Source organism: Mesorhizobium sp. B2-4-13 (genome assembly GCF_006658535.1).
GTDB lineage: Bacteria > Pseudomonadota > Alphaproteobacteria > Rhizobiales > Rhizobiaceae > Mesorhizobium > Mesorhizobium australicum.
On sequence record NZ_VFVB01000003.1, the window covers coordinates 57,672 to 288,357 of the forward strand.

General features: G+C 60.8%; 202 protein-coding genes and 6 pseudogenes (2 of these 208 only partly in view). 125 read left to right on the top strand and 83 right to left on the bottom strand.

The window, feature by feature from the left end; all coding sequences use genetic code 11:
• On the top strand, positions 1-1,065 hold the 3' portion of the coding sequence (locus FJ936_RS08330; RefSeq protein ID WP_140790209.1) for a PAS domain S-box protein. 675 nt of this gene lie to the left of the window's left edge; only the last 1,065 of its 1,740 coding nucleotides appear in the window; its start codon lies beyond the left edge, outside the window; it ends in the stop codon at positions 1,063-1,065.
• A gap of 1 nt (position 1,066) precedes the next feature.
• Here the strand turns inward: FJ936_RS08330 and FJ936_RS08335 are convergent, their stop codons facing one another.
• Entirely contained in the window at positions 1,067-1,738 is a 672-nt protein-coding gene (locus FJ936_RS08335) for a response regulator transcription factor (protein WP_015316391.1), read from the bottom strand.
• A gap of 421 nt (positions 1,739-2,159) precedes the next feature.
• Between FJ936_RS08335 and FJ936_RS08340 the strand changes: the two genes are divergently transcribed.
• The 7 genes from FJ936_RS08340 (at position 2,160) to FJ936_RS08370 (ending at position 9,050) form a co-directional block, all read left to right on the top strand.
• Positions 2,160-2,882, top strand: coding sequence for an NDP-sugar synthase (locus tag FJ936_RS08340; RefSeq protein WP_015316392.1), 723 nt, complete (start codon positions 2,160-2,162; stop codon positions 2,880-2,882).
• A 33-nt stretch (positions 2,883-2,915) separates the two neighbouring features.
• The gene (locus FJ936_RS08345) at positions 2,916-4,052 is read left to right on the top strand and encodes a DegT/DnrJ/EryC1/StrS aminotransferase family protein (RefSeq protein WP_140790211.1); all 1,137 of its coding nucleotides are present in this window, start codon (positions 2,916-2,918) and stop codon (positions 4,050-4,052) included.
• Positions 4,049-4,723, top strand: coding sequence for a sugar transferase (locus FJ936_RS08350; RefSeq protein ID WP_015316394.1), 675 nt, complete (start codon positions 4,049-4,051; stop codon positions 4,721-4,723). The genes FJ936_RS08345 and FJ936_RS08350 overlap by 4 nt, the downstream gene beginning before the upstream one ends.
• A gap of 64 nt (positions 4,724-4,787) precedes the next feature.
• Complete coding sequence (locus FJ936_RS08355) at positions 4,788-5,792, top strand: SDR family NAD(P)-dependent oxidoreductase (RefSeq protein WP_140614634.1); 1,005 nt, start codon at positions 4,788-4,790, stop codon at positions 5,790-5,792.
• The gene (locus FJ936_RS08360; RefSeq protein ID WP_140790213.1) at positions 5,789-7,051 is read left to right on the top strand and encodes a hypothetical protein; all 1,263 of its coding nucleotides are present in this window, start codon (positions 5,789-5,791) and stop codon (positions 7,049-7,051) included. The genes FJ936_RS08355 and FJ936_RS08360 overlap by 4 nt, the downstream gene beginning before the upstream one ends.
• A complete protein-coding gene (locus tag FJ936_RS08365; protein WP_140790215.1) occupies positions 7,038-8,297 on the top strand; it encodes a polysaccharide biosynthesis/export family protein in 1,260 nt (419 codons plus the stop codon). Before FJ936_RS08360 ends, FJ936_RS08365 begins: the two co-directional genes overlap by 14 nt.
• Before the next feature lie 60 nt (positions 8,298-8,357).
• Entirely contained in the window at positions 8,358-9,050 is a 693-nt protein-coding gene (locus tag FJ936_RS08370) for a class I SAM-dependent methyltransferase (RefSeq protein WP_140790217.1), read from the top strand.
• Positions 9,051-9,104: 54 nt separating this feature from the next.
• Here the strand turns inward: FJ936_RS08370 and FJ936_RS08375 are convergent, their stop codons facing one another.
• The 6 genes from FJ936_RS08375 to FJ936_RS08400 form a co-directional block, all read right to left on the bottom strand.
• A complete protein-coding gene (locus FJ936_RS08375) occupies positions 9,105-9,371 on the bottom strand; it encodes an acyl carrier protein (protein WP_023771446.1) in 267 nt (88 codons plus the stop codon).
• A gap of 61 nt (positions 9,372-9,432) precedes the next feature.
• On the bottom strand, positions 9,433-10,986 hold the full coding sequence (locus tag FJ936_RS08380) for an AMP-binding protein (protein ID WP_181171265.1): 1,554 nt from the start codon (positions 10,984-10,986) through the stop codon (positions 9,433-9,435).
• Positions 10,983-13,004, bottom strand: a complete 2,022-nt coding sequence (asnB, locus tag FJ936_RS08385; RefSeq protein ID WP_140790219.1) for an asparagine synthase (glutamine-hydrolyzing) — start codon at positions 13,002-13,004, stop codon at positions 10,983-10,985. Before asnB ends, FJ936_RS08380 begins: the two co-directional genes overlap by 4 nt.
• Positions 13,005-13,008: 4 nt before the next feature.
• A complete protein-coding gene (gene nadE / locus FJ936_RS08390) occupies positions 13,009-13,992 on the bottom strand; it encodes an NAD(+) synthase (RefSeq protein ID WP_140614629.1) in 984 nt (327 codons plus the stop codon).
• Positions 13,989-16,718: an AMP-binding protein gene (locus FJ936_RS08395; RefSeq protein ID WP_141906363.1), complete on the bottom strand. Its 2,730-nt coding sequence runs from the start codon at positions 16,716-16,718 to the stop codon at positions 13,989-13,991. The genes nadE and FJ936_RS08395 overlap by 4 nt, the downstream gene beginning before the upstream one ends.
• A gap of 725 nt (positions 16,719-17,443) precedes the next feature.
• A complete protein-coding gene (locus tag FJ936_RS08400) occupies positions 17,444-20,596 on the bottom strand; it encodes a GAF domain-containing protein (protein ID WP_141906593.1) in 3,153 nt (1,050 codons plus the stop codon).
• A gap of 398 nt (positions 20,597-20,994) precedes the next feature.
• Here FJ936_RS08400 and FJ936_RS08405 point away from each other — a divergent pair, with 398 nt between their 5' ends.
• Positions 20,995-21,237: a hypothetical protein gene (locus FJ936_RS08405; protein WP_015316406.1), complete on the top strand. Its 243-nt coding sequence runs from the start codon at positions 20,995-20,997 to the stop codon at positions 21,235-21,237.
• Between the two features lie 108 nt (positions 21,238-21,345).
• Positions 21,346-21,606, top strand: coding sequence for a hypothetical protein (locus FJ936_RS08410; protein WP_015316407.1), 261 nt, complete (start codon positions 21,346-21,348; stop codon positions 21,604-21,606).
• 16 nt (positions 21,607-21,622) lie between these two features.
• On the opposite strand, the gene xth is transcribed toward FJ936_RS08410, so the two are convergent.
• Positions 21,623-22,408 carry an exodeoxyribonuclease III gene (gene xth, locus FJ936_RS08415; RefSeq protein ID WP_015316408.1) on the bottom strand — a complete coding sequence of 262 codons (786 nt, stop codon included), beginning with the start codon at positions 22,406-22,408 and terminating at the stop codon, positions 21,623-21,625.
• Between the two features lie 334 nt (positions 22,409-22,742).
• On the opposite strand from xth, the gene FJ936_RS08420 reads away from it, so the two are divergent.
• From FJ936_RS08420 to FJ936_RS30700, 5 genes are all read left to right on the top strand, one after another.
• On the top strand, positions 22,743-23,669 hold the full coding sequence (locus tag FJ936_RS08420) for an NAD(P)/FAD-dependent oxidoreductase (RefSeq protein WP_140790223.1): 927 nt from the start codon (positions 22,743-22,745) through the stop codon (positions 23,667-23,669).
• A 104-nt stretch (positions 23,670-23,773) separates the two neighbouring features.
• Positions 23,774-24,805 (top strand): alpha/beta hydrolase, encoded by a 1,032-nt coding sequence (locus FJ936_RS08425; RefSeq protein WP_246680431.1) that lies wholly within the window; start codon positions 23,774-23,776, stop codon positions 24,803-24,805.
• 44 nt (positions 24,806-24,849) lie between these two features.
• On the top strand, positions 24,850-25,380 hold the full coding sequence (locus FJ936_RS08430) for a DUF1003 domain-containing protein (protein ID WP_041163348.1): 531 nt from the start codon (positions 24,850-24,852) through the stop codon (positions 25,378-25,380).
• A 290-nt stretch (positions 25,381-25,670) separates the two neighbouring features.
• Complete coding sequence (locus FJ936_RS08435; protein ID WP_140790227.1) at positions 25,671-26,063, top strand: response regulator; 393 nt, start codon at positions 25,671-25,673, stop codon at positions 26,061-26,063.
• A 117-nt stretch (positions 26,064-26,180) separates the two neighbouring features.
• Positions 26,181-26,369: a hypothetical protein gene (locus FJ936_RS30700; protein WP_015316413.1), complete on the top strand. Its 189-nt coding sequence runs from the start codon at positions 26,181-26,183 to the stop codon at positions 26,367-26,369.
• Positions 26,370-26,402: 33 nt separating this feature from the next.
• Here the strand turns inward: FJ936_RS30700 and FJ936_RS30470 are convergent, their stop codons facing one another.
• From FJ936_RS30470 to FJ936_RS08455, 4 genes are all read right to left on the bottom strand, one after another.
• Positions 26,403-26,579: a hypothetical protein gene (locus FJ936_RS30470; protein WP_157163632.1), complete on the bottom strand. Its 177-nt coding sequence runs from the start codon at positions 26,577-26,579 to the stop codon at positions 26,403-26,405.
• A 171-nt stretch (positions 26,580-26,750) separates the two neighbouring features.
• The gene (locus tag FJ936_RS08445) at positions 26,751-27,344 is read right to left on the bottom strand and encodes a sigma factor-like helix-turn-helix DNA-binding protein (protein WP_140790229.1); all 594 of its coding nucleotides are present in this window, start codon (positions 27,342-27,344) and stop codon (positions 26,751-26,753) included.
• Positions 27,345-27,721: 377 nt separating this feature from the next.
• Positions 27,722-27,958, bottom strand: a complete 237-nt coding sequence (locus FJ936_RS08450; RefSeq protein ID WP_015316415.1) for a hypothetical protein — start codon at positions 27,956-27,958, stop codon at positions 27,722-27,724.
• A 19-nt stretch (positions 27,959-27,977) separates the two neighbouring features.
• Positions 27,978-28,712, bottom strand: a complete 735-nt coding sequence (locus FJ936_RS08455; protein ID WP_015316416.1) for a Crp/Fnr family transcriptional regulator — start codon at positions 28,710-28,712, stop codon at positions 27,978-27,980.
• Between the two features lie 73 nt (positions 28,713-28,785).
• Here FJ936_RS08455 and FJ936_RS30475 point away from each other — a divergent pair, with 73 nt between their 5' ends.
• Both FJ936_RS30475 and FJ936_RS08465 read left to right on the top strand, forming a co-directional pair.
• Positions 28,786-29,202, top strand: coding sequence for a hypothetical protein (locus tag FJ936_RS30475; RefSeq protein WP_041163349.1), 417 nt, complete (start codon positions 28,786-28,788; stop codon positions 29,200-29,202).
• A gap of 247 nt (positions 29,203-29,449) precedes the next feature.
• The gene (locus FJ936_RS08465; protein ID WP_141906364.1) at positions 29,450-32,791 is read left to right on the top strand and encodes a DEAD/DEAH box helicase; all 3,342 of its coding nucleotides are present in this window, start codon (positions 29,450-29,452) and stop codon (positions 32,789-32,791) included.
• A gap of 280 nt (positions 32,792-33,071) precedes the next feature.
• Here the strand turns inward: FJ936_RS08465 and cyoD (FJ936_RS08470) are convergent, their stop codons facing one another.
• The 5 genes from cyoD (FJ936_RS08470) to FJ936_RS08490 form a co-directional block, all read right to left on the bottom strand.
• Positions 33,072-33,488, bottom strand: a complete 417-nt coding sequence (gene cyoD, locus FJ936_RS08470) for a cytochrome o ubiquinol oxidase subunit IV (RefSeq protein WP_140614624.1) — start codon at positions 33,486-33,488, stop codon at positions 33,072-33,074.
• On the bottom strand, positions 33,485-34,171 hold the full coding sequence (gene cyoC / locus FJ936_RS08475; RefSeq protein WP_140614623.1) for a cytochrome o ubiquinol oxidase subunit III: 687 nt from the start codon (positions 34,169-34,171) through the stop codon (positions 33,485-33,487). The genes cyoD (FJ936_RS08470) and cyoC (FJ936_RS08475) overlap by 4 nt, the downstream gene beginning before the upstream one ends.
• Entirely contained in the window at positions 34,168-36,171 is a 2,004-nt protein-coding gene (gene cyoB, locus FJ936_RS08480; RefSeq protein ID WP_181763125.1) for a cytochrome o ubiquinol oxidase subunit I, read from the bottom strand. Before cyoB (FJ936_RS08480) ends, cyoC (FJ936_RS08475) begins: the two co-directional genes overlap by 4 nt.
• A gap of 2 nt (positions 36,172-36,173) precedes the next feature.
• On the bottom strand, positions 36,174-37,121 hold the full coding sequence (gene cyoA, locus FJ936_RS08485; RefSeq protein ID WP_246680432.1) for a ubiquinol oxidase subunit II: 948 nt from the start codon (positions 37,119-37,121) through the stop codon (positions 36,174-36,176).
• A gap of 250 nt (positions 37,122-37,371) precedes the next feature.
• Positions 37,372-38,241: an MBL fold metallo-hydrolase gene (locus FJ936_RS08490; protein ID WP_140821167.1), complete on the bottom strand. Its 870-nt coding sequence runs from the start codon at positions 38,239-38,241 to the stop codon at positions 37,372-37,374.
• A 313-nt stretch (positions 38,242-38,554) separates the two neighbouring features.
• Here FJ936_RS08490 and FJ936_RS08495 point away from each other — a divergent pair, with 313 nt between their 5' ends.
• Positions 38,555-39,724: a beta-glucosidase gene (locus tag FJ936_RS08495; protein WP_181763112.1), complete on the top strand. Its 1,170-nt coding sequence runs from the start codon at positions 38,555-38,557 to the stop codon at positions 39,722-39,724.
• Between the two features lie 58 nt (positions 39,725-39,782).
• Here the strand turns inward: FJ936_RS08495 and FJ936_RS08500 are convergent, their stop codons facing one another.
• From FJ936_RS08500 to FJ936_RS08510, 3 genes are read right to left on the bottom strand one after another with little or no spacing between them, the layout of a single operon-like run.
• Positions 39,783-40,304: a ferritin-like domain-containing protein gene (locus FJ936_RS08500; RefSeq protein ID WP_015316426.1), complete on the bottom strand. Its 522-nt coding sequence runs from the start codon at positions 40,302-40,304 to the stop codon at positions 39,783-39,785.
• Positions 40,305-40,338: 34 nt separating this feature from the next.
• Positions 40,339-41,502 carry a UDP-galactopyranose mutase gene (glf, locus tag FJ936_RS08505; RefSeq protein WP_141906367.1) on the bottom strand — a complete coding sequence of 388 codons (1,164 nt, stop codon included), beginning with the start codon at positions 41,500-41,502 and terminating at the stop codon, positions 40,339-40,341.
• A gap of 2 nt (positions 41,503-41,504) precedes the next feature.
• On the bottom strand, positions 41,505-42,677 hold the full coding sequence (locus FJ936_RS08510; protein WP_141906368.1) for a glycosyltransferase: 1,173 nt from the start codon (positions 42,675-42,677) through the stop codon (positions 41,505-41,507).
• 360 nt (positions 42,678-43,037) lie between these two features.
• On the opposite strand from FJ936_RS08510, the gene FJ936_RS08515 reads away from it, so the two are divergent.
• Together FJ936_RS08515 and FJ936_RS08520 are read left to right on the top strand one after the other, a co-directional pair.
• Positions 43,038-43,955, top strand: a complete 918-nt coding sequence (locus tag FJ936_RS08515; protein ID WP_181166253.1) for a hypothetical protein — start codon at positions 43,038-43,040, stop codon at positions 43,953-43,955.
• Between the two features lie 179 nt (positions 43,956-44,134).
• Positions 44,135-44,980 (top strand): manganese catalase family protein, encoded by an 846-nt coding sequence (locus FJ936_RS08520; RefSeq protein WP_015316430.1) that lies wholly within the window; start codon positions 44,135-44,137, stop codon positions 44,978-44,980.
• 66 nt (positions 44,981-45,046) lie between these two features.
• Here FJ936_RS08520 and FJ936_RS08525 read toward each other — a convergent pair whose 3' ends face one another.
• Positions 45,047-46,627 (bottom strand): M20/M25/M40 family metallo-hydrolase, encoded by a 1,581-nt coding sequence (locus FJ936_RS08525; protein WP_210245818.1) that lies wholly within the window; start codon positions 46,625-46,627, stop codon positions 45,047-45,049.
• A 405-nt stretch (positions 46,628-47,032) separates the two neighbouring features.
• Here FJ936_RS08525 and FJ936_RS08530 point away from each other — a divergent pair, with 405 nt between their 5' ends.
• The 3 genes from FJ936_RS08530 to FJ936_RS08540 are packed head-to-tail and all read left to right on the top strand — an operon-like array spanning position 47,033 to position 48,869.
• Positions 47,033-47,644 (top strand): hypothetical protein, encoded by a 612-nt coding sequence (locus FJ936_RS08530; RefSeq protein ID WP_141906370.1) that lies wholly within the window; start codon positions 47,033-47,035, stop codon positions 47,642-47,644.
• The gene (locus FJ936_RS08535) at positions 47,641-48,033 is read left to right on the top strand and encodes a phage holin family protein (protein WP_015316434.1); all 393 of its coding nucleotides are present in this window, start codon (positions 47,641-47,643) and stop codon (positions 48,031-48,033) included. The genes FJ936_RS08530 and FJ936_RS08535 overlap by 4 nt, the downstream gene beginning before the upstream one ends.
• Positions 48,030-48,869 carry a DUF3618 domain-containing protein gene (locus FJ936_RS08540; RefSeq protein WP_141906371.1) on the top strand — a complete coding sequence of 280 codons (840 nt, stop codon included), beginning with the start codon at positions 48,030-48,032 and terminating at the stop codon, positions 48,867-48,869. Before FJ936_RS08535 ends, FJ936_RS08540 begins: the two co-directional genes overlap by 4 nt.
• Positions 48,870-49,042: 173 nt before the next feature.
• Here the strand turns inward: FJ936_RS08540 and FJ936_RS08545 are convergent, their stop codons facing one another.
• The 4 genes from FJ936_RS08545 to FJ936_RS08560 form a co-directional block, all read right to left on the bottom strand.
• A complete protein-coding gene (locus tag FJ936_RS08545) occupies positions 49,043-49,519 on the bottom strand; it encodes a GNAT family N-acetyltransferase (protein ID WP_141906372.1) in 477 nt (158 codons plus the stop codon).
• Between the two features lie 28 nt (positions 49,520-49,547).
• On the bottom strand, positions 49,548-50,222 hold the full coding sequence (locus tag FJ936_RS08550) for a LysE family translocator (protein ID WP_141906373.1): 675 nt from the start codon (positions 50,220-50,222) through the stop codon (positions 49,548-49,550).
• A gap of 229 nt (positions 50,223-50,451) precedes the next feature.
• The gene (locus tag FJ936_RS08555; RefSeq protein WP_181763126.1) at positions 50,452-51,306 is read right to left on the bottom strand and encodes an alpha/beta hydrolase; all 855 of its coding nucleotides are present in this window, start codon (positions 51,304-51,306) and stop codon (positions 50,452-50,454) included.
• On the bottom strand, positions 51,306-52,397 hold the full coding sequence (locus FJ936_RS08560) for a flavodoxin family protein (RefSeq protein ID WP_141906375.1): 1,092 nt from the start codon (positions 52,395-52,397) through the stop codon (positions 51,306-51,308). The genes FJ936_RS08555 and FJ936_RS08560 overlap by 1 nt, the downstream gene beginning before the upstream one ends.
• 602 nt (positions 52,398-52,999) lie before the next feature.
• On the opposite strand from FJ936_RS08560, the gene FJ936_RS08565 reads away from it, so the two are divergent.
• The 4 genes from FJ936_RS08565 (at position 53,000) to FJ936_RS30480 (ending at position 56,562) form a co-directional block, all read left to right on the top strand.
• Positions 53,000-53,749, top strand: a complete 750-nt coding sequence (locus FJ936_RS08565) for a Crp/Fnr family transcriptional regulator (protein WP_141906376.1) — start codon at positions 53,000-53,002, stop codon at positions 53,747-53,749.
• A 465-nt stretch (positions 53,750-54,214) separates the two neighbouring features.
• Positions 54,215-54,646: a DUF2231 domain-containing protein gene (locus FJ936_RS08570; protein WP_140715599.1), complete on the top strand. Its 432-nt coding sequence runs from the start codon at positions 54,215-54,217 to the stop codon at positions 54,644-54,646.
• Positions 54,643-55,989 (top strand): sorbosone dehydrogenase family protein, encoded by a 1,347-nt coding sequence (locus tag FJ936_RS08575; protein WP_140790253.1) that lies wholly within the window; start codon positions 54,643-54,645, stop codon positions 55,987-55,989. The genes FJ936_RS08570 and FJ936_RS08575 overlap by 4 nt, the downstream gene beginning before the upstream one ends.
• 396 nt (positions 55,990-56,385) lie before the next feature.
• Positions 56,386-56,562 (top strand): hypothetical protein, encoded by a 177-nt coding sequence (locus FJ936_RS30480; protein WP_181171271.1) that lies wholly within the window; start codon positions 56,386-56,388, stop codon positions 56,560-56,562.
• Positions 56,563-56,642: 80 nt separating this feature from the next.
• Here FJ936_RS30480 and FJ936_RS08585 read toward each other — a convergent pair whose 3' ends face one another.
• The 4 genes from FJ936_RS08585 to FJ936_RS31250 all read right to left on the bottom strand — a co-directional run bounded on the left by FJ936_RS08585 (position 56,643) and on the right by FJ936_RS31250 (position 59,307).
• Positions 56,643-57,362: a Crp/Fnr family transcriptional regulator gene (locus tag FJ936_RS08585; protein ID WP_140790257.1), complete on the bottom strand. Its 720-nt coding sequence runs from the start codon at positions 57,360-57,362 to the stop codon at positions 56,643-56,645.
• Between the two features lie 447 nt (positions 57,363-57,809).
• Positions 57,810-58,067 (bottom strand): hypothetical protein, encoded by a 258-nt coding sequence (locus tag FJ936_RS08595; RefSeq protein WP_140615391.1) that lies wholly within the window; start codon positions 58,065-58,067, stop codon positions 57,810-57,812.
• 249 nt (positions 58,068-58,316) lie between these two features.
• Complete coding sequence (locus FJ936_RS08600) at positions 58,317-58,733, bottom strand: HD domain-containing protein (RefSeq protein ID WP_140660835.1); 417 nt, start codon at positions 58,731-58,733, stop codon at positions 58,317-58,319.
• A gap of 49 nt (positions 58,734-58,782) precedes the next feature.
• The gene (locus FJ936_RS31250; RefSeq protein ID WP_348642605.1) at positions 58,783-59,307 is read right to left on the bottom strand and encodes a GFA family protein; all 525 of its coding nucleotides are present in this window, start codon (positions 59,305-59,307) and stop codon (positions 58,783-58,785) included.
• Between the two features lie 304 nt (positions 59,308-59,611).
• On the opposite strand from FJ936_RS31250, the gene FJ936_RS08610 reads away from it, so the two are divergent.
• The 3 genes from FJ936_RS08610 (at position 59,612) to FJ936_RS08620 (ending at position 62,375) form a co-directional block, all read left to right on the top strand.
• Positions 59,612-60,595: an ABC transporter substrate-binding protein gene (locus FJ936_RS08610; RefSeq protein ID WP_140715593.1), complete on the top strand. Its 984-nt coding sequence runs from the start codon at positions 59,612-59,614 to the stop codon at positions 60,593-60,595.
• 95 nt (positions 60,596-60,690) lie between these two features.
• Positions 60,691-61,494 carry an ABC transporter permease gene (locus tag FJ936_RS08615; RefSeq protein ID WP_140790259.1) on the top strand — a complete coding sequence of 268 codons (804 nt, stop codon included), beginning with the start codon at positions 60,691-60,693 and terminating at the stop codon, positions 61,492-61,494.
• Positions 61,495-61,616: 122 nt separating this feature from the next.
• Entirely contained in the window at positions 61,617-62,375 is a 759-nt protein-coding gene (locus FJ936_RS08620) for an ABC transporter ATP-binding protein (RefSeq protein WP_167331150.1), read from the top strand.
• Positions 62,376-62,464: 89 nt separating this feature from the next.
• Here FJ936_RS08620 and FJ936_RS08625 read toward each other — a convergent pair whose 3' ends face one another.
• On the bottom strand, positions 62,465-64,084 hold the full coding sequence (locus tag FJ936_RS08625; protein ID WP_140790264.1) for a GMC family oxidoreductase N-terminal domain-containing protein: 1,620 nt from the start codon (positions 64,082-64,084) through the stop codon (positions 62,465-62,467).
• Between the two features lie 383 nt (positions 64,085-64,467).
• Between FJ936_RS08625 and FJ936_RS08630 the strand changes: the two genes are divergently transcribed.
• From FJ936_RS08630 to FJ936_RS08650, 5 genes are read left to right on the top strand one after another with little or no spacing between them, the layout of a single operon-like run.
• Entirely contained in the window at positions 64,468-65,742 is a 1,275-nt protein-coding gene (locus FJ936_RS08630) for an NAD(P)/FAD-dependent oxidoreductase (RefSeq protein ID WP_140790284.1), read from the top strand.
• Positions 65,743-65,786: 44 nt separating this feature from the next.
• Positions 65,787-66,203: a RidA family protein gene (locus FJ936_RS08635; RefSeq protein WP_015316456.1), complete on the top strand. Its 417-nt coding sequence runs from the start codon at positions 65,787-65,789 to the stop codon at positions 66,201-66,203.
• A 5-nt stretch (positions 66,204-66,208) separates the two neighbouring features.
• Positions 66,209-66,883: a DUF1028 domain-containing protein gene (locus tag FJ936_RS08640; protein WP_140790266.1), complete on the top strand. Its 675-nt coding sequence runs from the start codon at positions 66,209-66,211 to the stop codon at positions 66,881-66,883.
• A gap of 20 nt (positions 66,884-66,903) precedes the next feature.
• Complete coding sequence (locus tag FJ936_RS08645) at positions 66,904-68,394, top strand: aldehyde dehydrogenase (RefSeq protein ID WP_015316458.1); 1,491 nt, start codon at positions 66,904-66,906, stop codon at positions 68,392-68,394.
• Between the two features lie 49 nt (positions 68,395-68,443).
• The gene (locus FJ936_RS08650; RefSeq protein WP_015316459.1) at positions 68,444-69,379 is read left to right on the top strand and encodes a LysR family transcriptional regulator; all 936 of its coding nucleotides are present in this window, start codon (positions 68,444-68,446) and stop codon (positions 69,377-69,379) included.
• Positions 69,380-69,394: 15 nt separating this feature from the next.
• On the opposite strand, the gene argE is transcribed toward FJ936_RS08650, so the two are convergent.
• A complete protein-coding gene (gene argE, locus FJ936_RS08655; protein WP_041163727.1) occupies positions 69,395-70,552 on the bottom strand; it encodes an acetylornithine deacetylase in 1,158 nt (385 codons plus the stop codon).
• 224 nt (positions 70,553-70,776) lie between these two features.
• Between argE and FJ936_RS08660 the strand changes: the two genes are divergently transcribed.
• Together FJ936_RS08660 and FJ936_RS31140 are read left to right on the top strand one after the other, a co-directional pair.
• On the top strand, positions 70,777-72,846 hold the full coding sequence (locus FJ936_RS08660) for an FAD-dependent oxidoreductase (RefSeq protein ID WP_140790268.1): 2,070 nt from the start codon (positions 70,777-70,779) through the stop codon (positions 72,844-72,846).
• Between the two features lie 171 nt (positions 72,847-73,017).
• A pseudogene (locus FJ936_RS31140) lies at positions 73,018-73,110 on the top strand (SDR family NAD(P)-dependent oxidoreductase); the annotation flags it as partial.
• Between the two features lie 56 nt (positions 73,111-73,166).
• Here FJ936_RS31140 and FJ936_RS08670 read toward each other — a convergent pair.
• The gene (locus FJ936_RS08670) at positions 73,167-74,489 is read right to left on the bottom strand and encodes an MFS transporter (protein ID WP_140715589.1); all 1,323 of its coding nucleotides are present in this window, start codon (positions 74,487-74,489) and stop codon (positions 73,167-73,169) included.
• A 206-nt stretch (positions 74,490-74,695) separates the two neighbouring features.
• Here FJ936_RS08670 and cyoA (FJ936_RS08675) point away from each other — a divergent pair, with 206 nt between their 5' ends.
• The 9 genes from cyoA (FJ936_RS08675) (at position 74,696) to FJ936_RS08715 (ending at position 83,745) form a co-directional block, all read left to right on the top strand.
• Positions 74,696-75,877: a ubiquinol oxidase subunit II gene (gene cyoA, locus FJ936_RS08675; protein ID WP_141906377.1), complete on the top strand. Its 1,182-nt coding sequence runs from the start codon at positions 74,696-74,698 to the stop codon at positions 75,875-75,877.
• A 10-nt stretch (positions 75,878-75,887) separates the two neighbouring features.
• A complete protein-coding gene (gene cyoB / locus FJ936_RS08680; RefSeq protein ID WP_141906378.1) occupies positions 75,888-77,885 on the top strand; it encodes a cytochrome o ubiquinol oxidase subunit I in 1,998 nt (665 codons plus the stop codon).
• The gene (gene cyoC, locus FJ936_RS08685; protein WP_210241814.1) at positions 77,882-78,514 is read left to right on the top strand and encodes a cytochrome o ubiquinol oxidase subunit III; all 633 of its coding nucleotides are present in this window, start codon (positions 77,882-77,884) and stop codon (positions 78,512-78,514) included. The genes cyoB (FJ936_RS08680) and cyoC (FJ936_RS08685) overlap by 4 nt, the downstream gene beginning before the upstream one ends.
• Entirely contained in the window at positions 78,511-78,888 is a 378-nt protein-coding gene (cyoD, locus tag FJ936_RS08690; RefSeq protein ID WP_140793967.1) for a cytochrome o ubiquinol oxidase subunit IV, read from the top strand. Before cyoC (FJ936_RS08685) ends, cyoD (FJ936_RS08690) begins: the two co-directional genes overlap by 4 nt.
• On the top strand, positions 78,885-79,691 hold the full coding sequence (locus tag FJ936_RS08695) for an SURF1 family protein (RefSeq protein WP_140793969.1): 807 nt from the start codon (positions 78,885-78,887) through the stop codon (positions 79,689-79,691). The genes cyoD (FJ936_RS08690) and FJ936_RS08695 overlap by 4 nt, the downstream gene beginning before the upstream one ends.
• Positions 79,688-81,040 carry an ATP-binding protein gene (locus tag FJ936_RS08700; RefSeq protein WP_140793971.1) on the top strand — a complete coding sequence of 451 codons (1,353 nt, stop codon included), beginning with the start codon at positions 79,688-79,690 and terminating at the stop codon, positions 81,038-81,040. Before FJ936_RS08695 ends, FJ936_RS08700 begins: the two co-directional genes overlap by 4 nt.
• Positions 81,030-81,566 carry a response regulator transcription factor gene (locus FJ936_RS08705; protein WP_140793973.1) on the top strand — a complete coding sequence of 179 codons (537 nt, stop codon included), beginning with the start codon at positions 81,030-81,032 and terminating at the stop codon, positions 81,564-81,566. Before FJ936_RS08700 ends, FJ936_RS08705 begins: the two co-directional genes overlap by 11 nt.
• A gap of 229 nt (positions 81,567-81,795) precedes the next feature.
• Positions 81,796-82,404, top strand: coding sequence for an isochorismatase family cysteine hydrolase (locus tag FJ936_RS08710; RefSeq protein ID WP_015316470.1), 609 nt, complete (start codon positions 81,796-81,798; stop codon positions 82,402-82,404).
• A gap of 78 nt (positions 82,405-82,482) precedes the next feature.
• The gene (locus FJ936_RS08715) at positions 82,483-83,745 is read left to right on the top strand and encodes a DUF763 domain-containing protein (protein WP_141906379.1); all 1,263 of its coding nucleotides are present in this window, start codon (positions 82,483-82,485) and stop codon (positions 83,743-83,745) included.
• Positions 83,746-83,752: 7 nt separating this feature from the next.
• On the opposite strand, the gene FJ936_RS08720 is transcribed toward FJ936_RS08715, so the two are convergent.
• Together FJ936_RS08720 and FJ936_RS08725 are read right to left on the bottom strand one after the other, a co-directional pair.
• Positions 83,753-83,953: a KTSC domain-containing protein gene (locus tag FJ936_RS08720; protein ID WP_015316472.1), complete on the bottom strand. Its 201-nt coding sequence runs from the start codon at positions 83,951-83,953 to the stop codon at positions 83,753-83,755.
• A 70-nt stretch (positions 83,954-84,023) separates the two neighbouring features.
• Entirely contained in the window at positions 84,024-84,461 is a 438-nt protein-coding gene (locus FJ936_RS08725) for a GFA family protein (protein ID WP_015316473.1), read from the bottom strand.
• A 167-nt stretch (positions 84,462-84,628) separates the two neighbouring features.
• Between FJ936_RS08725 and FJ936_RS08730 the strand changes: the two genes are divergently transcribed.
• On the top strand, positions 84,629-85,240 hold the full coding sequence (locus FJ936_RS08730) for an alpha-ketoglutarate-dependent dioxygenase AlkB (RefSeq protein ID WP_015316474.1): 612 nt from the start codon (positions 84,629-84,631) through the stop codon (positions 85,238-85,240).
• A 160-nt stretch (positions 85,241-85,400) separates the two neighbouring features.
• Here the strand turns inward: FJ936_RS08730 and FJ936_RS08735 are convergent, their stop codons facing one another.
• Together FJ936_RS08735 and FJ936_RS08740 are read right to left on the bottom strand one after the other, a co-directional pair.
• The gene (locus FJ936_RS08735; RefSeq protein WP_141906595.1) at positions 85,401-86,222 is read right to left on the bottom strand and encodes a DUF1236 domain-containing protein; all 822 of its coding nucleotides are present in this window, start codon (positions 86,220-86,222) and stop codon (positions 85,401-85,403) included.
• A gap of 123 nt (positions 86,223-86,345) precedes the next feature.
• The gene (locus FJ936_RS08740; RefSeq protein WP_140821131.1) at positions 86,346-87,131 is read right to left on the bottom strand and encodes an SDR family oxidoreductase; all 786 of its coding nucleotides are present in this window, start codon (positions 87,129-87,131) and stop codon (positions 86,346-86,348) included.
• Between the two features lie 98 nt (positions 87,132-87,229).
• On the opposite strand from FJ936_RS08740, the gene uxuA reads away from it, so the two are divergent.
• A complete protein-coding gene (gene uxuA, locus FJ936_RS08745) occupies positions 87,230-88,414 on the top strand; it encodes a mannonate dehydratase (RefSeq protein ID WP_015316477.1) in 1,185 nt (394 codons plus the stop codon).
• Between the two features lie 319 nt (positions 88,415-88,733).
• Positions 88,734-90,080 (top strand): FAD-binding oxidoreductase, encoded by a 1,347-nt coding sequence (locus tag FJ936_RS08750; RefSeq protein WP_140792937.1) that lies wholly within the window; start codon positions 88,734-88,736, stop codon positions 90,078-90,080.
• Positions 90,081-90,240: 160 nt separating this feature from the next.
• Here the strand turns inward: FJ936_RS08750 and FJ936_RS08755 are convergent, their stop codons facing one another.
• Genes FJ936_RS08755 through FJ936_RS08770 form a run of 4 tightly spaced genes read right to left on the bottom strand, consistent with a single transcriptional unit; the run spans position 90,241 to position 93,939 of the window.
• Positions 90,241-91,038, bottom strand: a complete 798-nt coding sequence (locus FJ936_RS08755; RefSeq protein ID WP_015316479.1) for an N-formylglutamate amidohydrolase — start codon at positions 91,036-91,038, stop codon at positions 90,241-90,243.
• Positions 91,038-92,360: a glutamine synthetase gene (locus tag FJ936_RS08760; RefSeq protein ID WP_141906380.1), complete on the bottom strand. Its 1,323-nt coding sequence runs from the start codon at positions 92,358-92,360 to the stop codon at positions 91,038-91,040. Before FJ936_RS08760 ends, FJ936_RS08755 begins: the two co-directional genes overlap by 1 nt.
• Positions 92,357-93,004, bottom strand: coding sequence for an isochorismatase family cysteine hydrolase (locus FJ936_RS08765; protein WP_141906381.1), 648 nt, complete (start codon positions 93,002-93,004; stop codon positions 92,357-92,359). The genes FJ936_RS08760 and FJ936_RS08765 overlap by 4 nt, the downstream gene beginning before the upstream one ends.
• Positions 93,001-93,939 (bottom strand): MurR/RpiR family transcriptional regulator, encoded by a 939-nt coding sequence (locus tag FJ936_RS08770; protein ID WP_140715566.1) that lies wholly within the window; start codon positions 93,937-93,939, stop codon positions 93,001-93,003. Before FJ936_RS08770 ends, FJ936_RS08765 begins: the two co-directional genes overlap by 4 nt.
• A 158-nt stretch (positions 93,940-94,097) precedes the next feature.
• Between FJ936_RS08770 and FJ936_RS08775 the strand changes: the two genes are divergently transcribed.
• From FJ936_RS08775 to FJ936_RS08790, 4 genes are all read left to right on the top strand, one after another.
• On the top strand, positions 94,098-95,138 hold the full coding sequence (locus tag FJ936_RS08775; RefSeq protein ID WP_141906382.1) for an ornithine cyclodeaminase: 1,041 nt from the start codon (positions 94,098-94,100) through the stop codon (positions 95,136-95,138).
• A 253-nt stretch (positions 95,139-95,391) separates the two neighbouring features.
• Entirely contained in the window at positions 95,392-96,411 is a 1,020-nt protein-coding gene (locus tag FJ936_RS08780; RefSeq protein ID WP_141906383.1) for an isopenicillin N synthase family oxygenase, read from the top strand.
• Positions 96,412-96,695: 284 nt separating this feature from the next.
• Positions 96,696-97,385, top strand: a complete 690-nt coding sequence (locus FJ936_RS08785; protein ID WP_015316486.1) for an SDR family NAD(P)-dependent oxidoreductase — start codon at positions 96,696-96,698, stop codon at positions 97,383-97,385.
• Between the two features lie 400 nt (positions 97,386-97,785).
• Entirely contained in the window at positions 97,786-98,037 is a 252-nt protein-coding gene (locus FJ936_RS08790) for a DUF768 domain-containing protein (protein WP_015316487.1), read from the top strand.
• A gap of 64 nt (positions 98,038-98,101) precedes the next feature.
• Here the strand turns inward: FJ936_RS08790 and FJ936_RS08795 are convergent, their stop codons facing one another.
• The 3 genes from FJ936_RS08795 to FJ936_RS08805 all read right to left on the bottom strand — a co-directional run bounded on the left by FJ936_RS08795 (position 98,102) and on the right by FJ936_RS08805 (position 101,855).
• The gene (locus FJ936_RS08795; RefSeq protein WP_141906384.1) at positions 98,102-99,190 is read right to left on the bottom strand and encodes a P1 family peptidase; all 1,089 of its coding nucleotides are present in this window, start codon (positions 99,188-99,190) and stop codon (positions 98,102-98,104) included.
• Between the two features lie 4 nt (positions 99,191-99,194).
• Positions 99,195-100,826 (bottom strand): exodeoxyribonuclease VII large subunit, encoded by a 1,632-nt coding sequence (gene xseA, locus FJ936_RS08800; protein ID WP_141906385.1) that lies wholly within the window; start codon positions 100,824-100,826, stop codon positions 99,195-99,197.
• 72 nt (positions 100,827-100,898) lie between these two features.
• Entirely contained in the window at positions 100,899-101,855 is a 957-nt protein-coding gene (locus FJ936_RS08805; protein WP_141906386.1) for a LysR substrate-binding domain-containing protein, read from the bottom strand.
• Positions 101,856-102,089: 234 nt separating this feature from the next.
• Between FJ936_RS08805 and FJ936_RS08810 the strand changes: the two genes are divergently transcribed.
• Positions 102,090-102,380, top strand: a complete 291-nt coding sequence (locus tag FJ936_RS08810) for a DUF1127 domain-containing protein (protein ID WP_140725632.1) — start codon at positions 102,090-102,092, stop codon at positions 102,378-102,380.
• A gap of 160 nt (positions 102,381-102,540) precedes the next feature.
• Here the strand turns inward: FJ936_RS08810 and FJ936_RS08815 are convergent, their stop codons facing one another.
• The 4 genes from FJ936_RS08815 to FJ936_RS08830 form a co-directional block, all read right to left on the bottom strand.
• On the bottom strand, positions 102,541-103,572 hold the full coding sequence (locus FJ936_RS08815) for a DUF937 domain-containing protein (RefSeq protein ID WP_141906387.1): 1,032 nt from the start codon (positions 103,570-103,572) through the stop codon (positions 102,541-102,543).
• A 90-nt stretch (positions 103,573-103,662) separates the two neighbouring features.
• On the bottom strand, positions 103,663-105,036 hold the full coding sequence (locus tag FJ936_RS08820; protein WP_140725629.1) for a glutamate--cysteine ligase: 1,374 nt from the start codon (positions 105,034-105,036) through the stop codon (positions 103,663-103,665).
• Positions 105,037-105,180: 144 nt separating this feature from the next.
• Entirely contained in the window at positions 105,181-105,915 is a 735-nt protein-coding gene (locus FJ936_RS08825) for a 16S rRNA (uracil(1498)-N(3))-methyltransferase (RefSeq protein ID WP_140792939.1), read from the bottom strand.
• A gap of 31 nt (positions 105,916-105,946) precedes the next feature.
• Positions 105,947-106,594, bottom strand: coding sequence for a hypothetical protein (locus FJ936_RS08830; RefSeq protein WP_140792924.1), 648 nt, complete (start codon positions 106,592-106,594; stop codon positions 105,947-105,949).
• 87 nt (positions 106,595-106,681) lie between these two features.
• On the opposite strand from FJ936_RS08830, the gene FJ936_RS08835 reads away from it, so the two are divergent.
• Positions 106,682-107,380: a type 1 glutamine amidotransferase gene (locus tag FJ936_RS08835; RefSeq protein WP_140792941.1), complete on the top strand. Its 699-nt coding sequence runs from the start codon at positions 106,682-106,684 to the stop codon at positions 107,378-107,380.
• Positions 107,381-107,669: 289 nt separating this feature from the next.
• A complete protein-coding gene (locus FJ936_RS31145; RefSeq protein WP_013893872.1) occupies positions 107,670-107,801 on the top strand; it encodes a hypothetical protein in 132 nt (43 codons plus the stop codon).
• Positions 107,802-107,867: 66 nt separating this feature from the next.
• Here the strand turns inward: FJ936_RS31145 and FJ936_RS08845 are convergent, their stop codons facing one another.
• Genes FJ936_RS08845 through FJ936_RS08855 form a run of 3 tightly spaced genes read right to left on the bottom strand, consistent with a single transcriptional unit; the run spans position 107,868 to position 110,641 of the window.
• Positions 107,868-108,641, bottom strand: coding sequence for a metallophosphoesterase (locus FJ936_RS08845; protein ID WP_140792922.1), 774 nt, complete (start codon positions 108,639-108,641; stop codon positions 107,868-107,870).
• 34 nt (positions 108,642-108,675) lie between these two features.
• The gene (locus tag FJ936_RS08850; protein WP_015316498.1) at positions 108,676-109,812 is read right to left on the bottom strand and encodes an alpha-hydroxy acid oxidase; all 1,137 of its coding nucleotides are present in this window, start codon (positions 109,810-109,812) and stop codon (positions 108,676-108,678) included.
• Positions 109,813-109,837: 25 nt separating this feature from the next.
• On the bottom strand, positions 109,838-110,641 hold the full coding sequence (locus tag FJ936_RS08855; RefSeq protein WP_015316499.1) for an FCD domain-containing protein: 804 nt from the start codon (positions 110,639-110,641) through the stop codon (positions 109,838-109,840).
• Positions 110,642-110,848: 207 nt separating this feature from the next.
• Here FJ936_RS08855 and FJ936_RS08860 point away from each other — a divergent pair, with 207 nt between their 5' ends.
• The 4 genes from FJ936_RS08860 (at position 110,849) to glcF (ending at position 116,604) form a co-directional block, all read left to right on the top strand.
• Positions 110,849-112,171, top strand: a complete 1,323-nt coding sequence (locus FJ936_RS08860; RefSeq protein WP_140792920.1) for a DUF3422 family protein — start codon at positions 110,849-110,851, stop codon at positions 112,169-112,171.
• A gap of 156 nt (positions 112,172-112,327) precedes the next feature.
• Positions 112,328-113,824 carry an FAD-linked oxidase C-terminal domain-containing protein gene (locus tag FJ936_RS08865; protein WP_140792918.1) on the top strand — a complete coding sequence of 499 codons (1,497 nt, stop codon included), beginning with the start codon at positions 112,328-112,330 and terminating at the stop codon, positions 113,822-113,824.
• 238 nt (positions 113,825-114,062) lie between these two features.
• Positions 114,063-115,268, top strand: coding sequence for an FAD-binding protein (locus FJ936_RS08875; RefSeq protein WP_140792916.1), 1,206 nt, complete (start codon positions 114,063-114,065; stop codon positions 115,266-115,268).
• A gap of 10 nt (positions 115,269-115,278) precedes the next feature.
• Positions 115,279-116,604 (top strand): glycolate oxidase subunit GlcF, encoded by a 1,326-nt coding sequence (gene glcF, locus FJ936_RS08880; protein WP_140792914.1) that lies wholly within the window; start codon positions 115,279-115,281, stop codon positions 116,602-116,604.
• Positions 116,605-116,612: 8 nt separating this feature from the next.
• Here glcF and FJ936_RS08885 read toward each other — a convergent pair whose 3' ends face one another.
• Both FJ936_RS08885 and FJ936_RS08890 read right to left on the bottom strand, forming a co-directional pair.
• Positions 116,613-117,533, bottom strand: a complete 921-nt coding sequence (locus FJ936_RS08885; protein WP_140715542.1) for a bifunctional 5,10-methylenetetrahydrofolate dehydrogenase/5,10-methenyltetrahydrofolate cyclohydrolase — start codon at positions 117,531-117,533, stop codon at positions 116,613-116,615.
• A gap of 289 nt (positions 117,534-117,822) precedes the next feature.
• Positions 117,823-118,569: a L,D-transpeptidase gene (locus tag FJ936_RS08890; RefSeq protein ID WP_140660870.1), complete on the bottom strand. Its 747-nt coding sequence runs from the start codon at positions 118,567-118,569 to the stop codon at positions 117,823-117,825.
• Between the two features lie 212 nt (positions 118,570-118,781).
• On the opposite strand from FJ936_RS08890, the gene FJ936_RS08895 reads away from it, so the two are divergent.
• A complete protein-coding gene (locus FJ936_RS08895) occupies positions 118,782-119,420 on the top strand; it encodes a DNA-3-methyladenine glycosylase I (RefSeq protein ID WP_140725614.1) in 639 nt (212 codons plus the stop codon).
• 11 nt (positions 119,421-119,431) lie between these two features.
• On the opposite strand, the gene FJ936_RS08900 is transcribed toward FJ936_RS08895, so the two are convergent.
• Complete coding sequence (locus tag FJ936_RS08900) at positions 119,432-119,683, bottom strand: hypothetical protein (RefSeq protein WP_140792912.1); 252 nt, start codon at positions 119,681-119,683, stop codon at positions 119,432-119,434.
• Positions 119,684-119,931: 248 nt separating this feature from the next.
• Here FJ936_RS08900 and hisS point away from each other — a divergent pair, with 248 nt between their 5' ends.
• From hisS to FJ936_RS08925, 4 genes are all read left to right on the top strand, one after another.
• A complete protein-coding gene (hisS, locus tag FJ936_RS08905) occupies positions 119,932-121,437 on the top strand; it encodes a histidine--tRNA ligase (RefSeq protein WP_140660873.1) in 1,506 nt (501 codons plus the stop codon).
• A 178-nt stretch (positions 121,438-121,615) separates the two neighbouring features.
• Positions 121,616-122,734: an ATP phosphoribosyltransferase regulatory subunit gene (locus FJ936_RS08915; protein WP_140792911.1), complete on the top strand. Its 1,119-nt coding sequence runs from the start codon at positions 121,616-121,618 to the stop codon at positions 122,732-122,734.
• Entirely contained in the window at positions 122,731-123,426 is a 696-nt protein-coding gene (hisG, locus tag FJ936_RS08920) for an ATP phosphoribosyltransferase (protein ID WP_140792909.1), read from the top strand. Before FJ936_RS08915 ends, hisG begins: the two co-directional genes overlap by 4 nt.
• 93 nt (positions 123,427-123,519) lie before the next feature.
• Complete coding sequence (locus FJ936_RS08925; protein WP_141906388.1) at positions 123,520-125,292, top strand: AMP-binding protein; 1,773 nt, start codon at positions 123,520-123,522, stop codon at positions 125,290-125,292.
• A 7-nt stretch (positions 125,293-125,299) separates the two neighbouring features.
• On the opposite strand, the gene FJ936_RS08930 is transcribed toward FJ936_RS08925, so the two are convergent.
• Entirely contained in the window at positions 125,300-126,844 is a 1,545-nt protein-coding gene (locus FJ936_RS08930; RefSeq protein ID WP_181763113.1) for an alpha/beta hydrolase, read from the bottom strand.
• Between the two features lie 174 nt (positions 126,845-127,018).
• Here FJ936_RS08930 and FJ936_RS08935 point away from each other — a divergent pair, with 174 nt between their 5' ends.
• Positions 127,019-127,660 carry a class I SAM-dependent methyltransferase gene (locus tag FJ936_RS08935; RefSeq protein ID WP_140725597.1) on the top strand — a complete coding sequence of 214 codons (642 nt, stop codon included), beginning with the start codon at positions 127,019-127,021 and terminating at the stop codon, positions 127,658-127,660.
• 16 nt (positions 127,661-127,676) lie between these two features.
• Here FJ936_RS08935 and FJ936_RS08940 read toward each other — a convergent pair whose 3' ends face one another.
• Positions 127,677-128,351, bottom strand: coding sequence for a TetR/AcrR family transcriptional regulator (locus FJ936_RS08940; protein WP_140792903.1), 675 nt, complete (start codon positions 128,349-128,351; stop codon positions 127,677-127,679).
• Between the two features lie 103 nt (positions 128,352-128,454).
• Positions 128,455-129,399 carry a nucleoside hydrolase gene (locus tag FJ936_RS08945; RefSeq protein ID WP_015316515.1) on the bottom strand — a complete coding sequence of 315 codons (945 nt, stop codon included), beginning with the start codon at positions 129,397-129,399 and terminating at the stop codon, positions 128,455-128,457.
• Positions 129,400-129,501: 102 nt separating this feature from the next.
• Here FJ936_RS08945 and FJ936_RS30860 point away from each other — a divergent pair, with 102 nt between their 5' ends.
• The 5 genes from FJ936_RS30860 (at position 129,502) to FJ936_RS08965 (ending at position 133,246) form a co-directional block, all read left to right on the top strand.
• Positions 129,502-129,909: a 2-oxoglutarate and iron-dependent oxygenase domain-containing protein gene (locus tag FJ936_RS30860; protein WP_246680434.1), complete on the top strand. Its 408-nt coding sequence runs from the start codon at positions 129,502-129,504 to the stop codon at positions 129,907-129,909.
• Positions 129,836-130,507 carry a 2OG-Fe(II) oxygenase family protein gene (locus FJ936_RS08950; RefSeq protein ID WP_246680435.1) on the top strand — a complete coding sequence of 224 codons (672 nt, stop codon included), beginning with the start codon at positions 129,836-129,838 and terminating at the stop codon, positions 130,505-130,507. Before FJ936_RS30860 ends, FJ936_RS08950 begins: the two co-directional genes overlap by 74 nt.
• Positions 130,508-130,587: 80 nt before the next feature.
• Positions 130,588-131,445, top strand: coding sequence for an ABC transporter substrate-binding protein (locus FJ936_RS08955; RefSeq protein WP_141906390.1), 858 nt, complete (start codon positions 130,588-130,590; stop codon positions 131,443-131,445).
• A gap of 56 nt (positions 131,446-131,501) precedes the next feature.
• Positions 131,502-132,443, top strand: a complete 942-nt coding sequence (locus FJ936_RS08960; RefSeq protein WP_140793741.1) for an amino acid ABC transporter permease — start codon at positions 131,502-131,504, stop codon at positions 132,441-132,443.
• On the top strand, positions 132,440-133,246 hold the full coding sequence (locus tag FJ936_RS08965) for an amino acid ABC transporter ATP-binding protein (protein WP_015316519.1): 807 nt from the start codon (positions 132,440-132,442) through the stop codon (positions 133,244-133,246). Before FJ936_RS08960 ends, FJ936_RS08965 begins: the two co-directional genes overlap by 4 nt.
• 19 nt (positions 133,247-133,265) lie before the next feature.
• Here the strand turns inward: FJ936_RS08965 and FJ936_RS08970 are convergent, their stop codons facing one another.
• Positions 133,266-134,174, bottom strand: a complete 909-nt coding sequence (locus FJ936_RS08970) for a hydrogen peroxide-inducible genes activator (RefSeq protein WP_015316520.1) — start codon at positions 134,172-134,174, stop codon at positions 133,266-133,268.
• A gap of 178 nt (positions 134,175-134,352) precedes the next feature.
• On the opposite strand from FJ936_RS08970, the gene katG reads away from it, so the two are divergent.
• The gene (gene katG, locus FJ936_RS08975) at positions 134,353-136,563 is read left to right on the top strand and encodes a catalase/peroxidase HPI (protein WP_140793739.1); all 2,211 of its coding nucleotides are present in this window, start codon (positions 134,353-134,355) and stop codon (positions 136,561-136,563) included.
• A 68-nt stretch (positions 136,564-136,631) separates the two neighbouring features.
• Here katG and FJ936_RS08980 read toward each other — a convergent pair whose 3' ends face one another.
• A complete protein-coding gene (locus FJ936_RS08980; protein WP_015316522.1) occupies positions 136,632-137,309 on the bottom strand; it encodes an MIP family channel protein in 678 nt (225 codons plus the stop codon).
• 316 nt (positions 137,310-137,625) lie between these two features.
• On the opposite strand from FJ936_RS08980, the gene FJ936_RS08985 reads away from it, so the two are divergent.
• The 6 genes from FJ936_RS08985 to FJ936_RS09010 all read left to right on the top strand — a co-directional run bounded on the left by FJ936_RS08985 (position 137,626) and on the right by FJ936_RS09010 (position 143,939).
• On the top strand, positions 137,626-138,915 hold the full coding sequence (locus FJ936_RS08985; protein WP_140725573.1) for an RsmB/NOP family class I SAM-dependent RNA methyltransferase: 1,290 nt from the start codon (positions 137,626-137,628) through the stop codon (positions 138,913-138,915).
• A 72-nt stretch (positions 138,916-138,987) separates the two neighbouring features.
• Positions 138,988-139,440, top strand: coding sequence for a TspO/MBR family protein (locus FJ936_RS08990; protein ID WP_224598752.1), 453 nt, complete (start codon positions 138,988-138,990; stop codon positions 139,438-139,440).
• A gap of 98 nt (positions 139,441-139,538) precedes the next feature.
• Positions 139,539-139,997: a PaaI family thioesterase gene (locus tag FJ936_RS08995; protein WP_023771340.1), complete on the top strand. Its 459-nt coding sequence runs from the start codon at positions 139,539-139,541 to the stop codon at positions 139,995-139,997.
• Positions 139,998-140,102: 105 nt separating this feature from the next.
• A complete protein-coding gene (locus tag FJ936_RS09000; RefSeq protein WP_140793737.1) occupies positions 140,103-140,771 on the top strand; it encodes a 5'-methylthioadenosine/S-adenosylhomocysteine nucleosidase in 669 nt (222 codons plus the stop codon).
• A gap of 55 nt (positions 140,772-140,826) precedes the next feature.
• The gene (guaA, locus tag FJ936_RS09005) at positions 140,827-142,389 is read left to right on the top strand and encodes a glutamine-hydrolyzing GMP synthase (RefSeq protein WP_140793735.1); all 1,563 of its coding nucleotides are present in this window, start codon (positions 140,827-140,829) and stop codon (positions 142,387-142,389) included.
• A 293-nt stretch (positions 142,390-142,682) separates the two neighbouring features.
• Positions 142,683-143,939, top strand: coding sequence for a tyrosine-type recombinase/integrase (locus FJ936_RS09010; protein ID WP_141906391.1), 1,257 nt, complete (start codon positions 142,683-142,685; stop codon positions 143,937-143,939).
• Here the strand turns inward: FJ936_RS09010 and FJ936_RS09015 are convergent.
• Positions 143,893-144,189: an AlpA family phage regulatory protein gene (locus FJ936_RS09015; protein WP_141906392.1), complete on the bottom strand. Its 297-nt coding sequence runs from the start codon at positions 144,187-144,189 to the stop codon at positions 143,893-143,895. The genes FJ936_RS09010 and FJ936_RS09015 overlap by 47 nt on opposite strands.
• Before the next feature lie 972 nt (positions 144,190-145,161).
• On the opposite strand from FJ936_RS09015, the gene FJ936_RS09020 reads away from it, so the two are divergent.
• A complete protein-coding gene (locus FJ936_RS09020; protein WP_141906393.1) occupies positions 145,162-145,578 on the top strand; it encodes a hypothetical protein in 417 nt (138 codons plus the stop codon).
• Between the two features lie 276 nt (positions 145,579-145,854).
• Here FJ936_RS09020 and FJ936_RS09025 read toward each other — a convergent pair whose 3' ends face one another.
• The 4 genes from FJ936_RS09025 to FJ936_RS09040 form a co-directional block, all read right to left on the bottom strand.
• The gene (locus tag FJ936_RS09025; RefSeq protein WP_141906394.1) at positions 145,855-147,153 is read right to left on the bottom strand and encodes an HlyD family type I secretion periplasmic adaptor subunit; all 1,299 of its coding nucleotides are present in this window, start codon (positions 147,151-147,153) and stop codon (positions 145,855-145,857) included.
• 19 nt (positions 147,154-147,172) lie between these two features.
• On the bottom strand, positions 147,173-149,449 hold the full coding sequence (locus tag FJ936_RS09030) for a cadherin-like domain-containing protein (RefSeq protein ID WP_141906395.1): 2,277 nt from the start codon (positions 149,447-149,449) through the stop codon (positions 147,173-147,175).
• Between the two features lie 10 nt (positions 149,450-149,459).
• A complete protein-coding gene (locus FJ936_RS09035; RefSeq protein ID WP_141906396.1) occupies positions 149,460-151,259 on the bottom strand; it encodes a type I secretion system permease/ATPase in 1,800 nt (599 codons plus the stop codon).
• Positions 151,260-151,335: 76 nt separating this feature from the next.
• On the bottom strand, positions 151,336-159,372 hold the full coding sequence (locus FJ936_RS09040; protein ID WP_141906397.1) for a peroxidase family protein: 8,037 nt from the start codon (positions 159,370-159,372) through the stop codon (positions 151,336-151,338).
• A gap of 985 nt (positions 159,373-160,357) precedes the next feature.
• Here FJ936_RS09040 and FJ936_RS09045 point away from each other — a divergent pair.
• Together FJ936_RS09045 and FJ936_RS09050 are read left to right on the top strand one after the other, a co-directional pair.
• On the top strand, positions 160,358-161,020 hold the full coding sequence (locus FJ936_RS09045) for a response regulator transcription factor (protein ID WP_141906398.1): 663 nt from the start codon (positions 160,358-160,360) through the stop codon (positions 161,018-161,020).
• 73 nt (positions 161,021-161,093) lie between these two features.
• A complete protein-coding gene (locus FJ936_RS09050; protein WP_141906399.1) occupies positions 161,094-163,421 on the top strand; it encodes a response regulator in 2,328 nt (775 codons plus the stop codon).
• A 72-nt stretch (positions 163,422-163,493) separates the two neighbouring features.
• Here the strand turns inward: FJ936_RS09050 and FJ936_RS09055 are convergent, their stop codons facing one another.
• Entirely contained in the window at positions 163,494-163,910 is a 417-nt protein-coding gene (locus FJ936_RS09055; RefSeq protein WP_181763114.1) for a histidine kinase, read from the bottom strand.
• An 881-nt stretch (positions 163,911-164,791) separates the two neighbouring features.
• On the opposite strand from FJ936_RS09055, the pseudogene FJ936_RS09060 reads away from it, so the two are divergent.
• Positions 164,792-165,735: pseudogene (locus FJ936_RS09060) on the top strand (DUF1403 family protein).
• Positions 165,736-165,738: 3 nt separating this feature from the next.
• Positions 165,739-166,426: pseudogene (locus FJ936_RS09065) on the top strand (SMC-Scp complex subunit ScpB).
• Between the two features lie 320 nt (positions 166,427-166,746).
• Here FJ936_RS09065 and FJ936_RS09070 read toward each other — a convergent pair.
• Positions 166,747-168,024, bottom strand: coding sequence for a hypothetical protein (locus FJ936_RS09070; RefSeq protein WP_141906401.1), 1,278 nt, complete (start codon positions 168,022-168,024; stop codon positions 166,747-166,749).
• A 182-nt stretch (positions 168,025-168,206) separates the two neighbouring features.
• Between FJ936_RS09070 and FJ936_RS09075 the strand changes: the two genes are divergently transcribed.
• Entirely contained in the window at positions 168,207-169,145 is a 939-nt protein-coding gene (locus tag FJ936_RS09075) for a hypothetical protein (RefSeq protein ID WP_141906402.1), read from the top strand.
• Between the two features lie 37 nt (positions 169,146-169,182).
• Positions 169,183-169,365, top strand: a complete 183-nt coding sequence (locus FJ936_RS09080) for a hypothetical protein (RefSeq protein ID WP_141906403.1) — start codon at positions 169,183-169,185, stop codon at positions 169,363-169,365.
• Between the two features lie 183 nt (positions 169,366-169,548).
• On the opposite strand, the gene FJ936_RS09085 is transcribed toward FJ936_RS09080, so the two are convergent.
• Both FJ936_RS09085 and FJ936_RS09090 read right to left on the bottom strand, forming a co-directional pair.
• On the bottom strand, positions 169,549-170,817 hold the full coding sequence (locus FJ936_RS09085; protein ID WP_141906404.1) for a phospholipase D family protein: 1,269 nt from the start codon (positions 170,815-170,817) through the stop codon (positions 169,549-169,551).
• Entirely contained in the window at positions 170,818-171,615 is a 798-nt protein-coding gene (locus FJ936_RS09090) for a hypothetical protein (RefSeq protein WP_141906405.1), read from the bottom strand.
• A gap of 153 nt (positions 171,616-171,768) precedes the next feature.
• Here FJ936_RS09090 and FJ936_RS09095 point away from each other — a divergent pair, with 153 nt between their 5' ends.
• On the top strand, positions 171,769-174,627 hold the full coding sequence (locus FJ936_RS09095) for an SEC-C domain-containing protein (protein ID WP_181763115.1): 2,859 nt from the start codon (positions 171,769-171,771) through the stop codon (positions 174,625-174,627).
• A 62-nt stretch (positions 174,628-174,689) separates the two neighbouring features.
• Here FJ936_RS09095 and FJ936_RS09100 read toward each other — a convergent pair whose 3' ends face one another.
• Together FJ936_RS09100 and FJ936_RS09105 are read right to left on the bottom strand one after the other, a co-directional pair.
• The gene (locus FJ936_RS09100; RefSeq protein WP_141906407.1) at positions 174,690-175,121 is read right to left on the bottom strand and encodes a type II toxin-antitoxin system VapC family toxin; all 432 of its coding nucleotides are present in this window, start codon (positions 175,119-175,121) and stop codon (positions 174,690-174,692) included.
• Positions 175,118-175,708, bottom strand: coding sequence for a DUF433 domain-containing protein (locus FJ936_RS09105; protein ID WP_141906408.1), 591 nt, complete (start codon positions 175,706-175,708; stop codon positions 175,118-175,120). The genes FJ936_RS09100 and FJ936_RS09105 overlap by 4 nt, the downstream gene beginning before the upstream one ends.
• 225 nt (positions 175,709-175,933) lie before the next feature.
• On the opposite strand from FJ936_RS09105, the gene FJ936_RS09110 reads away from it, so the two are divergent.
• Entirely contained in the window at positions 175,934-178,789 is a 2,856-nt protein-coding gene (locus tag FJ936_RS09110) for a type I restriction enzyme HsdR N-terminal domain-containing protein (protein ID WP_141906409.1), read from the top strand.
• A gap of 17 nt (positions 178,790-178,806) precedes the next feature.
• Here FJ936_RS09110 and FJ936_RS09115 read toward each other — a convergent pair whose 3' ends face one another.
• Entirely contained in the window at positions 178,807-179,082 is a 276-nt protein-coding gene (locus tag FJ936_RS09115; RefSeq protein ID WP_181763116.1) for an HNH endonuclease, read from the bottom strand.
• A gap of 61 nt (positions 179,083-179,143) precedes the next feature.
• Positions 179,144-179,353, bottom strand: coding sequence for a hypothetical protein (locus FJ936_RS09120; protein ID WP_141906411.1), 210 nt, complete (start codon positions 179,351-179,353; stop codon positions 179,144-179,146).
• Positions 179,354-179,701: 348 nt separating this feature from the next.
• On the opposite strand from FJ936_RS09120, the gene FJ936_RS09125 reads away from it, so the two are divergent.
• Together FJ936_RS09125 and FJ936_RS09130 are read left to right on the top strand one after the other, a co-directional pair.
• A complete protein-coding gene (locus tag FJ936_RS09125; protein ID WP_141906412.1) occupies positions 179,702-180,136 on the top strand; it encodes a hypothetical protein in 435 nt (144 codons plus the stop codon).
• Positions 180,137-180,148: 12 nt separating this feature from the next.
• Positions 180,149-180,799, top strand: a complete 651-nt coding sequence (locus FJ936_RS09130; RefSeq protein WP_141906413.1) for a hypothetical protein — start codon at positions 180,149-180,151, stop codon at positions 180,797-180,799.
• 143 nt (positions 180,800-180,942) lie between these two features.
• On the opposite strand, the gene FJ936_RS09135 is transcribed toward FJ936_RS09130, so the two are convergent.
• The 3 genes from FJ936_RS09135 to FJ936_RS09145 are packed head-to-tail and all read right to left on the bottom strand — an operon-like array spanning position 180,943 to position 183,195.
• On the bottom strand, positions 180,943-181,383 hold the full coding sequence (locus FJ936_RS09135; RefSeq protein ID WP_246680457.1) for a DUF6527 family protein: 441 nt from the start codon (positions 181,381-181,383) through the stop codon (positions 180,943-180,945).
• Entirely contained in the window at positions 181,383-182,564 is a 1,182-nt protein-coding gene (locus FJ936_RS09140) for a ThiF family adenylyltransferase (protein ID WP_141906415.1), read from the bottom strand. Before FJ936_RS09140 ends, FJ936_RS09135 begins: the two co-directional genes overlap by 1 nt.
• Positions 182,539-183,195: a multiubiquitin domain-containing protein gene (locus tag FJ936_RS09145; RefSeq protein WP_141906416.1), complete on the bottom strand. Its 657-nt coding sequence runs from the start codon at positions 183,193-183,195 to the stop codon at positions 182,539-182,541. The genes FJ936_RS09140 and FJ936_RS09145 overlap by 26 nt, the downstream gene beginning before the upstream one ends.
• 155 nt (positions 183,196-183,350) lie before the next feature.
• Between FJ936_RS09145 and FJ936_RS09150 the strand changes: the two genes are divergently transcribed.
• The 12 genes from FJ936_RS09150 (at position 183,351) to FJ936_RS09205 (ending at position 195,230) form a co-directional block, all read left to right on the top strand.
• Positions 183,351-183,545 (top strand): ribbon-helix-helix protein, CopG family, encoded by a 195-nt coding sequence (locus FJ936_RS09150; RefSeq protein WP_141906417.1) that lies wholly within the window; start codon positions 183,351-183,353, stop codon positions 183,543-183,545.
• On the top strand, positions 183,542-184,201 hold the full coding sequence (locus tag FJ936_RS09155) for a hypothetical protein (protein ID WP_141906418.1): 660 nt from the start codon (positions 183,542-183,544) through the stop codon (positions 184,199-184,201). The genes FJ936_RS09150 and FJ936_RS09155 overlap by 4 nt, the downstream gene beginning before the upstream one ends.
• Positions 184,198-184,695: a helix-turn-helix transcriptional regulator gene (locus FJ936_RS09160; RefSeq protein ID WP_141906419.1), complete on the top strand. Its 498-nt coding sequence runs from the start codon at positions 184,198-184,200 to the stop codon at positions 184,693-184,695. The genes FJ936_RS09155 and FJ936_RS09160 overlap by 4 nt, the downstream gene beginning before the upstream one ends.
• 2 nt (positions 184,696-184,697) lie before the next feature.
• A complete protein-coding gene (locus tag FJ936_RS09165; protein WP_246680436.1) occupies positions 184,698-185,636 on the top strand; it encodes an ImmA/IrrE family metallo-endopeptidase in 939 nt (312 codons plus the stop codon).
• A 232-nt stretch (positions 185,637-185,868) separates the two neighbouring features.
• The gene (locus FJ936_RS09170; protein ID WP_141906421.1) at positions 185,869-186,207 is read left to right on the top strand and encodes a helix-turn-helix transcriptional regulator; all 339 of its coding nucleotides are present in this window, start codon (positions 185,869-185,871) and stop codon (positions 186,205-186,207) included.
• On the top strand, positions 186,197-187,477 hold the full coding sequence (locus FJ936_RS09175) for a HipA domain-containing protein (protein WP_141906422.1): 1,281 nt from the start codon (positions 186,197-186,199) through the stop codon (positions 187,475-187,477). Before FJ936_RS09170 ends, FJ936_RS09175 begins: the two co-directional genes overlap by 11 nt.
• 253 nt (positions 187,478-187,730) lie before the next feature.
• Entirely contained in the window at positions 187,731-188,312 is a 582-nt protein-coding gene (locus FJ936_RS09180) for a hypothetical protein (RefSeq protein WP_141906423.1), read from the top strand.
• The gene (locus FJ936_RS09185) at positions 188,309-189,685 is read left to right on the top strand and encodes a 7-cyano-7-deazaguanine synthase (protein WP_141906424.1); all 1,377 of its coding nucleotides are present in this window, start codon (positions 188,309-188,311) and stop codon (positions 189,683-189,685) included. The genes FJ936_RS09180 and FJ936_RS09185 overlap by 4 nt, the downstream gene beginning before the upstream one ends.
• A 5-nt stretch (positions 189,686-189,690) precedes the next feature.
• The gene (locus FJ936_RS09190) at positions 189,691-190,875 is read left to right on the top strand and encodes an XRE family transcriptional regulator (RefSeq protein ID WP_141906425.1); all 1,185 of its coding nucleotides are present in this window, start codon (positions 189,691-189,693) and stop codon (positions 190,873-190,875) included.
• Entirely contained in the window at positions 190,850-191,464 is a 615-nt protein-coding gene (locus FJ936_RS09195; RefSeq protein ID WP_141906426.1) for a hypothetical protein, read from the top strand. The genes FJ936_RS09190 and FJ936_RS09195 overlap by 26 nt, the downstream gene beginning before the upstream one ends.
• 382 nt (positions 191,465-191,846) lie before the next feature.
• Positions 191,847-192,946, top strand: a protein-coding gene (locus FJ936_RS09200) for an IS3 family transposase (protein ID WP_141906596.1) whose coding sequence is annotated in 2 segments (ribosomal slippage) — positions 191,847-192,099 and positions 192,099-192,946 — 1,101 coding nt in all. Because the reading frame shifts where the segments join, the coding sequence is not laid out codon by codon here.
• Between the two features lie 1,333 nt (positions 192,947-194,279).
• Positions 194,280-195,230 (top strand): hypothetical protein, encoded by a 951-nt coding sequence (locus FJ936_RS09205; protein WP_141906427.1) that lies wholly within the window; start codon positions 194,280-194,282, stop codon positions 195,228-195,230.
• A 611-nt stretch (positions 195,231-195,841) separates the two neighbouring features.
• Here FJ936_RS09205 and FJ936_RS09210 read toward each other — a convergent pair.
• Positions 195,842-196,036 (bottom strand): hypothetical protein, encoded by a 195-nt coding sequence (locus FJ936_RS09210; RefSeq protein WP_141906428.1) that lies wholly within the window; start codon positions 196,034-196,036, stop codon positions 195,842-195,844.
• Positions 196,037-196,496: 460 nt separating this feature from the next.
• Here FJ936_RS09210 and FJ936_RS09215 point away from each other — a divergent pair, with 460 nt between their 5' ends.
• A complete protein-coding gene (locus FJ936_RS09215; protein ID WP_141906429.1) occupies positions 196,497-197,066 on the top strand; it encodes a hypothetical protein in 570 nt (189 codons plus the stop codon).
• Between the two features lie 307 nt (positions 197,067-197,373).
• On the opposite strand, the gene FJ936_RS09220 is transcribed toward FJ936_RS09215, so the two are convergent.
• Together FJ936_RS09220 and FJ936_RS09225 are read right to left on the bottom strand one after the other, a co-directional pair.
• Positions 197,374-197,562 (bottom strand): hypothetical protein, encoded by a 189-nt coding sequence (locus FJ936_RS09220; protein WP_141906430.1) that lies wholly within the window; start codon positions 197,560-197,562, stop codon positions 197,374-197,376.
• A 31-nt stretch (positions 197,563-197,593) separates the two neighbouring features.
• Positions 197,594-198,106, bottom strand: coding sequence for a hypothetical protein (locus tag FJ936_RS09225; protein WP_141906431.1), 513 nt, complete (start codon positions 198,104-198,106; stop codon positions 197,594-197,596).
• Between the two features lie 360 nt (positions 198,107-198,466).
• On the opposite strand from FJ936_RS09225, the gene FJ936_RS09230 reads away from it, so the two are divergent.
• The 10 genes and pseudogenes from FJ936_RS09230 (at position 198,467) to FJ936_RS09285 (ending at position 210,018) form a co-directional block, all read left to right on the top strand.
• Positions 198,467-199,288 (top strand): peptidase M12, encoded by an 822-nt coding sequence (locus tag FJ936_RS09230; RefSeq protein ID WP_141906432.1) that lies wholly within the window; start codon positions 198,467-198,469, stop codon positions 199,286-199,288.
• 679 nt (positions 199,289-199,967) lie between these two features.
• A complete protein-coding gene (locus tag FJ936_RS09235) occupies positions 199,968-200,954 on the top strand; it encodes a hypothetical protein (RefSeq protein ID WP_141906433.1) in 987 nt (328 codons plus the stop codon).
• A gap of 17 nt (positions 200,955-200,971) precedes the next feature.
• Complete coding sequence (locus FJ936_RS09240; protein ID WP_141906434.1) at positions 200,972-201,316, top strand: hypothetical protein; 345 nt, start codon at positions 200,972-200,974, stop codon at positions 201,314-201,316.
• Positions 201,317-201,422: 106 nt separating this feature from the next.
• Entirely contained in the window at positions 201,423-203,537 is a 2,115-nt protein-coding gene (locus tag FJ936_RS09245) for a C1 family peptidase (protein ID WP_141906435.1), read from the top strand.
• A gap of 290 nt (positions 203,538-203,827) precedes the next feature.
• Positions 203,828-204,994, top strand: a complete 1,167-nt coding sequence (locus FJ936_RS09250; protein WP_141906436.1) for a hypothetical protein — start codon at positions 203,828-203,830, stop codon at positions 204,992-204,994.
• 19 nt (positions 204,995-205,013) lie between these two features.
• A complete protein-coding gene (locus FJ936_RS09255; protein WP_141906437.1) occupies positions 205,014-205,472 on the top strand; it encodes a hypothetical protein in 459 nt (152 codons plus the stop codon).
• A gap of 923 nt (positions 205,473-206,395) precedes the next feature.
• A complete protein-coding gene (locus tag FJ936_RS09265) occupies positions 206,396-206,878 on the top strand; it encodes a hypothetical protein (RefSeq protein ID WP_141906438.1) in 483 nt (160 codons plus the stop codon).
• Positions 206,879-206,912: 34 nt separating this feature from the next.
• Positions 206,913-208,712 carry a hypothetical protein gene (locus tag FJ936_RS09270; protein ID WP_141906439.1) on the top strand — a complete coding sequence of 600 codons (1,800 nt, stop codon included), beginning with the start codon at positions 206,913-206,915 and terminating at the stop codon, positions 208,710-208,712.
• A 79-nt stretch (positions 208,713-208,791) separates the two neighbouring features.
• Positions 208,792-209,113, top strand: a pseudogene (locus tag FJ936_RS09275) (transposase); the annotation flags it as partial.
• Between the two features lie 593 nt (positions 209,114-209,706).
• Positions 209,707-210,018, top strand: a complete 312-nt coding sequence (locus FJ936_RS09285) for a DUF736 domain-containing protein (RefSeq protein WP_141906440.1) — start codon at positions 209,707-209,709, stop codon at positions 210,016-210,018.
• 87 nt (positions 210,019-210,105) lie between these two features.
• Here the strand turns inward: FJ936_RS09285 and FJ936_RS09290 are convergent, their stop codons facing one another.
• Positions 210,106-210,636, bottom strand: a complete 531-nt coding sequence (locus FJ936_RS09290; protein ID WP_141906441.1) for a MucR family transcriptional regulator — start codon at positions 210,634-210,636, stop codon at positions 210,106-210,108.
• 328 nt (positions 210,637-210,964) lie between these two features.
• Between FJ936_RS09290 and FJ936_RS30865 the strand changes: the two are divergent.
• Positions 210,965-211,101, top strand: a pseudogene (locus FJ936_RS30865) (DUF932 domain-containing protein); the annotation flags it as partial.
• A gap of 82 nt (positions 211,102-211,183) precedes the next feature.
• Here the strand turns inward: FJ936_RS30865 and FJ936_RS09295 are convergent.
• Both FJ936_RS09295 and FJ936_RS09300 read right to left on the bottom strand, forming a co-directional pair.
• Positions 211,184-211,432, bottom strand: coding sequence for a conjugal transfer protein TraD (locus tag FJ936_RS09295; RefSeq protein ID WP_141906442.1), 249 nt, complete (start codon positions 211,430-211,432; stop codon positions 211,184-211,186).
• 1 nt (position 211,433) lies between these two features.
• The gene (locus FJ936_RS09300) at positions 211,434-211,760 is read right to left on the bottom strand and encodes a conjugal transfer protein TraD (protein WP_141906443.1); all 327 of its coding nucleotides are present in this window, start codon (positions 211,758-211,760) and stop codon (positions 211,434-211,436) included.
• Between the two features lie 172 nt (positions 211,761-211,932).
• Here FJ936_RS09300 and traA point away from each other — a divergent pair, with 172 nt between their 5' ends.
• Both traA and FJ936_RS09310 read left to right on the top strand, forming a co-directional pair.
• Positions 211,933-214,980, top strand: a complete 3,048-nt coding sequence (gene traA / locus FJ936_RS09305) for a Ti-type conjugative transfer relaxase TraA (protein WP_141906444.1) — start codon at positions 211,933-211,935, stop codon at positions 214,978-214,980.
• 129 nt (positions 214,981-215,109) lie between these two features.
• Positions 215,110-215,325, top strand: a complete 216-nt coding sequence (locus tag FJ936_RS09310; RefSeq protein ID WP_141906445.1) for an AlpA family phage regulatory protein — start codon at positions 215,110-215,112, stop codon at positions 215,323-215,325.
• A 162-nt stretch (positions 215,326-215,487) separates the two neighbouring features.
• On the opposite strand, the gene FJ936_RS09315 is transcribed toward FJ936_RS09310, so the two are convergent.
• The gene (locus tag FJ936_RS09315; protein WP_141906446.1) at positions 215,488-216,174 is read right to left on the bottom strand and encodes an NUDIX domain-containing protein; all 687 of its coding nucleotides are present in this window, start codon (positions 216,172-216,174) and stop codon (positions 215,488-215,490) included.
• Between the two features lie 146 nt (positions 216,175-216,320).
• Here FJ936_RS09315 and FJ936_RS09320 point away from each other — a divergent pair, with 146 nt between their 5' ends.
• The 4 genes from FJ936_RS09320 to FJ936_RS09335 all read left to right on the top strand — a co-directional run bounded on the left by FJ936_RS09320 (position 216,321) and on the right by FJ936_RS09335 (position 221,105).
• Positions 216,321-217,100, top strand: a complete 780-nt coding sequence (locus tag FJ936_RS09320) for a methyltransferase (protein WP_141906447.1) — start codon at positions 216,321-216,323, stop codon at positions 217,098-217,100.
• 1 nt (position 217,101) lies between these two features.
• Positions 217,102-218,412 carry a radical SAM protein gene (locus FJ936_RS09325; RefSeq protein ID WP_181763117.1) on the top strand — a complete coding sequence of 437 codons (1,311 nt, stop codon included), beginning with the start codon at positions 217,102-217,104 and terminating at the stop codon, positions 218,410-218,412.
• Positions 218,413-218,525: 113 nt separating this feature from the next.
• A complete protein-coding gene (locus tag FJ936_RS09330; protein WP_141906449.1) occupies positions 218,526-219,239 on the top strand; it encodes a hypothetical protein in 714 nt (237 codons plus the stop codon).
• 51 nt (positions 219,240-219,290) lie between these two features.
• The gene (locus tag FJ936_RS09335) at positions 219,291-221,105 is read left to right on the top strand and encodes an SIR2 family protein (protein WP_141906450.1); all 1,815 of its coding nucleotides are present in this window, start codon (positions 219,291-219,293) and stop codon (positions 221,103-221,105) included.
• A gap of 198 nt (positions 221,106-221,303) precedes the next feature.
• Here the strand turns inward: FJ936_RS09335 and FJ936_RS09340 are convergent, their stop codons facing one another.
• Positions 221,304-221,549, bottom strand: a complete 246-nt coding sequence (locus FJ936_RS09340) for a helix-turn-helix transcriptional regulator (protein WP_141906451.1) — start codon at positions 221,547-221,549, stop codon at positions 221,304-221,306.
• Between the two features lie 119 nt (positions 221,550-221,668).
• Here FJ936_RS09340 and FJ936_RS09345 point away from each other — a divergent pair, with 119 nt between their 5' ends.
• Entirely contained in the window at positions 221,669-222,244 is a 576-nt protein-coding gene (locus FJ936_RS09345; RefSeq protein WP_141906452.1) for a hypothetical protein, read from the top strand.
• A gap of 361 nt (positions 222,245-222,605) precedes the next feature.
• Positions 222,606-224,336, top strand: a complete 1,731-nt coding sequence (locus tag FJ936_RS09350) for a recombinase family protein (RefSeq protein WP_348643155.1) — start codon at positions 222,606-222,608, stop codon at positions 224,334-224,336.
• Positions 224,337-224,519: 183 nt separating this feature from the next.
• On the opposite strand, the pseudogene FJ936_RS09355 reads toward FJ936_RS09350, so the two are convergent.
• Positions 224,520-225,716, bottom strand: a pseudogene (locus FJ936_RS09355) (IS256 family transposase).
• Between the two features lie 751 nt (positions 225,717-226,467).
• On the opposite strand from FJ936_RS09355, the gene FJ936_RS09365 reads away from it, so the two are divergent.
• The 4 genes from FJ936_RS09365 to FJ936_RS09380 form a co-directional block, all read left to right on the top strand.
• Positions 226,468-227,025 (top strand): cytochrome b, encoded by a 558-nt coding sequence (locus FJ936_RS09365; protein ID WP_141906454.1) that lies wholly within the window; start codon positions 226,468-226,470, stop codon positions 227,023-227,025.
• Between the two features lie 292 nt (positions 227,026-227,317).
• Complete coding sequence (locus tag FJ936_RS09370; RefSeq protein ID WP_141906455.1) at positions 227,318-228,220, top strand: MurR/RpiR family transcriptional regulator; 903 nt, start codon at positions 227,318-227,320, stop codon at positions 228,218-228,220.
• A gap of 87 nt (positions 228,221-228,307) precedes the next feature.
• On the top strand, positions 228,308-229,312 hold the full coding sequence (locus FJ936_RS09375; protein WP_141906456.1) for an extracellular solute-binding protein: 1,005 nt from the start codon (positions 228,308-228,310) through the stop codon (positions 229,310-229,312).
• 22 nt (positions 229,313-229,334) lie between these two features.
• A protein-coding gene (locus FJ936_RS09380) for an iron ABC transporter permease (protein WP_181763118.1) crosses the window boundary here: on the top strand, positions 229,335-230,686 show its 5' portion. 457 nt of this gene lie beyond the right edge of the window; only the first 1,352 of its 1,809 coding nucleotides appear in the window; its start codon is at positions 229,335-229,337; the stop codon falls past the right edge of the window.

A 230,686-nucleotide genomic window follows, 5' to 3' on the forward strand; every position in this document is an offset into this window, starting at 1 on the left:
TGGTCTGGTCCGGAGAAACAACTGCCGATGGGCATATTTGTCGTCTTCGAGGATATCACTGAACGCAGGGCTGCAAGCGAAGCGCTCTTGAGCCAAAAGGAATGGCTGGACCTTGCGCTGCTCGCCGGAAGGCTTGGCACATGGCGCGTGGACTACAAGGAGAGAATTGTCTCCGGTTCAGATCAATTTTGGGAAATTCTTGGTTTGCCGCCAGCCGCTTCCCGTCCTCTGGACGAGCTGTCGGCGATCATTCATACGGCGGACTGGCCAAAACTCGGGGCCCATTCAGAATTCATCGCGGCAACCGCCAACTACGACGCAGAGGTTCGAGTTCGGCGGTCGGACGGACAGTTCCGCTGGATTGCCCTGCGCGGCCGTGAGGACATCCGCGATGGCTATCATCAGCGGTTCGGGATCGCGGCTGACCTTACCGAGCGGCGGCAGACGACACTGTTGCGGGCCGCGGTGAGAAGACAGGAGCGGCTTATACTTGAACAGCGGCACCGGCTCAGTAATCTGTTTGCCGTGATCACGGCTGTCGTGAAAATGATCCCTGCTTCAGGCCAGGATATTTCCAAGTACAGGGGAGATCTTTTAGAGCGAATTCGGGCGCTCGAATCCACGCACCTGCTGTTGATCAACAATGCAGAGTTATCATCTACGATCCGCGATATTGTCGCACATGCGCTTCGCCCCTACGCGGAGGCACACAGAGCAACGATCACAGGGCCTCATGTCAGAATCGTCGGAGGCGCTGCGGAAAGCTTCGCGATGGTCGTCCACGAACTCACGACAAATTCGGTCAAGCACGGGGTGCTCGGGAACTCCCAAGGCCAGGTGGAGGTAAGGTGGGGCGTCGCACCCGAGGGCTCGGACGGCGACATCGTGTTCGACTGGATCGAACGAGGCGGCCGAAATGCCAAGCCTGTCCTGCGGAAAGGTTTTGGGTCGATTGTCCTTGGCGCCGATGGAACGCCCTTGGTCGGTCACTCTTCGAAACTGGAAATGTCGGCTGGTGGATTGCGATATCAGCTACGCCTATCCCAGGGCGAGATTCAGCCTTAACTTAGATCGTTCCAAGCCATGTCCTCATCAAAACAGCGACCTCGGTGCGGTTTCGGACTCCCAGTTCACGCAAGATTGCGGCGGCATGGATCTTCGTCGTGGCCTCGGCGATGTCGAGATCGCGGGCGATCTCCTTGTTCGAATAACCTTCGGCCATAAGCTTGAGCACGTCCTTTTGCCTTGACGTGAGCCTTCCCAGAGAACCTGGGCTGGCCAAGGCCTGGTGCGAAGCCTCCACGGGAGATCTATGCGTCTGAGGCGCGGCTGCGCCAGAGCTTCGCGACAGGAGGGCTGGTACATAGATGCGGCCTGACAAGATCTCTTTGACAGCCAGCACCACCTCCTCATCCGGCTGCGACTTCACGATGTAGCCGTGGAGGCCAACTGAAAGGGCCAACAAAATTTCCGATCGTGAATCGTTTCCTGACACAATCGCAAACCTGCTTTTGGGATAGGCGGCGAGAACGTCGCCGAGCACTTCCTGGGTGAGCAGCCCGGGCATGTTCAGGTCCAGGATCGCAAGATCAATTGTTTCGTGTTCGGCCAGGAGCCCAACCACGGCATCAAAACAGGTCGCCTCGATTATTTCGGCTCCAGGGATTCCGGCTGTCAGCGCCATGCGCAAGCCACGTCGATAAAGGCCATGATCATCGGCTATGACGATCTTGTACATAGAAACCCCCACGCACAAACAACCCGCACTACCTGGCCGCGCCTTGCAGGAGCGCCGGTACGTCCAGAAAGGTGGACCCCGACGTCCTACAACCCCGTCCTGCTAATTACCGTACGCTAATGTAGCTCGGTTTTAGGAAAATGTTTACCTTCAATCGCAATTCAAGTGGGACCTTGGTCTGTTGCGCGTCTCGACCACGCCCGTCAGGTCCGCGGGATATGTTTCGTCCCCTACGGTTCCGGGATCAGAGAAATTCGCCCGTGCCATTCAAACGCACGACGACAGTATCCCGGTTGGCTCCCTAATCTCTCGCAGGTTCGGACAACTGAAACCCTGCTGCGCGAGGCGGTTCGCCGTCTTGGCTCCGGATGCAGTTTCAGCCGTCAAGGCCAACTCTGGCCATGTGCGTAGGGAGGATCGAATGAAAGCGGTAATTCAATGCGGTGGCATGGGAACGCGCCTTCGGCCATTTACATCGGTTTTGCCGAAGCCGCTGATGCCAATTGGCGCGCGGCCAGTCCTCGAGTTGCTGCTGAAATGGCTGCGGCGTAGCGGAATCGAAGACGTCTACGTCACCACCGGCTATCTCGGGCACCTGATCCGGAGCGTGTGCGGTGACGGCTCGCAGTGGAATCTGAGGATCCGCTACACGCAGGAAATGGAACCGCTCGGAACGATCGGCCCGCTTTCCTTGATCAGAGACGAATTGAATGAGCCGTTCATTGTCCTGAACGGCGATGTGCTGACCGACCTGAGCATCAGCCGGTTTACCGCAGCGCACCGCCTGCACAAGGACTCCGTCACGATAGCGACTTCGCTGCGGCTTACCAAGATGGATTTCGGTGTGATCGACGAGGTTGACAACACCGTCCAGGTCTTCCGCGAGAAGCCTGCGCTGTCGCATCTGGTAAGCATGGGCATCTACTGCATGAACCCGGACGTCCTCGACTTCATCCCATCCGGGATACCGTTTGGGTTCGACGACCTCATGCTGCAGATGCTCCAGGCCGGACGCGTCGTGCATGTCTACAAGCACGAAGGTCTTTGGCTCGACATCGGACGCGTCGAGGACTTCCAGAACGCGCAGACAGTTTCCTGGGAAGAGCAGTCGGCGTCCATCGAAGTGGCCGCCGCGGCAGCGTAACGGCCAGGCGCGAGGATCATCGAGGAGGTGACGATGCTCTTGGTAAGTTCCCCGGTCCTGGGAGTGCCAGAAAAAGCGGCTTTGGCGAAAGTGATCGACAGCGGTTGGCTGACGATGGGTGAACGGGTCCGGGCTTTCGAAGAGGCGTTTGCCTTGATGCACGAGGCAGAGGACTGCGTAGCGGTTAGTTCCTGCACCGCAGCCCTTCATCTTATCCTTCACGGATTGGGGATTGGTCCGGGCGACGAGGTGCTGGTTCCTTCGCTGACCTTCGTGGCTACCGCGAACGCAGTGCTCTATGTCGGCGCCACTCCTGTCTTTGTCGACATAGAATCGGCAGACGTCCCTCTGATGTCGCTCAAAGAAGCAGAAGCACGCTGCAGCCCTCGCACCAGGGCCGTGATCCTGGTTCATTTCGCCGGCTATCTTGCCGACAAGGACGCCTGGCAAGCATTCGCCAGCGCACGCGGGCTCTCGATCATCGAGGATGCGGCACATGCTCCCGGCCTAAAAGCGGTTGGCACCTTTGGTGCGGGCGCCGCCTTCAGCTTCTACGGCAACAAGAACATGACGACGGCGGAGGGCGGGGCCGTAATTGCCCGGGACCCCCAACTGCTGGACAGGATTCGCCAGGCTCGCGCGCACGGCATGACCACCGGAACACGCCAGCGACTGAACAGCCGCACCGCGCATTACGATGTGACCATGCTCGGCTTCAACTACCGAATGGACGAAATGCGGGCCGCGATCGGCTTGGTTCAACTCCAGAACCTGCAGGAGTGGAACGAGATACGGCGCATTCTTGTCGTGTTGTACCGGCGCCTTATCGCGTTGCGTTGCCCGGCAATCACAATACCCTTCGAAGAACCGCGAGCCTCGGCTTACCACATCATGCCGATCCTCTTGCCGCGCTACGTCAATAGGCAGCATGTCGTCGATGAGCTGCGGGCGCAGGACATACAAACCACGGTCCATTACCCGCCCGTTCATCAGATGACCCTCTACCGTGAGCTTTACCCGGGTACCCGACTGCCGCGCACCGAGGATTTCGCGGAACGAGAGTTGACCATTCCGCTGCATCCTCAGATTACCGCGCCCGCGGTTGAAGCCGTGGTGGACGTCCTGGCGACCGCGCTCAATAGCGGCATCCACGCGGGAACCGCCGCATGAACGCGTTTGATCTGTCCATCCACCCGCCCGTCGTGTCAGGCGTGAGCCATGGTTTTAGCAGACGGGCGATGGATGTCGTGGCCGCATCCTTGGCCGCGATCGTTTTCGCGCCGCTGATGTTGCTGATTGCATTTGCGCTATTTCTCGAGGGCGGACGCCCCGTGCTTTTCCGGCAGCCTCGCATCGGTGCAGGGGGGCGCATGTTTCATATCTATAAGTTCCGCAAATTCGAGGTTCTGTGTGATCCTCAGGGCCCTGCGTTGACCAGCATAGGCGACCGCCGGCTGACGAAGATCGGGCGCATTTTGGCCAGCACCAAACTGGATGAGTTGCCGCAACTCTGGAATGTGCTCAGAGGCGACATGGCCATCGTCGGGCCACGGCCGGAAAGCCTCGCCTTTGCTGACTGCTTCCATGGCGGCTTCGAGGCGGTCCTAAGATATAAACCCGGCTTGGTCGGCCCGACGCAAGTTCTTTTCCGTCACGAAGCCTCTCTCTACCCGGTCTCAGGAGACCTGTCGTCCTTCTACAGGGAGGCGCTGTTTCCGATCAAAGCCAAGTTCGATCTTTCCTATTATCCCCGACGAACCATCGCTTCGGATGTTGTGTGGATGATCCTCGGTTTTCTGGCGGTAATCGGCTGGGTGCCTGTCGGGCTACTCAGGCGTTGAAGGCTGTTTCTGTGTGCGCGCTCGGCAACCGGAGCGCTTCAGGTGAAAGAAGGAACACCTGGTTATGAGCTACAATGGCAAGAGAGTTCTGGTCACTGGCGCGGATGGGTTCATTGGATCGCACCTGACCGAGGCACTCGTCCGCAACGGTGCCGAGGTGACCGCATTGGCCCTCTATAATTCGTTCGACAGTCATGGATGGCTGGATGATCTGCCAGACGACATCAGAGGTCATCTGAAACTCGTTCGAGGCGATGTACGCGACGGTGCATTCCTGAACCGGATCGTGCGCGGCCAAGCCGTCGTGTTTCATCTCGCTGCGCTTATCGCGATCCCGTACTCATACGCGGCCGCCCAGTCCTATGTGGAAACCAATATCATGGGGACGCTGAATGTCCTTGAAGCGGCCCGCCAATGGGAGACGGAACGGATCATTCACACCTCGACCAGTGAGGTTTACGGCACGGCGCTCAGCATGCCGATCAGCGAGTCCCATCCTCTTCAGGGACAATCGCCATATTCGGCGTCCAAGATCGGCGCCGACATGATGGCGCAGTCCTATGCCAGATCGTTCGACCTGCCCGTCGTGATCCTCCGGCCGTTCAATACATTCGGACCGCGACAAAGCGAACGAGCCATAATACCGACAATCATCCGGCAGGCGCTCGATCCAAAATGTGTTTCGATCATGGTGGGAGATACCAGCCCGGTCCGCGACCTGACCTTCGTCGAGGACACAGCGGCTGCCTTCCTGAGCGCGGGTTCAGCCACACTCGAATTCGGCCATGCCTACAATGCTGGAAGCCAGCGTGCCGTGACCATATCGGACGTGCTCGATCTCGTGCGCGAACTGAGCAACTGCAAGAAGCCCGTTCACCGCGACGAGAGTCGATTGCGGCCGCAAAACTCCGAGGTTCGCGCTCTGCTGGCCGATTCATCACGGCTCGAACGTGAAACCGGATGGACTGCGCAAACGAGTTTGCGCCACGGCTTGGCCAGAACCATCGATTGGTGGCGGGCGCGCCTCGGCGAAGGTCGGGTACGTCGCGAAATGAGCTACATGACATGAGGTTTTACCCACTCCCATTGACACTGCTCCTGATCGCCTTTGCTGTCCTGCTGCGGGCGGCCGACAGCCAGGGAAACAGCATGTCCACGACGTTCGTCGCGCCAATGCCGATGGATCTCCCAGATTATCTGCATCCCGCGACAGATCCGGCATTCGGCACGAATTTCATGCGCATCACCAAACCCGGCGCACTTGGGGGAGGTGTCGTGTGTGGGACGAAATATTGCAGTCATCGCTATTCGAGCGCTCAAGCCTGGAATGCGGACCAGAGCCTGCTCGTGCTGGCCAATGGCTGCAACGGGCTGTGCTTCCTCGACGGCAAGACATATGCTCCGCTATTCCACCGCGACAAAGGCGGTGAATGCGAATGGCATCCTCGAAACGCAGACGTGATGATCTGCGTTGAGGATCGGAAGATCTCGACATGGGCGCCAAGGACAAACCACGAAGAGGTTGTCTTCGTCACGGCTCAATACCACGATCTGCAGTTCGGGCCGTCGAAGGGCAATCCAAGCCGTGACGGCAAACGTATAGCCGTCCGCGCTGTCCGCGCGGATGGAAAAGCCGTGGTGTTCGCCTTCGATCTCGCGGATCGATTCAAATTCCCGGACATCGATCTCGCTCAGGTTCCCGGAACCACCAGCTCCTGCACCATCTCCCCGCTCGGGACGAACATCCTTTGCTTTCAAAACCTGGCCGACGGCACCGAGCAGAGGGCCATTTTCAGTGTCGATGGCACCTTGCGACAGAGGTGGACGGACCATCACCGCCCCGGCCACGGAGACCTTACGCTCGATGACGACGGCAGCGAGGTCTATGTTGGCATCAGCAAATCCGGCCCCGACAAGTATCACGTGATCAAGCGAAGATTGTCCGATGGGAAGGTGACCTCCCTGACCGGATACGGCGAAGCAGAGCATGCATCGTCGCGTGCTCTGAAGCGGCCCGGCTGGGTCTTCCTGACCTATGGCGGCAACCCTGAGGAGATATCGGCCAATCCAGGCTGGGCACCATATGCACGGGAAGTCATCGCGTTGCGCATCGACGGCAGCGGCGAAGTTTGGCGCATCGTGCAGACCCGCAACGCGCCCTTCGACTACTGGAGCGAGACGCATGCGTCACCTTCGCCGGACGGCACACAGGTGATCTGGTCCAGCAATTGGGGCGTGGCCGGTGGACCGGTTTACGACTTCGTCACCCGCGTCGACTGGCCCGAAAACCAGGACAAGAAGGAGATTGTCGCGAATGGTCAACCTTAGCCGATTCTTCCTTGCGACACTTGCGATGCTTTGCGCCCTGCCGATGGCTGCGGCAGCCGATGCGACGATCTATCGAATTTCGCCCGGAGACACCATCGAGATCGCAATCACCTCGCTTCCCGAGCGGACGCAGCGTGCGGTGGTGCAGATGGACGGCACCATCGTCCTCGCCGAGGCAGGCACGGTGCCTGTCGCTGGCCTGACCCCGTCCGAACTTCAGACGCGCTTGCAGGCGATCCTGCCGACCAAGATCTACCACATACGCATGCCGGACGGCCGTGAGCAGGTGGCGGTCGTCAGGCCCGGCGACGTGACGGCGATCATCGCTGAATACCGTCCAATCTACGTGACTGGCGAAGTGCTCGCTCCTGGGCAGCAAGCCTTTCGTCCGCTCATGACGGTTCGGCAGGCGATAGCCGTCGCCGGCGGCTTCAGCCTCTTGCGTGCACGGGCGAACCAGGCTGGGCCGGACCCAACGGACCTGCAGCGCGATTATGAGACGATCTGGGGAGAATACATCAAGGACTATTTCCACAGTGCGCGCATACGTGCCGAACTTCAAAAGCAGCTCGATTTCGACATGAAGGCCCCCCAGGGCTTTCCGCTGTCTTCTTCCCTCGCAACCGAAATCGCGCAGGCCGAGGCAGAAGGGCTGAAGCTCTCGCTGGACAATTTCGGGCAGGAGCAGAGCTTTCTGGAGAAGGGCGCCAAGGATGCAGCGACCCAGGTCCAGGCGTTGCTCCAGCGCGAGCAGGACGAAGCCGATGGAGTCAAGGCCGATGAAGAGGATTTGGCGCAGGTGACCAAGCTCTTCAAGGCTGGCAACCTGACCAACAACCGGCTCGCCGATGTCCGGCGCGCGGTGCTTCTGTCCTCGAGCCGTGCGCTTGAAACTTCGGTCGAACTCATGCGGGCTCGGCGCCAACAGGATGATCTTGCAAGGCAGATCGAGCGCAATGACAACCAGAGGCGTGCCGGTTTGTTGAACGAGTTGCGGGATACACAGGCGCGCCTTGCCGACATCACCGCAAGGCTGCACGCGGTCAGCCAGAAATTGCAGCCGCAGGGAGCATCCGCCTTGCCGCAGCCGATCGGCGGCGAAACCGTGCGGGCCCAGGTGACGATCATCCGCTCCGTCGATGCGCAATGGCGCAAGCAGCCGGCCGACCAGGATACCGCGGTGGCGCCGGGTGATACGATCGAGGTCAGGTTCAGCAGCGCGCTCGAAAGCGCGGCGGTGCAATAGACAATCCCTGCCGGCGTCGCCGGCAGCGGCAATATCTTCGATGTCGTTGCGAGAACGGTCGTGAGCGAAGAGATCAGCGTCGCCGGCGCTTACAACAAAGGCAGCATCACCTTCATGGGAATGGAGATCCTGGTTGCGCCCGGTGCGCTGGTGCCGCGGCCGGAAACAGAGCTGCTCGGCTCCATTGCCGTAGATGTCCTGCGCGCAATGGATCTGCCGGCGCCGCGTGTCGTCGACATGTGCTGTGGCGCCGGCAACCTGGCCTGCGCGATCGCTAGCCATATTCAATCCGTGCGAGTTTGGGCCTGCGATCTTACCGACGGCTGTATCGACGCGGCGCGGCGAAATGTCGTTCATCATGGCTTGACTGACCGGATTTCAGTGCATCAGGGTGATTTGTTCGAAGGCGTGTCCGGACTGGAGCTCGACGGCACTCTTCATGCCATCGTCTGCAATCCGCCCTACATTTCGGAGAAGCGGCTCGAGGGTGATCGCCGCCATCTGGTCGTGCTTGAGCCGCGAGAGGCATTCGCGGCCGGTCCTTATGGGCTCAGCATTCATATGCGGGTCGTCAAGGACGCGCTGCGCTACCTCCGACCAGGCGGCGTCCTGCTGTTCGAGGTGGGGCTTGGTCAGGACCGCCAAGTCATAAGTCTTCTGGAGCGCAGCAAGGGCTACGAGCAGATACGCACCTTCGCCAACCATGCCGGCGAAGTGCGGGTGGTCCTGGCAGAGGCCAGGCGGCAGGCATGATTGCGTTCGGCCGGTACTGGGCTGACCGTCCAGATCATTGCTTCTTGCGCCAGATCATTTCTTCTTGCGAACGATGAACCGCGCGATTCCTTGAATCGAATCGAGGTTTTCCGGCAGGAGTTCACTGTCTTCCACTGTGATGCCGAAAGTCTCTTCGATGAACCCGATCACCTCGAGCACTCCGGTCGAGTCGACGATCCCCTGATCGAGCAATGATGCGGTGAGGGATAGCGCCTTGACGTCCGCGATGTAGAAATTCGAGGCCAGGAAGCTGCGGATCTGGTTGATATGAATGTCGTCGCTTTCCGCGGCCGATATCATGGAATCCATCTAATCCATCCTCCGTTGCAAAGGCGACTTGCGATCGCGCTTCTGAAACAATCTACGACAGGGCCGCTTTCTTGAGTTTTCCGGTATCGGTCATCGGCAGGCTGGGCACGATGACGATGGTCTTTGGCACCATGAAATTCTCCAGCCGTTTCCGGCACTCCATCAGGAGCTGCCTTTCGCCGACAATTCTTCCCTGCTCGATGACGACGAATGCTTTGACCGCTTGCCCGAGGAGGTCGTCGGGGACACCGATAACTGCGGCTTCCTTCACCCCAGGGACGTCCATAAGCACGCTTTCCACCTCTTTGGGAGCGACCTTTTCGCCTCGTGATTTTATGATCTCGTCACCACGGCCGACGAAGTACAAATAGCCTTCAGCGTCCATCCGGCAGTAGTCGCCCGTGTAGAGGACCTGCTCGCCCGGCAGCGGCCCCGGCTTCAGCTTCCTTGCCGTGGCCTCTGGCTTGCCCCAATAGCCTTTCATCACCGTTGCGCCGCGAACTACAAGTTGGCCAACGACGCCCGGACCGACCCGCCTGCTACTCTCGTCGACGATCCACACTTCTGTGTTGGGAATGGCAATGCCTACGCTGAGGGGCTTTCGCCCGAGATCGTCGGGCGGCAGATAGCTGCAGCGTTTGCATTCGGTGAGGCCGTACATGGAATAGATGCGTGCGCCCGAAAACAGCTCCCTGAGCATGGCAATCTGCTTGAGCGGCAGGGCGGCCGCGGTATTGGTGACATAGCGGATGCTCGCGAAATCGTTGCTCTTCAGCGATCTGAGTTCCGCAAGCGCCGCGAAGATCGTGGGCACGCCCGGAAAACCTGTGATCTGCTCGTCCTTGATGACCTGAAGGATCTGCGCCGGAAAGGCGAAGGAGCGCTCGAGGACGAGCCGTGCGCCGGTGCGAAAGGCCATGATCATCTGATAGAGCCCGTAGTCGAAGGCGAGGGGCAGAACGTTGAGGATCACCTCATCCTCACGCAGCTCCAGATAGGAGGCGATCGATGCGCACGCGGCAGTCATGTTGCCGTGCGTCAACATGACCCCCTTGGGTTCGCCGGTGGATCCGGAGGTGTAGACGATGGCGGCGAGATCGATGTCGATCGATTTGCGCGGCGGCGCAACAGAAGGTCCTTCGATGATCGTGTCCCAACGCACGGCGTGCGGCAATCGGTTGAACTCGGCCTCGTCGACCGGCCCAGAGACAATCACCGCCCGCAGCGAGTGACAGTCGCGCGACGGCTGGGAGAATATCGAGTGCAGATGGCTGTCCGTGATCAGCGCCGCTGGCAGGCAATCGTTGAGCAGGTAATGAAGCTTCTCGCTTTTCGTAAGCGGGTTGACGATGCAGACCACGGCGTTCGCCTTGAGCACCGCCCAGAAGCTGACGACGGTTTCGACCGTATTGTCGGCGAAGATCATGACGCGGTCGCCGCGCTCGACGCCGGCCGCGGCCAGGAAATGCGCGATCCTGTCGGAGCGCTCATCGATCTCCGCGTAGGTGACGCGTTGCTTGCCGGCCACCAACGCGACCTTGCCGCCAAGCCGGCCGGCGGAATGGATGAGGTAGTCCTGCAGGAGTGGTACGGCGCCGTGCATCATGCCAGGACCCTTTCCCGCTGCTCGTGATCAACGTCGATCCTGAGCTCGGCTTTGTCCGCTCCGCGTGGGCGGCTCGCGATGAACTGCTGATGCAGAAGCTGGGTCGACAGCACGCCGACCAGTGCCATGTTGTCGGAGTTGGAGAGATCGCCGTCGCCGGCCTTGGACCGGCACTTTCCAAGCAGGAAAGCCACCGATTTCGGATCGAAGACATTTGCCGCGCGCAATGCCGTGTCCGACAGTGCTTCGCGAATGTAGTCTGGTGCATCATGACCAACGAAACTAAGCGCGTTTGGCGCCCTGTAGGGCTGCTTCGTGCGGGCAACGACTTGCGGTGGCACGATCGGCTGCGCCACTCGCTTGAGCACGTGCTTTTCGTCGAGGACGCGCAACTTGTAAGCATCCGGAAGCGAATTCGCGAGCGCCACGACATCGTCGTCGAGATAGGGGAAGCGCCCCTCGACCGAGTGTGCCATCAGCATCCTGTCGCCCTGCGAGGAGAGCAGGTAGCCCGACATCAGCGTTCGGATTTCGAGATACTGGTCCTGGGCAAGGAAGCTCCATCGCGAAAATTCGGCGGGGAGAGGGGCGAGCAGTTCGGAGGCTGCATTGCGGTGCTGCGAGGCGCCGCGCATGTCGGGGCAGAATAGGCGCTTGATGGCGCTTGTGGTGCGCCACCGCGTGTCGTGTGCAAAGCCGGGCCTGTCGCAGGCATGAAGATCGCGCCCGAAGAACTGTCGCGCCATGGCCTGTTGGTGAACCGGTGAGCGCGACAGATAGGGGTAGAGACGCTCGAGCAGTCGCGCACGCCGGCTCGAAGCAGGTTGACGCCCCCAGAAGCGGCGAACCTTGCCTTCGCGGAAAAGGTCGTAGCCGGCGAACATCTCGTCGGCGCCTTCCCCTGTCAGCACAACCTTGATGCCGCGCTCGCGGACCAACTTGGACAGAACGAAGAGCGGTGCCGGTGCCGTTCTCAGGATTGGCCGCTCGGTATGGTAGACGACCTCGGGAAAAACCGCTGCAATGTCGCGGCGGGAAATCACCACCTCGTGGTGCTCGCTCGCGGTCGCGGCGGCAACCAGACGCTGGAAATAGGTCTCGTCGTATTCCTCGTCGGCAAAACGCAAGGAGAATGTCTGGAAGCGCTCCCCCGCGAAACGTCTCCCAAGCGCCGCGACAAGTGAGCTGTCGAGCCCACCGGACAAATAGCAACCCACCGGCACGTCGGCCTGCACCATCCGCAGCGCCGTCGCGGCTTCGAGCGCACCGCGGATCGCCTCGACGGCATCGTCGCACGAGCCGGTGAACCATTCAGGCTCGGAACCGGAAATTCGCGGATAATGCGGCTCCCAGAAAGCCGCCTCCCGGGCCACGCCACCCTCATAGAGCCGGATATGTCCAGGCTGCAGTTCCTTGACGCCTTCGAAGACGCTCTGCGGCGAGATCACCGTCCAGAATGTAAACGTCTGATCGATTCCTGTCGGATCAAAGGCGCGAGGAATCGCTGTTTCCGCAGCGAAAATGGCTTTGACTTCGCTTGCAAAGAAGACGCGGCCGCCGTGCTCGCAATAATACAGCGGGCAGATGCCGTAGCGGTCACGCGACAGGATCAGGCGGCCGGCAGCAGAGTCCCATATCGCGACTGCCCATTGACCATTCATCCGTTCAAAGGCGGCCTGGCCCCAGGCCTGGTAAGCGTGGAGCACGACTTCCGTGTCGCTATGCGTGCGGAAGCGGTGACCAAGCGCGATCAACTTGTCGCGCAATTCGACGTAGTTGAAGATTTCACCGTTGAAGACGATCCATGTCAGGCCGCTGACGTCGGCGAGTGGCTGCTGGCCGTGCAGCAGGTCGACCACGGACAGGCGGGCATGCGCCAAACCCGCGCGTCGGTCGCGATACAGCCCCCGCTCGTCGGGTCCGCGGTGTGCAAGCGCGCCCACCATACGCAACAGCGCTTCCCGCGAAGGAGGTGGGGCAGTGGCGCTCAGCGCAACAATTCCGGCGATCCCGCACATCCGTTCAGTCCACCGTCATTGGCACCGAAGGCAAAGGCTGGGCGTGCAGATAGCGCGCCGCTCGACGCTTGGCTTCGATATCCTTGAAGACCTTCTGGACCTCGTCTGGTGACAACCCGGCAACATCAGCGACATCATCGGCGCAGATGCCATGGTTCACGCCGTAGAGGCATAGGTCCGTCTGATGATAGGGCAGGGCGAAGTAGAACTCCTCCTGGCTCTGCGCCATGGAGAAGGTGTCGGTCGTCGGCGGCCTGCGCCGGATCTCCCCGTCCACACCGAGATATTCCGCCAGTTGATAGACCTGCGTCTTGTAGAGGTGGACGATCGGCATCAGGTCAGCGATTCCGTCGCCTTGCTTGACGAAAAAACCCTGATCATATTCGAGCCGGTTAGGCGTGCCCGCCACCGCATAGCCGAGTCGGTCCGCGTGATAGTACTCAGTCATCTTGCGAATGCGCTGCTTGTAATTGGTCGCGGCCACTATCTGCAGATAGGCCGCTCCTGACAGGCGCACGGTATCGATCTTCCCCTGGGGATCCTGAACGGTGAGACGGGTGATATTGAGGCCTTTGCTCTCAAGCACCGAGGTCAGCACCAGCTTGCATTTCCACCCTTCGCCGTAGTCCGGAACAACGGTGCGAATGGCCTCTATCTGCCGGCTATAGGCGCCGATGGCGTCGAGCGCCGGCGCAATGTCCTCGGCGATGGTGTCGATGCCCAGCTGACCGGCGATAACGCGCCCCAGCCTCAGCGAGTCCCCGGACGAGTCACGCTCCGGCATGAAGATCCCGAGCACCCTGTCCTTGCCGAAGGCAGCCACGCACAACGACGCGACCACCGAACTGTCGATGCCGCCTGAGAGCCCGACCACCACTCCGCGCCGGCGGAGCGTGACCAATACCTGCTCGCGCACGGATGCTACGATGCGGTCGACCTCCGCGGCCGCATCCAGTGCCAGAACATCCTTGCCGAACCGCGAAGTCACGCGAAGCTGCCTTTCATGGTTGAAGACTCGGCCGGCGAATAAGTGCGAGCGACCGCCTCCTCGATCAGCGGACGATTGACGCCGATGTGAGGCTCGACGACCAGATCAATGTGGTTGCCGGCAATCGGGATGACCTGCAGGTCCGCGAACACCCGATCCCATCCGATGGCAAGAGGCATTCCCGGTCGCGCGCAACGGAACAGCGTTCCGGTAATCGGGAGCACCGTTCTTGGCTGCTCCAACCAACGGAAGAAGGCCTGCGCACGCAAGACTTCCTGCAACTCCAGCTTGATGCGGAAGCTGGTTGCGTTGAATTGTCCTCGGGAAAAGTGGTCGATGGCTTGGGCAAGACGAGCTTCCTGGCCGACCTTGACCGTGAGCTTCGCCAAAACACGGCAAGCCATTCGATAGGGTGACATGCGGTTGGATCGGACCCGGCGCAAGGTGCGGGTGATTGTCTCCCAGGGACGGCTCCGCTCGCCAGCCAGGCTGGTGTCGAGGATACCGACAAACTTCACGGACCTTCCCTCCTTCAGCAGGCGCACGGCAACTTCGAATGCGACGGCTCCGCCGAGCGAGTGGCCGAGAAGCCTTACATGGCCCGACGGCTGGATGCGGTTGATCTGTTCAAGCGCGGCGTCCACCATGGCGGCAAGATCGTTCTGGCCGCTGAGAATGGTCGCGAGGCTGGGATATCTTATCGGACGGACCGTTGCGACTTTGCCCATGGCTGAGGCGAAGGCTGCAAGACTAGGCCCATAGCCCACGGAGCCGGGAAACAGAAAGAGAAAAGGCCGATCATGCTCCAGCACATGATCGGGCGCATTGCCGGCTTGTGCGGACGCGACCGCGCTGACCATCGCTTCGGCGCTCATCCCGACGGTAAATGCCTCAAGATCCAGTTCCTGGCCGATTTCGTTCTCGATCTCCATGACGCAGTGGAGCAGCTTCAGCGAGTCCCCTCCCGCTTCATCCCATCGCCCGACGGCTGCCCGCGTGTTGAGGACCCTGGTCCAGGCATTCTGCACTGCTTGATGGGCCTTGAGATCGCTGCCTGAAATCGGTGGATCGGCAACTTGGGTAGGCTTCTTGGCCAGAAGATCCATTTTCCCGAGTTTCGCCACATCTATTTTTCCGCCCGCCAGGCGCGGAATGTCCTCTACCCTGTGGAGCCGAAGCGGCCGCAGTGGCGGCGGTAGCGTCTTTGCAAGCAGCTGGCGAAGGTCGTCGGCGAAGGCCGGACCGGCGGAATTCCTGGGGATCGCGAAAGCGACCAGTTCGTTGGCCTCGGTCACGATCGTCACCGCATCCTCGACTGACGAGGCGGAGCGCAGGATCCTTTCGACTTCGGCCGGCTCGATGCGCCGACCGTTGATCTTTATCTGCCGCCCCTTGCGGCCGACGATCCTCAGCAGGCCCCGATTGTCCAATTGGACGAGATCGCCGGTCGCGAATATCCGTTGACTTGGATCATCGGGGTCCGCCTCGGCGGGGATGACGGTGCCGTTTTCCCAGTGGCCGAGCAAGACGTAGGGGCTCTTGATGACGAGTTCCCCGCTTCCGCCCCGCGGTACGCTGTCACCGTCCTCGTTGACGATCGCAAAAGCTATTCCTGGCAAGAGCCGGCCGACCGGCACGGACGTTTGGTTCTTTGGTTGAACGCGAGGCAGAAACCATTGTGACCCGGTCGTCTCGGTTGACGAGTAGCCGATCTGTACGAGGCAATGAGCAGGAATCGCCTTTCGCAAAAGGGCAATGTCGGTCCAAAGCACTTTCTCGCCGCCGACGCGGACCACCCTGAGCGACCCGAACGCATCGGCGGGGGCATTGGCCATGAGGGCGCGAAGCAGCGCGGGCACGAGGTAAGTAAGCGTCGCGCCAACCTGCTGCATTCGCTCGCGAACCGCACGCAGGCCGATCGCTTCCACGTCGACCATATGCAAAGTGGCGCCGCACAGGACCGAAGTCAGGATTTCTCGACATCCGGCTATGGTGGCGGGCCCGGTCAAGGGGAGAAAGACATCGTCGGAATTGATGTGACACGCATCGGCATATTGATGCACCCGCCAGAGCAGGCTGCGCTGGCTGTTGACTATGCCCTTTGGAGATCCGGTGCTGCCAGACGTGTAAAGAACCATCGCCGGTGCATCGACGGATACGGCAGGCAATTGCGTCGATGACAGCGGCGCCGTCGACTCGGGGCTGGCAGTCACATCGATCCACCGGATGTCCTCGGGTAAACCCGCATGCCGGTGTCCAACGCCAAGAATGGCGCGGAGCCGCGCGACGCCGACAATCTCGTTGACACGGGCGATTGGGTCCCGGGCGTTGAGGGGAAGCGAAATCCTTCCCGCCGCCATGCTCGCCAGGACAGCAACGATGTACCAGACGGAGTTTGGTTGATAAATTCCGATCGGCTGCCCCACGGGAACGACGGCAGCGATCCGGCGGGACAGGACTTCGACGGCAGTTGCAAGCTCGAAGTACGACAGTTGATTCACGCCGTCATGCACAGCGGCTTTTTCGGAATATTGGGCCGTGACTTTCTTGAGCTGATCGGCAATCCCGACATCTGCAAATGCCGGGCCCAACTTCTGATGAAGGCGCAGCGCCGGGCCACCTTGATCCAGGGCGTAGGCCGGGACGTCTATCCATCTGCGGGAGGGCCGAGAATCCTGGTGATGGTCCTGATCCGCTGCTGGTGCATTCAAATACGCCGGGAGCATGGCTTGCCTGGGTTTACGGTTGATACCCGGTTATGAGCTTGCAAGAGGGGGAATTCATCGATCATTCTGATGATGAACAAGGCACGGAAAGAGATTAGGCGTCGGGTTTCCTTGCCACGGGCGCAGCGTTGGAACCGATCCGCTGTTGATCTGTTGTTTACCCAGCGTGGAGATGTCCCCTCAACTCCTAGCCGATCGCCCGCTGCACTCCCCCGAGGCAGTGGGCTTTCTTTTTCAATTGGAAATCGCGGGCTCTCGAACAAGCCTGTCAGGCGAGATGAGCCGCTGCTGTAAATAGGATTTAGCGTCTTCCCGAGAGACCTGGAGGCTTCCGTCAGGTGCTGTCCTTGTATGACTTCGCCGCCTCATCGATCTTGCGCCAATCGTTGCCGTGGCGACGTACCAGCTCCCTTGCCTGAGCGGGCGACAGGTCATGCGTTTCGACGACATGCCGGACCTCCGCGTCCTCGCCCTTCAAGGGACGTGTACGACGCCTCTTGGTCGGTTGATCCCCCATTTCTCCGTCTCGCCTTGACACGATCGTTTCCTCCGGTGTCGCAAACAAGCTGCGAGTAGGGAAAAGGTTTCACTGTTGGGTGCACGAAGCCCCAATAGCCTCTGCGGTACGGCAGTTGTCTTGCCGAAGGCATCAATTCCGCCCAAGCGCGGCGTCCCGTAAAGCAACTGAAGCGGAGAGGGATTGGTGTGCCTCGGGCAGTGACCATTCACTTGCGATCCAGCACCTTACGGATCTTCTCTGCCAATTCGTCAATCGTGTAGGGCTTGGTCAAAAGCTCCGTTCCAAAATCAAGTGTGCCGTTGTGTACAATCGCGTTTCGTGTGTAGCCGGTGGTGTAGAGCACTTTTAGCGACGGGTGCATGCTCTTGACCTGATCCACCAGTTCCCGGCCGGACATCTCCGGCATGACGACGTCAGTGAACAGAAGCGACGGCACTTGCCCGCTTGCGACGGCCGCCAGCGCGTCCCGCGGCCCTTGCATTTCCAACACGGAATAGCCCAGTTCCCGCAGCGCCTCCGCAGCCATCAGCCGGACGCGATCTTCATCCTCGACAACCATGATGATCTCGTCCTCACTGCCGGGGTGCTCGCCCGCCACGGACTCGGCCGGGCTGTCGACCACGTCGCCGTGCGAGCGCGGCAGATAGATTTTCAAAGTGGTTCCGATACCCTGCTCGGAATAGATCTTGACGCTGCCGCCGGACTGGCGAACAAATCCATAAACCTGGCTGAGCCCCAGCCCGGTGCCTTTGCCAACCCCCTTTGTGGTGAAGAACGGATCGAAGGCTCTGGCCAACACGTCAGCAGTCATGCCGGTTCCGGTGTCCGTGACAGCTATCATCACATACTGGCCGGAGGGTATTGCGTTTTCTCTCGCATACCGGTCGTCGACATGGGCATTGGATGTCTCGATGGTCAGCCTTCCACCAGCGGGCATGGCATCCCGCGCGTTGACGCAAAGGTTGAGCAACGCGCTTTCCAGCTGCCCTGCGTCGACTTCCACATGCCAAAGTCCCGCGGCGAGCACGGTCTCGATTTGGATTGTCTCCCCAAGCGTCCGGCTCAGCAATTCACTCATATCCGAGACGAGGCGATTTGGATTCAGGCGCTTGGGCGCCAGAGGTTGCTGGCGGGAGAAGGCAAGCAGCCGCTTGGTAAGTTCTGCAGCACGTTGGGCTCCATCGATCGCGCCGGTCACGAACTGGTGGACGTTGGTATCGCCGTTTCTGAGCTTGCGCTGCACAAGGTTCAGTCCGCCGATAATGACAGCCAGCATATTGTTGAAGTCGTGCGCGATGCCACCGGTAAGCTGTCCGACAGCTTCCATCTTCTGGGCCTGCCGCAGGTGCTCTTCTGCTTTGGTGCGTTCGGCGACTTCGTCCATGACACGTTGTTCAAGGGTGCCATTGAGCGTCTGCAGCGCCTTGAACAGTCGAGAATTGTCGATTGCCGTCGCGGCATGGCCCGCAAGCCCCAGCAAGGCCTTCTCTTGCTGTTCGGCGAAGACGCCGATCTCTGCATGACCAAAGAAGAGGCCGCCCAGCACCTCTCCCGAACGCGAGACGACCGGTACCGCAAGATAGGAACGCACTGGCAGATGGCCCTCCGGCATTCCCTTGCGGGGCCAGTTCTTGCCGTAGCGGGGGTCGGCGAGGATGTCGTCGGAGCGCACCACGCTTGTCCCGCGGAAAGTGGGGTCGAACACCGCCGTGTTGCGAGGCATTGGAAAATTTTCGAACGCGGAGCGAGGTGCGCCCGACAGGGCGTAGAGCATGTAGCTGTCGCCCTTGTCGTCGATCACATTGTAGAAGAAAGCTCCGAATTGTGCGCCCGACAGCGCTACGCCGGCATCAGTTACCGTTTGAACAATCCGCTCCACGTCGAGCTCGGCCGCTACCGCGGCAGCGGTGACGTTCATCATCTGAAGCTGATGCTCCACCCGCTTTCGCGCGGTGATATCCATGACGGTACCAATGAAGCGGACCGCGCGCCCTGACTGGAAAAGCGACTCGCCCGCTGCCGCAATCCAGCGTTCCTTGCCGTCGTGCAAGCCGACCGTCCGATATTCGATGTCGTAGCGGGAAGACGTGCCCGGCGCGAGCGCCTGGCGTACGGCCTCGTCGGCGCGGGCCCGATCTTCTGGGTGAATACCCGCCAGGAACGCGCTTTCATATGTTACCTCCGCGTCTGGCGGGAGGCCGAAAAGGGCTTTGCACCGGTCATCCCACCGCAGCGCCTTGGTGACGGGATCGTAGTCCCAGGTCCCGATAGCGGCTGCGTCCGTGGCGAGCCGGAGGCGCTCCTCACTGGCCCGGGCCGCCTGTTCCGAGCGAACGCGCTCGATGTGAGCCCAGGACCGCTCCGTCACCTCCGTCAGCAAGGACAGTTCGCGCTGTGACCAGACGCGGGGCTGCTTGTCGTGAATGGCCATCAGGGCGGTCAGCCGGCCCTGTTTTACCAAGGGCATGCAGATGGTTGCCGTTATGCCGATGTCCTGAAAGGTCTTTGCCTCCTCGGGTGCAATTTCCTCGAGGTTGTTGTTGATGATGAGCGGCCGATTGGCGCTGAGATTGGTGACCGCCAGGCGACCAAAATCGGTAAGACTGTAATACCCTCTGATGCTGGGCGAGCCGGGTGCGCTCCAGTCGCCACGGATGGTGAAATGGTCCTGATCCTGCTCCATGTCGGCGTAGGCGCAAATCGAGACGGCAAGATGTTCGCCCAACAGACGAGTGGTGATCGCCATGACGGCGTCGGCGTCGGCCGCGAGGGCAATCTCCCTTCCAAGACGGTCGAGAAAAGCCAGGCGTTCGGCGTTCTCACGCAGCGCTCGCTCAGCGCGAAGCCGCTCGATGGCGGTACGCGTCCGGTCCGCCACTTCCGAAATAAGGGCAACCTCCTCCTTGGCCCAGCGTCTGGGCGCGGAGTGGTTCAGGTATAGCAGCGCCACCAAACCGCCATGCTCGGTAACCGGCATGTTGATGACGGATTGGGCGCTGATGGCTTTGAGAGCCTCTGCATGATCCCTTGTTCGCGGGTCTGTCTCGGCATTTTCGAAGACAACGGTGTCGCCCCGCTTCAAGTCCTCGATATACGAGCCGTAGTTCCTGAAATTCAGGGTCCCAGCCAGGCTTTTGATGCCTGGCGCGTTCCAATCCCTCTCGATCGTGATGGTTTCTTTCTCAAGATCGATCGTGCCGTATCCGGCTCGGCTGACATCGAAATGTCTCCCTACCAGTTCCGCGGCAGCGTGGGCCAGTTCGGCAGGATCAGTAATCTCGCGAATCCGGTCGCCCAGCGCCGCCAACAGCTCGAAGCGCTGCAGTTCAGATTGACGATCGCCTGAAGTGACCCCCATATCGCCCCCGTTTTGCCCGGACTGGATAATGCAGTTGACGGCCAAGAGTTCCATTGCGGCCCGCACGCTTCTTTGACGGGCAGGCCGGCGGTTCGCGCGAACACCTTGAGTGACACACGACGAGACGCGGCTTGAACGGCAAGAAACATCTACGATGTCCCTTTGGTCGCCTTGAACTTTAGAACACTCGCGGCTCCAACGGTCGTGCGGCTTCCATTGGGCGTGGCGCTAGCCGCGTCGCTATACGCAATTGGATCTTTTGTGCGCGAACTTGCCTCGGTCCATCATAGGTTAGCGACACGTCGTGCGCTGTGCCGCATAAGCGAGAGGTCAGCGGGCATGTAACGGGCTCCGCTGCTTGGGAGACCATCGCACTCTCGCTCGTTTGGAGACGCTTGATGCTTGACCGACCCATTCGCACGGATACCCTCTACCCGAATGACCTGGACACGCTTCGCGCGGTCTTCGACGCGATGTGCCAGGAGTTTGCCATTTTGCCGGACACAGCGGCGGCTCACTCCATCGCGAGAGAGCTGATCAGGCTGTTCCAGACCGGGATCACGGAATCGGCCATGCTGATGATTGCCGTGCGCGCGCGTTGGCAGGACGACTGGCAAACGGAAGCCAGCAACGCTGCCTGACCTCCGGTTCAGGCACGCACAATCGGTGCATCCTTTTCGAAACGGTGGCGTTGACCGTCACCCTGCCAGCAATGGCCGATCCGTTATCACCACCGACAGGAGGGATCGATGCCGAAATTTCGCTTCGAGTTTATCGAAGGCATGTCCCAGCCTGCAATCTTCGCCGACATGGCTGATCGGGATGAGGCCATCAAAGAGGCGAAGCGCGGAATTATCGATGGCGCGGACCCGACCAGCTGGGTGACGAAAGTCTACGACGAGGCGGGTTATCTCGTCGTCACACTTGGATTCCAGGATCTGGTCGCCGCCCCCGAGGATTCGCAACGATTAAGAGAGGCGGACGAACCTGGCGTCATGCGGTCTGGCTGAAGCCCGATGTCTCGGTTCACCGGGGCCAGTCGAGTTCGATCCAGGCTGGCGCGTGATCGCTTGGCTTGTCCCATCCCCGTACCGTCTCATCCACGCCCGCGCCGGCCAGCCTGTTCGTGAGCGAGGGGCTCACGAGAAGATGGTCCATGCGAAGGCCGGAACTGCGGTCGTAACCGCCCCGATAGGAAAAATTCCAGTAGGTATAGACGCCTCTCTCGGGACGGATCAGCCTGACGGCGTCGGTCCAGCCATCGGCAAGCAGGTCGGCGTAAGCCTGTCGGCTCTCCGGGAAGTAGACGGCGTCGCCCAGCCATCGTGCCGGAACCGCGGCGTCGATCGGCGCCGGCACCACGTTGTAGTCGCCGCAAAGCAGGCTGGCGGGCGCGTCCTTGATCAGGAGCCGTCCGTAGTCGATCAGCCGCTCGAACCAGCGGAGCTTATAGTCGAACTTCGGACCAGGCGCCGGGTTGCCGTTGGGCAGGTATAGGCAACCAACGACGAGACCGTCGATCTCCGCCTCGATGTAACGGCTATGCGTGTCATCGGCGTCACCGGGCAACCCGCGCCGACGCTCATGCGGCTGCTTGCCCCGAGCGAGAATGGCTACGCCGTTGTACGACTTCTGTCCGTGCCATATCGCCCCGTAGCCGGCGTTGCTGATGGCATCGGCAGGAAACTTTTCGTCCGATGTTTTCAATTCCTGGAGACAGATGATGTCGTGGTGCGTCTCACCCAGCCATTTGAGCAGAACCGGCAATCGACCGTTGACGCCGTTTACGTTAAAGGTAGCGACCCGGATCATCTGAAGCCTTGAGGCATCCATTCATAAAATGGCGCTCCCCGTTTGAGCGAGTTCGGCAGCGCCCTTTGTCGGCGGCCTCAGCTCTTCACTCATATCATTCATGGCCTGCCAGCCGCCCGACGTCGTTTGAGGACGAGGTCAGCGGTTGTGTTTCGCAGGTGCTCACCTTGTCCGTCAGGATTAACCCCGAAGCGGTAAGAAGGTTTCGACGCCGAGCAGGACCGGTGTGACAACGAGATCGAAGCTCTCTGGCTGCGGCTGAAGCCGGCCGGGCTTATGCGGTCTCTCCGCGTGTCGTGCTGGAACATCGAACGAACCAGATAGTTCGCCGCTGATGGAGCAAACCTGCGGTGAAAGCCATGCCGGTCACCCGCTCGCCGACGCTGAAGATGTGCTGATCGTCGGAGGCGGGCCAGCGGGACTGACTGCGGCCCAATATCTCGCCCGTTTTCGCCATCGCGTGCTGGTGGTCGATGCCGGCCAGCCCCGTGCCGCTCTGATCCCGAAAAGCCATAACTGTCCGGGCTTTCCCGAAGGGATAAGTGGCCCCGACCTTCTCGATCGGCTTGGCCGCCACGCGAGCTTGTACGGAGCAACCTTGATGCGGGGGCAGGTGTTTTCGCTGGCCGCTGGCGAGGGAGGCTTTGATGCTGAGACCTCGATCGGCGCAATCCGCGCGCGTAAGGTTTTCCTGTCGACCGGGATTGTCGACACGACACCCGAATTGCCCCGCTTGGCGGAGGCAATTGCGGCCGGTGTCGTTCGGCTTTGTCCGGTGTGCGACGGATATGAGGTGATCGACCGGAAGATAGCGGTCGTGGGGCAGGGTGACAGAGCCTTGCACGAGGCCATTTTCCTCAGCCGATTCACACCACACGTAACGATGCTGGGGACCCATGCATCGGACTTTTCAACCAGCACGCGTCGCGCGGCGGGCGAAAGAGGGATAGTCATCCGTCACACTCTCGACAGGCTCAGCCCGGCTGCTGACGGTTGCGCGGCGATTTTGCAGGATGGAGCGACCTGCCGCTTCGATGCAGTCTACGCGGCCTTGGGATGCAAGGTGCGCTCGCACCTCGCCCTGACCGTCGGCGCGAGATGTTGCGCGGAGGGCTACGTCACGGTCGATGAGCACCAGCAGACTTCCGTCGCCGGCATGTACGCCATCGGCGACGTTGTGAAAGCGCTGAATCAGATTGCGGTCGCGTTTGGACAAGCTGCCATCGCCGCGTCCCATGCCCATAGAGAGCTTACCGCCTAGGCCGTTTGAGCTGGCTACAAAGCGTCGTCTTTGTCCAGCGGAACAAGCCGCCACTCCGAAGGTTTGGGCAGGCAGGGCACCGGGCAGGGCAGTTGCTGGCAGGCATGGGCATGGCGTTCGACAGGGATGGACCGAAGCTATCGACCGTGCTGCTCATCGCCGCATTATCGGCACTTGCCGGGTACAATCACGCCCGCGCCAAACGTGCGCTTGTTGGCCGGGCGCACGGCCATGTCATGGAGGTTGACGGTCTTCGCCTGCATTTTATCGAAGCCGGCACCGGCATGCCGCTCATTCTGCTGCATGGAAACGGATCCATGGCACAGGATTTCAAGTCGAGCGGCATCTTCGATCAGGCGGCAAAAACCTATCGGGTACTCGCATTTGATCGGCCGGGCTTCGGGCGAAGCACGCGGTCGCGCGGCCGGCGGTGGTCTGCCCGCGACCAAGCCGATCTCATACATGCCGCCGCCGGCAGGCTGGGTATCGAGAACTACATCGTGCTTGGACATTCGTGGGGCGCTTGGGTAGCCCTCGAATTGGCGCGCAGGCATTCTCGTTCGGTTGCCGGCGTCGTGCTGGTCTCCGGCTATTACTATCCGCCGCCGCGGCTTGATCTTGCGCTGGCCGCCCTCCCGGCTCTGCCATTCGTCGGCACCGCGTTTCGCCACACCTTGCTGCCGGTGCTTGTGAGGCTTGCCTGGCCTTGGACGATGCAGAAGATCTTCCACCCAGCGGATGTCGCTGCCGACTTCGCCGTTCTCGCAAAAGATATCGCCAGCCGCCCTTCCCAACTGCGGGCGGTGTGTTCGGAATCGGCATCGATGCTGGCGGCGGCCCTGCTGACGAAGGCCAGCTACACGGACATTGGTGTCCCGACAGGCATCCTGGCGGGTTCTGGAGACCGGCTGTTCGACGCCGAGGGGGAGGCACGACGCCTGCATGCGGAGGTTGGTGGGTCCCTCCTCGACGTCGTTGAGGGCGCCGGCCATATGGTTCATCAGAGCGCCCCGGGGGCGGTGATCGCCATGGTGGACACGATTGCAGGACGACACTCCTCGTCTGAAGAGACCGGCGGCCATGAGCCCGCGAGTTCAGGCGGTACAGCCTCGCCGGACGTGCCTGGCGGGCGATGAGCAACGCTCGGATGACATTGGCCGCCAAACCGGGCTTTCAAAAGATGAACGATCAGCATCCCGCCGACATGCAGTCGGTCCTTCAGCAGAACATACAGGCTCTGGTCGACCACAGGCGACAACAGGAGGAGCACCAAGGCGTTCAGGTGCGAATTGCCGGCATCATTTCGCGCTTCGCGGGAAGCATGCCTTTTGTCTATTTGCATCTCGCAATTCTGATCGCCTGGATCCTTGCGAACCTTGGCCTGATACCGGCCGTCCCAGCCTGGGACCCAACTTTTGTGATCCTGGCCATGGTGGCTTCGGTCGAGGCGATCTTCCTGTCCACCTTCGTGCTGATCAACCAAAACAGAATGGCCGAACACAGCGAGCGCCGAGCGGAGCTGGATCTGCAGATCAGCCTTCTCAACGAGCACGAAACCACGAGGCTCATCGAAATGGTGGCTGCTTTGACGGAGCGCCTCAATGTCTCCACACCGGCCGATCAGGAGCTGCCGCAACTGGCCGAGAATGTCGATCCCCGGCAGGTGATGACGGAAATCCAGCAAGCTTCTGGAGATCAGGAGAAATCTTGAGCAAAAACGAAATGCCCCGCATTGGAGGCGGGCTGCCGCGGAGGCTAATCGAATAAGAGCCTACATCCAGAGGAACATTCGCTGCACTTCAAGGTTCGGTCGCGGGCCTACAATCCTCCCTTGTCTTGGCCTTCGAGGCTGTCGAAGCAGCTTCAGCCCGTCTCGGCTTTCCGAGGCGGGCTTCACATGACTCCGCCGCGAGGTCGCGGTGACAACAGGCCGATGCGTGTCATATGGAACCAAGTTGACGCCGAGATCGTAGTAGCGGTGGCGACTTGGGGATATCCCGGATGAGCGATGGCGTTGTTCTGATCGTCGAAGACGAGACGATGATACTGCTCGACCTCGAGTCAGCTTTGGAGGAGGCTGGCTTTCAGGTCGTCGGCGTTCGAAATGCTGCCGAGGCGCTGGCGGCCTTCGACCCCGATCCCACCAGGTTCAAGGCCGTGCTCACCGACATCCGTTTGGGGCCGGGACAATCGGGGTGGGAGATCGCCCGGCATTTGCGTAGGTCCAACTCGACCATCCCAGTTGTCTATATGAGCGGCGACAGCGCGGTACACTGGGGAGCGGAAGGAGTGCCCAACAGCATTATGATCACCAAGCCCTTCTTTCTGCCGCAAATCATAACCGCCGTTTCGCAGCTTTTAAACGCTCGGCAAGGCCCAGAAACTCACATCTAGCGCTGATAAGCTTTTTCTCCTTCCACGAAAATCCATGGAACATTCTGTCCCGACCAGCGTTAGGGCGCGCCGGAGAATCCTTATTGTAGGTTTCTTGCAGTGCATGGGCGGGATGAAATGCATAGGGATGCCTATACCCCATCGGAACTTGCCGTACTGAGCCGTGTTCTTGCACGCAGCAATCTCAAGAACGAGACTGAAGCCGAGAGAGAACGGCGCGCATCGCGCATCCTTGCTTACTACCAAGCCGGGATCACGGACGAGAACGAGCTTGAACAGCTGTCCCGGCAGCCGCTGGGAAGATGACGACTGAGCGTCCGTGTCTCGGCAAGCATGCATTTATTCGTCGAGCTTTCGGTCGAGTTCGTCGAGCAACGACCGATGCTCGCGCGGCATGTCCGCATCGGTCGGTAGGTCCAGCAACTGGCGAAGCTGGCGACGGCTGGCGTCCGATGCAATCCACTGACGTATGAGACGGGCTATGGCCTTCTGTTGCGCCTTGCCGATTTCTTCCATGTTGGGAACCCGAACTTGTCCGAGGGTCGAACTCGGCGGATCCCCTCATGGTTCCCTGTCATGCATAACAAACCTGCGGTTGAGCTATGGGCCACCTCAAGGCAAGCGATGTGTGGCTGCCTGAAAGGCATCCCGAATTTTTTGCCTTGAACACGGCCGCTTTGCTCACCGTCAATTCGATTTTTCAGGCGTGGCTTCCGCCGGGACGCCCGACAGGACAGCCATTCTTGTCCTCGCATCCTGTATCCGGCCCTTGATGGTGGCTGTGTCGCAATCGCAGATGTCGGCGGCGTCTTCATAGGACAGTCCGAGCATGCAAACCAGAACGATGGCCTGCCGCTCCGGATCCGCCAGGAGGTCAATGGCACGCGCTACCCTGGGGCCGGCTTCCATCTGTTCCTGTGTGTCGGTGGCAAAAGGTTCCGACAAGCAACTCGCCGACCCTCGAGCCTGGGGGGCTGTGCCTTCAAGCCTGGCCAAGGAAGCCCTGCGCATGGTGGCGAAGATCCAGGGCTTTACCCTGCTTCCATCAAGACCATCGAGATCTGCAATCCCTTTGACCAATGTTTCTCGAACAAGATTGTCAGCTTCGTCGATGCTGCCGCTGAGCGAACGTGCGAATGCCCGCAATGCGGGAACAAGATCGACCAGGTTCGTCTGTTCGCCAGAACCTGGCAAGGACGAGCCGCCAGGGTAGGTAACGGGCTGTGTCTGCTCCACAAGCGCCGGATCGGAAGCTTCGAGCTTGCGACGGTGTTCAGCCATCACACCGATCCTCCAGAGACATGGGACCTCTTTCGTGTCGGTCTGATCTGGTGGGGTGAAGGGTCCAAGCAGCGACAATTGTCATGTTTTGCTCCAGGCTGATACTCGGGCCCGTCATCAGCAGGGTCCTGCGTGCGAGCAAGGGTGCATTGTCCCCCGGCACGCACAGACCCAATTAATCCGGTCGCCGACTAGGCGCACTTACATAGATTAAAGCGCCCACCCGCTTGCATTCATGGATCTACTCCATGACCGAGCGCTGAGTGATCTATGGCTCGCGGCTTTGGATATATGTCGGCTCGATGCCCGTCCGATGGGCATGTTGAAGCTGGTTGGGTGGGGGGCTGATCCGATAATGGCGCGAAAATCGGCCGAATTCATCTCATCAATTTGATCTGAAGCGAGAGGCTTAGCCGCAGAACCTTGTCGCCATTTTCATCACGCACCTCGACAAACAATTTCTGGCCGTCGACGCTTTTCAATGCGTCTCTCGTAAGATCGATAAGGCCCTCGAATCCGACTCGGCGCACCTCTTCTAGGCCAGCGCATTCGACACCTATCTCATCCTGCAAGACCAAATCGCGATCGCCGGTGTCAAAGAAAAATCGTGCCATGGGAGAGCTTCCGTCACCACTAATCTGCCGGGTTCTTTTGATGCAGGTAAGTCGTGTCGAAATCCCCTGCGTGAGTGAGGCCGGGCCAGTCGATTGCATGCATTCTCGACCCCGTGGTGGCGATCAGGCCTTCACGTCGTAGTTCCTGAAGCATTCGGTTGACGTGGACCGTTGACAGACCCAATGCGTCGCCAAGTGCGGCTTGGGTTATGGGAATATCCGCAATGTGATCTTGAATGCGTCCCACCGCCCGCAAGCGAAATATGAGTTCGCACAAAATGTGAGCCATGCGGGTGTAAGCCTCACGTCTTCCAACGTTGGTGACCCACTCCCTGTACATCGCGGCGTCGATCAGCGTCGACCGCCAGAAAGCGGTGGCGATGCGAGGGTGCTGGTCACAGATGCTGCGGAGAACATCGTGTCGCATGAAGCCCACTCGGGCCGGCGTCATGGTCGAGAAATTACAATCCATGACCGACAGATGCAGCCCGTGCAGATCGGGAATGTCCCCGGCCACGAAGAAAGACGTGATCTGTCGCTTTCCTTCGCTTGTGTATTTGGTGGACCCGACCAAACCATCCAGGACGACAAACGAGTAAACAGGATGGTCACCCTCACGCACCAAGTCGTGGTTGGCCGAAAAATCTTTCTCCTGAATCGGTATGCTTTTCAAAACCGCGATTTCAGCTTCTCGAATGTCCGAGATGGTCTGAAGCTTGCGGATAAGTACATCCGAGGACGAAGAGGGGGACAAAATGGCTACCTAGCTGATGTTGCCCACCGAACTTTTATCCCAGCCAAAAGTTCCGGATGGCGGTGAAATCCGAATGAGCAGAACCTGGTTTGCCAAAGGCGCGATCAAAACCGCAGCCCATGGAACAAACGCACCCACGGCTTTGTACGTTTTCATACCTAACGCCGCTCCGCCGGAACGTAGGGTAGGCATTCGCGGTTACGTCGGACTCTTCGGGGAGTTCGCCATGGATGAGCCTAAGACAGCTTTCATTGATCGCCTGATCAAGGAAACCAGCGTCAGCGAAAAAGACGCCCGCGAACTGATAGCCCTGCTAGGGCTCAATTGGTCGTCCTTGGTCCGGGAAGCGAAGCTCCTGAAGCCACAGGCCCACGGTGCCTCTTATATGAGCGTGGACGGCGGCGGCGTCTCTGATTTCCAAACGAATTCTAACCAGGTCTCCGAGCAAGGCGGCCATTCTAGCCCGCTGGTCGGCAAGGCTGACACGTAGCGCCCGCGCTATCACGAGCTCGTTCAAAGTCCTTGTGGAGATTCTGGAAGCATGGCCGGCTAAACGGCCATCGTCGGCGGCGGTGACCGCTGCCAACAGAAGCGGCTCATCGAGAGCCGCATCGTTGGCGCGTTGCTCCATAGAACGCAAGACCGCGCACGCTGCCACTGCCTGCAACACTTTATCCGCCCCCAAGGAACAGGGTGGTTCCACTGACGTTCTCCGACGGTGGCAAGGTGAGACCTCAGTGAACAGACCCATTTCGCGGACGGAAATCATCGAAGAAGTCCATCACCCGTCGAATGACGGGGACCTCGCGAGAGACCAGGGCGCCTCGCCTTCCGCCGCAATCGCGGCGGCGCTGGCCGACTCCCTTGAGAGCGGTCCAAACAAGCATATTGTCCATATAGCCGCCTCGGAACGCAGTGCCGAAGAGACCGCTGCGGCTTTGCGTCAGTTTCTGCCGAGCGCGGACGTCATCTTCCTGCCGTCCTGGGATTGCCTGCCTTACGACAGGGTATGGCCGACACGCGCCAATATGGGGCGGAGGCTTCGCGCTCTGCGTGAGATCGCGAGCGAGCCAAAACGTCCGCGCATCGTGGTTCTGTCGATCGAGACCACGCTCCAGCGGGTGCCGCCCGCACCAGTCATTGCTGGCGGTTTTACAATTCTGGAACTCGGACAAGAGTTCGACCCGGATGGTTTCCGAACGAGAGCAGAGGCGATTGGATACGGTGTCGACGAAAGGGTCGACGAACCGGGCGAGATAGCCTTTCGGGGCGACCTCATGGACATATTCCCTGCTGGCGCCGATCACCCGGTTCGCGTCGTCATCGGTACAGATAGCTGCATCCGGGAACTCAAGACCTATGACCCCATAAGCCAGCTTAGCGAACAGTCGCGCGAGTCGGTCACGGTTGGGCCAGCATCCGAGCTGATTTTCGCAACGGGGGATCATCCTGAGTTGGCAGCGATGCGCGCGACGTCGATGGAAGAACGCCTCGTCGCGTTATACGGCAGCATGCCGTCGGTCTTCGATGTGGCATCCGGCGCCTGTGTCTCCATCGCGGAAGGTCTCGAAGGCGCGCCGCTCGACCGCTTCCTGGGCCTGATCGAAGATGCTCGTGGTGCAAGGCAGGAGGTTGCCGCGCCCGCCAAACCCTTGCCGGAACAGTTTTACCTGTCGCGTCAAGAATGGGACGTCGCAGTCCGTAAACGCCACGGCACGAGTCTCGCCGTTTCTGCCGCGCGAGTTCCCAAATTCTTCCAGCAGGCGCGATCCGGGGATCAGTTCGCCGAATTTGCGGAAAGGCAGACAAGGTCGGGTGTCACTGTGGCGTTCGCGGGCGAGGCCTCCGAACTGCGGCGAGCCGATCGTCTGCTCGATCGGAAGCTTGGTCGGCGAATGGGGGAAGTGGCGGACTGGCCGCGGATCCGTTCGGCCCCAGGGGGCTCTCTTCTCAAGGCCGAGATCGTTCTCGACGAAGGCTTTGTCGACGAGCAATCAGGCATCGCGGTGGTGGCCGCGGCCGACCTGTTTGGCCACGCCTTGAAAGCAAATGGCGGCGCGGCCACCAGCATACTCGAACCCGAGTTGCGCATCGGCGACGTCGTCGTCCATGAGGACCATGGCCTGGCCATGCTGGCGGCGGTCGAACAGGTCCAGTTGGCCGGTCAGCAGCAGGATGTCGTCAGGCTGGAATATCAGGACGGAGCTTCCTTGCTGGTTCCGGTCGATGAGTTTGGGCGGATATGGCGCTATGGCTCGGAACCCGGTGCGGTGCCGCTCGATCGCTTGAACAGCGATGGGTGGCTCAACCGACGCAAGGCGGCGCTGCGCGATATCGACAGGCTGGCCAAGCGCTTGAGGGACCTTGCCAATGCCAGGTCCAGCCAGCCTGCCGCGATCATGAAACCCTCTCGCGCCGATCTTGCCCGGTTCGCGGCGCGGTTTCCCTATGCCGAGACTCCCGACCAGGCTGCCGCCATCCGCGACGTGCTCGGCGACCTGTCGTCGGGGAGAACAATGAATCGCCTTGTCTGCGGCGACGTCGGCTTCGGCAAGACAGAGGTGGCCCTGCGGGCCTGCGCCGCCGCGGCCCTCTGCGGGAAGCAGGTGGCGGTGATAGCGCCGACAACGGTGTTGGCACGCCAGCACTACGAGACGTTCAGCAGAAGATTTGCGGGAACCGGCCTCGAGGTCGCCCACCTCTCGAGAATGATCGGAGCGGCGGAGGCGAGAGCGGTGAAGGAGCGGCTGCGGAGCGGTCAGGTCGCGGTGGTTGTGGGTACCCAGGCCCTGGCGGCCAAGAGCGTCAGCTTCGCCAATCTCGGACTGCTGGTGATCGACGAGGAGCACCGGTTCGGCGTCAAGTTGAAGCAGGCGCTGCGGAACATGGCGCCCTGCCTTCATACGCTGAGCATGAGCGCCACGCCGATACCGCGGACGCTGCAATCGGCGATGTCAGGCGTCCAGGAGGTCAGCGTCCTCAACTCTCCGCCCGCCAAAAGACGTCCCGTTCGCACCATCCTGGCGCCCTTCGATCCAGCTTCGGCAAGAGCCGCTCTTTTGCGCGAGTTTCGTCGGGGCGGACAGAGCTTCCTGGTGGTTCCGCGCATCGAAGACATCGATCCGGTTCGCCTGCAGCTAAACAGACTGGTGCCGGAACTCGCGGTCAAGACGGCGCATGGCGAAATGAAAGGGAGACAACTGGACGACATCGTGGTCGGGTTCGCTGACGGTGACGGCGACGTCCTGTTGAGCACCGACATCATCGAGAGCGGCCTCGACGTGCCGCGGGCCAACACCATACTGATCTGGCGAGCGGACAGGTTCGGTCTGGCACAGCTGCACCAGCTTCGCGGCCGGGTCGGAAGGGGGGCGGTGCAGGCTATTGCTCTTCTTCTGACCGAGCCTGGCGTCGAACTGGCCGAAGGCACAAGAGCCCGACTTTCGACCATGATTGCGCTCGATCGGCTTGGCTCCGGCCTTGCGATCAGCCAAAGGGACCTCGACCTGCGCGGGGCAGGAGACCTTTTCGGCGAAGATCAAGCCGGACACATGAAGCTGATCGGAGCAGGCCTTTACCAACATTTTCTGCAGCGGGCGGTCTCGCTGGCTGCGGGAGGGGCCGATACCGACAAGCAGCTTGCCGACATCAACGGCGCCGGAAAAGGGGCCTTTCCCGAAAGTTACGTCAACGAGCCGACGGTGCGCGTCAGCCTCTATGCGAGGCTGTCTCGTTTGGCTGCCGAGACGGACCTCGATGCATTCGGCGAAGAGCTTGAGGACCGCTTTGGAGACATGCCCGGCGAAGTGGCGGATTTACTGGAACTGACCAGGTTGCGCATAGCCGCGGCGGACCTGGGCATCAGCAAAGTCGATGTGGGACCAGAAGGGATCGCGATTACCTTCCGCAAGAAGCCGGTGGCATCAAAATGGCGCTTTAAAAACGCACAGGGCTTCGAGTTCCGCAACGGCCGGCTGATTTTCAGGCCCCCGATCCAGTCTCGCGGCTCAGGTATCGATGCCGTCCGCTCGGTGCTCGGTGCCTTGCGTGCAGCCCGGCCGGCGCGGCGCCGCCCATGATGGGTTCGCTCGGATCACCGGTTCCAGATCGTGGGGAAAGTCCGGCGCTTCGACGGGCAGTTCGTCAGCCGGCGTTCTTTCCCTTTGAGTCACGGCCGGAAGCATTTCGGCGACCTCGATGAGGATATCCTTGACGAAGTGATTGATCTGGGCGCCCATCTACCGCGAGCCTGTTGTCTCCGATGGCGTCCGAACTTGCTGCCCGAACCAAAGTTCCCGCCTGAAACGCGTGACGAGGCGAGCGAAAGTCAGCTAATGCCGTGTCCGGCGTGCGGTTCGCTCAAGGCATCACTCCGGCTTGATGGGCCGTCATGGCAGCCATGTTCTGATCCAGATGGGCCATGATCCAGACTGAGCCCAGAACCACCAGCGCCACGATCAGCACGCCGAAGGCCAGGGCCAGGACGTTGTTGGTGTTGTCCGGTCCGGTCGTCAGGTGGAGAAAGAAGACAAGATGCACCCCCATCTGCGCGACAGCGAGCACCACCAGAGCCGAAATCACCGCCGGCTGGTAGATCAGGTTGGTCTGAGCCGCCAGGAACGAAGCAATCGTCAGCAGGATGGCCAGGCCGAAGCCGAGCAGGTAGCCAGAGAGGCCCCCCGCCATTTCGTGCTCGGTTATGCGTTCCTCGCCCGGCGCTGAATCGCGGCGGTCTGGCGTCTCGCCGGCCCCGCTCTCGCCCCCGATTTCGGTCATGGCGATACTCCTAACAGATAAACCAGGGTGAAGATTGCAACCCAGATGATGTCGAGCGCGTGCCAGAAGAGCCCGAAGCAGTGGAGCCGCCGCAAAATATCGGGTCGAAAACCCTTGACCCACAGCTGCGCCATCATGGTGCCTAGCCAGAGCAGGCCAAGTGCGACGTGGGTCCCGTGGCAACCAACGAGTGCGAAAAAGGCTGAAAGAAATGCACTTCGAGACGGGCCTGCCTGCTCGCCGGCCATCGCCGCGAACTCCTGCACCTCCAGGAGCAGGAAGGCTGCCCCGAGCAGGCCCGTAACCAGCAGCCAGAACTGGGTGGCAGCCATCGATCTGCGGTGGCTCGCGAGCGTTGCCAAGCCGCAGGTGAAGCTTGAACTGAGCAGAAGGCCCGTTTGCACCGCAACGCGCGTGGGTTCGAACAGATCCTTGCCGGTCGGTCCGCCGGCGGTTGCCTTGGCGAGCACGGCATAGGCGGCGAAGAAAGCCGAGAACATGATGATGTCGGACAGCAGAAAGATCCAGAACCCGTAGGCAACGGTGACGAACTTCGACGCAGGGCCGCCCTGTCCGTGGCCCGTCGCGGATCTTGCACCATGGCTGCCGGTGCGATTGACCCGGTATTGGTCGCGTGTCTGGCCGTCGGCGCTGATGTCGGTGGTGAAGGCGTGATCGCTCATACCGGACGTTCCCAGCTGCGCAGGAAGGCAAGCCGCGCGGCTCGGCCGTTTCGGTCTATTCGCGCGACCTCATCGGCGGGGATCTCGTAGTTGCCATGATCGCGCCAGGCGAAGACGACGAAGGTGGCGTAGGCGCCGATGAAGCCGACGATCGCCAGCCACCAAATGTGCCAGATCAGCGCGAAGCCGATCAGCGTACTGAAGAAAGCGGTGACGAAGCCCGTCGGGCTGTTGCGCGGCATCTCGATAGGCTCGTACGCGGCCTCCGTCTCCGCGCTCTGCTCCTCGATCCCCCGCTGCTTGATGGTCCAGTAGGGTTCTTCGTTCTCGACATGTGGCAGCCGCGCAAAGTTGAAGGCGGGTGGAGGGGAGGGTGTCGACCATTCCAGCGAACGCCCATCCCACGGGTCGCCGGTCTCGTCGCGAAGCTTGTCGCGATGCCGGATCGAAACCACCAGCTGCATGATCTGCAGTGCGGCGCCGATGATCATCACCAGCACGCCGAACGCGGCCACCACCAGCCACGGTGCCCAAAGATCCATGTCGATGTGCTGAAGGCGCCGCGTCATGCCAAGCAGGCCGACGATATAGAGGGGCACGAAGACCAGCATGTAGCCGACCAAGGTGACCCAAAACGCCGCCTTCCCCCAACCTTCGTGCAACCGGAAGCCGAATGCCTTGGGGAACCAGTAGGTGAAGCCGGCAAAGGCGCCGAACAGCACGCCCGAGATGATGACGTTGTGGAAATGTGCCACGAGGAAAAGCGAGTTGTGCAGCACGAAGTCGGCGGGCGGGACGGCTAGCAGAACGCCGGTCATGCCGCCGACGGTGAAGGTGGTGACGAAAGCCAGCGCCCAAAGCATGGGCGTGTCGAAGCGAACGCGCCCGCCATACATGGTGAAGAGCCAATTGTAGATTTTTACGCCGGTGCCGACGGCGATGACCGAGGTGGCGATGCCAAACGCGGCATTGACGTCGGCACCGGCGCCCATGGTGAAGAAATGGTGCAGCCAGACCATGAACGAGACGATGCAGATGAACATCGTCGCCGCGACCATCGAACGATATCCGAACAGCGGCTTTGACGCGAAGGTCGAGAAGATCTCGGAAAAAATCCCGAAGGCTGGAAGCACCAGGATGTAAACCTCGGGATGGCCCCAGGCCCAGATCAGGTTGACGAACATCATCTGATTTCCGCCGGCTTCGTTGGTGAAGAAATGGAAGCCGAGATAGCGGTCCAGCGTCAGCATCGCGAGCGTGGCGGTGAGGATCGGGAAGGCCGCGACGATGAGCAGGTTGGATGCCAGCGATGTCCAGCAGAACATCGGCATGCGCAGGTACCCCATTCCCGGCGCACGCATCTTGAGGATGGTCGTCACCAGGTTCACGCCGGTCAGCAGCGTGCCGACGCCGGAGATCTGGATCGACCACAGATAATAGTCGACACCGACGCCCGGCGAGTAGGTGGTTTCCGACAAGGGCGCATAGGGCAACCAGCCGGTGCGCGCGAACTCGCCGATGACAAGCGAGATGTTGACCAGCAGGGCTCCGGTAGCCGTCAACCAGAAGCTGACTGAGTTGAGCGTCGGAAAGGCGACATCGCGGATGCCAAGCTGCAGCGGCACGACGAAATTCATCAGGCCGATGATGAAGGGCATTGCCGCGAAGAAGATCATGATCGTGCCGTGCGCCGAAAAGATCTGGTCGTAATGCTCGGGCGGAAGATAGCCTGGACCGTGGATGGCCAGCACCTGTTGCGTGCGCATCATGATGGCATCGATGAAGCCACGCAAAAGCATGAGCATCGCGAGCACGATGTACATCACGCCGATGCGTTTGTGGTCGACCGAAGTTATCCACTCGCTCCACAGATAGGGCCAATATCCCTTGAGACTTATCCAGCAGAGCACCGCTGCCGCGGCGAGGAACACCGCGAAGGCCGCACCGAGGGGGATAGGTTGGTCGAACGGAATCGCCGACCAATCGAGCTTGCCGAGCATCGTCATTCTCCCCCTTCTGCCTGCTGGTGGTGCGCCATGGCCGCCGCTCGTAACGCCTTCGGACTGACCTGTGGCTCACCGCTGCCGGCACTTTCAGCGGGGCCGGGGCCGGGCGGCAGCGTCTGCTGAACAACCGCTTCGAACAGCCCGGGCTGCACGTGGCCGAACGAAGCCGGCGGCAGGTTTGTGCTTTGCCGGGCGAGCTCGCGGTAAGCGTCGGCGTTGAGCACGCCGCCGCCACCACGCAACGATGACGTCCAGCGGGTGAACGCATCAGGCGAAACCGCGGTCACGCTGAAGTTCATGTCCGAGAAGCCGTCGCCGCTGAAATGCGCCGACTGACCGAAATAGCTCCCCTCGCGGTCGGCCTGCAGATGCAACTCGGTCTGCATGCCGTTCATGACATAGACCATGCTGCCAAGCTGAGGCACGAAGAACGTGTTCATCACGCTGGCCGAGGTCAGCTTGAAATGCACGGGAACGCCGGCCGGGATGACCAGCTGGTTGACCGCTCCAACACCCTGCTCGGGATAGAGGAACAGCCATTTCCAATCGAGCGCCACCACTTGGATGTCGAGCGGTGGCTGCGCCGAGGCGATCGGTTTGCGCGGATCGAGGTGATAGGAACCGTAATAGATCAGTCCGCCAAGGAAGAGGATGGTGAGCGTCGGAATCGACCAGACGATCAACTCGATCCGGCCTGAATAGGTGAATTCCGGGTCGTAACGGGCATTGCTGTTCGAGGCGCGGAATTTCCAAGCGAAGGCCAGCAGTGCGATCAGCGTCGGAATGACGATCACCAGCATCACCGCCAGCGAGTTCAAAAGGATCGTGCGATTGCCCGCGCCAATTGGCCCTTGCGGGTCGAGCACGCCCCCCGCGCAGCCGGGCAAGAATGCGGCTGCGGGTATCCAGAGCAGCGAACGCGCCGGCTTGAAGGTGGCTGGCAATAACAGTGGCTGCGCCACGTATCTCGGGGAGGACGCGTCGTGAGGGCACGCGTTCTTCGCGTTTTCCATCTAAGTCTTCCCTGACGCAGAATTCGAGATACGCCCGGTGTCGCCTGCCGCCCAACGAACGCCTAACTGGCGCCCGTGGCGTTTGTTCCGCCGCCGCCCGTCTTGGGCCGCCCGGGCGGCAAAGCCGGCGCGTTTTTGACAGATCTTGAGAACCGCAGCAGAGCGCTGCGCTCGGACAGGCTCAGCTATTTGGAACCGTCGCCGGCTCGCGCACGAATTTCATTTTCGGCGGCACGGCAAACTCCGTGAACCGATCAGCCAGGCTGTCAAGAGCTTGACGCATGCCCATGCCGGCCGCCGCCGCCCCATGTCCACTGATGACCATCTGCGGCTTCAGCGCGGCCAGGCGCTTCACCGATCTTTCCGCCGCATCCCAGTCCGGCGTGAAATAGCGTGGCGGACCGTGCATCTCGAGATCCTGAACGGCGACCTCATAGACCGACTCCTGGCCTGTGGTGATGAAAGCGTCCCCTACGATCAGCGAGCGGTCCTCCTCGCGCCAGAGCGAGATATGCCCCGGGGCGTGTCCTGGCGTGTGCAGCCACTGCCATCCGGGCATTCCGGGGATCGAACCGTCGGCCGGCAAGAGTTCCAGACGGTTGCCAAGATCGATCGGCCCGCGTGGAAATAGCGGCGAGAGCAGCGCCATCAGTCCACCCCCGACCCAGGGGTCCGGCGGCGGATAGGATGTGGTCCCGTCCAAATAGGGGCGCTCGAGCGGGTGCGCGAAGACAGGCACGTCCCACGTAGTCGCCAGGTCCAGAACCGTTCCCACATGGTCGAAATGGCCGTGCGTCAAGATGATCGCAGCCGGCCGCGCGTCAATCCCGAAGCGCTTCTCCGCCACAGCAAGGATGCTGCTCCGGGACGTCGGCAACCCGGTATCGATCAGCACCCATTTCCGGTCTCCGCTGCCCGGTGCGCCGAAGAACACGACATTGACGATTGCCAGCCGCAAATAACCCAGATCCGGTGCGATGCTCCAAGCACCGTCGCCACGATCCTCGCGCCTGGCGTGGTCGATATCGGAAAGTTGAATTTGAACGGTCATGTGATCCCGTGCCTCTGTTGTTTGCCGGGCAGCCGGTCGAGTTAAGCGACGCCGGTGCTACATCGCCCCGAACTTGGCTCGAGCCTCCTTGTTCCTGATGTCGCCAATCGCCACCCAGCTCGCGGCTGGTCGACCACCGGAACAAAGGCTCGGCCAGTCGGTTCGGCTTTACCCCGCTCAGGCAGGATGAGGGGTCAGCTGAGCTGAGCAATGGAACGCGGCTTGCCTGATCGGATACGGCGTTTCGCCAAGGCAATTCGCGGTCCAAACAGGGCGGCCGAGTTTGAAACCGACTGCCCAAAGGAGACTTCGAATGGACGAAGTGGAACGCACGGACGGGCACGAAGTGGGTGAGTCGGCTCCGAAAGCTTCGCGCTTTGCCAGTTTTTTCATGGCGGGCTTTGAGTGCTCCTCGCATCGGCGCAAGGATGGCGTCCGCCTCGACCTTATTCGTGCGACCTCGCATAATTTGCATGCCCTCGGCGATTACCGGGCCTGCGCCGAACTCGGCCTGCGCACCATTCGCGATGGGCTACGCTGGCACCTGATCGAAACCGCTCCCGGAACCTATGACTGGTCAAGTTGGATGCCTATGGTCGAGGCAGCCCAATCGGCAGGGGTCCAGGTCATCTGGGACATCTTCCATTATGGATCCCCGGATCATGTCGATCAGGGGTCCATCCAGTTCATCGATGCCTATGCCTCGTTCGCGGCGGAAGCCGTGAGGGTGTACCGTTCGATAACCGGAACATCGCCTCTGTTGTGTCCGATCAACGAAATCTCCTTCTTCGCCTGGGCCGTCGAGGTCGGCTATTTCCCGCGCGTAGGACCGAACAAGCGGGGATGGTTCAAGCGGCACCTCGTCAAGGCTGCCATCGCCGGTGTTCGTGCAATGCGGGAGGTCGATCCGGCATGCGGATTTGTCTGGGCCGAGCCGCTCATCCACATCGCGCCTCGCGACCGGACCCGCGGCGAACGGCGCCGCGCCGAAAACGCCCGACTGGGACAGTTCGAGGCCTACGACATGTTGCTGGGCCGCGTCGAACCCGAGTTGGGCGGCAGCGAGGATGTTGTCGACGCCGTGGGCCTGAACTTCTACCCACACAATCAATGGTACATAAATGGACCGACCATTCCGATGGGGCACCACGAGTACCGTGCTCTGTCGGAAATGCTGATCGAGGTCGCTCATCGATACGGCAAGCCGATGTTCATTGCCGAAACCGGCTCGGAGGGATCGGGCGGGGCGGCTTGGCTCCACTATGTCTGCGACGAGGTGCGTGCGGCGATAAAACTCGAAGCGCCGATCGAGGGTATTTGCCTGTATCCGATAACCGCTTACCCCGGGTGGGATAATTCCCGACATGCGGAGGTGGGATTGTTTTCCGTCATCCAGGCGGATGGCACGCGACGCCTCCGCCAGCCCGTCGCGGCCGAACTGGTTCGGCAGCAAGATCTGTTCGCACCAAACCGGACGCGTTGAAGGAGCGGCCGGCGACCAGGCGGGGGCGGCGTTGTGGATGCCGCCCCTGGCCGTTGGATCAGCTTTTTGCGGTCTCCCCCGCCGCGCGCAACTTGGCGTACCGCAGGGTCACGTCGCTCAGATTTTCCTTAAGCCAATCGGCCATCGCTTCCTCTTCGCTCAGATTTTGCTTGAGGACCGTTTCGGCATCCTGGAAGCCGCCGGCCTCGGCGAGCACCAGGAGCGAATTGTAGGCAGCGATCTCGTAGTTTTCGAAGGCGAAATTCGCTAGGCTGTTCTTGATGATCTCGTCGCCTGCCATCGAGTGTCCCATGGCAGCCATGCTGCCAACCATCGACAGGGCCGTGTCCTTGAGAGTCGAGTGCTCTTCATCGAGACCCTCCAGGACCGTCTCGAGCCGAGTGATCTGGCCCTCGGTCTCTTGAATATGCCGGCGCAAGCGATCAGCCACCTCAGGATAATTCTCGATACGCTCGACCTGTGGTTTCATGATCGACAGCGCTTGGTTCTCCATGGCATGGGCGTTGCGCAAGCCAACAATGAATATCGAACGGCTCTCCGAGTTGAAGTTTGTATCCATCGCAATTCTCCTTTTGTTTTCTGCCGCGGTTAATTCAGCTCCCATGTGCGGGAGAACTCGCCACCAGTCCGGCCAGGGACGTCCTTCCAGTGCCCGCCCATTCCGGCAGACTTTTCTGGATGCGAGCGAAAGTGGCCAGAGCCTGTCCGACCACCTGGTCCATGTTGTAGTAGCGGTATGTTGCCAGGCGGCCGACAAACCACACGTCGGGACAGGTTGCGGAGAGCGCTTCGTAGCGCTTGTAGAGCGCTTCGTTTTCGGCTCGCGGCACCGGGTAGTACGGGTCGCCGATATCCGTCGGGTATTCGTAAGTCAGGCTGGTCCGCGCGTTCTGCTGGCCGGTCAGATGTTTGTACTCCGTGATGCGGGTGTAATCTTGCGTCTGCGGATAATTGACGACGGCAACCGGCTGAAACTGCTCGCGGTCCAGGGTGACGTGCTCGAAACGCAGCGAGCGATAGGGAAGATGCCCAAGCTGCCACCCGAAATATTCGTCGATCGGACCGGTATAGATCATCCGCCTGAACGGAATCTTCTCACGGATTTCGCGGAAATCGGTCTGCAGCATGATCTTGATGTTCGGATGGTCGAGCATGCGTTCAAACATCCTGGTGTATCCGCCGGCCGGCATTTTCTGGAAACTATCGCTGAAATAGCGGTCGTCACGGTTGGTCCTGGTCGGCACTCGTGCCGTCACCGACTTGCTCAGTTGACTGGGATCGACGCCCCATTGCTTCCTGGTGTAGCCACGGAAGAATTTTTCGTAGAGCTCGCGGCCCACCGTGCTGACAACGACATCCTCGGCCGTGCGAACGTCCTCCACAGTCTCGCGTCGCGACGCGAAGAATTCCTCCAACTGGGCCGAGGTCAGTTCCAGTCCATAAAGGCTGTTGATCGTGTCGAGATTAATCGGGATGGGAACGAGTTTCCCGTCCACCGCCGCCAACACCCTGTGCTCGTATGACCGCCACTCGGTGAACTGCGACAGGTAGTCCACGATCGCCTGGCTGTTGGTGTGGAAGATATGCGGACCGTAGCGGTGGATCAGGATGCCGGCTTCATTGTAGCAATCATACGCATTGCCGCCGACATGGCCGCGACGATCTACCAGCAGGACGCTTTCGTGACGCTGCGAGGCTATCCTTTCGGCAAGCACGCTGCCGGCAAAACCCGCCCCGACGACCAGCCAGTCGAACATGGCTAAGCGCTCCTGCGAAGAGGGACGATTTTCTTGCGTTCATGGGCGCGCTCGATGTGAGCCGCCATGGCATTCCATGTTCGCTCCCAGGAGGTATCCGCAAGGTAGGCGTCGACTTGTTGCCGGAGCATCTGGCGCGGTCGCGAAAGAGCCGAGCGGAGCTTGGTTTCCAGATCGTCGCTGTCGGCGATTTCCACCAGCCCGGCAGCGCCGTAGCTGCGCACCACGTCCACGATCGCCGTCGAGACTACCGGCAGCCCCGCCGCGAGGAACTCCGGCGTCTTGGTCGGGCTGATGAAGCGGGTCGCTTCATTGAGGGCGAACGGCATCCAGCCGGCATCCCAATGGCGCAGGTAGTCGGGCAGATCGCGGTAGGCTTTCCCGCCCAGCCAGTGAAGGTTCTCGGCGCGCGGCAGGCTTGCAGCGTCGATCTTGACCACCGGGCCCAGCATGACGAAATGCACGTCCGGCATGGTCTCCGCCGCCTGGGCCACGAGATCGACGTCCAGCCGCTCGTCGATGACGCCGAAATAGCCGACCCTCGGGTGAGGAATGCCGGCCTGATCGGCCGGGTCTTTTCCCGGCTTCCTGGCCTTGTGAAAGTGGTTCACGTCGATGCTGCTCGGAAAGGGATAGATCGCGTGATGCAGGTGGCGCTTGGTCTCGAACAAGCTCAGGCCGCCGGTGAAAACAAGATCGGCGCGGTGCAGAAGCACCTTTTCCATCTGCCTCAATTCAGGCGGCGCATTCTTGAACGCCGAGAGTTCGTCCATGCAATCATAGACACATATGTCAGGCTCAAGGTACTCCGTGAAGCGGAGAGCCATTGGCGTATAATACCAGGCGATCAGCCGGCTGTGCGGCATAGACGCGATTGTCTGCTGAACAAATCTGCGCTGCACGGCATCTGCTTTCGCGGCCGACGTGCCGACCGGGAGCACTGGTGTCACAATCAGAATGTTTGGCGAGGCCTCGCTCGTCCGCATTAGCGGCTGCGGCAATTCTTCGAAGACAGGTTCTTCAAAGTAGACCACCCTCTGCTGCATGGATGCGAGAGTGAGGATATGCTGCGGGCGTTGATGAACGAAATTCCACCTTAAATGAGAGAAGCAAACCAGTAGATTTTGCCTGCCAGCCTGTTTACTGACGGTTACCCTGCCCAAGGCTGCTTCCATTGAGATATTCCTTTTATAGACGGTGGTTTATGTTGCGACTAACATTTGTTAATCGTGGATGAGGGGGAACTAGACTTCGGTTTCAGCTCCTAACTTTCGGGTAGGTGAGTTGTTCCAAGGTGAAACGGAGAGCCTCGGTCGCCGCTTCGGATTGGACGAATGCAAAGCGCCGGCTGCGCGGAGGCAGACTGGCTGTCTCAAATGGCGGGTCATCGAAACTGCCCGCGACCAAGTTTGCTGGTGGAGAACCGCCTTCGCCGTATTTGCGTTGAACTTGCTGGCTATAAAATGTGCCGGACATCAACTTGATTCGCCCGCGGCTTGGGCGGGTCCGGGGCAAGGGCAAATTCCGGGGCTAAGATGAAGATCGACTTCGATACCAACGTGTTTCCGCTGTTCCATCCGCAAAGCGTGGATGATCTCAAGGACCCATGCCCCGTCTTCGATGGCAGGCTGTGGCATGTGTTCGGCTCAAGCGGGACGGTGACGACCGAGACGTGGAGGATCCTGCACGCCACGGCCCCCGACCTCTATGGGCCTTGGACCGAGCACGAAGCGATCGAGCTTCCCATCAACGGGACCGGGGTCGCGGCTCCGGGCGTCATCCACGAAAGTGGCGTCTTCCATATGTTCATCCAGACCGAGTTCATGAAATCCGGGGGCCGCTGCGAGCATGCGGTTTCCAACGACGGCTTCCATTGGGTGGTTCTCAGCCCGGCCATTCTCGCCATCCCCGACACGGAAGAGGATGGCATCTACGATCCGCATCCGGCGGTCATTGGTGGCAAGCGCTATCTCGTTTACTCTGCCATGCCGAAATTCAACAGGGTGCCGCAGCCCGACATCTATCTCGCACGCAGCCAGTCCGACTCGTGGTTCGGGCCGTGGAAGCGGATCGGCAAGATCCTCGATCACGCTGATGTCCCTCATCACAATACGAGAGAGGACCCCGACTATGAATGGGGCATAGAAGGTGCCCAACTGGTCGAGTTGCCGGATGGCCGAGTGCTTCTGAACGCCACTTGCTTTCTTCCAAATGGCCTTCGTGGGAATCGCCAGCGCGTGTTTTTTGCCATCGCTGACGAGGTTGCCGGACCTTACGTGTCCATAGGCCCGGTACTCGAACCAGGCCAGCCGGGCGAGAACGGTCATTCAACGGTGATGATCGAAGGCAGCCAGCTTTCCCTGTTTTACCAAAGCCGGGTTGCCGCGACCGACCACCGGTGGCGCTACGGCTTGGCCCGATGTGACGTGGCTCTGTTTTCCAAGGTTGCATGATCCTGGTCTGCCGGCCGGCACGACTGCGTTCGACCGGCCGGAGCGGCTGTCGTCGTCGTGCAATTGAGTTCCGTTGACACGAGGCGATCCGTTGCCAGTTCTTTCCAAATTAAACGCCTACCCGGGCGGAACAATGCTTCCGGGCTGAGGTTCGGCTGACTTCAAACGGAGAGTCAGCCATGTATTACACCGACAAGAAATTGCAGTTCCCGGTTCGAGTCGAGACGCCGAACCCAATCTTTGCACGCGCCTTACAGCAGGCCATAGGCGGAGTGGAAGGCGAAATTCGTGTCGCCTTGCAGTATTTCTTTCAGGCGTGGGGGTGCCGTGGACCGGCCAAGTACCGCGACCTGCTGTTGAACACAGCCACCGAGGAGCTCGCCCATATCGAGATGCTGGCGACCGCGGTCGCGCTCAATCTCGAAGGGGCACCGCTTTCGCTGCAGGAGGACGTGTCGTCCGATGCGGTCGGCGGCTCTGTCCTCAACGGGATGAATTTCCGTCATATCTTGTCGACTGGGCTCGCCGCCCTGCCGGAAAACTCCAACGGTGTTCCCTTCAATGCTTCGCATGTTTATGCCAGCGGCAATCTTGCCGCCGATATGGTCGCCAACGTAACCGCGGAAGGAAGCGGACGCGTGCTTGCGACCCGCCTCTACAACATGACCAACGATGCCGGAATGAAGGACATGCTGTCATTCCTCATTGCGCGCGACACCATGCATCAGCAGCAGTGGCTGGCGGCGATCGAGGACATGGGGGGCCTGACTGCGTCTCTGCCGGTGCCCAATTCCTTCCCGCAGGAGAAAGAGCGTCAGGACGTATCCTATGCCTTCATCAACTGTTTCATCGAAGGTGTAGCACCGGCGCAGGGACGCTGGAGCGAAGGCCCGTCGATGGACGGCAAGGGCGAGTTCTCCCTGGTGCCCGGCGCACCGATGGGCGAGGAGCCAATGCTTTCGCCGCCACGGCCAAGCTCTGGTGCGCAGAGCGAGCAGATGTTCGACAGGAAGGCAGCCGAATAGTCATAGTCGCAGGCCGAAGGCGGCGGCCAAATGGGGGCCGCTTCCGCTTTGTGCCGTTCGTACTTGTCAGGTCGCGTCGGGCCGAAGGATCCTGGCGCAGACATCGCGAATGAGCTGCGGCAGGACGTCGAACGCATAGCCGACATGCAATCGTTCGAGCGGCGTGTGATAATCGCGTCCCCACGGACCGATGTTGATTGTCGGTATGTTGGCCAGGGCTCGCGTGAGGGGCCAGCGCACGCTGTCTTTCCAGGCTGGTGTGTTGCGGGCGACGACGTCGAGGGAGGACTCGGCCGCTTCGCCAAAGAAGCTCATGTCCGAAATCCCGGCGAAATAGTCCGCGCAGGTGACCACGCTGCCATAGCGAGCCGCTGCCTCGTCGGCCACCTCGACGGCAGCGGCTCGCAGCCTGGCGGCTGCCGGCTGCGCGGAAAGGTTCGTCGGCAGATAGGGAATGGATCCGAAGCCCGTCACGATGGCTGGTCCGGCCAAGCGGCTGAGTTCCCAGGCCTGCTCGGTTATCAATCGGCACTTCTCGGGCAGGGGCTGGTCGCCGGCGATCGAAGCGGAAACAGCTTCGAGCCGCATCCGCTCCGGTTCTTCGAGACGCGCCAGCAGAGTCTCATACCGATGGACCGGGATCGATTGCACCATCTCCAGCAGACCTGTTTCGTGCTGAGCGGAGACGCGCCGCCGGAGCTCCTGTAAAAGACGCGAGGCCGCTTCGGCGCATAGGCTGTCGAACCGGTCGAGCACCTCACTGGGCGCCCGGCGATAACTCAGCACATTGAAAGTGGCATGGGCGGTCCGCGGTGTCGTGACATCATACCCCGTCTTTCCGTCCCGAATCCCGAGCAGGCTGGGCGGGGTGCCGGGTTCGGTGCCGCACATGTCGGTGAGCTCGGGCGCCCATTCGATCCGCGCGGCGATTGCCGCGGCGATCGCGCCGGCATTGAGGCCATTCAAGGGAAAGCCGCTATGTGTGGGAACACCAACCACGCAGGCGGCCGGAAGCAGCTTGCCGACGGTCCCCAGAGCGATGACGCGACCCTTGCTGCCGTCGCCATCATCCGCGATCGCATCGAGATTGATCACCGCGAGCAAATCGAGGTCGCGCTCTTTACAGAGTCCAGGCAGCATCTGCGCCGCCTTGCGGGCGCCGGCGGAATTGTTCTCCTCGTCCGGCACTGCGATAAAAAGCAGATTTCCAGCCGGCTTTGCGCTTTCGGCAAATTCGGCGCATACGGCCAGCCCGGCTGCAAGGCCCGTCTTCATGTCGAGAAGACCGCGTCCGGCAAGGAACTCCCCGCCCGCGAAATCATGGTGGGCCAGAATGGCGGCTGGAGCGTTCGCGGCGACGAGGGAACCGTGCAACGCCTTTGTCAACGCGTCGGGCCGAGTGGCCAGAGGCTCCAACTGTCCGTAGTCGCTTGTCCCGACGGTGTCGTAGTGACCGGTCAAGAGCACGGTCGAGCGACCAGTGCCGCGCAGGAGCATCGCCACGCAGTGACGGCCGTCCTGAGGTCCGACCTCGATCGTCCAGACCTCCGCGTTCTGAAATGCCGTCTCCTCTCGGAGTTCCGCCGCCAGCCACGGGCCGAAGGCAGCCTCGCCGTCCGTGCCGGTGACGCTCTTCTGCTCGGTCAACCCGATTGCCCATCGCCGCGCGCGACTGGACAGCGTCTCGATAGGGTTGCGGGTCATTGCGATCCTGCCATTCGGGTGGGAACGGTGGATCCTATCCTGGTCAAGCGATTTCTCTCAAGCGCACTTCGGCGGTGGCTCAGTGGAATCCACTTGGAAGGTATTCGTGCTCAGAGGGGAACTCCCGGGCCGGGCAGCTCGTCTCGATGACGAACTGGCGACGCTCTGGACCGGTTCTTCCTGCATTGCTCTTGGATCGCAAAAAGCTCTTCGCCGACGGAACATCGCAGGGTCCATGAAGTTGGGCTGCCAAGGAGGAACGTGCCATGAACGGTGTCATTTATCTTATCGGCCTCGTCGTTGTCGTGCTCGCGGTCCTCTCCTTCCTCGGTTTTCACTAGGTGACCCATGCAACGTAATGACGGCCAGGGCCGTAAACCCACTGATTTCGACAAGGCGACAAGCGACGTCTCCGACAGACTTGGCCGGGAAAAAGAGCGCGCGAGCGAGTTGCTTCACGATGCTCGCGACGGACTGACCCGCAAGGCTGGCGACTACGCGACAGAAGCCACGCAGGTTATTTCGGACAAGGCGGAGGAGGCGCAGCGCGACATAGGATCGAGCTTGGCGGCGTTGGGCGGCGCGTTGCGCGCGGCCAGCGAGCATCTGGCCAACAATGATGAAAGGACCGCGTCGAAATTTGCCCTGGACGCCGCTGGTGGGCTGGAGCGGCTTTCCTCCTCGTTGAAACAAAAGCCGTTTGGCCAGGTGCTTGAGGATGTGCAGTCTTTCGGCCGGCAAAACCCCGGTGTCCTGCTTGCCGGGTCTGTACTGGCCGGATTGGCGCTGGGTCGGTTCATCAAGGCTTCCCCGCCCAGAAGCCCCGAAGCATCTCGAAATGCCTCGGGTGGTGCAAATTCGCAGACCGGCGAAGCTGCTGGTTGGTCGGCCGATGGGGCGCAAGGATTCGGCGGCGGTGTTGATGATCTGGCCACGCAGTATGGGGAGCAAGACAGATGAACACTCAAGATAATCCCAGCCTCGCGACCCTGGTGACCGACTTGGCCCAAAACGTCACCACGCTGGTGCAAACCGAAGCCAGGCTTCTGCGGGCGGAGCTCTCTGAAAAGTTTACCAAGACGGGAGCTGGCGCCGCCGAGGTGCTGGGCGGGGCCATCTGCCTGCTCGCGGCTCTGCTCGTGCTGCTTCAGGCACTGGTCATCGCATTGACGCGGGCAGGGCTGGGGGCCGGGTGGTCCTCCCTGTTGGTCGGCGTGGTGGTGGCAATTCTTGGCGTCATTCTGCTGCGCACCGGCATGGCAAGCATGGCGCCTTCCGAACTTACTCCCGACCGAACCCAGGAACAGCTCAGGCGCGACGCGACTGTGATCAAGGAACAAGTGAGATGACCGAGAAATCCGCAGCCGAACTCGAACGCGAGGCGGAAGCCGCGCGCGCCAGGGTGGTGGAGACCGCCGAATCCATTCGAGGCAAAATGACACCGGGACAATTGCTGGACGAATTCACCGGCATCTTCTCTGGAGGAGAGAGTTCGGCAACGCTCAACAACCTGAGAACGCAGGTCAGGGACAATCCCTTGCCTGTGACCATGGTGGGCGCCGGTCTGGCTTGGCTGATGCTGGGCAGCGGTCCGTCGAACGGCAGCCGTCGCCCGGCCGGCTATACGGCGCCAACCCCGCCCAGCGGGGGTGACGAGGCGGAGGGCGGCGGCTTGGGCAGCACGCTCTCCGGAACCGCTGAATCGCTCACGTCGGCCGCAAGCAGCGCTGGCGCAGCCATATCGGGCGCAGCAAGCGGCGTCGCCGAAGGGCTGACGAGCAACGCCGCCAGCGCAGGATCGACGGCTGGCGACATGGCTGCGAAAGCCAGCCGCTCGGCACAGGAGCTGTTGAACGATCAGCCCCTCGCCGTTGCGGCGGTCGGTCTCGCCATCGGCGCCGCGATAGGCGCCATGTTGCCCCATACCGCAATGGAGGATGAGCAGCTGGGCGGCTATGGCGAGAAGCTTCGCAACACCTCGGAGACCATGCTCGAGCAAGGCCTCGATCAGGCCAGGCAGGTTGCCGCGGACGCCTATGAGACGATCAAGCAGGAAGCTGGACGGCAGGACACACAAGCAGGCACGGTGGCCGACCAGATTGGTGAAATCGTCAAGTCCGCGGCCGACACGACGGAGCAGTCCGTACGGGAACGGATCTCTCTCCCGTCGGAACAAAAATCCTAGCCGAGGATACTGGAGCCACCGCAACGATGGGCGATTCTCGCAAGGCAAGGCGGGAGCTTCAACCGATTGGCAGTGGGGGCTCCGCCACTTCAGCAACCACGATTGCGGCGGGCGCTTCGAATGAAGCGTGGCCTTCGATACACCAGCTCGCGAAAGGGTTGTCGCTCCAATCTTCAGAGCTCTTTTCGCAGGAAGATGCGCGCGGCGCCTGGAATGCCAAATTCAACCCTGCCAAATTCCTCGTATCCGTGGCGAACATAGAAGCCAGGTGCTTGGAAGCTGCTGGTCTCGACCACGGCGCGGGCGCAGCCACGCTTTCTTGCCTCTGTTTCAACGGCTGAAAGGAGCCGGCTGCCATACGACTTTCCTCGAACATCCTCAGCCACGAAAAACATGTCCAGGAACAACAGTCCAAGCTCAGTCCTGCCCCACAAACCCCCAACGACCTTTCCCGAGGCATCCCGCACTATGGCGCCGATCGGCATTCGATCCGCGACGCCGGACTTGGCCACATTGTAGCGATAGAGCGCAGCGCCCGCTTCTGCCTTGGCATCCCCGCCGGTTTCAACCAACTCGATCAGGAGATCCGGCTTCCGTGCTGCGCGGCTCGCTGAACATGCCCAGTCTGAAACCTGCTTCGATCTTGTCATCGTTGGATCTGCGGAGGAGACTTTGGCTTCACTTGCCGGCCCCGCCGCCCACGGCCATTCGAATGCCAAGGCCGACAATGAAGCAGCCCGCTATCCGTTGTTGCCAAAGTCTCACGCGGGGTCGACGCATGACCCATTCGCCGAGCACACCAGAAGCAACCGCATAGGTCCCCAGGACCAAGACGCCAGTCAATTTCTGGGTCGCGCCGAGCATCAGCATCTGGAACCAGACAGAGCCACGGTTCGGATCGACGAACTGAGGCAGGAAGGCGATCATGAAGGTCATGGGCCAAGGATTGATGAGGTTGGCTATCATACCTTCCCGCATCGCGGCGAGCGGCCCGACGCGCTCGACGCAATCGAGATCCAGATCGCTTTTCGTGTCCGAGAGCAAACTTATGCCCAACCAGACCAGATAGGCTGCTCCAGCCCAACGGAGCGTGTCAAATGCCAATGGCGATGCACGCAAGAGCGAGGAGACACCCAGGGCGATCAGCGGCAGTTGCACCATGCCTGCGCCCAATGTCATTCCCATGACCGTGAACAACGCCACGCCACGGCCTTGCCCGATGCCACGTGCCATGACCAGCATGCTGTCGGGCCCAGGCGGCATCTGCAACAGGATCACGGTGCCGAGAAAGGCGAACCACAGATTGGGATCGATCTTACACCTCCTTGGCCCAAGCCTATTTGGTGCGTTCAATGGTAGCCCCCTGTCCCCGCAAGCGGCGACATCCTTGCCGGCGCGATCGCCCCTGGCGCCGTCTGGCCGGCCTTGTCAGACCGTATGGCGAGCCCCTGCTCGATGAGAACTCCGTCGCAAGGCGATATTTCCGGCCCGGAGCATGCGGCATTTTTCTCGGCGTCACAATTTTCCAAAGGGAGATTTGTTCCCGGGGAACGAACGCTGCGTGTCATCCGGCAGCGGCTGTTCAAGCAAGGAAGTCCAGGGTCGCCTTTGCCAACAGGTCCGGTGCTTCTTCGGCGACATGGTGGCCGCTGTCGATGCCTCGGCCCTGCAGGTGCCGGGCCCATGGGCGCCAGATCGCCAGCACATCACCATAGAGCCGTTCAAGATCGTCGCGCAGCGACCACAGGACAAGCGTTGGGCATTCGACCCGGAGCCCTCGGGCGCGATCCTCCGCATCGTGCCGGCGATCGATCGTGAGCCCGGCCCGGTAGTCTTCCAGCATGCCATGCACGACATGCGGACTGCTGATCGCCGCCTGATAGTCCTCGAAGTTTTCTCTGCCCATCGCCTCGGCCGATCCGCCATACCAGGCCTGCGGATCGACATTGATGGCGCGCTCGGGCTTGTCTGGCTGGGCAAAGAAGAACCAATGCCACCACTCTGTCGCAAAGTGGCTGTCGCAACGCTCCAGATGCTCAAGGACCGGAATGCCATCGATTTCGACAAGGTGCGAAATACTGGCAGGATGATCCATCGCCATCCTGAACGCGGTAAGGGCGCCACGGTCATGCCCGGCGACGGCGAAACGATCAAAACCAAGCCTGTGCATGAGAGCCACGCAAATGCCGGCCTTTGCCCGCTTTGAAGATCCCGCGCTTTCCCAGGCATCGGCCGGGACGGACGATTGCCCGAACCCCGGCAGGTCCGGGCAAATGACGGTGTGATGTCTTGCCAGGATCGGCGCGACGCGATGCCATGTGGTGTGGGTTCGCGGGTGCCCATGCAGGAGCAACACTGGTGGGCCAGCCCCACCATGGCGCACGCGCAATGTCGCATCCGCAAGCTTGACGATCTCCAGGCTAAAGCCGTCGAACATCATTTTTGCCGAGGATCGGTCAGCGACTGTCCAGCGGCGACGAAAGTGCCCTCCTTCCGAGCGACCGCAGCGGCCAGAAGCGTACGCGCCGCGTTTCGGACTTCTTCCTGCAGGTCCATGTCGTCGTCGAGCTCGTTGTGGCTGGTAGCGTATGGCTTCCAATAACCGGTGTAGCGGTCGAGTTCGGCCTTCGGCCCCGCCGGGACCATTTCGATCGATTTCAGCCAATCCGATAAAGAGCGCCGGACGTTTTCGGCTCCCTCGGTATCGCCGTGCACGATTACCGAGAAGAGCCGGCCGGCAAGGTGCCGGGGATAGTCCCATCCCTCGAGTTCCAGCGCCTTCGCCTCCCGCGCCTCCTTGCCGTGCGTGGAACTAGGATCGGGATTGCCGCCATCGGCGCATACCAGACGGTCCATCATCAGCTTCAGCGGCGAGGTGGCCTGATACCAGTGGACAGGCGTTATGATCATCACCGCATGGGCGGCAACCCACATTGGATAGATCTCGTTCATCCAGTCCTGCGTCTGGCCGAGCGAATGATTTGGATAGCAGGAGCAAGGCCAGTGACAAAGCGCGGCAGCGGTGGAGAAGCAGGCCTTGCAGGGATAGATTTTGCGGCCGTATTCGGCGGCCAGCCGGGACAAATCCAGGATCTCGACTTCCGCGCCGCCGGCCTTGAAAATCTTCCGGGCGATTTCGACAAAACGATAGGATTTGGACATCTCGCCGGGGCAGGTGTGCTCGCTGCGCGGCGATCCGTTCACGATCAGGACGCGGCGTCGTTTGCTCCGTTCATTCATGCGCTTTGCGCGCTCGATTGCTTGTCTGGCCTCGAGCCAATCGACCGCCAGATCGTAATCGGGATCGGCGAAGCCACGGCCCGCCTTTCGGGTCCGCGGGCTTTTCCTGGAATCCCTGTAGGCCTGCCAGGCGACCTCCGTTATTCGCTCGATGTCGGCAGCCAGGGGCTCGAACGCCGGATCGTTGAACTGTTCGCCATAGCGACGCTTGAAAGCCTGTTCGTCGAGGCGGGGGCTGGGCATGCCCTTGCGCGGTTCTGGCGCGCCGCGCTTCAGCCAATCGAACATGGGGTTTCACCTGTGCATGGAAAGCGATCCAAGCTCAAACGCGGCAAACAGGCGCGGCGTTCCGAACGCGCATAGCCATGATCTGCAATGACTTTTGGGCGAGTACAAAACAAGGCGCGCCGGAATCACCCGAACCGGCGTGTTTCGAATTGATTCGCCAAGTTCGGTACGAAGGCGTACACAAAGAGGTCGTCAGCAGCACGATCCGGGCGTTGACGCTTGGGAGCGACCATCGCACTCCTGCCCCAGCGTGAGGCTAGGATGTCATGACGAAAGACCCTGAGCGCCCCGGTCTGGCGCCCGAAGCCGTTCGTACACTTGCCCGGGAATCGGGCGCTACGGAACAGCAGATACGTGACATAGTGTTGCTGGTAGGGTTCGACCGCTCTTCGATCCTCAGGGAAGCTCGTCTTCTGGCGAAGGATGGGTAGTCGACAAAACTTGCGATTTGTCCACAGCAGCTATTGTCGGTTTCATACCGACGCGGCCGCCTGCCTAGTGCTGGCCGGGTGGGACAGTTTATGTTTTGCCACCGTCCCCTCGTTCGAGGGGCGCGGCCGGCCGAGAGATCCCAGTGCTCTTGCCCAAGTGGAGAGCGTCTCGTGGATCCCAAGATTCTGCAGGCCAAGAGCGAGTTGTTGCGCCGAATGAGCGTGGCCGATTTCGAGCGGCTGCGGCCGCATCTCGAAAGTGTTTTTCTGGAGTTGCGCTCGCCGTTGGAGATCGAAGGCCAAAAGATCGAAGCTGTCTATTTCCTGGAGAGTGGCATCGCATCGGTCGTCGCCAAGACTGCGGGAACGGCTGAATCGGAGGTGGGAATAATCGGCTTCGAAGGTATGACCGGTTCGGCGCTGATCATGGGCGACGATCTGGCAAGCTTCGATTGTTACATCCAGTCGACGAGCGAAGCGATACGGATGAGCGCCGCGCCGTTCGTCGAAGCCTTGGCAGAGAGCCCTACCTTGCGGCCCTTCCTGTTGCGCTACGTGCAGTATCTCCACGTCCAGACCAGCTACACGGCGTCGATCAACGCGCGGCACAGCCTGGAGGTCAGGCTGGCGAGATGGCTTCTGATGTGCAGCGACCGGACCGTTGGCGACAGGCTTATGATAACCCACGAATTCCTTTCCGTCATGCTGGGCGTCAGGCGCCCCGGGGTTACCGTGGGGCTTCAGACAATCGAGAGCCATGGCTACATCCGTGCCCGCCGCGGCGAAATCACGATCCGGGATCGGAAAGGTCTCGTGGCGCTGGCACGGGAATCTTACGGCCCTCCCGAACTGCAATACCGTCGGCTGGTCGGGGACCTCGGTTCAAAGAACCCTTCGAGGCAGGACCGTCCGCCCACCTGACCGCCACCATGCCGGCATTGCAGGGCGAGGATCGCGGGAGTGGCCGACGCGACGATGCCGGTGACGGCACATTGCCTAAGCCCGCATCGGCCACTGCGGCATGATTTGGGGATGCCGCCTGGTTAATCTAGTCATCTGCCAATGACTGACAATAAAGGGCCAAGGCTCGGTAAGAAACGTACGAAGCCGAACCTAATCTCACTGATGGGAGGCGATACGAGCCCTGCTCATCTCACACGGAATGGAACTGGCGTCCCACCGCTTGCCAGGCAATGTTACTCACGCTGCGGACATTGCGAACTTGAATTCCCGGAGCACACCGCGCTTCGCGCCATTCACCGGCGACAGCGATCGGCATTGGTCAGGGCAATCACAAGTCCTTGAACGCGAACAGTTCCCGGAACATCTCAACTTCAGGTTTGTTTGAAGCCCAGATGCCATCTGGAGCAGGGGCGGAGAAGATCCGTGGCCAATTCGCGATCGATACCGGTGGTCGTCGGCCGTCCGATCCATCGGACACCGATGGCGGTCGCCAATGCCTGTTTCATCGGCACGCTGCTGACCGACCTCACCTATTGGCGAACGGCGGAGATGATGTGGGCCGATTTTTCCGCATGGCTGCTGTTTGCCGGCCTCGTGATGGGCGCTCTTGCGGTGCTTGCGGCGCTTTTCGATCTCTTCACCCGTCGAATTCTCCGTACGCACGGAGCCTATCTGCTCGGCGGCTTGGTGGTGCTTGTGCTGTCGTTCTTCAACGCGCTGGTGCACAGCCGTGACGCCTGGACGTCGGTCGTGCCGACAGGGCTCATCCTCTCCGCGGCGGCCGTGATCGTCTTGGTTCTCGTGTGGTTGCTGGAATGGAGCACCGGCCGCACCCGCGTCGAGGTGCTCGAATGAACGCCCTGCGGGTTTCGAACACTCACATCCGGCGTGCCCTTGGGTTCGGTCTGTTGTGCGGATCGCTTTTGGCATTGCCCGCCTGCAGCAACGACGACCCAGACCCAAGCGGCCAGGTCGGGCCAAATCCGACACTGCCTGAACCAACGCAATATCTTGTTCCGCCCATGCATGTCGCTTCGGTCGTCGGCTGGAAGCAGGACGAGAAACCAACGGTCGCGAAGGGTTTGCAGATCCAGGCATTCGCCAAGGGATTGAAGCATCCACGCTCGCTCTACACCTTGCCGAACGGTGACGTTCTCGTGGTCGAGTCCGTGGCGCCGCCCGGCGCCGCGATCAAGCGTCCGAAGGACCTGATCATGGGCTGGATCGAGTCCATGGCGACGTCGGGCGGCGGCACCGAGGGAAGCAACCGCATCACGCTGTTGCGTGATACGAACGGCGACGGCGTGCCCGACGTGCAGGATGTCTTCCTCGATCATCTCAATTCGCCCTTCGGCGTAGCCCTGGTCGGCAACGATCTCTACGTCGCCAACACGGATGCGATCGTGCGTTATCCCTACACATCCGGCGAGACCAAGATCACCGCGCCAGGCACCGTGCTGACGCCGCTGCCCGGCGGCCCGATCGATCATCACTGGACCAAGTCTCTCGTCGCCAGTCCGGACGGATCGCTGCTTTATGTCGGTGTCGGCTCCAACAGCAACGTCACCGAGAACGGCGTCCAGGCGGAAAAGGATCGCGCCGCGATCTGGGAGGTCGACAGGGCGACAGGCCGTTCGCGCATTTTCGCAAGCGGGCTGCGCAATCCCAACGGCTTGAGCTGGGAGCCGCAGAGCGGAGCGCTGTGGGCCGTCATCAACGAGCGCGACGAACTCGGCCCCAATCTGGTTCCCGACTACATGACTTCGGTCAAGGACGGCGCGTTTTATGGCTGGCCCTACAGCTACTATGGCCAGCATGTCGATCCGCGGGTGATGCCGCGGCGGCCGGACCTGGTCGCCAAGGCCATCCCTCCGGACTATGCACTGAGTTCCCATGTCGCGCCCCTGGGACTGGCATTTTACACCGGCACCAACCTGCCCGAATCCTATCGCAATGGCGCCTTTGTCGGCGAACATGGCAGTTGGAACCGCAAGCGCTTCAACGGCTATAAGGTCGTTTTCATACCGTTCAATGGAGGTCATCCTGACGGTAAGCCTCAGGACGTCGTCACCGGTTTCCTTGACAATGACAACAAGGCACATGGGCGGCCCGTGGGCGTTGCCGTCGACAAGGCGGGCGCGCTGTTGATTGCGGACGATGTCGGAAACACGGTCTGGCGCGTGACCGCAGCTCGGTAGTTATCGGATTGTATGCGCAGGAAGCCCGGTAGTGAAACTGATCCTCACGCTGTTATCGGCGGCGTAACCTATACTGAGGATTCAAAGCATGCGTTACCCGGCACTCGCGATAAGTCGAGAGGAACAAAGGTCGCGCCGCCTTGTTAGCGATGATGGCGCGCTATTATTTTGATCTAGTCGACAACGGAACCTCCTTCCCGGACACTGAAGGAACCGAGCTTCCGAGCTTGGAGGCAGCTGAGGATGAGGCGGCAAAGGCGTTGCTCGAAATAGCAAAGGACCAGATGCCTGAAGGCAATTTCCGAGAGGTTGCCCTGCATGTCCGTGCTGGTGCTAGCAAACCCCTCGTTATGGTAAAGGTAACGTTCGAACTGCTGCGCAACGGATCTGATCGCGATGGACCTGTGGGAACCTGACTACTTCCTCAATGAAAGTGCGCGCCTATATCAACGGAGGGCGGCGGCACAGATTGCCGATCTTCGCTCGAATATTGAAGACACGCGGCGCGTAATCGAGGAATCGCGCAAGCTGCTGGACCGGCTTTCCGCCAAATCAGGCGCTATCCACCCGTAGGGAATGACAAGGCCCGCTCGTAACGCGGGCCGCTTGAGTTGTGGTGGAGCAATCCGCCTCATAACTGAGTTTAAGGCTGCTCATCTCGGTTCGTTGTTGATGCTCAGATAGGTAGGGTCGAACTCGGCAAGCCTGGCAAGCTGGTCCCAGTCCAAAATGGTGACCATATGGTTCGTCCAGGTGATTACCTTGATCTTCTTCAAGCCTCCGATCACCCGGTTCATGTGCACGACCGACAACCCAAGCACGTCGGCCATTTCAGTCTGTGACAACGGTAGATGGAAACTCATGCCGCTGGTGCGTTTCACCGCCTGCAGACGTACGAACAGTTCGCAGATGAGATGGGCCAGATGCGAGGTCCTGGAGCGGCGGCCCATTGCCACGATCCATTCGCGATGTATGGCCCCATCGACCAGCGTATCGAGCCACAACAGCCGGGTCAGGTGAGGGGCCTGTTCCGTAATGGCTTTCAGCTTGTTGTGGTCCGCGTACATCACCCGGCAAGGTGACAGCGCGACGATACCGTGATCCATGGTCTTGAGCAAAAAGGCGTGGAGATCGACGAAGTCGCCGGGCACCTGCAAGGACGTGAACTGCCGGCCGCCGTCCTCGAGCACCTTGTAGCGTGCCGCCAGGCCATCCAGCAGCATGGTGCTATAGGTTGGCCGGGACCCCGCTTTGACCACATCTTGCCCCTTTTCGAACTCGCGTCCGAAAACAACCGTTTCGGCCAGCAAGACCTTCTCGACGTCCGACAGAGTGTCGTGCTGGCCGAGTTGCAGATAGAGGGACTCTAACATCATAGCCTCGAGGCGATCGGGGTTGAAACGCCGATCGCCAGATGTCCTGGACGCAAGGATAGCAGCCGGACCTTAGGCCTTCGGAAGATGGCGGACCCTATCATCGGCAGCCTGCGCGTATTCTGGCGCAAGCGCCGGAGCGGGAACCACCAGTGTCGCTAGGTATTAGCACGCTAGAGGTGTCCAAGGCTGCCCCGAAAATGAAACGGTGTCATTTCGATCTCTATAACAGTGATGGCTCCGTGCCGCACGACGACGGCCAGCCATTTGAATCGCGAGAACAGGCGAGGGCAGAAGCCATTCGCATTTCGCAGGAAGTCGCTCGCGATGAAATGCCGGATCGCGACCTGGTCAACATACCGGCAAGGTGCGCAATGAGGCGGGCGCCCAGGTGTTCGAGGCATCGCTTTTCCTGACCGCCGGGTGGAGCGCGTGACCTTGATGCGGTCAGCGTAGGAGTCGCTGTGGAATTTGCACCACATTTTCCGATCCGGGCAGCTCAAAGGCCATGGCCAATCGACGCAAGGAAGCCATTTCCACGATCAATTCTTCGATCGAACGATCCGGCAACCCCGTCTTCACTTTCTGCCTTACCCTTGCTGTGAGTTCATGAACGCGGACAGGCACGAAAAGCGCGCTGTCGTCCAGCAATCTGCTGATTTCGATCACCACATCGGCGTCGATGTCTTTCGGCAATTCCCGCATGGGCGTCACCTTGGTCTCGAAGCGATCCGAAGGCAGCCAAGGCATTGCGCACCGGAAGGCATGCCCGACGGGGATCGATCGTCGGATTCATAAAACCACCCACCCAGCGTGTCACTAAAAACGTTGGTACGAAAATTACCAAACGGGTTGGTTCCCGTAATCCATGTATTCTGGCATCGCGCGACTACAGGCATTGTTCAGGGGCGCCTGTCGCATGCCAGGACGCGATTGCCGCCAGCATCCCGGCATTCACTTGGAGAACTCGTCGTCAAGAATGCGCAATGCTTCTTCATACTTGGCCGTGGATGCTCCGATCTGCCGTGATTGCCAGATATTGTCGGCCAGATCCGCCCGCTTTACCGGCAGCGCCAATGGGTTCGATGCCGCCCGGCGTACGAATGCGAAATAGTCCTCGCCTTCTCTGCGTGTCATGGCGTCGACCGCGGCGGCGATCGTCGGTCCAAAGCCTGCCTCTTCGAGCTTGGCCCGGCTCCAGCCTTCGCTTTTTTCCAGGACGTCGTGCAGATAGGCGACGACTTTCTGATCTATCGTTTCGACGGCGTCGGCCACTCGACGGCAATGGTCGATATAGGGGCCTCCTGTCTTGTCATGCTGCGATGCATGCGCCTGCTCCGCAATCTTGGCCGCCCGATAGAAAATACTCATCACATCGATCTCCGTCCTTTCGGCCAGCGAGCCGCATCGCCTTCAGGCGCTACCAGCGTTCCTCGGTTTCGCGGTGCGGCAAGTCCACGCCGCAGCAGACCCAGCCAAGCCGCTGCCCTGATCCGTAATTGTAGCGAGGCTCCAGCCGCGCTGGATCGTCGAATGTGCCGACATGCAGCGCGATTTCCCCGGGCGAGACGTCATAGGCAAGGCTGAGCGGCGATCCGCAGGCAGGACAGAACCCCCTTTGGGCGATTGGCGAAGATCGGCGATAGGCGGGAGTGGCGTCGACCCAGGTCAGGTCTGGCGAAGGCACCCACGCCAGGACCGCAAATGCACTGCCGGTCGCGCGCCGGCACATATCGCAATGGCAATAGTGCACTCTCGGTTCGCTTGTGACGTTGAAGCGAATCCGGCCGCAAAGACATCCGCCGTTCAGTTCCACCTTGGCTCCAGTCCGATGAGCCTGCGTTTCGGCAGGCTCTCCAATCGCGTGCGGGCAGCTTCGTTCATCTGGCGAAAACGTCGGCCGCCCTCGTCGGTTCCTGTGCCCCGCAGGAGGGGGTTCGCGCACGGGGCTCTCGTCTTTTCGAGCGCTGCGGCATTGAGGCCGCTTCTGTCGGCGACCCTGCGGAAAATGGCCAGCCAGGTCCAGAGCCAGGCCGCCGATCGGCTATCGAGCCGCTTCGGTTTCGACGAAGCAATGGGCAGAAAAAGACTTCTTTTTGCGATCCGGCCCGGATGCTCTGTTGCAAACCTTAGAACACGCAAGGCTCGCTGGGAGGCGACGCCCAAACAAGAGCGGCTGCCGAAACGCAACCGGCATAGGCCGCGAGAATGAGGCCGATGCCGGCAACAGCCATAGGGGAACCACGACAATGAAGACATTTCGAAACTGCCTGATGGGCGCGGTCGGCGCAGGCCTGCTGGGCCTGGGGCTTGCAGCTCCCGCCAATGCGGGCGCCATCCGTCTCGGCATGACGACCTGGGTAGGTTACGGGCCGCTGTTTCTTGCCCGCGACCTCGGTTACTTCAAGGAGGCCGGCGTCGACGTCGACCTGAAGGTCATAGAAGAATCAGCGCTTTACATGGCTGCGGTCGCCGGCGGCGATCTCGATGGCGCCGCCTCCACCGTAGACGAGCTGATGAAGTACCGCTCGGACGACCTCTGCTTCAAATACGTCCTTGCACTCGACGACAGCCACGGCGGTGATGGCGTCGTCACGCAGCCCGACATCAAGTCCCTCAAGGATCTGAAGGGCCAGCAGGTGGCCTTGAACGAGGGCTCCGTTTCCGAATTCTGGTTCAACGTGCTCCTGAAAAAGGAAGGCATGACCGAGGACGACGTTACCATTACCAACATGACCGCCGATGACGCGGCGACCGCCTTCATCGCCGGCCAGGTTCCCGCCGCCGTGACGTGGGAGCCGCACCTCACCGAGGTCCGCAAGGGCGGCAAGGGAAAGGTGTTGATCGATTCCACGACCACCCCTGGCTTGATCGTCGACGTGATCGCCCTCAAATGCGATCTGATCGAAAAACATCCCGAGGACGTAAAGGCCCTCGTCAAGGGCTATTACAAAGCGGTTGAATACATCAAGACCAATCCGGAAAAGGCCTATGAGATCATGGCCAAGGGCATTGGCGGCTATCTCGAAAAGCCCGAGGATTTCGCCGCCGGTGCCAAGGGCGTGCGCTATTACGATCGCGATCGCAACCTGGAATTCTTCGGTATGCCGGAAAAGAGCGAGGCGTCCGAGCTGGTGAATTTCGCGCAGGACATCTGGGGCAAGGCCGGCAAGCTCAAGATGACGATCGACGCGAAAACCATCCTCGATACCGACTTCATCAGGGAACAATGAGCCTTCGAGAAACCGGGGTCGGTCCGCTTGGGCCGACCCCTGTTTACCGACAGGCCGGAGCCTTCTCGCTTCAGAAAATCAACGGAGGCCATGCCATGGCACAGAGGCGGACGGCGTGGACACGCCTGACGACCCCATTCGCCAACATTCCCGCCAGCACGGCAACGACACTCGCGCTGGCGATGTGGGTGGTCGTGATCGGCGGCTGGGCGCTGCTGTCCTATGGCCGCGTCGTGCCGAACATGTTCCTGCCGACGCCCGGAACCGTGCTGCAGACGACCTATCGCATGTCCGTGGACGGCAGCCTTTTCTACCACACTTTCACCAGCGCCAAGGTGGTGATCCTGGGCTTCATCGTCTCCTCGCTGATCTCGGTGCCGCTGGGGCTGTGGATGGGGACCTATCGGGTGGTGCAGGCGCCGCTGGAGCCCTTGGTCAACTTCATCCGCTACCTGCCTGTGACCTCCTTCGTGCCCCTGTTCATCCTTTGGATCGGCATCGGTATCGAACAGCGCATAGCGGTCATCTTCTTCGGCACCTTCTTCCAGCAGCTCGTGATGATTTCCGACTGTGCGCGCAGCGTCTCCAGGGACCTGGTCAACGCCTCCTACACTTTGGGCACCAAGCGCAGCGAAGCGGTGTGGCACGTCATTTTCCCGGCCGCGCTTCCAGCCATCCTCGACACGCTTCGCGTCACCATGGGCTGGGCCTGGACCTATCTGGTCGTGGCCGAACTCGTCGCCGCGTCGAGCGGCCTCGGCTATATCAGCCTGAAGGCGATGCGAGGCTTCCAGGTCGATGTGATCTTCATGGCAATCGCCGCGATCGGGCTTCTGGGCCTTATCACCGACACGGCGTTCCGCATCATCCGGGCCAGGGTCGCGCCATGGGCATCCTGATTTTGAACGCAAGCTCGCAAACCGCAGTCGGACCAAGGGTAGCAATGAGCGAGACCATAAAGGCGAACGATCTGGCCGGCACGGCCGCGACGACCGGCGATCCGCGCTCGACCGGCACGACGATGGCCGTTGAGGACGTGACATTGCGTTACGGCGACGCCAACGGCGTGCTGGCGCTGGACGATGTGTCGCTGAAGGTGGCCAAGAACGAATTCTGCGTCATCGTCGGCCCTTCGGGATGCGGCAAATCGAGCCTGCTCTACCTTGCGGCCGGCCTCAACGACGCGACTTCAGGCAGCATCAAGGTCGATGGCAGGGAAGTGATCGAACCGGGTCCAGACAGAGGCATGGTGTTCCAGAGCTACACCTTGTTTCCCTGGCTCACCGTGCGCGCCAACATCGAGTATGGACCCAAGCGCAAAGGCCTGCCGGCGGGGCGGCGCAAGCAGATCGTCGACCAGTATCTCGACGAAGTCGGCCTCGCGCCGTTTGCCGACCACTACCCCGCCCAGCTTTCCGGCGGCATGAAGCAGCGCGTGGCGATCGCGCGCGCCCTTGCCAACGATCCGGCCGTTCTGTTGATGGATGAGCCGTTCGGCGCCCTCGACAGCCAGACGCGCGGCACCATGCAGAAACTGCTTTTGCGCGTCTGGGAGCGGCAGCAAAAGACGGTGCTGTTCGTTACTCACGATATAGACGAGGCGCTGGTCCTGGGCGATCGCGTCCTGGTGATGACGGCCCGGCCCGGCAAGATCAAGGCCGAGATCAAGGTCGACATCCCAAGGCCGCGTTCGATGGATGTGATCCTCGAACCCGAGTTCATCGCCCTCAAGCGCCGCATCCTCGGCCTCTTGCACGACGAGATCGATGAGGATCATTGAGAGCAATCTCGAGGAAACACAAAGGGTCGTCGGCAGGTCGGCGTTGCCAACGCTGAACTGCCTACAATGTTGAAAGGCGGGGCGGGTCCTTACCTTTCGCCGCGATACCCCGAGCCCAGGATCATCTCCGAGCACTTCTGTCCGATCATCATGCTTGGCGCGTTCGTGTTGCCGCCGATCAGCTTCGGCATGACTGACGCATCGGCGACCCGGAGCCCGTCCATACCTCGCACTTTCAGCGTCGCCGGATCAGCGACCGCCATAGCGTCCGTCCCCATCTTGCAGGTCCCGACGGGGTGGTAGACGGTCAGAGCTTCGGCGCGCAGATAGGCCAGGATCTCGTCGTCGCTGCTGACATCCTTGCCCGGAAGCATTTCCTTGCCACGCACCGCATCGAACTCGGATGCGGCCAGGATCCTGCGCGCGATCTTGATGCCTTCGACAAGCACCATGGCGTCGTCCTCGTTGGCGAAGAAGCGGTGGTCGATGAGAACGTCACGGCGAGAACTGTCCCGTGACAATCTGATCTCGCCAACGCTTTTCGGCCTGAGAACGCAGGTGTGAATGGCGTAGCCGTGGCCATATTCGATGAGCCTGCCGCGATGGCTGCGATAGCCCGGCACGAAGTGGAACTGAACATCGGGCAGGCCGTTCGCGTGCCTGGTTTTGGCAAAGCCACCGGCTTCGACATAGTTGGTGGTGAGGATTCCCTTGCGGCGCGCGAAATACTGGAAAGGCGCTGCCGCAATGCGGGGCAGGTTGGCAAACGACAGGCCGAGCGTCCTGGTGCTCCTGGAGCGCACGGTGACCATGCCGTCGACATGGTCCTGCAGGTTCTTGCCGACACCGGGCAGATCGAGAATCGGCGTGATGCCGATCTGCCGCAGCTCGTCCGCGGGGCCGATGCCGGATGCCATCAGGATCTTGGGCGAGTTGATGGCCCCGGCACAGAGCACGATCTCGCGGCTGGCCGCGAGTATTTTTTGCTCGCCGTCGAGGCGCACCCGAAGGCCGGTGGCGCGCCCTTCGGCGATGACAAGGTCGACCACCTCGCATGCACTGAGCAGCGTCAGGTTCCCGCGATGGAGCACCGGACGCATGAAGGCGGTAAAGCTGCTGAAGCGCTGGCCCCGGTTCTGGGTGACGTTGTAGATGCCGAGGCCGAACTGGCTCTCGGCGTTGAAGTCGTCGTTGGCGGGCAGGCCCGCATTTTTCCCGGCCTTGACGAACATGGCGGAAAGCACGTTCGGATCGCGCGGATTGTCGACCATGAGCTCGCCGTCCGTGCCGTGATAGCGTGGGTCCTGGGCAATGAGGTTGCGCTCCAGCTTCCTGAACACCGGCAGCACGTCGCTGTAAGCCCAGCCGGTGCAGCCGAGCCCGGCCCACTCGTCATAGTCCTGCGCGGCACCGCGAATATAGACCATCGAGTTGATCGAACTCGATCCGCCCAGCGCCTTGCCCCGGTTGACCGGAATGCGGCGGTTGTTGAGATGGGGCTGCGGCACGCCGACGAAACAATAGTCGTAGTTCGGGTTGCCATAGAGCGACAGAATGCCCGCCGGAATCCTTACCCGCAGGCTGTTGTCGCTGCCGCCTGCCTCTACCAGGCACACCCTGACCGACGGATCGGCGCTCAGCCGATTGGCCACCACGCATCCGGCCGAACCCGCGCCGACGACAATGTAATCATAGCTCTCAGTCTTCATGCCAGCCCCTCGAGAATGCCGGCTCGTGGCATTGCCGAACGGGCCGCTGCGAGGCTGCATCCTGTTCCGCAACAATTCGGTGCCGACACGTGCCCGGCTTCGCGGCCAGCTCATGCGGCGCTGCGGATCCGGCCGCTGAAACTGTAGATGCGTCCATCGGCACGAGAAATTCGGAAATGGTTACGCGTGACTTCGGAGATTCGTTATGGGCGCCAACCGGCACGTGCTGCTACTTGTGAGCGCCAATGGGGAGGCGACCGGATGGCGCACGGCCTGTCCGGAACACGGAGAAATTGATCTCCGGGGGCTGCGTTTGCCGGCCGGCGGAAATCGGTTTCATCGCGTGCGGCGGGAGCTGTCGGATGGTCAGAAAAGGACTGGGCATGTCGGTTGAGACGATAGACACGCTTGTCGTTGGTGGCGGCCAGGCTGGGGTGGCCATGAGCGAGCACCTGAGCAAATGCGGGGTGCCGCATCTCGTTCTCGAACGCGGCCGCATCGCCGAGCGCTGGCGCTCGCAGCGGTGGGACTCCCTAGTTGCCAATGGCCCGGCCTGGCACGATCGCTTCCCGGGCATGGAATTTCCTATGACAGGTCCCGATGGCTTTCCCTCCAAGGAAGAGGTCGCCGACTATTTTGTCGCCTACGCAAAGCAGATCAATGCGCCGGTCCGCTGCGGCGTCGAGGTCAGGCTTGTGCAAAGAAACATCGGGCGGCCCGGATTCCGTGTCGAGACGTCCGATGGCGTGATCGAGGCCAACAGCGTTATCGCGGCGACCGGGCCTTTCCAGGTCCCGGTCATCCCGTCGGTCGTTCCTGCCGATGCCGGCATCCTGCAAATCCACTCCAGCGCCTACCGCAATCCCGCGCAGTTGCCGAAAGGCGCGGTGCTGGTGGTCGGCGCGGGATCCTCGGGCGTCCAGATTGCGGACGAACTCCAGCGCGCTGGCAAACGCGTCTATCTCTCGGTAGGCGCGCACGACCGCCCGCCGCGCGCCTATCGCGGCCGCGACTTCTGCTGGTGGCTGGGCGTTCTCGGCAAATGGGACCTCGAAACTCCGGGACCCGGCACGGAGCATGTCACGATCGCGGTGAGCGGTGCGCGGGGCGGAGAAACGATCGATTTTCGCCGTCTGGCGGCGCAGGGGCTTACGCTCGTTGGCATGACGAGGGCGTACCAGGACGGTGCCATGACCTTCGCGCCCGATCTTGCCAAAAACATTGCCCGCGGTGATGCCAATCTGATGGCATTGCTGGACGAGGCCGACGCCTATGTCGCGCGCAACGGTCTCGACCTTCCCGAAGAACCCGCTGCCCGCCGGATCGGTCCTGACCCGGACTGCGTGACCAATCCGATCCTCGAGCTCGATCTGACCGAAGCCGGGATAAGTTCGATCATCTGGGCGACGGGCTTTGCCGTCGATTACAGCTGGCTGAAGGTCGATGCCTTTGACGAGCAGGGCCGGCCGAGGCATCAGCGCGGCGTCTCGACCGAGCCAGGGATCTATTTCCTGGGCCTCCCCTGGCAGTCGCGCAGGGGATCGAGCTTCATCTGGGGCGTGTGGCACGATGCCAAGCACGTGGCCGACCGTATTTCGACGCAGCGCAAATATCTCGCTTATCACGCCGCCGCGAAGCGCGAGGCCGTGGACGCCTGACCAAAGCTGGCGACGGCCGCGAGCCCGACCTGATGGAGATCAAGATGAAGCATACCCGAATTCGTACCTTCAATACGAAGGACACTTATCCCGAGCAGAAGCTCGACAATGATCTGTGCCAGGCAGTCGTCACACGGGGTGGCCGGACGATCTATCTGCGCGGGCAGTGCCCGCAGGATCTCGACACCGCCAAGAATATCGCCAGCCACGATCCGGTCGAGCAGACCCACAAGGTGATGCAGAATATCAAGCAGCTCATCGAGGAATGCGGCGGCACCATGGAGCATCTGGTGAAAGTGGTGGTCTACATCACCGATGTCCGCCATCGCGAAGCCGTCTACCGAACGATGGGCGAATACATCAAGGGCGTCTATCCAGTTTCGACCGGCCTTGTCGTGTCGGCCCTGGCAAGGCCGGAATGGCTGGTCGAGATCGACGGCACGGCCGTAATTCCGGACTGAGCGCCATGACCTTCTCCATCGTCGCACGGTGCCGGCGCACCGGCATGTTCGGAGTGGCGGTATCCTCGTCATCCCCCGCGGTCGCGGCCCGCTGCGCCTATGCACAGGCCGGCGTCGGCGCCGTTGCCAGCCAGAATGTCACGGACCCGACGCTCGGGCCACGGGCGCTGGAGCTGATGGCGCGAGGCGCCTCCGCCGCCGAAGCCGTCGCGATCCTGAAGCGCACGGCTGCTTTCAGCGAATACCGGCAGGTCCTGGCGGTCGACAAGGCCGGCGGCAGCGCGATCCATTCGGGACCGAAAGCGCTTGGCATCTGGAGCGAGGCACGCGGCGAGGACGTCGCCTGCGGCGGCAACCTGCTTGCCAGCGATAGGGTTCCGCAAGCCATGGTGGACGCCTTTCTCGCCTCCGAAGGCGATCTTGGCGACCGGCTGATCGCCACCATGCGAGCCGCGCTCGAGGCCGGCGGCGAGGCGGGGCCTGTCCGCTCCGCCGGCATGAAACTGGTACGCGATGTGTCATGGCCCGTCGCCGACCTGCGTTGCGACTGGACCGAAGGGTGTCCGATCGAGCAGCTGGCAATGCTGTGGGACATCTATAAGCCCCAGCTCGATGCTTATGTCACGCGCGCCCTCAACCCGTCCGGTGCGCCAAGCTACGGCGTTCCCGGTGATGAGTAGTTCGACAATCTGGAGCCGGCATGAGCGAACTCAGTCATAAGGATTGGATCAGCAAAGCCTCGGCTATCCGTTTTCGCGACAGGGCGTTCATCGACGGCAAGGCAATGCCCGCGCGTTCCGGCAGAACATTTACCAGCATCAATCCGGCCACCGGAGCAACGCTCGCTGAGGTGGCTTCCTGCGGCGAAGAGGACATCGACCTTGCCGTCGCCGCGGCGCGCCGCAGTTTTGAGGCCGGCGTCTGGTCGAGAGCGACCCCTCAGCATCGCAAACGGGTGCTGCTGCGGCTGGCGGAATTGCTGCGCGAGAACCTGCAGGAGCTCGCGCTGCTGGAATCTCTTGATATGGGCAAGCTGGTCAAGGACGCAGCGACCGTCGACGTGCCGGGGTCGGCGGCGATCTTCCAATGGTATGGCGAAGCGATAGACAAGGTCTATGACGAGGTGGCGCCGACGGCCCGAGGCGACCTTGCTTTGGTACGGCGCGAGCCGCTCGGGGTCGTGGGCGCCGTGGTGCCGTGGAACTTTCCGCTCGACATGGCGACCTGGAAATGCGCGCCCGCGCTGGCTGCGGGCAATTCGGTGGTGCTCAAACCCGCCGAGCAGTCGCCTTTCTCGGCGCTCAGGCTGGCCGAGCTTGCCATGGAGGCAGGGCTGCCCGCCGGCGTGCTCAATGTGGTGCCCGGCCTCGGCGAGACGGCCGGCCAGGCGCTTGGCCGTCATATGGACGTGGATTGCCTTGCCTTCACCGGATCGACCGCTGTCGGCAAGATGTTCCTGCAATATTCCGGCCAGTCGAACATGAAGCAGGTCTGGCTGGAGACCGGTGGCAAGAGCCCCAATCTGGTGTTCGCCGATTGCGGTGATCTGGACGCGGCAGCCGACATGGCCGCCTTCAGCATCTTCTTCAACCAGGGACAGGTATGCTCGGCCAACTCCCGGCTTCTGGTGGAGCGCGGCATCAAGGATACGCTCGTCGAGAAACTGGCGCAGCGCGCGACGGCGACCCAGCCCGGCGATCCGCTCGACCCTGCATCCAGGATGGGTGCGATGGTGGACGCGCGCCACGCGGCGACCGTCATGCGTTTCGTCGATGGCGGCAAGAAGTCGGCACGGCTGGTGACTGGCGGCGACCGGGTTACCGTCGACGGGCGCGGCAGTTTTGTGCAGCCCACGATCTTCGACGACGTCTCGCCCGACGACCCGCTTGCGCGCGACGAGATATTCGGTCCGGTCCTGTCGGTGATCGCCTTCGACACCGAAGACGAGGCGCTTCGCATCGCCAACGACAGCGTCTACGGCCTGGCCGCATCTCTGTGGACCGACAGCCTGTCGCGGGCGCATCGTCTCGCGGAAGGGCTGCGCGTCGGCACGGTTTCCGTGAACACCGTCGACGCGCTGAGCCCGATGACTCCCTTCGGCGGTTTCAAGCAGTCCGGCTTCGGGCGCGACCTGTCGCTGCACGCGCTCGACAAGTACACCGCGCTGAAGACTACCTGGATAAAATATTGAGAAGCGGCCGCGACTTGATCGCCGGCTGCAAACCGGCAACATAGCCACCATGCCGCTTCGCTTCACGCTGAGACAACTCGAATATTTCGTCGCCGTTGGCGAAGCGGGTTCGATCGCCAAGGCGGCCGAGCAGGTGAATGTCTCGCCGCCATCGATCTCGGCGTCGATCGCTCAGCTCGAAGCCGAGTTCGGCGTGCAGCTTTTCGTGCGCAAGCATTCGCACGCGCTGGCGCTGACGGCGGGCGGGCGCCTGTTCCTCAAGGAAGCAGCGCGTCTGCTTAACGACGCGGATGCGCTGCACGACATTGCCGGGGATATCGCCGAAAAGGTGCGCGGACCGCTGGCGATCGGCTGCCTGCTCACTTTCGCCCAGATCGTGCTGCCGGCACTGCGCAAGAAATTCGAGGACGCCTATCCCGATGTGCGGGTCAGGCAATTCGAGCGCAACCAGGGGCAATTGTTCGAGATGCTCCAACGTGGCGAAATAGACGCCGCGCTGACCTACGATCTGGAGCTGTCGCAAGACATGACTTTCGAGCCGCTGATGCAGTTGCCGGCCTATGTCATGCTGCCGGCCGCGCATCGCCTGGCGGCGAAGGCAGGTATCACGCCCGAGGAACTGGTCGATGAGCCGATGGTGCTGCTTGACCTGCCCTACAGCAGAGAATATTTCCTGTCGGCTTTCCAGCCCAGGGGCCTGCGGCCCAAGATCGTCGAGCGTACCGGCGACATCGCCGTGATGCGCTCGATGGTCGCCAACGGCTTCGGCTACGGCATCGCCAATATGCGGCCGCTCAACACCATGTCGCCGGACGGCAAATTGCTGGTCTTTGTGCCTTTGTTGGGCGACCTCAGGCCGCTGACCATAGGGATTGCCCTGCCGAACGCCGAGCATCGCACGCTGACGGTGCAGGCCTTCATCGACCACTGTCGCCGCTTCGTCGTCGAGCAGGGCGTCTTCGGTACCGAGCGCATCGTGAAGTGAGGCCTGCCATGCGGCTCACGGCCAGCCGTCCGTGAGCCGTTCCAGCAATCTGTCCAGCATCGCGTCGCAACGACGCAGCTGTTCGACGCTGACAAATTCGTCGGGCTTGTGTCCCTGCGCCATGGAGCCCGGCCCGCAGACGACTGCAGGCGTGCCAAGATCGCGGCTGAACAATCCGCCCTCCGTGCCGAACGCGACTTTCATCGTGTCGTTGGCACCGGTCAGCGACTTGACGAAAGCCACCGCCTCCGATGCGGCCGGCGTGTCGAGGCCCGGATAGGTGTTGGTGATCTCGATGTCGATCGCTGCCTCTGCCGCGATCGAAGCGGCGTCCTCGGCAATGCGCACCGCGGCGGCGCGCAGCCTGTCGAGAATGCTGGCGGCGTCGTCGGCGGCAATGTTGCGGATCTCGAAATCGACGTGGCAGAGGTTGGGCACGATGTTGAGCGCGACACCGGCGTTGATCTTGCCGACATGAACCGTCGTGTAGGGAATGTCGTAGTCGCCGTCGCGGGCGCCGTCGCGGGCCAGCCGTTCCTGTTCGTCACGCAAGGCGCGCACGAAATCGCACCCGAGGTGGATCGCATTGAGCGCCAGCGGGGCGAGCGCCGAATGGCCTTCGCGTCCCCTGCAGACGGCGCGAGCGGCAAGCTTGCCCTTGTGCCCGGTCGCCACCTGCATGTTGGTCGGCTCCCCGACGATGCACAGCAGCGGGCGTTGCGGCGCCGCACGCAGCATTTCGATCAGGTCGCGCACGCCCAGGCAGCCGACTTCCTCGTCACAGGAGAGCGCCAGATGCAACGGCGTCCGAAGCGCGATCCTGGAGGCCTTGATGCAGATCGCGAGCGCAGAGGCCACAAAACCCTTCATATCCGCCGCGCCGCGCCCATAGAGCTTGCCGTCGCGCTCGGTCATTTCGAATGGGGGCAGCGTCCAGTTCTGGCCGTCCACGGGAACGACGTCGGTGTGGCCGGACAGCATGACACCGGGTCTGCCTGCCGGGCCAATGGTGGCAAAGAGGTTGGCCTTGTGCCTGTCCGCGCCGTGGACGATCTGGCAGGCAACGCCGCTCGCTTCGAGCAAGTCGGCCGCATAGCCGATCAGGTCGAGGTTCGAGTCGCGGCTCACCGTGGGGAATGCGATCAGCCGTTCGAGAATCCTGATGCTGTCCATTTTCTGTCTCTCGGTCGGGTTCTGGCTGTCTAGCATCATGCCGCCGATGCTCTGAATTCGCATTTCGCTCAGCCCCGGTTCAACGCAGACTAATTCGCGCCGGCGCGCGCGATTAGGCGCGTCCTAATCGGCACAGAAGAAATCCGTAGTTTTCCCGCGCCGGCTCGAACTTATTAGTAGTCTCGGCAGCACCGGCGGTGCCGAGCCGGCAGGGAGGAAGCTACATGCGCGACCCACGCTACGACATCCTGTTCGAGCCGATGAAGATAGGTCCGGTGACGGCCAAGAACCGCTTCTATCAGGTTCCGCACTGCAATGGCGGTGGCTATCGCGATCCATCGGCGGCGGCAGAGATGCGCCGCATCAAGTCGGAAGGCGGCTGGGGCGTGATCTTCACCGAGCAGACGGAGATGCACCATACCTCCGAGATCACGCCCTTCATCGAACTGCGGCTATGGGATGACGCCGACATTCCGGCTTTGGCCAAGATGGCCGAGGCCATGCACGAGCACGGGGCGCTGGCTGGCATCCAGCTCGCCTATTCCGGGATCAACGGTCCCAACCTCTACACCAAGGAGGTGCCGCGCGGGCCGTCGGCCTTGCCGATCCGCACCTTCACCAATGATCCGGTGCAGGCGCGCGCCATGGACAGAGAGGACATACGCGACCTGCGCCGCTGGCACCGCAATGCCTTCAAACGCGCCAAGCAGGCGGGTTTCGACCTTGTCTGCCTCTATGGCGCGCATGGCTTCGGCATCATCCAGCATTTCCTATCGACGGCCACCAACCAGCGCGGTGACGAATATGGCGGCTCGCTGGAAAACCGTTCGCGGCTGATGCGCGAGCTGATCGAGGAAGGGCGCGACGCGATTGGCGACACGTGCGGCCTGACGCTCAGGCTGTCGCTGGACGAGATGATCGGTGAACTCGGCTTCGCCAATTCGGAAGTCCGCGACATGATCGAGATGCATGCCGAACTGCCCGATCTTTGGGATCTCGCGCACGGCGCTTGGGAGGATTGCTCGGGTCCGTCACGCTTCAAGGACGAGGCGGCGCAGGAAAGCCTGGTGTCGGGCATCAAGAAGCTGACCTCGAAGCCGGTCGTCGGCGTCGGCCGCTTCACCTCGCCCGACGTGATGGTCAGGATGATCCGGTCGGGCACGCTCGACTTCATCGGCTGCGCGCGCCCGTCGATCGCCGATCCCTTCCTGCCGAGGAAGGTCGAGGAGGGCCGCATCGAGGACATCCGCGAATGCATTGGCTGCAACATCTGCATCACCGGCGACATGACCATGTCGATCTCACGCTGCACGCAGAACCCGACCTTCATGGAGGAATGGCGCAAAGGCTGGCATCCTGAGCGCATGCAGGCGAAAGGCGACAGCGACAGCGTCCTGATCGTCGGCGCCGGGCCTGCCGGACTGGAGGCCGCGCGTGCGCTCGGCCTGCGCGGCTATAAAGTGGCCATCGCGGAAGCGGGCACTGAGCTTGGCGGACGCGTGGCGCGCGAAAGCAAACTTCCAGGCCTGTCGGCCTGGGGCAGGGTGCGCGACTATCGGCAGTATCAGCTCAGCCAGATGCCCAATGTCGACATCTATTTCGAAAGCCGGCTGTCGGCCGGTGACATCCTCTCGTTCGGCTTCCAGAACGTCGCCATTGCCACCGGATCGACCTGGCGCCGCGACGGCGTCGCGCGTGCCCATGTCGTGCCGATGCCGATCGACGCCGCGATGCCGGTCTACTCACCCGACGATCTGATGGCCGGCAAGGTTCCGGCCGGCAAGGTCGTGCTGTTCGACGACGACCACTATTACATGGGCGGCGTTCTCGCCGAGCTGATGGCGCTTCGGGGAACGAAGGTGACCCTGGTGACGCCATCGGCTTATGTCTCGGACTGGACCCGCAACACGCTGGAGCAAGGGGCCATTCACCGCCGCCTGGCTGAACTCGGCGTCGATATCGTCCTCAACAGGACCGTCACGAGTGTCGCTTCAGGTGGCGTCGTGACGGCCTGCGTCTACACCGGCGCTAAACAGGATCTGGCGGCCGATGCCGTCGTCCTGGTCACGTCACGCAATCAGGACGACGCCGTTTGGCGCGAGCTCAAGGCGCGGGAAAACGAGTGGGGCGACAACGGCATCCGTTCGGTCAAGGTCATTGGCGACGCCGAAGCACCGGGGCCGATCGCCTGGGCAACCTATGCCGGCCATCGCTTCGCCCGGGAGCTGGACGAACCTGACATCGGCGACGCATTGCCATTTCGGCGGGAAGTCGCCGCACTGGCGGCGGAATAGAACGCCGGGGCGCGGCAGATCAGATCGCCCGCCCTTCCTGGTCGAAGAAGTGCAGATGCCCGGGTTCGGCCCGCAGGCCGACCTCGGCGCCGGTTTCGGGCGGCAGGTCTGGCCACTGTCCATCTCGACATGGAGGAGCGTGACGGCGCCGGTGTATTCGGCGAGCCTTACCTTGCCGCAGCGATCCTGTTCCTCTGCTCCGACGCCACGAGCTTCGTCTACGGCGCCGCGCTCGACGGGGATGGCGGCTCGATGCTCCGCTGACCGGGAGGGCAGCGGCTCCGGCGACGCTCGCTGACCCTTCCGGCCATTTATAGAGTTCAGTCGGTCGGACGGTCCGCGACCGAACGCCGCCCGTCGATCCACAAGGCAAGCAAGGTGCAGGCCGCGCCCGAGAGCAGGTAGGCGCCCGCCGCGATGAGGCCGAAATTGCCGGCCAAAAGCAGGGCTGCGAGCGGCGCGAAGCCGGCGCCGAACATCCATGCAAGATCCGAGGTTATCGCCGAGCCGGTATAGCGATAGTGCCGCGAAAAGCTCGATGCGACGACGCCCGACGATTGCCCGAAACTCAGCCCCAGCAGGATGAAGCCCAGCACCATGAACAGGGCCTCCCCAACGGTGCCGCCATCCAGAAGCTGCGGGGCAAAGCCGCTGAACGTCGCGATGGCGATCGCCGAACCGCCGAGCAGCGCACGGCGTCCGACACGATCGGCCAGTGGCCCCGATGCGACGATAGCCGCGATACCGAACAGAGCGCTCACCGCCTCGATCGTCAGGAAGCGCGCCGGCCCCTCATTGGTGAACAGGAACACCCAGGAGAGCGGAAACACCGTCACCATGTGGAACAGGGCGAAACTCGCCAGCGGCGCGAAGGCGCCGATGACGACGTTGCGGCCTTCGGCCCTGATCGTATCCCTGATGCGCGTCGGCTGCAGGTCGCCGCTCTCGTACAATCTTGAAAATTCGGGCGTCACCACAATGCGCAGCCTGGCAAACAGGGCCACGACATTGATGGCGAAGGCGACGAAGAAAGGATATCGCCAGCCCCAGGCAAGGAAGTCGTCGGCCGACAGGTTGGCGACGAAGAAAGCGAAGAGGGAACTCGCCACGATGAGGCCGATCGGCGCGCCGAGTTGCGGGATCATGGCGTAGAAGCCGCGCCGGTTCTGAGGCGCGTTCAGCGCCAGCAGCGAGGGAAGTCCGTCCCAGGTTCCGCCGAGCGCCACGCCTTGCCCGATGCGGGCCAGCGCCAGAAGCCAGATCGCAAGCGCGCCGATATCGCCATAGGCGGGAAGGAACGCGATGGCGACGGTCGAGGTGCCGAGCAGGAACAGCGCGATCGTCAATTTCGCCCCGCGGCCATAGGCGCGATCGACGGCCATGAACAGAACGGAGCCGAACGGACGGGCGATGAAGGCCAGTGCGAAAATGGCGAAGGAGTAGAGCGTTCCGACGAGCGGGTCGTGCGTCGGAAACACCAGCTTTGGGAACACGATGACGGACGCGATCGCATAGACGAAGAAGTCGAAGAATTCCGACGTCCTGCCCACGATCACGCCGACCGCGATATCGCCCGCGCTGACCTGGCCGTGGTCCGAGCCGATCAGCCCGCTGTTTGTTTCGGCAGTCGAAGTCTGAGCCATCTTGTCCGTCGCCACCGCGTGGAATGAAATATCTGGGACCCAATCATAGGGATTCCATTGTGCGCTGCACACTGTGCCAGACCCACCCCGGCTGGGCATTGGACAAATTGTCCAATGTCAGCGCGCCGCCGCCGGCAGTAGCCCTTTGTTGATACCGCACCGCAACATCCCTCCACGTTGCGGCGGTCCATCGAGGGCAGCATCTGATGAAACGATTTGGGGCCTTGCTTCTGTTTCCCCTGACCGGGCTGTTGAGCGGCTGCGATATGGTCGTGCTCGCGCCGGCAGGCGATGTCGCGGCCCAGCAGCGCGACCTGCTGGTGGTCTCGACCTTGCTGATGCTGATCATCATCGTGCCGGTCATGGCGCTGACTGTCTTTTTCGCCTGGCGCTACCGGCACTCCAATGCCTCGGCGACCTATGCACCGGATTGGGATCATTCGACGAAACTGGAACTGGTGATCTGGGCAGCACCGCTTCTCATCATCATATGCCTTGGCGCACTGACCTGGCTCGGCACGCATTTGCTCGACCCGTACCGCCGGATCGACAGGATCGAACCCGGCCAGCCCGTCACCCAGTTGAACAAGCCGCTCAGGGTCGAGGTCGTGGCGCTCGACTGGAAATGGCTGTTCATCTATCCCGATTACGGCATCGCTGCCGTCAACGAGCTGGCGGCGCCGGTCAACCAGCCGATCGACTTCCGCATCACCTCCTCGGCGGTGATGAATTCCTTCTACATTCCAGCCCTCGCCGGGCAGATCTATGCCATGCCGGGCATGGAGACGAAGCTGCACGCCGTCATCAACCGGCCGGGCACCTATAGCGGTTTCTCCGCCAATTATAGCGGCGCCGGCTTTTCGGGCATGCGCTTTGCCTTCCAGGGCCTATCCGATGATGCCTTCAGCCAGTGGGTGGCACAGGCCAGGACCGCGTCGGCGGCGCTTAACCGCGACAGTTATCTCGAACTCGAAAAGCCGAGCGAGAACGAAACCGTCCGCCACTACGCCTCCGTCGATCCCGACCTCTATGGTGCCATCCTCAATCTGTGCGTCGAGCGCGGCAAGATGTGCATGGACGAGATGATGTCGATCGACGCCAAGGGCGGTCTCGGCCTTGCGGGCGTGCGCAACACCTTGCCGCTGCAATATGACAAGCTCGCGCGGCGCGGCGCGGTGTTCGGAAACGATCCCTCCTATGTCGCCAGCATCTGCACGGCGGAGGAGGCCGCTGCCGTCTCGCGCGCGTCGCGCGATGCCCGGCCGACCTATTGGCCGGCGAAGAACCTGTCCCCGCTGCGCGGGGCGGGACTGCTCCGGCCCCGGACAGACAGCCGCAGCGCGGCGGCCGATACGCCGGCCCTCGGCCTGCTGCGGCGCGAATTGTGAGAGACTTGCGATGCCCCATACGCTGACCAAATTCATTTTCGGCCGCCTCACCTGGGACTCGCTGCCGCTGCATGAGCCGATCGTTGTCGCCACCTTCGCCGCGGTGGCACTCGGCGGCATCGCGCTTCTCGGCGTCATCACCTATTTCAGGCTGTGGGGCTACCTGTGGCGTGAATGGTTCACCAGCGTCGACCACAAGAAGATCGGCATCATGTACATGGTGCTGGGGCTGGTCATGCTGCTGCGCGGCTTCTCGGACGCCATCATGATGCGCCTCCAGCAGGCCATCGCCTTCAATGGCTCCGAGGGCTACCTGAACTCACATCACTACGACCAGATCTTCACCGCCCATGGCGTCATCATGATCTTCTTCGTGGCGATGCCCTTCGTAACCGGGTTGATGAATTTCGTCGTGCCGCTGCAGATCGGCGCCCGCGACGTCTCCTTTCCGTTCCTCAACAATTTCTCCTTCTGGATGACGGTCGGCGGCGCAATCCTCGTCATGGCCTCGCTGTTCGTCGGCGAATTCGCCCGCACCGGCTGGCTCGCCTATCCGCCGCTCTCCGGCATGGGCTACAGTCCCGACGTCGGCGTCGACTATTATATCTGGGCGCTGCAGGTGGCGGGTGTCGGCACGACGCTGTCGGGCATCAACCTGATCTGCACCATCATCAAGATGCGCGCGCCCGGCATGACGATGATGCGCATGCCCGTCTTCACCTGGACGTCGCTCTGCACCAACGTGCTGATCGTCGCCTCCTTCCCGGTGCTGACGGCGGTGCTCTCGCTGCTGGCGCTCGACCGCTATGTCGGCACCAACTTCTTCACCAATGACTTCGGCGGCAATCCGATGATGTATGTGAACCTCATCTGGATATGGGGTCACCCGGAAGTCTACATCCTCATCCTGCCGCTGTTCGGCGTCTTCTCCGAAGTCACCTCGACCTTCTCCGGCAAGCGCCTGTTCGGCTACACCTCGATGGTCTACGCCACGGTGGTCATCACCATCCTGTCCTATCTCGTCTGGCTGCACCACTTCTTCACCATGGGCTCCGGCGCCAGCGTCAATTCCTTCTTCGGCATTACGACGATGATCATCTCGATCCCGACGGGAGCGAAGATCTTCAACTGGCTGTTCACAATGTACCGGGGCCGCATCCGCTTCGAACTGCCGATGATGTGGACGGTGGCCTTCATGCTCACCTTCACCGTCGGCGGCATGACCGGCGTGCTGCTTGCCGTGCCGCCGGCGGATTTCGTGCTGCACAACAGCCTGTTCCTGATCGCGCACTTCCATAACGTCATCATCGGCGGCGTGCTGTTCGGGCTGTTCGCCGGCATTGCCTACTGGTGGCCCAAGGCCTTCGGGTTCAAGCTCGACCCGTTCTGGGGCAAGGTCTCGTTCTGGTGCTGGGTGGTCGGCTTCTGGTTCGCCTTCATGCCGCTCTACGTGCTCGGGCTGATGGGCGTGACACGCCGCATGCGGGTATTCGATGATCCCTCGCTGCAGATATGGTTCGTCATCGCCGCCTTCGGCGCGGTGCTGATCGCCTGCGGCATCGCCGCCTTCCTGATCCAGATCTTCGTCTCCATCCGCAGGCGCGAGGCGCTTGCCGATCCGACCGGCGATCCATGGGACGGCCGCACGCTCGAATGGTCGACCTCCTCGCCGCCACCTGCCTACAATTTCGCCTTCACACCTGTCATTCGCGACAACGATGCCTGGTTTGACATGAAGCAGGCCGGCTACACCAGGCCGCTCGCCGGCTTCAAGCCGATCCACATGCCCAGCAATACCGGCACCGGTGTCATCCTGGCCGCCTTCAGCGTCGCGCTCGGCTTCGCCCTGATCTGGTACATCTGGTGGCTGGCGGCGCTGAGCTTCGTTTGCCTCATCGCCACCGCGATCGGCCACACCTTCAACTATCACCGCGACTTCCACATTCCGGCAGCCGAAGTCACTCGGACGGAAGAGGCGAGGACGACGCTCCTCGGGGCTGGGGTTTGAGCATGGCATCGACAGCAATCACGGCCGGCACCGAACCGGTCTTTCACCTGGAAGAGGAGCATGCGCACGCCGAAGGCGGCTCCACCATGCTCGGCTTCTGGCTCTATCTCATGAGCGACTGCCTGATCTTCGCGATGCTGTTCGCCGCCTATGGCGTGCTTGGCGGCAACTACGCGGCCGGGCCGGCGCCCAAGGACCTGTTCGACCTCGATCTGGTGGCGGTCAACACCGCCATGCTGCTCTTCTCCTCGATCACCTATGGCTTCGCCATGCTGACCATGGACAAGGGTCGCATAGGGGCGACGCAAGCCTGGCTCGCCGTCACCGGCCTGTTCGGCCTGGCGTTCCTGTCGATCGAGCTCTACGAATTCTCGCACATGATCCATGAAGGCGCGACACCGCAGCGCAGCGCCTTCCTGTCGTCTTTCTTCACCCTGGTCGGTACGCACGGCCTGCATGTCACCTTCGGCATCGTCTGGCTGGTGACGCTGATGACCCAGGTCGCACGATTTGGCCTCGTCGAGGCGAACCGCCGCCGGCTGATGTGCCTCTCGATGTTCTGGCATTTCCTTGACGTCGTCTGGATCGGCGTCTTCACCTTCGTCTATCTGATGGGAATGTTGCGATGAGCGCTCATGATCATGCCGAGGGTCACGGCCATGCCCATGGAGGAGCAGCACACGGATCGTTCCGGAGCTATCTGACCGGCTTCATCCTGTCATTGATCCTGACCGCCATCCCGTTCTGGCTGGTCATGAGCGGTGCCATCGACGACAAGCAGGCGACGGCCATCGTCATTATGGCCTTCGCGGTCGCGCAGATCGTCGTCCACATGGTCTTCTTCCTGCATATGAACACCACCTCGGAAGGCGGATGGTCGATGCTGGCGCTGATCTTCACGCTGATCCTGGTCGTGATCGTACTGACCGGCTCGCTCTGGGTGATGTATCATCTCAACGCCAACATGATGCCGGGGCTGCACGACATGCGCGAGATGCCATGAGCCCGGTTGCGGGCTCTGGGAGAACCAACACCGAGGCGACGGGCATCGGTCCGCGGCCCGCGTCGCAAGAGGGCGCCGGCCGGTCGTCCGCATCGCGCCTTGTCCTTGTGCTGCTCGGGCTCCTCGGCGTGCTGGTGTTTGTCGGGCTCGGCATATGGCAGCTGGAGAGGCGGGCCTGGAAGCTCGACCTGATCGCCCGTGTCGACCAACGCATTCATGCCCCGGTTTTCGAAGCGCCTGGCCCGGAGAGCTGGAACGGCATCACCGCAGCCCGCTACGAATACAGCCATGTGCGATTGGCCGGACGCTTCCTGGGCGGCGCCAACACGCTGGTCCAGGCGGTGACGGAGCTTGGCGGCGGCTATTGGGTGCTGACGCCGATGCGGACCGACAGTGGCTTCGTCGTGCTGGTCAATCGCGGCTTCATTCCCCCGGAGCGCAAGGCCGAGTTCGGACAAGAGAGCGGCGGCTCAACCGCGCCGGTCATCATCGATGGACTGTTGCGCATGAGCGAGCCAGGCGGTGGCTTCCTGCGCAAGAATGACACCACGGGCAATCGCTGGTATTCGCGGGATGTCGCTGCCATCGCAACCGCGCGCGGCCTGACGGATGTCGCACCCTATTTTGTTGATGCTGAGGCATCCGGCATCGACGGCTGGCCACACGGCGGGCTGACCGTCGTGACTTTCCGCAACAGCCACGTCATCTATGCTTTGACCTGGTTCACGCTCGCTGCGATGCTTGCCCTCGCCCTGGCCAGGCCGATGACCGGCCGCCCCCAGCGGCAAGGACCAGCAAGATGAGCGTCCCCACGCAAGCGCTCCGCCGCGACAAATCGCTGGTGACGGCGTCCCTTGCCGCCAACAATGGCGCGGTACCAAATCCCGAAGCAACGAACAGGAAGAACTTGTTCCTGCTCATCCAACTGCGTTGGCTGGCGGTGGCGGGTCAGGTGCTCACCATTCTGGCGACGCAATACTGGTTCGAGATCCCGCTGCCGCTGGCGAAGATGGCCGGCGTTGTGCTTTTCCTGGTTGGCCTCAACATCTTCAGCTTGCTGGTCCTGCGCGGTATCAGGCCGATCACCAACACCCAGCTCTTCGTCGCGCTCATCTTCGACATGGCGGCACTGACGACGCAGCTTTACCTGAGCGGCGGCGCGTCCAATCCGTTCGTATCGCTCTACCTTCTGCAGATCACGCTCGGCGCGGCACTGCTGACCCCAAGGTTTACCTGGATCCTGGTGGCGGCCGCGTCGGCCTGCTTCGTCTTCCTCATCTTCCTTTTCCAGCCGATCGCCATCCCGCATCATGGCGGCAGCGATCTCCTGTCCCTGCATATCAGGGGCATGTTCATCTGCTTCGTGCTGGCCGCCGGCCTGATCGTGATCTTCATGACGCGCATCGACCGCAACCTGCGCGAACGTGATGCATATCTCGCCGACCTGCGCCAGCGCTCGGCCGAGGAGGACCACATCGTGCGCATGGGCCTGCTGGCCTCCGGCGCCGCGCACGAATTGGGTACGCCGCTTGCCACGATATCCGTCATCCTGTCCGACTGGCGCCAGATGCGCACCCTTGCACGCAACCGCGAACTGGCGGCCGACATGGCCGAAATGCGGGCGCAGATCGAGCGCTGCAAGCGCATCGTGTCCGGCATTCTGATGTCTTCCGGCCAGGCCAGGGGCGAGGGAACGATACGCACCACCATTCGCGGTTTCCTCGACGATCTGGTCGAGGAATGGCGCATCAGTCGCCAGCCATTCAAGCTGGAATACACGAACGATTTCGACCCGGACGAGCAGATCGTGTCCGACACGGCGCTGAAGCAGGTCATCTTCAACGTGTTCGACAACGCCCAGGAAGCGTCGCAGGCTTGGGTCGGCGTCACTGCCGAGCGGCAGGGCGACAAGCTGGTGATCGCCGTGCGCGATCGCGGGCCGGGTTTCGACGAGACTATTCTGGCAGCGCTTGGCCAGCCCTATATGTCGAGCAAGGGACGGCCAGGGGGCGGTCTTGGTCTTTTCCTTGTCATGAATGTGGTCCGGAAACTGGGAGGCGATTTTTCCGCGCGCAACATGGAGCAGGGCGCCTGTGTTACGCTTTCGCTGCCGCTCGCGGCGCTGACCGACGGAGATGATCATGAGGCCTGATCGATCCCTCTTTATCGTCGAGGACGACGCGACCTTCGCCAAGACGCTGAAGCGCTCCTTCGAAAAGCGCGACTACGACGTCATGGTCTGCCATGACAGGGAAGCCTTGCTCGGCGCCCTCGAAAAAGCCGTTCCGGCTTATGCCGTGGTCGATCTCAAGCTTGGAGCCGGCGGTTCCGGGCTGGAGTGCGTCAAGCTGCTCAGCGCCCGCGATGCGTCGATCAGGATCGTCGTGCTGACAGGGTTTGCCAGCATCGCCACGGCGGTCGAGGCGATCAAGCTCGGCGCCAGCCATTACCTGGCCAAACCCGCCAATACCGATGACATCGAAGCCGCCTTCGGCCGTGCCGAGGGCGACGTTTCCGTACCGCTTTCCAGCCGGCCCACCTCGATCAAGAACCTGGAGTGGGAGCGCATCCACGAAACCCTGGTCGAAACCGGCTTCAACATCTCCGAGACGGCGCGCCGGCTTGGCCTGCACCGGCGCACTCTGGCCCGCAAGCTCGAGAAGCGTGTGGTGAGATAGCGGGAAGGTCCGGCGAGCCGCGGTGCCGCTCTCGGCACAGCCTTAAAAGAGGACCGCCCCACAGCTCCAACAGTTTTATGCGAGCGCCTCCGTTCACCGCGGCGGAGACGCCGGCCATCCGCGTCGGTTCCTGCCGGCGGCTCAGGAACGAGTTCCCGCATGCGGCGTTGCGTATCCGGATGGCAGTGCCGGAAGTCATGAGAACGCACCGCCGGTCGGAGATGCGTTGATGTCGATGCCAGGCTTGGCTTATGGCCCATTGGGCGACCGGTGCATGCATGTCTGTGTGGATATGCAGAAGCTGTTTGCCGAACCGTCGCCTTGGGCGACACCCTGGATAACCCGTGTCTTGCCTCAAATTGAGAGGTTGGTCGAAAGGCGTGCGGAACAGACGGTTTTCACGCGCTTCCTGCCTGCGCAAAGGCCGGGACAAGGCGCTGGTACATGGAAGCGCTATTATGAGCGCTGGGCCTCGATGGCGATCGACAATATCGGGCCGGAGATGATCGAATTGTTGCCGGCGCTCGCCGCTTACTGTCCGCCGGCGGCAGTCATCGACAAGCACATCTATTCCCCCTGGTTCGAAGGGCGCCTCAGGGCCTTTCTGATGGAACGCGAGATCGACACGCTGGTCGTCACGGGAGGCGAAACCGATGTATGCGTCCTAGCCACCGTGCTCGGCGCCATCGATTTCGGCTATCGCGTGGTGCTCGTCACCGACGCATTGTGCAGCTCTTCCGACGCAACGCATGACGCGCTGCTTACCGTCTATCACCAGCGCTTCGCGCAGCAGGTCGAGACAGTCGAGATGGAAACGGTTCTCTCGAACTGGACTTGACGCCAGTGTAGCGTCAGCCTTCCCTGCGGGGTCTGTAGTGCTTATCTGTCCCAATCGCGGACATTGGAGCAGGCAAACGTGGCGCAACGATCGGGCAGTGCTGATCTTCCCCTTCACGGTGGACGCGTGCCGAAATGGCTGGGCGACCGCATGACGCGTCTCGGTGCCGTCATGTGCGAGGCGATCATCCATCACTATGGCCGCAACGAATTGCTGCGGCGTCTGGCGCATCCGTTCTGGTTCCAGTCCTTCGGCGCGGTCATGGGCATGGATTGGCATTCGTCCGGCATCACCACCAGCGTCGTCGGCGCCTTGAAACGCGGCCTCACGCCGCTGTCGGGCGAACTCGGTATCCACGTCTGCGGCGGCCGTGGAGCGCATTCGCGCAAAACCCCCCACGAGCTTGCCGCCATTGGCGAGCGCATCGGCTTCGACGGAGCCCGCCTTGCAACCGCAAGCCGGCTTGTCGCCAAGGTGGACAGCGCCGCCGTTCAGGACGGGTTCGATCTCTATCTGCATGGCTTCATCGTCACCGACGACGGCGACTGGGTGGTGGTGCAGCAAGGCATGAACGGTGACAGCAAGGTGGCGCGCCGCTATCATTGGCTGTCCGAAGGTTTGAAGAGTTTTGTCGACCAGCCGCATGCCGCCATCGAAGGCGCCAACCAGGGCGAGATCGTCAACCTGACCGACCGCCGCGCCGAAGCCTCGCGCCAGGGACAGCTTGATCTCCTCCAGGATCTTGGGCCGGACCGCATCCTTCGGGAGTTCGCCGCGCTGGAGCCCGGTACGGCACCGGCTCCGGTGCAGCCCCTGCTGCCGCATCTGATCATGCCGGCTCATCACGACGTTCGCGAAAGCGACGTCGTGATGCATCGCCTTCATGGCAACATGGCCGCCGCCGCGGAGCGAGGTCCAGCCGATTTTGCCGAGCTTCTCCTGGTTCCGGGCGTAGGCGCCCGCACGGTGAGGGCACTCGCTCTCGTTGCCGAAGTGGTGCATGGCACGCCTTGCCGATTTTCGGACCCGGGTCGTTTTTCGCTGGCGCATGGCGGCAAGGACAGGCATCCGTTCCCTGTACCGCTCAAGGTCTATGACGAGACGATCGGCGTGCTGAAGTCCGCCGTGCAAAAGGCCAGGCTCGGTCGCGAAGAGGAAATCGGCGCCCTGAGGCGGCTCGACCATCAGTCGCGGCAGGTCGAGCGATACGTCACGGGTCCCAGCCTCAAGGAAATTGTCGCCGGCGAATTCGACCAGTCGCATCTGCTTGGCGGCCGCAGTGTCTTTGGTTGGGAACCGGCGCCGGATGAGTTGAGCGCCGACGAGAACAGGAAGGCGTGACGGGGCATCACGCCACGCGACGGTACCTGTGGTGGTCCTTGATGAATTTATTGAAGAAGCGGCCTTTCGAAGGAGCGCGCATGAACGCCGCATAGGTAGCCGGGGCGACGTCCTCATAGTCATAGCGGTTGCCGTGCGGCACGAACCAGACCGAGAGGATCCTGGTCGCGGGATCGTATTGCGTGTTTCGAATGACGGTCGATGGCATGCTGGCACCTGACGGCTCAGCCAAATAACCCGCCAGGCGTGGTGCGGTTCCGTGCCGCCATCCGACATTGCTACCTGTCGCTTGGGTTGCCGAACTTCGCATCGCGTTTCCTCGAATATCGATCGATGCGCGGCAGCTTGTCGGCAAAGTCGACCCAAGGCAGCCTGAGGTCCCAATAGGCATGGGCCTGTGGCCGCAGCCCTTCGGGTTTGTCGAAGAATCCGATCGTCAGATAAAGCTCGTCCGGCAGCCCTTCGTCGCTATAGCCTATCGAACTCCCGCAGTCGGGACAGAAAGTGCGGATAACACCCGGCGTCTTGGAAAAGGCCTTTGGCGCCCCCCTCAAAAGATTGAATTGGCTCGGCCGATACCCGACCCAGACGGTGAGTGGACTGCCGATGGCCCGTCGGCAATCGTCATCGTGATCGTAGCATATCCAGAAAGGCTCACCGTCCATGGTGGCGGCGATCGCCCCGCAAAAGCAGGCCCCGGTTTCAACGCGCGGCATCCGGCACTCCAAGGCTAGAACGTGCCCGGCGGCCCCCGACGGAACCGCCGTTGCTAAACTTTCACGCTCCTCCCGCGGTTCCGTTGCGCCGGTTTTGGGACGTATCCAGGGCGGGCAAGCGCGGTTCCCATATTGTCTTGTGGTCCGGCCTTCACCATCTAGGCAAAATGTCGCCGCTCAAACCGAAAACAGCCGGCCGTGTGGCCCAGCACGATCTCTTCGGTGCCGCTCAGGATGATCTGCCGGAGGGTTTCGCCTACCAGACCGGACTGATCACGCCACAGGACGAAATCGAACTCGTCCATCATCTAGAGGCACTGCCCTTCAAGGCCTTCGACTTCCATGGCCATCTGGCAAACCGGCGTGTCGTCGGTTTTGGCCTTCGCTACGATTATGACCGGCGCGAGGTGGTCGAGGCACCGCCGATACCTGATTTTCTGCTGCCCTTGCGCGAAAAGGTCGCGGCTTTTGCGCGCCGGCCGGCCGAAACCTTCGCGCAGGTCTTGATCAACGAGTACCGGCCCGGCGCCGGTATCGGCTGGCACCGCGACAAGCCGCATTTCGAGGATGTCGCGGGCGTTTCGCTGCTGGCGCCCTGCGATTTTCGCCTTCGGCGCAAGAATGGGTCTAAATGGGAGCGTCGGACCATCACTGTCGAGCCGAGATCGGCCTATCTCATGACGGGGCCGTCGCGGTCGCAATGGGAGCACAGCATCCCGCCGCTTGCCGAGCACCGCTACTCGATTACCTTGAGGACATTGCGGCCTCGCAATCCCTGAGCATGCGCAGAGGTTTGCACGGGAAGTTCCGCATCATCTCGCCATAGTGCTCAACCCGACCCGCGTGCAGCGGGGCGGGTTGAACGATCCTGTGCTCTAACTCTTTGTTTTTACGCAATTCCGAACGGAAAACCGCTACGCACTTTTCCCTGGAATTGCCCTAGGTCAGCACCAGCACGATTTTGTATGTATCCGGATCGACGATCACGATCCGGCCGTCGGCGAGAACGAAATACTCGTACGCCTCGTAGGCCGGAACGATCTTCACGATGCGAGCCGGCAAGCGATGCAGCCTGACCTTGTGCCGCGGAACTTCGATGCCGACGGAGACGTCGAAGTCGACGTTCGTGACCGGCTCGACCTTGGTTTCCCTGATCACATGAGTGATCTGGGTCTTCTGTTCAACCGTCACATTGTTGATGGAAGCGGTCGAGGTCTTGTCCTGCGTGGAGGCCTTGCCTTGGGCCTGCTGATCGGTCTGGACCTTTGTCTTGTCCTGAGCCTGCTGATCGGTGGTGGTGCCGGCCTTGTCCTGTGCCTGCTGATCGGTCTGGACCTTTGTCTTGTCCTGAGCCTGCTGATCCGTTGTGGTGCCGGCCTTACCCTGTGCCTGCTGGTCGGTCTGGACCTTGGTTTTGTCCTGGGCCTGCTGGTCGGTCTTGGTGCCAGCCTTGCCCTGCGCCTGCTGGTCCGTCTGGATCTTCGTCTTGCCCTGGGCCTGCTGGTCCGTGGTGGTGCCGGCCTTGCCCTGGGCCTGCTCCTCTGTCTTGGCCTTGGTCTTGTCCTGAACCTGCTGATCAGTCTGGGACTTGGTGCCCTGTGCCTGCTCCTTCATCTTCGAGCCCTTCTGGCAGTTGGTCGTGCCGGAAGCGCAATTTGTGTCCGCTCCTGATTGGCTATCGGCGGGCTGCTGCGTCTGAGCCATCGCCGTCCCGCAGCCTAGCCCGATCGCCAGCATGCTGGTAATGAGAACATGTTTCATAGGAAATCTCCTTCGGAGAGTTCGTCCCTTCAAGGAGTAAAACTTCGGCCAAAAAAGATTGTTCCGAACTGGCTGCGTTAATGCACCACTCCCGATTGGGTCCCGAGATCGATCTTAACGGTCTTACTTCACGCCGATGCCGGCGGTGAGGCCGCCATCTATCTTGTAGTCGGCGCCTGTGCAGAAGCCGGCCTTCGACGAGCACAGGAAAGCGATGAGTTCCGCCACTTCCTCCGGTTCGCCGATGCGGCCGAGCGGATGGGCCGCGCCGAAGCGCCTGTAGGCCTCTTCCACGTCGGCATCGCTGCCGCCGTCGCCACGCGCGGCCTTTTCGAGGATCGGTGTGCGGATCGAGCCCGGGCTGACCGAATTGACCCTTATGCCGGACGCGGCATAGTCGAGTGCCAGCGAACGCGTCAGCGTATGAATGGCGCCCTTGGTCGTGGCATAGGCGGCAACGTTCTGCTGGCAGGCGAAGCCCTGCACCGAAGCGACGTTGACGATGGCGCCGCCGCCACGCTTGATCATTTCCGGGATGCCGAAATGGGCGGTCAGATAGATCGAGCCGACATTGATCGTCATAGCCCGGTTCCACGTTTCCCAGTCGGTTGTCGTCGCCGTTCCGTAGGGATGCACCGCCGCCGAATTGACGATGACGTCTATGCCGCCGAATTTCGCCACGCCGGCCACGACCGCGTCGCGAACCTGCTCGGAAACGGAGACGTCAACCGTTTGCACCAGCGCATCGGCTCCGGACTTGGCGAGGCTTTCCTGCATGGCGGCGTTGGCCGCGCTGTCGATCCCGCAGGCGACGATCGCGGCGCCCCCAGCCGCCAGGCGTTTGGCGGCTGCCAGGCCGATACCGGTCGTTCCTGTCACCAATGCCACCTTGCCGTCAAAATCCTTCATCGCGGAAGCTCCTTCATTGCTATCGAAACCGGCTCTCAGTTTGACACTCATCGTGGTCAAACAATAGGTTGCCCGTCTCTCGCAGAAAGGAAGTGGCCATGGAACAGTGTTGGCGTTGGTACGGTCCCGATGATCCGGTGACGCTTGAACATGTCAAACAGGCTGGCGCCACCGGCGTGGTTTCAGCGCTTCACCATATCTATGATGGCAGGGCCTGGCCTGAGGCCGATGTGCTCGAACGCAAGCGCATCATCGAGGCGGCTGGGTTGACCTGGTCGGTCGTCGAGAGCATTCCGGTTCACAATTCCTTCAAGATCGGCGCGCCGGAGCGCGAGCGCTATGCCGGCTATTATCGCGACAGCATCCGCGCTCTCGCGAAGGCCGGCATCCAGACGATCTGCTATAATTTCATGCCTGTGGTCGACTGGACTCGCACCGACCTGGCCTACCGGCTGCCGACGACCGGTTATGCCTTGCGCTTCGACGCCATCGACTTCGCTGCCTATGATCTCTTTGTCTTGCAGCGCAAGAACGGCGCGGCAAGCTATACGCCGTCACGTATTGCTCAGGCCGAGGAGCGCCTGAAGGCGCTGACACCGGAGCAGATCGGCCAGATCGAGCGCAATCTGATCGCCGGCCTGCCGGCTACGGAGCGTAGCTATAACAGGGACAGTTTCCGCGAGGCGCTGGCGGAATACGACGCGATTGGGCCTAAGGAACTGCGCGACAATCTTGCCTGGTTCCTGCGCGAGATCATCCCGGCGGCCGAAGAGGCGGGTGTGCGTATGTGCATCCACCCGGACGATCCGCCCTTCTCGCTTTATGGCCTGCCGCGCGTCGTTTCGACGGCCGAGGATGCGCGTTTCATCCTCGAGACGGTCGACAGCCCGGCCAATGGTTTGACGTTCTGCACCGGCTCTTACGGTACGCGCGCCGACAACGACATTGTCGCCATGGTCAAGGAATTCGCCGACCGCATCCATTTCGTCCATCTGCGCAACATCACCATCGAGGAGGACGGTTCGTTCTACGAGGCCGAGCATCTCGAGGGGGGCACCGACATGGCGCATGTCATCCTCGCTTTGATGCAGGAAGAGAAGCGCCGTCGCGGAGAAGGCCGAGCCGACTGGCAAATTCCGATGCGGCCCGATCATGGCCATCTGCTTGCCGACGACATCGGCAAGAAGAAGATCAACCCCGGCTATTCGCTCATCGGCCGGCTGAAAGGCCTCGCGGAACTGCGCGGCATCATGCGTGCGGTGGAGCGGTTCGGGCTGGCCTGAAGTCATCGGGCGGCAAGCTATCGTTTGCGATCTTTCGCCGGAATGTCGCGACAGGTCTGAGCGAGCGCTTCGCTTCGTCCGGCATTCGCGTGCCCTAGCCACCCGATTGTCGATGAAGCCAGGGCTGCCCTACGACGAGAAGCGGCCTCGACGGGTGGTCAACAATTTCATCGAGCTGGCACGCAAATTTTCGAGGCCGGTCGTGTAGTGCTCGTCGGCGCACTTCACGCTTGGCCAGTGTCCGACGAAAGCGGGCGACTTTCGCGCCACTGGGACCAGCCATCGGCGCGGGGCACGCTTATGAGAAAAGGACAGTCCTTTGACGATCTTCCCTTTCACCGAAGCCAGTCCGATCCAGTTCCAGGCGCCGCTGCCGAAGACGTCGGATGTGGTCATTGTCGGCGGTGGCATCATCGGCGTGACCGCGGCCTTGTTCCTGGCCCGTCGCAACATACCGGTGACCTTGCTGGAGAAGGGACGCATCGCCGCGGAGCAGTCCTCGCGCAACTGGGGCTGGATTCGCCAGCAGGGCCGCGACGCGGACGAATTGCCCATCGTCATCGAAGCGCAGCGTCTCTGGCGCCAACTGGCCGAGGAGTGCGGCGAGGACATAGGCTTGACGCAGACGGGCGTGACCTATCTTGCGCGGACCGACAAGGAGATGGCCGGCTTCGCCAAGTTCCTGAAGATCGCCGAGGCCCATGGCGTCGACACGCGCCTCCTCGACCAGGGCGAGACCGCCAAGCTGATCCCGGCCATGTCACGCCCCTTCAAGGGCGCCATGACCACGCCGTCGGACATGCGTGCCGAGCCCTGGGTCGCCGTGCCGGCGCTTGCCCGCCTGGCCGCTCGCCAGGGTGTCACAATCATCGAGAACTGTGCGGCACGCATGCTCGACATCTCCGCAGGGCGTATCAGTGGTGTCTGGACCGAACGAGGCCGCATCGCCACCTCGAACGTGCTTGTCGCCAGCGGTGCCTGGACGTCGCTGTTCCTGCGCGCGCATGGCGTCTCGATCCCGCAGCTCAGTGTCCGCACGACCGTCGCGGCGACCGCGCCTATGCCGGAAATCCATGCCGGCGCCGCCGCGGACGAACGCATCGCCTTCCGGCGTAGAAAGGACGGCGGGTACACGCTCGCGGCGGGAGGCAGCCACCTGCTCTATGTCGGGCCGGATGCATTGCGTCACGCACCGAAATACCTGCCTGCCCTGAAGGCAAATCCTTTCGGCACGCGCTACCTGCCGGCGGCGCCGCGCGCATATCCGGACAGCTGGTCCACCCCGCGCAAATGGGATGCCGACAAGGAAAGCCCGTTCGAACGCATGCGCGTTCTCAATCCTGCCCCGGAACCCAGGGCCCTTCGCGCCATCGATCATGGGTTCAAGGCGCTTTTTCCGCAATTCGAGGCGGTGCCGCTCAGGGCAAGCTGGGCCGGCATGATCGATGCGATGCCGGATGTCGTGCCTGTGGTCGATCGCGCCGCAACGGTCGATGGCCTCGTCATCGCCACTGGGATGAGCGGCCATGGCTTCGGCATAGGGCCTGGCATGGGCCGCGTCCTGTCCGACTTGATCCAGGGCAACGAGACTGGGCACAACCTTCACAGGTTCCGTCAATCCCGGTTCAGCGACGGCAGCCCTATCCGGATGGGACCATCGCTTTAGGCGAAATTGCCCTGACGCCGGTTGGGGCGGCAGGTCAGGTCGGGCGACCTGATTGTGAGCTTTCGGGAGGTTGTACATTCGGATCGGACCATCCCCATCACGCGAGCGCCGCGCTGATGGCGAGAAGCGCGGCTTGCCGACCTGCGCCGTGGTCGCGGCGTCACCTCCGCACCGGCTGAGATGCCTCCGTCTCGTGCGCCGGCAGCGCCGCCGCCAGCCGGTCCGCCCATTCCTTGATGCCCGACCGTGTCGACAACAAGTCCTGCCTGATCTCGACAAGGACGGCGGGGATGCCGCGATCATCGCCATGGATGGGTACGGCGTAGTCGGCATCGCGGCTGATCACATAGGGTACGTTGGCCGCGACGTTGAGTGCGGCGTCGGTGCGCAGGCCCGAAAGGATCGCCGCTGCGAGATCGGCTGCATGACCATGCAGCACACCCGCATGCCAAGGCCTGGCGACACCCAGGAACACCGGTGTGAAGGAATGGATCGTCACGATCCGCGTCGGCCGGCCCTCGGCCACACGGCGATCGAGGTGCGCGGCCACCCGCTCATGGAACGGCGAAAACATGATTTCCGCGCGCCGGTCTCGTTCCGCTCCGTCGACGCCGGCATTGCCGGGAATGTCAGTGTCTTCCGACAGCACCGGAATGCTGCCCAGGCTGCCCAGTGGCCGGTTGAGATCGATCAGCAGTCGGGAATAGCCGCTGAGAAAGGCCGCTGCATCAAGCCGTGCCGATAACAGGCGCGTCACCTCCGCGGCGCCGATGTCCCAAGCGATGTGGCGCTGCAGATGGCTGGCATCGAGCCCGAGCCGGCGGTACTCCGCCGGCATATGGTTGGACGCATGCTCGCACAGCAGCACGATCTCGCAACGGCCATGCTCGTTGAGCACCTCGACGGCTTCGGGCCAATCTTCTTGGGGGCGCGAGCTTTTTTCGGCCTGCGCAGTCATCAATAAAGCGTCCGGTAGAGATCGCAGATGGCAGCCGGATCAAGGCCTGCCAGGCGCTCGGCTTCATGCTGCTTCAACCCGACGAAGGTCTCGATGAAGATCGGGGCGAACCATCCCGTAACGGTCTTGTCGGCCAGGAGCGCATCCAGTGCCGCCGGCAAGGTCTCGGGAAGCCGCACCAGACCGAGTTCCGCCCGTTCCGTCTCGCTCATCAGCGTCGGGTCGCCAGTGACCAGCGGCGGTGATGGCAAGTCCGCCTTCAGCCCCTCCAGCCCGGCGCGGATGATCGCCGCCAGCGACAGATAGGGATTGCCGGTTGCGTCGGCCGCCCGATACTCGACATTGTACTGCCGTGCCGGATCGCGTCCGCCGATCGTCACCGTCGGACAAATGCGGAGCGACGCCTCGCGGTCGCGGTCGGCGAGCCAGGTGTAGGACGAACTCCAACTGTGCGGCTTAAGGCGATAGAAGGACGACACGCTCGACGCCGTCATGGCGGTCATGGCGGGCAGATGGCGCAGCACGCCGGCGCAGAAGGCGCCAGCCTTGGCGGACAGGCCGCCGGGACGCGCCGGATCGTAAGTTGCCGGCTTGCCGGCTTCGTCGACGAAGCTGAAATGGATGTGCACGCCGTTGCCGACGGCATCCGGGGCGACCTTGGGCGCGAAGCTCGCGCGCCAGCCGGCATTGCGTGCCACTTCGCGCGTGATTTCGCGGATGGCGACGGCGCGATCTGCTGCCGTGAGCGCATCGGCCGGCTCGTGCGTCACTTCGAATTGCTCACTGCCGAATTCGGCGATGACCACTTCGGGGCCGACACCTGCCTCTTCGAGTGCCGCCATCAGATTGGGGGCGAACGGGTCGGTGCGGCGCAGGGCGGCAAAGGACATCGAATGTGCCGGCGCGAAGCTGCCGCCGGCAATGTTGAATTCGTGCTCGAAGGCGGCGATGACGGAAAGGCCGGTGGCCGCCTTCAATTCCGCCAGCGCATCCCGGAGCATGGTCCGCGTGCAGCCGAGCCACGGGCTGCCATCGAGCTCGACGATGTCGCCGGCCACCATGTCGAAGGGCGTCGCCGATCCCGTCCGCTCGGTGCGGAAGCGCGCCTTGATATCCGGGATCAGCCGAAGGTCGCCGGACGAGCCCCAGGGATTGGGATCGACGATCGAATTGAACGGCGTCATCGACAGATTGGCCTGCAGCCAGCCGACCCCTGTCGCGGCGGTCTTTTGCAATCTGCTTTCGAGCACGAAGCGGCCCCGCGTAATGGCGGAGAGATCCGTGGTGACGACGGCGACGAGAGGCTCGACGGCAGATGTCATGCCTTTTTTCCCAGAGCGTTGAAGCGGTCGACGACGGTGTCGGTGTCCGTGACCCAGCAATAGCCGCCAAAGGCCTTCAGCGCGATGTCGTGGCGCTCCTGGGTAATGGTGGCGCAGGCATCCGATACGCAGGTGACGAGATAGCCGCGGTCGGCGCCGTCGCGCACCGTCATGTCGACGCACTGGTCGGTCAGCACGCCGACCACGACGAGATAGCGGATGCCAAGGTTTTTCAGCAGGTAGTCGACATTGGTCGAGTTGAAGATGCCCGACGAGGTTTTCGGCAGCATGATCTCGTCGCCGACCGGCGCCAGCGATGGCACTGGCAGGCCTTCGGGGAGGCTGGGCGCAACATGGATCGGCGTCAGCTTGTGGTCAAGCGAGCGGTCGCGGCCGTCTTCGGTCAGGCTCTGGATGATGGTGTGCAGCACTTCGACGCCATTGGCCCTCGCCGCCGCCAGCAGGCGCTCCTGGTTGGGGATCGTCTGCGAGCATGTCTGCCGGTAGAAATAATGATCGGGTCCGCGTTCTGGATGCGAAGGATCGGCACCCGGCTCCAGCCAGATGCGTTGCATGTCGACCAGCAGCAGCGCTGTCTCGCCGGTACGAAAAGCTTCGTCTCGCTTGGGTAGGGCTTGGGTCATGCCTTCTCGTCCTGCTTTGCTGCTTTGGGTCCAGGTATCTTGCGCGGTCCTGATGTCTTGCGCATGCCGCTCCCTTCCGCATCGCTGTCGAGCGTCACCGCATTGGCGTGCCGCACTTTCTCGATCCTCTCGATGCGAGCCCGAGCGTCATCGCCCAGCGTCGAAACGATCTGGGCCGTCAGCGCCTCCATCTGTGCGATCGCCGGCGCCAGCGTGTCATAGGGCGAGGCGACTTCGAGCGGGCTGACGATCGTGACTTCGGCAAGATCCGATATCGGTGACAGCCATTGGTCGGTGAACAGAAGAATGCGTACATCGAGCGCGGCGGCTTGGCGCGCATAGGCCATCACGTCGAACTGGTAGCGGCGATAGTCGAAGACGACGAGCACGTCGCGACGACCGAGGTCGGCCAGCGTGTCGAACGACTGCGGAGAGAGCACGCCGAGATCGCGGACCCCGGTGCGGAACTGCACGAGATATCCAGCCAGCATCCCGGCGATGTGGCGGCTGAACCGGCCGCCGACCAACAAGATTTCGCCCTTGGCCTCCATCAAAAGGCGGGCGGCACGCTCGTAGGTCTGGACCGGTGTCGCCGCGGTGGCTTTCTGCAGGGCCGTGGTAACGGAATCGAGATAGGCAAGCACCGCGCTGTCACTGGAACCGCTTTGCCGCTTGGTCTCCATCATCAACAGCGGCGAATGCAGCCTGGCCTCGACCTCGGCGAGCAGCTTTGCCTGAAAGTCCGGGAACCCTTCATAGCCGAGCTTGACGACCAGCCGGACAACGGTGGGATCGCTGACGCCGGCGCGTCGCGCAAGCGACGATGCGGTACCGAGGCCCGAGGTCGGATAGTCCGTCAGCAGCAGCCTGACGATCTTTTCTTCCGACGGCGTCAGCGCCAGATCCCCGCGCATCAAAACATCGCGTATCGCCATAGGCCTCCCCTGAAATATATACTGTGTCGAGTCTATTTCAGATATTTTAATTATGGTCAATAATGAAGAGGTATTGACATACTTTCCGAGACTGCCGACGATGATGAAGGCGTACAACCCGCATCGCCAGGGCTGACTGGTGTACCGGCAAGGAACAAATGATACCCAATCTCAACATCGTGCCGTTCGTCAGCGTCGACAATATGATGAAGCTCGTGCTCAGGATCGGCGTCGAGCGGTTCCTGGTTGAGCTCGCCGGCTATATCGAGGACGACTTCCGCCGCTGGGAGCTCTTCGACAAGACCCCGCGCGTCGCTTCGCACAGCGCCGAGGGCGTTATCGAGCTGATGCCGACCAGCGACGGCGAGGTCTATGGTTTCAAATATGTCAATGGTCATCCCAAGAACATGCGCGAGGGCCGCCAGACCGTGACTGCCTTCGGCATGCTGGCCGACGTCCACAACGGCTATCCCGTGTTGCTGTCCGAGATGACCATTCTGACCGCACTGCGCACGGCGGCCATGTCGGCCCTTGCCGCGAAGCACTTGGCGCCGGCCGAGTCCTGCTGCATGGCGCTGATAGGCAACGGCGCCCAGGCTGAGTTCCAGGCGCTGGCCTTCAAGGCACTGCTCGGCGTCGACAGGCTGCGGCTTTACGACATCGACCGTTCGGCAACACAGAAATGCATTCGCAATCTCGCCGGCCTCGGCTTCGACATGACGGCCTGCACGAGCGCGCAGGAAGCGGTTGAGGGTGCGGACATCATCACCACCGTCACCGCCGACAAGCAGTACGCCACCATCCTGACCGACAACATGATCGGCTCGGGCGTACATATCAACGCCGTTGGCGGCGACTGCCCCGGCAAGACCGAACTGCACCGCGACATCCTGCTGCGCTCCGACATTTTCGTCGAATACCCGCCGCAGACCCGCATCGAAGGCGAGATCCAGCAGCTCGCGCCGGATCATCGGGTGACTGAGCTGTGGCAGGTGGTCACCGGCGCCGTTCAGGGCCGGCGCGACGCCGGCCAGATCACGCTGTTCGATTCGGTGGGTTTCGCTATCGAGGACTTTTCGGCGTTGCGCTATGTCAGGGATCAACTGAGGTCGACCGGCCTGTACCAGGAGCTCGATATGCTCGCCGACCCCGACGAGCCACGCGACCTGTTCGGCATGCTGCTCAGGGCAGCCCAATAGCGTGGAGGTCGCGCGCCTGCTGGCGGTCCGTATCTGCGCGAATGATCGCGGTCATTGTCAGCTTGCCGGCGCGCGCGCAAAAATTGTTCATCGCGGCGGTCTCGAAGGGCCGATCGTTTCTTTCTTGGCAATCTGGAGTCGATGACACTTGCAGGCATTGCTGGCGGGTGTGACCGCCGAAAAGTGCACGCCTGTCCAACAGTCCCGGTTTGCGGACGGTAACATCCGCACAAAGCCGGGAAAGGAGCCTGATATGCCCAGAATAGTACCCGTGCTCGACTTGAGCCGCTTTGAACAAGGCGCGTCGGAACGCCGGACATTTCTGGCGGATCTGCGTTCCGCGTCGCGCGACATCGGCTTTTTCTACCTGGCCGGACATGGCATCTCGTGGGCGGAAATCAGTGAAGTGCTCACCGCGTCGCGCCGCTTCTTTGCCTTGGCCGAGGCCGACAAGCTCGCGATCGAAATGGTGAAATCCCCGCAGTTCCGTGGCTATACCCGCGCCGGCGGCGAGCTGACCAAGGGCAAGGCCGATTGGCGCGAACAGCTCGACATCGGCGTCGAGCGTCAGCCCATAGCGCAAGGGCCAGGAATTCTCGCCTGGACGCGGCTGCAGGGGCCGAACCAGTGGCCCGCTGCGTTGCCGGAACTCAAACCCGCCCTGCTGGCATGGCAGGCCAAGGCAACAGCAGTGGCCATCAGGCTGTTGAAAGCCTTCGCGCTGTCGCTCGATCAACCCGAGGACGCTTTCGACCCGATCTACCGCGAGCAGCCAAACCACCGCATGAAAATCGTGCGCTATCCCGGCCGAGAGGCGACCGGCGATGACCAGGGTGTCGGCGCGCACAAGGATGGCGGTTTCCTGACGTTGTTGCTTCAGGATGACAATAAGGGGCTGCAGGTCGACTATGACGGAAGCTGGGTGGATGTGGACCCCATTCCCGGTACGCTCGTCGTCAACATCGGCGAACTGCTCGAACTGGCCTCAAACGGCTATTTGCGGGCGACCGTGCATCGTGTCGTGACGCCGGCGGCCGGCATTGAACGCATTTCGGTGCCGTTCTTCTTCAGCGCCAGGCTCGATGCGACGATACCGCTGCTTAGCCTTTCCGAGGATCTGGCGGCGCAGGCGCGCGGGCCGGCCAGCGATCCGGACAATCCGCTGTTTCGCGATGTCGGAACCAATGTGCTGAAAAGCCGGCTGCGCTCGCATCCCGACGTCGCTCGGCGCCACTATGTGGATCTGCTCGAGCCGGAAAGCCGGGCCGGCTGAGTCTTAGACGAGAAAGAACGGGATTTTTGCCATCCCGACCGATTCTTAGAAAATCATTCGTCGTATTCGTCGGGGAATCGGCTCAAAAAGGAAAAACCGTTCGGTGTTTTCCTCCCATTTCACCGAGCGGTGTTCCCCTCTGAAGGTTATGACCTTCTTTTTTGGCCGGGCCGTTTGGCGCCCGGCCATTTTTCTTTCCGCCTTGCGTGTTGCCGGTGCGGAGCCGATCCGGCAGAGTTCAACATCCGCCGGCGGTTGCAATCACTGGAAGAGGAGAGGATCTCATGACATCCAACGTCGCCGTGATTGCCGGGGCGGGCTCCGGATTGAGCGCCTCGCTCGCGCGTCTTCTCGCCAGGGAAGGGTTCCATGTCGTCCTGGCCGCCCGAAACATCGAGAAGCTCGATGCCTTGCAAGCGCAAACCGGCGCGCAAGCCGTGGCGACGGATGTCTCGGATCCGGCATCGGTCGAGCATCTGTTCGATATCGCGGACAAGGCTGGCCCGCTTTCCCTCGTGATTTTCAACGCCGGTGGCCGCGCTCGCGGTCCAATAGCCGAACTCGATCCCGAGGCTGTCCGACAGGCTTTGCTGATCGGGGCCTATGGCGGGTTCCTGGTAGCTCAGCAAGCGGCCCGCCGGCTGATCGCTCAAGGGGCGGGGTCGATCCTCTTCACCGGAGCGACAGCAAGTGTGAAGGGGTTCGCCGGCTCCGCCGGCTTTGCGATGCCCAAATTCGGATTGCGCGGGCTGGCGCAATCCATGGCCCGCGAACTGGCGCCCAAGAACATCCACGTTGCGCATTTCATCATCGACGGCGCCATTGCTTCGGCCGCTTCCGGACAGGAGCCCGGGCCGCAGGATCGCCGGCTGTCTCCGGATGCGATCGCAGAGGCCTATCTCGCCATCCACCGCCAGCACCGCAGCGCCTGGACCTGGGAAATGGAACTCAGGCCGTGGGTTGAAAATTTCTGACTGGATCAGCGATCCATGCGACTTTTGCATGGCTCGTCTGCACGGGCCTTGAGGAGAGTCGACATCGGATGTGGATGTCACTATATAGCGGCGGCTTCGCGGGCTCACGCCTTGAAGCGCAACGTCATAGGCGGCTGTAGCGACAGCCAGTGAGATTAAGAAACGGACTGGAAGCCGTAAAAGGTAGAAGCAATTGCTCGGAGCGGGAAGACCCCGCCAACGGTACAGTCCTTCAGAATCAGAAAATGTTCTTCACCCCTCGATTTCCTTCGGCTCTGTGGACCCTGGACGGCTTCGGCTTGCCGGCTGGCCGCGACTCGGCTCGAATGGGAACATGCATCCTTCGCGGGATGCCGACGCTTATGATTACCAACCGGCTTTGCCGCCAGGGAACAGCAGTATGAGTGAACACGCGATCGAGTTCTTGCGGGGATGGATCGGCGAAAAGGTCCATTGCCAGTCCCACGCCAGGATCGAGAAGCAGGCCGAGACGTTGGCCCGCGAATGCGCCGCCAAGGCGGCCGAGGTCGGCATACCGCTGGAGGACATCCAGGAGGAAGTCGGCGACATCCAGGAATTGATCGCTTCCCGGCTCGAGGAAGCGGCCGAGGCCGACGAAAACCAGCAGGCCTCAAGCAAAGCCGCGGAATAACTGCGGGTCAAACCTGTTCGAAACGCGCGGGCTTCGGCCCGCGTTTTCGTCTCAGCCATTCCTCTCAGCCAAACTTTTCTTCCAGCCAGGCCTTTGGCAGCGCCGGCACGAAATTGCCGTCGCGCCCGGTCATGTCGTCATTGGCGATAAGAGCGTTGAGGATGGATTCCTCCACCGTCTGGATCACCGCATCGAAGAACGGGTCGATGTCTGTATCGGGGATGAAATCGGCGCTGGCGATGCGGCCGGACAGCCCCAGCGCCGCGGCGGGATTGGCCGTCGAGAAGGCGAGGAAGATATCGCCCGAACTGTGATAGCCGAAGCCGCCCGTCAAGGCGACGCCGAGCGGCACACGGCGCGCCAATCGCTTCATCTGATGCGGCAGGAAAGGCGCGTCGGTCGCGACGACGGCGATAATTGAGCCCTTTTCCGCGCGCGACGTGGCTTCGCGGATCGCCGGTTCGGTGAGTTCGGGCTCGGCGCGCAGGCCGCGAATGGTGAAATTATGCCGCTTGCCGAAATTCGACTGCACGAAGGCGCCGACCGTGTAGGTGCGCCCCTGCCATGCGACGATGCGCGAGGCCGTGCCGGACCCTGCCTTGAAGCCGAAGGTGATCATGCCGGTGCCGCCGCCGACGCTGCCTTCCTCGACCGGTCCGCCGGCGGCGCCGTCAAGGGCGTCGGCGACGTGCTCCGACGTTAGATGGTGGCCGTTGATGTCGTTGAGAAGTCCGTCATAAGTCTCCGCCGCCACCGGCAGCCCCCGGTTCATCCAGCGCAGCGTGCCGTCACGCGAAACACCGCAGGAATGCGTGTTGGTGATGGTGATCGGGAAGTTGAAGGCGCCGGTTTCCTCGATGATGTGCGAGCCGGTCATCTCGCCATTGCCGTTCTGGCTGAAAATGCCGGCGAAGACCGGGGTGGCCAATTCGGAGCGCGGCCTCGGCAGGATTGCGGTCACGCCGGTGCGCACCGGCCCCTTGCCGACGATAAGCGGACCATCGCCCGATATCAGCGTCGCATAGCCTACAGCGACGCCGGGCACGTCGGTGATCGCGTTGAACGGCCCTGGCGTTCCGTCGAAGCCGATAGTGAAGCTTCGCGCGCGCGGCTTGCCGGACGGCGTTGCCAGGTGGTGCGGATTGTCGATCATGCTCTTAGAACAAGGATCCCTGATTGCCGGGTTCTTTTGCCTTTGCCGCCGGTCTGGCCACGGGCTTTGGCCGCGCCGCGCCACTGGTTGCCACCGCATCCGCCGTGCCATCGGCGAACTCCAGCGACAGCGCCATCCCCGACGCCACCTCGGCGGCCTGCTTGATGACCGCGCCGTCGGCATCCTTCACCAGCGCGAAGCCGCGCGCCAGGACGGCCTTGTGCGAAAGCGTCGCCATCAGCCGGTCGGCCTGGACGATGCGGCCGCGCAACCGCTCCAGCCTGAGCAGCATTGCCTGGCCGCCGCGTCTCGTCAAAGCCGTCAGAAGATCCCTCTGCACACGTTGGCGCCGGGCTGCCGGCTCGATCGTGATGCGGCCCTGCAGCAAAGCCAATTGCTGCCTGTGCCGCTGCAGCGATGCCTTGGCGCATTTTGGCAACTGATCCGCGGCACGATTGAGCTCCGCGCGCCGGCTTCTGGCCAGAGTGCGCAGCGCCCCTTGCGCCCGCAAAAGGCTACGGTCGTTGGTGCGCCGCGCTTCGGCAATCCGCTGCGACAGCATTGCCGGCGTCAATTTTACAGCGAAGAATCGCGCCCGCTTGCGCTCGGTGGAAACCATCAGGCCACGACCGAGCCTAGATGTCGCCTCGTCCAGGCGCCGGCGCGGCAGCGCCAGCAATTGATCGGGCGAGGGCAGCGCACGCGCCGCCGCACGGGCTGCCTGCCGCTTGCGTTCGAAATTGCGCAAGACGGCGGCCTTGAGCCGCGCGCCGAGGCTGGCCAGCGTCGCTTCGAGGTCAGCCTTCACTGGCACGGCGATTTCGGCCGCGCCCGTCGGTGTCGGCGCCCGCACATCCGCGACAAGGTCGATCAGCGTCCAGTCGGTTTCGTGGCCGACAGCCGAAATCACCGGAATGCCCGAGGCAGCGACCGCGCGGGCGAGTGCCTCGTCGTTGAAGCCCCACAGATCTTCCAGGCTGCCGCCGCCGCGCGCCACGATCAGCAGATCGGGGCGCTGAATGGGGCTGTCCCATGCCAGCGCGTTAAAACCGGTGACGGCATTGGTCACTTCCGCACTCGCCGTGTCACCTTGAACCCGCACGGGCCAGACCAGCACATGCAGTGGAAAGCGGTCCTTGATGCGATGGATGATGTCGCGGATGACCGAGCCGGTCGGCGAGGTGACCACGCCGATGACGCGTGGCATGAACGGCAGCCGGCGTTTGCGCACCGCATCGAAAAGGCCCTCCGCCTGCAGCCGGCGTTTGCGTTCCTCCAGCAGCGCCATCAGCGTCCCGGCGCCGGCCGGCTCGAGATTGTCGATGACGATCTGGTAATTGGACTTGCCGGGATAGGTGGTGAGCTTGCCGGTGGCGATCACCTCCATCCCTTCCTCGGGACGAAATTTCAGCCGGCTCATCGTGCCTTTCCAGACCACGGCGTCGAGCCGCGCACGGTCGTCCTTGAGCGCGAAATAAGCATGGCCGGAGGAATGCGGCCCACGATAACCTGAGATTTCGCCGCGCACCCGCACATTGCCGAAGACGTCCTCGACCGTGCGCTTCAGCGCGCCTGATATTTCGCTCACCGTGTATTCGGTGGCGTTGGTGCGTGATTCGGATGCTGCTTCGCTCATCGGTCGATTGGGGGCCGGTTGGACGCCGACGTCAAGGCGGCCGTGTCAGGCCCGATAGTCATGACCCGCTTTTTACCAGCCCGGCAGGATCTGGTTCGGCTTGCTTCGCTTCATCTTGGCAAAGGCGAGGGCCGCGAAATCGAACGTCCCCGTCTCCTCGCCGAGCGGCACGGAGATGTTGTCCAGGCTTTCCGAGATGTGGCGGGCAAGCGCATCGACGATCTCCGGCCGCGAGGTCTGGCCGCGCATGATGCCGATGCGGCAGTCGGGCAGGGCGCCGAAGCCGTCCGCCTCGCCCAGCACCCGCATGCCGGGCCTGAGCGCGCATTCCGGCAGCACCGAGATCGCCAGCCCCGACAGCACGGCGGCGGTGATCACGGTCGCTGAGAAACTGGTGAACAGGATGCGGTAGTCGCGGTTCTGCTGGTCCAACACGTCGACCGCGGCGCGCCTCCAGATGCAGTTCGGCCGGCCGAAGGCCATCGGCAGCGTCTCCTGTTCATGTGTCGCATGGTTGGCCGAGGAGACCCAGAGCAGCGGTTCACGCCGCACCACCTCCGACTGGCCGCGCACATCATTGTGCGTCACCAGCGCCAGGTCGAGATTGCCGCGCTTGATGTGCTCGACCAGCCCCGGCGTCGGTTCGCAGATGACGGTCAGTTCGACGCGCGGATTGGAGCGCGTGAACCGTGCCATGATCTCGGGCAGGAAACGGTCCGCATAATCGTCAGGCGTGCCGATGCGGATCGTGCCTTCGAGCCGCTGGTCGTCGAAGGAGGCGAGCGTTTCGCGGTTGAGATAGAGCAATCGCCTTGCGTAGGAGAGCAGTTTGTCGCCTTCCTCCGTCAGCCTGTTCGAGCGCCCCTCCTTCTCGAACAGCGGCTTGCCGATCCGCTCCTCCAGCCGGCGCATCTGCATCGACACCGCCGACTGGGTGCGGTGCACTTCTTCCGCAGCGCGGGTGAAGCTGCCGGTATCGGCAATCGAGATGAAGGTCTGCAATTGATCGAGATCGAGCGGCGCTTTCATCGGTCCAATCCATCACTGCTGTTGATATTAAAGATTAGAAACATTCGTTGGATTAATCAATCGGTCGATGGCAAATTGGCATTGTCCAAATGAAAGCCATGCATGTCGCCCAAAAGTGGACACCGGTTTTGAGACGACGACATGCATCTCTAGAATTGTATTTGAGACCGGAACGGCCGCTGTCGCCAGCGCCGATCGTCGGGTTTCGTCCGTTCGAGTCTGAAGGAGACCGACATGACCACGATCGATTTCGCCACCGAGACCTCGCGCATCACCTCGCGTCCGGCTGTTGCGACGCGCGTGGCCAACATTGTCTCCAACACCTACCGCGCCTGGAAAAACCGCCGCGCCTTCTACCGCCTTGGCGAGATGTCGGATGCAGAACTCGCCGATATCGGCCTCACGCGCGCCGACCTGCATGTCGCAATCGACGTGTCGTTTGGCCGTGACCCGACGGCAATCCTGCGTGAGATCGCCAGCGATCGCGTGGAAACGATCGAGGAAATCGCCCGCAAGGTGGCCTGATTGGTTCAGCTTCGGTTGCGTTGAACCCTTTCACGGTTCAGCGCGACCAAGGTTCTGCAGGCTCCCCACTCCCTGCCGGTTCCCCGCCGGCCTGCCTGCACGCTGCCCGGTCCTCCCAAGGACCGGGCTTTTCCTTTAAGGTTTACCGAAGGCCGGGCGACTACCGCCGGTCCATGTCCCGCTTGAACTGGTCGAAGATCGTTTCCACGCCCTTCTGGTATTCGTCGCGCTGCTGGGCTCCGGTCTGGAACATCTTGCCGAAAATGTCGTCGAACGGGTTCCGTGGCCGTCCGCTCGGATTGGCTTGGGGCTGTGGTGCCTGGCGCTGCTGCGGTTGCGGCGCTTGAGGTTGCGGCGCCGGCTGCCCGCCGGGCATCCCGAGGCCGCCGCCTCCACCTTGCCGCAGCATCTCCTCGAAGATTTTCCCTAGCGGGTTGTCGCCGTAGGGGCTCTGTGTCTGCTGGGGCTGGGGCCGGCTTTGTGGTTGCTGCGGCGCGCCGCCACCGAACATGTCCTGCAGCACCTTGCCGAGCGGATTGTCGCCATAGGGATTGGGTGCTGGCTGCGGCTGGCTTTGCGGCTGCGGTGAGCCGCCGCCGAACATGTCCTGCAAGACCTTGCCGAGCGGGTTGTCCATGGGGTTCTGAGGCGGTGGCGCCTGGCGCTGTTGCGGCGCTGGCGCCTGCATGCCGCCTTGCCGCATCATCTGCTCAATGATCTCGCCCAGTGGATTGTTGCCGCCGCCGCCAAGACCAGCCGCTGCCTGCATCTGGTTTGTCGTCTGCTTGAACAGCCCGCCCATCACCATCGAGGCGATAGCAGGCAGCATCTGCTGCAAGATCTGCTGGCTGACGCCGCTCGCCTGCGCCGCCTGGCTGGCCACGGCGCGCGACAGGTCTTTCGAACCGAACAGATGTCCCAGAATGCCGTTGCCCTCGTTGACGCCTTGCGGCGAGAAGGCGCGCGTGGCGTCCTCGAAATATTTAGCGTGCTGGCCGCTTGCCATCGCTGTCATGAAGGCGCCGAGCCCATAGGGATCGGCGGTGTTGCGTTGCAACCCTTGTGAAAAGGCTGGCAGCAGTGCGGCGACCGCCGCCTGCGTCTGCTGCAGCGAAAGCCCGTATTGCTGGGCAAGCGCCTGCATGCCGTTGCCGTTCTGGGCCTGCGCCAGCATGTCGAACAAGGTAGGCATCGGCTTCTCCTCCGGGAAATCCTCGAAAGAGAGCCTAATTCGTTTCAGCGCCCGATTGAAGTTACTTTTGCCACCCGCCATGGCTCGCGGTTAATAGGCATACTCCATGAACACCGGCTCGATCGAGCCGCCCCAGCGCGTGTGGTAGGCCGACAGCATCTCCTCCGCACTGGTGGTGCCGCGCGCCACGACCTCGTCGAGCGTGTTGAGGAACGAGGTTTCGTCGTAGCCGTCACGGTTCTTCTTGCCGCGGTTCCTCAACCCCGTGCGCGAAATGGCCATGACGTCGCGGGCGACCTCGCGCAACGTCGTGTTGCGGAAGGGCGCGGCAATGCCGAGCTCCGGCACGGCGTTGCGCATGGCCAGGACTTCCTTGTAGGTCCAGCTCGACGTCAACGCCTCGGCCGCGTCGAGTGCCACCTCGTCGTAGAGCAGCCCGACCCAGAAGGCCGGCAGCGCGCAGATGCGCCGCCAGGGACCGCCATCGGCGCCGCGCATTTCAAGGAAACGCTTGAGCCGCACGTCCGGGAACAGCGTCGACAGATGGTTCGCCCAGTCGCCCATCGTCGGCAGCCCGTCCGGCACTTCATTGCGCGCGGCCCCGGCCATGAACTGGCGGAAGGTGATATGCGTCATGTCGTGATAACGGCCATCGCGAATGACGAAATACATCGGCACGTCGAGTGCCCATTCGACATAGTCGGCGAAACCGAAATCGGGCGAGAAGCAGAATTCGAGCAGGCCCGAGCGCTGGTTGTCGGTGTCGCGCCAGATGTCGCCGCGCCAGCTCTGCAGCCCGTTCGGCCGGCTGTCGGTGAAGGGCGAGTTGGCGAACAGTGCGGTCGACAGCGGCTGCAGCTTCAGCGACACCTGCATCTTGCGGCGCATGTCGGCCTCGCTCTCGAAGTCGAGGTTCACCTGGATCGTGCAGGTGCGGTACATCATGTCGAGGCCCTTGGTGCCGACCTTGGGCATGTAGCGCGTCATGATCTCATAGCGCGACTTCGGCATTTTCGGTGTCTCGGCCAACGACCATTTCGGGCTGCCGCCGAGGCCGAGGAAGCGGATGCCCATCGGCTCGGCGATCTCGCGCACCTGCGCCAGATGGGCGTTGCCCTCGCGGCAGGTCTGGTGGATCGTCTCCAGCGGCGCGCCGGAAAGCTCGAACTGGCCGCCGGGCTCGAGCGAAATTGCCCCCTGGCCCGTTGGTTCGACCAAGCCGATGATGCGGCCGTCATCCATGATCGGATCCCAGCCAAGCTTGTTCTGCATGCCTTCAAGGATGGCGCGGATGCCGCGCTCACCACCATAGGGCACCGGTGCGTTGCCATCGACATAGAACGGGAATTTCTCGTGCTCGGTGCCGATGCGCCATTTTTCGCGCGGCTTGTTGCCTTCGGCCAGGTGCTCGACAAGCTCGTCTATGCCTTCGATGGGCCGGAAATCGGTTGTGTCGCGCGCCATTCTCAAGCCCTCAAAGGCGGTTGGACCACCGCCGGCGCTAAATGGACGAAATGTCAGTAGCCGATCAAGCGAAAAATCCTGAGCCACAGGTCAAGAGGAATTGAAGGCCACGCCCAGCAAACACCTCTTGCAAGAGACAGAGCACTACCATTCGCCAATTGTTGCCTGCATCACCGCAAGCGCTGCCACGGCCGCCGTATCGGCACGCAGGATACGCGGCCCGAGCGGAATGGCGGTCACGAAGGGGAGCGCCCGCAGCATCTTGCGCTCCTCGTCGGAAAAGCCGCCCTCGGGCCCGACCAGCAGGGCGAGCTTCTTCTCCTTCACCGTCTGCAACGCAGGCAGTGGGTTGTTGGTCGAGGCGTCCTCGTCGCAGAAGATCAACCGGCGTTCCTTGTCCCAGCCGGTCAGCAGGCGCTCGAATTTTTCCGCCTCGCGCACTTCTGGCACCGCCAGGATGCCGCATTGTTCGGCGGCCTCGACGACATTGGCGCGCAGGCGATCGATCGACGGCTTGGCCACCTGCGTGTGCTGGGTGATGACCGGCTGCAGGACGCCGGCGCCCATCTCGACCGCCTTCTGCACGAGATAATCCAGCCGGCCCTGCTTCAGCGGTGCGAAGCAATAGATCAGGTCAGGCAAAGGCGGCTGCGGCCTTTGCAGCGCCATTACTTTCAGCCGCACCGAGCGCTTCGATTTCGCTGATATCGCGGCCGACCACTCGCCGTCGCGGCCATTGAAGACAAGGATCTCGGCGCCTTCGGCGAGCCGCAGCACATGCAGGAGATAATGGCTCTGCTGCTGGCCGGGTTCGACCTCGATGTCCAGTCCGAGGTCGTCGGGCACGAACAGACGTTGCATCTTGTAGTTGGCGCGCATGGCCGAGGAATGGGCGAGGCGGCCGCCGGCGTCAAGCCTTGGCGGAGGGATGCCACACAGGCTGAAAGCCGTGACGCAGGATAGCAACCGTCGTTTCCGGGGTCAGCAGCACCAGCGTCTCGTCCTCGAACCGATCCAGGCTGGTAGGCGGGCCGTATCCGGCAAAAGACCATGGCAGCGCCTTGCCGTGGCACAAGGCGTAGGTGCTGCCGCCGGTTGCGATCATCGCGCCGTCGGGGAGGCGGGCAAGCGCGTCCATCGCGACGGCAGGCCGTTTGCCACCCGACGCCAACCGCTCCTTGTGCAGCCGTTTGTCCACCTGCGGCGCACGCGGCTCGGCAATGACGAAGGCTTGGCCGAAGCGGCTGACAAAATCCCTGGCTCGTTCGCGCTGGCAAAAGAAGCAGGGACGATGCCCGGCGGCGAGCGCCGTCACCTCGTCGAGGAAGAACAGTTCGGTCCAGCCGGCCTTGCCACCGGCCCGGTTGCGGCCCATCGGCTCGCGCCGCACATTGCGGAATTGGCACACGCAGATGATCCAGGCCTGAAGCGCCCAGCGCTTTTTCAGGAGCGTCTTTGTCGCGGGGTCGTGGATGATGCCGCGATTGCCGGTGAACAGGCCGCGCTCCGGCACGGCATGAATGGCGCCGAACGGATCGACCCGGTTCTGCAGTGGCATGGTTTTCTCCTAGGATACGCATCTTGGCTGCGATACTGGCGGCATGATATCGCTGGTTTCCTCGTTTTCATGTCAGCAGGGTTTGCCATGCGGGTGCTGGTGGTCCAGAACTTCGACAATACCGGCCTTGGCCAGGTTGGCGCGGCGCTCGCGGAAGCGGGTGCCGATCTCGATGTGCGCCTTCCCTACAAGGGTGATGCGCTGCCACGGGACGCAACCGGCCATGATGCCATGGTGGTGCTCGGCGGTGGCCAGAATGCACTGGACGACGAAGACTATCCCTATTTCCCGGCGCTGCTGGAACTGACCCGCGATTTTGCCGGCAAGGACCGCGCAGTGCTCGGCATCTGTCTCGGGGGTCAACTCGTCGCCCGCGCCTTTGGCGGCGAAAACCGCATTGGCGGCGCCAATGAATTCGGCTGGCGCGGCGTGTCGTTGACCCCGGATGCCAAGGCCGACCCAGTGCTGTCTGCACTGCCGGAAACATTCCCGATCTTCCAGTGGCATGACGATACATTCGAGCTGCCGGACGACGCCGTGCGGCTCGCCGGCAACGATGTCGCCGAAAACCAGGCGTTTCGGGTCGGCCGCGCCGTCTACGGCTTCCAGTTCCATTTCGAGGCCGACCGGCCGCTGGTGAAGGACTGGAGTTCCTCCTTCGCGCCGACCATTGCCGCGCGCCATCCCGACTGGGCCGGCGAGCTCGAGGACGAAATGGCCCGCAACGGCCCTGATGCCGATGCTGCCGGCCTCGCCATCGCCCGCGCCTGGGTGGCGACGATCTAAGCATTCGCTTCCGCGTCCTACCGCGTGACATAATTGGCACGTGGGCCGGAATCCGTCTGGGGAAAACCCTTTCATCCTTGGCTTGTGTCCGCCCGCTATCCTAGAAGGCGCGCGCTATATCGGCTGTGCAACCGGGATGAACCTTTTGTGTGACCCGTGCGACACACCATCGATACAGAACACGCCTAGAAGCGCGAAATCGTCGAAACTTTGAAGCGATTTTTCCGTTTCAACGCATTGGTAACCGCCTCGTGCACAGATGCAGAAAGCTCAACAAGAGATGACGTCCGTGAAAGCAGCTCTTCTGTCCTTTGCCATGCTGTCCGCCATCGTGCTTTGCGGCCTTGGCATCTATGCCGCCGATGCCGCCAACAACCACAATGCGGTCGACGGCTACGGCGTCACCGCCTCCCTGCGCTAAAGCCCAGGCATCGCTCGCGCGAGTATCCCTCGCGCCAGTATCCTCGCGCCCTTGGGCGCCGGGGCCTCAAGGTTCCTTTATCGACATTTCCAGGATGCGTTTGTCCGCGCCGTCCACGACGAGCGCGGTAAGCATGCCTGACTGCCAGGCAAGCGTGTCGACATTGACGCGGTTGGCCATCACTTCCGCCTCGGGGACCGGCGTGTGGCCATGCACCACGATCTTCGGGAGGAGACCGTCGTGATCGTGGAAGACGTCACGGATCCAGATCAGGTCCTGGATATTCTGTTTTTCCAGCGCAATGCCTGGCCTTATGCCGGCATGGCAGAAGAAGAAGTCGCCTGACGTCACCGAGAACGGCAGCGACCGCAGGAAGTCGATATGGCTTTGCGGCACGGCTGCGAGCAAGGCTTGGTGGCCCTTGCGCATGGCTGACTCGGCCTTGCCGAACCAAATGCCGCTGCCGTTGTTGATCGTCACCCCATAGGATTGCGCGGTCTGGATGCCGCCAAAACGGATGAAGAGCCCTTCGGGGTCGGGTGTCTCGAGAAAGTCGAGAAAGCCGAGGTCGTGGTTGCCGGCCAGCATCATGTTTCGCTGATCGCGTTCGCGCGCTTCGATCAGGAAGTCGATGACGCCCTTGGAGTCGGGCCCTCGATCGACATAGTCGCCAAGATGGATGATGCGCCAGTCCGCGACCAGGTCCCTGGCGATCTCGGCCTCGATCTGTCCGTGCATGGCGGCCAGCAGGTCGAGCCGGCCATGCACGTCGCCGATCGCGTAGAGACGCACGCCGTCCGGGCCGCGTGCGTCGAGGAAATGGATGCCGGGTTCCACCAAGGTTCTGGTATCTCCGTGGTCAGATGTCACGGCCTTAGCGCCGGAGTTGGTCCTTGCCCATGTCGGTGACCAGACGTTTTCCGCACAGCGCCAGCGTGATGTCCATCTCCTTGCGGATGATTTCCAACGCCTTGGTAACCCCTTCCTTGCCGAGCGCGCCCAAGCCGTAAAGAAACGGCCGGCCGATATAGGTGCCCTTGGCGCCCAGGCAGAGTGCTTTCAACACATCCTGGCCGGAGCGGATGCCGCCGTCCATATGCACTTCTATTCTGTCGCCGACCGCATCCGCGATCTCTTCCAGCGCCATGATGGAGGACGATGCGCCGTCGAGCTGGCGCCCGCCATGATTGGAAACGATGATGGCATCGGCGCCGGTGTTGGCTGCCATCAGCGCGTCCTCCTTGTCGAGGATGCCCTTGAGGATCAGTTTGCCGCCCCAGCGCTCCTTGATCCAGGCAACGTCCTTCCACGACAGGTGCGGATCGAACTGCTCGGTCGTCCATGACGACAACGAAGCCACATCGCCGACGCCCTTGGCATGGCCAACGATGTTGCGGAAGGTACGGCGCTTCGTGCCAGCCATGCCCATCCACCAGCCGGGCCGCACAGCGATGTTGGCGATGTTGGCGAGCGTCATCTTGGGCGGCGCCGAAAGCCCATTGCGGACGTCCTTGTGGCGCTGGCCGAGGACCTGCAGGTCGAGCGTCAGCACCAGCGCCGAGCACTTCGCCGCCTTCGCCCGGTCGATCAAATTGAGGACGAAATCCTTGTCGCGCAGCACATAGAGCTGGAACCAGAACGGTTTCTTCGTCACCGACGCGACGTCCTCGATCGAGCAGATGCTCATCGTCGAAAGCGTGAACGGCACGCCGAATTCCTCAGCCGCCTGCGCTGCCAGCATCTCGCCGTCGGCGTGCTGCATGCCGGTCAGGCCTGTCGGCGCAAGCGCCACCGGCATCGACACTTTCTGGCCGATCATGGTCGATTCCAGCGAGCGGTTGCTCATGTCGACCAGCACGCGCTGGCGGAACTTGATCTTCTGGAAGTCTTCCTCGTTTGCCCGGTAGGTGCTCTCGGTCCAGGCGCCGGAGTCGGCATAGTCGAAGAACATCTTGGGCACGCGCCGGCGCGCGAGATCCTTGAGGTCTGCGATGGTGAGAATGTCGCTCATGATGGTCCCCGCTTGATCGAATTAACTAGGAGCGGCTGCGCGCTGGTTCGCTGCCGCCGGTTTCCGAGCGCTGCCTTAGCCTCAGCCGCGACACGCGTTGCCAGTCGCCGCTGCGCTCGGCTTCCGCCATCGAGCGCTCGACATAGGTCATGTGGTCCATCGCCGCCTGGCGGGCGGCGGCCGGATCGCCAGCCCTGACCGCGGTGTGGATCGCCCGGTGCTGCGCCAGCAGCGCCTCTCGCGCGCCCGGCACGGTGAACACCAGCAGCCGGTTCTGGAACACGCCTTCCGATAAGAGGCGGTAGCAGGAGCGCAGCGTGTGCAAGAGCAGGATGTTGTGCGCGCATTCGCAGATCGCGTGGTGGAATTCAACGTCGATTTCCGCCTCGTCGTCGAAGTCGCCGGTACGATGCGCCTCATCCATGCGCGCCATGATGCGGTCGAGCAGGGCGAGGTCTTCGGGTGTGGCACGCCGTGCCGCGTATTCGGCGGCTATGCCCTCGACCTCGCGGCGATACTCCAGATAGTCCGTCACCGCCTTGCGATGCGTCGAGATCAGGTCCGCCACCGGCTTGGTAAACAACTGGCCGATAATGTCGGCGACATGCGTGCCGCCGCCGGCCTTGGTCGTCAGCAACCCACGTCCTTCGAGCGCCTTCAGCGCATCGCGCAGGATGGGCCGCGACACATCGAACTGACGCGCCAGTTCGCGCTCGCCCGGCAGCCGGTCGCCAGTGCGCAGCACGCCTTCGAGGATGAGGCTTTCGATCTGCTGCACGACTTCGTCGGCGGTGCGCGAATGCTCGATCCTGGAGAAAATATCGCTCAAAGGAAGCGCCTGGGGACGGAATGAATGTCGCGCAGATTAAAGCGTCTGTCGCCAACTGGTCAAATTATTTATCCAATTCGCCTGGTTCGGTCGATTTTCGCATCGCGCCGGCACGTCGCCTCGCGCTAAACTTTGCTGTTTACGTCCCTTGTCGATTGCCGCAAGACGGCACCATTGCACGAAGGGTCGAAACCAGGGGGACCAGACGTGTCGGACGAGACGTCCAATCTTGAATTCCAGTCGCGCAGCCAAGGCAGCGTCATGGGCTTTCCGGCGCATGAAGGCCGGCCCGGCGCGCTCGGCGAGGTTCATGCCCGTCCGCATCCACTCGTCGAGAAGCCGCGCGTCCTCGTCCAGCTCTCCTTCATGACCGAAGGAGGCTCCGCGGTCGACCATGCCGTGCTTTCGGAACTGTCGCGCCGCCTCGGCATCGCCGCCCCCGAGCGTCATGCCCGCCACCACGCCATGAAATGGGGCAAGGGCACGCTGCGCTGGGAGCGGCATACGGAGTTCTCGACCTATCTCTGGGAAGGACCGCTGGCCGAGAATGACCGGGGGCAAGAGGATTCGCCGTTCGGCAATGGCTTTTCGCCGCCGGGAACCGTCATCTCGGGCATCCGGCTCGAGATCCGCAAGTGGACGCAGGCGAACGAGAGGCTGATCGCCGGCTTCGACCCGACCAGCCTCTGTCACTCGCTCGTCGAGCGCGGCAGCGCGGCTATTGTCACCGACTTCCGCCAGGACGGCGATGGCATGACCCGCATGCTGGTGCTTGATCGTGGTCTGACCCCGGCCAGCACCGGCGCGCTGTCGCAGCGGCTGATCGACATCGAGACCTACCGCACGCTTGCCATGCTCGGCTTGCCGCTGGCGCTCACCTTGTCCAGCCGCGCCCGCCGCATCGAGGATCGCTTGGCACAGACGACCCTGGAAATGAAAGTTGCCGAGACCCGCGACAGCCAGACGCTGCTCGCCGACCTGACGGAGCTTGCCGCCGAACTGGAGGCTGATGCCGCTTCCAGCCTTTACCGCTTCGGCGCCAGTCGCGCTTATGACGGCATCGTCACTGAAAGGCTCGAGGCACTGGATGAGGAGCCAGTGCTGGGCTACGACACCTGGGCGGGCTTTCTGCTGCGCCGCATGGCGCCAGCCATGCGCACCTGCCGCTCGGTCGAGGAGCGCCAGGCCAACCTGTCGCGAAAGCTGACCCGTGCCACCACGCTGTTGCGCACCTGGGTCGATGTCGAGGTCGAGAAGCAGAACCGCGATCTGCTCGCCTCGATGAACAACCGCGCCCGGCTGCAACTGCGCCTGCAGCAGACCGTCGAAGGGCTCTCGGTCGCCGCCGTCTCCTACTATGTGGTGGGCCTCATCGGCTATGTCGCCAAGGGCGCGTCGGTCTTTGGCCACGCCTTCGCGCCGGAGGTCGTTACCGCCGCATCGGTGCCGGTCGCCATCCTGCTGGTCTGGTGGGGCGTGCGCAGGGTGCGACAGATGCATTCCGAGCCGGCGAAGCATCCGGCCGAATAGATCGCGCCAAGCTCCGAAGCGGGATGGATTGTGCAGCGGCAGATTGCCGCTGCGGAAGCCTTGCCTGCATCCGCCCCCGATACCATCAAAGCAAGATTTGCAACAAATGCCGCTAGCTGGTAAATCATCTTTACCAGTTGAGTGGAGAAAGCGCCGATGTCCGGCCTTGCCATGCCCAAGCCAGACGCCGAGACGCTGCGCCGGCGCAGCGAAATCGTCGCCGACATGCGCATTATTGTGCCGGGCGAGGGCGTGGTCGACGCGGCCAACGAAATGCGGGCCTTCGAAAGCGATGGCCTGACCGCCTACCGGCAAGTGCCGCTGGTCGTGGTTCTGCCCGAGACGGTGGCGCAGGTTTCCCGTCTGCTGAAATACTGCAACGACCGCAACATCCGCGTCGTGCCGCGGGGATCCGGCACTTCGCTGTCGGGCGGTGCGCTGCCGCTGGAAGACGCGGTTCTGCTGGTCATGAGCCGATTCAACCGCATCCTCGAGATCGATTTTCCCAACCGCATCGTCGTCGCCCAGCCCGGCGTCACCAATCTCGGCATCACGTCCGCCGTCGAGCAGGAGGGCTTTTATTACGCCCCCGATCCATCCTCCCAGATCGCCTGCTCGATCGGCGGCAACGTCGCGGAGAATTCCGGCGGCGTGCACTGCCTCAAATACGGCCTGACCGCCAACAATGTGCTCGGTATCGAGATGGTGCTGATGAGCGGCGAGGTGGTGCGGCTCGGCGGCAGGCATCTGGACGCGGAAGGCTACGACCTGCTCGGCGTCATGACCGGCTCCGAAGGCCTGCTCGGCGTCGTCACCGAGGTCACCGTGCGCATCCTGAAAAAGCCGGAGACGGCGCGCGCCCTGCTGATCGGCTTTCCGACCAGCGAGCAGGGCGGCCAATGCGTGGCCGACATCATCGGCGCCGGCATCATTCCGGGCGGCATGGAAATGATGGACCGGCCGGCGATCCATGCGGCGGAAGATTTCGTCCATGCCGGTTATCCCCTTGACGTCGAGGCGCTGCTGATCGTCGAACTCGACGGGCCGGGCGTCGAGGTCGACCATCTCATTACGGCGGTCGAGGCAATCGCCATTCGCAACGGCTCGACCACCTGCCGCATCTCGCAGTCCGAGCAGGAGCGGCTGAGTTTTTGGGCCGGCCGCAAGGCGGCCTTCCCCGCCGTTGGCCGCATCTCGCCCGACTACTACTGCATGGACGGCACGATCCCACGCAAGGAGCTGCCGCGCGTGCTGGCCGGCATGCGCGAGCTGTCGGAAAAATACGGTCTCGGAGTCGCCAATGTCTTTCACGCCGGCGACGGCAATCTGCATCCCCTGATCCTTTATGACGCCAACGTGCCTGGTGAACTCGACAAGGCCGAAAGCTTTGGCGCTGACATTCTGAGGCTTTGCGTCAAGGTCGGTGGCGTGCTCACCGGCGAACATGGCGTCGGGGTCGAGAAGCGCGACCTGATGCCGGAGATGTTCAACCAGGTCGACCTCGACCAGCAAATGCGCGTCAAGTGCGCCTTCGATCCCAATCATCTGCTCAATCCCGGAAAGGTGTTCCCGCAACTGCGCCGCTGCGCCGAACTGGGGCGCATGCATGTGCATCGGGGGCAGGTGGCGTTTCCCGATATTCCGAGGTTTTGAGGGACATGTTGTCGCTTGAACACCCCCCTCTGTCCTGCCGGACATCTCCCCCGCAAGGGGGGAGATTAGCAGTTCCGGCATCTCGCCGTTCAACAGACATTGGATGTTGGCGAAATCCGATGCGGCATCTGATCTCCCCCCTTGCGGGGGAGATGTCCGGCAGGACAGAGGGGGGTGTGAAGAAACGCGACCTATCACTTCTCGCCCGCTTTGCGGGGCAGAGGAAGGGCACGCGTGCATGACCGCCTTCACCCCCACCACTTCAGCCGAAGTCCTCTCCACGGTTGCCTGGGCGACGGCAGAAGAAGCATCGCTCGAAATTCTCGGCCATGGCTCCAAGCGCGGCATCGGCCGTCCGTTGCAGACCGAGCATACGCTCGACCTGTCGAAACTCTCGGGCGTGACCCTCTATGAACGCGCAGAACTGGTGCTGTCGGCCAAGTCAGGCACGCCGCTGGCCGAGATCGAAAGGCTGCTGGCTGAAAACGGCCAGCAGCTTGCCTTCGAGCCGATGGACTACGGCCCACTGCTCGGTGGCGAGCCGGGCAAAGGCACCATCGGCGGCGTGCTTGGCGCCAACCTGTCCGGTCCGCGCCGGCTGAAGGCGGGCGCCGCGCGCGATCATATCCTGGGCATCAATGTCGTCTCCGGTCGCGGCGAGGCCTTCAAGTCGGGTGGCCGCGTGGTCAAGAACGTCACCGGCTACGATATGTCGAAGCTGATGGCCAACAGCTGGGGCACGCTGGCCGTCTTTACCGACGTCACCTTCAAGGTGCTGCCTGCGGCCGAGACCGAAGTCACGCTCGCTGTGCGTGGCCTGCTCGATGATGCAGCCTGCGCCGCCATGGCCTTGGCCCTTGGTTCCAGCGCGGAAGTATCGAGCGCTGCCCATCTGCCGGAGCGCATCGCCGCCCGCGTGGCCGGCGGGACGCTCGGCAGTGAAGCCGCCACGCTGCTGCGCGTCGAGGGCTTTGGCCCGTCGGTTGCCTATCGCATCACCGCGCTGAAGACCCTGCTCGGCAAAGCCGGGCCGCTGGAGGAGATTTCCGGTGAGACCTCCAAGGCAATCTGGCGCGACGTGCGCGATATCAGACCCTTCGTTGACGGCAGCGAGAAGCCGGTCTGGCGGGTCTCGATGACGCCCGCTCAGGGGCACCAGATGGTTCTGGCCCTACGCATGCAGGCCGCCGTCAGTGCCTTCTACGACTGGCAGGGCGGGCTGGTGTGGCTGCGCATGGAGGAGGGCGATCCCGAAGCCACCCTGCTTCGAGGGCTGTTGCGGAAACATGGCGGCGGCCACGCGACGTTGGTGCGCGCCGCTCCCGCCCATCGTGTCGCGCTGCCAGTGTTCGAGCCGCAGGCGCCGGCATTGGCGGCGCTCAGCCAGCGCCTGAAACAGGAATTCGACCCGAAGAACATCCTCAATCCCGGCCGCATGGCCTAGGACATCAGAGATGCAGACCAATTTTTCGCCCGCCCAGCTTGCCGACCCTGATGTCGCCGAGTCCGAAAAGATCCTGCGCAAATGCGTGCATTGCGGTTTCTGCACCGCCACCTGCCCGACTTATGTAACGCTTGGCAACGAGCTCGATTCGCCGCGCGGGCGCATCTACCTGATCAAGGACATGCTGGAAAACGGCCGTCCCGCCGACAAGGAAATCGTCACCCATATCGACCGCTGCCTCTCCTGCCTGGCCTGCATGACCACCTGTCCGTCGGGCGTCAATTACATGCATCTGGTCGACCATGCTCGTGCTCATATCGAGGAAACCTACAAGCGGCCGCTGCTCGACCGACTGACTCGTGCCATGCTGGCTTTCGTGCTGCCCTATCCCCAACGCTTCCGCACCGCGCTCAAGCTTGCGAGGCTGGGCAAGCCTTTCATTGGCCTGTTCGAGAAGATTCCTGCACTGAAGCCGCTCGCCGCGATGCTCAAGCTCGCGCCTGCATCGATCCCGGCGGCCCCGCCGATGGCTTTACCGGATATCCATGCCGGGCAGGGGGCGAAAAAGGGCCGTGTCGCCATCCTGACCGGCTGCGCGCAATCGGTGCTTGACCCTGCCATCAACGACACCACCATCTCGCTGCTGACGCGGCTCGGTGTCGAGGTCGTGGTGCCACCGGGCGAGGGCTGCTGCGGCGCCCTGGTTCATCACATGGGGCGGGAAGAAGCCGCCCTTGCCTCGGCCAGGCAAAATGTCGATGCCTGGACACGCTCCATCGAGCAGGGCGGGCTCGACGCCATTGTCATCACCGCATCGGGTTGCGGCACGACGATCAAGGATTACGGTTTCATGCTGCGGCTCGATCCGGCCTATGCCGACAAGGCCGCGCGCGTGTCGGCGCTGGCCAAGGACATCACCGAATATCTGGCAAGTCTCGAGCTCCCTGAACCGGTGCGCAAGCCGGGCACGGTCGTTGCGTATCACTCGGCCTGCTTGATGCAGCACGGCCAGAAGATCACCCGGCAGCCGACGGAGCTGCTCGCCAAGGCCGGTTTCATTGTGCGCGAGCCGCGCGAGGGCCATCTCTGCTGCGGCTCGGCCGGCACCTACAACATCCTGCAGCCCGAGATTTCGGCCAGGCTGCGCGATCGTAAGGTGAAAAACATCGAGGCGACGGGCGCCTCGATCGTCGCCACCGGCAATATCGGTTGCATCACGCAGATCGCATCCGCCGCCAGCATGCCGGTGGTGCACACGATCAAACTGCTCGACTGGGCCTATGGCGGGCCGAGGCCGGATGGCATCCTGGATGAGAGCCTCGTCGCGGCGGAGTAGGCCGGGCGCTATTCCGCCGCAAGCCTGTCGGCCGTGCCGTAGGTCGCCTCGTAGAGCGCGCGCTGGCGGCTGAGCGCGACCATGGTATTGCGCAGCAGGATCGCCACCGTCAGCGGACCGACGCCTCCCGGCACCGGCGTGATCCACGAGGCCACTTCCTTGACGCTGTCGGTGTCGACGTCGCCGACGATGCGGCTCGTGCCGTCCGGTCCGACCTCCGAATTGATGCCGATGTCGATGACGGCGGCACCCGGCTTGACCATGTCGGCCTTGATCAGCCGCGGCTTGCCAACAGCGACGAACAGCGCATCGGCGCGCCGCGCATGGGCAGCGACCGACCGTGTCATATGATGGCAGACCGTCACCGTCGCGCCTTCGCTCATCAGCAGGAAGGCGATCGGCTTGCCGACGATTTCCGAATGGCCGACGATGACCACTTCCAGCCCCTTGAGGTCGAGGCCGGTTTCCTTGAGCAGTTCGACCGAGGCGGCCGCCGTGCAAGGTGCGAGATCGAGCTGGTTGTACACGATGTTGCCGATCGAGGCCGGATGCATGCCCTCGACGTCCTTCAGCGGATGCACGGCCGCCTGCAGCATCTTGATCGGGATATGCGCCGGCACCGGCCGCTGGATGATGATGCCGGTGACACGCGGATCGGCATTCAGCCCATGGATGGCTGCTTCGAGTTCACCTGAGGTGATCGTCGCGGGAAAGCGCCGTTCCTCGAAATCGATGCCGGCGAGTTGAGCCTTGGCACGCTGGTTGCGCACATAGACGTCGACGGCGTCGGTATCGCCGACGGTGATCGAGATCAGCTTGGGCGGAAAGCCCTCGGCCTTGGCAATGGTCGCGTCCTCGCGCACGGCGGCGATGATGCGCTGGGCAACCGGGCCGCCCCTGAGATAGCGGCTGTCGTCGGACAGGGACATGGTTCGAACCTTTGGTGGGGAAATTGTGCACTGCAATAGCAGAGCACGGCCCGGAAATCAGCCCTGAAAACGAAACACCGTGCCTCCGGGGCGACCTGTCGCACCGTGAAACGAAAAGGGCAGCCCGGTTACCCGTGCTGCCCTCTCGTGACTGGCCGTATCCCCACACGGCCCGTCCCCCGTTAACTCGTTGCCAGTCTAAGCACGTCTTCCAAAAGTACGCTATGACTTAAGGGCAACAGCGCGCCAAAACCTGCTCAGCACTGCTTAACCGGCTGATTCGCTGCCACTATATCACCTCGACGGTGGTTCCGACATTGACCCGCTCATAAAGGTCGACCACGTCCTCGTTGCGCATCCGGATGCAGCCCGATGATACCGCGCCGCCGATCGTCCAGGGCTGGTTGGTGCCATGGATGCGGTACTCGGTCGTGCCGAGATAGAGAGCGCGCGCGCCGAGCGGGTTTTCCATGCCGCCGGCCAGATAGGTCGGCAGGTATCGGCCCTTGGCCGCTTCGCGCTTGATCATCTCGGCCGGTGGACGCCAGTCCGGCCAGACGCGCTTGTTGGTGATCTTGTGGGTGCCCGACCATTCGAAACCGGGCTTGCCGGTGCCGACGCCGTAGCGCCGCGCTTTGCCGTTCTTCTCGACCAGATAGAGGAAATTCTGCGTGGTATCGATGACGATGGTGCCCGGCTTCTGGGCGCCGTCATAGGCAACTTCCTGCGGCAGGTAGACGGGGTTGATCTGCCGGCGCATGACCATGCGTTTGGCAGGCGCCTGCACAGCGGCCGTCTGTACGCTGTCGGGCTGTGCCGGCTGCGCGGTGCGCTGGCGCGGCTGCTGCTGCACGGCCTGTCGGTTCTGCCGCACGATTCCGGGCGCATGGCCGAGCTGCAGCACCCAGGGCGCGGAAAGGTCGGGGCTCACCATCACCGGCGGTCTGTCGGCATAACGGTCGTTGGCGGTTGAGGGTGTGACGCCGGCGGCAAACACAGCCACGGCGCCGAGCAAGGGAAACAGAACTCTTTTCATCGGGAACGCACCTTGATCGTCTAATACGCCGGGCAAGAACGCTCCCGGCTTGCGCGATCATTGGCGGCGAGCAGCAACCGAAACATGAATCGGAATGCGTAAAATGCGGTTCTGTCAGTAAACTCTTTGGTGTGGTTACCGCCCGGTTCAGGAATCTGGTAAAGCCACGGTAAAGACAGCGCGCAAGCGCGTTAACGGATGGATTTCTTGGGATGAGCAATGAAAACACCGGCCTGCTTGCCGGTCCTGACGGTGTCGTGCGCTGCTTCTGGCACGGCAATCTGCCCGATTATCTGGATTACCATGACCATGAATGGGGCCGGCCGGTGGCCGATGACCGCAGGCTGTTCGAGAAGATCTGCTTGGAAGGGTTTCAGTCGGGCCTGTCCTGGCTGACCATTTTGCGCAAGCGGGAGAATTTTCGCGAGGCCTTCGCTGGCTTCGACTTCGATAAGGTCGCCGCCTTCAACGAACGGGATGTCGAGCGCCTGCTCGGCAACGCCGGCATCATCCGCCATCGCGGCAAGATAGTCTCGACCATCAACAACGCCAAACGCGCCCGCGCGATGGTGGATGAGTTCGGCTCGCTGGCCGCCTGGTTCTGGAAGTTCGAACCCGGCAAGGAGGAGCGGCCGGAGATCGTCGACCTCGCCCATCTGCGCGCCAACCCGACCAGCGCGGTTTCCGTTCGGATTTCGAAGGACCTGAAAAAGCGCGGCTGGACTTTCGTCGGCCCGACCACCGTGTACGCCTTCATGCAAGCCATGGGCCTGGTCAACGACCATCTCGAAGGCTGCGTGTGCCGTAAGGAGGTCGAGAAGCAGCGGAAGGCTTTCCAGCGGCCGAAATAGCCGGGGGCAGCTCAGGTGCCGTTGGCGCTGGCCAGGAACAGCCCGGCGACGATTGCGGCCACCGTGGCGACCGTCGGATAGATCACCAGCAGACCGGTCACCAACGCGTCGCGCAGGGAAGGATCCTTGCTGGTGCCTGCCGGCACATCGAACGGCCTGGCAGCCCGGCCAACCATTTGCGGTGCATGGGTGCCCGCCGCGCGCAGGCGCGTCGGCACTTCGCCGGCCTCGCTGTTGGCCTCAAATTCCGTTGCGCTGGTCATGTCCCGAACCTCTTCGTTTCGGTGCGCTATATCGGCCGCGATTGTGTCGGCACGATGCCGCGCCCGTGGCGGCATTGTTTCATTTCCGGCGTGTTTTTGTTTCAGGGGGTTTCGATTCTTCCTGATCTCGTCGGGTGCGCTGCCGGGCGCCAACCCTTGCCGCTCCCGGCTTCATCGGTTAGGAACGCGCGCTGTGAACGCGCTAGATTTGCCGCGTCACGAAGTCATGAACATCGGGTGCCCAGATTATGGCCGACAAATCGGAAAAGACGAAAGCGCGGCTGCCGCGCGGGTTTGCCGACCGCGGCGCCGAGGATATCCGCGCCGTCGAGAAGATGATGGCGACGATCCGCTCGGTCTATGAGCTCTATGGCTTCGAACCGGCCGACCAGCCGCTGATCGAATATACCGATGCGTTGGGCAAATTCCTGCCCGACCAGGACCGGCCGAACGAAGGCGTGTTCTCTTTCCAGGACGACGACGACCAGTGGCTGTCGCTGCGCTACGACCTGACCGCGCCGACCGCGCGCTTCGTTGCCGAGAATTTCGAACGCCTGCCAAAACCCTACCGCAGCTACCGTTCCGGCTGGGTGTTCCGCAACGAAAAGCCCGGGCCCGGGCGCTTCCGCCAGTTCATGCAGTTCGATGCCGACACGATCGGCACGCCGGGCGTCGCGGCCGACGCCGAGATGGCGATGATGATGGCCGACGTCATGGAAGCGCTCGGCATCAAGCGCGGCGACTACGTCATCCGCGTCAACAACCGCAAGGTGCTGGACGGCGTGCTGGAAGCGATCGGCCTTGGCGGCGAGGAAAATGCCGGCCGCCGGCTGACGGTGCTGCGCGCCATCGACAAGCTCGACAAGCTCGGTCCGGACGGTGTCCGGCTTCTGCTTGGCCCGGGGCGCTGGGACGGCGGCAAGGAAGGCGAGGGTGACTTCGCCAAGGGCGCCGGGCTGAATGAAACGCAAGCCGAGGCTGTTCTTATGGCGACAGCGCGAAATGTGCAGGCGGGTCTGGATGCCAGCGTCAGCGGGAACGCGGTCTACCAGGAGGGCGTTGGCGAACTTGCGACCATCGAATCGTTGGTCCGGGCTGCCGGATATGCCGAGGACCGTATCGCCATGGATCGTTCCGTCGTGCGCGGCCTCGAATATTACACCGGCCCGGTCTTCGAGGCCGAGCTTCTGGCTGAAATCCCCAACGAGGACGGCCAGATCGTGCGCTTCGGCTCGGTCGGCGGCGGCGGCCGCTATGACGGTCTGGTCTCGCGCTTTCGCGGCGAGCCGGTGCCGGCGACCGGCTTTTCCATCGGCGTCTCGCGACTGATGACGGCGCTGAAGAACCTCGGCAAGCTGGACGTATCGGAAGTGATCGCGCCGGTCGTCGTGCTGGTCATGGACAAGGACACTGAAAGCCTCGGCCGCTATCAGAAGATGGTCTCGGAATTGCGCGCCGCCGGCATTCGCTCCGAAATGTATCTCGGCGGCGCCGGCATGAAGGCGCAGCTCAAATATGCCGACCGGCGCGGTTGTCCCATCGCCGTCATCCAGGGCGGCGACGAGCGGGCCAAGGGCGAATTGCAGATCAAGGACCTGATCGAAGGCGCGCGCATGTCGGCGGAGATCACCGACAATGCGGAATGGCGCGCCGCGCGTCCGGCCCAGGTGACAGTAGCGGAAAGCGAACTGGTCGCCGAAGTGAAGAAGATTTTGGCGGCGCAGGCCGCTGATCGCGCCAAGGGTGGCGCTTGAGCACCCCCCTCTGGCCTGCCGGCCATCTCCCCCGAAAAGGGGGAGATGGGATGTCGCGTAGGTTTTCGCCAATCTCCGATGTTGGGAAAAACGTGCCGAGCCCGAAGCTGCCGATCTCCCCCCTTGCGGGGGAGATGGCCGGCAGGCCAGAGGGGGGTGCCTCGCGCCCAACCTGTCTATGACCTCCCGCCCCGCCATCGCCACCGACATCATCACCCTCTTCGCCAACCGCAACACACATGCCGTCGAAGTCGCGGTGCTGCAGCCGGCCGATCCCTTCCTCGACATGGCCGGCGAGGATCTGCGCCGCCGCATTTTCCTGACCGAAAGCGAAACCGGGCAGACGCTCTGCCTGCGGCCCGAATTCACCATTCCCGTCTGCCTCGACCACATAGCCAGCCAGGCCGGCACGCCGCGCCGCTATTCCTATCTGGGCGAAGTGTTTCGCCAGCGCCGCGAGGGCGGCAATGAGTTCTTCCAGGCCGGCATCGAGGATCTCGGCGACGGCGACACGGCCGAAGCCGATGCCCGTTCGGTCGCCGACGCGCATGCGCTCCTGTCGCTGGTGCTGCCCGGCCAGCCGCTGGCGGTCACGCTTGGCGACCAGGCGATTTTCGAGGCGGTGCTGGCGGCGCTCGGCTTGCCGCGCGGCTGGCGCATGCGGCTGGCCCGCGCCTTCGGCTCGGCGCCTATGCTGGAGACAGCACTCGCCGATCTCGCCAACCCGCCGCGCAACAGCCAGCTCTCCGGGCCGGTCGCGGCGCTTGTCCTCGATGGCGATCTGGACCGTCTTTCCCAGCATATTGCCGGCGGCATGGAGGAAGCCGGCTTGTCGGCATCGGCCGGGCGCGCGCCGTCGGATATTGCGCGGCGGCTGATCGAGAAAGCTGAGTTGCGCAGCGTGCGGCTGTCGAACGAGGCTTTCGCGGCGCTGAAAGATTTTCTGGCGATCGACGTGGCGCTCGATGGCGCGGCCCAGGCATTGGAAACCTTCGCGGCCGGCGCCGGACTTTCGCTGGGTGCGGCGCTGGAAACATTCTCGGCCCGCGCCAAGGCGATCGAGGCGCATGGCTTGCCCTCCGAAAAAATCCGCTACGACGCCGCTTTCGGCCGTCCGCTCGACTACTACACCGGTGTCGTCTTCGAAATCGCGGCCGCCGACGGCGAGCGCGCCTTGGCCGGTGGCGGGCGCTACGACCGGTTGCTGACGCTGCTCGGTGCCAAGACCGCGATCCCCGGCGTCGGCTTTTCGGTCTGGCTCGACCGCATCGAGGCGTTGCGGGGGGCGGCATCATGATCACGCTCGCCGTTCCCTCGAAGGGTAGGCTCAAGGAGCAGGCGCTGGAGGTGTTGGCCAAGGCCGGCCTCGCCGTCAGCCTGCCCGGCGACGAGCGTAAGTATCACGCCCGTGTCGAGGGCCTGGACAATGTCGAAGTGCTCTTCCTGTCGGCCTCCGAAATATCGGGCGAAATAGGCCAAGGCGCGGTCGATCTCGGCATCACCGGCGAGGACCTGGTGCGGGAAAGTCTCGCCGACTGGGAAGCGCGGGCCGAGATCGTCGCCCGCCTCGGCTTCGGCCATGCCGATGTCGTGGTCGCGGTGCCCGAGATCTGGCTCGATGTCGACACGATGGCCGATCTCGACGATGTCGCCGCCGACTTCCGCCAGCGCCATGGCCGCAGGCTGCGGATTGCCACCAAATACTGGCGGCTGACCCAGCAGTTCTTCTCCCAAAAGCACGGCATTCAGGTCTATCGCATCGTCGAGAGCCTCGGCGCCACCGAGGGCGCGCCGGCGGCCGGCCTCGCCGACGTCATCGTCGACATCACCAGCACGGGCTCGACGCTGCGCGCCAACCATCTCAAGGTGCTGGCCGACGGCGTCGTGCTGAAGTCGCAGGCCTGTCTGGTCGCGTCGAGGAAGACACGTGCAGCGGCCGACGACGCCGTTTTGCGCGACATCGTCGCGAAAATGGCGGCGGTCGCGTAACGATCCTTCAGGGAAGGGGCTCCAGTACCATCGACGGGATTTCCAGCGTCCCGGCAGGCTGATAGGTTCGGCCAGTCTTGGGAGGAGACAGCGATGCCGGTCAATCTCGACGAGCTGAAGAATGCCACCAATCTGCGCGGACGCGGCGCGCGCGCCGGCAGCGTCTTTATTGCACCGGTCGATGGCAGGGCGCATGTCTCGGGCGACCGCAAAGTGCCGCTGCTCGACAAGACCATTCCCGCGCTGTTCTCCGACACCGTCGGCAAATACGGCACGCTCGATGCCGCCGTGTTCGTCGGCCAGGACAAGCGCTTCACGTGGAGCGAACTGTCGGACACGGTAGATGCACTGGCCGCCGGCTTTCTGGCGCTCGGCCTCCGGAAGGGCGACCGGGTCGGCATCTGGTCGCCCAACCGCTGGGAATGGCTGGTGACGCAATTCGCCACCGCCCGCATCGGCCTGATCCTGGTCAACATCAATCCGGCCTACCGGCTGACCGAGCTGGAATATGCCCTGAACAAGGTTGGCTGCAAGGCACTGGTGACGGCGGCGAGCTTCAAGACATCGGACTATCTCGCCATGATCGAGACTCTGGCGCCGGAGATCGCGACGGCGACACCCGGCAAGCTGAAGGCCGCGAAATTGCCGGCGCTCAGGATCGTCATCCGTGTGGGCGAGGAGAACTCGCCAGGCATGTTCAATTTCGGCGACGTGCTGGCCATGGCCGGTCGCGACGAGCATGATAGCCTCGACCGCATCTCGGAAGGGCTGAAGCCGGGCGATGCGATCAACATCCAGTTCACTTCAGGCACAACGGGCGCACCCAAGGGCGCGACGCTCACCCATCTCAACATCGTCAACAACGGCAATTTCGTCACCTCGGCCATCAAGCTCACTGTCGACGACCGGCTCTGCATCCCGGTGCCGCTCTATCACTGCTTCGGCATGTCGATGGGCACCATGGGTTGTGTGTCGAAGGGCGCGACCATGGTTTTCCCCTGCGAGGGGTTCGATCCGGGCCTGACGCTGAAAGCGATCGCGCAGGAGCGCTGCACCGGGCTCTACGGCGTGCCGACCATGTTTGTCGGCATGCTCGACCATCCGGAGTTCCCGACCTTCGATCTCTCCAGCCTGCGCACCGGCATCATGGCCGGTTCGCCCTGCCCGATCGAGGTGATGAAGAAGGTGGTGTCGCTCATGCACATGGCTGAAGTGACCATCGCCTACGGCATGACCGAGACCAGTCCGGTCTCGTTCCAGAGCAGCACCGACGATCCGCTGGAAAAGCGTGTCTCGACTGTCGGGCGCATCCACCCGCATGTCGAGGTCAAGGCGATCGCCGTCGACGGCGCCACCGTTGCGGTCGGCGCGCCGGGCGAGCTTTGTACGCGCGGCTATTCGGTGATGAAGGGCTATTGGGACGACGACGAAAAGACACGCGAGGCGATCGATAGCGATGGCTGGATGCACACCGGCGACCTCGCCACCATCGACGCCGAGGGCTATTGCAACATTGTCGGCCGCGTCAAGGACATGGTCATTCGCGGCGGTGAGAACGTCTATCCCAGAGAGGTCGAGGAATTCCTCTACCGCCATCCCAAGGTGCGGGAAGTGCAGGTCTTCGGCATCCCGGACGCCAAATATGGCGAGGAGCTGTGCGCCTGGATCGTGCTCAAACCCGGCCAGGTCGCCACCGAACAGGAGATCAAGGCGTTCTGCGCGGGCCAGATCGCCCACTACAAGGTGCCGCGTCACATCCGCTTCCGCAGCGAATTGCCGATGACCGTGACCGGCAAACCGCAGAAATTCCTGATGCGTCAGGCGATGGTGGAGGAGCTGGGGCTGGTGGCGCAGAAGACGGCGTGAGGCCGGATCAGCCGTGTCGCACAAGCGCGCCGATACCGTCGAGCAGCGCCTGCTGGTCGCCGACCCAGAACCAGTGATCGTCGCCATCGACCTCGATGAACCGCGCGCCTGGAATCTTGGCCGCTAGGAACCGCCCCGCCTCGATGCGCACGGCGCGGTCGCCGGAACGGTGGAGGATCATCGTCGGGGCGGTGACGTTTGCCAGGAGGTGACGGACATCGGTGTCCCGCAACGCGTCGAGCAGCCCGGCGACCGCACCCGGGCTGGAGGCTGCCCTGAGCAATCCGGCCCACCAGGTCCTCGCCTGGCGGTCGCCAGCGAGGCTCGGTGCGAAGGTGTCGATTTCCGCCGCGCCACCCCAGCCCGCCAGCAGCCGTTGCTTCCACAGATCATACTGCGCGATGGTCAAGGCGTGGGGATAGTCAGGTGCACGGCTGCCTTTGGCGAGCGAGCCCCACAAGACAAGGCCCGTCAGCCGATCGGGATGCTGGACCGCAAAACGGATACAGCCCGGCCCACCCTCCGATGCGCCGACCAGCAAGGCCCGGCGGCTGCCGGCCGCGTTCATGACCGCCAGAATATCCTGCGCCGTCGCCTCGACCGTGGGGCGGGCACCGACGCGGTCGGAAAGCCCCATGCCGCGCCGGTCGAAGAGGATCAGGCGACCCAGGCGCGAAACCGCGGTCAGCCAGGCGCGGCAACCCGGGTCTTCCCAGATACGCTCGACATGTGAAATGAAGCCGGGAACAAGCACGATGTCCGTCGGGCCGCTGCCAAAGATCTGGTACGCGATGTGGATGCCGCCCACCGCGACATAGCGCGTCCTGGGCACGTCCAGGGCGGCGTCCTGAGTTGGCTGGCTCAGCATGGCAAGCGTGGCGGGGTCCGGCGCTACACCGAGTTCGTCCCGCAAGAGCCGGATGCACGTGTCGATCTGCCGCTCGGCCGCCGCCCTGTCCCCGGCCGCCAGATGGGCACGGATCAGATGTCGGTGCGCGCTTTCGCTCAAGGGGTCGAGTGCCGCCAGCCGTGTCGCGTGAACGACCGCGCCGCGAGGCTGGCTGTCGGCGATCTTGGCGTCGATGAGCCGCTCCAGCGCCTGCACCAGCCGGCCACGCAACGTCTCTCGCCGAAAGAAGACCCATTCCTCGAATTGCGGACATTCCGGCAGCAAGAAGCCGGCGAGATAGTCGTCTTTGTAGATCTCGGCTGCCTTGTCGAGAGCGCCGGAATTGCAGGCCTGCTCGAAAATCCTGGTGTCGATCTCGGCGGACAACGCCGGGTGCAGGCTTAGCGAGACGCCTGTGGCGGCGATGATCTCGTTGCCGAACGCGATGCGGATTTTGTACAGCGTGCGCCGAAGGCGGGCGCGTGCGGCCTGCTCGTCGGCTTCCGGCCACAACAGCGTGGCGGCGACCTCGCGCGCCACCGGCCCGCTGGCCTCGGCGAGATAGATGAGGAGGGCTGCCGCCTTGCGCAGGGCGAGTTCCACCCGCCGGCCGTTCAAGCGGAACTCCGGAAAACCCAGAAATCGGAATTCCAATCGCTCCATCGATCCGACCACGGCCATGCAGGGACGTTGAGGGGACGCCGGCCTTCTATCCATTCCCACGACGTCGGGCCGATCGGGCCCGATCACGGGACTCCCTTGGAGCGAGAAATGTCACTGGTCAATACTCTCACCCGCCCTGTCGGTGCCGCCAACACACGGCAAGGAGGCTGAGACATGTGCCAATCCTGTCTCTCCTGGTACGCGCGCTGCATTGCTCCCTACCTCGTCCACGCCGGCTGTTCGGCCAACGCCTTCACGGACATGCGAAGGCGTCTGATCCCGCGGGCAGGGGGCGTCGTCGTCGAAGTCGGCTTCGGCTCCGGTCTGAACCTTCCCCATTACGACGCCGCCAGGGTGAAGCGGCTGGTCGGCGTCGATCCCGACGGCACGATGCTGGGCCTGGCCGAACCGAAGAGCCGTTCCCTGCCATTCGATGTCGACTGCATCAGGGCCAGCGGTGAAAGGCTGCCCTTGGCCGACAGCTTCGCCGACACGGTGGTCGTCACCTATGCCTTCTGCACCATTCCGGACCCCGAGGCGGCGTTGACCGAAATCCGGCGCATCCTCAAGCCCAAGGGCCGGCTGATCTTCATCGAGCACGGCCAGGCCGAAGGGCCGCATTGCCGCCGGTGGCAAGAGCGTCTGAACCTGATATGGGGCCGGCTCGCCGGCGGCTGCCACCTCAATCGCGATCCATTGCACCTGATCCGGACGGCGGGCTTTCATATCGTCGAAGCGCAGCGCGAGCGGTTCCAGCTACCCTTCTGGCAGTTGGGAAGTCACCATGCCGGCATCGCGATACCCCTAACGGGTTGACGGGATGCCTCGTCCGCTAACGCCGCCCGCGCCGTATTTCCGCCGGCCGTGGCGCCGAACCCGGCTCCTGCACCAGCGGCCCCAGCAGCACCTCGCCGAACAGTGGCTGGTAGCTGCGGCGCACCGCCGGGTCCTCCTTGAAGGACAGCGCATATTGCCCGATCTGGTGGAAATAGGTGATGCGGGCCCTGACCAGGCTTTCGTCCTCGGGATAACCCATGGCGCGGAAGGAGCGGGTCAGGAGTTCGATGCGCAGGTCATCGATATCCTTGACCTCCTGCGCCAGCTTTTTCGACGTTCGTGACCAGTCGCGCACGGCGAGGTCGAGCAGGGGACTAAACGGCGCCTCGTCGACCCAAACATGCACGATGTCGGTGAAGAACTGCAGGCCGTCTATATCCAGCATCTCGCGCATAGCCCAGAAGGGCTCGCAATTGATATCTCGCCATTCTTGCAGCAGGCCGTCGCGAAGATCGGCCAGGCTGGTGAAATGGAAATAGAAGCTGCCGCGCGTCACCTTGAATTGCTTGGCGAGGCGGTCGATCTTGACCTCGCCAATGCCGTGCTTCTCCAGCACCTTGCGCGCCGCTGCGATCCAGGCCTCGCGACTCAGCGTCTGCCGCGCCGTCTTCCCAGGTCCCGCGGCTTTGGCTGGTCTCTTGCCTTTGGCCGGGGCGCTGTCCGATTTCATCCGATCAAGACCTTCATCGCACACGCAACGCCCACAAAACCGTTCGCCGGCTCCGATGCGCTTCGCGACTCATCAAGTGTCCATCTATCGCGGAAGGCGCAACTCAGGGCAATGCGCTGATCCGCTCCAGCATGAGTTCGAAGAACGGCGCGGGATCGATGCGCCGCAGGACGTTGCAGTTCTTGCGCCGGCCGGTGACGTGCCACCAGTCGACGACGGTCATGCCGATTGTCTCAGGCGAGACAATGTCGACCGTCACCGCGCACTGGCGCTGTTCATAGATTTGCGGTGCCAGGAGATAACCGGTGACGCAGGCATCGTGGATGGGGCGTGCCGGCGTCTCGAATTTGTGGGTGCCATACTGGCGGTAGAAGTCGGCCAGGTTCGCGGCCTCGATCGCCGCGCGGCTGCCGCTTGCGCGCAGGCGGTCGAGCCACTCAGGCGTCATCAGCGCCGTGTAGGTGCAATCGATGCCCGCCATGGTCACCGGCGCGCCGCTGTCGAACACCTTGTGCGCGGCATGCGGGTCGACGAAGATGTTGAACTCAGCGGCCGGCGTCGCGTTGCCACCCTGGAAGAAGCCGCCGCCCATCAGCACCACTTCGCGCAGACGGGGCACGATCCTCGGCTCCATGGTCATGGCCATGGCCAGATTCGTCATTGGCCCGAGCGTGCAAACGGTCAATTCGCCTTCCGGCGCGTCCATGATGGTGCGCACCATGTAGTTCACCGCGTGTTCGCCCCGCAGCGGCGTCACCGGTTCGGCAAGGTCGGCGCCGTCGAGGCCGGTTTCCCCATGGACATATTCGGCGGTGATCAGCTTGCGCACCATCGGCGCCGGGCAGCCGGCATAAACGGGCACATCGGGCCGCCCGGCGAGTTCGACGACTTTCAGCGCATTCTTCGAGGTCAGGGCAAGCGGCACGTTGCCGCCGACCGTGGTGATGCCGACCACGTCGAGTTCATCAGGCGACCCCAGTGCGAAGAGGATGGCGAAGGCGTCGTCCTGGCCCGGATCGGTATCGATGATGATCTTGCGTGGTGCCATGATGCCGCGTCCTTCCTTTTGCGATCGAAAGCCTATTGATGAGGCCGTTCGGGTGTTTAGAAATACAGTACTGTATCTTATGTTCAAGACAGGGTGTTCGAAATGGATGCACAAGAGCGCGGCGATTTTTCCGAAATTCCGATCCTCGACGTTTCGCCGCTCTATGGCGACGACGAAGGCGCGATCAGGGAAACGGCAGCGACACTGCGCCGCTATCTCGAGACGATTGGCTTCCTCTATGTCACCGGCCACCCCATTCCGCGCACCGATGTCGAAGCGGTCCGCGAGGCCTCCAAGCGTTTCTTCGCCTTGCCCGAGGAGGAGAAGGCGAAGCTGAAGATCTTTCCGCGGCTACTTGCCCTTTGCCGGCTCGACCATCGTGACCTCGTCCGTGGCGGCCGTCAGCAAGCCGAACCAGAGCGAATCGATCTTCTTCATGCACGAGGTCGGCGCCGACGACCCCCGGGCCTTGGCCGGCAAGCCGCTGCAAGGCCCCAACCAGTGGCCTGACGAGGCCGCCCTTGCCGGCTTCAGGGAGACCATCGAGCGCTATGTCCAGGAGATGGGCACGCTCGCCCGCAAGATGGTGCGCGCCATCGCGCTTTCGCTCGGGCTGCCCTCCGACAGTCTCGACCGCTATTTCGAGCAGCCGACGACTTTCCTGCGGCTGCTGCACTATCCGACGCAGCCCCAGGAAGAGGGGCTTTTCGGTTCGGCGCCGCACACCGACTACGGCTTCATCACGCTGCTCGCCCAGGACAATGTCGGCGGCCTCGAGGTCAAGAACAAGGCGGGCGACTGGGTTCCCGCGCCGCCGGTTCCGGATTCCTTCGTCATGAATGTCGGCGACATCCTGGCGCGTTGGTCGAACGACCAGTTCGTCTCGACGCCGCACCGCGTCATCAACCGCTCCGGACGCGAGCGCTATTCGCAGCCCTTCTTCTTCGACCCCTCCATGGACGAGACGATTGCCGCACTTTCGGTCTGTGTGCCGGCCGGCACACAGCCGAAATACGAGCCAGTGCTCTATGGCGATTACCTGATGGAGCGCATCGACAAGAATTATCACTATCGAAAGAAGAAGGCGGCCGAGACAGCCGCTTCGTAAGGGACACCGAGCCCGTGCCGGCCACTGGCCCGGGCTCTGCCGGAAAGACTGCAAACAAGGACAAGAAAAGGGGAACAGCAATGAACAGATATCTGCGAATGACCAGCCTTGCACTGGCGCTTTCCACCACCGTCTGGGGCGGGGTTTCCAAAGCCGCCGACGTGCCGAAATCGGCTGAGGTGAAAGAGAGCGGAACGCTCGCCGTCGCCAACACTCTGGACTTCGCGCCGTTCGAATATCTCGACGCCGACGGCAAGCAGACCGGCATCATCGTCGAACTCGCCGGCGAGGTGGCCAAGCTCGTCGACGCCAAGCTCGATATCCAGCGCACGCCGTTCCCGTCGATGATCCCGGGTCTTGCGGCGGGCCGCTTCAAGATCGCCTGGGAGACCTTCTCGGCCACGCCGGAGCGCCTGAAGCAGGTCGATTTCATCATGTTCCTGAAGGCAGGGCTCGCCGTCTCGACATCGCCTGACAAGAAGGCGAGCTTCAGCGGCGACATGCCGCTCTGTGGCAAGCGCATCGGCGTCTCGGCCGGCAGCGCCTCGGATTTCCTGGTCGACAAGCTCGGTAAGGAATGCACCGACAAGGGCCAAAAGGCTATCGAGAAATCGGTGTTCAACTCCTCCACCGATATCGTCCAGGCCGTGCTTTCGGACCGCGTCGACGCGCGTATGGACGATGCCACCGCATCGAGCTATTTCGAGGTGACGAGCAAGGGCCAGTTGGTGGTCCTGCCGACGCTTTACGAGGTCGCGCCGCTCGGCATGGCGATCGCCAAGGACGACAAGCAGACCGCCGACATGATGGTGACGGCACTTGCCGAACTGTTCAAGAACGGCACGTACAAAGCTATCCTGGAGAAATACGGCATGGGCGCCTATGCGATCAAGGAACCCTACTTCGTCGGCACCATGGACGCGCTTCGCGCCGAATAGAGACCATCCGGCGCCTGATGAACGTCAGGCGCCGGCCCGCAAGCTGGAGACATCCGATGGGCGTTGCCCTCCCGACCGACATCGGCGTCGAGCCAAGCGTTTCCGCCGCCGTGTCACGACTGACCGTCGTGCCACAGCGCCGCTATGGCATTTGGGTCGGTACGGCGTTCGCCCTGCTGCTGGCCTTCCTCATCATTCGTGCTTTCGCCAGCAACCCGGCCTTTGCCTGGGGCACGGCAGCCGGATACCTGTTCCATCCCTCGATCATGCGAGGCCTCGGCAACACGCTGATGCTCACCGTCATCATCATGGTGCTGGCGATCATTGTCGGCACCATCATCGCGATCATGCGGGTGTCGCCGAGCCCGGTGCTGCGCGCCTTTTCCGGCGTCTATGTCTGGTTCTTCCGGGGTGTCCCAGCCCTGATCCAGCTGATCTTCTGGTTCAACCTGTCGCTGCTGGTGCGCGAAATCTCGCTGACTTTGCCGTTCATGGGCACGCTGTTTTCCGTGCGCACCAATGATTTCATGACGCCGTTCTTCTCCGCCGTGGTGGCGCTTTCGCTGTGCGAGGCCGGCTACATGGCCGAGATCATCCGGGCCGGCATCAAGTCGGTGCCGTCTGGCCAGTCAGAGGCGGCGAGCGCGCTCGGCATGCCCTACCGCATGATCCTGAAGCGCATCACCTTGCCGCAGGCCATGCGCTTCGTGCTGCCGCCGACCGGCAATGAGGCGATCAACCTCCTGAAGATGACGTCGCTGGTGACGTTCATCGCCGTCGACGACCTGTTCTATACCGCGCAGAGCATCTATGCGCGCACCTTCGAGACCATTCCGCTGCTGATCGTGGTCGCCTTCTGGTATCTCGCGGTGGTCAGCATCATGTCGGTGGGGCAGCATTTCCTGGAGCGCCATTTCGGCCGCAGCGATGTCAGACGCGACCCCCTGACGATGCGCACCTTGCGCAACTTGATCAGCCTGCGCGGCGTTGCTCGATGAGTGATGTGAAGTCCGAAAATCGTGCCCGCTTCGGGGTGCCCGCCAACTCCATGGTGTTCGCGCGCGGCGTGCGCAAAACCTATGGCCAGCTTGAAGTTCTCAAAGGTGTCGACCTCGATGTACCGGAGGGATCGGTCGCCTGCATCATCGGCCCGTCGGGATCGGGCAAGAGCACGTTCCTGCGCTGCATCAACCATTTGGAAAAACTCAGCGGCGGCATCCTGCTCGTCGACAGCCAGTTCGTCGGCTACGACCTCCAGGGCGACAAGCTCTATGAGGTGAAGGACGATCTTCTGTGCCGGCGCCGCGCCGAGATCGGCATGCTGTTCCAGTCGTTCAACCTGTTCTCGCACATGACGGTGATGGAGAACCTGATCGAGGCGCCGACGCAGGTGCGGCGCATTCCAGTCGACCAGGCAAAGACCGAGGCGGAGGTGCTGCTGCGGCGTGTCGGCCTGGCCGATAAGGTAGACCGCTATCCCCGCGAACTGTCCGGGGGCCAGCAGCAGCGTGTCGCGATCGCGCGCGCCCTGGCGATGAAGCCCAAGGTGCTGCTCTTCGACGAGCCGACCTCGGCGCTGGATCCGGAACTGGTCGGCGAAGTCCTGCAGGTCATGCGCGACCTTGCCGAGAGCGGCATGACGATGGTCGTCGTCACCCACGAGGTCGGCTTTGCCCGCGAGATCGGCGACCAGCTCGTGTTCATGGACGGCGGCGTGATCGTCGAACGCGGCGCGCCGCGCGAGATGATCGCCAACCCGGTGTCGCCGCGCACCCGCGAGTTCCTGTCGCGGGTGCTGTAACGAGCGTTAGGGCCACCTCTCAGGCCGCCAACAGCGCCGGGCCTAGCCCCCGTATAATCTTGGCTAGCTCGACGCATTCCCCGTGCCGCGCATTGTTGCGTCGCCAGGCCAGGCAGATCATGCGCTGCGGCATCGGCTCCTGGAACGGCACGATCTTGAGGTCGGGGATGGTGCCGGCGGGGCCGGTCGCCATTTCGGGGATGAGCGTGACGCCGAGCCCGTGCGCCACCATCTGCAGGAGCGTGGTCAGGCTGGTCGCGCCATAGCTTGCCATCGCCACCGGCCGCACATTGCCGCAGACGGCCAGCGCCTGTTCGCGCAGGCAATGGCCTTCTTCCAGCAGCATCAGTCTTTCCAGCGCCGGGCTCTCGGGTGGAACCGGCGGCGAGGCAAAGGCCGGATCGTCCGACGGCACGGCCAGGAAGAACCGGTCGGGAAAGAGCGCCTCGGTGATCAGTCCTGGATGGTCGAGCGGAAGTGCCGCGATGAAGGCGTCGAGTTTTCGCGATGCGGTGTCTTCGACCAGGGAGGTGGTGACCGCCTCGCGCAATTCGAGCAGCAAGGCCGGGAAATGCTTCTTCAGTTCGGGCAAGGCGCGCGGCAGAAGATAGGGCGCGACAGTCGGGATGATGCCCAGCCGGAAGCGTCCCTCCATGGCCGTGCGGCCGCGCCGGGCCGTCGTTTCCACGTCACGTATATCAGCCAGGATGCGCTCGATACGCGGCAACAGGGCGATCGCCTCGTCCGTCATGCGCACCGACTTGCCGCCGCGTTCGAACAGCCGGCAGTTCAGCCGTTGCTCCATTTCGGCGATCTGCGAGGACAGCGCCGGCTGGCTGACACCGGCAAGTTTCGCCGCACGCCCGAAATGCAGCGTCTGCGCCAGCGCGTCGAAATAATGCATCTGGCGAACTGTCAGTCCGATCATGCGGTCAAGGCCATCATAAGAAAATCCTATCGAAATAAACAGGAAAGACAATTTGTTTTTATCGACGGTCTGGCCTAGGCTGGAATGGTTCCAGATTGGCGCGGGCCGCTGGCCGCCCCCAAAATCTCGGCAAAAAATCAACCTCGGCAAATCAAACCTCGACAAATTGGAGTGAGAGATGGACGCGAAAACCGACGACAGCAGCGCGGGCAAATGCCCTGTCGCGCATGGATCCGCCGGCCGGACCAACCGTGACTGGTGGCCGAACCAGCTTGACCTTGGCGTTCTCCATCAGCAGTCGAACCTGTCGGACCCGATGGGCGAGGACTTCGACTATGCCAAGGAATTCGCCAGCCTCGATCTCGATGCGGTCATCAAGGACCTGCACCAAGTGATGACGGATTCGCAGGATTGGTGGCCCGCCGACTTCGGCCATTACGGGCCGCTGTTCATCCGCATGGCCTGGCACAGCGCCGGCACCTACCGCATCGGTGATGGCCGCGGCGGTGCCGGAGCCGGCCAGCAGCGTTTCGCGCCGCTCAACAGCTGGCCTGACAACGCCAATCTCGACAAGGCGCGCCGCCTGCTCTGGCCGGTCAAGCAGAAATACGGCCGCAAGATTTCCTGGGCCGACCTGTTGATCCTCACCGGCAACGTCGCGCTGGAATCGATGGGCTTCAAGACCTTCGGCTTCGCCGGCGGCCGCGCCGACGTCTGGGAGCCCGAGCAGGACGTGGACTGGGGTTCGGAAACCAAGTGGCTGGGCGACGAGCGCTACTCGGGCGATCGTGAGCTTCGCGGCCATCTCGGCGCCGTGCAGATGGGCCTGATCTACGTCAATCCGGAAGGGCCGAACGGCAAGCCCGATCCGCTGGCCTCGGCCCGTGATATCCGGGAAACCTTCGCGCGCATGGCGATGAACGACGAAGAAACCGTGGCGCTGATCGCCGGCGGTCACACCTTCGGCAAGACCCATGGCGCCGGCGATGCCTCGCTGGTGGGCGCTGAGCCGGAAGGTGCCGGCATCGAGGCGCAGGGCCTCGGCTGGTCGAGCAAACATGCGTCAGGCATTGCCGGCGACGCCATCACCTCGGGTCTCGAAGTCACCTGGACCACGACGCCGACCAAGTGGAGCAACAACTTCTTCGACAATCTGTTCAATTTCGAATGGGAGCTGACGAAGAGCCCGGCGGGCGCCCATCAGTGGACACCGAAGGGTGGCGCCGGTGCCGGCACGGTGCCGGATGCGCACAACCCCTCGAAGCATCACGCGCCGGCCATGCTGACCACCGACCTCGCGCTGCGGGCCGACCCGGCCTATGAGAAGGTCTCGCGGCGTTTCCATGAACATCCGGATCAGTTCGCCGATGCCTTCGCCCGCGCCTGGTTCAAGCTGACCCACCGCGACATGGGTCCGGCGGTGCGCTATCTCGGCCCGTTGGTGCCCAAGGAAGAGCTGATCTGGCAGGACCCGATCCCGGCGCTCGACCATGAACTGGTCAGCGAGCAGGACATCGCATCGCTGAAGGCCAAGATCCTGGCCTCCGGCCTGTCGGTTTCCGAACTGGTCTCGACGGCCTGGGCCTCGGCTTCGACCTTCCGCAACTCCGACAAGCGCGGCGGCGCCAATGGCGCACGCATCCGGCTGGCGCCGCAGAAGGACTGGGAAGTCAATCAGCCGGCCGAACTGTCGAAGGTGCTTGCCAGGCTCGAAGGCATCCAGACGGAGTTCAACACCGCGCAGACCGGCGACAAGAAGGTCTCGCTGGCCGACCTGATCGTGCTCGGCGGTGTCGCCGCGGTCGAGAAGGCCGCCAAGGATGGCGGCAACGACGTGAAGGTGCCGTTCACGCCCGGCCGCATGGATGCATCGCAGGAGCAGACGGACGTCCACTCCTTTGCCGCGCTCGAGCCGAAAGTCGACGGCTTCCGCAACTATGTCAGGGGCAAGCAGCCCATGTCGGTTGAAGCCATGCTGGTCGACCGCGCGCAGTTGCTGGGCCTGACGGCGCCGGAACTGACGGTGCTTGTTGGGGGCTTGCGGGTGCTCGGCGCCAACACCGGGCACTCAAAGCACGGCGTGTTCACCGACAGGCCGGGTAGGCTGACCAACGACTTTTTCGTCAACCTGCTCAGCATGAGCACGGTCTGGGATCCGGCTGCCGGTTCTGTTCCGGGTTCGGAAGAAGTGTACGAAGCGCGCGACCGCAAAACCAAGGCAGTCAGGTGGACCGGCACCCGTGCCGACCTGATCTTCGGTTCGCATGCGCAGCTGCGGGCATTGGCCGAGGTCTACGGATCGGCGGACGCCGGGCAGAAATTCGCCCGAGATTTCGTTGCGGCATGGACCAAGGTGATGAACGCTGACCGCTTTGACATCGCGGCCTGACCCGAGCTTGAGGACCTACGAAAGAGGCGCGGGCCACGGCCCGCGCCTCTTGCATTCAGGCTCTGGAATCAATCCTTCTCGAAGACACGCGCCTTGGCGACGACGCCGGCAATGGCGCCGCCGATCAGCGGTGCGACGATGAACAACCAGAGCTGGCTGAGTGCGGCACCGCCGGTAAACAGCGCCGGGCCGATCGAGCGCGCCGGATTGACCGAGGTACCGGTGACCGGGATCATGGCGAAGTGAATGCCCGCTAGCGTCAGGCCGATGACCAGGCCGGCAAACGCCGTCGAGTGTTTTTCAGCGGTAACGCCAAGGATCACCGTGACGAAGGTGAAGGTGCCGATCAGCTCCCACAGGAACGCCGAGCTCATGCCCCATTTCGTCTCGTCCCAGCCATTGGCGCCGAAGCCGCCGGTATGGCCGCCGGTCTGGCCGGAAACGATGATCCACAACGCCAGCGAGGCGATGATGGCACCGATGATCTGCGCGATCCAATAGGGGATGACGTCCTTGGCCGGCAGCCGGCCAGCCAGGAACACGCCGAGCGTCACCGCCGGATTGAGATGCGCGCCCGAAATCGGGCCGATCGCATAGGCCGCCGCGATGAGGCCGATGCCGAATGCCAGACCGATGCCTTCCTGGCCAAGTGGCAGCGCGCCGCCGAAGCCCCCCGTCACCACGGACGCCGTACCGATGAACACCAACAGAAATGTGCCTAGAACTTCCGCCAGATAAATCTTCATTGCCCTCTCCTCGTGACGATCCGCCGGTCCACGTTTTCCGCGCCGCGAATCATGACGGCAAGAGTATTCCCAACCGAAAAACTTGGAAAGCAGAGCTGTAGCGCCACACGCCGTCCTTCCGGCCGCCAGTTAAGAACATTAGAGATCTTGTATCTACTAGTCCGCCTGCTTCTAACCGCCGCGAAGATTTACCGGTCGGACAGGTTTAGCCGACCATCGCCAGCTTGCGCTCGCGGCGAGGCCGGGCGGGGTTCAATCCGGACGTGAAAGGCTCTAAGAGCAGACCGGATAATGTGCTCGATTGATGGAATGACGAATGCGACTGGGCGGACGGCTGGCTGCGGCCATTGAAGTGCTGGAGGACATTGGTCGGCGTCACCGGCCGGTGGCCGACGCGCTGAAGGATTGGGGCCTGTCCCATCGCTTCGCCGGCGGTGGGGATCGCGCCGCGATCGGCAACATCGTCTACGACGCGCTGCGCCGCAAGCGCTCCGCCGGCTGGTTGCTGGGCGAAGACACGCCGCGTGCCATCGGCTTCGGGGCGCTGCTGCTCGAATGGAGCCAGACGGCGCAGTCGCTCAACGCAGCGCTCGAAGGTGACAAATTCGCGCCGCCGCTGCTGAGCGCCACGGAACTCCAGGCAATGGCGGAACGCCGGCTTGCCGACGCGCCGCCCGCTGTTCGCGCCGACATTCCCGATTGGTGCGAACCGCTTTTCGAGCGGGCCTTCGGCGAGACATGGGTCGAGGAGGGCGCGGCGCTCGCCACACGTCCGCCGCTCGACATCCGGGTCAACACGCTGCAGGCCAATCGCGCCAAGGTGTTGGCCGAACTCGCGCAGACCGGTGCCAGTGCCGCACGGATCGCACCCTACGGCATCCGCATCCCGCCGATCGACGGTGACGGCCGGCATCCGAACGTGCAAGCCGAGCCGGCCTTTCAGAAAGGCTGGTTCGAGGTCCAGGACGAGGGGTCGCAAATTGCGGCGGCGCTTGCCGGCGCGACGGCTGGCATGCAGGTGCTCGATTTCTGCGCCGGCGCAGGCGGCAAGACGCTGGCGTTGTCGGCGGCGATGGACAACCACGGTCAAATCTTCGCTCACGATGCCGAAAAGGCGCGGCTGGCGCCAATCTTCGACCGCATTCGCCGCTCGGAAAACCGCAATGTGCAGGTCACCACCAAGCCGGCCGAGCTTGCCCCATTGACCGGCCACATGGACATCGTGCTGGTCGACGCGCCCTGCACCGGCAGCGGCACCTGGCGGCGGCGTCCCGACGCCAAATGGCGGCTGACGCAGAGACAGCTTGATGCCCGCAAGGGCGAGCAGGCGACGATCCTCGATGCCGCCAGAACCTACGTCAAACTCGGTGGCCTGCTGGTCTACGTAACCTGCTCCGTGTTCGACGAGGAGAACGGTGAACAAATCGCCGCGTTTCGCGAGCGGCACAGCGGCTTTGCCCCGGTCGATCATCGCCAGCTCTGGGACAGCCGTTTTCCCGGCCATACCGCCGCGATGCGGATCGGTGCCCTGGGTGGCATTTCGCTCTCGCCGGCGCTGAGCGGCACAGACGGATTTTATTTTTGCGCCTTGCGCCGGGCGAACTGACGCTGTCGTTGACAGCTGCCCGCAGCGCCCCAATTGCAGATGCGCGGCGTTGCGCCGCCACAGGGTGAATGCTTGCAAAGATATCTGTCGCTTCTGCTGTTCCTCTTCCTGGTGCTGGGCGGAGGCCTGCTGATCGGTTTCGCCACCTTGCCAGGTGCCTGGTATGCATCGCTGGCCAAGCCTTCCTTCAATCCGCCCAACTGGGTTTTCGCGCCTGCCTGGACACTGCTCTATGTGCTGATCGCCGTGGCCGGCTGGCGGACATGGTTGCGGGACCCGGCCGGCACCGCGATGAAGATCTGGGGCGCTCAGCTCGTCCTGAATTTCCTGTGGTCGCCAACCTTCTTCGGCGCAAAAATGATGGGGCCTGCTCTGGTCATCATCGTGCTTCTTCTGACCGTCATCGTGCTGTTTATCGCAAGCGTCTGGACCCGCGATCGGCTCGCCGGCTGGCTTTTCGTGCCCTACGCGGCGTGGGTGGCGTTCGCCACCTTGCTCAACGCCTCGCTTCTTTGGCTGAACTAGGTGACGTTCGATGCGGTTTGCTGCAGTGCAGCAAAAGCATTTGCCTGCCGCTCATGCCTCTGCGATAAGCTTTCCCGGCAAACGTGAAGGCAACGGCGATGGCAGCAAAGATAGTACCGGCTCCGGACTATGAGGATCGCGTCAGGGCGTCCTTCGCCCGCCAGCAGGCGATGGCGACGATCGGCGCCGAACTGACATTGGTGACCCCCGGCATCATCGAGATCGAGATGCCTTATTCGGCGGCGCTGACCCAGCAGCATGGGTTCCTGCATGCCGGCGTCATTTCGACGGCGCTGGACTCGGCTTGCGGCTATGCGGCGTTCTCGCTCATGCCGGAGAATTCCGGCGTGCTGACCATCGAATTCAAGGTCAACCTTCTGGCGCCGGGCCGGGGTGAGCGTTTTCTGTTCCGCGGTTCGGTGACCAAACCCGGCCGTACCATCATCGTTGCCGACGGCCAGGCCTATGCCTTCGCCACCGACGGCGAGGCCAAGCTGATCGCCACCATGACCGGGACGATGATGACGGTGCTAGGCCGTGATGGTATCGCTGGGTGAGTGGCCGGTTCGCCGCGGGCGAATTTAATCGTGCCGGCGGCACGGAGCTGCCGCCGGCAGCGGCCATGCCGTTGGTCATAATGTAGCGCAAGCAGGAGGATCGCCATGACTGGCAACGTCGTGCGCATTGGCGGCAAAGATGTCCTCTTCGTCATGGCGGCGCGGGCCGAATATGGCCCGCATCTGCAGCGGCTGTTCACGCCGCTGATGACGGGTGTGGGCCCGGTCGAGGCCGGCGTGCGGCTGGGCGCTGAGCTCTCCTGGTTGAAATCGGACAAGGCATTGCCCGATCTGGTGGTATCGCTCGGCTCTGCTGGTAGCCGGACCCTGGAGCAGACCGAAATCTACCAGGCCGTCTCCGTCAGCTATCGCGACATCGATGCCTCGCCGCTGGGCTTCGAAAAAGGCGCGACGCCGTTTCTCGACCTGCCGGTGATCGTACCGTTGCCGTTGCGTATTCCCGAAATCAAGGAGGCGACACTGTCGACCGGCGGCGCCGTCATTACCGGCGCGGCGTACGAAGTGATCGCCGCCGACATGGTCGATATGGAGACCTTCGCCTGCTTGCGCGCCTGTCAGTTTTTCGACATCCCGCTCATCGGGCTGCGCGGCATTTCCGACGGCGCGGCTGATCTCAGGCACGTCGGCGACTGGACCGAATATCTGCACGTCATCGATGAAAAGCTGGCCGACGCCGTCATGCGGCTCGAACAGGCGATCGGTTCGGGCTTGCTCCGGCCGGATTCACCTGGTGACGAGGCGATACCGCTCTGAAAGTCAGGCGACGCAACCCATTGCGCAGACTCGTTTCTTTCTCTAAAGGCTCGCCATGACGACAGCCAATCACACCGACACCGTCCTGATTGTCGATTTCGGCAGCCAGTTTACGCAGCTCATCGCCCGCCGCATCCGCGAGGCCGGCGTCTTTTCCGAGATCGTGCCGTTCCAGTCGGCCGAGGCGGCATTCAAGTGCATCAACCCGAAAGCGGTCATCCTGTCCGGCGGCCCGGCTTCGACGTCCGATATCGGCAGCCCGCGCGCGCCGCAGATCGTCTTCGATGCCGGCGTGCCTGTGCTTGGCATCTGCTATGGCCAGATGGCCATGTGCGTGCAGATGGGTGGCGTCGCCGAAAGCTCCAACCATCGCGAATTCGGCCGCGCCTTTGTCGAGATCGAGAAGGACAGCCCGCTGTTCGAGGGCCTGTGGGCCACAGGCCAGCGCCATCAGGTGTGGATGAGCCATGGCGATCGCGTCATCGCCCTGCCGCCGGGCTTCGAGGTGTTCGGCAAATCGGAAAGCTCGCCCTTCGCCATTTTCGGCAATGTCGAACGCAGGATGTACGGCATCATGTTCCACCCCGAGGTGGTGCATACGCCGGATGGTGCCAGGCTGCTCAGGAACTTCGTCCACAACATCGCCGGCATCGAAGGCGACTGGACGATGCGCGCCTATCGCGAGCACGCGGTCGAGGCGATCCGCAAGCAGGTCGGCAAGGGCAAGGTCATCTGCGCGCTGTCGGGCGGCGTGGATTCCTCGGTGGCTGCCCTTCTGATCCACGAGGCGGTCGGCGACCAGCTGACCTGCATCCTCGTCGACCATGGCCTGATGCGCAAGGACGAGGCCGCTGGTGTGGTGGCGATGTTCCGCGAACACTATAATTTGCCGCTCATCCTGGTGAACGCGTCGGATCGTTTCATCGGCGCCCTCGAAGGCGAGGCGGACCCCGAGAAGAAACGCAAGACCATTGGCCGGCTGTTCATCGAGGTGTTCGAGGAGGAGGCCAAGAAACTTGGCGGCGCCGATTTCCTGGCGCAAGGCACGCTCTATCCCGACGTCATCGAAAGCGTTTCCTTCACCGGCGGCCCGTCGGTGACGATCAAGTCGCACCACAATGTCGGCGGCCTGCCTGAGCGCATGAACATGAAGCTGGTCGAGCCGCTGCGCGAACTGTTCAAGGACGAGGTGAGGGCGCTGGGCAAGGAACTCGGCCTGCCCGAAAGCTTCATCGGACGCCATCCGTTCCCAGGCCCCGGCCTCGCCATCCGCTGCCCGGGCGGCATCACGCGGGAAAAGCTGGAGATCCTGCGCGAGGCCGACGCCATCTATCTCGACGAAATCCGCAAGGCCGGCCTTTATGACGCGATCTGGCAGGCCTTCGCCGTGCTGCTGCCGGTGCAGACTGTCGGCGTCATGGGCGACGGCCGTACCTACGAATTCGTCTGTGCGCTACGCGCCGTGACCTCCGTAGACGGCATGACGGCTGATTTCTATCACTACGACATGGCCTTCCTGGGCGCCGCCGCCACCCGCATCATCAATGAAGTCCGCGGCATCAACCGCGTGGTGTATGACGTGACGTCGAAGCCGCCTGGTACAATCGAGTGGGAATGATTTTGGCTTACTCAAACGCCGCCAAAAACACACTCCAATACCATCTAAGCCATTGAAATAAACGAAATATCGTGACGCTATCTATCGATGACTATCGATAGATAGCGTTCTCACACGCCGTCACATCTGACGGTCCGCCCGGATATTGCATCCATCTGTTTTTACGAATACCGTCAGCCAATCGAAGCATCTGACGGTATTATTTTTCGGATAAAGCATTGATATTAATGCCGAATATTACCACAAGGTGCGCCAAAAACGCCTGACGGTATTTTTCGACAGGAGATGTCCCGATGCTGACAGACGCAGCACTTAAGAACCTGAAACCAAAAGACAAATTTTATAAGATCTCCGATCGTGACGGCATGTATGTGCTTGTCGCTCCGAGCGGAAACATCTCCTTCCGGCTGGACTACCGTCTGAACGGTCGCAGGGAGACCGTCACCCTTGGCAGGTATGGCCGCGATGGCATCTCACTGTCGAACGCCAGGGAAAAGTGCATCGACGCGAAGCGGGCCGTCCGTGAAGGGCGATCTCCCGCGATTGAAAAGCAGCGGGAAAAGCGCCGTATCAAGGAAACGAAAAGCTTCGGGGAGTTCGGTGAGAAATGGCTGACTGCCGGGCCCATGGCCGACAGCACGCGCGCAATGCGTCGCTCAATCTTCGAGCGCGAGTTGCTCCCCATTTGGCGGAATCGTCTGCTGCCGGAAATCACGCCCGACGATCTCCGCGCTCATTGCGCCAAGATCGTCGAGCGGGGTGCCCCAGCTACCGCTATCCATGTCCGCGACATCCTTAAACAGATTTACGGCTTTGCGATCCTGCATGGGGAGAAGGTCTCCAACCCGGCCAGCGAGGTAGGTCCGGCATCAATCGCCAACTTCGTTCCGCGAGATCGCTCACTCTCGCCATCCGAAATTCGCGTGATGCTGAAGCAACTGGAGCACACCATCACGCTTCCGACGATCCGATTGGGAATGAGGCTCTACTTGCTCACAATGGTGCGCAAAAGCGAGTTGCAGGACGCGGTGTGGGATGAGGTTGACTTCGAGAATGCAGTCTGGACGATCCCGAAGGAGCGAATGAAGCGATCGAAGGCGCACAATGTCTATCTGTCGCGGCAGGTGCTCGACATCATGATTGCCCTGAAGACCTGCGCCGGGAACTCAAGATACCTCTTGCCGTCGCGATACGACGCGGATGCACCCATGTCTCGGGCCACCTTTAACCGAGTAACATACGCAGTCGTTGAACGAGCGAAGGCCGAAGGTCTGCCATTGGAGCCGTTTACCGTTCACGACTTGCGGCGAACGGGTTCAACTCTGCTCAACGAACTCGGCTTCAACAGCGACTGGATCGAGAAGTGCCTGGCGCACGAGGACGGGCGGTCGTCACGCGGCGTTTATAACAAAGCCGAGTATGCGATACAGCGCCGACACATGATGCAAGAGTGGTCCGATATTGTGGATGCATGGGTTGGTGGCCGAAAATACGTTCCGACACTCATTCCGCCTTCGATGCCGATCTTGGAACCCGACCCTGCACTTTGATAGGGCGGGTCTTGCGTTGCTTCACGTCCGGGGCCGGAGCTCGGAGAATTGGCTTTGAGCGACGTGCAGCGAGCCAAGCTTGAACCTCGCTCAGATCCCAAACCACGCATCGTGGCGTCAAAGCGAAACGCAGTGGAAATTCTCCCCGCTGCTCCATTTCGTAGATGGTACTATCGGCCAGTGGAACCATCTCGCGCAGTTCTCGCCTGCGAACGGTTCGCCTGATCGGCATTGGATGCTCGCGGCTCATTCCTCATCTCCACTACAAGCGTTGTGGCAGATAGAAACCGATAGTCCGCGAGACTTGAAGAATTGCGTGGAGGGAGTAGCAGAAAACGGCAGGACTGGCGTGCGAAAGGGAAGGTGCACTCAAAGCGTCAACGGTCGTCGTCTGGTCGCCAGATTGGCCGATACTGCCATCTAGGAATGCGCGTCTTCGCTGCAGATGCATGACCGTTACTGCGCTGTGGCGCGAACCTGGCCGGACTCAAGTCCCGTGAAGAGGTGTCCAGTCGCACCGCGGCATTACAGCATGGCGTCCGAAGGGGCGTGATACGCGACACACATGAACGGGGGTTCGAGTCGGTAGAGCGCTACCGCCTTCCCCCCCACTCAAAAGACTTGCGTTATTTTCTACAGTGTCGGGCGTGATGGGGCCTGTCTCGGTGTTGTTGCAAAGCCTGTAGGGAACGGGAGAGTCTGACCCCAAAGCTATCCACGACGCGAACGGCAGCTTTGCGCCTCTATTCCTTCATTCAGTCGGCTCCTGCCAGCCTTCAGAAGCGGACATTACTACAGCAGGTCGCGGCGAGTCGGATTCGCCCGACCTGCTGTAAGCTTCTGATTTTATGCATGTCGTTGTCCCGGAACCGAAGACACTTCCGGGCGACATGCATTAGTGTCAACACCCCGGCGTCGGTGCGCCATTTCCGGGTGTATACTCTCTGGATTCACGTCTGCCGTTCTGGGCAGAATTCCATCATGCCGACCATGGCCAGGGGACCGGCGAGGTGGGAAACTGGCTTGGTGGTGTCATCAACATGACGTGCGGTCATTTCGCGTGCGATGTAATCTCGCTCGCCCAACCTGCTGTATCAAGCAAGAGTGATGATGCCTCGCTGAACAACGTCAAGGCTCAGCAAGCGCCTCACACCAGGAGCCTTTCCAAGCCGGGCACGGCAGGCTACCAATCATCGTCCGACTATTGCAAAGAGGCCGCCGCATGACCGAGGCCCTTGGGTCCTTGCAGGACTGGTTCCACCAAACGGTTCCGCCGGTGCTCTCATGGTGGCTCGGTTCGATCATGATCGGCGTAGCCGTGTCGCCAGCGTTTGCCCTGGTTTTACTGCTGATGTCGATCCTTTGCGCGGTGCTTGGAAGAAGTATCGCCATCATGATCTTCGCCCTTAGCTTCAGCGCGATTGTCATTGCATTGCATGGTCTGGTCCCGACGCCGCCTTTGAGGGGCGGGTTGATCGCCCTGGTGACGCTGGGCTTCGGATTTTTGGCATCGGCCTTGTATCGTGAGCGGGGCAAGGTCGACAAAATGTACCGAAGACTGGAAGCCGCCCGAAAAGAGAGCGAAGAAACAAGGGGGCTTCTGGACAATGAAATCAAATGGCGCAAGGCATCGGAATGACGCCGTCGAGGCTGGTAGCGGCCAGCAATGTTGACCGCCATTGAATTGCGCCTTGGCTGCCATGCCGCTGCCAGGCAATCAGGGCGCCGTCACGCGCGCGGGCGGCCTATTCGGTCATTCCAGGCTCATCCGCCGAAGCAGAGAAGGAAGCAAAACAGGCAGCTGCCAACGCCTTTGCGGGGGGCGGTGGAAGGCGTTGGCAGCTATCAGGATGCGCATGCTCACCCCGATCAACCCCCCGTCGCCCCCGCATCAATGACGACGGATGGTTATCGATCAATCTTCGTTCATGGCCCGCTTCATCTGATCGGTGAATGGCTTGACCAGGTAGGAAAGCGCCGATCTTTCCTTGGTGTGCAGGAAAACTTCGACCGGCATGCCTGGCACCAGTTGCTTGCCTTCGAGGCCGCTGCCATCAACGATCGCGATCGTGGAAAGATAATAAGCCTGGCCGGTCTGCGCGTCGACACTCGCCGCCGCTCCAACAACGTTGACGCGCCCATTGATCTCGGGTGTGGTGCGCTGGTTGAACGACGAGAAGCGCAACCTCACATCCTGGCCCGTCGATACCTGGTCTATATCGGTCGGCGCGACCCTTGCCTCGATGACAAGTTCGTCGCCGCCGGGCACGATTGACATGACGGTTTCGCCGGGCGCAATCACCCCGCCCACGGTGTGAACCTTGAGATCGTTGACGATTCCCGAAATCGGTGCCCGCAACTCCATGCGCGTGAGGCGATCCTTTGCGGCGACGATGCGATCGTCCAACTCGGCGACTTTAGCCTCGACGTCGCGCAATTCCCGCTGAGCATCGGTCCTGACCTGCTGGTCGAGTTCGATCATCTTGAGATTGACCTCGCTGATCTGGCCCCTGGCCCGCGCTACATCGGACTCGACCTCGGCGATATGGCCGTCGATCTTGATCAGGTCCCGTTCCAGCGTGCGGGTCTTGTCGTCTTCGATAAGTCCCTTGTGCAACAGGGGCGCCAGGCGATTTATATCTTCAGCCACGAGTGCACGTTCGCTTCTGCTGGACACTTTTTGCGCCTCCAGGCCTCTGATCTGTTCTTCGTACTGCTCGATCTGCGATGTCAGTTGCGCCTTCTGGGCCACACGCGTCGCCCGGTTGTTGGCAAACAGCCGCTGCTCGCCATCCACGATGGCGTGCGGATCGACATCGGCTGCAAAATCGAATGTGATCTGGTTCACATCGTCGCGCTCGGCGCGCAAGCGGGCGGAGCGTCCCTGGAATTCTAGAAACTGACTTCTCAACACGCCCAGCTCCGCCCTGGTCTGGGTTTCGTCGAGACGGATCAGAACGTCACCAACTTTCACCGCATCGCCGTTGGCGACTTCGATCGCGCCGATGATCCCACCGTCGCGATGTTGAATCATCTTCAACTGCTTTTTCGAGGTGACCTTACCCTGTGCGATAATGGCACCAGACAGGTTTGCATTGGCCGCCCAACCCCCGCAGCCCAGAACCAAACCCAACGCAAGGAGGCCGGAGACCGCTACCCTGGAGTGAATGGTGTAATGTGGCCGACGCGTCTTCTTCTCGAGATTCTTGTCCACGCTTTTACCCCCTTATCGTCTACGCGGTCGCCAATGCCTGACCAGGCATTGCGGCGTCGTGCTTTGCTTCAAGAATGAAGTCCTGAGCCGTCAGTTCGTGATGGCCGTCGAGGGCCAACGAGAATTCGTCGTCCGGGTCGCTGTCGAGATTCCCGGAGATGACCGTGACCTCGTGATCGATGTCGAGCGTTTGGAAGCTGAAGGTCACCGCCCCTAGATCGGCTGGTGCCGCGGAGGCCGCGCCGGCAAAGAACAGTTTGTGGCCGGCAAAGTCATCGAGATCTTCTGAAATGCGCGACAGATCGATGCGGTCTCCTGCATGGAAATCCATTATCAGGTCGCGCGGCCCGCCCTGGTTTTCAAGGGATTGAAGCGACTGGAACACGAACAGGTCACTGCCGCCGCCGCCCACCATGACGTTGACGGCATCGTTCGCCACCAGGGTGTTTCGCCCATGGCCGCCCACGATGCTCTCGATTTCGAAGATGTGGGCCTCTTCGATGCCATCGAGGAAGACGAGCCCGTCCGGCAGGTCCACAAGGGTGTCCTGGGCATTGGCGGAAAGGTCGAGCGTGTCCTGTCCGTCGCCGCCATGCACGATATCGATCTGGATGTCGTTGCAAAGAACAATGACGTCATCGCCCGCGCCGCCGTCAATGTGATCCAGACCTGCGCCATCGCTCAGATGATCATTGCCGTCGCCGCCGGTGATGGTGTCGTCACCGGCACCGCCAATGAGCGTATCATCGCCCTGCCCGCCGTCGAGAGCATCGTCGCCGTCGCCGCCGTCCAGCGTATCGGCGCCCGCATCACCATGGAGCGTGTCGGCGCCGTCGCCGCCGGCGATTGTATCGTCACCGCCGCCGCCAATCAGGAGGTCAGCTCCGGCACCGCCGTCGAGACCATCGTTACCGTCGCCGCCGTCCAGCGTATCGGCGCCGTCTTGGCCATCCAGTACGTCATTACCCGTGCCGCCGTCGGCGACATCGTTGCCATCGCCACCATGGATCTGATCGTCACCGTTGCCGCCAAGAAGCAGATCGTTGCCGGCGTCGCCATACAGAATGTCGTTGCCATCGCCGCCGAACAGGGAATCGTCGCCATTGCCGCCAAAAATGACGTCGTTGCCGCGGCCGCCCCAGATGACGTCGTTGCCGTCGCCCCCGATGAGCCGGTCGTTGCCATCGCCGCCGTGGATCGTATCGTTGCTTTCGCGCCCATAGACGACGTCGTTGCCGCCGCGCGCATCGATCAGATCATTGTATGGGGTTCCTATCAGCACATCGTCGCCCTCGGTGCCGGCCATGGATTCACCGGCGGGCTCCGTGACTTCGAGGTGGGCGCTCTGCTGGATGGTCTCGATGCCGTCGCTGATCTGATAGTGAAACGTGACGGCTCCAATCTGGTCATGTTCGGGCGTATAGAGCCATCGCTCCAGTCCGATGCGGGTAAGTTCACCTCTATCGGCTTCGAGCGAGCGCACGATCAGATTGTCCCCGTCCGGGTCGCTGGCGCCGTTCAGCAGTTCCCCCATGGTTATGATGACCGACAGGTTCATCATGCCGTCGGACAGAAAGACCGGACCGGTCAAGACCGGCCGCCGATTTGATTTTGACGGCCCTGGCGAACCCTGGCCGGGGTCGGTTTGGCCGGGCTGATTTCCTTGTCCCCCGCTACCGTCCGGCTGGCCGCCCGAGCCCGACCCGCCGTTACCGGTGTCGCTCCCGCCATGGCCCGGCAAAACGCCACCGGGAGGTGAGGATCCCCCACCGCCGGGATATGATGACCCCCCACCACCGGGAGGTGAGGATCCCCCACCGTTGTCGTTGCTGGCAACGGGTGGCGGCGCGCCACCATGGCCGCCCGGAGCGTGGATGCTGTTGCCGATGCTGGCGCGACCATCAGGGTGGAGTCCTTGCACGCCCCAGGGCCGATGCGGCTGCCAGACGTCGAAATTGAGTTCGCCGACATTGACGCTTATGGGTTCGGCGAGGCTTCGCAGATAATCCGCGACTTCGCCGATCTTCTGTACCTGCGTCACGACGGGGTCGTCCTCGGCGTCCGATGCGTGATCATTGCCCTTGGTGGTCTGGTCGGAATGTCCGCCGGGGGTTTTTTCGGGGACGTTCTGGTCAGTCTCGAACATCTTTTTCAGAAGTACCGCGAATGCACCGATCAGGAAGGGAAAGGCGGAGACCGAATTGATGCGCGCCCGCGTGTCACGTAGCGCAAAGCGGTTCTTGGGAGCGTCGAGCTCCTCGTGGTTGGGCAGTCCAAGCGCGAGCCGGTCGTCCATTTTGCTCTCGTCAATCCTTTTGCGCAGCCGCAACGGCCGACACGTTGCGCATCTTGCCGCCAGGCCTGGACATTGGGGCGGCGCCGACCTCGCCGTCCGAGGCAGGCATTGGGGCGACGCGCATGGGTTCGCGGATGAGTTCGGTCTTTGGGCCGATCGTTACGAGCTTGCCGTTCTGTATCAGTCCGACGAGATCGACCGCCGCAAGGGCGCTCGGGCGATGCGCAATCACAATGGCGATGCCGCCACGCTGACGAACGCCCTTGAGCGCATCCGTCAAGGCGGCCTCGCCTTCGGCGTCGAGATTGGAATTCGGCTCGTCCAGAACGACCAGGAAAGGGTCCCCGTAAAGAGCACGCGCAAGGCCGATGCGCTGGCGCTGGCCGGCCGACAGGGCGGTGCCGTTTGGCCCGAGTTCTGTCTGGTATCCCTGGCTGAGCCTGACGATCATTTGATGGACACCGGCGGCGCGCGCGGCGGCAACGATCCCGCGTGCGTCGGCTTGCGGATCGAAGCGCGAGATGTTCTCGGCGATCGTTCCCTCCAGCAGGGATACGTCCTGGGGCAGATATCCTATGGCGGCACCAAGTTTGTCGCTGTGCCATTGATCGAGTTCGGCGTCGTCGAGCCTGATCGAGCCACGCAGCAGCGGCCAGACACCGACAATGCCTTTGACCAGCGATGTCTTGCCGCCACCGCTTGGTCCGATCAGTCCGAGCGCGTCGCCGGCCTTGAGTTCGAAAGAGACGTCGCCCAGAAGAACAGCTCCGGTGTGGGGCGCAACGACGGTTGCCTTTTCCACTTTCAGCGTCTGGCAAGGCGCCGGAAGATCGATCATCTGGGACTCGTCATTCATCGCCGCAAGGGTTTCCTTGAGCCGGCCGAAGCTGCGGCGGGCAGCGACGAAACCCTTCCAGTTGCCAATGGCCATGTCGATGGGAGCGAGCGCGCGTGCCGAAGCGACCGAACAGGCTATAATGGAACCCGACGAGAGTTCTCCCTTCATGGTGAGATAGGCGCCAAGGCCCAGAAGCGCCGATTGCAGCATCATGCGCAGCACTTTTGCCAGGCCGCTGAAGGACCCCGTCACGTCGCTGGTCTTGGTTTGCAAATAGAGGTGTTTGTCATTGGCCGCTGAAAAGCGCGACACCGCACGGGAGCCGAAACCCATTGCCTTGAGAATATCCGCGTTGCGCGCGTGCGCGTCGGCGATGTTCGAACGCATGATGGCGGCCCGGTGCGTATCCTTGGCGACATTTCTTGTCATCACTTCGGTAATGACCGTCAAGGCGATGAGTACTATGGCGCCCGCGACTGTCAGCAATCCAAGCATGGGGTGGAGGAGATAGACGAAGCCCAGGAACAGAGGCATCCATGGCAGGTCGAACAGGGCGATGGGGGCCTGGCTGGATATGAAGCCGCGCACGGTATCCACGTCCCGGCCCCGCTCCAGCGCTTCCGACGTGGAATAGCCGTAGCGTGGCATCTCGATCACCACCTGATGGGCCAGCGGGGCGAGCCTGGCGTCGAGGCGCGCGCCATAGCGGACGAGAATCTGCGACCGCAACACGTCGAACAGGCCCTGGAAAAGGTAGAGTCCGATGGCCAGAACGGAGAAGGCCACCAGAGTGGGCACGCTGCCGCTGGGCAGGGCCCGGTCGTAGATCTGCAGCATGTAGAAAGAGCCGGTCAACGCCAGAAGGTTGATGACTCCCGAAAGGCAAAGCAGAAAGACTATAAGCCCGCGATAATTGCCGATGTATTGCGAAACATCGGGTGCGGAACGAGTGCGTTTCTTTTGGGTACTCATGAAGCCAACCCCCCAACTCGATTGAATGGTGCTTGGGCAAAACGGCCGCCGGGGATTCCCCGGCGGCCATTTACGTTCAGGCGAACTTGAACGAGGTTCCGTCAAGGTCGTGGTGACCGGCAACATCAATGCTGAAGTCGGCTACGCCGTCTCCGTTGACCTCACCCTTGACCAGCGTGTGTTCGCCATCCGCAGCCGTCTGGTAGTTGACCATGACCTGGCCCGCCGAAGTGAACCCGGCTCCGGCAAAGAGGACGAAGGACTGATGCCCCGCGGCACTCGTGTTGGCGTCGATCATCGACAGATCGATCTTGTCTCCCGGCTGCAAGCCCACGATCGTGTCGCCATTGGCGTCGGCTGCCGATCCGAACACGAAGGTGTCGTTGCCAAGCCCGCCATCCATTGTGTTGGCGGCGTCGTTGGCAATGATCGTGTCATTGCCGGAACCGGCGATCACGTTCTCGAAGCCGAACACTGTATCCTGACCGCTTTGCGCGCTGGAGACACTGCCGTGATGCAGCAATCCGTTGCCCAGATCGATCGTCAGGCTGGCGCTGATGGCCGCGTAGTCGAGCGTATCCTGTCCATCCTCGCCCCAGTAGACGTCGTTGCCGTCGCCGACATTGGCGATGATGCGATCGTCGCCACTGCCCCCATAGACTGTGTCATTTCCCGCCCCGCCTTCGATGACGTCATTGCCGGCGTCACCGAAGATGCGATCGTCGCCCGCGTCGCCAAACAACATGTCGTGGCCGTCGCCGCCGAAGATAATGTCGTTGCCGGCCCCGCCGAAGACGACGTCGTCGCCCGCGCCAGCCTTGATCAAATCGTCTCCGGCACCGCCAAGCAGCGTGTCCGCGCCATCATTGCCCAGGATGACGTCGTCACCGTGGCCGCCGCTCAGCACGTCCGCATCGGGCCCGCCGATCATGACATCGTCACCATCGGTGCCGAGATGGGCATCGCCGCCCGGCACCGGCGCATCCCCGCCGTCGCCTTCTCCCGCGGCAGCAGCCGTCAGATCCAGCGAAGCAGTTTGGTGAACGGAAGCCTGGCCGTCGCTGATGTCGTAGCTGAAGCTCACCTGGCTGGTGTCGTCGGTATTGGGTGTGAAGGTCCAGCCATCGGGCCCCTGGGTGACGGTTCCCGAGGACGGCGTGAGGTTGGTCACGGTCAGGGAGTCGCCATCGGCATCCGAGGCTCCGGCCAGAAGCGTCGCCGCGGTGATCAGCATCGCCGTGTTCGCGCCCAGCGAGGGCAGCACGATGGCTCCGTTCACGGCCGGCGCACGGTTCTGGTGCTCGTTGTCGTTGTCGTCGTCATCGTCATCGTCACCTTGTGAGGTGTCGCCTCCATTGCCAGGCGCAACGTTGTCGACAACGTCCTGGGGACGCAGGTCACCAATGACATGGTTCGTCCCGCCGGCGCCATGGAAGACGATACGATGATCGGAGGTCAGGCCAGAGATATCGACTGTGTCGTCGCCGTCGCTGCCGTTGATGGTGATGGTGCTGGTCTGCAGGTGGGACGGGGAGAAATCACCAACGATCAGAACATTGTCGGTCCCGCCGGAAGTGTTGACGGTGATCTCCTCGATGTCCTTGAGCTCCGCGATGATGTTGCCGTTCGTCACCGCACCGCCAACGCCGTTGGTATTGCGGGTAACCACGATTTCCGTGCCGGCGTTGAGTCCTGTCAGGCCGGCCAGCACCGCTTCGGCAACGGAGTAGATCCGGAAGACCTCCGCAGAGTTGTTGCCGTTGGCGGTAAACCGGTCGCCCGTCCCCGTGTTGGAGCCGCCATCGACGAAGTCGTGCCCATCGGTGCCGCCAAAGCTGTTGGCGTTCCAGACGATAGTGTCGTTGCCGCCGCCGGCGAAGACGATGTCGTTGCCGCCGCCCGGATCAATCGTGCTGCTTCTGGCGTCGCCAACAATGATGTCGCCGCTGCCGCTGCCGTTGATGTTGCCTGACGTGCCCGAAGAGCTTCGGTCGATAGATCCCGTAGCGTTGTCAGTGTAGGCGGGGGTCCCGTTGTCGGTAACCCTGTAGGTGAAACTGCCCATGCTCCCCTGGGCATTGCCGCCATTGCCGGTTGAGCTAGAACCAGTATCGGTGAATGTGACAGCACCGGCAGCGTGAGAGGCGGACCCGCTGTTAGCACTTCCGACAAGGGCATCAAACGCAAGCACCGGGCCGTCCGGATCAGTGTCGTTGGCCAGGAGCGCCCAATCTGGGATGACAACCGATCCAGCGCCCTGGATGTTGGTGACTATGTTGTCGTTGCCCGCGTTGGGTGCGTCGTTGACCGGGGTAACGTGGATGGTCGTGGTCGCCACGTTGCTGTTGATCAACTCGTCCTTGACCGTGACATGGATGATGCGGTCGGCCGGATCGGGATTTTGCGAGTTGTTGGAGAAGGTGACCGCCTGGATCGCGGCCTGGTAGGCAGCGAAGGTGGAAGCCCCAGTTAGGTTGACGGTGATCTGGCCTGCAACCGACGTATCCGTCGTGCCGGTGATCCCGTCGCCGTTGATATCGTTGCGGTTGAGGCTGTCTCCCGCCTTGGCGTTGGTCAGCACGACCTTGGCCGAGTAGATGACCGAGCCATCGTCGGCAATGCTCGGCCCCGAGGCTATGTGCACCGAGGACCCGCCTTCTGCGAAGGTGGCATTGTAGTCATTGGAGTTGTCGTTGATGGGGGCGGAAGTGCGGATGTTCACATTATCGATGTAGAAGTTCTCGTTATTCTCCAGAACGCCGCTGGGGGGTTCCGAATATTGGAAGCGGATCGCGGTGTGGGCACCGATCTGCGCCGGCGTAAGGTCGAAGCTGAAGTTGCCACTCGCGTTGTTGTTCGTGGCAGCCAGCGTTCCGATCTGATCCCAACTGGAGCCGTTGTAGGCGAAAACGAGAATGTTCTCCCCGGGATCGGCGCCATTCTCGTTCCAGGTGAACGACAGGGTCGCAGCGGTGACTCCAGTCAGGTCAACGGCACGTGAGATGCTATCGTTATTCGCAACGTCAGCGTTGAAGTTCAAACGATTATCGGGGTTGTTGTTGCTTCCAACATTGGCAATGGTGATGTCGCCGCCAGTGCCATTGTTGTCACCGATTTCGGTCCAGGGACCCAACCAGTTGATGGTCCCATCATTGCCCGCGTAGCTGCTCGATGGGCTGAAATCATCCGTGGCATTGCCGATGTTGAATGCGTGCAGGTCCAAAGACGGTGCGACTAGCGGCAGGTGAATGTCCCCGTCGACAAACCGCAGCACCTCGACGCCGACCACAAGGTCGGTGCCATCTGTCGGAATGACATCACCGTTGGCGTCGGTCGCATTCGGATCGCGGTTATCCGTGATCTTATAGGCGGTCACCAGGCCATCGGCATTCCCGAAATCATGGCTAATGATATCGATCGAGTAATCTGCCTTGTTGCCGGTGAAGATGGCGACGTCGCTGGTTCCGGCACTGCCGGGATCGCTGCCGAGCACCAAATCCTTGCGATCTTCGGTCTTGAGCAACTCCGTAAAGTGCTTGGCGAACATTTCCGTGCCCAGCGCCGCATTGGCGAGAAGGCCGTCTCCAAGCGTTCCGCTGTAGCTGTGGATGATGTTGCCGTTCGCGTCCTTTTGGCTGTGATCGTAGCCGCCATAGGCGCCAATCAGAGTATCGAGGCGGATTTTGTCGCCGATGATGACGTCAAAACCGCTGCCGCCAACGCTCCCGTTCGAATCCGGCGTCCGCGTATTGAAAGTGTCGTTGCCGCCACCGCCTATCAGCCAGTTGTCGCCTGAATTGACGCCTTCGGCATCAACCGTGCCGGTGTTGTCGGCGCCGATAATAGTGTCGTCGAATTTCGAGCCGATCACGCCTTCGAGGTCGGTCCAGAGCTGGTTGAAGGGCTCGAAGGCCGTACCGCCAGGCGCGCCCGTTAGATTGACGTTGCGCAGATCGGCTGCCGTGTCGAGCACGATGCTGGTGTCGCTGAACGCGGCGATGTCAAAACCGGTGTCACCGAGATTTTCGTCGCTGTCGCCGGTCTGGGCCGCCTGGCCGATGCCGCCGAAGAAGATGTCGTCGCCATGCTCGCCCTTGAGCTGATCGGAGCCCGAGCCGCCCGACAACATGTCGTCGCCCTCGCCGCCGCGCAATTCGTCCGGGCCGTCGCCACCGAACATGATGTCGTTGCCCGAATCGCCGAAGGCGAGGTCGGTGTCACCGCCGGCGTCGATATAATCGTCGCCCTCGCCGCCATAGAGTTCGTCGATGCCGGCCTCGCCATAGATCCGGTCATTGCCATGGCCGCCGATAGCGACATCCAGCGCGCCGGCGCTGGTGCCGGCATAGATGATGTCGTCGCCGGCGCCGCCGTCGAGGAAGTCCTCGATGTCGCCGCCGTAGATGACGTCCTGGCCGTCGCCGCCGTAAATATGGTCGGCGCCCGCCTTGCCGTCGAGCACGTCGTCGCCCTTGTCGCCATAGATCGTGTCGTCGCCATTGCCGGCGTCGAGCCAGTCGTTGTAGTCGGTGCCGGCGAACGTTTCGTGGGAATTGTAGCCCGAAGAGGGCGTCCCGTCGGGGTTCTCCCCGACATCGGGCCGGAAGTCGGCGATGTAAGTATTGCTAAGGCCAAGATCGGCATTGATCTTCGTGAGCAGTGTGCCATTCCCGGCGATGCTGTTGCCTGAGCCGGAATAAATGCCGTAGCCCGTTGCAGTGCTGGGGCCGGTGACCGCATGGGTGACGGGATCAATCTTGAAACCATTCGCCATGCCGGCATTATTCGCAAGTGCCGTAGCGTACATTGGGGCGAGTTCGAACGTATGGTCGGACCAGCCCATCACGTCTCCGTTGAGATGCTGCGCCCCGGTCGCGCGCTCGATGATGTCCTTGAACTGCTCGGTCGTGATGGCGTGACCCAGGTCCGGATCGATATTCAGGGCGAGACCAAGCCGGTAAAGGTAGTAGAAGCGGTCGCCATCCATCAGCCTTTCCATCTGGTCTTCAAAGATGGCGTTGAAGGTGGTGCCGAGCTGGCCGGTGAACACATGCAGTTCGGCTAGGCCGCCGATCCAGAAGTCGATCTTGTCATAGCCCTTGTCGCCGCCGTTCAGGAATTCAATCGCGCCAGCGAGGTTGAGGCCCGTCAGGGCGCCCGTGCCGGTGATGACGCCGGTTTCAAGGTCCAGCACTTCCTGGGCTTTCGCCACGTCCCCGTCGAAGCTGTAAGCAGCGATGAAGTCGACCAGGGATTCCGGGTGCTGCATCTGGGAGGCGAATTCGGCCCAGCTTGTGTAGGGATTAAGAGCATCGACAATGAGGTTGGTATGGTGCGGCGTCGCCGGGTCGGCGAGCCGCTCGGCAACGAGCGCGTCATGAAGCTGCGCTCGCACCTGGTTCAGCGTCGGCATGCCGACGTCGCGGCCGCGGGCGATGTTGATCGCGGCGAGGTCGAGCGGCTGGCCGAGCAACGTCTGCTGCATGGCCGGGGTGACGAACTCATCCACCTCGTTGGTAAGCTGCTGCGACATGCCGCGCAGGATGTCCTCGGCGCCGGTCGCCTTATAAGCGCCGGGGTTGAGGAACGCCGCCTCCAGCGCCCACTTGGTCACCGTGCCGTTGGGATCGATGGCGTCGATCGTCTCGCGAAGCTGCGAATGCCCAAAACGGAATGCGGCCTGCGAATACTCGAGCGATATGTCGGAATTGATGTCGTTGTCGTATGTAACGAACTCCGGCAGATCAGGGGTGACCAGCCGCGCATATTGATCGATGGCGACGTGCTGGTACTCCATCTCGTTGACCAGCTTGGCAGCCTCGAACATCTTGTCCTGGTTCCAGGAAATCTGGTCGATGGTTGCAGTGCCGGTCACGTTCATCAGCGTGTAGTTGCCGTCTGAGTCGGTGAACGAACCGCCAAAACCATCATTGACGGCAGTCTGGTAGCCATGGCGTGCATCCACGTCTGGCGACTGCAGGACCATGGTCTCGAGGTTGACCAACTGCACATTGTGGTTGGCATGGAAGACATGGTGGATGGCGGTGAGGCCGAAATTCTCGTTGGCGCGCCCGTCACCGGCTATGTAGTGGTTGCCGAGCGACTCCATCAGCGCCTCGCCAATCGCGGCGTATTGAGCCTCGGTGACCGGAGTGCCGCCAACGTCGTTCCTGATCGAGAAGTTGGAAAAGTCGATGAATGGGGCCATCTGGCCGAAGTTGTCGAAGCCGCCCGCCTGGATCGTCGAATTGCTGAAGTTGATCAACGTGAAATCCGGGTTGATGTCGAGCAGCAGCGCCTCGCCGGTGTAGACAAATCCGCCGGCCGCGTTGCCATTCGTATCGATGACGTGCCCCGTTTCATCGCGAGCCCTGAGATTGTTGATGTCATCCCAGGTGAGGTCGTCGCGGCCGGTTTCCGCCAGGTGGGCACGGAGTTCGGCCAGGGTGGGGAGGGTGCGGGTGGTCTGGCCCACGCCGAGACCTGTCGCGGAGGAGTCGTCGAAATACTGGCTGTTGTAGGCCTGCGTCTGATGCCCGTCGAGCAGTTCGGCGCCTGGGATGTAGGTTCCCGGATGGTTGGGATCCTCTACCCATTCGCGCAGAATGTAGGTGGTCTGCGAGTCCGAGCCATAGCTCTGGCTCTGGTCGATGTAAGGCGACGTATGATTTGTGTACGTCGTTGTCTCCGGCTTGGCGATGGGGGTACCGGTGAAGTTGCCGGCGGTGGTCGCAAGATCCTTGTCGGCGCCACCGAGGAACTGGTCGTCGGCCGTGCCCCACTCGCCATCGGCACCCTTGTCAGCCAGGTCGTCGCCGGTGCCCCACACATTGTCGGCACCCGCGATCGACATCGCGCGGCCGTGCAGGTCGTCCACCGTGTAGCCGTCCGGCGTGGCGCGCGAGATCGTAATCGTGTGGCTGGGCGATTGCGAATACATCGGGTCGCTCGGGTCGAGCGGGATGATGATCTTCGAACCCTGACCGCCTTTGCCAATGAAATCGAGACCATGGTCGAAGAACTGGCCGAACAGGGTGAAGATACCGCTGGTCGACGGGTCACCCGGCAGCGTGTTCAGGTTTCGCACCATATATTCGGTGATCGTCTCGGTCGTGCCGCCGACGCCGATGACGTTCTCGGACGTCACGACATCGGTGTAGACACCCATTCGGATCATGGCGCTGGCATCTGCCCCAGCAGCTGGTGCGTAGGTGCCACCCAGGCCAAGGCCCGCATAGTCGAAGATCGCCATCTCGCCAGCGGCAGGGCTGCCGGTGCTGATGACCACTCGTCCCTCGCTGTTCATGCTCGCTGCCGCATCTGTCACGCCGTGTGCGGCGAGGCCCGCGGCGATCGCGCCCAGCGCGGTGTCGAGGCTGACAGTGAAATCCAACCCGAAATGGACATCGATGCCGACCACTCCGTTGGCACTTGGATTGCTGGAGACAGCCGAGTCGAAGAACTGGAACGGGACCAGGTCGCCACCTGAAAGCGCCACGATGAGCAGTTCGCCCGGGGCCATAATGAGCTGTGCCGCGCTGCTCCCGGTAAGGGGAACGCCAGATTGGGTGAAGGCGCCACCCACCGCCGTGGCTGGGTCGGGCGCGCCATACGACGAACTGATCGTCTGGGTGATCATGCGCGGCGTGTAGTCGATCACCGTGCTGTTGAGATCGCCATAAGCGCTGGGTGATGCAAGTTGCGTGGTGTCCGAGAGGGTACCCGTGTAGTTCGTCAGGGCCGGATTGGTGAGAACTTGTGCCACGTAGTTGTTGTAATCGGCCTCGGTCAGGCGCGGGAACGGGTCGTTGGTCGCGCCCCAGTGCCAGCGGGTGAGATCGACCAAGTTGTTGAAAAACCCGATCGGGATGCGAAAGCCGCTTGCTTCGCGCGCGCCGTCGTAAATAGAAAGATGGGTAATTGGATCGATAATGCTTAAAGGGTCGAAAGTTCCAAAAAGACCCAGTGTCCTGGTGGTTCCGCCAGCATCCGTATAGCCATAGATGGCTTGACCGCTGGCATCGTAGCCAGTGATGAGAATTGCGTCGCGCATCTGGTCGAGAAGAAAGTTGATATCACTGAGCGTGATGTCGAACGGCTTGATGGAAGGCATCGCTTTTCTCCATTCGTGTGCCGTACGCAACGGCGACAAGACTACGATCAGCGCCCTCGCGGGCGCATTGGCGGGAGTTGGGAAGTGCCTTCTCGGGGGAGGGCAATGGGGCTGTAAGCTGCGCCAATGCCGGTCTTCTCCGACTGGTTTGTTCCCTATGGTAACCCTTTCTTAAGCATGACACCGCCAATTCGAATGCCTACGGTCGGACGTCGCATGATGTTTTCGGCACAAAGACTGGGGAATTTCGACGGATGGTCTGGCGCCAGCCTGGACCAAGGTCTGGGCTGAAACCCAGACTTTGGTCGAGCTGGGCCAAGGTGTTGAATTCCTCAGGTATGCTTTCGCGTGTGCAACAATTGGGCTGGCGCCACACGCGTCCTCGCCGGCAGTACCCACGGCGGCAATGTCAAACGCGCCGAGTCTCCGGCATGTGAGCCCAGGCCGAAGTTCCTGCGATCCAGCCCGCCGAAACCCGAGCCCGGCTATTTCTCGAACGCGGCCTCAACGGCCTCAGATATGTCGCATGCATCGCAACCGATATGACGGACTCGTCCTGTCCTTCCCGTTCCGTTTACTTCGTCTGTGCTAAGCTAGATGTCCATCCGAGACCCAGTCGCAGCCAAGACGGCCAGCTCAAATGCAAGCGACGCCGCAAACATTCTATTATCGGTCTCTCAGGCCTGATTGATTTAACCATGGTCCCGAAATCCTCATGCACATATATTTGGCTTGTACGGGCTACTAGCGCAAAATGTACATGATACTGTCAATGGTTACGCTAGGTATGTCCGATTGTTCTATATTCAATCTAGCGCTTGGACGAATTTAGAAAAGTTTCCTGAATGCTCGCACCTTCGTCGGGTCTCTCCTGCGTTGACAATCCACTTAAGCCAAGTCTAACATACCCCGTTATTGGGATTGTGCAGGGTTGACGGCTCACTGGTGTGTGACACGCCTTGGGTCGTACGCTGGGGGTAGCGGCGTGGGCGATCTGGATAGAGTTTCAATTGCCGTTGTCGACGATCATCCGATCGTTCGACGCGGTCTAGGCGCTGTTATTTCAGGCGAGGCGGGCTTCAGTCTCGTTGCCGAAGGCAGCACCGCGCGTGAAGCGCTGGAAATCGCCGAACGGTGGCGACCCCAGATCATGCTTCTTGACCTGGGGATCCCGGGAGGTGGCATGGAGGCGTTAAAGCGCATCGTCGTCCAGGCGCCCTCGGTCCGATGCGTGATCCTCACGGTCTGTGATTTGGCGGCCACGGCGATTTCTGCTTTGAACGCAGGCGCCAGAGGCTATGTGCTCAAGGGCGTGAGCGCCGGAGATCTCAAGAAGGCGATGTGGACGGTGGCGAACGACGAGTCATTCGTCTCGCCTGAATTTGCGACAAAACTGCTGCAGGCTGCACAGTTGAATGTCCGGCAGGCGTCTTCCGTCGATCAGCTTACCCACCGTGAAGCTCAAATCATGAAAGCCGTTGAAGAGGGCCTTACCAATCGAGAGATTGGCGAGAAGCTGGATATCAGTGAAAAGACGGTCAAATATTACATGTCTGGCATTCTGCAGAAATACGGGGTCACAAACCGTGTTTCGGCGGTAATCGCGGCGCAAAAGTCGCGCGGGGTAAATCCGTTTCTGGGCAATTGATGCGCTAAGGGCCGCCAGGTCTTGCGGGCATGATACCAGACGAGTGAGGTCCCTGGGCAGGAAACCGAGATCAATGCGCCATGCGCGTCTCTCCTGGATCGAGTTGGGTGGCTGCCTCCTGCTGGCCGCGCTCGGCTATCTGCTTTGGTTCCAGTTCAGCACTGGGCGGGAAATGGACATCAAGGCCGCGATGCTGGCGTTCCAGGCAGAGAACCAGGCCAAAAATCGAGCAGTCGCGGTCAACGTCGAGGCCAGTTTTCGCCAGATGTACCAAGGCATTCGCACGATCGCCCGCTTGCCGACCGTGCGAGCGCTGAGCTCCGAATCTCATTCCTTGCAAGAGGATGCGAGGGTAAGCGCCCAGGAGATCTACAACAATCTGGCGGCAAACCTCTCGGTTTCAGAACTGTACATAGTGCCAGCCAATTTCGATCCGGACCGCGTCGACGCCGATCCGGCGACCCCGGAAGTGCCGTTGATGACATTCGATGAATTCATAGTCGGCAAGAACGCCGATCAAACCTCGGCTCGCTTATCCTCCTCCGTAAAGAGCCATGTAGAAGAAGTGGAAATATTCGAGTATCGAGCGATGAAAATCCAGCTCGACTATCTAGTCAGAAAATATGACAACGACAACGTAATCTCGAATCTGAACTATCCTGCAATTGTAAGCAGAGAAGTCATTACGTGCGACAACACGCACTACTCGCCGACGGCACCTGATGATGACAACCGCAAGGGCCTTGTCTATTCGGTTCCATTCTTCGGGTTTGACGGAAAGCTGCGAGGCATCGTCACTGCGGTCGTACTGTCCGATGTCCTTACCGAAATTCTGCCGAACGATGGCTATGCGTTAAGCAATGACAGGCTCGGTTTCTACAGGGGATCCCGTGATGGCCAACTTTGGAGGCAGGTCTCGCTACGAACCGAAGCCGGCCTCGACAACGTTGCCTATGGCAGTTCGACGCCGCTCGATTTTCCCGATGTCGGGGGAGGATGGAGCCTTTGGTCCGTGGTGCCGACGGTGGTGTTTCTGAAATCACCCGCCGTCCAGTCGATCAACGAGCGTTTCCGCACCGAGGTCATCATCCTGATTTTGGGGAGCGTGGTCCTGGCCGCCGCGCTCCGATGGCTCGCCTATAGAGGCTCGACGGTTGAAAGACACAATCGGGAGCTCGCCTTGCGCATCGAGGAGCGCACGGCCGAGTTGGCCAGCGCCAAAAGGATTGCCGAGGCGGCCAGTTCGGCGAAAACCCAGTTTCTTGCCCGGGTCAGCCACGAGATCAGGACGCCTATGCATGCGATAATCAGTGCGGCGGAGTTGCTTCGCGCCAGTCAGCCCGACAGGCGCGCGCGGGCCAAACTTGAGATCATCGACCATGCCAGCCAGACATTGCTCGACATCGTCAACCAGGTGCTCGACCTTTCGGCAATCGAGCACGGCAGACTGAACATCAACTCGGTCGAATTCGCGCCTTCGGCGCTTCTGTTGGAAACGTGCGACATGATGCGGGCCGTTGCCGACCGCAAGGGACTGACGATCGCTGTCGAATGCGCTTCGAATACGCCCGCCCGCTACTGCTCCGATCCGACGCGCATTCGCCAAATCCTCGTGAACCTGATCGCGAATGGTCTCAAGCATACCCAAACAGGCGGGGTGACCGCCCGGGTCGGTAGCGATGTCTCCGGAGTTCTGGCCTTCGAGGTCGTGGACACGGGTTCGGGGATCGCGGAAGATGACCGGGAGCACATCTTTCAGGAATTCTATCGCGGCGCCAATTCGGACGGGTCCGGTCTCGGGCTGGCGATAAGCCGGCAGCTTGTCGAGCGGCTTGGCGGTACTATTGAAGTTAGCGACGCTCATCCGCATGGCGCTCACTTCCGGTTCACCATCGCCGCGGAAACGGCCGTGCCCGTCTCTGCCGCGCGCCAAGCGCCCAGCTTGCCGGAGACAAAGCGGACCCTGGCGACTGCGGCCCGCTCGGGAATGCGTGTCCTGCTGGCGGAAGACAACGAACGCGTACGCGGACTTATCGAGGAGACCCTTCGACAGTTTGGCTGCCTCGTGCAAGTTGCCGGTGATGGTGAGGAGGCGGTCGCCGCAGCCCGCCTCACCAGTTTTGATGCAATCCTGATGGACTGCTCAATGCCCAGGCTCGACGGCATTCGCGCCACGTCCAGGATCCGGGAGATTGAGGCGTCGGTCGTCGAACGCCGACGAGCCCATATCGTCGCCTTGACGGCCAGCGCATATACCACCGACCGCGAGGCTTGCCTGCAGGCAGGAATGGACGATTTTCTAAGCAAGCCTTTCAAACGCGACGAGCTCTTCCGCGCCTTGGGAATTGCCGCCGAAGCAACGGGCAAAGCCACTGCAGTTTTGACGCCGGTCGCGGGATAGCGCTGTCCGATCTCCCTACGACTACGCCAAGCGCCGGTAGCCTACCAAAGGCAGGGCCCACCGGTGAGTACCTCAGGCCTGTCGCGCCAGCTGCCGCGAAATCTGCCTGAGATCGTTCAGCGCGTCGATGCTCGCCGACTTCACATCCTGAACTATCTGCCTGGGCACTGGTTGGCTGCTGCCTTCGGTGTCTTGCAACATCTCCTCGAGTTCGTCCAGGCGCAGTATCACATAGGTGAGCATTTGTGCGGGACCATCATGGATGCGCAGGCCGATCCCCTCGTAGTGCAGGCTATGGGGGAGGGCGTTGCTACCACCGTCGGCGACGCCGGCCCGCCGGAAGACCAAACTGATTGCACCGAGCATGACTGCCCAGGCGAGAGCGACTGCTGCGACTGCCTGTGTTCTGCCGGGAATTGCATCCAGACCGGTCGTCGCACCAGCCGCCGCGGTGACGCATTGATCGAACCACCAGCCGAGGGCAATCATCGAAAGGGAAACGACCCCAACGAGCAGGACAAAGTGCCATGTCGCCCAAGGCGAATGTCCAAGCCAAGCCTGTGCACGGTTGAATCCACCTGCGGCAGCACAAAATGTCCGCCAGGCGCGAGCCGTAAGTCCGATCCGTTTTCCGTTACCATTTCCTGGCATATTGTTCCTCGTGGGGAGAGCAAAAACAGATGTCAGAAAATCTATAAAAAAATTCTCGAGGTTTAGTTGCGTGAACTTACCCTACGGTCTAATACCTGTATCCATAACAACAATCGCTCCCGGTACGCGATTGTACGCGGAATACATGCATTAGCTTTGGGCGGCAACTGCATGAAGTTTTGGCGCCTTACAAAGCGACAGAATTTGGCCAGAGGTTAAGCCCTCGCTGGAATGTCTGCTATTTCCTTCTGGACGCCACAAGCCGCCGATCCGCCTGTGGCCCCCAAAGGCCCGACATCAAGACATCTGCTCTGCAAAGACCGCTTCTGGCGCATTTGCGACGTTCTTTGCACCATAAGGTAGCAGGCTCGGCCCTGAAATCATTGAAGATTTTTCGGACAGGGCGCTACCAAAGGCTCATGTTTTTGCTGTGATTCAACAGCTTATAAGTAGGCTGGTAGCGGGAGAGCGCTACCGCCTTTCACCCCGCCCGGAGACCCCGCGATATTTTCTGCGGTCTTGGGCGTGATGGCTGACCTCGTGCTTGTGAAATCAATCGACACCGCGTCTATGCGGCAATGCCGGCCAAGGACGGGCAACGGCCTGCCTAAATGACTGATAATGCAACATTATCATTCGTTATTGCGGGACGACAAGCTGTGCGGAAGAACGTCTTTCAAGTGGCCGTAAGCGCACAGCCATCGTATCGTCGTAGGGTCATGATTCGAGCGGCCGTTAGTCCTTTTATTTCGCATACGGCGCCTGCGGTGCCCGTTTGGGCAATTCCGCAGGGCTCGGTTGCGAACGATGTCGGGGCTGCATTCATGGCAGGCGCGGCTTTGAATTCATTGGATGCGCTGGTACGCGCCGATCCGGGATGGGCCGGCGCTTGGCGGCAGCGCCTAGCATTGAAATGCGCGGTCGCGTCAGTGCGCCTTGCCGGTCGAAGCGAGAGTGAAGCGGCGTTGCGCGATGCAGCTCTTCTCACCCGCCATGACGATGATCCGGGACCCGCCGGCAATGTCCTTGCGGCGTGGCAGCGGCTTGCTTCTCGCAGCATTGATCTCGGCGTGGAGGCTCTGCGCGCGGTCGTCGAGTTGCACGGCCTAGCCTGGAGCCAGGACCTTGAGCAGATTCCCGGTGGATCGAGGCGCTTATATGCGAACCCACGCCGGCGCCGTTTTCCGCGGCAAGGATCGCGGCGCAGATCTTTGTTGTTCGTCCGGACGCCGAGCAATTGGCCTGGTGGCTGTCCGATCTGGTGTTGTCGAAAAAGCTGCGCTGGTCAAAATGCTTTCCGCTACTGACCGCTCAGGTTTTTACACCGGCCTTGCACACAGGCAGTTCACGGATCCGGCCCGGAGCGCGAGGATCTGAGCGAGCGGTATGCATTGCGGTCGCGCAAGGCGCTGCTGAAGCCTGCCGCGTCGCAGGCGAGATCGCGCGACGTGCCGAGCGGTTGGTGGCTGTGGCGCCAAGCCTGCGTACCAAAGGGGCGGGCGAGGCAATTGCGAAACTCATGTGCGAGGATGCTGTTTCGGGCTCCCTGGTTACACCGCTTCTGTCAAGATTTGGCTCACGGCGATTGTTCGAGCGCCTTGTGGAAGCCAACGCTGTTCGTGAACTGTCAGGACGAACAACCTTCCGCTTGTACGGGCTCTGAGTGATGGCTGAGCAATCCGCCCGCAGAAAGGAAGATGCGGCTCAGGCGTCCTTGTTCGATAGGGAGCTCGAGCATCTCCCGCCGCAGCTGCGCTGGCGCGAGTGGATGAGCCGGATCGAGGCCGTTGTCTTCGCCGCAAGCGCGCCGGTGACGCGCGAAGTGCTGGGGCGTGTGGTGGGAAAAAACTGCAATGTCGAACTCATCATCGACGACATTCGCGAGGAGCTGCGTGGTCGGCCCTACGAACTGGTGTCGATCGCCGGCGGCTGGCAGTACCGCACCCGGCCGGCCTTTGCCGATGCCATTCCGCGCCGCTACCGGTGTTGACAAAAAGACCACCGACCTGTCGCAGTTCGAAATGATGGTGCTGATGACCGTGGCGTATTTCCAGCCGGTCACCCGAAGCGAGTTATCGTCGTTCTTCGGACGCGAGATAAGCCGCGACCTGATCGGCCATCTGCGCGGCGCGGGCTTTATTGCGTCAGGTCCGCGCAGCCCGACCCCCGGGGCACCTTACACCTATGTAACGACAAGGACGTTCTTGAGCCATTTCGACTTCAATACGTTGCGCGATCTGCCCGACATCGAGGCGCTCGAAGACGCTGGCTTGCTGAACAAGGACAAATGGCTGGCCGGAGAAGTCCATCTGGTTGGACTGAACGACGATGTCGATTACAGTCAGGAAGCATGATGGTCGCGCGACATGGCAGGAAATATATTGTGCGGTAGACGGGGCGAAGGGCAACCCGACGTCAAGACCATCCCCGTTGGTACCATGCACAGGCAGCAAGCAGCGCCAACGCGTCATACTGAAAAGCGACCGGCCAAGCCTTCTATCGCCGGCGGCTGCCGGGCGGGCGGCGGGCTGCCCGCCCTTTCCCAAGGTCGTCGGACGGGCGCGGCAACAGGCTTGATTAAACGCGGTGCCTGAAGAATTCGCGGAACAGTACCACCGCCGGTTTCGCGTATACAGCTCAAGGCCAAACGCAGGCCATGCTTGCTGGGGCCGGCTTAGAACAGTCCACGGTTGTCGAAGGCGCGCACGAGAGCACTTTCGAGCGTGCCGTGATGTCCGTCCCTTCCCAGGATATCGATGAGGTCACTCCATCGCGCGGGCCCCACTGTTTCGATGGCCGGATTCTTCTCCAGTACGGTGTATGTTTGAAGGTCAGCGCTCATCGAGACGGGATCAGCGTTGCCGATGTTGATCAGATCGGAATGCGTCAGTTCGGTTCTGATGGCGATAATACGGCTAGCGATCGGAACACGCTTTTCGTTCATGGACAGCGTCATGCCAAACAGCATCGGGGAATCGACCGTCTCGAGATTGAAAACGATCGCTTTCGGGCCTCGAAGTCCGCCCGCCTTTTTCTTGATGTCACCCTTTGAGCCGATCATTTCCGAACTGCCGAAACATGTGATGGTCGAACCCAAGAGCAGAACAGAACCGGCCGAACGGCGAACCTCTTTCAGCGAGTTGCGATAGAACAGCTTGAAGGCAAAGTGCTGACGTAAGGTTTCGCGGCCCTCAAGCCAACCCGGAGATTGAAACACGAGGAACATTCTGTTGATGGATGGACGCGTCTCGTTGGAGGAATATCGATAGCAGACGAAATATCGCTCACGGGAGGGATCGGCGGCGATATTATTTGGCGTCTCTTCGTCGAACAGGACTTGCCAAAGCCCCTTCGAGTTGAAGTTGCCGAGCTCGATCATGCCGCCCAGGTCATATTTCAGCTGACTTCTGGCCTGCCGCGCGGCGGTGAACTCCGCCACGTATTTTGCCACGTCGGCGATCGGCTTCTTCTCTCTAAACAGGTCAAGAAGACGGCGCAGAAATTCTGAAATCTGGCCTGTCTCGGCGTGGATATGATGATTGAAAAAAACATTCTCGCCGTCGTCGACCGCCGTCCAAAGCATAAAAAGAATGTACAAAAGGTAGGTTCCGCGATTCCTCACCTTGTTGCTGCGTCGGTGTATAAAGTTGGCGACAGCCTGCTTATCGATCTCCGCGACAAGGAAACATCCGTTCTCTTTGTCATGGAAATACGAGTCGGCGAACTTGCTAATGGCCTGGGTATACCGATGCGCGCTCACTTCCTTTCCATCTTGGCGGCCTCGCGAGCCGAGATAGAGCATCGTATGCGCGAGGTCGCCTCGCAAGGAACTGTCGCCCTCGAAGAGGTCGCCTACCGCCCTGACCAGCTTTTCCCAGCCAACACTGCGGTCCTCACCCTTGAGATGGTTGATATAGGCGACGATCGAATTCTGCGGGCTTTTGGGCGACATGAATGGGTTCTGCTCAGGCAGGAGATTGATACAAGTTGGACGGGAATTTATACAAGGAGGGAAGGATTTCAGACACCCTAGTGCCGATCGGTAATATTGATCAAGCCGTCAGTAAGTGTGCGTTCTCTATCAATGGAAGCGATTTCCCCACATATTTTCGACAATATGAGGGAGGTCTCGTCATGATTGAGGAAAAAGTCGCTTCTGCTGAGTTTTCTGGCTGGTCGGCCGTCATCTGGTTCCTGGTTTTCGCCGGGGGACTTCTCCTGACAGGGCTCGCTGGCGTCCCGGCAGGCAACCTGCGCGGTGAGGGCTTTCACCCCTTGGACATCACCGTCATGCGTACCGTTTCCGTTGGCTTGGTGTTCTTCCTATTGGTGCTGGTGCGCTGGTGTTTCGTCGGACTGCCCGTGCTTCGGCCCGAACACCTCAAGGCCCTGATCGTGTTCGCTGTGTTCGGCGTCGTTTTGACGAATGGTGGAACGACACTGTCGGTGGCGCTGGTCCCGAGCTATGTGGCAATTCCTGTTATCTTCGCCATGAGCATTGCCACTGCCATGGTGATCGATCTGGTCGCCAAGAATGCGGTGGACAAGCTCGACATTGGTGTCTCGCTCGCGCTCGTGGTACTCGTCGCTGTCCTGGTGGGAGCCGGAGCCGGCGAGGCGGTCGGGTTTCACCTTTCCGCAATCGCGGTCCCGGTGATGACCGGCGTGGCGCAAGGCGTGGCCTACCATGCCGTCGGTGGCAGCAAGGATCTCGACGCGCTCACCTTCTATTCGTTCGGGTTTGGAATTGGCGGCGCCGTCATGGTGGTGACGTCAGGCGCGCTAGGCGTGGTCGACTTCAAACTCATTCATGACAAGGCGTTCGAGCCGGACATCGCTGCCTGGCTGTCCATGCTGTCGGTCGGCATGACAGTGTTGCCTTACTTGATGATCAGAGCTGCGGCGACGAAATTGTCCATGATTGCAAAGGGCAGCGCCGGCTCTGCCGAACCTGTTGGCGGCGTCGCCGCCGACTACCTCCAGGGACATCAACTGGAAGTTACCCGCGTTCTGCTCGTCGTAACGATTATCGGGGTCGTCTTGGCGAACCAGTTGCGAAAGCGCGGATCCTAGCGGACAGGCGTTGGGCCACGTCCTTGGGAATTGGCACATGGCCGATGTAGGCAAATCCGAGCAGCAGAGCGAAGGCGACGAAGGCAGCAATGAAGACTTCGCGACCGAGTTGAAGGCCGATTTGTGCGAGAAAAAGCGCATAGCTCAAGCCAGATGCAATGAGTACTATCGGCAAAATCCGCACTTCACTACCCCCGAGGCCCTTGCCCGCTTAACTTAGCAAGTTGGCGCCAATTGTCGAATCGCTCTTTTCTTCGGATGCGTGCAACGACCTGAATGACCCTGGCGTCAAAAATGTGGTTCAGACCCTGACAAGCTCCGCGAGGCTAGAGTTGCTGGCCTTGCTACGCTGAGCCGAGACTGTCGCTCGGACGCGCAGATGCAAGCCCATGGCTGGCGTGGCTCAGGCGCCTTTTACGTCGAAGCCGAGGTAGCGAAGTGCCTTGGCCATTCGCCCGTTCATCGGCGGACACTCATCAGGTTTGATCGTGCCGTACAATTCCAGGGCCGAAAAATAGCCGAACAGCGCGATCCTGCGAGAGGGGTGATAGAGAATGTCGTGGAAGCGTTCGATAAAATCCCCCGGCCCGTGGATCAGGTACGCAAGCGACGATTTGACGTGGTCAACCCTGTCGGCGTTCCTTGTCCAGAACTCAATCGGCAGGTTCTTATGTCCGCCCTTCACAAAGCGCATCTGCTCCGCAAACGCGTGCAATGAGAGCAACCCCCTCGTGATCTCCTCCTTGCTGGCGGCAACCACCTCCTCCACTGTGGAAAACGTTCGTGCTACGGTCTCCAGCCATTCGACATAGTCATCAGGGACCATGCTATTCTTTGCACCAGTCCATTCGCGGCCCAATTTAAGGATCAGCGCTTTGCGACCAGCGGCATCGCGCAATGGTGCCGAGCGCCAAGCGTCGTCTCCGCTCACATGGGAAAGCCGAACATAATTAAGGAAGCGATTGGCTTCGTTGGCGAGACCAATCCTTGCCAATTCCGGTCGACGCAGATCGTTCTGTTCAAGAATTTCGCTCACCTCGACGAAGGCGGGCCTGTACTGCTCATAGACTTCGCGCCGCAGCGTTTCGAGAAAAACCCTCTCCTTGGGCTTTGTGAGGCTGGTGACGTTGATGTTGGGAGGTTCGACCCGCCCCACCGCGCCTTCGATCTCCTGCTCATCATTTGGAGATCGTTTGAGCAAGTCGCCGACGGTGGAGGCAAACGCCATAAGCTTGGGCTGCGTCAGCACTTGGCCGGCTTCCCAGAGTTCAACAAAGAGGGCACGGACTTCCTCGATCGCGTCGGCGTCCTCCTCTCTGTCGAGGCAGATGACCGCCTCGCGGTTCACCCACAATCCTCCCTGTGTCAGGTTGGAAGAGCCAACAAGCGCGGCGTTCTCGAAGACGTAAATCTTGGCATGAAAGCGGCGGGTTAAATAGCGAATCGCGAGCCCGGGCACCCCGAAAACCTTGCGCAGCGCCTCCGGACTGGTCGCCGAGTTGAGCCCGATCAGCAGCCTGACCGCCTTGCCGGCACGAGCCGCATTTAAGATCGGCTGAGCTTCGGTGAAATACGGCGCTGCCAGATGGATGGACGACGACGTTGCGATAAGCTTTGAAAATGGGTTAAAAACAAAGTCCTTGGCGGGACCGTTCGAGAAAATTTGGCTCATTCATCGCAACTCATCGTCTCTTTGAACCAGGAAGACACAGACTGCACAGGCAATGCTGACAACCAGTTCCGCCTCGGCCGCGCTGTATTGCGCCCCCTCTTGAATATGACGACCATGCTCTGACGCATAGCCCCAGAGTTTTTCCAGAGCGCTATCCAGGGGGCGGGGCACGTTGAGCCGTGGGATCAGTCTTCCAAGCGTCAAATTCGACTCGCCGGTAAGATCGCGGGCGGCGCACTCCACGGCGGCCATCGCATGCTGGATTGCGCCTGTCCGATCCGGAATCGGGCGCCGTGAGATGTCCTTGAGAGCTTCCCTGATTTCTGCGGCGGCATTCTCCCGGTTCGACGCCTCAAAGACCTGGACCGCCTTTTCGGTCAAGGATGTGAAATTGGCTTCGCCTCTAAACACGATGCCGATCGGGCTTTTGAGTTCCCAACCAATGCCTTTTTCCAGAAAAAGTCGATTGAGCTCACTTTCAAACAGCGCCTGCTCTTCATAATTGTGATCAAGATTCCGCCAGATCGTCTCGGCGATGTCATAGACCTTGTACCATCGACAATCTTGCAGCAGCCGAAGCACCTCATCACAGATGTTTGGGTACTCCGACCAGTTGCTTGAATCCGGTGTCTCGAATAGGACGCTGCAGATGATGGTGCGGATCGACGATGGGCTGAGCCCGGCACGGTTTGCAATCTCGGCCACGCCATAACGCAACGCAGGAGGGGCATCCTCGCGAACACAGATCGGAGCATCCACAACGCCAAAACCATGGCGATCAGAAAAATAACGGCTCACCGCAGATCCCTTCACCGCGCTGTTGCTCGATCACACTGATAGCACAGCCTTCTCCCGCCGCCAGGCATCGTTCCGGCTCTGCCATCGACACCCGCAAGCCGGACGTGCCCCAGCAAGACCTAGATGATCCCACGCAGAGGAATGCACTCAGCCTTGACGCAATCAGATCGACCACGACCGAATGTCATCGATCCGGCCCAATTGGTGCGGATCGAAGTCATGCATCGCGGCTACCTCTTCCAGCATCTCTATGCGGTTCAATGCCTACTGGCTTCGACTACGCTGGGTGCACAATCGGTTTCTGTAGAGAGCGATGAGGATGTTGAGGTGCAGCTCGACGGAACCAGGGTTTATATTCAAGTCAAGCATCGCCAGGGCGCGCTGTCTTGGGGCGATATCGAGAGGGCGTTGAGTCGTTTTTCTGAACTGCGCAGCGCACATCAGCGCGGAGACAGGACGGGCACTGCGAGATTCGTTATCCTTAGCAATGCCGAGCCGAATGGGCCTCTTCGCAAGCGCCTCGCAGCATCAGACTGGCCGGCCGACCTGAGCATTGATTGGCCTGGCGCCAAGCCGGCAGCCCGGCTCGTTCCAGCGCCTCAAGCCTCATTGATGGAAGCAGTCGATGTTTGTTGCAGTCTGGCTGAGGCACTGCCATTCGCGACACTGGCGCCGGACACGCTGACCTGGAAGCTTGCGGGCGCCGTCATGCTCGCGGCTACCGGCGAAAATGCTTCCCTCGACCACGTCTTTGCAGCCGAGGCCCTTCCGGCTCTGTTCGAGCAGCTTCTTTTGCATCTGCAGGATCTTCCCGTGCCGCCCGTGCCGTATCGGGTGCAGCGCGATGAGCCCAGTCTTTCCAGCGGCGAGCGCGTTCGCTTGATCGTCGGCTACTCGGGAGCAGGCAAGACATCGTGGCTGGCGCAAAGTGCTCTGCACGACACCGGGCCTCTGGTCTATCTCGATGTTGCCGAATTGCCAGGTGCGGCGCTGGCCCATGCCATCGCAAGAGAAGTCGCTGGTCGCATTTACAAAGACGGGCAGGGCGCCGGGGAAATCTTCCGATCTGGCGCCTCGGGTCGCGAAATCCTGCAGCTTCTGTCGCGACGCCTGAACGACCGCGGTGAGGTCGTGACCGTGGCGTTAGACAACGTGCACAGATTGGCTGCCGACGAGATTGCCGGCGTGATCGAGGCCGGTCGGGATATCCGTTACATCTTACTTGGGCGCCCGGAGGGTGAGGTCGGATCAATCGAAGCCTTTGCCGGGGTGGCGCGCGAGGAGCTGCGAGGGTGGGATCCCGATACGATCGCAGCCGCCGCCGACGAGGCGGGATGCCGATGCGATGCCGCCGATTGTCAGCGCCTGATCGATCTGACAGGCGGCCTTCCGCTGTTCGTTTTGAATGCGCTTTCGGTGACCGGCTCGGATTACGGCGGTTCGCTGAAGAATTTTTGCGCGGAGCTGGCGCGGCAAGGGCATTCTCGAGAGACGGCACAAGAACTCATCCTTGGCCGCGTCTTCAAGCGATTGCCTGACAGCATCGCCGATGTGGCAGACCTTCTCAGTCTCTGTGATGCGCCCCTCACGCGTGAGGAGGCTGGCGCCTTCGTCGTCGCGGCAAAAGGCCCGGAGCGAGCAATCTTCCTGAGATCCCTTCGCCATTTGCTGGGCCAGGGCCTGTTACAAGCGTTCGCAGGCGACAGGATCAAGCTTCATGACGCAGCTCGCGTCGTCGGCAAGGGACGCCTTGATCTTTTGGGTTCACAAGCAGTGAAGCTGCGCAAGCAGGCGCTGAGAACGGTCATTTATCGGAGCCTTGTCAAAGGCTGGAATCCCGCGAAGCTGGCGCTTTTCTTGCGGTTCACTGGCGAGGTGGGCAAGCTCGACGTCCTCGTCGAGATGGCGACGGATGAACAGTTCCATGAGATGGGAGTCTGGCCCGAGGTTGAGGCCTATCTCGAGCAAGGAGCGCAGGACGAGGCTGTTCCCCCAGACCAGCGCATCAAGGCGCTGGATGCGCTGGCCTTTGCCGACATGAGGGCCGGTTCTGATCGAGCCGCCATCTGGCTCGATCAAATGGACGCACTTATCGCCAAACACGACCTTGGCGAGGAGGAACGTCTTCGCGCGAGCATGAAGCGCATGAATTTCCTAGCGACGAAAGGTGACCGTCGCGGCGCGGCGGGGCTGATCGCGAGGCTGGCGACGATGGTTGAAAAGCTGCCGGCCACCCATCGCCGTATCTTCTCCTACAATGTCGCTTGCGCCGAACTTGCTCTCGGGGACTCGGCATCAGCCGCCACGCGCGTTCAGCCGATTGTATCGGAATACTATCAGCTCATTGGCCTCACCCCAAAATTAGTCATGGGCAACAACGCGTCACAGCTTGCAAAGATGTTGAAGCCAGGGGCCGACTTGGACGACGTCAAGCACCTCGCCGACGCGCTGGACGTTTTGGCTAAGGCGATGGATGCCCAAGGAAGCTTCGCGCCACTGGCGCGTGTCCATGCCTTGAAGTTCTATGATCTGGCTCGCGCACCCGACTCCATGTTTCGGGTAGGGCAGGATCTCGTCGATCAGTTCATCAAGCATCGCGATTTTGATGGCGCGCTCGATATAATGCAAAGGATCCTGCTGCCGCAGTTGGCGCAATGGAAACTGGCCGACTATCTCATCACCGTGCGCTCACACTACGCCGTCGTCTTGGCCTACTGCAGCCGTTTTGATGACGCAGACGCTGAGATGGCCCGTCTGTTACCCTATGAGGCCGGACTTGCACCAATCGTGCAGCAGGAATTGGCCAATCAACGGTCGTTGATCCGCAAACTGCGCGTATTCGGACCCCCTGCCAAATGGGTGCCTCCGCCATGGGCTCTCGGCCGCGCAGCCGCACAGATGAACCCAGCCGCACCTGACCCATCCAAGGCTCCTTCAGCCGCGCAAAAGGTCGGACGCAACGAACGGTGCCCGTGCGGATCGGGGAAGAAATACAAATACTGTCATGGGTGAAACGATCTGTCGCCAAACGCCTTGTCGCTTCGAAGGCCTGTAACGGCCGCCTAAAACGCCTTCTAGACAGTGTGAATGACAGGGCTGGCTTTGAAGGGGTCAAGTACGACGATTCCCAGGCCTTGGAAGTCAGCAATGTTGCGTGTCACGACCACAAGCTTGTGCACCAAAGCCGAAGCGGCGAGCCCTTTGTCAAAGACATGCTTGTCGCTTCGTCCCAAATACGTTCCCCAAACCAGGGCGACGTCCTCATCGATCGCAATCAGGCGTCCTGAAAACGCGGCTACCAAGCCTTGTGCGCCGGCCTTCAGGATGTCTGCAACATCAGGCCTTTGGGTGCGAAGCTTCTCGATACCCTTGTAGATCTCCATGATGCTCATGGCGCTGATGGCCAACTCGTTGTCATCAACGGACTTGAGCCAGCGCTTCACGTTCTGGTGCGCTTCGGGTTTTCCGACTTCCTTGAGGACATTGGTATCAAGGAGATATCTCAAGCAAGATCGTCCAGTGCGCTGAAGTCAACGCTTTCCAACGCCTTCTTTGCCGTTGTCTTGGGATAAGGCCTGCCTACCTTTGGATGGGCTGCAGCGTATAATTCGGCCGCGTGAACCTTATCCTCATCCAGCGATGGATAGTCAGCCAGAATTCGCTCGAGGCTTGCGCCGCCCGCGAGAAGTGCCGCAACGCGGTGCGCCTCGATACTCGTGCCCTTTATCAGAGCCTCATCCCCTGAATCGTCAATCTCGGCGTGAAGAGCTCGCAGTTTTTTCAATTGGCCAACGACGGCCCGGTAGTTTTCGCTCAGATCATATTTTTGTTTGCCGAAGGCCACGATCCGAACCTCGCGCTCGGCAGGTATTTCGCGCAACGCGGAATATAAATCTTGTCGACCAGCGTCGGTCAGCGCCCGCTTAAGCTCCGGGTAAGCGTGGAAAAAAACCAAGTCGTGGACCTTGAATGCCCATCGTTTTCCAGGGCCGTGCGACAACGGCCGAACGGGAGCCTTCTCGACAGTCTTGCGGAATGCGGCCACGGATTCACCGACCACGAACGCCGCCTGGGCCACGGTGAGATTCTCCATATCCAATCTCCTTCATAACTCATCCCAAAATAGGGATGAATTAGATTGACCGCAAGCCAAGCTTACTGGAAATGAGCGGGGTCGACCGAGGGCAATCGTCCCACTCCAAGGCACGGGTATCGTTTCGAACTGATGCCGGCACTATGGAAGCCCTTTTGGCGCCCTTGGCATGTGCTTGCTTGATCGATCGACGCCACCCAGGTATCGGGTCATGTCACCGATGACATGAAGCTCAGGGGCTGCACCGTCTTTATGCAAGAAAGCTTCTGGAATACAATTGCCGAACTGGCCACCACGAGTGAGGCCAATGTCGAGGCATGGTTCGTTGAGCCCCTGCTGCTGGCTCTTGGTCACGAGCGCCGATGTATCTCATCGAAGGAACCGGTCGAGTTCCAACTAGGAAGCAAACGTCGGGGACGGAAGGCCGCGGCAGATTTTGTCGTCTACGCCGCAGAACCCTTCGGCCGAGCGACCTCGCTAATTGTCGTCGAAACCAAGCGAACCAACGTGTCGCTGGAAAAAGGTCGCGAGCAAGGAGAATCCTACGCACAAAACCTGGGCGCGCCGATCTTGCTCTTGACCAACGGCGTTCAGCTTGAGGTCTGGCAGATGCAGATCTCGTCGGAGAGCCAGCTTGTGTTCAAGGGCGACGTCGCTGGCCTCGCAGCTCACCGAGGCGAGCTCGAGGCCATTCTGGGCAAGGAGGCGATCAAATCCCACTCGACATCGCTCCCCTACAAGCGTTTCGATGTGCTTGCCAGGGATCTCGGGGTCTATGAGGTCGACGAACATGAGCGGATCAGCGCCTTGGTTTGTTCTGCTATTCCACGAACCCTGCGAGACGTCTCGGCAGAGCAGGAGGTGAAGTCTGCTGAGCTTACAGAGGCGCGCCCCGGTGGCGCCGTGCTCGTTGGCATGTCGGGGTACGGCAAGACAACGCTCGCCGGTCTGATCCTTGTGCAAGGGTTTGAAAGACGTTGGCAGAACCTCGAAAGTTTTCTGCCAATAGATGTTTTCCTACCGGATCTGGCGCTTTCAAGCGGCGAGATCGAAACATTCCTGACCAACCGCATCGCCGCGCACAAGCCAGGCTTCACCGGCGCAATGTTTTCGGGACTGGCGCAAAAACAGGGCCTGCTGATTGCTGCTGACGGGTTCGATCGTGTTCCGCATGAAAAACGCGGTCACGTCGAAAGCATGCTCAGGCTTCTGCTTAAGGATTATCCAAAGACGCGGCTTTACCTGACGTCGCGGGTGCAAACCGCCCCAAAAGGGCTCGATCTGCCGGTGTTGCACCTGCAAGAATACTCAGACTCGGAGCTGTCCGGCCTGGAAGATCGGCGCTCTGCACTTCGCCCTGAGATGCGCGGAGCCTTCAGCCAGGCACCGAACTATGTCCTTCGCTTGGCAAGGGTTCCTATGTTCGCCGACCGGCTGCTTGAGCATTTTGCGCGCAAACGGACCCACATCACAGATCTCGCTTTGCTCTACGAAGAATGGTTTCGGGGAATCCTGCAGGCCTCGGGCGCGCTCGACCAGGCACTTGATCGCAAACTGCTCGAGGAAATTGCCATTCAGACCGCTGCTGGCCCGATCAGCGTAAAGAAAGCCATTGAGCTTGGCCAGCAGCAAGGCGATTCGCGAGCGGCCCTCAACCGGCTTGAACAAGCCGACGCCATCAGTGTTAGGGGCGCGACGCTCGAACTTCCGCATGAAGGGTTGGCCGACTATCTGCGCGCCAAAAGACATTGGGAAACTAACGTTGGGGAACGGAAAGATAGCCTTGAGCGCCTAAATTTCGATCCGTCTTCTCAATTTGCCACGCTGCTAGTGGCTACCGCGCCAACACCCAAAGACCGTAGCGGCGCATGGCAGGCTGTCGCAAAGGCGGACCTGGAACTGGCCGTCCGTACTCTGCACTTTGGCGTCGGTGACGAGAGACCAAATGCCGCCGATCCGCAAATAGATGTGCATCGTCTGCTCGACGACATTCGGCAATCTATCGAAACTTTGGTCGCCGCTCACTTCCCGCAATTGCGGAGCCGCATTCTGGGCGAGATTGCTGGCGTGCCCGTGCAGGAACTCGGCATCATGGGCGCGGCCAGTTCGGACGATGTCCAATATAGTTTCTTCGATGCACGGGGTCGGTCAAATGTCGAGTTGCTTCCCGGCCACGAAAAAATCCCGTTGGGCAAGTTCTATGGTCAGGGACTACGCCGTTCCGGCTTCGGCGCCGAAGCCGGCCGCCTCCTGGGCGCCAAGCGGGTTGAGGATGCGCTAGACGGCCTCTTGAAGGCACGGCGTCTAAGGGGAGGATCGGTGTGGACCGAGGAACTTGTCTTCGGGCGACTGCGGCATCTGGCGTCGCTTGAGGGTTTTTCTGTACGCGAGGTTTCGGTACAACAAGCGTACAATGCGCTCAAGCCGGTCGCGCACGAGTTCGTTGAGCTAGGCTCGTTGACGCACGGACAGCGCTTCCCGATAAGCGAGTTGCTGGAAGATCTGGCCTGGCTGCTTGAGCAGGGCAAGACGGAAATCGTGACATGGTGGGACGATCTCGAAAGTGTCGATGTCGGCTCAACCGAAGGGCAAGAGCGGCTTGCAGGCATGGTCAACGAGTACAACCGACGCGTACAGGTTGCGTATGCCGAAATGGCCGACCGGAGTTTCCCGGCGCTCAAGCCGCACCTGCAAGCCTTACGCACGATGCCGCTGCGCTTGCAGATCGAGGTAAAAGGCGGCCGCGGCGGTGTGCCCGAAGAACTAACGCTCTACTATCGCCGCTGGCCAGTTAGAACCTATGATGAAGCTGGCGCTGACGTGACATTTCCGGTCGCACTCTCTGACTATCCTGTCACCCGGGAAGCCACGCAGGCGTATGTCGAGGAGACGAGCCGCCTGCTTCGGCTTTTCGATCGTTGGCATCCCGAGCCTGCCGTCACGTGGGGGTCGACGGGAGTGCCGGATTTCCCGGGCCATGACACGATGTTCGGCGGGCTTCCCGACGAGAGTGCTGTCGTGCGCGGTGCCGTCAAACTGCTCACCAATGATCTGAAGCGCTTGTTCGCCGAACTGCCTTGAACTCGCGCCCGGCAATGTCACAGCTTGAATTTTTGCCCTGTGCTTTTTGGCCGGTTGCAATGAAAGCAGGCGGCGGCAAGGTTGCTCAGTTCGTCCAATCCGCCAACGATGCGTGCTTTCTTGTGCTTGATGGTGGGCGGGTTGAACCTGGCTTCGTAAAGATGCGGCGGCAATAACCTGACAAGCCGCAATGGAGCTTCACCAGATGGCGGCGCACCCACACTGGGTAGAAAGGGATCGTTAGATGCGTCATGGCCCCAAAAGAATGGGCACACGGCCGCCAAGAGCGTCAATCCGCCTGTCCGGCTGCGCAGTTGCACAACGGGTAGCTCGTTGCGTTCAGCTTACAGGGTTCTATGCTGGCGGTGACTCTGGGCTTTCGGCCTCCCGGTCGGGGAGGGGTTTGTCTATCTCTGCGCCAGCCTTGGCCAGTGCAGCTATGGCATTTTGTAGATCGAGCCAAGCGGGCGCCGTCCGGGTTTCACGATAGTGTTCTAGCGCGGCTCGAAATCCCTCCAGGGCTTTTTCCCAAGCGGGGAATTTTGGATCGTCTTCAACGGCCATCGTCATCTCCTATTTCGCGCCAACCATATAAGTTAATCCGCGAGTCGGTACATCACCCGGCAATGCTTTCTCAAGCCCTGACAACCCTTGCCCGGGCTTTGGTCGGTGGCACGGGCAAAGACGATCAAGCCGGTTCGCGGCTTTTGTGCGTTGATACACCGGGCTTACGACTTGAGAACACGGCTGTGGATGGCAGCGAAAGGCCGCGGATGTCGTTTGACAAGCACAATGTCGACACGATAGCGCCTATGCGGAAGGGATGGCGCATCTGGCGCAAGATGTCCCTTCAATTTAACCGCCATTGTGGAGCAGCCGGCTCGCATTTTGCTAGCGTCACTGGAGTTTGGAATGCCGACTAGTGCCAAGGACTTCTTCAAAGCCGCAGAGGGCCATCGAAAGGCAGCCGAGTTTCTTTCGGAGCACGAAGTCGACAGGCAAGGCAAGCGCAGCACGGTGTTTTTTGCACTCTACAACGTCCTCGGCTTTGCCGTGGAGCTATACCTGAAGGCTTATTTGGCGAACACCGGCCTGAGTGAGGACGAACTGCGACATCGGCGCTATGGCCACAACCTAAAGGCACTGTTGGATGAGGCCGGGAAACGCGGTTTTCAAACCGAGATTGCCGGGCTTGAGCGAATTATTCATTTCCTCCATGACGGTCATGCAGGATACGCCTACAGATACATCTCAACAGACGGTCACGTGGCTTATTTCAACGACCTCGTCCCAGTGTTTATGGTTTTGCGCGAGGTCCACATCAGCATGCAGAATGAACTTGCTTAAGGATCGATCGTCATGTCTGGAGATATTGAGGCCGCTCTCGAAGTCTTTAACCGAAAGGAACGCTATTGGGTGGTTCGCAACGCACTCGGCGAACAGCAACAGCCCTTGCGCCTGGCAAATTCGTTCCGCGACAAAATTGGCGCCGCGATTGATCGCAAGATCGATGAGGATGCTTGGTGGGCGATGGATTTTCACATCGACTGGCTTCTGGGCGCTTTGCTCTATCGCCAGCATGGCCTGGGCAGTTTTGGGCACAACCCGACCATTTCCGACGTAGAGGCCGACCCCGAGTACGCGATACAAGGGTCGCAACAGGATTTTGATTTCCTGATCGCGTTCGGCAAGACAATCGTTATGGTCGAAGCAAAGGCGACCGGCGGCTGGGACCGCAAGCAATACAGGAGCAAATGCAAGCGGCTCACGGCATTGCAAGATCCTGCGTTTGCGACTGGCGACCTGGACTTATTTTTTGTCCTACTGTCCCCGTCGCCGCCACCAGCCGACCTGGTTGGCATGCTTCCGGCTTGCATTCAGCAAAGACACGCCGCGCTATGGTTCGACAATCCGGAGCGCGACTTCATCTCCATCGGTCGCGGATCGATTACAGATAAAAACAGGTGGGTCATGGGGAAACGGAAAAAACCAAGAATGCCGGCACAATAGACGCCACATCGGGACTGTGTTTAGGCCGCGCTGGATTGGCCGCAGGCCGCCGTTGGGGGTCGTCGGCCTGCGGACCAAGGCATTGCGGTCATTGTCTCCGATTAACGATCCAAAAAGTGATGACCACGGCTTTTGCGGAACGATCAGCGAAAAATCCATTTTTTGACTCTTCCAAAGAAGCCGAGCGGCTTGCTGTCGCGCGGCTGTTCGACCTCGGCCACATCGGGAGTGCGGGAGGCAGGGGAGTTCACGGGACCGCGTTTTGCAGCGAGATCGTTCGTGCGACCGGCTGCAATCTGCTCGTCCGACCAATCCTCGGCCCAGTGAATCTGGTTATGACGGATGATGTAGTGCGACCGACACGGCAAGGACCAGCTTCCAATCGACGGATGGACCGAGATCGTCTGGCCGTCGAACATGAAGCGCCAGTCTAGTGGACTGAGCGGCGTGACAACCTCCGAGCCACAGCCGCATGCGCACAGATGGGTCATGCTGGCGTATTCGGTCGAAATATAGAGGATTCCTTCCTGCAGACGCTCAGGGAAGCTCTCCACAAATCTGTGATCCAGTCTTTCATGGGTCATCACGCAGCGAAGTCCTCATTGAGAAGATGATTTGAATCGATAGTGAACAGGCTGAAATGCTCCTGTTCGGCATCTGCGTAGTAGCCACACAGCTTCTTCCAGCGGATGACTGCAAGGCAGGCATTGAGCGCATTGAGGTCAGCGACCTGGATGTTGCGCGCATAGAGATCGTTTCCGTCAATATGATGAAGCGGGATGCGCGACCTCGCCTTGATGTGATGGCGCATTGCGGGTGTGCTGGTGGTGGTTCGCACCGAGCCGACCAGCTTGCCATCCACCAGTTCCAGACCAATGCCGACGTCGATGAAAGGCACGTTGGCCTTTTCAAGCAGGTCTATGATGACTGGCTTGTCCTCGTTTGCGTCAACGCACAGGAAGGCCATCGAATACGAAGCAAGTTCGTCGACGTTGCCGGCGTCAATGTAGCAGGGATGCTTGACGATGCCCTTGTGCATGTTGCCGTAGATCGCGGCCAGGTAGTCGACCTTAAGCGGCCGCGAGCGAAGCTCGGCTATGCTTGCCGCGCCGGGCGCACGAAAAGCATTGTGCTGTTGGAAGATGTCGCCATCATAGATGTGGATGGCCTCGATAGGGGTCTTTGCCAGCTGATCGAGCACATAAGATCCGGTGCCGCCAAGGCCGACGATCGCTACGGACGCCTGCCTGAGCTTTTGACTAGCGGCGCTTATGCCGGCCCGTCCAGACGCGTTGTCGATATAAACGAAGGACGATTCATCCGCCGCTTCGACAACACGCTTGGTCCGGGCGGTCACTGTGGCATCGATCACGGCGGCATGGTTGCTGAGAAGGCTCGCGTAGGTCACGACCTTTTCATAATAGTCCTTGTAGCCGGCAAGTGGCTTACTGGAGAAACTGTGATCGACGATGAGGTCGCCGCCAATGATCTGGCGCGTTGAGGAATGGCGGATTTTTTCCAGCGCCGCGCCGTTCGAGTCGCACGGAAATTCGCCGCCAAACATCATGACATGCGTATCCGGCGGATTGGTGCGATCGCCGGACATGGCAAGTGTCGAGACAAGTGTCCCAAGAGCGATTTCGCGCCTGGACGTCACATACGGGATATGCCGGACGATGAGGTGGCCGTGCTCGATCGAAATTTCGTAGCCGTCCTCAAACAACCTGTGCAGGTCGGGGCTAAGATTTATCAGTTGCTGAGACATTGAAGCGCATTCCTTTGCGAACCGTGATGAACTCGCCGTCGATTAGACTGCCTTCGGGCCGGTCGTCGGGGCCTTTCAGAAAGCTCACCGTGAACGAGGTGTTGGGGCCGGGCTGCAGGTCGGGAAAGGCGAGTAGCACGATTTGCGAAAAACTGATCAGGCCGGGATCAACGAACTTTTCGCGCGTGTTGACGACGATCCGGACTTTTTCCTTCGGCTTCGAGATGATCCGCTCGGTGCCCTTGCCGGCAAGCCTGACACTGCCCTGGGGCGCGATCGGCTGGTCGGCTTGGCTATCGAGAAACAGATCCTCGCCGTCGGGGACAGCGGCGTAGCGTCTGATGTCGGCCGAAGTTATCTCTGGCGCCCCCCATTCATAGCCCCGCTCATTGATCGTGAATGCGTAGATTCGGTCGCTCTCGAAGGCGAGGAAGACGGCAGTCCGGCCGGCTTCCAGTTCGATTTTCTCCTCCAGGCCGATCGACCGGGACGTCCGCTCTCCAACCTCGATGAGAACGAAATCGCTGGGTGGAACGAGGCCTGCCTCAGCGCGAATTTCTCGACCGGTCACAACCTTGTCGTCAGACGAGAAATCGCGCCCATTTACGGAAAAGTGGTGTGAATTGGACATATGGGAATCTCCCTGCAGTTTGCTTGCCTTCAATAAATAGCTATTTTTTAGCTGAAATCAAGCTATAAAGTGATGATTTTTTGATTGACGAATTTGCCTTAAGGGAATAGTCTGGTCCCAACGATTCCCCGTTCGAGGTGGCAATGAAGCGTACCATGACCCTCAACCTCACCGAGGCTGAAATGGATGCGCTGGAAGCGCTTTGCGAAACGAAAGGTCTTTCAAAGACCGCGCTCGTGCGCCAGGCGCTCCGGCTCTATAAGTCGGTCGACGAGCGGATGTCGCGCGGCGATAAGGTGTTCGTCGAAAGCGCTGACAAGACGGACAAAGCAGAGTTGATGGTGCTGTGAAGACGATCCTCGGCACGGTTCCGCTTCTCAATCGCGTCACCGGCAAGTTCGAGGATGCCACCCTGTTTCGCGGTGCGGGGCAGGAAAACCTTGCCCACTTTGAGACGCGTTGGCGTCCGATGCTCGAAATGCGGCGGCTTGAGGCGGAACAGCAGGGCTTGTCGCTTCATGACATCAACGCCGAGGACGTGCACTGGGACTGGGGCAAAAAAGTCCTTGCCGCAGAAGAGGATCCCCTAATCCTTGAACTGTTCGTGCTCGAATGCGGTTATTCCACACAGGCTCTGATGCTGGTGCGCAAGGGCGGTTTGAAATGCCTGTGCCGCCACCCAGAAGATCTCACCAATCAGCTGATTTATGTGGATTTCCTGGCGACTGCTCCATGGAACCGACCGCGCCTGGTGGCGCAGCCGGCCTATTCGGGCTGTGGGCGCATATTGCTTGCCGCAGCGGTGTCGCTATCCTTCGATGAAGAGATGAAGGGCCGTATTGGCCTGCATGCGCTGCCCGGGGCGGAGACGTATTACCGTGATAAAATCCGCATGACAGACCTTGGGCCAGATGAGCACTATCAAAATCTGAGATATTTCGAGGTTTCGACATCGGCGGCGATGCAGATGTTTGCCACTCCAGGTGCGGGCGGGGAGGACGCATGAAACTGCGGTTTTCGAATGAATGGCTAAAAGAGCAGATCCTGCGCGATGGTGACGTCGAGGTGGAAGCTGGATTTCCGCTTCTGGAAAGCGCACCTCTTAACAGGTTTGTTTCGTCTCCGCCGCTTCCTGCCGACCCAGCCGGGATTTCGGTGCTACATGTCCTGGTCCACAAGGTCAGGCGAAGGGATGGCCTAAGCCTTGCTCAGTTCGCCGACCGGATCCGGGTCGAGCTATCGGAAATTGAAAAGATTGAAACCATCCCTGGTTTTATGCCTATGCCCAGGACGCTGCACCAGCTTGCGCAATATCTCGGCGTTCCGGCTCGGGCCGTCCAGAGCCTGACGGCTGATGCCGTCGTGCGCAATGACAACCTTGAAGACGCCGTCACCAAGTTTGCCGCCAGTTCCGATGACCTATCCTCGCTCTCAAGATCGGAACGGCGAAGTCTGAACGAATTCGTCAATGCGCTGGCGAATTATGACAAGGCGAAATGACCATGCAAGGGATCGAGCCGACAATTGGATCTTACGAGACCGCCGACATCAACGAGCTGGTGTCTCGTATGTTGCGCGACCTTGGCAATCCCGAACCGCCGCTTAGTCTCGACGTGGTCCGGCACCTGCAGAAACTGGACCTGACCTACTACAGCAAGACCGATCTCAACCTTCTCGATGAAATGGCGCACCGCGCCAAGATGGCGGGCAGCACCTTGATGAGTTCCGCCAGACACATGATCGAGGTGGTGGAGAAGTTCAATCTGCGTGGCCTGCTCATGTTGAAGCAGGATGAGAAGAAGATCTTCATCGACAATGACGTCGTTCAGCTGAAACGCCGCTTCATCATCGCGCATGAAATCCTGCACGACCTCTTGCCTTGGCATCGCTCCCTCCTTCTTGGGGACAACGAATCCACCCTCAGTCCAAGCTGCCACCAACTGATGGAGGCCGAGGCCAACTATGGCGCGCGGCGCCTGATCTTCCTTGGCGACCGGTTCCATCGCGAGGCGAAGGATCTAGAGCTTTCCTGGAAATCGATCCAGGCGGTGAAAGAAAGATATGGCAACACCCTGACGACCGCGCTCTGGCAGATGGTGTGCGAAAGGTACCCGGACCATCCGGTGTTTGGCCTTATCAGCCGTCACCCGCTTCATCCAGAGATTGGCGGCCGGGTCGATGGCAGCGCCGTTAGCCACATGATGCGATCGAGAGGCTTCCAAGCCCGCTTCAGCAAGGTCGTATCGGCTGATGCCTATCGACTGGTGAGAACCTATATTTCGGGCCGGAAAAAAGGGCCAATCGGAAGCGGAATATGTCGCATGGTCGACAGCAACGGCGAAACATATGAGTTCGAGATGTCCAGCTTCAGCAACGGGTACGACGTCCTGACTTTCGGCAGCTTGGTCAACGTTGCGAAATTCGTTCTTCCGACCAGATAGTGCATCCAGACGGCGACAGCCGTCGGTTCTTGTTCCGACCTAAGTTGCTCGCAATCCGGCTGCTGTCTCGCATCTTGCCCAGTCGGTGATCCAAACCCAAATGACCCATTAATAGATCACAAAACCTGCTAAAGATCGATTTATGGGGCATCTTGCCTTGTGTCTGACGCTGATGTATGTGTTCATTAACAGAGCGCAAAGCGCATTAGAGACCCATTAATGGAACTTTATAATGGTCAAGCCCACAGCGCGGTCTTTCTCTCGATACAGTACCCACGCCGCCAAGCTTCTCGGCCAGTCGATCCGGCTTGCCCGCATCGAGCGAAAACTAACCATCGCGGATCTCGCGGAACGAGCCGGGCTGTCCCGCGGATTGGTCCAGCGCATAGAGCGCGGGGATATGGGCTGCGCAATCGGTGCAGTCTTCGAGGCAGCGGCCATCGTTGGCATTCGGCTGTTCGATGCGGGCGAGGTCACGATGACGCTAAGAATCATGTCAAATGAGCAGGTTCTGACCCTGCTGCCACAATCCGTGCGCACACCAAAGAAGGCGCTCAAAGATGACTTCTGACGCGCCTCTGAACGAGGTCTACGTCTGGATTTGGCTGCCTAGCGAAATCTCGCCCGTTGTGGCTGGGTTGCTGGGGCGCGCCGGCAACACATTGGTGTTCAATTATGGCCGCAGCTATCTCCAGCGAGACGATGCGATCTCCATCTACCAGCCGGAGCTTCCTCTTGAAGCTGGAATTCTGCCGCTGACTGCCGGACTTTCCATGCCTAACAGCCTGCGCGATGCGGCGCCTGATGCATGGGGAAGGCGCGTCATCATCAACCGCAAGTTCGGCCACAAGGGTGCTGCCCTGGATGTCGGCCAGCTTGATGAGCTCACCTACCTCATCGAGTCCGGGTCCGACCGTGTAGGCGCCCTCGACTTTCAGCGCTCCGCCACGGTTTATGAGCCTAGGCAGGGCAAAGCCGCCTCGCTGGACGAACTTCTCACCGCCGCCGAACGGGTCGAGTCCGGTGTCCCCATCACGGCCGAACTCGATCAGGCACTGTTTCATGGCAGTTCTCTTGGTGGCGCCCGGCCAAAGGCGATGATCGCGGAACGCGAGGCGAAATACATCGCCAAGTTCTCGTCGCGCACCGACGTCCTCAACGTTGTCAAGGCCGAGTTCGTGGCCATGCGACTGGCCGATGTTGTCGGCCTCACCGTTGCCCCGGTGCGCCTCGTCGCAGCCGCAGGTAAGGATGTTCTGCTGATCCAGCGCTTCGATCGAGTGCACGGCAAGGCTGGGTGGCTTCGAAAGGGCATGGTCTCGGCCCTCACCCTGTTGGCCCTCGACGAACTCATGGCGCGATATGCGAGTTATCAGGACCTGGCTGAAATCGTCCGCCATCGCTTCGAAGCGCCGAGGGTGACGTTACATGAGCTGTTCGGCCGCCTGGTCTTCAACATCCTGTGCGGCAACACCGACGACCACGCCAGGAACCATGCAGCATTCTGGGACGGAGCGACCCTTAAGCTGACACCTGCCTACGACATCTGTCCGCAGGGTAGGGCCGGCAACCAAGCAGGGCAGGCCATGCTCATTGCTGGCGATAACCGGCAGAGCCGGCTCGCGGTGTGCATCGCTGCGGCGGCACAATTTCTACTGGATGAGGAAGAGGCCATCACCATCATCGAAAAACAGGTCGATACCGTGCTCAAACAGTGGAGCATCATTTGTGACGAGGCCCAACTGAGCGCCGTCGAACGCAATGTGATGTGGCGCCGGCAGTTTCTGAACCCGTTTGCATTCGAAGGCGCACCCAAACGTCTGTCAGGAATGATCGAGTAGGACAAGGGCGCTTTCGGGGGCCTCCTTCGAACAACTCCTTGAGGAAAAGGCGCGATATATACCCGCCAGCGACACCGGCCGGCACTGCACGTCTGCTCAGAACCGGGTCGGCGCAAACTCCGAACGCAAGCTTGGACCGCGTCGAAGCCGGTGATTGTCACCAAGGGAGCCGGTGACGCGAGAGGTCTTGATGCGCATCGAATTGACATTGTCAGTAAAAAAATAGAACATAGCTGACATTGTGGAGATTCGAATGAGCGACGGTCCGCATAAAAGCCTACCATTGCGTCCCAAATACAGGCGCGTCGCAGAGTGGGCGTACAAGTCGGCATTTGCTATTCCAGAGGTCTGCGAAGCGGCCGAATCTGCACTCGTTCAGGACGCAAATATGGAGCTGCGTGGTGTGATCAAGCAGCTTGTTGACATCGTTGAGGGCAGTGATCTTTTCAGTAGGCAACCAGATGAGTTGCAGCGACAGTTGTACGAACTGCGTGACGACCCGGCGGTACATCCGCTGGCCGCAAGCGCGATTGAATGCATTCAAATGGCAGTCCAGGAAGGCTTGCAAGGACGCGATGCGGTCCAGAGCGGGATTGCCACGGCTTTGAGCGAGCGTCTGGACGCGAACGCGCGAACGACGGAGGAGCATTATCTAGCCGAGCGCGGGCCAGGTGCAGGTCGCACCATCCGCAATCGCATGGGTGAAGTCAGCGCTGGAATGCACGAGAACGGTTCGTTCACCCGCATTGCTCGTTCGCTCCTCGGTGACGGTACTGTGGCCATCACGAGAACTCCCGCGGTGCGAGACGGGCTTGATGAGGGGGTTTCCCTATGAAGGTTCTGCAAGGAGAATGCCCCGCACTGAAGGTTCATGTCATTGAGGCCGGCGGAAAAGCAAAGGAAGGCTGGCAACCCTTCGAGATTGGTAGATCCATCATCTTCAACATGAAGGATCTGGATGACTACCGCACGAAGAATTGGGACAGCCGAGTCTTCGACACGCTCGTTCTGATCGCCGCGGTGGAATATTGCGACAAAGCTTGCAAACGCTCGGCATGGGGCTGGATGCGGAAGTTCGAGTTGGCCATGCCCGTCACTGACCTGGACCGCTGGCAAGATCCCAAAGTCGTAGCGGCGCTCATGTCTGCCCTCAAATTTCTGACTGGCGATGTGTGGAACATATCTTTCTATCAGCGCCAAATCGCTCCCGAGGAAGACGTCGGGCGACAGAGTCGTTTGGAATTTGGTGATACCACACACATAGTCACGCCGTTCAGCGATGGTCTGGACTCGCGGGCAGTGAGCGCATTGCTTTCGGCAGGAGGACGCCCGGATCGATTGATCCGCATCCGGGTGGGGTCGAAAAAGGACGATCGGCCCCGTCGCGGCAGCCGGAAGCTCCCGTTCCTCAACATTCCCTTCAAGATCAAAGCCGGAGGGGACGGATTCAAAGAGTCGTCCGCCCGGAGCCGCGGCTTTAAGTTTGCCTTTATGAGCGCGACCGCCGCGTATCTGATCGGGACCCATGACATCGTGATGCCGGAAAGTGGGCAGGGGGCGCTCGGTCCATCGCTGGTACAAACCAGCCATGGCTATGAGGACTACAGAAACCACCCTCGATATCTGACCAAAATGGAGCGATTGTTCGACGCGCTTTTCGATTACCAAGTCGCGTATCGGCTTCCGCGCTTGTGGAAAACGAAGGGTGAGACGCTTCGCGAGTTCGCAGCCCTTCCCATCGAGCCGAAAGAGTGGACCGAGACCCGTTCGTGCTGGCAGCAGAACCGGAATTCCTCGGTAGATCAGAAATGGCGCCACTGTGGCATCTGTGCCGCTTGTATGCTCCGCAGGCTCAGCTTTCACGCGGCCGGTGTTGACGAGCCGAAAGAGAATTACATCTGGGAGACGTTGTCTGTCCCTGAGTTTGCTCAAGGGGCTGCCCAAGGGTTCAACAAGATAACGGGGGCTATGGAGCAATATGCCGTCGCCGGATCTCTGCACCTTGATCATTTGGCCGACTTGAGCTCTTCACCGGCCCATCGGAAACGCGTGAGCCGGCACGCTTGGCAATTGTCCGAAGAACTGGACATGTCGCATGCGGATGCGGAAGGCAAGCTCTTCGGTCTTCTTGAACGGCATAGGATTGAATGGATGGCATTTGTGAAAAATCTCGGTCCTAAATCATTTGTCGCTCAGTGGTTGGCTTGACTGCGATGAACGAAGCCAAGGATCATCTCTCAGCTGGGGAAGTAGGCGAGAGAATTCGCATCGCACGTGAAAATGCGGGCAAAACCCAAGCTGAGGCTGCCCAGGCTATCGGTGTGGCACGCACCACCTTGGTCGCGATGGAAAAAGGGGCGCGGCGCGCAAAGATTGGCGAGTTGCAAAAGCTGGCACGCTTTCTGGACACCAGCACCAACGCGTTGCTCCGCAAAGAAGCGGTACACGTCGAGCTTGTACCAAAATTTAGGAGACTAACCGAAAACGAAGAACAACCCGTTGCGGTAGCCGCAGACCTGATGGCGCAACTCGTAAGGGCCGAGGTCGAACTCGAGGCTCTGCTCGGTGTCGAACATGTAAGGAATCTGCCACCTGAAAGACGCATTCTTGCAGGCGACGTTCGTCAGCAGGCAGAACAACACGCCTTGGAACTTCGTCATTGGCTCGGTCTTGGGCTTGCGCCGATCGCGGATATCGTCACTCTGCTCGAACTGCAAATGGGTGTTCGTGTCTACGCGAGGCGTTTAGCGGCAAGAATTTCAGGCTTGTTCGCCTATGATGAAAAGGTGGGTGCCTGCATTCTTCTAAATGCGAACCATCCAATCGACCGCCGCACGCAAACGGCCGCGCATGAACTTGGTCACTTAGTGGCCACTCGCGGAGCCCCAGAAGTCTATGAGATAGATGAACTGGAGAGCTCGCGCGAGGAAAAATACGCCAATACTTTTGCAAGAAGCTTCCTGACGCCGGCGCAGGCGGTTCGGCAGAAATTCGCCGAAGTGACGGCGGGTGCTACGAGCTTAACTCGTCGTCATGTGATCGTTCTTGCGCATTATTTCCATGTTTCGCGCGAAGCCCTTGTGCGACGCCTCGAAGAGCTGCAACTCACGAAAAAGGGAACCTGGGATTGGTTTGTCCAGAACGGAAACATTACGGATGAGCAAGCGCAACAAGTGCTGGGAGATGTGTCGAGAAATGACCATCTGAAGGATGACGCAGGCAGGTCCGTGTCGCTGAGAACCGGCCTGATGGCATATGAGGCGGCAAAGCGGGGCCTCCTCAGTGAGGGCCAAATTGCAAGGCTCCTTCGTCTCGATCGGGTCCAGGTGCGCGATCTGCTGAGCGATGTAGATGCCGAGGAAAGTGGGGCCAATGCGGCAACCTCGATTCTCCGGTGATCTTCCGTCTCACATAATTGCTGATACCAGCGTCATCATTAATCTCAATGCCACCGGCATTGCGAGCGACATTATTCGGTCGCTGAACGTGACGCTGCGTGCAAGTGCAGTCGTGAGGGATGAGCTTATCGACGATCGGATTAGCGGTCGAAATGACGCCGACCTCGCTCAACAGTTGGTGCGGGATGGTCTGCTGCAATTTGTTGAGTTTGACGACGAAAGTGAGGCGGTATTTGAAAGCCTGGTGAGTGGCAGCGCAGAGACGACCCTGGATGATGGAGAGGCGGCAACGTTGGCTCTCGCGATAACGTCTCAAGGGTTGGCAATCATTGATGAACGTAAGGCAGTTCGTATCGCTGGTGATCGCTTCCCTGCACTCCAACTGCTCGCTACGGCGGATCTCTTGCAATCCGATCGCATCCTTCGCGCGCTGGGAAATGAACGTCTCGCACAAGCCGTCTTACGAGGCTTGAAGGGAGCGCGGATGGCGGTTGCGGAGCGCCACCATGATTGGATTATAGACCTACTTGGTGACCAGATTGGAGAGTGTCGCAGTTTGCCGGCCGCATTGCGTCGAGCGTCGGCTTGATAAGCTGTTGGCGCTTTCGTGATCTCAGCACACAGCACTACTAGGCAATTGAATGCCCTGTGCGCCGTCGTGGAGCCGGTGCCACAATAGTCGAAAATCGAGGGGTATCGAAATAATTAGTTGGTTTGAACTGTTTTGTAGTCCCTCCATCCCACCAGCTCTGGCTCTGGGGGAGAAGGGGAGCGTGACCGTTTGAGTGCAAAGTGACGCTCAACAGCCTTGCTCCTTTCAGACTTTGCAGCATTCAGGGTGGAATCGTTTGCTTTCAACTCCGTCAGTTTCCGGATCACCAAATCCCATGTTTGACGTGCTCCCAGTAATTCGGACCGTTTTGGGCTGGGATTTTCCAGTTATGATCCTCGACCGGGATATGGAGGATCCGATGAAGGCATCGAAGTTTTCGGAGGCGCAGATCGCCTTTGTTCTGAAACAGGCTGAGGACGGAACGGCGATCGGTGAGGTGTGCCGTAAGGTCGGGATATCCGAGGCGACGTTCTACAACTGGCGCAAGCGCTATGCCGGTCTGATGCCATCCGAGGTGAGGCGGCTGCGGCAGCTCGAGGAGGAGAACGCCAAGCTCAAACGGATCGTCGCGGATCTGTCGCTGGACAAGGCGATGTTGCAGGACGTCCTGGCAAAAAAGCTCTGAGGCCTGCCCGCCGGCGCGAGCTTGTCGATGAGTTAAGGGACGTCTGGAAGGTCTCGATCCGCAAAGCCTGCAATGCCTTGCGGATCGACCGGTCCCTTTACACCTACAAGCCGAAGCGCGGTGAGCAGGCCGATCTCAAGCATCGGATCAAGGAGATTTGCGAGACGCGGGTTCGCTATGGCTACAGGCGGGTGCATGTCTTGCTGTTGCGCGAAGGATGGCCAATCAACATGAAGCGAACGCGCAGGCTTTACAACGAGTTGGGACTGCAACTGCGCAACAAGACGCCCAAGCGCCGTGTAAAGGCCAAGCTGCGGGAGGATAGAACCGATGCCACCCACTCCAACCAGGTCTGGGCAATGGACTTCGTCCATGACCAGTTGGCCACCGGCCGGAAGCTGTGCTTCCTCACCATCGTCGACACCCATTCGCGCTACGCGCCGGCGACGGATCCGCGGTTCAGCTACCGGGGTGAACACGTTGTGCAGACGCTCGAGCGGGTCTGCCGCCAGGTTGGCTTTCCCAAGATGATCAGGGTGGACAATGGAAGCGAGTTCATCTCCAGAGACCTCGATCTGTGGGCTTATCAGCGAGACGTGACCTTGGACTTCTCCCGGCCCGGTAAACCCACGGATAATGCGTATATCGAGTCGTTCAACGGCAAGTTCCGCGCTGAGTGCTTGAACCTGCACTGGTTCCTAACCCTTGACGACGCCCGTCAGAAAATGGAGGAATGGCGTCGAGACTACAACGAGGTTCGTCCTCACAGCGCCATCGGTAATAAGCCGCCGATATCGCTCATGAATGCCTCAGGCGCATCTGGTCCGCCGTGAGAGCTACCCCCGGGAAATTCCTCAGCCGGGCGGTCCAAAATCGGGGCTCACGTCAAATCGATAGTTCACAACAGACGATTTTCTTCGGATAAAAGGGGAGTCATCTAATTTCAAGGATGACCAAAATGACCCTCCTCCAAATCGCCTATCTCTGCCTCTCCGTTGGCGCGTTCCTCGCCTTCGTCGGCTACCTCATCGCGTTCTTTGGGATGGGAGGGCACTGATACGGCCGGCGGCTCCATACCCTATAGACCAAGCCCCGACGCCATCTCGCAGAAACGTGTGCGAAGGTCCATCTACGTGCGGACGGCTGGAGAAAACCATTTGGCTTTCAATTCAAATATGGTAACTGGGCTGTTGTCCTGGCGGAAACACCAAAAGGACGGCCCCGACGTATCAGCGTCGAAGGCCATCGCCCTGAAAGGGAGAAGTTGACGCTTCTCCGTAATCTACCGCACTGCGCGGACAGACCCGACACTGTGAGATGTCGGGGGAAGTACGAGGTCCACAATGGACCCGATATAAGCCTTCGGGCTTCGCGGTTGCACGGGGTCTAGCAAACCTGGTGCCTCCGGCAGCGCCCAAAGGGGCGTACTCGTAGCGAGAGCGTCGTTGGGAACCAGCGGCGCTTTCGTGTTTGTGATTAGTGCACTCGTACGCATCATGTCAATTGTTTATCGGTTATTTCCGATAGCTGGATGCGAGTTTGTCGCCACCCGTTCGGCTATTCGTCGTTTCAGTCCACGCGTCAATCCGCCATTGATTGCGTTTGCGTACGGACCATCAATCGCCAATTGTTCCGACCACTCAATGACCAGTTGCGGACCACTCGTCGCTAATTGCGCTGTCAGTGTTCGTGCATACACGCTGGCAGTCATCGCGGATTCGCATTCAGTCATTGCGCGTGTTGCGCATTAGCCGCGGGCTTGTCCACGCAAATGCAACACGGTCTGCGCGGGGTTATGACGTAAGGGTCGCAACAAAGGACGCCGCTTATGACCATTCTGCAAATCGCTTACGCAATGATCGCTGTCTCGTATATCGTGGCAACAGTGGGGATCTGGGTGGGGCACTAGGAATGTCGGAAAGCGGAGTACCCGGAGGCAATGGTTGGCCTGGCGTTGGTGCAGCTATCATCGAGGTACTAAGGTTCGTTGAACGAACTGCCTCGCCGTTCATCCCCGATGCTCTAAAAAAGCATTCCTCGCGACCTACAATCACTGAGTACCGGCAAAATAGTCGACCGTGGCATCTCGCTAAGCAGCCTGACGGAACGTATTTACTCCAGCTAACTACCGGATGGCTGGTCACAAACAATTCGGACGCGACGCTTATGTTCGTTTCAGTGGACTTAGATAATTATCCTAGTGTCCGCAATTCGAGTTTCGAGGTCGAAGGGCCGGAAGGATGGGGAGACCATGCCATTCCGCCACATCAGACACTGCGATTGAACACGCACTTCATGGTGCCGACGCGCAAGTTCCAATGGCGCGGTTCGAAGTGGTTTAGTTTCACATTCACCGACCACACGGGCCGTCAAACGCACAAAAGGAATGTCGAGGTAAAGGAAGAGCGGCAACGCACAATCAAAACGACCAAGCTCCCGAGTGAAGCTGTTGTCGACCTCACAGATGATCGCGAACGCGCCGTCGTTTCACTTCTTCAGGAGGAGATTGTTCGTTACTCACGAAACGGTCGAGAGAATGGAGGTCTGGGGACCATTCAGGCAGTTGACGGATACAAGAAGATCACGACGCATGTCTACCAAGATAGCTGGACGTCGAGCAGAGCTGCCGAGCGCCAAGACATCTCGGTCGACAACGACACAAAAATTGCATCAGAGACTGGCGATGCGCTGGTCGACTATGGGGCGAGTTTGCCCGCAGATGGAGCCGATGTCGTTCAGCAATATCTCTTAGACCGCATTGATCGTGATCGCGATTACTACGGCGTCACATACATAATCGTATACGCCCTATGGCGTATGGACCGGCTAAATGAGGCGTTTACAACCGTCCTTTCGCGATATGAACATAAGGCAACGATCGCTGACAAAATCTTCCGCCGGGCACATACAAACCGGGTGCTCGTGAAAGAACAGCGCTATGGATACAGCGACGTTTCAGGACTTCTGAACGGCATACTCCGCTACGAGCACGAGAGTCTGAGTGAGGACGACCTGAACAGCATCGAGAAGTTCGCCCGCGCAACAAGGGAACACGCCTTCCAAATCCAGCAAAAGGTCACCTCAATTCGGGCATTGCGAATAGCAGGCCGTAAATAGCCGTACCCTAGACGCCCAAGCCTCCAAAACCTGCTCCGCCGCCGAAGCGGCCGGACGATCAGGGCAGTTTGTTTTAGGACAGCAGGGAGTGGATGAAGGTTTGGTACCTGCGAATGGCGAGAGAACAAGCATTTGAAATAGCTCATGTAGCCACGGAACAGAGAGGCAACAGATGGAACACAAAGTGATGGTCTGGGACGAACCATACATGGTCAGCGTACATTCAAAATCGAAGAGCGTGTGGGTCGCCTCAGGCGAATATCTCGGGAAATTCATCGAGGTCGAGGGTCGAAGCGAAGGGGCTGCCATAATACGCTGGCGCGAGGCTGCGACATATCGGGGAAATTAGTATCGTCTTCCCCGATTGTACCGCAAGTCATGTGCTTACTGTACGCCTCGGGGCGTTTTCAAAAGCTCTTCCCATCCCGATTTTTGAAGGACCGTAAAGACGTGTTGTATCGCGGGATCGGGCACCTTTGTCCATGATGCATATTGCTGTGTATCTGGCGGTGGATTTGGGTTCGGACCGATCTTGGCGACAATCTCGTCCGCTTGCTGTGGAGTAATCGGCACACCCGTATAGGTTCCCAACATGCTGATGGCCCAGCTCTTCAGCCCTTGTTGGAGGAGGGATCACTCAAGACGTTGAGTGCCAACTTCGTCATTTCGACGTTCGACGATTGGGCGGCGACGGCGATTGCGGACTGAGCTGTCGTCTTAGCTGTTAGGTATGCCCCGCCGACCGAGATCACGGCGGTCGCAAGTGACACAACCCACGTCAAAGCTGGTTTGGAATCCAGTGCCATTGTCTCCCCCACTACTTTTATCTTAGAACAAAAAGCCGTCTTTGATAGAGCCTTCTTCTTCCCATTTCCTACGCCCGACACGAAGCGATTGCGTCCTCGCCATTCTAGGGGGACACAATCAATCGTGCGGATAGGCGCATCACGCGAGTGATGAGGTGCCAACCTCGCGGCTGGCGTAGGAAAGAGGAGAGCGGTGACCTGCTGACAATACGCCGATATACTTTCGGGTCTTCATGCAGGTCAATTCCCGTGCCCCGGCGACAGTGACCTCGACTTATTATCAACACACCGCATGAGATGCGGAGAGGCTCCTGCGTCGGAGTTGAACCGATGCACACCTGCCCTTTACTGCAGCAGAGCTATGCCGCAGGAGTCTCCCAACTTCTCGTCTGCTCCTATTGTATCACGGATAAATAGGAGCAATAGTATACCTTCCACACATGGGTTTAGGGGGATGGCGATGGAAGATGAAAAGGGAAATTCGTCAGGCTCGGATATAAAGCCGATGTTCTCGAATGAGCCAATTCCGATGCTTGGTGCAATGATCGGTTTTTGTGTATTTTCGGCTGGACTATATGGAGCTTGGACCTTTTTCAGGATGGGTCCCAACGCAAGTAATCTGTACCAGCTGGCCATTGTTTTAGCCGCTACAGTTCTGCTTGCGATTGTTTTTATTGTCGGTGCAAGAATGATCGTACCGGCTATCGCAGCGCCAAAGAAGGTCATCCCTGATCAAGATCGGAAGCTTTTGGAACCTTTGATAACTGCCGGCGACGAAAAAGCCATAGACCAGTACGTCCGGCTAAGCAGTCTGAGTGGTGCGACGGGCCTCGCTACAAAGCTAGGTCTGACAGGATTGCCACTAATCACGGTGGCACTCACGCTGATTTTCGGAGCGGTTGAGCTAGCCTCCCCGGGAAAAGGCTTCATGGACCTGACTAAGCTCACCCTGGGAGCGTTCATTGGTTCATTTGTGCAGCGAACAGCGACCACCCAGGCGATAGTTGGTAAGTTGACATCTCCGCCATGATTCCCCCCCCAAAAAAGGACTCGCGCGAATGTGGCGCATAAACGAAAACTGGCCCCCGAAGGAGCCTGTTCATTTCACGATTTCCAGTGAGTGATGCACCAGAACAGGCTTCTGCGCTTGGGCTTGGCCGCCGTCTTTCTGGGTTTCCTGAGGGGGTTGTAGGGCTTCTTGTAGAAGCGAGGGTGGCGCCGCTTTGACTTCTAGTTGGCGTTCACTCCGTGCTTTTTGAGGCACCGTGAGACGTTGGTGCGCTTGGCTTTCCGTTTGCTGAACATGTGGTCCTCCTCTCTTGAGGACCTCCCAATGTTCACAGAAAAAGCAGGCTGTCACCGTGCCGCATTTTCAGCGGTGAGACCGTCTGTGCGGCGGCGTTCAGCAATGTGCAGAGATAAAAAAAGCCCCGTCGAAACGGAGCTGAGGTGTGCGCCATGGTGGGAGCTACCTGTAAGGCGACGACACTCCGACGCTCGCCACGGACGGCATGAAGGTCGGTCATCACGTGATCCGCCGTGCCTAGGTGCGAGACGCTATGGTTCCCTGCCGCCTGTCCTGAAGGCTATGATGGTAGCGTTGCCGAGCATCCGTTCTCTGAACTGGTCTTGCATCTCGGAGAGGTAGCGGCACGCGACGATGGGAACCGATGCGCCGACATGAAGGTGGGGGCGCTCGACGTAGGTTCTGCCGCGCCAGCGCGACATGGCGAGAGCGGCGAGGAGATCGTAGTTCTGTCGCTTAGGAAGGGAGACGATGAGGATAGATGTGTCCGTGAGCCTAAAGGACTTCTTCTGCGCGATAATGTTTCGAATGGGGCTGTCGAGGAGCAGCGGGTCGAGGCGGTTCATGAGGGACAGCACGCGGTCTTCCCGTTCCTTGGCCGTGAGTGCGTCGAAGCTCTCGTGGCAAAGCCTGCGGCAGGCCACGCGTATGTCATTGAGGATATCTAGACGCCCAACCGGCAAGATCTTGGGCGCGCCTGATCTGCCCTGCACGACTTTGTCGTTGCCGTTGGACATGGCGATCGCGACCGCAATCAATACCATCGACTACCGACCGGATCCGGATTGCTGAAAAAAGTCATCACCCCTGCGGCTGCGGCTGCGATGATCTGGAGCACGCCGGCGATGAGCAGCCGACGCAGGTCGCGCAGCCGGACTTCGTCAAGCAGCGAATTTGATCCGTCGGTTCGAGCCAGTCCTATCTCCCCTTGCCCCAGACTAGAGGTTCAGAACGTCATCGCGACAGCCGGGCCGTCCACCATCAGTCTTCAGAATCAAGTCAACCACAATTATTCTGCGGTGTCCAAATGGCGCTAGTCAACTCCATTCAGGCGTGTGACAATCCAGTGTCTTTCTATGTTCCATAACGGCAAATGACGTCTTGATGGGAGGGAGTGAGCTAAAATGGCCAAGAAATCTAATGTTATTCCGCAGAAGCCAGTTTATGCGGCAGGAGAACATGTGAAGATCTGCTTCGAGCGCATCATTCCCGATGAACTTGATCCAGAACGCATGGTGCGAAGGCAGATGCGCCAGCAGATGATTGAGTCAGCCGGTGGCGAAAAGAAACTGAAAGCTGATGGTGTACTGGCTGTCGCCAAGATGGCTCTCGTCAACTCGAAGAAGTGGACCGCCGGTTCAGTACTGCGCTGCCGATTTCTCGATGGCAGCGCCAAGATGAAGTCGAAGGTAAAGGCGATCGCGCTGGAATGGCAAAAATACGCCGACATCAAACTGCAGTTTGTAACGAAGGGCAGCGCCGAGATCCGGATTTCCTTTTTTGCGGACAGCGGATCATGGTCAGCAGTCGGGCGAGACGCACTTAACGCGAGCTACTTTCCCACTCATCAACCGACGATGAACTATGGATGGCTCCGGGACGACACAGACGACGAGGAGTATCATAGGGTCGTTACGCATGAGTTTGGTCATGCTCTTGGTTGCATCCATGAGCACCAGTCTCCAAAATTCACGCGAACTTGGAATGAAGCAGCTGTAATGAAATATTTCCAAGGTCCGCCAAATTATTGGAGCCCGGACGACATTAAGAGCAATGTTTTGCAGAAATATTCGTCGGCCGGGGTATCAGCCACCGTATTCGATCCTGATTCCATTATGCTCTATGCATTTGACGGAGCGCTGTTTTCAGACGGGTCCGGTCCCACCAATCAAAATACGGTGGTTTCGCAGAAAGACGTGACGATGATCAAGAAGATGTATCCGTAGGCTTTTGGGAGGTCACGGAGGTTTCGGTGACCTCGCCGCCACGGATCACTTGCACCGGCTGGCCCTTGCGCCGGTACGCCTCGCTCGGTCGCACCGTCATACCGCTGCTACCAAGAACCAGAAGGGCATCCGGCGCCCTGATCGGACTCATGCGCCTGATGCCGATCTTTCAGAACACCAAAAACAGCAAGCCAGCGAAAGGGAACAAGAACTTTCGCTATCCGCTTGGCTTGCTGCGGGCTCGAGCCCCCCAATCAGGCCCGGAGCGCCTATATCACTCAACTTCCGGCGCGGCTTCCACTTACTGGTGGCCATAATAGACTGGTTTAGTTGAAAGATCCTGGCTTGGCGGATTTCGACCACGCTGGAGGTGGATTTCCGCGTCGAGATGCTGAACGACGCAACTACCACTTGGCCCTGCCCGAGAGACGGCCCGGCGACGTTTCCTGTGACCCACAAGTATATTATGCCACAGGTGGTGGCAAACCATTGCATTCGTCGCGAAATCGGAGAATCATACTGAAAATTGGGATGGGGCGTAGTCTGCGTATGACTGCGACCGGGGGATATTGTGGCTGCGATCTTCGCCTGCATGTCAGAGCGGTACGCTATGTTTGTTCGCAGTTGTCGCGAGCAACTTTATAGATATTTGGTGCTTTTTGTGCGGCGCTCACGGCACATGACACCCATTCTACTGGCGATTGGAGCTTCGGTTTCGATGTCGTCCTGTGCCATCCATCCCCTCCCCGACGACGTCACCAATCTTTCGACTTACAATATTGTTCGGCAGATTCGATGCGAGACCCGCGAGGCTGTTATCGACTCTCTGTTTACGTTTCTTACGAGTTCTCGCAATCATGACGCTGGCAAAGTGGATGATAAGTCACGCGAAATTGGCCTGAGCTTTCAAGCGCTTTACGAGAATGGCGATCACGCCTCTATAGAGCGCTTCGACCCAGCTGCGCTTTCAGGATCTGCCAAGCTTGTCGTTGGGCTGCTTTGGAGTACCGGTATCGCCTACAACTACGACCTCAACATGGTTGAAGTGAACAATATCGACTCTTCGCTATCCGTGCTTCGCGCATTGCCGCACTCTGGCGTCACTCTCGGTTTGTCCGCGGGTCTCGACCGGGAACGCGGCAATGAGCGGACGTTCACAATTACGGATAACTTCGGAGCTCTAGTGAACAAGGTGGACGCCCGTTACTGCACGGGCAAACTAGTCGAAGCTAACGTCATCTATCCAATTGCCGGAAAGGTCGGCATGAAGCGGGTAATTGAGGATTTCCTGATGCTTGCGCTATTTGGAAATCTCGCTGGCGATGGAAAGGACGTGACTAACGTCAAAGGCCCACCGACGATGGTCGAGCAATTGGAATTCAGAACGGCGATCGGTGGCTCAGCTACACCCAAGGCCACTTTCGCCCCTGTGGGTGACGCGTTTCACGTTGCGGAGGCATCTATTGGTTTGACGGGCTCCCGTACTGACACGCACAAGCTTACCGTTGGCCTTTATCTCGACACCTCCGGGGTAAAGCAACTGACCACGGCTCGGCCTGACATCTTCTTAGGATTGATTGCGGCAACAGGTGGACCTGCCGAGGTAGGCGCCGCCACTGCTGTCGACCAGTTTCTGCGGCAAACGATGTTCCGCGATAGAAACTAGACGGGAAGGACGCGTCGGTGGCAAAAAAATCTCGAAATAGCGGAGACGGCAATACTGCCGCAGGAACAACCCGCATCGGTGGGGCTGCCAAGAAAGCCAAAAAGCGAAAAACTCCGGTCCGCGTCGGGCTTCACGGCCTTGGACGACTCCTCAAGGACATTGACGCCAGTGCCCCCGGAGCCTATGCCGATTTTGTCAAATCCCTCGGCAGCAAGGATCTGACCGTAACGTTGTCGCAAACAACTGCCAGGAAAATTAGAGACTTCGTGGCTTCGGCGATGCCGGTGCGCGCAACAGCCGCGAGATCAAGCAACAACAATAATTGCGACCCCCGCACTGATCCTTGGTGTATCGACATTTAGACCCTAATATCGAGCATCGAAACAAGATGCGATTGCTACGATTTGCCGAGCTTGCGTGTCGAACGGCTTGAATCACCTTCTTAGATCGCGCGGAGGGGATGCGACAATGACAGTTTCTCCCAAGAAGATTTCTAAAACATCACATGCACCTGCCCGTGACGCGGAGGCAAAGGACGTTGGCCAGCAAAGTGAACCTGCTGGCGAAACCACTGCGAAGCTTGGCATCAAATCGCCCGTTCCTAGTAATGGGGATGTACCGGCCGACGCAGCGGCGCAGAACCAGGATGATCCGAAGATGCCGATCCAGCTTGGCAATCGGACATTCAAACAGCAGCGGAAGTTCCATAACCGTATCCTGAATGTACTTCCTGATCTTCCAGACATACGGGATCGTATTTATCAGCCGCGCCTTAGGGCACTGAATCCGAGCATTTATCCCAAAATTGCGTTCACGGTCAGAAATCAGGGGTCTTTGCAGAGTTGCACAGGTCATGCCCTGGCTCACGCCATAGACTGCCTTCTCCATCGCGAGGAGTTGCAGTCAGCCGCGAAGCGGGTCAGCGCGCGAATGCTCTACGAGATGGCCAAGAGGAATGATGAATGGGTGGGAACCAGCTATGTTGGATCGAGCATACGCGGGGCAGTGAAGGGCTTTTACCGCAACGGAGTTTGTAGCGAGGCACTTGCACCAGATGGTACCGAAGGCGATTGGACCCTGACCTATGAAATGGCCAAGGAAGCAAGAGAGACGCGTCTTGGCGCCTACTACCGCCTCCAGCCCGATCTTTCAGACTTCCATGCGGCGCTTGACGAAGCCGGTGCAATTTACGCATCGGCGCAGATACACGAGCATTGGGCAAACCCGGAAAAGCGACAGACATCCGAAGGTTGGTTGGGTGAGTATCAAATCAAACCCGGAGGGGAGTCCTCCGGTGGCCACGCCTTTGCGCTGGTTGGCTACGACGCGGAAGGCTTTTGGGTCCTGAACTCGTGGGGATTGGACTGGGGTCATGGGGGAATCGCCCACTGGCTCTATGAGGACTGGGCGGCAACCATGATGGACGCTTGGGTCTTGCAGCTTGGGGTCCGTGCGCCCACGGCTTTCAGTGCATTTCCCAGAAGCGTGCCTTCGGGCGTAGCTGTTCCCAACGCTGCGAGTGCTCCGAATCGCGGCGACATCGTCGGCCACTTCATTAATATCGACGACGGTCGTTACGTGGTCGACGGGCGATATGCCTCACCGACTCCATCCGAAATGGAGGAGACGGTGAAACGGATTGCAGACCGAAACTCGAACAAGGATGTCGGAGAAAGCACAGGAAAAGGCTACGACCATCTCGTCATTTACGCACACGGCGGCCTCAACACGCTGGATGACGAGGCGAACCGAATTGCAGTCTGGAAACGGAACGACATTTTCGCGCGAAATCGAATCTACAACTTTCATCTCATGTGGGGTTCGGGATTCATTGACGAAGCATTCGGACCACTCTCGCAAGCCGCCAATGGCCGCGCTGGCGGAATCTTGGGTGACGTCTTGTTCGAAACCATAGGAAAGCCTCTAGGTGCGCGGGCCTGGCGCAATATGAAGCAGGACGCAAAGGCTGCCTTTTTGCCAAACCGGGAGGACGGATACGGCGGCGGTCTATACGGCCTGTCGATGTTACTTAAGGGCCTTGACACGGCGGACCGACGCCCAAAACTCCATCTTGTCGGACACAGCGCAGGCGCAATCATATTGGGTAGGTTTCTGGAGACGTTTAAAGGTATTGGCCTCAGTAAGATGAGGCTGGAAAGTATCCACCTCATGGCGCCAGCTTGCACTGTGGAATTTTTTAATCAGTGCTATGGCCCCTACCTTAAAGCGGGAAGCCCCCTTGCAGGTAAGGTTTGCATGTATAATCTCGATGGCCAGCTGGAACTCGATGATAAGGTCGGCGTTGCGTCGTTGCCTTCGTACAGCCACTCTCTGCTCTATTTGGTATCACGAGCGTATGAAGACTACACCAACATGCCCATCGCCGGAATGCAGATTTACGATGATTTTGTAAAGTCGTACAAGACACGACTATCCACAAACTATTCTGTAAACAAGGATTCCGCTTCAAAAAGTCACGGGGGATTCGACAATGATCCCGCAACGCTGACAACGATCATGTCTCACATACTCGGCGGCAAGGTCCCGCGCCCCCCCGCGGCTAGCGAACTGACAGGCTACTGATCAGGCCATGTTCGACGCGGCTTTCTCCTCGAAGACACTGTTCCAGCAGAAACGCTCAAGTTCATCGTGCTGCAGATCTAGATTATGATCGTAGGCGAGCCTTGCAAGCACGCCGAGTTGACAGAGGCGAGCAATGCTGCGGCGAAGCCCACGACGGCGCCGGCAGTAGCCGATACGAAAGCAAATCATACCATCTCCACATAGCTCGACTCTTTACTTTCTTTGAGGCACCTTGGAATTGGGAGGCTACAAAGTGTCGATTGCCGCTCGGTCACTGCGGGGGCCCAAAAATGCTTAGTCTTTCTCTTTGGGATCGTGTTCCGAAGAATCTCCGCCTGGGCCTCGTTCCGATTTTGACAACGGCGCTTCTAGTACAATCCGGAACCCAGACGGCCACGTTGCTATCATGTCTGTCGCATGGGACGCCATTTTGCAATGATCCTAGCAAGCTCTCGGTCATCGACATCCAGGGCCTCCTGATCCTGGTGAATTTCATAGTTGTGTTCTGGTTCGCCTACCGAGCCCTGGGGCAATCGCTGGCGAAATCCGGCCAGGTCAGCCTTGATGTTAAGGTGATAGGGTTGGGAACTGCAATTCTCAGCAGTCTCGAGATCTATGGATATGCCCTAAAAAATGGCGTCCCCGAGCGGTTGGTGTTCGCACTACCGGTCATCTTTTTCGTGTTCATTGTGCCCTTCATTCTGCTACGGAAGGCTCAATCAATCGAAGACACCGACGACCCGCGCGACGCAACCCGGCAAGCCTATTCGTCTTTGCGGCAAGTTGTCGTAGCACTTGTCGTGTGCGTCGTGGCGACCGTTGCGGGTTCCCTTTATTACGTGCTGATGACCGAGGGGCTGCACTTCGGCTCCGCTGTTTTCATGGCACCTCTCGTCAATCGAGAGACATGGGTCTTCAATCCCGCGATCCTTGGCATGGGCTGGATTCCCGTTCTTATCATGACGCTTAAGTCTGACGGGTCCAACGACGATGTCGTTCCACTCGGCATGACCGCCGCCGGCGTTGGCTGGCTGTTGATTGGCCCTTTGCTGATCAATGCAGCCATAGGTGTCGTCTTGATTTCCGACAGCAGCATTTTGGGCACAGCGGCGATACGTAATGAAACTTGGTCACTGTGGATGGCCAAAGCCGGCCTCGGGGCCGGACTGACTGTCATTTTTATCGCGGCTTTCTTCTCAAGCAAATGGCTCGGCTTCGATACTTCCGTGGAAATGCTGACGGGGGCCGCTATTTTCGCAGCCGCTGGCGCACTTGCCGGGTTGGCGGCGTCCAGCCTTCAAACAAGCTTCGGCGCCCCCGTAGCTTGGAACACTGCTGCGGCGATCCATGCGGGTGGATTTACGATTGCCTACCTTGCTGGCGTCTTGGCTTTTCGTTGGATACGGCGCAGCTTTCCCGATCTGATCCTTAGCGACCCAATCGCCCTTCTTCCTTGATCCACCATTGGAGAATGCCATGAGTGCTTCGCAAAGTAGCTGCCTCGTTGCCATCGGGGCTGTGGCTGTGATGAGCGGGACCATTGCGGTCCGTGCGTGTGACGAATTCGCGGGTCGATTGATATCCAGCGCCGTCGCTCCAGCGATCGAGGGGCTGAAGTGCGAGAACATCGGTAAGGCTGGGCTGGATAAGCCTGACCACCATCTGCAAAGTGTCTGCTACACGTCCAGTGGCTCGACCTCGAACCTGGAAATCGTTGCGAGTTTGCGTTGCAAAACCAGTGACAAAGCTTTCGTCAAGGTGGCGCTTTCCGACACCGGCACTGCAAACGCGCAGGTGCGCGGGGCAGACTGCCAGTTGCTTGAAGTCAATGTGCAGACTAGCGGCGAAGTGGGCAAAATTCTTATAAGGGCGTTCAACGTTAACGGAATTGTACGGACAAAACTTCAAGAGGCACTCGACAAGTTCTGCCAATAGGAATTTCGCCTATAGCGGCGTAGACGGCGAGGTGTCGCGGGGATGATCGATTCGTCATGACCAATCCAAACGTTCGCCGTCGAGTCATTGCGCGGTGATCGGGGTAGGCCTTAACGTTGCAGGCGCCAGCATAGTTCGGCGTCTGTTGCGTACGATCGGGCATAGCGACAACGACCCTTTGGGGCTTCGCTGAGGCGATCGCCTGCGATCAGGTCGTCTCGGGTGACAAAGCGAAGGCCGAACTGGGTTGGCGCCCACGGCATCCATCAATCATTGACGACCTTCGCTCCTACGCTGTCGGCGTGATGCGGGGCTTGCCAATGATGATCAACCACGTCTCCGTCGCAGTGGGCGATCCCGAGCGCGCTACGCGTGCTCTTGCTGAGATACGGGGCCGGTCAGCGCATTTGTTTATCATGTTCATCACGCTTGAAGACAAGACCGGGATCGCAAGCCTTGTCGTTTGGTCGAAAGTATTCGAGGTTAACCGTCGCATCGTCTTGTCGGCCGGCATGATCGCGGTCCGGGGCGGCATCCAGCGAGAGGCGAGGTCGTGTACCTGGTGCCTAGCACTTCGCGGATCTGCCGAGCAAGCTTGCCAGCGTTGGCGACCGCGATGCGGCTTTTCCGATCCCGCACGGACGCGGCGACGAGTTTCATCATCGTTCGCCGACGCCTCACCCGCGCGGCCTGCCGCCAAAAGGCCTGCGGACACGGGATACGCATCTTCCTGACCTTCATATAGACTCGATAATGATCAAAGCCTGTGATTTCTGGTAATCGATCGGCCTCCCCGCAGGCATTGCGGCCGATTCGATGATGTTGTGCCGCGCCGGTAGAACAAACCAGAAATACATGCGATAACCTGCAAAAGCGTCATCGCCTCCACTCAAGGAGGCGTAACAAAGTGATGGGGAAAAGCGTTGGCACAAGCTGATGTTGCAATGGCCCTTTGGTTCAGCCGCGAGATTTCGGCGACCGAGGGTAATACCACGCAAGAAATATTGCTCGAAGACGTAGCTGATCGCGTCAAGGAAGGCGGTGATCTCGCTGGAGCGATAAAAGGTGTTACTGGCCACGACCCCCGTGCGGGAGACTTCGGTATCGAGGTACTTGGATCGCTTGTCGCCATGGCCCTGATCGAAGGACTTAAAGTTTTCTGGGCCGCTTATATCAAGGAGCTGGAGGAAAAAGCCGGCAAGTCATTAGCCAACGCGACACTAGATTACATCAAGTCGCTGTTCAAAAAAGACGCGATCGGCCCATCTGCATCAGAGATTCAGGCCAAAATGAAGGGTGCTATCAAGGATGCGGCAGCCAAACTCAATGTCGATCCCGCTGCCCTTGACGCCGCTCTTGGCGCAATTGGTCCGACGGTAGCAGCCGCGGGAGCATCCGGAAATTGAAACGCCAGGACTAACGCGGAGCACGCAAAGCGACTTGAGCGCGGTGAGCATCGAGCTCTCGATCTACAAGCTCGTCCTATTCGGCGTGATCCTGCCTATCTTCGGTTTCGTTGCCCCGATCTTTCTCGCCCATCAGGCCGTCGTTGACCTTTATCGACTGGTACGCCGCCTCGGTGCGCTGCAAGGCTGGGACTTACCCCAAGTGGAGCAGGTCAACTTCGAGGGCCGTGCATTTCTGGTCGCAGGAACGGCGGTCACGCTGACCGCACTTGTCGCCTTCGCAATCCGTTTCACTCGCAGTATGATCCGTCATCGCGCGGCGCGCGCCCTTCCCGATGCTCCAGGCGAGCGGCGCTTCCGACAAATCCCGGAACGTCTTCTGTCCGACGTCGAAGCGAAGGTGACACCACTATGGCGCAATATTGGCCAAGGCCCCTCGCCAGCAGTGGTCTGCTTTGCCTCAACCGGTTCGGCCGCATGCGTTACGGTGGTCGACGGCAGACAGGCAATCGCTCTCAGCAGTGGACTCATAGACGAGTTGTTGAAAGGAAATGAGCGTCTCGCTCAAGTGATCCTGCTCCATGAAATGGCGCATTTGGTTGGCGGAGATGTGACAAGTTTCAGACGTCTTGCCGCATTCGTTGAAGCATATCGATGGATATTTGTCATCCTCCTGCTTGCGAGCGGGGTCACGTTTGCGATCTCGGCCCCTGCCGAATATTTCAATCTCGCCGGCATCGATCAGCGCAGCCCATCCCTTCCGGCTTATCTGACGAGGGCTGCTCGCGATCTGATGTTCACCTATATCAGCATGATACTGGTCCTACGGTACGTGGCTCTCATCGTCATGCTAACCGAGCTCCGCGCGGACCTGCGAGCTGCAATAACGCTAGGGAGTTTCAGCGCCTTCGCCTCGACGGTGCGCGCCGCGAGCGGCTTTCGTCCGTCGGGTTCACTGCATTTTGTACAGACATTGGTCGGAACGAAGGTTGCCCATCTGACCGCTGGCGAGCGGCTCGATCTGCTGGAGCGGCCAAGCCGACTTTTCACCCCGAAATATCGCTACTTTGCCGCTTCCATTGCTCTTTGCTTCGTCTTGATCGTCAATGGTTCACTCGCCTTCAGCGGATTCGATTGGGTGCTACAAGCCGGCGTCATCGCGGCCGTGGCCGCCCTGAACGCAATCACGATCGCAATGCTACTCGCGAACGACTTCACTGGAATGAAGCGAATCGCAGCACTCCGCATGCTCGGGATGGCCACGATGGTGGTCGCCGCAAACCTAGCTTTCCTGCTCCTTCCCAGCGAAGTGATGGGCACAACCGACACACTTGTCGTGGCAATCACAGATCCGAACTTCTCTTACCTCGCCAGCGACATAATCAGAGAATGGTACTCTGCCTCTGTACAGCCTGTCGCCGATCCGCTGCTCGATGGGCGCGCAGCTTCATGGGTTGTAGCCGTGCTGGCGACTCTTTGGTGCTCTACAAGGGTCCAAAGCTCCCAATCGCGTGGCAAAATCGCCGCCGTAGCCGGCATCGCGGCAGCGTGCCTCACCATGCTCGCCGCCGCGGCGTCACCTTTTGCGACTTATCTGCTGTTGCCAAGGCAACTTTATGATGCGCGCAACCCTCTCAGGCAGCTCGCATTGACTATCGGGCCGCCCATGCCGATCGTTGCCGCTGGCCTAACGGGCTTGGTGCTGCTTGCGATCGAACGAATCTCTCGCCGTCGCCGCGAAGGAAAAACACCTGCGCGCGGCACAGCGGCCATACCGTTACGGTATGAAGAGCGACCTCAAAACGAATTGGATAGCTACCCAGAACGCCGGTAGCACCTTTTCAATAGTGTCGAACACCGTTGGCGCGATTTTATATCGGCCGCCTCGCTTCCGAGCCGCGCCATGGCGATAGTATTGCCGGCTGCACGATCTGGTCGTGAAGATGGTGGCGCACAGCGAGCCGTGCGTGCGCTTCATGGCCATCCCCGGCGTCGGTCCGGTGACAGCACTTTCGTTCATGACGGCGATCGACGACCCGTCGCGCTTCTACCGCTCGCGCGACGTCGCGGCCTACTTCGGACTGACCTCGCGACGCTGGCAGTCGGCTCCTCGATCGACGTTCAGGGACGGATATCGAAGGCTAGCGATGCCGACGTTCGGCACGCGCTTTACGAGGCGGCGTCCGGGGGCTGATGACGCGCTTCAAGGGCTCCGACAAGGTCAAGAGCTGGGGCAAGTGTGAATCGACGTGAGACAGGAAATCGTCGGCATTTGTCGGCTTGGAAATCGCTGCCCTTTGCAATCAATTTCTCGCCTTCGGAGCCGCCCCGAACGCGATGCGGTTTAGCCCAAAGATAAGGTAAATCCGCTGCCCCATCTTCACCTGTTGGAGTAGTGGCCGACGCTGTCCTGGCGCTTGAGGCTACGTTTTTTGACAGAAGTGTAGAAGCGTTTGGCGCGGACGATAATAGCTATGACCAATTGCAGCCATCGTGGCGTTTCCACTCGTCGGTACGTTCCAAGCCACGCCCACGGCGTCCTCGAATAGATTGGGTCTGACCGAAGACCGCCTTCGCTGCGCTCAGTCTCGATCGTCTTCCCGCAACGACGGCGCTGCGTTTTCTTCCCCTGGTCGCTGCGCGTCCATTCCTCGCGGTCCAAGAAAGCCTCGCGCCGCCGTCTTTCACTTCGTTTCAGCCCCTAAGGACCACCCCATTGCGCAAGCGCAACGGGGACCCCGGTGGGTGCGGACCGATCGTCTCCGGTCTCACGACCACCATCGAGGCCGCGATGGGCGCGGCCCGAGAAACACAAAGGAACCACCACAATGGCTACGATCGGCACTTTCTCGCGCACCGCGAACGGCTTCTCTGGCTCGGTCAAGACCCTCAACCTCAACGTCAAGACGGTAACGTTATCTCCGGCCGACGGCGACAATGAAAAGGGTCCCGACTTCCGCATCTTCGCTGGAGCCACCGAGTTCGGGGCGGCATGGAAGAAGACGTCGCGCGAGGGACGCGACTACCACTCCGTCAAGCTCGACGATCCCAGCTTCCCCGCTCCGATCTACGCGAGCCTGGTCGAGACCGACACCGAGGGCGACTTCTCGCTCATCTGGTCCCGCCGCACCACAGAGTGACCCGACAAAACCCGAAGCCCCGCCGCCAGGCGGGGCTTCGCCATGTTCAGGTCAGGCGCAGCCTAGGCTTCTGTCAGATGCAGCAGGTTACGCTTGGACCCGCGCCTTGCGCGGCTTCTTCACCGGCGACTTGATTGCCGTAGCAGTTGTTCTTGCCGCCGCCGCCCGCACGGCCGGTTTGCGTTTTTCCGCCGCGGCAGACGTGGGCGTCGCCGCCTTGCGCCCAAGTCCAATCGATTTCGCCAGAGCCGACCGGGTAGCCGCGTAGTTCGGCGCCACCATCGGATAGTCGGACGGCAGGTTCCATTTCTGCCGGTATTCGTCGGGGGTCAGGTTGAAGTGCTGAAGGTGCCGCTTGAGCGATTTGAATTTCTTTCCGTCTTCCAGACAGATGATGAAGTCAGGTGTCACCGATTTCTTGATCGAAACTGCCGGGTCCTGTTTTACCACAGGTTCTACCGCTGGCGTGCCGATGCCATTCAGGGCGGCATGGATGTCGCCGATTAGTTTCGGCAACTCGCCAACCGGTACTGGATTGTTCGATACATAGGCGGCGACAATGTCAGCCGTTATCGACACGGTATCCAGTTTGTTGCCTTGCTCGAGAGCAGTGGTCATATGATTTCCTTTTTTGTATCGGATGAATTGAGCGACGTTTGATTTTTCTGCCCCCCACGACGCAAATAGTGCATTTCTTCGTAAAATCCACCTCTCTTGCGCAACATGACAAGAGTAAGTTTCGCTTCTGTCGCCCCATCGGCTGGGATGCTTTCGCCTATCTCATCCAAAGCGAGGAGCTTCCTTCACTTTTCCGCCCGTTCTAGCTGTGCAGAGCAATGCCGCTGGCTCGCGCCCTGGCTACAGAGTTTCTATCAACGCGCAGTGTGCATGATCGCATCTGTGGGGCGTGCGAGGTTTCGAGGGGAACACGATCTGGCATTTGAAGTTTGCTCATAAGGGAGCGCCTACTTTGACGAGCTTCGCCCACTCAAGCCTTGCGCCCTTCATCATCTGGATCAAGGCTCGCTAGATAGGATTTTCGCCGGTAGCGACGAAGATCGCGAAAGCTTCCCGCGCAAGCGCTTGACTGCGGCGTCGGCGCTGGCGCACCGGCGGAAGTCTGCTGTCCCCGCTTCGTGCCGGCCGCTGCTCGCGCTAACTGTGGCTAAGTTCGCCGTCCCATCCGCTCTTCACGCCGTTCACGATCGAACGCCTGCATACCCTTCGCAGTCCATAGATTTCGCGCCTGCTCGTCTTCATCGCTCTGCAGTTTGACGGCGATCCAAAGCAGCGCGCCGTAGATAGTAGCGCGATCGTCGTTGGTCAGCTCGACGATGCCTGCCTTGACGACGAGACCGCCGAGTTCGATCAGATGTCGGGTGCGCCGGCGTCGCTCGACCTGCCACGTGCGCATGTCATTGCGAGCCCGTGCCGCCTGCCGGCGATTGTGTGCCGCCCGGTTGCGCTGGAGCGCTGCGAGGGTTGCGCTGAGATGCCGGATCAGTTCGCCGGGACCTACTCTCGAAAAACGTCACCCCACGCTTGGCCCACGCCTCACGCTTTGAGGTGTCTTTGGTTTCAGCGATTGCGACCAATGCGCCGGCCAGTTCATCCGTGCTGAGCTGATCGGCGCCGGTGGCGATCACCAGGTCGCCAAGGTGCTGCACCTTTCGCGTTTTGAGCTCTCGCGCTTTTTCTTCCAGCGCCTTCAGTTCGGCGTCGAAGTCCCGCGGTTTGCGCATGGCTGTCTCCATTGATTGTCGATGTGGCGATGATAGGCGAGCGCCCGCCGGAAGGCTCCTGGGTTGCCGAGACAGCCCGGGACGGGCTGGTCCATCCCGAGAATTTTTCGAGGGAGGGCGCGCTTATACGTCGTGCCGACGTACGCTTTGCCATGCAAATGATCTGGTCGCGATGGCGATCTATCATCTTCACGTCAAGGTCATTGGCCGCAAGGCAGGCTCGAGCGCTGTCGCGTCGGCTGCCTACCGCTCGGCTTCGCGGCTGCGCGACGAGCGCATCGAACGAAGCCATGATTTTTCAGTCAAAAGCGGTGTCGTTCATTCCGAGGTGATGCTGCCGGAGGATGCTCCGGAGGCCTGGCGCGACCGCGAACGGCTGTGGAACGATGTCGAGGCGTTCGAGGTGCGCAAGGACGCGCAGCTTGCCCGCGAGGTCGAGTTTGCGCTGCCACGCGAACTCGACGAGGCGCAAGGCATCGAACTGGCGCGCGACTTTGTACAAGTCGAGTTTGTCAGCAAGGGCATGGTGGCCGATCTTAATGTGCATTGGGACAGGGCAGAGGATGGCAGTCCCAAGCCGCACGCCCATGTCATGCTCACCATGCGGTCCGTGGACGAGAACGGTTTTGGGTCAAAGGTTCGAGACTGGAACGCCACCCAACTGGTCGAGCGCTGGCGCGAGCGATGGGCGGAGTTTGCCAATGAACGCCTGGCCGAACTCGACATCGACGCCCGCATTGATCATCGCAGTCTGGAAGCCCAGGGCATTGCCCTGGAGCCGCAGACCCAGATTGGTGCACCAGCGCAACGCATAGAGGGCAGTGGCCTTGCTGCTGGCGATAGTGAAGCAGATCGCGTCGAACTGCATCGCGAGATCGCGCGCAACAATGGTGCGCGCATCATTGCCGATCCATCCGTGGCGCTCGATGCCATCACCCATCAGCAATCGACGTTCACCCGAAAGGACATTGCGAAGTTCTCGCATCGGCACAGCGACGGAATGGAGCAGTTTAACGCTGTCATGGCAGCCATCGGCAGCGCGCCTGATCTGGTCGAACTCGGCAAGGACGGACGCGGCGAAGATCGCTTCACCACCCGGCAGATGATCGACACCGAACAGCGCCTTCACCACGCAGCAGACCGCATGGCCGGACAGGAGCGCCATGCGGTAAGTGACGCACAGCGCGAGGCAGCTCTGGCACGGGCGGCGGAACGGGGGCTTGTCCTGTCGGGCGAGCAAACCGATGCGCTTGCGCATATCACCGATGGTCACGGTCTTGGTGTCGTTGTCGGTTTTGCCGGAACAGGCAAAAGCGCCATGCTTGGTGTTGCGCGTCAGGCATGGGCAGCAGCTGGCTATGAGGTTCGAGGCGCCGCGCTCTCCGGCATCGCGGCGGAGAATCTCGAAGGCGGATCAGGAATTGCTTCGCGGACCATCGCCAGTATGGAACACAGTTGGGGACAGGGCCGTGATCTGCTCACGGCGCGTGATGTCCTGGTGATCGATGAGGCCGGCATGATCGGCACGCGCCAGTTGGAGCGCGTGCTTTCCCATGCGGCGGACGTTGGCGCAAAAGTCGTGTTGGTTGGCGATCCGCAGCAGTTGCAGGCGATCGAAGCCGGCGCTGCATTCCGTTCGATTCACGAGCGTCATGGCGGCGTCGAGATCGGTCAGGTGCGCCGGCAGCGCGAGGACTGGCAGCGCGACGCCACGCGCGATCTGGCAACCGGCAGGATCGGCACTGCGATCAGCGCCTATGACGCGCAAGGCATGGTGCATCGGGCTGCCTCGCGCGACGAGGCGCGCAACGATCTGGTCGAACGGTGGGACCGCGGCAGGCAGGCAGAGCCTGAAGCAAGCCGGATCATTCTCACGCACACGAACGACGAAGTACGCGCGCTCAACAAGGCAGCGCGCGAGTGTATGCGCGCTGCTGGAGATCTCGGCCATGATGTTCAGGTGGATGTGGAACGCGGTGAGAGAAACTTCGCACGCGGCGACCGGGTCATGTTCCTGCGCAACGAGCGGTCGCTTGGCGTCAAGAATGGCACGCTCGGTATGACCGAAGAGGTCAGCACACAGAGCATGACGGTTCGAACCGACGATGGTCGGTCTGTGCGCTTTGACCTGAAAGACTATGCCCACATCGATCACGGCTATGCCGCCACCACTCACAAGGCCCAGGGCATGACGGTCGATCGTACGCATGTGCTGGCGACGCCAGGCATAGATGCGCATGGCAGCTACGTTGCCTTGTCGCGGCATCGCGACGGGATGAACCTGCATTACGGCAGCGATGACTTCGCGACCCGCGAACGGCTCGTCCGCGCGATGTCACGGGACCGCGCCAAGGACATGGCGTCGGATTACGAGCAGATCGACACGGCGCAGAGCTATGCCGAGCGGCGCGGCATCACGTTCCGCCAGCGCGTCGTCGAGATCGTGCGCCGGGTCGTTCCGGAGAAGTTGCGCGACAGGATCGGTGGGCTGCTCGACGGGTTGCGCTCGCCCGGAGACGCCGGGTCCGTGCATGAACGTGGACCTGGGCCGGGAAGGGAAAATGTTGGGGCGCGGATCGGAGATGCTGGCTCCACGCCCGGCAGAGGAGATCTCGCCACCACAGTGCCACACGACACCAACGTGCCGATGGACGGGGAAGCGGCGTTGCGCAGTGCTCGTACGAAAGCGCTTGTGCGTCACGCGCGTGCGCTCGACGCGATCCTCAGTACTGGAAACGCCGACGGGCGGGGCACTCCCGAGCAGATGCGCGAATTGAAAGATGCCCGCGGTGCTTTCGAGAAGGTCCGGCCGCATGGTTGGCGCGATGCCGAAGCGGCTTATGTGAAAAATCCCGAACTTGTCCGCGAGGCGGGCGCCGGCCGCGTCAACCGCATAGTGCTGGCGCTTCAGCTTGAGACGGAAATCCGCACCGGACTGGATAACGATCCGGGGCGTCAGGCCGACCGTTTCGTGGAAAGCTGGCAAAAGCTCGACCGCACTGGCCAGCGCCAGTACCAGGCCGGAGACATGTCGGGCTACAAGTCAACGCGTTCGGCCATGTCCGACATGGCCAAAAGCCTCGAACGTGATCCCCAGCTAGAATCCCTGCTCGCCAACCGCAAGCGCGAACTTGGCATCAACGTCGATTCCGGCCGGCGCCTCGGCGCGGAACTTGCATTCAGCCATGGCATAGATAAGGGCCGAGGCCTTGGACTCTGACACCCCTCCGATCTGCCGCCGTTTCCACGCTGGAGGCGGCTGTGGAGGCAAACCGTCTTGCGTCCAGCATCGGTTCGTCCTGTCTGTCCCAGCAGATATCGGCAATGACCACTGAGGAGCAAGCGAGCTATGTCCGAGCCGGATCGCATCATACGCCTCAGAACCGTCCTTGACCGTACCGGCCTGTCCCGTTCAACCATCTATCGCAAGATCGCCGAAGGCACGTTCCCGGCTCAGATCAAGATCAGTGTCAACGGGGCCGGTTGGCGCGAATCCGATATCAATAGGTGGGTCGCTGACCCTGTCTACTGGCACACTAATGCATCACGAAAAAAGAGCGACTAGTGGCGGTCGAGAGGTACGTTGCGCCCATCGTTGAACAGTCCTCTCTGATGTAAGGTTTAAAGACCGGGAATGGGCCGAAAGCGGAATGGCGGGTACTGGCTAGCTGTGCGGACATTCCGATCTGTAGATGACGCCGCCCCAGCGCGCGCTAGCCGATGTATGTTAATGTCGTGCGGAGCCCGCCTTTATTCGTCCCAGGAAGACGGCTGGTGCGGCCTTAAGTCTATATAGAGTAGTCGGGCGACGTGCTTGGGAATTTGCTTCGGTCTTTCCCACTTCTTCAAGGAGATCGAGAGCGTTCACTTTCCTTCGAAACGCGCTTTGGTCCAGCTTGTCGTCGATGACGATCTGGTAAATTCGAAGCAGCTCCGGCATGGTAAAATGATCTGGCAAAAGACACGCTGCGATGGTGGAATAAGCGCCTTTTCCCCGCAGCCGCTCCTGAGCGCTAGCAACTATTTGTGCGTGGTCAAATGGTAGATTGCCTGGATTGTCCGACGGCCTAAGAATGAGCTGCATACCGGAGTGTTCCATGAGTACTTCGTAAGGGACGAGCGCAAAATATGCGATGGAAACCGACCAATCGCGTGGATCTCGATCACGTGAAGCGAAGGTCCTGAGTTGCTCTAGATAAATGTGTTCCAGCCCCGTTTTCGTCCGTAGAATGCGACGCGCGGCATCTTCCGCATCGCGATCCTCATTCACGTGGACATAGCCGCCTACAAGGGCCTCGCTACCGGCGAAGGGTTCGTTCGGGCGCTTCATAAGAGCCACCGAGAGCTGCTCGTCCTTGATCGTCATCAACACGACGTCGATCGTGACGATTGGCCTTTTAAACCCGTCATCCATTTTTTTGATACCTCCTTCCGAAAACGATACCATAAAGCGTCAGTCTCATAAAACAACTTGCACTTTGCACTTTGCAAGTTAATATCGCGTTAACGCCGAGAACCTGATGGCGTGCCTGTAGCAACATCAACCGAAGGACGCATTCGATGCCAAATTCAGTTTCGATACAGTCTGATTTACCCGGCTACGGGACCGGCGCTCCAATCGATTTCGGCGTTGCCCCTAGCGACACTAAGGGGCGCATGTGTGCACCCGTCACGTTCGGCCGTTCGCGGTTCACGCAGGCGTATGATCTCCTCGCTCGTCACGAAGAATTGCAGTTCGAACAGTGCGTTGCGATAGACGGCTTGGAGATTGAAGTTCACCCCAATGTCCTCAGCCCTTCGTTGACGACGACCAGCCGCTTCTTCGCGCAAACCATCCTGGACCAAAACCCCCACGGCAGTATCCTCGAGATTGGAGTCGGGACCGGCTACTGCCTGACGAGGATTGGAGTTGCTCGACCCAGTACGGATCTGTTCGGCTCCGATATCAATCCCGATGCGGTTGCTGTTGCCCGGCGAAACCTTGTTCGCAACGGATTGCACGGCAAAATCTACGAGAGCGATCTGTTTGAAGGCTTTGAGGGAATGTCCTTCGACATGATCCTCTTCAACCCTCCGCTGCTTTTCGGGGAGCCCGAAAACCGGCTCGAGCTCGCAATCTTCGATCGGCAGGGCATGACGATCCAGCGTTATCTTAAATCACTGCGGGCGTTTCTGGCGCCTGCCGGCAGATCAATGATCCTGTCCACGGATCGCAACCAGCGCGAAAACAACGGACCCTCGTTTGACGAGGTTCTCGATGGGTGCGGTTTTCGGCACAGCGTGGTTGCAACCCTTGATCGGGCCTTCGAGGTCTATAGCGCGCATCTGGTGGAGGTCTGACATGACCGTCACCCATTCCCGGTACAACCAGGTTCACGTGAACGAATGGAATTTTCTCGAGCACTTTGGTGCCCTTCACGCCCTGCTTGTTGCAAGGCGGGAAGGCAACACTAACAACCTGCTGAAAATTGCACCGGTCACCGTTGAAATTGACCCAGTGGACTACTGCAACCACGCTTGTGAGTGGTGCTTCACGGCTTCTCATCGCGAATCCGATCGAATGTCGGATGATTCCGTGAGGACGCTTGTCGCTCAATTGGGAAAAATGGGCGCAAAGTCTGTCCATTTTGCCGGCGGCGGCGAGCCTACACTGCTGAAACACTTTGCCCGGCTAAAAGGCAGAAAGGAGCGTGGCGGTACAGAGAAAGACCAGAATACGGTTCTCGATGCGGCCGAGGAGGCCAACTTAACGGCTGGTGTGATCAGCAATGGCAGCACGTTACGGGCACTGGATTTGGATCGGCTTGTAGGGCAGCTGAGCTGGATCCGGTTCAGCATCGACGCCGGCACAGAGGAACGCTACAGAAAAAAGCACCGGCCAAAGGGCCACACCCTCCTTGACCTACATAGCGGCATCGAAGCACTTGTTCAGTCACGCGGAGCCAGTCCATATCCTACTATTGGGGCGAGCTTTATTTTCGAGGTCGTGTCCCCGGAAATTATTGACGAAATCAAACTGTTCGCCCGGAATATGGCTCGGCTCAAGGTTGACTACATCCAAATCAAGCCTGAGAATCTCAACCGCGGACCTGATGTAGAAGCGCTGCTGGACAGTCTCGGGCCAATCCTGGCGGAAGAGCTTACGGGCTCATCTACCTTTGCAGCCATCAACCAGGCCCATCCCAACACGGATGACGCTCGATATTGCTGGTACTCACATATCGGCCCGGTTGTCGGAGCGACCGGCGATGTCTACGCATGCTGTTACACCTATGGAATGCCCGACTTCAAGCTCGGCAATATGCTCGACGAAGAGCGCGGCTTCGCCGGAGTCTGGAATAGCGAAAAACGGCTTGCCGTCACGTCTGGCATCGATCCGGCGCTTTGCCTCTCGTGCCGGCATGCGTCTTTCAATCGTATCGCGGACAGGTTGTATGAACTTGACAAAGAGGACTGGGACTGGTTGGCCGACGCACTATCGGAAATAAAGAAAGGCAAGCAAGCACGCGAAATTGTTCCTCGGCCGCGCACACACTGGGTAGTGCCTGGCCTTGAACAGTACGAACTGCTGCAACGTTCCGCCAGAAACACAATCACTGACTATCCTGTCTATCGGGAGACGCAATTCATCAGCGCAAAGCAAGGCGTCTGAGGCAAAGCACACGGGGCAGATTCCCTTTTGACGGAGCTTCGATGTCACCGATTTTGTCACCTCGCCGTTTGGGCAGACGGGATGTTGCGGCGGCCCGAGTTCGGTCACGTTGCTTGATCACGGCAGTCGATTTCTCGCAGGGCATCGGTTCACGTCCGTCCGATCGGATAAACGCCACGGCTTTTGCCAATGCATATTTTGTTGCAAGGGCCGCAGTTGCCGAGCTGGTCTCGCTCGGTGTCAAACCTGATGTCCTGACGGTAGGCAACACGTCGGTGGTGGACAAGAGAGCGGTTGGGTCTGCCGTCGACATGCTGCAATCAGAGGTCAACGCGACAGCCTTGGTGCAATTCTCACATGAGAATTATTGCGAGGGCAATGAGTCAGCGATTGCGGTGTCGGCCGTCGCGTCCATTGTTGCAAGAGACTTGAAGCTTATCGACAATCCGGCGATGGCCTTTGCCTACTATTCTAATCTCACGCTTCCTACTGCGCTCGATCCCGAGTATTTTCATGCCTGTTATCCTCTTTCCGACATCTTGCAACTCATCAGAAAGCCGGAGATTCTTGAAATCATCCCCGGGGGCTCCCGCGGCGTCGCTGGCGATATCGTGAAACTCTGCGACGGTCTCGGCTATGCGTTTGAATCGGGCCTTTTGGGCCTGGAAGCCACTCGCCAGCTTAGCGTCGGCGCTGGCCCAGCCTGCAAATTCCTAGTGCTTGCGACGTCGCCGGTGCAAATCCGCGGATACGATTTCATCGGAACGATTGTCAAGAAAGGTCTTAAGGTAAGCGACCGGCCTCCTATAACTTCTATCGCCGCCTGAACTGGTGGCACATGCCGACCCACCCCTGAAATAGTCAGCGGAGATCCGAGTATGCATCAACGTCTGAGAACCCAGTCCAAAGGCTTTGAGCCTGCCTTTCTCGAGGCATTGCAGGGCGATGCTCCAGGGGTACTCTGTGGCAGCGGGCTTTCAATCTTTTGCCCAACCGGTCTCCAAGGCGGCCATAAGACATCGGTCGAAATCGCCAACGTGCTCTGCAAGGCGGCAAAGATCGAGGAACTTTGCACGACGGCGGGCGCTCCATCTGACACGTTCCACAAAGCGATAACATCCGCGGCCTATGAGGCGATTCTGCAGCAATATCCAAAAAAGGATGTTCTGCCGGGCCTTTTCCAAAATTACTTTCTGCGCCATGGAGGGGAGCACGGGGGAGCAACCGTGCGCTTCAACCCGCTGCATCAGGCCTTGGCGTCGTTGCTCGCAAAGGATCGGATCCGAGGGATCGTAACGACAAATTACGACACCTGCATTGAAGATGCTTACCTGTTCGCGAAGAACGACCAACCCCACTCGGTTGTTGTGACGGAGGCATCGCCGGGCGAAGCGCGCCCCATTCTCAAATTGCATGGATGCGCACGGCAACCGGAATCGATGATTTTCTCACTTGATCAAGAAGGGGAGTTGCCCGAATGGAAGAGGACCTACCTAAAAAGCATAGCGGGAGGCCATCTCGTTGTCATGGGTTATTCTGGACTGGACTTTGAAGTCTGTCCCGAACTTTACGACCTCGATCTGGAGCGGATCACTTGGATCGCACTACAGGAGCGCGGCAGGCCGCTGCTGACGGCGAATGCAGTCAAGGTATTGAAAAAAAAGGCTCGGAAGGCCGTGGTTATCTCAGGCGATATCCGAGATGTCTTGGTCGCTTGGTCTGGTCTCGGCCGCTGTGAGAAGGCTGACGATCTGCCTCTGTTGTCGGACCAGATTTTTGCGGTCTTGTCTGAAAGCGATCGCAGGCTCTGGGCCGCAAAGACCTTCGTCGTTCTCAGTATCCCAAGCGCGGCGGCCCACACCGTAGAGGTGGAAAAGAGAGCGCTTGGATCGTCGGACGTACTCTCCGACGAATTCAAGAATGTTGAGCTTGGTATCCTCAACCACAGTATGCGCTATTTTGAAAATGCAGATCTAAACCATGTGCTAGCGCGAGACGGCGCAAGGGAGCTGCTGGACCGCATTGGAAACGCCATTGGCGAATCCGGTTCATCGTCGATGGCGGGGGCCTACGATCGCTCGGCGAGCGCGTTACAATATGCCCGCGAACTTGCGAACGGGCTTGACGATCCTGTCGAACGGGAAAGTGTTGAATACGGCATTGAGTGGATGGACATCCTGCTCTCAAAACGGAGCATCGTGAGAAGCGACAGGAAAGCCGTTGGCCATTTTATCGAACGACTAAGGGCGCTCCAAAAACGGGCATATCGCGTTGGCAATCATCATCTAATCGATCTGTGCGAACAGGAGATCACTCAGATCAGCGGTCTGCGGCAAAGACGCCCTGACATCGGAATGCAGAAGCGTTCAGGGCAGATCTTCAAGCAACTAGGAAATTATGTAGGTCAAGTTACCGCCCTGCATACGCAAGCCCTTAAAACGATGAAGCCGTCGTTCGCGGCCCAACTGTGGAAGCGAACGCGGTTGATGAGATTGTATGGCCTTCCGCCATGGCGGGTGTATCAAACTTTGATAGAGCTTGATCGGGAGCGTCAGGGCCGAGAAGAGCTCTTTGCTCTGTTCCTAGAGTCGATCACGCCCTGCCAATTCGATGGAAATTATAAACAGGCGATGATTGCCAAGGCGTCCCGAGCAGTTGATTCTCCTCATGTGCTGCGTGAGCATAGCAAATGAGATCAGCGTCGGAAGAGCGTGCTCTCCTTAAAGCTTGGAAGCGCTTCGATGCTCCCGACCTGGCGATGATGAGACAAACAAACTGGACATCTGCTTTCGGGCAGGTGCCAGAGTTATTTAACGACTGCTATGAGGCGCATTGCTGACACTGATTGAAAAGCAGGTAATCCTAAAGGCACCTCTAGATGCCGCCTTCCTCTAAGTGTTCGCGGTACCGCGTGACAAGCGCACACCAGGGCCACTGCCATTCTCTGGAATGAATTCTATTCCGGCTGCTTCGAGCGATAGCTTCAGCGCTTGCAGGATTGATTCAGATGCTGGTTTCGAACCACGTTCGAACTGCACGATCGTCCTCAAACTTACCTTGGATAGATCCGCCAGTTCCTGTTGAGAAATGTCGAGAAGCCCACGAGCCGCACGAATCTGGGCCGCACTTACCTTCATTGTTCAAATGCCCTGTTGCACAAAAAGTGCAAATATGCTTGTTTTAGGAAACGACGGCTGGAAGTGGTTCATCCACTGCCGACAGTCTAACCACGCCCACGCTTTGCGGAGCTCGGATCATGGCTGATTCCGACCATAGCACGACTATGCCTTTCGTCGCGACTGGCATGGACACGGCGTCGAACCGGTTGCCGGATGCAGACCCCCCGATTCTATTGCTCCGAGATTGGTTGCGGGCGCAGCATGTTTCTCAAGTCCTCTGCCGTCTTCAACAGCGTCTAGAGAGGCGTTATCTCGATGCTAGAGGCTCGGAAGCGTTGGACAAGCAGGTCGCTTACTCGATCGCCTGCCAAGCGGAAGTCGAGGCCACGACAGCTGCCTTGAAGCTTCAAGACAAACTTCCCCATATACAAGCGCGGTCGCTTCTTGGCATCGTCGCCAAGCTCGAAATCATCGCTGGCGCAGATCGTGACATCGACGATCCAACAGATTTTCCCTGGCCGCATATTGCTTCGGTCCTTGCCGACTTGAAGGAAATCGCGGGAAGCCTACCGCTTGAACGGCCTGAGCGAACCGTCGTCCAGGCGGACTGTAGACTCTATCAGGAAACAGCGACCGATCTGGTCCGTCTGGAAAAGCAGGCCTCTGATCTGGTCTTGGGGGGAGCGCCTGTCGTTGGCATCAGCTCACGATAGAAGTCCCTCGGTCCGCCGTGTTTGTTCAACCAACGCGACTCAGTGCTAACGCGGGTTTTTTGTTACGACAGGTTTGTACCGGAGTATCGGATCAGGGCGAAGTTTGTCCGAATAGCACGCCTTGCTATCCCTTTCTGCGAGCGCCCATTGTGGCGAATTCCCTCGTCTCGCGCATGAGCACATCTTGCGAGACATGGAGGAGCTACGTTTTCTTGGCAAACTTGCTGGCCGGCAGCGATCGCGATCGTTCGGGGTATTTTGCTCCCCGCCATTTTTGTCCTGTCGCAAACTGTTCCTGCAATGGTGCTGAAGTCCAGCAAGCGGGTCTTGCGCAAGGGCCCCGACCGGGCGATTCTGCGCCTTGCAAGCGCTCTCGCTCGCCAAGCGGCCCGCGAAGACCATGCGCGAGAACAGGCCGAGAAAACTCACCATGAATCGGACCGCGATCTACGCACGCTTCTCAACCGACCTCCAGAATGAGCGATCGATAGACGATCAGCTCGCTTTATGCCGTGCATATGCAGAGCGTGAGGGGTTGAACGTTGTCGCAACGTTTGACGATAGAGCACGCTCCGGTGGCTCCGTCCTGGGCCGTGACGGTCTCCTTCACCTCATGGACAAAGCGCGTGAGCACGAATTCGACGTGCTCGTCGTAGAGGCACTTGATCGGCTCTCGCGCGACATGGAAGACCTTGCCGGCATTCACAAACGCCTTTCATTTCTCGGCATCGAGATTCGTGCCGTTCACGAAGGCGTAGTGAACACGGTCTTGGTCGGCCTACGCGGTCTTGTTGGCCAACTCTACCGGGAGGACATCGCTCATAAGGTCCGTCGGGGCCAGGCAGGCCGAGTCAACAAGGGACTCCATGCCGGTGGATTAACCTATGGCTACTCTTATGTGCTCGGCGACCCTGGAAAGCGGTTAATCGCCGAGGACGAAGCGGAGATCGTGCGTCGTATCTTCAGAGAGTATGTCGATGGACAGACCCCGCGCGATATCGCCCACAAACTTAATGGCGACCGCATACCACCGCCCCGTGGCCGAGCCTGGAATGCATCTACTATCAATGGAAATGTGCAGAGAGGGACGGGGCTGCTTCACAATGAGCTTTATGCTGGCCGCTTGGTCTGGAACAGGGTCAGAATGATCAAGGATCCTGATACGGGGAAACGTGTCTCGCGTCCGAATCCCAGAGGCGAATGGCGAGTGGTCGCAGTACCGGACCTCGCCATTGTTTCGTTCGACCTGTTTGACGCAGCACAAGCACGCAAGAAGGCGCGTGCAACCATCCATCCAAGCCATCAACGCCGACCACGGCACATGCTGACTGGGCTCCTGCGTTGCGGTGCCTGCGGTGCGGGAATGTCGTCAAAGGGCGTGGACAAGTCCAAGCGCATTCGCATCCGCTGTTCCGCCGCGACTGAAAGCGGAACATGCGCCGATCCCAAGACCTTTTATTTGGATACGGTCGAAGCTGCAGTTCTGAACGGCCTTTCCGCCGAGTTGCGCCATCCCGAGGTGATTGCCCAGTACGTCCAGACCTACCACGAAGAACGGAAGCGCTTGGCAGCCGACACAGATGCCAGCCGCAGCCGTTTGGAGCGACGGCTTGAAGAGCTAACTCGGGAGATCGAGCGGCTGGTCAACGCCATTGCCAAAGGCCACGCCGACCCAGCTGTACTCGGTCCGCAATCGACAACACTGAATGAAGAGCGCAAGTGCATCTTGGCAGAGCTGGATCAGGTACCCGCTGCGACCGGAGTAATCGCGCTGCACCCTGCGGTGCTTGCCCGCTACGAGGAGCAACTGAACCAACTTCAGTCCTGGCTTGCCAAGGGCATTGCTTCTGGCGATTCCGAATGTGCAGAGGCAATGCGTGACCTGGTCGAAACCGTCACGGTGTTTCGAGATCCATCGAGGATCGGCAGCGTCGAAGTCGAAATCGCTGGGCGATTAACGGCACTCTTGGGCGAGGGTGCCTTCCCCCACGGCACCAAAGGAGTGGGGGGAATGGTGGTAGCGGGAGAGCGCTACATCGCGAGACCCACTATCGAAGAGGCGTTTTTCTACTACCGGCGGCACGCGGCTTAGTCGAAATTTTTCAATTTTGGCGATGGAGGCGATGTTCTCCGAAGGCAGAGATCACAGGTTCTAATCCTGGATCCCGACAGGAATCGAACCTGTGACCTACAGATTAGGAACTAGAAGATCGTGTCCCAGGGAGTGGTGTAGCTGGCGGCTTTGATCGCCGCGTTCTCCGGCTAGGCCGGATGATCAGCGCGCCACAGCTGCCAGGCTGATGAGGGGATCATCGCTCATTTGGCTGACGGTTTCCAGCGTCATATATCTGGCGCGCTGGACAGCCCATTCGTCATTCTGTTCGAGCAACAATGCGCCGACGAGGCGGACGATGGCATCGTCGTTGGGGAAGATGCCGACAACCTCGGTCCTACGTTTGATTTCACCGTTGAGGCGCTCGATGGGGTTGGTGCTATGGAGCTTGGCGCGGTGCTCCTTGGGAAGGTCATGTAGGCCAGCACATCGGGCTCGGCGTCGTCCATGATGGTGGCGAGCTTGGGCACCTTGGACCGGATCTGGTCGGCGACGGCACGCCATTGGTGCTGGCGGCTTCCGGCGTTTCCTGGGCGAAGGCGGTGGCGATGAAGGCCGAGACGACACGGCGCCCGCTCTTTCCGGCATGGGCCAGCACGTTCCTCATGAAGTGGACTCGGCAGCGTTGCCAAGTCGCGCACAGCACCTTGGTGACGGCCGCCTTGATGCCCTCGTGCGCGTCGGAGACGACGAGCTTGACGCCTCTGAGGCCACGCCGGGTGAGCTTGCGCAGGAACTCGGTCCAGATCGGCTCGGCCTCGGAGGTGCCGATCTCCATGCCCAGCACCACGAGCCGGCCGTCCGCGTTGACCCCGACGGCAATGATGACGGCGACCGAGACGATGCGTCCGCCGCGGCGGACCTTCAGGTAGGTGGCGTCGATCCACAGATACGGCCAGTCGCCCTCGATCGGCCGATCGAGGAACGCCTTCACCTTGCCATCGATCTCTTCGCAGAGCCGCGAGACCTGGCTTTTGGAGATGCCGCTCATGCCCATGGCGTTGACCAGGTCGTCGACCGAGCGCGTCGAGATGCTCTGGACATAGGCCTCCTGGATGACGGCGGTCAGCGCCTTCTCGGCCATACGGCGCGGCTCCAGGAAGCCTGGGAAGTAGGAGCCTTCCTCAGCTTGGGGATGCGCAGTTCGATGGTGCCTGCCCGCGTCTCCCAGACCCGCTCGCGGTAGCCATTGCGCTGCGCAGTCCGCAGCGGGTTCTTCTCGCCATAGGCGGCGCCGGTGACCGCGCCCACCTCCAGCTCCATCAGCCGCTCGGCGGCAAAGCCGATCATCTCGCGCAACAGATCGGCGTCGGGGGTCTTCTCCACAAGCGCGCGCAGGTTCATTATGTCGTCGGTCATCGATGGCTTCCTTCGAATCAGGTTGGTGTCAGCAACCCGACCCTAACGGAAGAACATCGATGACCACCGCTGCGCCGCTCGCTCGCTACGGCGCTGTTGAGGGCGCGCTCGCGAGCGGCTTCGCTACCGCCGAGCTACACCACCTGTGGGGACGCGACCAAATTAGAAGGGGCTCATTCGGAGGTCTTTCCGGTTCGCCAGACCATACGAGACGATACGAAGGATATGGGTTGGCTAACCATCCATTAAGCCACTGATTTTCTTCCGAAATATACACCCTCAGTGACTAACAAAATCGTTGTAGATCAATTTCTTGCGAAGCGGTTCGCCAAAGTTGATTCAAGGAGTGAGTCCAGCCTCGCCGATAGCAAATTGCAGCTTCGCGCCTCATGTCAGTCATTCCAGCAGTGGAGGCCATTCACCAAAAGCGGAAGTTCTCCCGGATAGTCTCAGCTATGACAATTTGCGTGGACCAATTCGTGGCAGATTGGTGATGGCGCATTTTTGAAGAGGAAGCTGAACCGCGCGCAACGGCAGCCGAATCTTTGACGGCGTCGAGCTCGCGCCGAAAGGCCTTGGCCGAGGTGGGTATTGCCGGAGTGATGATCCGCACCGGCATGCAGCGTTTAGGACAGCACTGAGACTCCGCACGTTGGAACCATCGCCACATCTTACCGATTCGTAATATAGCAGCCACAACTCTGCCAAGAAGCGACCCGAAGGAATGGCTTAAACAGGAGCCCTCATCGTAATGGCCTCTAATACCTACACCTCGGCCCAGAAGTTTTTGCACTGGACTCTCTTTGCCCTCGTCGTCTTTCTCTACACCCTGACCTACGGCGAGGATCTATTGCCCCGCGGCGACCCAACCGTCGATGTCATCTGGCGGCTGCACATTTCGTTTGGTCTTTTGTTGGCCGGGTTCGTCCTTTGGAGGGTGGTGTTGCGCGGTATTCGGGGGACACCGGACCTTCCCGATGAGATGTCGGCTCCTGAGCGAGCTGCGGCCAGGATTGGGCACCTGGTGCTTTACGCGCTGCTGATCGCGATCCCGGTTCTTGGTATTCTTTTGACTTGGCTCAGAGGCGACGCGTTGAGCTTCTTTGGCATCTTCACAGTGCCAGCTCCATTTCCTTCAGATCGATCAACAGCCCGGACAATTCGAGAGCTTCACTCCCTTTGCGCCAATGGCATTCTTATCGCGGCCGGTCTGCATGCCTCGGCTGCGCTTTATCACCATTTCATTCGTCGAGATGCAATTTTGACCAGGATGCTTCCAAGAGGATGGGGCGGTTCTCGTTCTGCCTGAGCGTGCGTTTTCGCTCTTACGGCTACTCCGAGGGTGCGTAGATCATGAAGACCGCTCCGGAGAATGGGATAGAACGACAGCGTAATTCGTCCAAAATGCTTGGCTCCTTCTAGCGGCCGCCGTGGGACGTGGGGGCTGCCCGCCCTGAACGTGGTTGCTGACAGGAGTTGTCGCAACTCTGTCGCGTTCAACACCCAGTTTACCTCACCGTGTCACACAGATGTAATGAACATTTCGGATTGTCCGCCCCGTAGCGGTTGCTACGAGACAGTTTCTTAAGCGGCCACCCGTGATGACAGCAGACGATTCCGAAGATCGGCAAAGCACCTTCGACGATCGCGTCGAGGCCGCTCTCGAAACCCTGCCACCGGCCGAGCAGCGCATGGCGCGCTTCTTCGTCAGCCAGAAGCAGTCGGTGCTGCTGGGATCGGCGGCCGAGATTGCGGCGCTCGCCGGCACCAGTGACGCCACGGTGGTCCGCACCGCGCGCTCGCTGGGGTTCGAGAGCCTCGCAGCACTGCGCCAGATGCTGCTGACGGACCTGACGGGAACCGTCTCGCCGGGCAAGCGGCTGGCCCACACGCTGCAGGAGACGGGCACCGACAGCGCGTCAGCGCTGCACCATGTCATTGGTCTTCACGAAGGCGTGCTGGAAGTGCTGAAGCGGCCCGACATGGAGGCCGCCTTCGCGCGAAGCGTCGACATTCTGGCGCGGGCCAACCGCCGCCACATCTTCGGCATCGGCCCGTCCGGCGCGATGGCTGAGTATGCCAGCCTGCAATTCAACAGGATCGGTCTGCCCAGCAGCGCGCTTTCGGTTTCAGGCGTGGCGCTCGCCGATCGCCTGCTCTGGTTGGCCAGCGGCGACGCCGTGCTGATGATGGCTTACGCGCCGCTCTATCGCGAGGTCGAGATCGTGCTCGACAAGGCCGCCCTGCACGACGTGCCGGTGGTGCTGATCAGCGACAACCTCGGACCGCTGGTGTCCGACAGGGTCGCCGCGACGCTGCCGGTGCCACGCGGCAAGGCCGACCACCTCGCCACGCATGGCGGCACCATGGTCCTCGTCGAGGCGATGATCATCGCCTTGGCCGCGAAGGCGGGCGAAACCGCGTTCGACAGCCTCGACAGGCTGAGCACCTTGCGCGGCGCCATCGACAAGGCATGGGTGAAACGAGGCACTCGAAAAAAGTAATCGCCGTTGACATAAAAGCGTCAGCAATAACAAGATAATATAAAATTGGCCATTACTCTGCCTTTCTCAGATAAACAGGAGAGATAAATGAATATAAGAACGACGCTTGGACTTGCGTTGAGTTTGACGGCTCTGTCGGTTTCCGCACCGGCTTCGGCCGCCGACCTTGTTCTCTATGATGCGCTCGACTTCGCCGGTCCGGTCGCGAAAGCTTTCCAGGCCAAGACCGGACTGACCGTCGATGTCGTCGAGCCCGGCAGCACCGGCGAGACGCTGGGCAAGATCGCCGCCGAAGGCAATAACCCGCAATTCGACATCGTCTGGCTCGACGGCTCCGCCGTCATGGAACGGATGGCGGCCGACCATGTGCTGCAGCCGATCCCGGCCGACGAGTTTGACAAGGTCGCCTTCACCGATCTCGGTAAGTCGCTGGTGCCGCAAAGCCATGCCTTCCTGCCGACCGGCACCAGCACCACGGCCATCGAGGTCAACACCAAGAAGGTGCAGGCCGACAAGATGCCGAAGTCGTGGGCCGACCTCGAGGCCTTCGCCGGCAGCGTCGCCGCCAAGGATCCCAACCTCTCCGGCCCGGCCTATCAGTGGCTGGCCGGCTTCTTCCAGACCAATGGCGTCGACGCCGGCAAGGCGCTGCTCGGCAAGACGCTGACCAACAAGTCCCTGTCCGGCCTGTCCAGCGGCGGAAAGGTCAACAAGGCGGTACTGACCGGCGACGCCGCGGTCGGCATCAACCAGGACAGCGCCATCTTCTCGAAGATCGCTGCGGGCGAGCCGGTCATCGCGGTCTATCCGAGCGAGGGCTCGGTCTCGTTGCCGCAAGGTCTCGGCATCAGCGCCAAGTCCGAGCATATGGACGTGGCACGCAAGTTCATCGAATTCGTCACCAGCGCCGACGGCCAGGCCGCCATGCAGAATGGCGACGACACCGACTTCTTCTTCATTCCGATCGTCAAGGGCGTCAACGCCAAGCCTGGCCGCGAGACCAATATCAGCTACACGCATCTCAACGACGCCACAGCGTCCTCCCATGAGAGCGAATGGAAGCAGTGGTACAAGGACAATTTCGTCCAGTGACCGCGCTGTTCAGACGATGACCATGGTGCTCAATCGCAACGCCGCCGGGTTCACCGGCGGCGTTGGCTCCCGCAGGCCGCCACGCCTCGGCCTGGCCGTACTGTTGCGCCAAGGCGGTCCGATCGCGGTCTACGCGGTATTTGCGCTACTGATCGGATTGCCGCTTTCGCTCGTGTTGCTGCAGGCCGTCATGCCGGGGCTCTTCGGCGGAGAGGCGGCAAGCGTTTTCAGCCTCGAGCCGCTGAAGCGCGTTTTTTCCTCACCCTACATTGCCGGCTCGGTCCTGCATTCGCTCGAGCTCGGTGTGCTCGCGGCCTTCACCACCACGGTGCTCGGCGGCGCTTTTGCGGTGCTGGTGCAGCGCTGCGACGTCCCGTTGCGCGGCGCGATCTCGATCGTGCCCTGGCTGGTGTTCCTGACGCCGTCCTATCTAAAGGCGCTCGCCTGGGTGCTTTTGATGTCGTCGGGCGGCTATCTGGCGCAACTCGGCCTGCTGCCGCCGGCGCTGGGCGCGGATTTCTTCGGGCTGGCGGGCCTCGTCTTCGTCCATACGCTCAGCCTGTTTCCGCTGGCGGCTTTCATCATCGGCAGCGCATTGGCGGGTTTGGGCAGCGAACTGGAAGACGCGGCGCGTCTTTCGGGCGCCGGTCCGCTCAGGGTCTGGCTTCGCGTCAACGGCCCGCTGCTGGCGCCGGCGATCGCACTCTCCTTCATCGCCACCTTCGCCGAGGTGCTGTCGGATTTCGGCCTGGCCTCGACCATTGCCAGGATGTCGAGCTTCGGTGTCCTGACCTACGGCATCTATGCGGCGGCGAGCGATTATCCGGTCGACTTTCCCGCCGCCGGCGCACAGGCGCTGGTGCTGCTCGCTCTCGTGTTGCTGGTCGTGGCAGTCGACCGGCTGCTGCGCCGCCGCGCCGATCCGCATCTGATTTCCGGACGCGCCAAGCCAGCCCGGCTTTACGACCTCGGCCGATGGCGCTGGCTCGCCCTGGCGGCCGCGCTCGCAGTCGTCTTCCTGGCGCTGATCCTGCCGCTTGGTGCGATCGCCGCGCGGGCGCTGACCAGCACGCTCGGACACGGTCTAGTTCCGGAAAACTTCACCTTGGCCAACCTCGCCGCGGCGCTCACGCTCAACACTGCCGCCAACGATGGGCTGGTGCGCAGCCTGTTCTATGCCGGCCTTACCGCCGTCATTGCCAGCACGCTGGCGCTGCTTTTGTCCGCGCAGCTTGGCCGTTCGAGCCCGTTCATGCGAACCATGGTCCTCGGCCTGTCGCTCGGCGCGGTCGCCATACCGGGCATTGTGCTCGGCTTCGGCTACATCCTGGTCTGGAACCGGCTGCCGGGGTTCCGCGACTGGCCGTTCCCGCA

Excerpts from the sequence above, each read along its gene's own strand:
- FJ936_RS09210 (WP_141906428.1), bottom strand. The coding sequence starts at position 196,036 with ATGGCACTGGATTCCAAACCAGCTTTGACGTGGGTTGTGTCACTTGCG.
- FJ936_RS08600 (WP_140660835.1), bottom strand. The coding sequence starts at position 58,733 with ATGAGTATTTTCTATCGGGCGGCCAAGATTGCGGAGCAGGCGCATGCA.
- FJ936_RS09190 (WP_141906425.1), top strand. The coding sequence starts at position 189,691 with ATGAACGAAGCCAAGGATCATCTCTCAGCTGGGGAAGTAGGCGAGAGA.
- FJ936_RS08490 (WP_140821167.1), bottom strand. The coding sequence starts at position 38,241 with ATGACCGTTCAAATTCAACTTTCCGATATCGACCACGCCAGGCGCGAG.
- FJ936_RS08535 (WP_015316434.1), top strand. The coding sequence starts at position 47,641 with ATGAACACTCAAGATAATCCCAGCCTCGCGACCCTGGTGACCGACTTG.
- FJ936_RS08725 (WP_015316473.1), bottom strand. The coding sequence starts at position 84,461 with ATGCCGCGCGTTGAAACCGGGGCCTGCTTTTGCGGGGCGATCGCCGCC.
- FJ936_RS09335 (WP_141906450.1), top strand. The coding sequence starts at position 219,291 with ATGCATCAACGTCTGAGAACCCAGTCCAAAGGCTTTGAGCCTGCCTTT.
- cyoB (WP_141906378.1), top strand. The coding sequence starts at position 75,888 with ATGCCCCATACGCTGACCAAATTCATTTTCGGCCGCCTCACCTGGGAC.
- FJ936_RS08795 (WP_141906384.1), bottom strand. The coding sequence starts at position 99,190 with ATGATCGACAATCCGCACCACCTGGCAACGCCGTCCGGCAAGCCGCGC.
- FJ936_RS09195 (WP_141906426.1), top strand. The coding sequence starts at position 190,850 with ATGCGGCAACCTCGATTCTCCGGTGATCTTCCGTCTCACATAATTGCT.
- FJ936_RS08930 (WP_181763113.1), bottom strand. The coding sequence starts at position 126,844 with ATGGAGCGATTGGAATTCCGATTTCTGGGTTTTCCGGAGTTCCGCTTG.
- FJ936_RS08960 (WP_140793741.1), top strand. The coding sequence starts at position 131,502 with ATGGGCGTTGCCCTCCCGACCGACATCGGCGTCGAGCCAAGCGTTTCC.
- FJ936_RS09080 (WP_141906403.1), top strand. The coding sequence starts at position 169,183 with ATGGCCGATGTAGGCAAATCCGAGCAGCAGAGCGAAGGCGACGAAGGC.
- FJ936_RS08345 (WP_140790211.1), top strand. The coding sequence starts at position 2,916 with ATGCTCTTGGTAAGTTCCCCGGTCCTGGGAGTGCCAGAAAAAGCGGCT.
- FJ936_RS08340 (WP_015316392.1), top strand. The coding sequence starts at position 2,160 with ATGAAAGCGGTAATTCAATGCGGTGGCATGGGAACGCGCCTTCGGCCA.
- FJ936_RS08710 (WP_015316470.1), top strand. The coding sequence starts at position 81,796 with ATGTCGATGCCAGGCTTGGCTTATGGCCCATTGGGCGACCGGTGCATG.
- FJ936_RS08850 (WP_015316498.1), bottom strand. The coding sequence starts at position 109,812 with ATGAGCGACATTCTCACCATCGCAGACCTCAAGGATCTCGCGCGCCGG.
- FJ936_RS08355 (WP_140614634.1), top strand. The coding sequence starts at position 4,788 with ATGAGCTACAATGGCAAGAGAGTTCTGGTCACTGGCGCGGATGGGTTC.
- FJ936_RS08995 (WP_023771340.1), top strand. The coding sequence starts at position 139,539 with ATGGCAGCAAAGATAGTACCGGCTCCGGACTATGAGGATCGCGTCAGG.
- FJ936_RS08700 (WP_140793971.1), top strand. The coding sequence starts at position 79,688 with ATGAGCGTCCCCACGCAAGCGCTCCGCCGCGACAAATCGCTGGTGACG.
- FJ936_RS08735 (WP_141906595.1), bottom strand. The coding sequence starts at position 86,222 with ATGAAACATGTTCTCATTACCAGCATGCTGGCGATCGGGCTAGGCTGC.
- FJ936_RS09255 (WP_141906437.1), top strand. The coding sequence starts at position 205,014 with ATGAGTGCTTCGCAAAGTAGCTGCCTCGTTGCCATCGGGGCTGTGGCT.
- guaA (WP_140793735.1), top strand. The coding sequence starts at position 140,827 with ATGACGACAGCCAATCACACCGACACCGTCCTGATTGTCGATTTCGGC.
- FJ936_RS08435 (WP_140790227.1), top strand. The coding sequence starts at position 25,671 with ATGAGCGATGGCGTTGTTCTGATCGTCGAAGACGAGACGATGATACTG.
- FJ936_RS09010 (WP_141906391.1), top strand. The coding sequence starts at position 142,683 with ATGCTGACAGACGCAGCACTTAAGAACCTGAAACCAAAAGACAAATTT.
- FJ936_RS08875 (WP_140792916.1), top strand. The coding sequence starts at position 114,063 with ATGACCGCCTTCACCCCCACCACTTCAGCCGAAGTCCTCTCCACGGTT.
- FJ936_RS09165 (WP_246680436.1), top strand. The coding sequence starts at position 184,698 with ATGCAAGGGATCGAGCCGACAATTGGATCTTACGAGACCGCCGACATC.
- FJ936_RS08835 (WP_140792941.1), top strand. The coding sequence starts at position 106,682 with ATGCGGGTGCTGGTGGTCCAGAACTTCGACAATACCGGCCTTGGCCAG.
- FJ936_RS08530 (WP_141906370.1), top strand. The coding sequence starts at position 47,033 with ATGCAACGTAATGACGGCCAGGGCCGTAAACCCACTGATTTCGACAAG.
- FJ936_RS09245 (WP_141906435.1), top strand. The coding sequence starts at position 201,423 with ATGACAGTTTCTCCCAAGAAGATTTCTAAAACATCACATGCACCTGCC.
- FJ936_RS08945 (WP_015316515.1), bottom strand. The coding sequence starts at position 129,399 with ATGGCACCACGCAAGATCATCATCGATACCGATCCGGGCCAGGACGAC.
- cyoD (WP_140614624.1), bottom strand. The coding sequence starts at position 33,488 with ATGACCGAAATCGGGGGCGAGAGCGGGGCCGGCGAGACGCCAGACCGC.
- FJ936_RS08775 (WP_141906382.1), top strand. The coding sequence starts at position 94,098 with ATGATACCCAATCTCAACATCGTGCCGTTCGTCAGCGTCGACAATATG.
- FJ936_RS09225 (WP_141906431.1), bottom strand. The coding sequence starts at position 198,106 with ATGGTATTGATTGCGGTCGCGATCGCCATGTCCAACGGCAACGACAAA.
- FJ936_RS09050 (WP_141906399.1), top strand. The coding sequence starts at position 161,094 with ATGCGCCATGCGCGTCTCTCCTGGATCGAGTTGGGTGGCTGCCTCCTG.
- FJ936_RS08740 (WP_140821131.1), bottom strand. The coding sequence starts at position 87,131 with ATGAAGGATTTTGACGGCAAGGTGGCATTGGTGACAGGAACGACCGGT.
- FJ936_RS08965 (WP_015316519.1), top strand. The coding sequence starts at position 132,440 with ATGAGTGATGTGAAGTCCGAAAATCGTGCCCGCTTCGGGGTGCCCGCC.
- FJ936_RS09125 (WP_141906412.1), top strand. The coding sequence starts at position 179,702 with ATGCCGACTAGTGCCAAGGACTTCTTCAAAGCCGCAGAGGGCCATCGA.
- FJ936_RS30700 (WP_015316413.1), top strand. The coding sequence starts at position 26,181 with ATGCATAGGGATGCCTATACCCCATCGGAACTTGCCGTACTGAGCCGT.
- xseA (WP_141906385.1), bottom strand. The coding sequence starts at position 100,826 with ATGAGCGAAGCAGCATCCGAATCACGCACCAACGCCACCGAATACACG.
- FJ936_RS09040 (WP_141906397.1), bottom strand. The coding sequence starts at position 159,372 with ATGCCTTCCATCAAGCCGTTCGACATCACGCTCAGTGATATCAACTTT.
- FJ936_RS08495 (WP_181763112.1), top strand. The coding sequence starts at position 38,555 with ATGGACGAAGTGGAACGCACGGACGGGCACGAAGTGGGTGAGTCGGCT.
- FJ936_RS08645 (WP_015316458.1), top strand. The coding sequence starts at position 66,904 with ATGAGCGAACTCAGTCATAAGGATTGGATCAGCAAAGCCTCGGCTATC.
- xth (WP_015316408.1), bottom strand. The coding sequence starts at position 22,408 with ATGATCCGGGTCGCTACCTTTAACGTAAACGGCGTCAACGGTCGATTG.
- FJ936_RS09140 (WP_141906415.1), bottom strand. The coding sequence starts at position 182,564 with ATGTCTCAGCAACTGATAAATCTTAGCCCCGACCTGCACAGGTTGTTT.
- FJ936_RS08865 (WP_140792918.1), top strand. The coding sequence starts at position 112,328 with ATGTCCGGCCTTGCCATGCCCAAGCCAGACGCCGAGACGCTGCGCCGG.
- FJ936_RS08780 (WP_141906383.1), top strand. The coding sequence starts at position 95,392 with ATGCCCAGAATAGTACCCGTGCTCGACTTGAGCCGCTTTGAACAAGGC.
- FJ936_RS08825 (WP_140792939.1), bottom strand. The coding sequence starts at position 105,915 with ATGCGCGCCAACTACAAGATGCAACGTCTGTTCGTGCCCGACGACCTC.
- FJ936_RS09325 (WP_181763117.1), top strand. The coding sequence starts at position 217,102 with ATGACCGTCACCCATTCCCGGTACAACCAGGTTCACGTGAACGAATGG.
- FJ936_RS09175 (WP_141906422.1), top strand. The coding sequence starts at position 186,197 with ATGACTTCTGACGCGCCTCTGAACGAGGTCTACGTCTGGATTTGGCTG.
- FJ936_RS08350 (WP_015316394.1), top strand. The coding sequence starts at position 4,049 with ATGAACGCGTTTGATCTGTCCATCCACCCGCCCGTCGTGTCAGGCGTG.
- FJ936_RS08760 (WP_141906380.1), bottom strand. The coding sequence starts at position 92,360 with ATGACATCTGCCGTCGAGCCTCTCGTCGCCGTCGTCACCACGGATCTC.
- FJ936_RS08405 (WP_015316406.1), top strand. The coding sequence starts at position 20,995 with ATGCTTGACCGACCCATTCGCACGGATACCCTCTACCCGAATGACCTG.
- FJ936_RS08900 (WP_140792912.1), bottom strand. The coding sequence starts at position 119,683 with ATGACCAGCGCAACGGAATTTGAGGCCAACAGCGAGGCCGGCGAAGTG.
- FJ936_RS08815 (WP_141906387.1), bottom strand. The coding sequence starts at position 103,572 with ATGCCTACCTTGTTCGACATGCTGGCGCAGGCCCAGAACGGCAACGGC.
- FJ936_RS09085 (WP_141906404.1), bottom strand. The coding sequence starts at position 170,817 with ATGAGCCAAATTTTCTCGAACGGTCCCGCCAAGGACTTTGTTTTTAAC.
- FJ936_RS09345 (WP_141906452.1), top strand. The coding sequence starts at position 221,669 with ATGGCTGATTCCGACCATAGCACGACTATGCCTTTCGTCGCGACTGGC.
- cyoB (WP_181763125.1), bottom strand. The coding sequence starts at position 36,171 with ATGCTCGGCAAGCTCGATTGGTCGGCGATTCCGTTCGACCAACCTATC.
- FJ936_RS09295 (WP_141906442.1), bottom strand. The coding sequence starts at position 211,432 with ATGCGCACGTGGCAGGTCGAGCGACGCCGGCGCACCCGACATCTGATC.
- asnB (WP_140790219.1), bottom strand. The coding sequence starts at position 13,004 with ATGTGCGGGATCGCCGGAATTGTTGCGCTGAGCGCCACTGCCCCACCT.
- FJ936_RS08765 (WP_141906381.1), bottom strand. The coding sequence starts at position 93,004 with ATGACCCAAGCCCTACCCAAGCGAGACGAAGCTTTTCGTACCGGCGAG.
- FJ936_RS08335 (WP_015316391.1), bottom strand. The coding sequence starts at position 1,738 with ATGTACAAGATCGTCATAGCCGATGATCATGGCCTTTATCGACGTGGC.
- FJ936_RS09250 (WP_141906436.1), top strand. The coding sequence starts at position 203,828 with ATGCTTAGTCTTTCTCTTTGGGATCGTGTTCCGAAGAATCTCCGCCTG.
- FJ936_RS09020 (WP_141906393.1), top strand. The coding sequence starts at position 145,162 with ATGACCGAGGCCCTTGGGTCCTTGCAGGACTGGTTCCACCAAACGGTT.
- FJ936_RS08630 (WP_140790284.1), top strand. The coding sequence starts at position 64,468 with ATGTCGGTTGAGACGATAGACACGCTTGTCGTTGGTGGCGGCCAGGCT.
- FJ936_RS08510 (WP_141906368.1), bottom strand. The coding sequence starts at position 42,677 with ATGGAAGCAGCCTTGGGCAGGGTAACCGTCAGTAAACAGGCTGGCAGG.
- FJ936_RS09285 (WP_141906440.1), top strand. The coding sequence starts at position 209,707 with ATGGCTACGATCGGCACTTTCTCGCGCACCGCGAACGGCTTCTCTGGC.
- cyoD (WP_140793967.1), top strand. The coding sequence starts at position 78,511 with ATGAGCGCTCATGATCATGCCGAGGGTCACGGCCATGCCCATGGAGGA.
- FJ936_RS09315 (WP_141906446.1), bottom strand. The coding sequence starts at position 216,174 with ATGGATGACGGGTTTAAAAGGCCAATCGTCACGATCGACGTCGTGTTG.
- FJ936_RS08615 (WP_140790259.1), top strand. The coding sequence starts at position 60,691 with ATGGCACAGAGGCGGACGGCGTGGACACGCCTGACGACCCCATTCGCC.
- FJ936_RS08985 (WP_140725573.1), top strand. The coding sequence starts at position 137,626 with ATGCGACTGGGCGGACGGCTGGCTGCGGCCATTGAAGTGCTGGAGGAC.
- FJ936_RS08970 (WP_015316520.1), bottom strand. The coding sequence starts at position 134,174 with ATGATCGGACTGACAGTTCGCCAGATGCATTATTTCGACGCGCTGGCG.
- FJ936_RS30860 (WP_246680434.1), top strand. The coding sequence starts at position 129,502 with ATGGATGCACAAGAGCGCGGCGATTTTTCCGAAATTCCGATCCTCGAC.
- FJ936_RS08730 (WP_015316474.1), top strand. The coding sequence starts at position 84,629 with ATGTCGCCGCTCAAACCGAAAACAGCCGGCCGTGTGGCCCAGCACGAT.
- FJ936_RS09310 (WP_141906445.1), top strand. The coding sequence starts at position 215,110 with ATGTCCGAGCCGGATCGCATCATACGCCTCAGAACCGTCCTTGACCGT.
- FJ936_RS08895 (WP_140725614.1), top strand. The coding sequence starts at position 118,782 with ATGAGCAATGAAAACACCGGCCTGCTTGCCGGTCCTGACGGTGTCGTG.
- FJ936_RS09135 (WP_246680457.1), bottom strand. The coding sequence starts at position 181,383 with ATGACCCATGAAAGACTGGATCACAGATTTGTGGAGAGCTTCCCTGAG.
- FJ936_RS08635 (WP_015316456.1), top strand. The coding sequence starts at position 65,787 with ATGAAGCATACCCGAATTCGTACCTTCAATACGAAGGACACTTATCCC.
- FJ936_RS30480 (WP_181171271.1), top strand. The coding sequence starts at position 56,386 with ATGGACCTGTGGGAACCTGACTACTTCCTCAATGAAAGTGCGCGCCTA.
- FJ936_RS08365 (WP_140790215.1), top strand. The coding sequence starts at position 7,038 with ATGGTCAACCTTAGCCGATTCTTCCTTGCGACACTTGCGATGCTTTGC.
- FJ936_RS08885 (WP_140715542.1), bottom strand. The coding sequence starts at position 117,533 with ATGTCCCTGTCCGACGACAGCCGCTATCTCAGGGGCGGCCCGGTTGCC.
- hisS (WP_140660873.1), top strand. The coding sequence starts at position 119,932 with ATGGCCGACAAATCGGAAAAGACGAAAGCGCGGCTGCCGCGCGGGTTT.
- FJ936_RS08805 (WP_141906386.1), bottom strand. The coding sequence starts at position 101,855 with ATGAAAGCGCCGCTCGATCTCGATCAATTGCAGACCTTCATCTCGATT.
- FJ936_RS08940 (WP_140792903.1), bottom strand. The coding sequence starts at position 128,351 with ATGAAATCGGACAGCGCCCCGGCCAAAGGCAAGAGACCAGCCAAAGCC.
- FJ936_RS09015 (WP_141906392.1), bottom strand. The coding sequence starts at position 144,189 with ATGAGCCGCGAGCATCCAATGCCGATCAGGCGAACCGTTCGCAGGCGA.
- FJ936_RS09110 (WP_141906409.1), top strand. The coding sequence starts at position 175,934 with ATGAAGCTCAGGGGCTGCACCGTCTTTATGCAAGAAAGCTTCTGGAAT.
- FJ936_RS08595 (WP_140615391.1), bottom strand. The coding sequence starts at position 58,067 with ATGCGGGAATTGCCGAAAGACATCGACGCCGATGTGGTGATCGAAATC.
- glcF (WP_140792914.1), top strand. The coding sequence starts at position 115,279 with ATGCAGACCAATTTTTCGCCCGCCCAGCTTGCCGACCCTGATGTCGCC.
- FJ936_RS09120 (WP_141906411.1), bottom strand. The coding sequence starts at position 179,353 with ATGGCCGTTGAAGACGATCCAAAATTCCCCGCTTGGGAAAAAGCCCTG.
- FJ936_RS09370 (WP_141906455.1), top strand. The coding sequence starts at position 227,318 with ATGACAGCAGACGATTCCGAAGATCGGCAAAGCACCTTCGACGATCGC.
- FJ936_RS08755 (WP_015316479.1), bottom strand. The coding sequence starts at position 91,038 with ATGACTGCGCAGGCCGAAAAAAGCTCGCGCCCCCAAGAAGATTGGCCC.
- FJ936_RS09070 (WP_141906401.1), bottom strand. The coding sequence starts at position 168,024 with ATGTCGCCCAAAAGCCCGCAGAATTCGATCGTCGCCTATATCAACCAT.
- FJ936_RS09150 (WP_141906417.1), top strand. The coding sequence starts at position 183,351 with ATGACCCTCAACCTCACCGAGGCTGAAATGGATGCGCTGGAAGCGCTT.
- FJ936_RS08890 (WP_140660870.1), bottom strand. The coding sequence starts at position 118,569 with ATGAAAAGAGTTCTGTTTCCCTTGCTCGGCGCCGTGGCTGTGTTTGCC.
- FJ936_RS08515 (WP_181166253.1), top strand. The coding sequence starts at position 43,038 with ATGAAGATCGACTTCGATACCAACGTGTTTCCGCTGTTCCATCCGCAA.
- FJ936_RS08560 (WP_141906375.1), bottom strand. The coding sequence starts at position 52,397 with ATGTTCGATTGGCTGAAGCGCGGCGCGCCAGAACCGCGCAAGGGCATG.
- FJ936_RS09215 (WP_141906429.1), top strand. The coding sequence starts at position 196,497 with ATGGAAGATGAAAAGGGAAATTCGTCAGGCTCGGATATAAAGCCGATG.
- cyoA (WP_141906377.1), top strand. The coding sequence starts at position 74,696 with ATGAAACGATTTGGGGCCTTGCTTCTGTTTCCCCTGACCGGGCTGTTG.
- traA (WP_141906444.1), top strand. The coding sequence starts at position 211,933 with ATGGCGATCTATCATCTTCACGTCAAGGTCATTGGCCGCAAGGCAGGC.
- FJ936_RS08375 (WP_023771446.1), bottom strand. The coding sequence starts at position 9,371 with ATGATATCGGCCGCGGAAAGCGACGACATTCATATCAACCAGATCCGC.
- FJ936_RS09300 (WP_141906443.1), bottom strand. The coding sequence starts at position 211,760 with ATGCGCAAACCGCGGGACTTCGACGCCGAACTGAAGGCGCTGGAAGAA.
- FJ936_RS08950 (WP_246680435.1), top strand. The coding sequence starts at position 129,836 with ATGCACGAGGTCGGCGCCGACGACCCCCGGGCCTTGGCCGGCAAGCCG.
- cyoC (WP_140614623.1), bottom strand. The coding sequence starts at position 34,171 with ATGAGCGATCACGCCTTCACCACCGACATCAGCGCCGACGGCCAGACA.
- FJ936_RS09035 (WP_141906396.1), bottom strand. The coding sequence starts at position 151,259 with ATGAGTACCCAAAAGAAACGCACTCGTTCCGCACCCGATGTTTCGCAA.
- FJ936_RS08520 (WP_015316430.1), top strand. The coding sequence starts at position 44,135 with ATGTATTACACCGACAAGAAATTGCAGTTCCCGGTTCGAGTCGAGACG.
- FJ936_RS08400 (WP_141906593.1), bottom strand. The coding sequence starts at position 20,596 with ATGGGGGTCACTTCAGGCGATCGTCAATCTGAACTGCAGCGCTTCGAG.
- FJ936_RS08620 (WP_167331150.1), top strand. The coding sequence starts at position 61,617 with ATGGCCGTTGAGGACGTGACATTGCGTTACGGCGACGCCAACGGCGTG.
- FJ936_RS08425 (WP_246680431.1), top strand. The coding sequence starts at position 23,774 with ATGGGCATGGCGTTCGACAGGGATGGACCGAAGCTATCGACCGTGCTG.
- FJ936_RS08545 (WP_141906372.1), bottom strand. The coding sequence starts at position 49,519 with ATGACAAGATCGAAGCAGGTTTCAGACTGGGCATGTTCAGCGAGCCGC.
- FJ936_RS08585 (WP_140790257.1), bottom strand. The coding sequence starts at position 57,362 with ATGTTAGAGTCCCTCTATCTGCAACTCGGCCAGCACGACACTCTGTCG.
- FJ936_RS09290 (WP_141906441.1), bottom strand. The coding sequence starts at position 210,636 with ATGACCACTGCTCTCGAGCAAGGCAACAAACTGGATACCGTGTCGATA.
- FJ936_RS08830 (WP_140792924.1), bottom strand. The coding sequence starts at position 106,594 with ATGCCACTGCAGAACCGGGTCGATCCGTTCGGCGCCATTCATGCCGTG.
- FJ936_RS08650 (WP_015316459.1), top strand. The coding sequence starts at position 68,444 with ATGCCGCTTCGCTTCACGCTGAGACAACTCGAATATTTCGTCGCCGTT.
- FJ936_RS09185 (WP_141906424.1), top strand. The coding sequence starts at position 188,309 with ATGAAGGTTCTGCAAGGAGAATGCCCCGCACTGAAGGTTCATGTCATT.
- FJ936_RS08555 (WP_181763126.1), bottom strand. The coding sequence starts at position 51,306 with ATGTTCGACGGCTTTAGCCTGGAGATCGTCAAGCTTGCGGATGCGACA.
- FJ936_RS08935 (WP_140725597.1), top strand. The coding sequence starts at position 127,019 with ATGTGCCAATCCTGTCTCTCCTGGTACGCGCGCTGCATTGCTCCCTAC.
- FJ936_RS08380 (WP_181171265.1), bottom strand. The coding sequence starts at position 10,986 with ATGATGCACGGCGCCGTACCACTCCTGCAGGACTACCTCATCCATTCC.
- FJ936_RS08540 (WP_141906371.1), top strand. The coding sequence starts at position 48,030 with ATGACCGAGAAATCCGCAGCCGAACTCGAACGCGAGGCGGAAGCCGCG.
- hisG (WP_140792909.1), top strand. The coding sequence starts at position 122,731 with ATGATCACGCTCGCCGTTCCCTCGAAGGGTAGGCTCAAGGAGCAGGCG.
- FJ936_RS09130 (WP_141906413.1), top strand. The coding sequence starts at position 180,149 with ATGTCTGGAGATATTGAGGCCGCTCTCGAAGTCTTTAACCGAAAGGAA.
- FJ936_RS09230 (WP_141906432.1), top strand. The coding sequence starts at position 198,467 with ATGGCCAAGAAATCTAATGTTATTCCGCAGAAGCCAGTTTATGCGGCA.
- FJ936_RS08915 (WP_140792911.1), top strand. The coding sequence starts at position 121,616 with ATGACCTCCCGCCCCGCCATCGCCACCGACATCATCACCCTCTTCGCC.
- FJ936_RS08790 (WP_015316487.1), top strand. The coding sequence starts at position 97,786 with ATGAGTGAACACGCGATCGAGTTCTTGCGGGGATGGATCGGCGAAAAG.
- FJ936_RS09235 (WP_141906433.1), top strand. The coding sequence starts at position 199,968 with ATGACACCCATTCTACTGGCGATTGGAGCTTCGGTTTCGATGTCGTCC.
- FJ936_RS08720 (WP_015316472.1), bottom strand. The coding sequence starts at position 83,953 with ATGCCATCGACCGTCATTCGAAACACGCAATACGATCCCGCGACCAGG.
- FJ936_RS09365 (WP_141906454.1), top strand. The coding sequence starts at position 226,468 with ATGGCCTCTAATACCTACACCTCGGCCCAGAAGTTTTTGCACTGGACT.
- FJ936_RS08925 (WP_141906388.1), top strand. The coding sequence starts at position 123,520 with ATGCCGGTCAATCTCGACGAGCTGAAGAATGCCACCAATCTGCGCGGA.
- FJ936_RS08770 (WP_140715566.1), bottom strand. The coding sequence starts at position 93,939 with ATGGCGATACGCGATGTTTTGATGCGCGGGGATCTGGCGCTGACGCCG.
- FJ936_RS09205 (WP_141906427.1), top strand. The coding sequence starts at position 194,280 with ATGTTCGTTTCAGTGGACTTAGATAATTATCCTAGTGTCCGCAATTCG.
- glf (WP_141906367.1), bottom strand. The coding sequence starts at position 41,502 with ATGTTCGACTGGCTGGTCGTCGGGGCGGGTTTTGCCGGCAGCGTGCTT.
- FJ936_RS08610 (WP_140715593.1), top strand. The coding sequence starts at position 59,612 with ATGAAGACATTTCGAAACTGCCTGATGGGCGCGGTCGGCGCAGGCCTG.
- FJ936_RS08430 (WP_041163348.1), top strand. The coding sequence starts at position 24,850 with ATGAACGATCAGCATCCCGCCGACATGCAGTCGGTCCTTCAGCAGAAC.
- FJ936_RS09340 (WP_141906451.1), bottom strand. The coding sequence starts at position 221,549 with ATGAAGGTAAGTGCGGCCCAGATTCGTGCGGCTCGTGGGCTTCTCGAC.
- FJ936_RS08955 (WP_141906390.1), top strand. The coding sequence starts at position 130,588 with ATGAACAGATATCTGCGAATGACCAGCCTTGCACTGGCGCTTTCCACC.
- FJ936_RS08360 (WP_140790213.1), top strand. The coding sequence starts at position 5,789 with ATGAGGTTTTACCCACTCCCATTGACACTGCTCCTGATCGCCTTTGCT.
- FJ936_RS09055 (WP_181763114.1), bottom strand. The coding sequence starts at position 163,910 with ATGATTGCCCTCGGCTGGTGGTTCGATCAATGCGTCACCGCGGCGGCT.
- FJ936_RS09170 (WP_141906421.1), top strand. The coding sequence starts at position 185,869 with ATGGTCAAGCCCACAGCGCGGTCTTTCTCTCGATACAGTACCCACGCC.
- FJ936_RS09180 (WP_141906423.1), top strand. The coding sequence starts at position 187,731 with ATGAGCGACGGTCCGCATAAAAGCCTACCATTGCGTCCCAAATACAGG.
- FJ936_RS09030 (WP_141906395.1), bottom strand. The coding sequence starts at position 149,449 with ATGGACGACCGGCTCGCGCTTGGACTGCCCAACCACGAGGAGCTCGAC.
- FJ936_RS09375 (WP_141906456.1), top strand. The coding sequence starts at position 228,308 with ATGAATATAAGAACGACGCTTGGACTTGCGTTGAGTTTGACGGCTCTG.
- FJ936_RS08500 (WP_015316426.1), bottom strand. The coding sequence starts at position 40,304 with ATGGATACAAACTTCAACTCGGAGAGCCGTTCGATATTCATTGTTGGC.
- FJ936_RS08410 (WP_015316407.1), top strand. The coding sequence starts at position 21,346 with ATGCCGAAATTTCGCTTCGAGTTTATCGAAGGCATGTCCCAGCCTGCA.
- FJ936_RS08980 (WP_015316522.1), bottom strand. The coding sequence starts at position 137,309 with ATGAAGATTTATCTGGCGGAAGTTCTAGGCACATTTCTGTTGGTGTTC.
- FJ936_RS08420 (WP_140790223.1), top strand. The coding sequence starts at position 22,743 with ATGGAGCAAACCTGCGGTGAAAGCCATGCCGGTCACCCGCTCGCCGAC.
- argE (WP_041163727.1), bottom strand. The coding sequence starts at position 70,552 with ATGGACAGCATCAGGATTCTCGAACGGCTGATCGCATTCCCCACGGTG.
- katG (WP_140793739.1), top strand. The coding sequence starts at position 134,353 with ATGGACGCGAAAACCGACGACAGCAGCGCGGGCAAATGCCCTGTCGCG.
- FJ936_RS09320 (WP_141906447.1), top strand. The coding sequence starts at position 216,321 with ATGCCAAATTCAGTTTCGATACAGTCTGATTTACCCGGCTACGGGACC.
- uxuA (WP_015316477.1), top strand. The coding sequence starts at position 87,230 with ATGGAACAGTGTTGGCGTTGGTACGGTCCCGATGATCCGGTGACGCTT.
- FJ936_RS09145 (WP_141906416.1), bottom strand. The coding sequence starts at position 183,195 with ATGTCCAATTCACACCACTTTTCCGTAAATGGGCGCGATTTCTCGTCT.
- FJ936_RS08450 (WP_015316415.1), bottom strand. The coding sequence starts at position 27,958 with ATGGCACGATTTTTCTTTGACACCGGCGATCGCGATTTGGTCTTGCAG.
- FJ936_RS09220 (WP_141906430.1), bottom strand. The coding sequence starts at position 197,562 with ATGACCGACCTTCATGCCGTCCGTGGCGAGCGTCGGAGTGTCGTCGCC.
- FJ936_RS08695 (WP_140793969.1), top strand. The coding sequence starts at position 78,885 with ATGAGCCCGGTTGCGGGCTCTGGGAGAACCAACACCGAGGCGACGGGC.
- FJ936_RS09160 (WP_141906419.1), top strand. The coding sequence starts at position 184,198 with ATGAAACTGCGGTTTTCGAATGAATGGCTAAAAGAGCAGATCCTGCGC.
- FJ936_RS30470 (WP_157163632.1), bottom strand. The coding sequence starts at position 26,579 with ATGGAAGAAATCGGCAAGGCGCAACAGAAGGCCATAGCCCGTCTCATA.
- FJ936_RS08445 (WP_140790229.1), bottom strand. The coding sequence starts at position 27,344 with ATGGCTGAACACCGTCGCAAGCTCGAAGCTTCCGATCCGGCGCTTGTG.
- FJ936_RS08395 (WP_141906363.1), bottom strand. The coding sequence starts at position 16,718 with ATGCTCCCGGCGTATTTGAATGCACCAGCAGCGGATCAGGACCATCAC.
- FJ936_RS08705 (WP_140793973.1), top strand. The coding sequence starts at position 81,030 with ATGAGGCCTGATCGATCCCTCTTTATCGTCGAGGACGACGCGACCTTC.
- FJ936_RS30475 (WP_041163349.1), top strand. The coding sequence starts at position 28,786 with ATGAGCAGAACCTGGTTTGCCAAAGGCGCGATCAAAACCGCAGCCCAT.
- FJ936_RS08670 (WP_140715589.1), bottom strand. The coding sequence starts at position 74,489 with ATGGCTCAGACTTCGACTGCCGAAACAAACAGCGGGCTGATCGGCTCG.
- FJ936_RS08660 (WP_140790268.1), top strand. The coding sequence starts at position 70,777 with ATGCGCGACCCACGCTACGACATCCTGTTCGAGCCGATGAAGATAGGT.
- FJ936_RS09105 (WP_141906408.1), bottom strand. The coding sequence starts at position 175,708 with ATGGAGAATCTCACCGTGGCCCAGGCGGCGTTCGTGGTCGGTGAATCC.
- FJ936_RS09000 (WP_140793737.1), top strand. The coding sequence starts at position 140,103 with ATGACTGGCAACGTCGTGCGCATTGGCGGCAAAGATGTCCTCTTCGTC.
- FJ936_RS08625 (WP_140790264.1), bottom strand. The coding sequence starts at position 64,084 with ATGAAGACTGAGAGCTATGATTACATTGTCGTCGGCGCGGGTTCGGCC.
- FJ936_RS08575 (WP_140790253.1), top strand. The coding sequence starts at position 54,643 with ATGAACGCCCTGCGGGTTTCGAACACTCACATCCGGCGTGCCCTTGGG.
- FJ936_RS08785 (WP_015316486.1), top strand. The coding sequence starts at position 96,696 with ATGACATCCAACGTCGCCGTGATTGCCGGGGCGGGCTCCGGATTGAGC.
- FJ936_RS08820 (WP_140725629.1), bottom strand. The coding sequence starts at position 105,036 with ATGGCGCGCGACACAACCGATTTCCGGCCCATCGAAGGCATAGACGAG.
- FJ936_RS09075 (WP_141906402.1), top strand. The coding sequence starts at position 168,207 with ATGATTGAGGAAAAAGTCGCTTCTGCTGAGTTTTCTGGCTGGTCGGCC.
- FJ936_RS08810 (WP_140725632.1), top strand. The coding sequence starts at position 102,090 with ATGACCACGATCGATTTCGCCACCGAGACCTCGCGCATCACCTCGCGT.
- FJ936_RS08640 (WP_140790266.1), top strand. The coding sequence starts at position 66,209 with ATGACCTTCTCCATCGTCGCACGGTGCCGGCGCACCGGCATGTTCGGA.